Source organism: Pseudomonas sp. LBUM1645 (assembly GCF_059716185.1).
In genome coordinates, this window is record NZ_CP166811.1 from 6263056 (window position 1) to 6432500 (window position 169445).

General features: G+C 58.7%; 165 protein-coding genes, 6 tRNA genes, 2 rRNA genes and 1 pseudogene (2 of these 174 only partly in view). 60 read left to right on the forward strand and 114 right to left on the reverse strand.

Annotated features, from left to right (window positions below; genetic code table 11):
• The 3 genes and pseudogenes from ACA079_RS28490 to ACA079_RS28500 form a co-directional block, all read right to left on the reverse strand.
• Positions 1–428, reverse strand: partial view of a nucleotidyl transferase AbiEii/AbiGii toxin family protein gene (locus tag ACA079_RS28490; RefSeq protein ID WP_497701724.1) — the 5' portion only. 325 nt of this gene lie to the left of the window's left edge; 428 of the gene's 753 nt are visible here — the first part of the coding sequence; it begins with the start codon at positions 426–428; the stop codon falls past the left edge of the window.
• Positions 422–1423: a hypothetical protein gene (locus ACA079_RS28495; RefSeq protein ID WP_497701725.1), complete on the reverse strand. Its 1002-nt coding sequence runs from the start codon at positions 1421–1423 to the stop codon at positions 422–424. The genes ACA079_RS28490 and ACA079_RS28495 overlap by 7 nt, the downstream gene beginning before the upstream one ends.
• Before the next feature lie 86 nt (positions 1424–1509).
• Positions 1510–1590, reverse strand: a pseudogene (locus ACA079_RS28500) (DEAD/DEAH box helicase); the annotation flags it as partial.
• A 110-nt stretch (positions 1591–1700) separates the two neighbouring features.
• Between ACA079_RS28500 and pmcY the strand changes: the two are divergent.
• Entirely contained in the window at positions 1701–2120 is a 420-nt protein-coding gene (gene pmcY, locus ACA079_RS28505) for a periplasmic Zn2+ metallochaperone PmcY (protein WP_497701726.1), read from the forward strand.
• 29 nt (positions 2121–2149) lie between these two features.
• Entirely contained in the window at positions 2150–3055 is a 906-nt protein-coding gene (locus tag ACA079_RS28510) for a cation diffusion facilitator family transporter (RefSeq protein WP_497701727.1), read from the forward strand.
• Here ACA079_RS28510 and ACA079_RS28515 read toward each other — a convergent pair.
• Positions 3040–4095: a DUF6515 family protein gene (locus ACA079_RS28515; protein ID WP_497701728.1), complete on the reverse strand. Its 1056-nt coding sequence runs from the start codon at positions 4093–4095 to the stop codon at positions 3040–3042. The two genes, ACA079_RS28510 and ACA079_RS28515, sit on opposite strands and share 16 nt — an antisense overlap.
• Before the next feature lie 435 nt (positions 4096–4530).
• Between ACA079_RS28515 and ACA079_RS28520 the strand changes: the two genes are divergently transcribed.
• Positions 4531–5010 carry an Lrp/AsnC family transcriptional regulator gene (locus ACA079_RS28520; RefSeq protein ID WP_007937367.1) on the forward strand — a complete coding sequence of 160 codons (480 nt, stop codon included), beginning with the start codon at positions 4531–4533 and terminating at the stop codon, positions 5008–5010.
• Between the two features lie 129 nt (positions 5011–5139).
• Positions 5140–5349 carry a DUF2788 domain-containing protein gene (locus ACA079_RS28525; protein WP_007937369.1) on the forward strand — a complete coding sequence of 70 codons (210 nt, stop codon included), beginning with the start codon at positions 5140–5142 and terminating at the stop codon, positions 5347–5349.
• On the opposite strand, the gene ACA079_RS28530 is transcribed toward ACA079_RS28525, so the two are convergent.
• From ACA079_RS28530 to ACA079_RS28545, 4 genes are all read right to left on the reverse strand, one after another.
• Entirely contained in the window at positions 5344–5985 is a 642-nt protein-coding gene (locus tag ACA079_RS28530; RefSeq protein WP_033054187.1) for a pseudouridine synthase, read from the reverse strand. The two genes, ACA079_RS28525 and ACA079_RS28530, sit on opposite strands and share 6 nt — an antisense overlap.
• Before the next feature lie 71 nt (positions 5986–6056).
• Positions 6057–7556, reverse strand: coding sequence for an AMP nucleosidase (amn, locus tag ACA079_RS28535; RefSeq protein WP_497701729.1), 1500 nt, complete (start codon positions 7554–7556; stop codon positions 6057–6059).
• 187 nt (positions 7557–7743) lie between these two features.
• Positions 7744–9393, reverse strand: a complete 1650-nt coding sequence (locus tag ACA079_RS28540) for an acyl-CoA dehydrogenase family protein (RefSeq protein ID WP_497701730.1) — start codon at positions 9391–9393, stop codon at positions 7744–7746.
• Positions 9394–9467: 74 nt separating this feature from the next.
• Positions 9468–11852, reverse strand: coding sequence for a 7TM diverse intracellular signaling domain-containing protein (locus ACA079_RS28545; RefSeq protein ID WP_497701731.1), 2385 nt, complete (start codon positions 11850–11852; stop codon positions 9468–9470).
• 409 nt (positions 11853–12261) lie between these two features.
• Here ACA079_RS28545 and ACA079_RS28550 point away from each other — a divergent pair, with 409 nt between their 5' ends.
• The 4 genes from ACA079_RS28550 (at position 12262) to ACA079_RS28565 (ending at position 15810) form a co-directional block, all read left to right on the forward strand.
• Complete coding sequence (locus ACA079_RS28550; RefSeq protein ID WP_033054181.1) at positions 12262–13059, forward strand: hydroxymethylpyrimidine/phosphomethylpyrimidine kinase; 798 nt, start codon at positions 12262–12264, stop codon at positions 13057–13059.
• A gap of 32 nt (positions 13060–13091) precedes the next feature.
• The gene (gene thiE, locus ACA079_RS28555; RefSeq protein WP_056744592.1) at positions 13092–13715 is read left to right on the forward strand and encodes a thiamine phosphate synthase; all 624 of its coding nucleotides are present in this window, start codon (positions 13092–13094) and stop codon (positions 13713–13715) included.
• A 32-nt stretch (positions 13716–13747) separates the two neighbouring features.
• Entirely contained in the window at positions 13748–15031 is a 1284-nt protein-coding gene (gene hemL / locus ACA079_RS28560; RefSeq protein ID WP_497701732.1) for a glutamate-1-semialdehyde 2,1-aminomutase, read from the forward strand.
• 224 nt (positions 15032–15255) lie between these two features.
• Positions 15256–15810: a tetratricopeptide repeat protein gene (locus tag ACA079_RS28565; protein ID WP_111451157.1), complete on the forward strand. Its 555-nt coding sequence runs from the start codon at positions 15256–15258 to the stop codon at positions 15808–15810.
• A gap of 68 nt (positions 15811–15878) precedes the next feature.
• Here the strand turns inward: ACA079_RS28565 and ACA079_RS28570 are convergent, their stop codons facing one another.
• On the reverse strand, positions 15879–16208 hold the full coding sequence (locus ACA079_RS28570) for a DUF1820 family protein (protein ID WP_007894425.1): 330 nt from the start codon (positions 16206–16208) through the stop codon (positions 15879–15881).
• A 134-nt stretch (positions 16209–16342) separates the two neighbouring features.
• Between ACA079_RS28570 and miaB the strand changes: the two genes are divergently transcribed.
• The 5 genes from miaB (at position 16343) to lnt (ending at position 21759) form a co-directional block, all read left to right on the forward strand.
• On the forward strand, positions 16343–17671 hold the full coding sequence (miaB, locus tag ACA079_RS28575; protein WP_176471591.1) for a tRNA (N6-isopentenyl adenosine(37)-C2)-methylthiotransferase MiaB: 1329 nt from the start codon (positions 16343–16345) through the stop codon (positions 17669–17671).
• A 207-nt stretch (positions 17672–17878) separates the two neighbouring features.
• Positions 17879–18895 carry a PhoH family protein gene (locus ACA079_RS28580; RefSeq protein ID WP_497701733.1) on the forward strand — a complete coding sequence of 339 codons (1017 nt, stop codon included), beginning with the start codon at positions 17879–17881 and terminating at the stop codon, positions 18893–18895.
• Complete coding sequence (ybeY, locus tag ACA079_RS28585; RefSeq protein ID WP_497701734.1) at positions 18888–19382, forward strand: rRNA maturation RNase YbeY; 495 nt, start codon at positions 18888–18890, stop codon at positions 19380–19382. The genes ACA079_RS28580 and ybeY overlap by 8 nt, the downstream gene beginning before the upstream one ends.
• Positions 19383–19387: 5 nt before the next feature.
• Complete coding sequence (locus ACA079_RS28590; RefSeq protein ID WP_008152854.1) at positions 19388–20227, forward strand: CorC family transporter; 840 nt, start codon at positions 19388–19390, stop codon at positions 20225–20227.
• Between the two features lie 8 nt (positions 20228–20235).
• Entirely contained in the window at positions 20236–21759 is a 1524-nt protein-coding gene (gene lnt / locus ACA079_RS28595) for an apolipoprotein N-acyltransferase (protein ID WP_497701735.1), read from the forward strand.
• Positions 21760–21873: 114 nt separating this feature from the next.
• Here the strand turns inward: lnt and ACA079_RS28600 are convergent, their stop codons facing one another.
• On the reverse strand, positions 21874–22635 hold the full coding sequence (locus ACA079_RS28600; protein ID WP_497701736.1) for a YdcF family protein: 762 nt from the start codon (positions 22633–22635) through the stop codon (positions 21874–21876).
• A 108-nt stretch (positions 22636–22743) separates the two neighbouring features.
• Positions 22744–23064, reverse strand: a complete 321-nt coding sequence (locus tag ACA079_RS28605; protein WP_046055542.1) for a hypothetical protein — start codon at positions 23062–23064, stop codon at positions 22744–22746.
• 279 nt (positions 23065–23343) lie between these two features.
• On the opposite strand from ACA079_RS28605, the gene leuS reads away from it, so the two are divergent.
• From leuS to ACA079_RS28630, 5 genes are all read left to right on the forward strand, one after another.
• On the forward strand, positions 23344–25950 hold the full coding sequence (gene leuS, locus ACA079_RS28610) for a leucine--tRNA ligase (RefSeq protein ID WP_497701737.1): 2607 nt from the start codon (positions 23344–23346) through the stop codon (positions 25948–25950).
• Between the two features lie 88 nt (positions 25951–26038).
• Entirely contained in the window at positions 26039–26644 is a 606-nt protein-coding gene (locus tag ACA079_RS28615) for an LPS-assembly lipoprotein LptE (protein ID WP_497701738.1), read from the forward strand.
• A gap of 39 nt (positions 26645–26683) precedes the next feature.
• Complete coding sequence (holA, locus tag ACA079_RS28620) at positions 26684–27721, forward strand: DNA polymerase III subunit delta (protein WP_497701739.1); 1038 nt, start codon at positions 26684–26686, stop codon at positions 27719–27721.
• A gap of 191 nt (positions 27722–27912) precedes the next feature.
• Entirely contained in the window at positions 27913–28077 is a 165-nt protein-coding gene (arfA, locus tag ACA079_RS28625; protein ID WP_056744572.1) for an alternative ribosome rescue factor ArfA, read from the forward strand.
• 62 nt (positions 28078–28139) lie between these two features.
• Positions 28140–29462, forward strand: coding sequence for a lytic murein transglycosylase (locus ACA079_RS28630; protein ID WP_497701740.1), 1323 nt, complete (start codon positions 28140–28142; stop codon positions 29460–29462).
• A gap of 122 nt (positions 29463–29584) precedes the next feature.
• On the opposite strand, the gene ACA079_RS28635 is transcribed toward ACA079_RS28630, so the two are convergent.
• The 13 genes from ACA079_RS28635 to ACA079_RS28695 all read right to left on the reverse strand — a co-directional run bounded on the left by ACA079_RS28635 (position 29585) and on the right by ACA079_RS28695 (position 42163).
• Positions 29585–30535 (reverse strand): S66 peptidase family protein, encoded by a 951-nt coding sequence (locus tag ACA079_RS28635; RefSeq protein WP_497701741.1) that lies wholly within the window; start codon positions 30533–30535, stop codon positions 29585–29587.
• A gap of 174 nt (positions 30536–30709) precedes the next feature.
• Complete coding sequence (gene lipA / locus ACA079_RS28640; protein ID WP_008152832.1) at positions 30710–31732, reverse strand: lipoyl synthase; 1023 nt, start codon at positions 31730–31732, stop codon at positions 30710–30712.
• 1 nt (position 31733) lies between these two features.
• Positions 31734–32381, reverse strand: a complete 648-nt coding sequence (gene lipB, locus ACA079_RS28645) for a lipoyl(octanoyl) transferase LipB (protein WP_008152829.1) — start codon at positions 32379–32381, stop codon at positions 31734–31736.
• Positions 32381–32656 (reverse strand): DUF493 domain-containing protein, encoded by a 276-nt coding sequence (locus ACA079_RS28650; RefSeq protein ID WP_129440902.1) that lies wholly within the window; start codon positions 32654–32656, stop codon positions 32381–32383. Before ACA079_RS28650 ends, lipB begins: the two co-directional genes overlap by 1 nt.
• Positions 32657–32736: 80 nt before the next feature.
• Positions 32737–33894 (reverse strand): D-alanyl-D-alanine carboxypeptidase family protein, encoded by a 1158-nt coding sequence (locus tag ACA079_RS28655; RefSeq protein WP_497701742.1) that lies wholly within the window; start codon positions 33892–33894, stop codon positions 32737–32739.
• Between the two features lie 183 nt (positions 33895–34077).
• The gene (locus ACA079_RS28660) at positions 34078–35088 is read right to left on the reverse strand and encodes a septal ring lytic transglycosylase RlpA family protein (protein ID WP_497701743.1); all 1011 of its coding nucleotides are present in this window, start codon (positions 35086–35088) and stop codon (positions 34078–34080) included.
• Positions 35088–36098 (reverse strand): lytic murein transglycosylase B, encoded by a 1011-nt coding sequence (mltB, locus tag ACA079_RS28665; RefSeq protein ID WP_497701744.1) that lies wholly within the window; start codon positions 36096–36098, stop codon positions 35088–35090. Before mltB ends, ACA079_RS28660 begins: the two co-directional genes overlap by 1 nt.
• A gap of 17 nt (positions 36099–36115) precedes the next feature.
• Complete coding sequence (rodA, locus tag ACA079_RS28670; protein WP_161990844.1) at positions 36116–37219, reverse strand: rod shape-determining protein RodA; 1104 nt, start codon at positions 37217–37219, stop codon at positions 36116–36118.
• A 31-nt stretch (positions 37220–37250) separates the two neighbouring features.
• The gene (gene mrdA / locus ACA079_RS28675; protein WP_497701745.1) at positions 37251–39146 is read right to left on the reverse strand and encodes a penicillin-binding protein 2; all 1896 of its coding nucleotides are present in this window, start codon (positions 39144–39146) and stop codon (positions 37251–37253) included.
• 10 nt (positions 39147–39156) lie between these two features.
• Positions 39157–39624: a 23S rRNA (pseudouridine(1915)-N(3))-methyltransferase RlmH gene (gene rlmH, locus ACA079_RS28680; RefSeq protein ID WP_007937439.1), complete on the reverse strand. Its 468-nt coding sequence runs from the start codon at positions 39622–39624 to the stop codon at positions 39157–39159.
• 9 nt (positions 39625–39633) lie between these two features.
• Positions 39634–40128 carry a ribosome silencing factor gene (rsfS, locus tag ACA079_RS28685; RefSeq protein ID WP_033054148.1) on the reverse strand — a complete coding sequence of 165 codons (495 nt, stop codon included), beginning with the start codon at positions 40126–40128 and terminating at the stop codon, positions 39634–39636.
• 72 nt (positions 40129–40200) lie between these two features.
• Complete coding sequence (nadD, locus tag ACA079_RS28690) at positions 40201–40890, reverse strand: nicotinate-nucleotide adenylyltransferase (RefSeq protein WP_497273599.1); 690 nt, start codon at positions 40888–40890, stop codon at positions 40201–40203.
• A gap of 1 nt (position 40891) precedes the next feature.
• Positions 40892–42163 (reverse strand): glutamate-5-semialdehyde dehydrogenase, encoded by a 1272-nt coding sequence (locus ACA079_RS28695; protein ID WP_111451174.1) that lies wholly within the window; start codon positions 42161–42163, stop codon positions 40892–40894.
• 189 nt (positions 42164–42352) lie between these two features.
• Between ACA079_RS28695 and ACA079_RS28700 the strand changes: the two genes are divergently transcribed.
• Both ACA079_RS28700 and ACA079_RS28705 read left to right on the forward strand, forming a co-directional pair.
• On the forward strand, positions 42353–43048 hold the full coding sequence (locus tag ACA079_RS28700; protein ID WP_497701746.1) for a DNA-3-methyladenine glycosylase: 696 nt from the start codon (positions 42353–42355) through the stop codon (positions 43046–43048).
• A gap of 106 nt (positions 43049–43154) precedes the next feature.
• The gene (locus ACA079_RS28705; protein WP_497701747.1) at positions 43155–44471 is read left to right on the forward strand and encodes a bifunctional DedA family/phosphatase PAP2 family protein; all 1317 of its coding nucleotides are present in this window, start codon (positions 43155–43157) and stop codon (positions 44469–44471) included.
• Between the two features lie 90 nt (positions 44472–44561).
• On the opposite strand, the gene ACA079_RS28710 is transcribed toward ACA079_RS28705, so the two are convergent.
• From ACA079_RS28710 to ACA079_RS28720, 3 genes are read right to left on the reverse strand one after another with little or no spacing between them, the layout of a single operon-like run.
• Positions 44562–45152, reverse strand: a complete 591-nt coding sequence (locus ACA079_RS28710) for an LON peptidase substrate-binding domain-containing protein (RefSeq protein WP_084319700.1) — start codon at positions 45150–45152, stop codon at positions 44562–44564.
• A gap of 10 nt (positions 45153–45162) precedes the next feature.
• On the reverse strand, positions 45163–45879 hold the full coding sequence (locus tag ACA079_RS28715; protein WP_415771636.1) for an LrgB family protein: 717 nt from the start codon (positions 45877–45879) through the stop codon (positions 45163–45165).
• Complete coding sequence (locus tag ACA079_RS28720; protein WP_129440876.1) at positions 45876–46238, reverse strand: CidA/LrgA family protein; 363 nt, start codon at positions 46236–46238, stop codon at positions 45876–45878. The genes ACA079_RS28715 and ACA079_RS28720 overlap by 4 nt, the downstream gene beginning before the upstream one ends.
• Positions 46239–46434: 196 nt before the next feature.
• On the opposite strand from ACA079_RS28720, the gene ACA079_RS28725 reads away from it, so the two are divergent.
• The 3 genes from ACA079_RS28725 to ACA079_RS28735 all read left to right on the forward strand — a co-directional run bounded on the left by ACA079_RS28725 (position 46435) and on the right by ACA079_RS28735 (position 49393).
• Positions 46435–46890, forward strand: coding sequence for a MaoC family dehydratase (locus tag ACA079_RS28725; protein ID WP_123367685.1), 456 nt, complete (start codon positions 46435–46437; stop codon positions 46888–46890).
• Between the two features lie 115 nt (positions 46891–47005).
• Positions 47006–48724, forward strand: a complete 1719-nt coding sequence (locus ACA079_RS28730; protein ID WP_497701748.1) for a C13 family peptidase — start codon at positions 47006–47008, stop codon at positions 48722–48724.
• 27 nt (positions 48725–48751) lie between these two features.
• Positions 48752–49393, forward strand: a complete 642-nt coding sequence (locus tag ACA079_RS28735; protein ID WP_497701749.1) for an oxidoreductase — start codon at positions 48752–48754, stop codon at positions 49391–49393.
• A 118-nt stretch (positions 49394–49511) separates the two neighbouring features.
• Here the strand turns inward: ACA079_RS28735 and ACA079_RS28740 are convergent, their stop codons facing one another.
• From ACA079_RS28740 to ACA079_RS28760, 5 genes are all read right to left on the reverse strand, one after another.
• Positions 49512–49796 (reverse strand): YceK/YidQ family lipoprotein, encoded by a 285-nt coding sequence (locus tag ACA079_RS28740; protein ID WP_497701750.1) that lies wholly within the window; start codon positions 49794–49796, stop codon positions 49512–49514.
• A complete protein-coding gene (gene ubiX / locus ACA079_RS28745; protein WP_046048695.1) occupies positions 49789–50421 on the reverse strand; it encodes a flavin prenyltransferase UbiX in 633 nt (210 codons plus the stop codon). Before ubiX ends, ACA079_RS28740 begins: the two co-directional genes overlap by 8 nt.
• Entirely contained in the window at positions 50418–51767 is a 1350-nt protein-coding gene (gene mpl / locus ACA079_RS28750) for a UDP-N-acetylmuramate:L-alanyl-gamma-D-glutamyl-meso-diaminopimelate ligase (protein ID WP_497701751.1), read from the reverse strand. The genes ubiX and mpl overlap by 4 nt, the downstream gene beginning before the upstream one ends.
• Positions 51768–51939: 172 nt before the next feature.
• On the reverse strand, positions 51940–53100 hold the full coding sequence (locus tag ACA079_RS28755; RefSeq protein WP_497701752.1) for an integrase core domain-containing protein: 1161 nt from the start codon (positions 53098–53100) through the stop codon (positions 51940–51942).
• A 250-nt stretch (positions 53101–53350) separates the two neighbouring features.
• Positions 53351–55264: a sigma-54-dependent Fis family transcriptional regulator gene (locus ACA079_RS28760; protein ID WP_497701753.1), complete on the reverse strand. Its 1914-nt coding sequence runs from the start codon at positions 55262–55264 to the stop codon at positions 53351–53353.
• A gap of 435 nt (positions 55265–55699) precedes the next feature.
• On the opposite strand from ACA079_RS28760, the gene exaC reads away from it, so the two are divergent.
• From exaC to ACA079_RS28830, 14 genes are all read left to right on the forward strand, one after another.
• Complete coding sequence (gene exaC / locus ACA079_RS28765; protein ID WP_497701754.1) at positions 55700–57220, forward strand: acetaldehyde dehydrogenase ExaC; 1521 nt, start codon at positions 55700–55702, stop codon at positions 57218–57220.
• Positions 57221–57460: 240 nt separating this feature from the next.
• Positions 57461–58831 carry an ethanolamine permease gene (gene eat / locus ACA079_RS28770; RefSeq protein WP_497701755.1) on the forward strand — a complete coding sequence of 457 codons (1371 nt, stop codon included), beginning with the start codon at positions 57461–57463 and terminating at the stop codon, positions 58829–58831.
• A 192-nt stretch (positions 58832–59023) separates the two neighbouring features.
• Positions 59024–60418 (forward strand): ethanolamine ammonia-lyase subunit EutB, encoded by a 1395-nt coding sequence (locus ACA079_RS28775; RefSeq protein ID WP_497701756.1) that lies wholly within the window; start codon positions 59024–59026, stop codon positions 60416–60418.
• A gap of 8 nt (positions 60419–60426) precedes the next feature.
• On the forward strand, positions 60427–61251 hold the full coding sequence (eutC, locus tag ACA079_RS28780) for an ethanolamine ammonia-lyase subunit EutC (RefSeq protein ID WP_497701757.1): 825 nt from the start codon (positions 60427–60429) through the stop codon (positions 61249–61251).
• 118 nt (positions 61252–61369) lie between these two features.
• Positions 61370–61831 carry a GNAT family N-acetyltransferase gene (locus ACA079_RS28785; RefSeq protein ID WP_462002872.1) on the forward strand — a complete coding sequence of 154 codons (462 nt, stop codon included), beginning with the start codon at positions 61370–61372 and terminating at the stop codon, positions 61829–61831.
• Positions 61832–62179: 348 nt separating this feature from the next.
• Complete coding sequence (locus ACA079_RS28790) at positions 62180–62836, forward strand: DedA family protein (RefSeq protein ID WP_497701758.1); 657 nt, start codon at positions 62180–62182, stop codon at positions 62834–62836.
• A gap of 6 nt (positions 62837–62842) precedes the next feature.
• A complete protein-coding gene (locus tag ACA079_RS28795) occupies positions 62843–63655 on the forward strand; it encodes a M90 family metallopeptidase (protein ID WP_497701759.1) in 813 nt (270 codons plus the stop codon).
• Between the two features lie 113 nt (positions 63656–63768).
• Positions 63769–64296: an inorganic diphosphatase gene (gene ppa / locus ACA079_RS28800; protein ID WP_028620880.1), complete on the forward strand. Its 528-nt coding sequence runs from the start codon at positions 63769–63771 to the stop codon at positions 64294–64296.
• Between the two features lie 223 nt (positions 64297–64519).
• Positions 64520–65272: a S24 family peptidase gene (locus ACA079_RS28805; protein WP_497701760.1), complete on the forward strand. Its 753-nt coding sequence runs from the start codon at positions 64520–64522 to the stop codon at positions 65270–65272.
• A gap of 726 nt (positions 65273–65998) precedes the next feature.
• Positions 65999–67060, forward strand: a complete 1062-nt coding sequence (locus ACA079_RS28810; protein WP_497701761.1) for a glycosyltransferase family 2 protein — start codon at positions 65999–66001, stop codon at positions 67058–67060.
• Positions 67061–67114: 54 nt separating this feature from the next.
• Positions 67115–68161, forward strand: coding sequence for a hypothetical protein (locus ACA079_RS28815; protein ID WP_497701762.1), 1047 nt, complete (start codon positions 67115–67117; stop codon positions 68159–68161).
• Positions 68158–68901, forward strand: coding sequence for a hypothetical protein (locus ACA079_RS28820; protein ID WP_497701763.1), 744 nt, complete (start codon positions 68158–68160; stop codon positions 68899–68901). Before ACA079_RS28815 ends, ACA079_RS28820 begins: the two co-directional genes overlap by 4 nt.
• Positions 68898–69992, forward strand: a complete 1095-nt coding sequence (locus tag ACA079_RS28825; RefSeq protein WP_497701764.1) for a glycosyltransferase family protein — start codon at positions 68898–68900, stop codon at positions 69990–69992. Before ACA079_RS28820 ends, ACA079_RS28825 begins: the two co-directional genes overlap by 4 nt.
• A 43-nt stretch (positions 69993–70035) precedes the next feature.
• Complete coding sequence (locus ACA079_RS28830) at positions 70036–71001, forward strand: fatty acid desaturase family protein (protein WP_497701765.1); 966 nt, start codon at positions 70036–70038, stop codon at positions 70999–71001.
• Here ACA079_RS28830 and ACA079_RS28835 read toward each other — a convergent pair.
• Positions 70967–71161, reverse strand: a complete 195-nt coding sequence (locus ACA079_RS28835) for a hypothetical protein (RefSeq protein WP_497701766.1) — start codon at positions 71159–71161, stop codon at positions 70967–70969. The two genes, ACA079_RS28830 and ACA079_RS28835, sit on opposite strands and share 35 nt — an antisense overlap.
• A gap of 60 nt (positions 71162–71221) precedes the next feature.
• Here ACA079_RS28835 and ACA079_RS28840 point away from each other — a divergent pair, with 60 nt between their 5' ends.
• Positions 71222–71626: a hypothetical protein gene (locus ACA079_RS28840; protein WP_497701767.1), complete on the forward strand. Its 405-nt coding sequence runs from the start codon at positions 71222–71224 to the stop codon at positions 71624–71626.
• A gap of 2 nt (positions 71627–71628) precedes the next feature.
• Here the strand turns inward: ACA079_RS28840 and ACA079_RS28845 are convergent, their stop codons facing one another.
• Genes ACA079_RS28845 through ACA079_RS28870 form a run of 6 tightly spaced genes read right to left on the reverse strand, consistent with a single transcriptional unit; the run spans position 71629 to position 81816 of the window.
• On the reverse strand, positions 71629–72444 hold the full coding sequence (locus ACA079_RS28845) for a YfaP family protein (RefSeq protein ID WP_497701768.1): 816 nt from the start codon (positions 72442–72444) through the stop codon (positions 71629–71631).
• A gap of 3 nt (positions 72445–72447) precedes the next feature.
• Positions 72448–74067 (reverse strand): DUF2300 domain-containing protein, encoded by a 1620-nt coding sequence (locus ACA079_RS28850; protein ID WP_497701769.1) that lies wholly within the window; start codon positions 74065–74067, stop codon positions 72448–72450.
• Between the two features lies 1 nt (position 74068).
• On the reverse strand, positions 74069–78643 hold the full coding sequence (locus ACA079_RS28855; RefSeq protein WP_497704392.1) for an alpha-2-macroglobulin family protein: 4575 nt from the start codon (positions 78641–78643) through the stop codon (positions 74069–74071).
• A complete protein-coding gene (locus tag ACA079_RS28860) occupies positions 78640–79290 on the reverse strand; it encodes a DUF1175 domain-containing protein (protein ID WP_095131398.1) in 651 nt (216 codons plus the stop codon). The genes ACA079_RS28855 and ACA079_RS28860 overlap by 4 nt, the downstream gene beginning before the upstream one ends.
• Positions 79275–80987, reverse strand: coding sequence for a DUF2138 domain-containing protein (locus ACA079_RS28865; RefSeq protein WP_497701770.1), 1713 nt, complete (start codon positions 80985–80987; stop codon positions 79275–79277). Before ACA079_RS28865 ends, ACA079_RS28860 begins: the two co-directional genes overlap by 16 nt.
• A gap of 37 nt (positions 80988–81024) precedes the next feature.
• On the reverse strand, positions 81025–81816 hold the full coding sequence (locus ACA079_RS28870; protein ID WP_497701771.1) for a YfaP family protein: 792 nt from the start codon (positions 81814–81816) through the stop codon (positions 81025–81027).
• Positions 81817–81831: 15 nt separating this feature from the next.
• On the opposite strand from ACA079_RS28870, the gene ACA079_RS28875 reads away from it, so the two are divergent.
• From ACA079_RS28875 to ACA079_RS28895, 5 genes are all read left to right on the forward strand, one after another.
• Positions 81832–81957: a hypothetical protein gene (locus tag ACA079_RS28875; protein WP_497701772.1), complete on the forward strand. Its 126-nt coding sequence runs from the start codon at positions 81832–81834 to the stop codon at positions 81955–81957.
• Positions 81958–82322: 365 nt separating this feature from the next.
• Complete coding sequence (locus tag ACA079_RS28880) at positions 82323–82565, forward strand: exodeoxyribonuclease VII small subunit (RefSeq protein ID WP_056743654.1); 243 nt, start codon at positions 82323–82325, stop codon at positions 82563–82565.
• Entirely contained in the window at positions 82562–83449 is an 888-nt protein-coding gene (ispA, locus tag ACA079_RS28885) for a (2E,6E)-farnesyl diphosphate synthase (protein WP_497701773.1), read from the forward strand. The genes ACA079_RS28880 and ispA overlap by 4 nt, the downstream gene beginning before the upstream one ends.
• 91 nt (positions 83450–83540) lie before the next feature.
• The gene (gene dxs / locus ACA079_RS28890) at positions 83541–85439 is read left to right on the forward strand and encodes a 1-deoxy-D-xylulose-5-phosphate synthase (RefSeq protein ID WP_497701774.1); all 1899 of its coding nucleotides are present in this window, start codon (positions 83541–83543) and stop codon (positions 85437–85439) included.
• 144 nt (positions 85440–85583) lie between these two features.
• The gene (locus tag ACA079_RS28895) at positions 85584–87467 is read left to right on the forward strand and encodes a TonB-dependent receptor domain-containing protein (protein WP_497701775.1); all 1884 of its coding nucleotides are present in this window, start codon (positions 85584–85586) and stop codon (positions 87465–87467) included.
• A gap of 118 nt (positions 87468–87585) precedes the next feature.
• Here the strand turns inward: ACA079_RS28895 and ACA079_RS28900 are convergent, their stop codons facing one another.
• From ACA079_RS28900 to nrdR, 12 genes are all read right to left on the reverse strand, one after another.
• Positions 87586–88386, reverse strand: a complete 801-nt coding sequence (locus tag ACA079_RS28900) for a cobalamin-binding protein (protein ID WP_497701776.1) — start codon at positions 88384–88386, stop codon at positions 87586–87588.
• Positions 88386–88805: an MFS transporter gene (locus ACA079_RS28905; RefSeq protein WP_095131408.1), complete on the reverse strand. Its 420-nt coding sequence runs from the start codon at positions 88803–88805 to the stop codon at positions 88386–88388. The genes ACA079_RS28900 and ACA079_RS28905 overlap by 1 nt, the downstream gene beginning before the upstream one ends.
• The gene (ribA, locus tag ACA079_RS28910) at positions 88802–89419 is read right to left on the reverse strand and encodes a GTP cyclohydrolase II (RefSeq protein WP_033059420.1); all 618 of its coding nucleotides are present in this window, start codon (positions 89417–89419) and stop codon (positions 88802–88804) included. The genes ACA079_RS28905 and ribA overlap by 4 nt, the downstream gene beginning before the upstream one ends.
• Before the next feature lie 252 nt (positions 89420–89671).
• Positions 89672–90409: a substrate-binding periplasmic protein gene (locus tag ACA079_RS28915; protein WP_497701777.1), complete on the reverse strand. Its 738-nt coding sequence runs from the start codon at positions 90407–90409 to the stop codon at positions 89672–89674.
• Positions 90410–90431: 22 nt separating this feature from the next.
• A complete protein-coding gene (locus ACA079_RS28920; protein ID WP_003228639.1) occupies positions 90432–90935 on the reverse strand; it encodes a phosphatidylglycerophosphatase A family protein in 504 nt (167 codons plus the stop codon).
• Positions 90932–91897 (reverse strand): thiamine-phosphate kinase, encoded by a 966-nt coding sequence (gene thiL / locus ACA079_RS28925; RefSeq protein WP_497701778.1) that lies wholly within the window; start codon positions 91895–91897, stop codon positions 90932–90934. The genes ACA079_RS28920 and thiL overlap by 4 nt, the downstream gene beginning before the upstream one ends.
• 20 nt (positions 91898–91917) lie before the next feature.
• The gene (nusB, locus tag ACA079_RS28930; RefSeq protein ID WP_008153530.1) at positions 91918–92418 is read right to left on the reverse strand and encodes a transcription antitermination factor NusB; all 501 of its coding nucleotides are present in this window, start codon (positions 92416–92418) and stop codon (positions 91918–91920) included.
• On the reverse strand, positions 92415–92891 hold the full coding sequence (gene ribH / locus ACA079_RS28935; RefSeq protein WP_003185938.1) for a 6,7-dimethyl-8-ribityllumazine synthase: 477 nt from the start codon (positions 92889–92891) through the stop codon (positions 92415–92417). Before ribH ends, nusB begins: the two co-directional genes overlap by 4 nt.
• A gap of 91 nt (positions 92892–92982) precedes the next feature.
• The gene (ribBA, locus tag ACA079_RS28940) at positions 92983–94074 is read right to left on the reverse strand and encodes a bifunctional 3,4-dihydroxy-2-butanone-4-phosphate synthase/GTP cyclohydrolase II (RefSeq protein WP_033059428.1); all 1092 of its coding nucleotides are present in this window, start codon (positions 94072–94074) and stop codon (positions 92983–92985) included.
• 16 nt (positions 94075–94090) lie between these two features.
• The gene (locus ACA079_RS28945) at positions 94091–94753 is read right to left on the reverse strand and encodes a riboflavin synthase (protein ID WP_008033746.1); all 663 of its coding nucleotides are present in this window, start codon (positions 94751–94753) and stop codon (positions 94091–94093) included.
• Between the two features lie 46 nt (positions 94754–94799).
• The gene (gene ribD, locus ACA079_RS28950) at positions 94800–95933 is read right to left on the reverse strand and encodes a bifunctional diaminohydroxyphosphoribosylaminopyrimidine deaminase/5-amino-6-(5-phosphoribosylamino)uracil reductase RibD (protein WP_497701779.1); all 1134 of its coding nucleotides are present in this window, start codon (positions 95931–95933) and stop codon (positions 94800–94802) included.
• Positions 95930–96394, reverse strand: coding sequence for a transcriptional regulator NrdR (gene nrdR, locus ACA079_RS28955; RefSeq protein WP_003228656.1), 465 nt, complete (start codon positions 96392–96394; stop codon positions 95930–95932). The genes ribD and nrdR overlap by 4 nt, the downstream gene beginning before the upstream one ends.
• 128 nt (positions 96395–96522) lie before the next feature.
• On the opposite strand from nrdR, the gene ACA079_RS28960 reads away from it, so the two are divergent.
• From ACA079_RS28960 to trxA, 3 genes are all read left to right on the forward strand, one after another.
• Positions 96523–96987 carry a YbaY family lipoprotein gene (locus tag ACA079_RS28960; protein WP_283184638.1) on the forward strand — a complete coding sequence of 155 codons (465 nt, stop codon included), beginning with the start codon at positions 96523–96525 and terminating at the stop codon, positions 96985–96987.
• Positions 96984–97640 (forward strand): class I SAM-dependent methyltransferase, encoded by a 657-nt coding sequence (locus ACA079_RS28965; protein WP_497701780.1) that lies wholly within the window; start codon positions 96984–96986, stop codon positions 97638–97640. The genes ACA079_RS28960 and ACA079_RS28965 overlap by 4 nt, the downstream gene beginning before the upstream one ends.
• A 137-nt stretch (positions 97641–97777) precedes the next feature.
• The gene (trxA, locus tag ACA079_RS28970) at positions 97778–98650 is read left to right on the forward strand and encodes a thioredoxin (RefSeq protein ID WP_129440809.1); all 873 of its coding nucleotides are present in this window, start codon (positions 97778–97780) and stop codon (positions 98648–98650) included.
• A gap of 102 nt (positions 98651–98752) precedes the next feature.
• Here the strand turns inward: trxA and ACA079_RS28975 are convergent, their stop codons facing one another.
• A complete protein-coding gene (locus tag ACA079_RS28975; protein ID WP_497701781.1) occupies positions 98753–99094 on the reverse strand; it encodes a hypothetical protein in 342 nt (113 codons plus the stop codon).
• Positions 99095–99229: 135 nt separating this feature from the next.
• Here ACA079_RS28975 and ACA079_RS28980 point away from each other — a divergent pair, with 135 nt between their 5' ends.
• The 5 genes from ACA079_RS28980 (at position 99230) to ACA079_RS29000 (ending at position 103388) form a co-directional block, all read left to right on the forward strand.
• Positions 99230–99808 (forward strand): DUF2796 domain-containing protein, encoded by a 579-nt coding sequence (locus tag ACA079_RS28980; RefSeq protein ID WP_497701782.1) that lies wholly within the window; start codon positions 99230–99232, stop codon positions 99806–99808.
• A 140-nt stretch (positions 99809–99948) separates the two neighbouring features.
• Positions 99949–100659 (forward strand): ABC transporter ATP-binding protein, encoded by a 711-nt coding sequence (locus ACA079_RS28985; protein ID WP_497701783.1) that lies wholly within the window; start codon positions 99949–99951, stop codon positions 100657–100659.
• A gap of 1 nt (position 100660) precedes the next feature.
• Positions 100661–101926: an ABC transporter permease gene (locus ACA079_RS28990; protein WP_024164579.1), complete on the forward strand. Its 1266-nt coding sequence runs from the start codon at positions 100661–100663 to the stop codon at positions 101924–101926.
• Positions 101927–101937: 11 nt separating this feature from the next.
• Entirely contained in the window at positions 101938–102456 is a 519-nt protein-coding gene (locus ACA079_RS28995; RefSeq protein WP_415771707.1) for a DUF3299 domain-containing protein, read from the forward strand.
• Between the two features lie 233 nt (positions 102457–102689).
• Complete coding sequence (locus ACA079_RS29000; RefSeq protein WP_497701784.1) at positions 102690–103388, forward strand: OmpW/AlkL family protein; 699 nt, start codon at positions 102690–102692, stop codon at positions 103386–103388.
• Between the two features lie 56 nt (positions 103389–103444).
• Here ACA079_RS29000 and pgnE read toward each other — a convergent pair whose 3' ends face one another.
• Positions 103445–104374, reverse strand: a complete 930-nt coding sequence (pgnE, locus tag ACA079_RS29005) for a UDP-N-acetylglucosamine epimerase PgnE (RefSeq protein ID WP_046053234.1) — start codon at positions 104372–104374, stop codon at positions 103445–103447.
• Positions 104367–105251 (reverse strand): sugar nucleotide-binding protein, encoded by an 885-nt coding sequence (locus ACA079_RS29010; protein WP_415771713.1) that lies wholly within the window; start codon positions 105249–105251, stop codon positions 104367–104369. The genes pgnE and ACA079_RS29010 overlap by 8 nt, the downstream gene beginning before the upstream one ends.
• Positions 105252–105561: 310 nt before the next feature.
• On the opposite strand from ACA079_RS29010, the gene ACA079_RS29015 reads away from it, so the two are divergent.
• Positions 105562–109878 carry a DEAD/DEAH box helicase gene (locus ACA079_RS29015; RefSeq protein ID WP_497701785.1) on the forward strand — a complete coding sequence of 1439 codons (4317 nt, stop codon included), beginning with the start codon at positions 105562–105564 and terminating at the stop codon, positions 109876–109878.
• A 106-nt stretch (positions 109879–109984) separates the two neighbouring features.
• Here the strand turns inward: ACA079_RS29015 and ACA079_RS29020 are convergent, their stop codons facing one another.
• Positions 109985–112114: a mechanosensitive ion channel family protein gene (locus tag ACA079_RS29020; RefSeq protein WP_497701786.1), complete on the reverse strand. Its 2130-nt coding sequence runs from the start codon at positions 112112–112114 to the stop codon at positions 109985–109987.
• Between the two features lie 382 nt (positions 112115–112496).
• On the opposite strand from ACA079_RS29020, the gene ACA079_RS29025 reads away from it, so the two are divergent.
• From ACA079_RS29025 to ACA079_RS29045, 5 genes are all read left to right on the forward strand, one after another.
• A complete protein-coding gene (locus ACA079_RS29025; RefSeq protein ID WP_497701787.1) occupies positions 112497–113708 on the forward strand; it encodes an MFS transporter in 1212 nt (403 codons plus the stop codon).
• A gap of 177 nt (positions 113709–113885) precedes the next feature.
• Positions 113886–114812, forward strand: coding sequence for a DUF72 domain-containing protein (locus ACA079_RS29030; RefSeq protein WP_497701788.1), 927 nt, complete (start codon positions 113886–113888; stop codon positions 114810–114812).
• Positions 114809–115606, forward strand: a complete 798-nt coding sequence (locus ACA079_RS29035) for an endonuclease/exonuclease/phosphatase family protein (protein WP_415771722.1) — start codon at positions 114809–114811, stop codon at positions 115604–115606. Before ACA079_RS29030 ends, ACA079_RS29035 begins: the two co-directional genes overlap by 4 nt.
• The gene (gene clsB / locus ACA079_RS29040) at positions 115603–116886 is read left to right on the forward strand and encodes a cardiolipin synthase ClsB (protein WP_497701789.1); all 1284 of its coding nucleotides are present in this window, start codon (positions 115603–115605) and stop codon (positions 116884–116886) included. Before ACA079_RS29035 ends, clsB begins: the two co-directional genes overlap by 4 nt.
• On the forward strand, positions 116886–117875 hold the full coding sequence (locus tag ACA079_RS29045) for a lysylphosphatidylglycerol synthase domain-containing protein (RefSeq protein WP_497701790.1): 990 nt from the start codon (positions 116886–116888) through the stop codon (positions 117873–117875). Before clsB ends, ACA079_RS29045 begins: the two co-directional genes overlap by 1 nt.
• Before the next feature lie 86 nt (positions 117876–117961).
• Here the strand turns inward: ACA079_RS29045 and ACA079_RS29050 are convergent, their stop codons facing one another.
• From ACA079_RS29050 to ACA079_RS29060, 3 genes are all read right to left on the reverse strand, one after another.
• Complete coding sequence (locus ACA079_RS29050; RefSeq protein WP_497701791.1) at positions 117962–118720, reverse strand: alpha/beta hydrolase family protein; 759 nt, start codon at positions 118718–118720, stop codon at positions 117962–117964.
• The gene (locus tag ACA079_RS29055; protein ID WP_497701792.1) at positions 118710–119819 is read right to left on the reverse strand and encodes a DUF3182 family protein; all 1110 of its coding nucleotides are present in this window, start codon (positions 119817–119819) and stop codon (positions 118710–118712) included. Before ACA079_RS29055 ends, ACA079_RS29050 begins: the two co-directional genes overlap by 11 nt.
• Positions 119820–120122: 303 nt before the next feature.
• On the reverse strand, positions 120123–121115 hold the full coding sequence (locus tag ACA079_RS29060; RefSeq protein ID WP_497701793.1) for a GlxA family transcriptional regulator: 993 nt from the start codon (positions 121113–121115) through the stop codon (positions 120123–120125).
• Positions 121116–121216: 101 nt separating this feature from the next.
• On the opposite strand from ACA079_RS29060, the gene ACA079_RS29065 reads away from it, so the two are divergent.
• Both ACA079_RS29065 and ACA079_RS29070 read left to right on the forward strand, forming a co-directional pair.
• The gene (locus ACA079_RS29065) at positions 121217–121771 is read left to right on the forward strand and encodes a cysteine hydrolase family protein (protein WP_497701794.1); all 555 of its coding nucleotides are present in this window, start codon (positions 121217–121219) and stop codon (positions 121769–121771) included.
• Positions 121772–121922: 151 nt separating this feature from the next.
• Positions 121923–124127 (forward strand): OsmC domain/YcaO domain-containing protein, encoded by a 2205-nt coding sequence (locus ACA079_RS29070; protein ID WP_497701795.1) that lies wholly within the window; start codon positions 121923–121925, stop codon positions 124125–124127.
• A gap of 66 nt (positions 124128–124193) precedes the next feature.
• On the opposite strand, the gene ACA079_RS29075 is transcribed toward ACA079_RS29070, so the two are convergent.
• Entirely contained in the window at positions 124194–124724 is a 531-nt protein-coding gene (locus tag ACA079_RS29075; protein WP_497701796.1) for a single-stranded DNA-binding protein, read from the reverse strand.
• A 9-nt stretch (positions 124725–124733) separates the two neighbouring features.
• On the reverse strand, positions 124734–126131 hold the full coding sequence (locus tag ACA079_RS29080) for an MFS transporter (RefSeq protein ID WP_497701797.1): 1398 nt from the start codon (positions 126129–126131) through the stop codon (positions 124734–124736).
• A gap of 191 nt (positions 126132–126322) precedes the next feature.
• Between ACA079_RS29080 and uvrA the strand changes: the two genes are divergently transcribed.
• Entirely contained in the window at positions 126323–129157 is a 2835-nt protein-coding gene (uvrA, locus tag ACA079_RS29085; RefSeq protein WP_497701798.1) for an excinuclease ABC subunit UvrA, read from the forward strand.
• 65 nt (positions 129158–129222) lie between these two features.
• On the opposite strand, the gene bfr is transcribed toward uvrA, so the two are convergent.
• The 54 genes from bfr to ACA079_RS29355 form a co-directional block, all read right to left on the reverse strand.
• Positions 129223–129687 (reverse strand): bacterioferritin, encoded by a 465-nt coding sequence (bfr, locus tag ACA079_RS29090; protein WP_007943775.1) that lies wholly within the window; start codon positions 129685–129687, stop codon positions 129223–129225.
• 149 nt (positions 129688–129836) lie between these two features.
• Positions 129837–131291 carry a catalase gene (locus ACA079_RS29095; protein WP_497701799.1) on the reverse strand — a complete coding sequence of 485 codons (1455 nt, stop codon included), beginning with the start codon at positions 131289–131291 and terminating at the stop codon, positions 129837–129839.
• Positions 131292–131500: 209 nt separating this feature from the next.
• Positions 131501–131887, reverse strand: a complete 387-nt coding sequence (gene rplQ, locus ACA079_RS29100; RefSeq protein WP_008145500.1) for a 50S ribosomal protein L17 — start codon at positions 131885–131887, stop codon at positions 131501–131503.
• 42 nt (positions 131888–131929) lie between these two features.
• Positions 131930–132931, reverse strand: a complete 1002-nt coding sequence (locus ACA079_RS29105; RefSeq protein WP_003186012.1) for a DNA-directed RNA polymerase subunit alpha — start codon at positions 132929–132931, stop codon at positions 131930–131932.
• A gap of 22 nt (positions 132932–132953) precedes the next feature.
• Entirely contained in the window at positions 132954–133574 is a 621-nt protein-coding gene (rpsD, locus tag ACA079_RS29110; protein WP_003210056.1) for a 30S ribosomal protein S4, read from the reverse strand.
• An 18-nt stretch (positions 133575–133592) separates the two neighbouring features.
• On the reverse strand, positions 133593–133982 hold the full coding sequence (gene rpsK / locus ACA079_RS29115; protein WP_002555466.1) for a 30S ribosomal protein S11: 390 nt from the start codon (positions 133980–133982) through the stop codon (positions 133593–133595).
• 30 nt (positions 133983–134012) lie between these two features.
• Positions 134013–134369 carry a 30S ribosomal protein S13 gene (gene rpsM, locus ACA079_RS29120; RefSeq protein ID WP_003186020.1) on the reverse strand — a complete coding sequence of 119 codons (357 nt, stop codon included), beginning with the start codon at positions 134367–134369 and terminating at the stop codon, positions 134013–134015.
• A gap of 130 nt (positions 134370–134499) precedes the next feature.
• Complete coding sequence (rpmJ, locus tag ACA079_RS29125; protein ID WP_002555468.1) at positions 134500–134616, reverse strand: 50S ribosomal protein L36; 117 nt, start codon at positions 134614–134616, stop codon at positions 134500–134502.
• 27 nt (positions 134617–134643) lie between these two features.
• Positions 134644–135972 carry a preprotein translocase subunit SecY gene (secY, locus tag ACA079_RS29130; protein WP_003228718.1) on the reverse strand — a complete coding sequence of 443 codons (1329 nt, stop codon included), beginning with the start codon at positions 135970–135972 and terminating at the stop codon, positions 134644–134646.
• Positions 135973–136410 carry a 50S ribosomal protein L15 gene (rplO, locus tag ACA079_RS29135; protein WP_007896782.1) on the reverse strand — a complete coding sequence of 146 codons (438 nt, stop codon included), beginning with the start codon at positions 136408–136410 and terminating at the stop codon, positions 135973–135975.
• A 3-nt stretch (positions 136411–136413) separates the two neighbouring features.
• Entirely contained in the window at positions 136414–136590 is a 177-nt protein-coding gene (gene rpmD, locus ACA079_RS29140; protein ID WP_003186033.1) for a 50S ribosomal protein L30, read from the reverse strand.
• A gap of 2 nt (positions 136591–136592) precedes the next feature.
• A complete protein-coding gene (gene rpsE / locus ACA079_RS29145; protein ID WP_007943782.1) occupies positions 136593–137093 on the reverse strand; it encodes a 30S ribosomal protein S5 in 501 nt (166 codons plus the stop codon).
• A 3-nt stretch (positions 137094–137096) separates the two neighbouring features.
• A complete protein-coding gene (gene rplR, locus ACA079_RS29150) occupies positions 137097–137447 on the reverse strand; it encodes a 50S ribosomal protein L18 (protein WP_003186037.1) in 351 nt (116 codons plus the stop codon).
• A gap of 10 nt (positions 137448–137457) precedes the next feature.
• Complete coding sequence (rplF, locus tag ACA079_RS29155; RefSeq protein WP_003176412.1) at positions 137458–137991, reverse strand: 50S ribosomal protein L6; 534 nt, start codon at positions 137989–137991, stop codon at positions 137458–137460.
• A gap of 12 nt (positions 137992–138003) precedes the next feature.
• Entirely contained in the window at positions 138004–138396 is a 393-nt protein-coding gene (rpsH, locus tag ACA079_RS29160) for a 30S ribosomal protein S8 (protein ID WP_003186040.1), read from the reverse strand.
• Positions 138397–138605: 209 nt separating this feature from the next.
• A complete protein-coding gene (gene rpsN, locus ACA079_RS29165) occupies positions 138606–138911 on the reverse strand; it encodes a 30S ribosomal protein S14 (protein ID WP_003176414.1) in 306 nt (101 codons plus the stop codon).
• Between the two features lie 13 nt (positions 138912–138924).
• On the reverse strand, positions 138925–139464 hold the full coding sequence (gene rplE / locus ACA079_RS29170) for a 50S ribosomal protein L5 (RefSeq protein ID WP_003176415.1): 540 nt from the start codon (positions 139462–139464) through the stop codon (positions 138925–138927).
• A gap of 20 nt (positions 139465–139484) precedes the next feature.
• Complete coding sequence (rplX, locus tag ACA079_RS29175) at positions 139485–139799, reverse strand: 50S ribosomal protein L24 (protein ID WP_008145498.1); 315 nt, start codon at positions 139797–139799, stop codon at positions 139485–139487.
• An 11-nt stretch (positions 139800–139810) separates the two neighbouring features.
• Positions 139811–140179 (reverse strand): 50S ribosomal protein L14, encoded by a 369-nt coding sequence (gene rplN, locus ACA079_RS29180; RefSeq protein ID WP_002555479.1) that lies wholly within the window; start codon positions 140177–140179, stop codon positions 139811–139813.
• Between the two features lie 23 nt (positions 140180–140202).
• Positions 140203–140469, reverse strand: a complete 267-nt coding sequence (rpsQ, locus tag ACA079_RS29185) for a 30S ribosomal protein S17 (protein WP_003176419.1) — start codon at positions 140467–140469, stop codon at positions 140203–140205.
• Between the two features lie 2 nt (positions 140470–140471).
• Positions 140472–140663, reverse strand: a complete 192-nt coding sequence (gene rpmC, locus ACA079_RS29190; protein ID WP_008030901.1) for a 50S ribosomal protein L29 — start codon at positions 140661–140663, stop codon at positions 140472–140474.
• Positions 140663–141076, reverse strand: coding sequence for a 50S ribosomal protein L16 (rplP, locus tag ACA079_RS29195; RefSeq protein WP_008145497.1), 414 nt, complete (start codon positions 141074–141076; stop codon positions 140663–140665). The genes rpmC and rplP overlap by 1 nt, the downstream gene beginning before the upstream one ends.
• Before the next feature lie 12 nt (positions 141077–141088).
• Positions 141089–141775, reverse strand: coding sequence for a 30S ribosomal protein S3 (gene rpsC, locus ACA079_RS29200; RefSeq protein WP_003176422.1), 687 nt, complete (start codon positions 141773–141775; stop codon positions 141089–141091).
• Between the two features lie 13 nt (positions 141776–141788).
• The gene (gene rplV / locus ACA079_RS29205; RefSeq protein ID WP_003103908.1) at positions 141789–142121 is read right to left on the reverse strand and encodes a 50S ribosomal protein L22; all 333 of its coding nucleotides are present in this window, start codon (positions 142119–142121) and stop codon (positions 141789–141791) included.
• Between the two features lie 13 nt (positions 142122–142134).
• On the reverse strand, positions 142135–142410 hold the full coding sequence (rpsS, locus tag ACA079_RS29210) for a 30S ribosomal protein S19 (RefSeq protein WP_002555486.1): 276 nt from the start codon (positions 142408–142410) through the stop codon (positions 142135–142137).
• A gap of 16 nt (positions 142411–142426) precedes the next feature.
• Positions 142427–143251 (reverse strand): 50S ribosomal protein L2, encoded by an 825-nt coding sequence (rplB, locus tag ACA079_RS29215; RefSeq protein ID WP_003176423.1) that lies wholly within the window; start codon positions 143249–143251, stop codon positions 142427–142429.
• Between the two features lie 14 nt (positions 143252–143265).
• A complete protein-coding gene (rplW, locus tag ACA079_RS29220) occupies positions 143266–143565 on the reverse strand; it encodes a 50S ribosomal protein L23 (protein ID WP_002555488.1) in 300 nt (99 codons plus the stop codon).
• Entirely contained in the window at positions 143562–144164 is a 603-nt protein-coding gene (gene rplD / locus ACA079_RS29225) for a 50S ribosomal protein L4 (RefSeq protein WP_007896707.1), read from the reverse strand. Before rplD ends, rplW begins: the two co-directional genes overlap by 4 nt.
• Before the next feature lie 12 nt (positions 144165–144176).
• Positions 144177–144812 carry a 50S ribosomal protein L3 gene (gene rplC, locus ACA079_RS29230; protein ID WP_003186059.1) on the reverse strand — a complete coding sequence of 212 codons (636 nt, stop codon included), beginning with the start codon at positions 144810–144812 and terminating at the stop codon, positions 144177–144179.
• A gap of 80 nt (positions 144813–144892) precedes the next feature.
• On the reverse strand, positions 144893–145204 hold the full coding sequence (rpsJ, locus tag ACA079_RS29235; RefSeq protein ID WP_003186070.1) for a 30S ribosomal protein S10: 312 nt from the start codon (positions 145202–145204) through the stop codon (positions 144893–144895).
• Positions 145205–145345: 141 nt separating this feature from the next.
• The gene (gene tuf / locus ACA079_RS29240) at positions 145346–146539 is read right to left on the reverse strand and encodes an elongation factor Tu (RefSeq protein ID WP_046047317.1); all 1194 of its coding nucleotides are present in this window, start codon (positions 146537–146539) and stop codon (positions 145346–145348) included.
• Positions 146540–146570: 31 nt separating this feature from the next.
• Positions 146571–148676: an elongation factor G gene (fusA, locus tag ACA079_RS29245; RefSeq protein WP_497701800.1), complete on the reverse strand. Its 2106-nt coding sequence runs from the start codon at positions 148674–148676 to the stop codon at positions 146571–146573.
• Between the two features lie 30 nt (positions 148677–148706).
• Entirely contained in the window at positions 148707–149177 is a 471-nt protein-coding gene (rpsG, locus tag ACA079_RS29250) for a 30S ribosomal protein S7 (RefSeq protein WP_002555493.1), read from the reverse strand.
• Positions 149178–149295: 118 nt separating this feature from the next.
• Complete coding sequence (gene rpsL, locus ACA079_RS29255) at positions 149296–149667, reverse strand: 30S ribosomal protein S12 (RefSeq protein ID WP_002555494.1); 372 nt, start codon at positions 149665–149667, stop codon at positions 149296–149298.
• A 216-nt stretch (positions 149668–149883) separates the two neighbouring features.
• Entirely contained in the window at positions 149884–154083 is a 4200-nt protein-coding gene (rpoC, locus tag ACA079_RS29260) for a DNA-directed RNA polymerase subunit beta' (RefSeq protein WP_008145492.1), read from the reverse strand.
• A gap of 64 nt (positions 154084–154147) precedes the next feature.
• Positions 154148–158221 carry a DNA-directed RNA polymerase subunit beta gene (gene rpoB, locus ACA079_RS29265; protein ID WP_497701801.1) on the reverse strand — a complete coding sequence of 1358 codons (4074 nt, stop codon included), beginning with the start codon at positions 158219–158221 and terminating at the stop codon, positions 154148–154150.
• A gap of 220 nt (positions 158222–158441) precedes the next feature.
• Positions 158442–158807, reverse strand: a complete 366-nt coding sequence (rplL, locus tag ACA079_RS29270; RefSeq protein WP_008145490.1) for a 50S ribosomal protein L7/L12 — start codon at positions 158805–158807, stop codon at positions 158442–158444.
• 80 nt (positions 158808–158887) lie between these two features.
• A complete protein-coding gene (gene rplJ, locus ACA079_RS29275) occupies positions 158888–159388 on the reverse strand; it encodes a 50S ribosomal protein L10 (RefSeq protein WP_008145489.1) in 501 nt (166 codons plus the stop codon).
• Between the two features lie 198 nt (positions 159389–159586).
• A complete protein-coding gene (rplA, locus tag ACA079_RS29280; RefSeq protein WP_007896626.1) occupies positions 159587–160282 on the reverse strand; it encodes a 50S ribosomal protein L1 in 696 nt (231 codons plus the stop codon).
• A complete protein-coding gene (rplK, locus tag ACA079_RS29285; protein WP_003210097.1) occupies positions 160282–160713 on the reverse strand; it encodes a 50S ribosomal protein L11 in 432 nt (143 codons plus the stop codon). The genes rplA and rplK overlap by 1 nt, the downstream gene beginning before the upstream one ends.
• A gap of 117 nt (positions 160714–160830) precedes the next feature.
• Positions 160831–161364, reverse strand: coding sequence for a transcription termination/antitermination protein NusG (gene nusG / locus ACA079_RS29290; RefSeq protein WP_054052239.1), 534 nt, complete (start codon positions 161362–161364; stop codon positions 160831–160833).
• Positions 161365–161373: 9 nt separating this feature from the next.
• On the reverse strand, positions 161374–161742 hold the full coding sequence (gene secE, locus ACA079_RS29295) for a preprotein translocase subunit SecE (protein WP_008145488.1): 369 nt from the start codon (positions 161740–161742) through the stop codon (positions 161374–161376).
• Positions 161743–161787: 45 nt separating this feature from the next.
• A tRNA-Trp gene (locus ACA079_RS29300) sits at positions 161788–161863 on the reverse strand.
• Positions 161864–161916: 53 nt separating this feature from the next.
• Positions 161917–163110, reverse strand: coding sequence for an elongation factor Tu (gene tuf, locus ACA079_RS29305; RefSeq protein ID WP_007896619.1), 1194 nt, complete (start codon positions 163108–163110; stop codon positions 161917–161919).
• Between the two features lie 84 nt (positions 163111–163194).
• Positions 163195–163270, reverse strand: a tRNA-Thr gene (locus ACA079_RS29310).
• 26 nt (positions 163271–163296) lie between these two features.
• A tRNA-Gly gene (locus ACA079_RS29315) sits at positions 163297–163370 on the reverse strand.
• A gap of 23 nt (positions 163371–163393) precedes the next feature.
• A tRNA-Tyr gene (locus tag ACA079_RS29320) sits at positions 163394–163478 on the reverse strand.
• A gap of 142 nt (positions 163479–163620) precedes the next feature.
• Positions 163621–164061: a hypothetical protein gene (locus tag ACA079_RS29325; RefSeq protein WP_497701802.1), complete on the reverse strand. Its 441-nt coding sequence runs from the start codon at positions 164059–164061 to the stop codon at positions 163621–163623.
• Between the two features lie 7 nt (positions 164062–164068).
• Positions 164069–164818, reverse strand: a complete 750-nt coding sequence (locus ACA079_RS29330) for a pantothenate kinase (protein WP_497701803.1) — start codon at positions 164816–164818, stop codon at positions 164069–164071.
• Positions 164808–165767: a bifunctional biotin--[acetyl-CoA-carboxylase] ligase/biotin operon repressor BirA gene (birA, locus tag ACA079_RS29335; protein ID WP_497701804.1), complete on the reverse strand. Its 960-nt coding sequence runs from the start codon at positions 165765–165767 to the stop codon at positions 164808–164810. The genes ACA079_RS29330 and birA overlap by 11 nt, the downstream gene beginning before the upstream one ends.
• Positions 165768–165902: 135 nt before the next feature.
• Positions 165903–166018: ribosomal RNA gene (gene rrf / locus ACA079_RS29340) — 5S ribosomal RNA — on the reverse strand.
• Between the two features lie 159 nt (positions 166019–166177).
• A 23S ribosomal RNA gene (locus ACA079_RS29345) occupies positions 166178–169069 on the reverse strand.
• A 250-nt stretch (positions 169070–169319) separates the two neighbouring features.
• A tRNA-Ala gene (locus ACA079_RS29350) sits at positions 169320–169395 on the reverse strand.
• A 27-nt stretch (positions 169396–169422) separates the two neighbouring features.
• A tRNA-Ile gene (locus ACA079_RS29355) sits at positions 169423–169445 on the reverse strand (it continues 54 nt past the right edge of the window).

The window sequence follows — 169445 nt, forward strand, 5'->3', positions numbered from 1 at the left end:
CCTTCTACGATGAAGGCGTAATAAGCCTCGTCGAGTAGAATTGCTGACAGATCGGAAATTTCTCCGTCTACAGGGACTGGAGTCAGGTGAGCACCTTCCGGCAATGATAAGCCTTCAGGGGCCCTTGAGAATAACTCCAAAAGTACCGGGTAGTTCTCGTCGGCAGGATTGCCGAATCTATAGCGTCTTGTCGGCCCATCAAGCGCCTGACGCTCCGTGTAACCGCCGCGCTTCACGAACGCCCAGAACTCGGCGCCGAACACGTCATCCAAAGCTTCAATGATGAGAACGATATCCAGATCACGGGTCGCCCGGAACTCCAGGCCTGCTTCTTCAAGGGCCAGGCTGGCTGCAACGCCGCCGATCAGCACATATCGATCCGCGTGGCCGGCAAAGGCCCCGCGAAAGGTATCCAGTCCTTTTACCATTCGATCTTCTCCATCATTTCATCAAGGCTGATCTGGACTCTGTCGTCTACGTCATCCTTTAAACTGAGGTAGAGAGACAGAGGGTCCACACTTTCTCTCGACACTGGAACACAGGTTTTGCCAGGAATGTGATCAGGAGAGTAACTCCAGATTTCGACCTCAAAAGCGGGATCATCAAATCGACCGACTTCTTTGCGGCCAGAGCCCCTGACCTCCAAGTCCCACTCTTCTTTGGAAAACGCGATTATCGGTATCGGGGGCTCCCCGAGAATCGACGCTTTGCTGAGCGCAGACAGACCAGCCAATCTCTGTAACAAAGGGGGCCAATCAGAGTACGTCACCCGTTTCACCGGGTTTTGTAATGCTGGAAGGGCTTTTTCCCAGATAACTTCAGGCGTCGCTACAAAGCGCCAGCGAGGTGGTTTGTCATTCGAGGCAGGCTCTATCAATCCGAACGATTGGAATTCTTTCATCGCCCTGGACATTGTCATTTTCGAATACGCGTCCCCCCCCACCAGATCTCCGCCTCGAAAGGTAAAGTCCTTATCCCACCCTCGGCTGATGGCTGCGATAAGCAGTACCTGGCTCGCTGGGCCCATGACTTGTTTTTCGACTTGCCTGCTGCGAAAAAACTCACGCAGATCCATTCCAAGCTGTGGAGCGAAGAGTTGATTGCCAGGCACTACAAACTGAACGCCCGACTCGATGAGACGTTTTCTTTCATATGATTTGAGTGCACCGGTCGCGTAGAGGATCGGGTGATCCACCATTTTCTGCAGAATTTCGATGTGCTTGCGGATCGTCGCAACGTTTTCAAAAGGCTCGTGAGCAAGCAATACGAGGCATTGCCGATCGTAGAGCGTCACGATGTCGAAGGCGTATTCGTCCAAGAGGTAAAAGGGTAAACCTTTGGTTTTCCCCCAGCGCTTGATTTCGGGTTTAACCCCGAAAATCGATTCGAAGTAATCTTGAATCTCTTGTCTGCTGGTTTTCACTTCGACACCCAATAACACGTTTTCAGCACAGTAACAGCCAGACTGTTACTGTTCAATAATCGCGTTACCAGCGTTTTAGTTCAGCGCGCTTCGAGCACGGCTTCGTGGCGTGTAGCCAAGGCTTCACGCAGGGCGGGTAAAACTTCATCAATCGGCAAAGAAATCATGCTGGCTCCCAAACAGAGGCGCGAGTATAACGGCGAACTGCCTGGCGTTCGTCGCGGTCCTAATTCATAACGACGACGCTTCGTTTTCCAGATGACTCAGGAGATTTCATATGCGTGTTCCCTTTCGCTTGATTGGCGGTGTATTGGTCGCGACGTTGCTGACCCAGGTGACCGCTTGCGGATCGATTTTCTACCCTGACCGTCGCGGTCAGATCGACGGCAAGATCGACCCGGCCATCGCCGCGCTGGATGCCGTGGGCTTGCTGTTCTACATCATCCCCGGCCTGATCGCGTTTGCCGTGGACTTCGCCACTGGCGCGATTTACTTCGAGCCAGGCAAGACCGCCCAGGTGGCCCCGGAAAAACTCAAGGAAGCCGTAGGCGCCGACGGCAAGGTCGATAACCACAAGTTGCAGACTATTCTCGAAACCGAACTGGGCCGCAGCTTCCCGCTGGATGACCCGCGCCTGATCCAGCACAAGGGCAGCGCTCAGCAACTGGCCATGTTCGGCCTGCAACCTGCCGCGTAATCCGTGCATAAGAAGGAACGACAGCACCTATGATCTCCAGCTCCGAACACGCCCGCCTGCTGCGGCTGGCGACCCGTGCCTCGGTGGCGGTGGCGTGCACGCTGATCGTCGCCAAAGCCATCGCCTGGTGGTTGAGCGGCTCGGTGAGCATGCTCGCCGGGTTGACCGACTCGGCCCTCGACGGCGTCACCTCGCTGCTCAACCTGCTCGCGGTGCATTACGCGTTGCGCCCGGCTGACGATGATCATCGGTATGGACACGGCAAGGCCGAGTCGCTGGCGGGCATGGCTCAGGCGTTGTTCATTGGCGGCAGTGCGGTGCTGATTGCCTTGCAGGCGATTGATCGACTGAAACACCCGGAACCGGTGGGCGCGCCATGGATCAGTATCGGGGTGATTGTGTTTTCCCTGGCGCTGACCCTGGCCCTGCTGACGTTGCAACATCGGGTCGTCAAGGCGACCGGCTCCAACGCGGTGCGCGCCGACTCCCTGCATTACCGCTCGGACCTGCTGCTCAACGGCAGCATTCTGGTGGCGCTGGTGCTCGCCGGGTTTGGCTGGCATCAGGTCGACCCTTGGTTCGGATTGGGGATCGCCGCCTACATTCTCTGGAGCGCGATTCAGATCGCCCGGGAAAGTTTTACCGTGCTGATGGATGAAGAGCTGCCGTCGGACGTCAGCCAGCACATGCTCGAACTGGCCTGCAGCGTACCGGGAGTATTGGGGGCGCACGACCTGCGCACACGGATTTCCGGCAACCAGTGGTTCGTGCAGTTGCACCTGGAACTGCCAGGGGATTTGACCCTGTCAGTCGCTCACGGCATCAGCGACCAAGCCGCCGATGCGATTCACGCGGCTTATCCGCGAGCCGAAGTGCTGGTGCACGCCGACCCGCAGGAAGTGGTACTGGCAGGCAAGGTTCAGAAAGAAACCTGATAGCCGCGACTGCTCAGGCAGTTGCCCTGGGCCTGTCGGTAGGCTTGCACCACCGACGGATCCGGCTGGTAGGTGGCCGTTCGAGGATCGAAGCCACTCTGCTGTACCGCGTATTGATAGCACTCGTAACCGTCCTGGTTGACCTGCTCTGGCGACTGACCGTTGGCCGGATACGCCACCACGTCAAAACTATTGCTGACCGGTTGCGGCTGCGGTTGCACGGGTGGCTCGACCACGACGTAATCCTGAGTGTTTTCCTGATAGGCGTAATAGGAACCGGCCGCCAGGAACAACAGCGCCCCGCCGATCCACACTTCACGCGCGTAATCGGGCAAGTAGCTGACGCGAATTCCGCGTGGCGGCTGAACCACCACGTAGCGTGGGCCTTGTGGGCGATACCAGTAGCCGCCGGAGTAGAAGTAATCCTGACCACGGTACGGCACACGGTAATCACGGTCCGGGAAGCGATCGATCACATGACCGGGACGGTACTGCGGGCCAGGTCCCCAGCCATTGCCATGCCCATCCGGGCGACCGGCCCAGCGATGGTCATCGGGACGCGGACCGTTGTTCTGCCAATGCTGGTTGTTATCGTTGCGCCGCGGCACGTCCTGGTAGTAACCACGCTGTGGCTGCTGGGTCTGGCGCACGGTGTCGGGCCGCCCCTGAATCGGCAGATCGTTGGCTGGTAACTGCGGAGGTGGCGGCGGCGAGCGAACCGGATTGTTGTAATCGTGCTGCGGCCGCGGCTGGTTCTGCCACTGGCCGTTGTTCTGATTCTGGCCGTTGTGCTCGAACTGGCGACTGTTGTCGCCACGAATGATGTCGTTATTCTGCGCACGCGGCTGGTTCTGCTGCGGATTGTTCTGCGGGCGCGGCTGGTTATTGCCGCCGTGGCCCTGATTGTTTCCCTGGTGGCCATCCGACCCGCGCTGCCCGCCATCGGGGCCACGGTTTTGCGGCTCATCGGCCAGCGATTGCGCAGTGACACTTACACACAGCAAACCAACACCGGCCAAACGCCAGATGCGCGACTTCATGCTTTTCCTCACTGCGGGTTAGGGCCTGTACGTAAGACTGGGAAAGCACAGGCCGGTTCTGCAACAGGTTATCAGTCGCGCAACTTATTTATTGAGGGCAGTCGGCAAATTCCGGGCAAAAGAAAAGGGAGACCCGTCGGCCTCCCTTTGAGAACTTCGTCCGTGCTCGACGCTTTTGACGTCGGCTCACCTCACGCCGTCTTCTGGACAGTGTGTAGCTCGGGGGGCGGCACATCCCCTGTGGGGGTGGCGACCGCAGCTGGCCTGATTGGGCGAGCCGCTGTGGACTGTTTGTCCGAGCAGTGATTCTGGTGATAAGAATAGGCTCGCGGCGCCGGCAGAGGATTGCGAAGATTGCTCAAATAAACATCACTTGCGCAATTTTTAACCCTGGATAGATAATCCACCGCAATAGTTATGACAAAGGCCTGATTGATGAGCAAACTCGACCGATACGACCTGAGCATTTTGGCGGAATTGCAGCGTGACGCGCGCATCTCCAACCAGGAGCTGGCCGAACGCATCGGCCTGTCCCCCTCGCCATGCTCGCGGCGGGTCAAGCAGCTGGAGGACGACGGTTACATCTCCCGCCAGGTGGCCCTGCTGGACCGCAAGATGCTCGGTTTGAGCCTGACGGCTTACGTGTTGATCGGTATGGACCGCCATACGCCGGAGCGTTTCGAAAACTTCGAAGCGGCGATTCGTACGTTGCCGCAGGTGCTGGAATGCAGCCTGGTGACCGGGATGGATGCCGACTACCAGCTCAAGGTGGTGGTGCCGGATATGGACCATTATCAGAAATTGCTGCTGGGACACCTCACCCGGATTGAAGGGGTGACGAGTGTGCGGTCGAGTTTTGTGTTGAACCAGGTATTGAACAGTACTGAGCTGCCCCTCACTCACTTGCGCAGCTGAGACCCGCTTCTACAAGGGTAGGGCCAGGCGACGAATAGCTGCGACACGCTGCCGCAGGTCAATACTTAGCCAATCCCCCATGTCGTATACTCCAGCGCCTTTTAGCCTCGCCCGCGCTGGAGATGTTCGATGGATCCTGCAGTATTCGAAGAGTGGATGATGACCGGACTGGTCAGCATCCTGATCATTTTCATGGGTTTCATCGTCTGGGATCTGGCGAAGAAATCCAAGGCAGGACGCTTTGGCTCGTTCATCCTGTTCTTCGTACTCGGCTTGGGCGTGGCCGCGTTCGTGATCAAAAGCGTGGTCATCGGCCTGATCGAATCCGGCACGTTATAAACGCGCCGGCACTTCCTTCCACTGGCCCTGATCGAGCCCTTCGATCGACCAGTCGCCGATTCTGACCCGCACCAGACGCAACGTCGGCAAGCCGACCGCCGCGGTCATACGCCGTACCTGACGGTTGCGCCCTTCGCGAATCACCAGCTCCAGCCAACTGGTCGGCACACTTTTGCGAAAGCGCACCGGCGGGTTGCGCGGCCACAGTTCAGGTTCTTCAAGCTGCCGTGCTTCAGCCGGTAGCGTCATGCCATCATTCAGTTCGACGCCATCGCGCAAACGCTGCAATTGCTCGGCGCTCGGCTCGCCTTCCACCTGCACCCAATAGGTCTTCGCCAGTTTGTGTTTCGGGTCGGCTATCCGCGCCTGTAGCTGGCCATCATTGGTCAGCAGCAGCAAGCCTTCGCTGTCGCGGTCCAGCCGTCCTGCCGGGTAAATCCCGGGAATCTCGATGTAATCCTTGAGCGTCGCCCGCCCTTCTCCGTCGCTGAATTGCGTCAGCACATCGAACGGCTTGTTGAACAGAATCAGCTTCGGCTCGGCCGGCGGCGCTTTGGCGACACGGCGCGGGGCTGAGGACGATGGCGCAGGCTTCACGCCAGGGCGGCGGGAAACGGGACGTTGAGGACGAGACATGGGAAAAGGAACATCTAACGGTCAGGGCTGCTAATGCTAGTGCCCTGACCGCTAAATGACCATGAGAACAATCAGCGGAACGGCGGCTCGTCGAAGCTGCGCAGTTTGCGCGAGTGCAGCGAGTTGAGTTCGGTGCGCAACAGATCCACCGCCTCGATACCGATCTTCAAATGCTGGCTGACCGCGCGCTCATAGAAGGCGTTGGCCGAACCCGGCAGTTTGATTTCGCTGTGCAACGGTTTGTCCGAGACACAGAGCAACGTGCCGTACGGGACCCGCAAGCGATAACCTTGCGCCGCGATGGTGCCGCTTTCCATGTCTACCGCCACGGCGCGAGACAGGTTGATCAGCGGACGCTCCTGAGCCCAGCGCAATTCCCAGTTACGGTCGTCGTAGGTCAGTACGGTGCCGGTGCGCAGGCGTTTTTTCAGCTCGTCGCCCTTCTCACCGGTGATATTGGCCGCCGCTTGCTGCAATGCCATCTGCACTTCGGCCAGGGCCGGAATCGGAATATTCGGCGGCACGACCCGATCGAGAATCCCGTCGCGGCGCATGTAAGCGTGCGCCAGCACGTAATCGCCAATGGTCTGCGACTGACGCAAACCGCCACAGTGACCGATCATCAGCCAGCAATGCGGACGCAGTACCGCCAGGTGGTCGGTGATGTTCTTGGCGTTGGACGGGCCGACGCCGATGTTCACCAGGGTCACGCCGTGGCCATCGGTGGCGATCAGGTGATAGGCCGGCATCTGATAGCGGTGCCAAACCACACCGGCGGCAATCGCCGAGGCTTCGCCGTGGTCCATGCTCTTTTCGATGATCACGTTGCCCGGCAAGACCATGCGCACGAAACGCGGATCGCTGCGCAACTGTTCCAGGCCATGGACGATGAACTGGTCAACGTAGCGGTGGTAGTTGGTCAGCAGAATCCATGGCTGCACATGACGCCAGTCGCTGCCGGTGTAATGCACCAGGCGGCGCAGGGAGAAATCCACCCGCGCAGCGTCGAACAAGGCCAGCGGCAGCGGGTCGGTGTTTTCCCAATCGTACAAACCGTCGGCGATGCCATCGGTCGCGGCAGACAAATCCGTACTCGGGAACACTCGCGCCAGCACCGCAGCGGTGACGCCGGAGCCGGCCAGTTCATCGCCCTGCTCAACCACGTACGGATAAGGAATGTTTTGCTGACTGATGCCGACTTCTACCGTCACGGTGAAGTCGTGCATCAACGGCACCAGCTGTTCCAGCAAGTATTTACGGAAGGCGGCGGGATGAGTGACGGTGACGCTGTAAGTCCCCGGCAACTGAACCTTGGCGTAGGCCCGAGTGGTCTGTGGGACTTCGCCCTGGCAATGGTAGGTCAGACGCAGTTCGGGATAACGAAACATCGCACGCTGTTCGGCGTCCGGTTCGACTCGATCCTTGAGGTAACGCTTGAGCGCCTGGTTCAGCGCGGTGGTTGCACGATTGTGCAAGAGCGCAAGCCGGTCCACGGCTTGCTCGGCGGTTTGAACGACAATAAAAGCTTCGGTCACGATCAGCATCCTGTGTTCTGACTTGCAGGCCTTCATCTTGCCTGCATCGTCGCTTCACGGGAACAGCGGTTGCTACACAAATGCCCAGTCCACCGTAGATCCGATGTGGGAGCGAGCTTGCTCGCGATAGCGGTTTGTCAGGCGACATCTATGCCGGATGTTATTCAGTCATCGCGAGCAAGCTCGCTCCCACATGGATTCAGTGTCGTTCATCAGGAACTGGTCAGAAGTTCTGCGGGGTCGACCGGGCGACAATCGCTTCCACATCCAGCCCACGTGGCAACGCGCCATACACCCGACCGGCGGAACCGAGGCGGCTCGCAATGAAAGCGTCACTGACGGCGGCGTTGCCCGCCTCCAGCAACAGCTTGGCCTGAAGGCCCAAGGCGATGTCTTCGGTGAGCTGGCGGGCGCGGTATTGAATGTCGCTGGTATCTTTAAAGGCCGCCTGCAATTGAATGATGTGTGCAGCCAGGCGCTTGTCGCCATGACCATCGCCCAATTCGCTGAACAATACGTCGAGCACACCCGGCTCCTTCGACAACGCTCGCAACACGTCGAGGCATTGCACGTTGCCGGAACCTTCCCACGTCGAATTGACCGGTGCCTCACGGTACAACCGCGGCAAGATGCTGTCTTCGACATAACCGGCGCCGCCCATGCATTCGGCAGCTTCGTTGATCATTCCGGGCGCGCGCTTGCAGATCCAGTACTTGCCCACCGCTGTGACCAGCCGAGCGAATTTGGCTTCATGCTCGTCATCCAGATGATCCAGCGCCTGCCCCATGCGCAGGCTCAAGGCCAGGGCGGCTTCGCTTTCCAGGGCCAGGTCGGCCAGTACGTTTTGCATCAAGGGTTGTTCGCTGAGCAATTTGCCGCCGACCTTGCGGTGAGCGCAGTGATGGCTGGCCTGGGTCAGAGCCTGGCGCATCAGCGAACTGGAGCCGACCATGCAATCGAAGCGGGTCATGGCGACCATTTCGATGATGGTCGGAACGCCCCGTCCCTCCTCGCCGACCATCCACGCCAGCGCACCACGGAACTCCACCTCGCTGGACGCGTTGGAGCAATTGCCGAGTTTGTTCTTCAGACGTTGTATGTAGAACTGATTGCGCGTGTCGTCCGGACGGTGGCGCGGCAGCAGGAAACAGGTCAAACCCTTGTCAGTCTGGGCCAGGGTCAGGAAGGCATCGCACATCGGCGCGGAACAGAACCACTTGTGGCCCACCAGTTCATACGCCTGGCCCGGACCACTGGCGCCGATCGGAAAAGCCTTGGTGGTGTTGGCCCGCACGTCGGTGCCGCCCTGTTTCTCGGTCATGGCCATGCCGATGGTGACTCCGGCCTTGTGGGCCATGCCGACGTTGCGCGGGTCGTATTCGGTAGAGAGGATTTTCGGCAGCCACTGCTCGGCCAGGTCCGGTTGCAGACGCATCGCCGGGACGCTGGCGAAGGTCATGGTCAGCGGGCAACCACTACCGGCTTCGGCCTGGCTGTGCAGGTAGGTCATGGAAGCGCGGGCGACGTGGGCGCCGGACTGCGGATGCGCCCAGGGCAATGAGGTCAAACCGTGCTCGACCGCCGTGCGCATCAGTTCGTGATAGGCCGGGTGAAACTCCACCAGGTCGATGCGATGGCCGTAACGGTCATGGCTGCTGAAAACCGGCTTGTTCTGATTGGCCAGGAACCCCGCTTCCATCAGCGGCCCGCCGGCCAGTGCGCCGTAAGCGTCGATCCGCGACTCGGCCCACCCGGCCCCGAAACGCCGCGACCACTCCTGCAACGGCAGGTCGATGCGATACAGGTTGGCGCCGTCCAGCGACGGCGGCTGGTTGGTGACTTCGTGAGTTTCGGCGAACTGATGCAGGTTCATGACGGGGCTCCTTTGGTCAGCCAAGTGACTTCAGTTAAGCACCGCCCCTTGACCGAACAAAGTGTCATATCTGCCTAACTGTCGGCGCTTTCGCCTTGCTTTGGACACAGCACTCGACGATAGAGCGCTGCCTGCAGGTCCTCGAATTTCACCGGTTTGCTCAGGTAATCGATCAAGGCACCGGTTGGGCAGCGTTCCCGATCAATGCTCGAGGCAATCACGAATACCGGCAGTTCGGCGCAGCCCGGCAACGCGCGTATCTGGCAACAGAGGGACGCGCCACCCAGAGATGGAAGCTGGCAATCAAGCAATACCGCATCGAAGGTTTCGCGCTGCAAGTGATCGATCGCGGTAGCCCCGTTGTCGGCGGTGCGCACCCGGAAGCCCAGCTTGAGCAACATGCCACGCATCACCAGCTGATTGATGCTGTTGTCATCAACCAGCAGGACGGTGCAGTCCTGAGGCAGCCGCAGACGAGGAAATTCCCGGTTCATCAAGGGCACTGACTGCCGCTCCACCACGGGCAGTTCGAACTCGACGTCGAGCTGGAAGCGGCTGCCACGACCAGGCTCGGAGCGGTGAGTCAGTTTTCCACCGAGCAGTTCGACCAGTTGCCGACAGATCGCCAGGCCAACGCCCAGACCGCCGTATTCACGGGTCATCGAGCCATCGAGCTGGAAGAACCGCTGATACAGTGTCGCCTCCCCCAGATCGGTGAAGCCGATGCCGGTGTCGATCACCGCAAAGGACAGTGCCAGTCGGTCGGGCGCCACAGGTTTACCCGTCACCCGCAGCGCCAGTCCACCGATCCGCGTGAACTTGATTGCGTTTTCCAGCAGGCATTCCAGGCATTGCGCCAACTTGGCGCTGTCGCCGTGCAAGCGATCCGGCAGCCCCGGCGTGACCTCGACTTTGAAGTCCAGCGACTTGCTCAACGCGTTGCCCTCGAACTGCAAGCGCAAAGCCTCGACCACGCCGCGCAAACTGAAAACGGCCGGATAGGTCTTGAGCTTGCCGGCCTGCAATTCGGTCAGGGTGAGGATGCCGTTGACCATGCGCATCATGTCTCGCGCCGAACCGTAGGCCGTTTGCTGATATTGCTCCAGCTCCGGGTCCATCTCGACGGTCTGCATCAGCTCCAGCGAACCGATCACACCGTTCATGGGCGTGCGCAGTTCGTGAGTCAGGGTGGCGAGGAATTCGTCCTTGAGCTTGTTACTGTGAGCCAGTTGCTGGTTCAGCACTTCGAGCGTTTGACCGGCATCGAACAGGGTCTGTGCCTGTTGCTCGCGCATGGCGTTGATGCGATCGGCCAGCGCCAGTGACAGCAGCGCCACTTCAATCGCCGAGCCGATCTGGCTGGAATACATGGTCAGGAACACGTTTGGCAGGTAACCCAGCACCATCAGGGTGTTGACGATGCCGCCGAGTAAAAACGCCGACCAGGCAATGATGAAATAACGCGCCACTCGCAGGCCACGCAGCCAGGCGAAAATCCCTGCGGCAAAAATCACTACGGTGAAGGTCAGTGCCAGCGCCGTCGCCAGGCGCAGGGCCAGGGCGTAACTGGTCATCAACGACAACCCGACCACCACCGCGCTAAACGCAATCAACGCCAGCAGTAAGCGGTCGAGCCAACGACTGTGGGTCGCCGTCTGCAAGAAGCCGCGGGCGAACTGGCTACCGAACAGGCCTGCGCAGCCGATGAAAAACGGCGTCGCTGCGTTGGCCCACCAGGGATTGTTCGGCCAGAAATACTCCACCGCCGCGCCGTTCACTGACAGCTGATACAAGCCGAACGAGGCGATATAGAAGATGTAATAGAGGTAGCTGGTATCGCGCACGCTGAGATAGATGAACAGGTTGTACACCAGCATCCCCAGCAATACGCCGTAGATCAGCCCCAGCACATACAGTCGGATCGGTTGCTCTTCCAGGTAGGCAGTGCTCGACCAGAGGGTGACCGGTGCCTGGATCGACCCTTCACTCTGCAGGCGCAGGTACAGCGTTTGCGCTTGATCAGGAGCGAAGTTCAGATCGAACAGGTAGTTGTTCTGGCGGATCTCGCGACTGTCGAACGGCAAGGCATCGCCGGTCTGGCGAGCCAGTTGATAGCCACCAGCCGCATCGGGCAAATAGAGATCAATGTGATCAAGGGGCGGATAGGCCAGTTCGAGCAACCAGGTGCGTTGCACCGCGGGGTTGTTCGGGCGGTAATGCAGGTCGATTTTCAGCCAGAACACTGAACGCGAGTAACCGGCGTTGAGGGTGGCTTTGTCGTGGGGTTTGAAGTTTCCGGCCGCGGCTTGTGCACGGACATCGGCGATGGTCGCCTGACCGCCCGCGTCTTCGAACACTTGCAGGGTTCGGCCCAGGGGAAGGCTTTGAGTGAATTCGTCGAATTCGACTGCACTCGCCATGAGGGGCAAGCACAACAGCAACATCAGCAAATAGCGCATTTAAGCCCCAGCGTGGCCTGTCCGGTTATCTCAGGAAGCCCCTCATTCCTTTTGAGTAGACGTAAAACCGGTATTACCTGTTATTGGTTTGGATCCACTCTAGCATAGCCGTTGGTGGCCATTGAACACCATTGAAATTTTTCCTACAAAGGCTCTAGCACGGGCGTTCCAGCTCAACGCATTCGGCTAGAGCTGTTTCGCCGGTCAGTTTGTGACAACGACCTATTCCCTGTAGCAGCTGGCGAAGCCTGCGTTCGGCTGCGTAGCAGTCGTGAAGTCAGTCGCTGCGGTGTATCAGGCAGACCGCGTGTTCAGGTTTTACGACTTCTACGCAGCCGAACGCAGGCTTCGCCAGCTGCTACATGGACCGTCATGACTCGTCGGTCGACTGGTGGTAAGCTCGCGCACCATGAATATCTACAGCTCTCGCCCCGTTGTCCTCTGTCTCTCCGGCCACGACCCAAGTGGTGGCGCCGGCTTGCAGGCAGATATCGAAGCCCTGCTCGCTCAGGGTTGTCATGCGGCCCCGGCCGTCACCGCCCTGACCGTGCAAGACACGGTCAACGTCACTGACTTCCGCGTCCTCGACCGTGAGTGGGTGTTGGCCCAGGCCAACGCTGTGCTCAACGATTCCGAAGTCGCTGCCGTCAAACTGGGCATGCTCGGTTCCCTGGAAATGGTCGACACCGTAGTCGAACTGCTCTCGGCGCACCCGCATTTGCCGGTGGTCTGCGATCCGGTGCTGCGCGCCGGTGGCGGCGGACGCCTGGGCAAGGATGAAGTCGGCTACGCCATGCGCGAGCGCCTGCTGCCTCTGTCGATCATCGCCACCCCAAACCTTCCCGAAGCCCGCATCCTCGCCGAACTGCCCGAAGGCACCGCGGACGAGTGCGCTGAAAAACTCCTGCCATTCGTCAAACACCTGCTGATCACCGGCGGCCATGGCGATGAACACGAAATCCACAATCGCCTGTACAGCCGCGACGGTCACCGCGAAACCTTCACCTGCCAACGCTTGCCCGGCAGTTATCACGGCTCCGGTTGCACGCTGGCCAGTGCCCTCGCCGGTCGTCTGGCCCTCGGCGAAAATCTCGCCAGTGCCGTGCAGACCGCGCTTAACTACACGTGGCGTACCCTGCGTGATGCGGAGCAGTTGGGCAAAGGCCAGTTCGTGCCGCGCCGCCTGCCGCTGGATTTCTGTTCGTAACTGTCCATGCGTAAAGCAAAAAGGATTGCCCGATGAAGCTACGTGGCCTGTACGCCATTACCGATAGCCAACTGCTGGCAGGTAAATTTCTTTCGTACGTGGAGGCGGCGCTGGAAGGCGGCGTCACCCTGCTGCAATACCGCGACAAGAGCAGCGACGAGGCCCGCCGTCTGCGCGAGGCCGAAGCTTTGCGCGATCTGTGTGAACGCTACAAGACCCAGTTGATCATCAACGACGATGCCGAACTCGCTGCACGCCTGAACGTCGGCGTGCACCTGGGCCAGACCGATGGCCCGCTGATGCCGGTTCGGGCACTGCTCGGTCGCCAGGCGATCATCGGTTCGACCTGCCACGCGCAACTCGAACTCGCCGAGCAAGCGGCCAAGGAAGGCGCCAGTTACGTCGCTTTCGGTCGTTTCTTCAACTCCAACACCAAACCCGGCGCACCGACTTGCAGCCTCGAGTTGCTCGACCAGGCCCGCAGCAAACTGCACCTGCCGATCTGCGCGATCGGCGGCATCACCCTGGAAAACGCCGCGCCATTGGTGGCCCACGGGGTCGATCTACTGGCGGTGGTCCATGGTCTGTTTGGCGCCGAGAGCACGGCTGAAGTGACACGCCGCGCCCGCGCATTCAACGCCCTGCTTTCTATTTAAGTAGCTTAAAAATCTGATTTGAGAGCCCGATCATGTCTCGTTCCGAAACGCTGTTTGCCAATGCCCAGAAACACATTCCCGGTGGCGTGAACTCGCCTGTTCGCGCATTCAAAAGCGTGGGCGGCACGCCGTTGTTCTTCAAACACGCGGAAGGCGCCTACGTCACCGACGAAGACAACAAGCGTTATGTGGATTACGTCGGTTCCTGGGGGCCGATGATTCTCGGTCACAGTCATCCGGACGTGCTGGACGCCGTGCGCAAACAGCTTGAGCACGGATTGTCCTACGGCGCGCCGACCGAGATGGAAACCCAGATGGCTGATCTGGTCTGCTCGATCGTGCCGTCGATGGAAATGGTGCGCATGGTCAGCTCCGGTACCGAAGCGACCATGAGTGCGATCCGTCTGGCCCGTGGTTTCACCGGCCGCGACAGCATCATCAAGTTCGAAGGCTGCTACCACGGTCACTCCGACAGCCTGCTGGTCAAGGCCGGCTCCGGCGCCCTGACCCAAGGCGTGCCGAGCTCGGCCGGTGTGCCGGCGGCCTTCGCCAAACACACCCTGACCCTGCCGTTCAACGACATCGACGCCGTAGAAACCATGCTTTCTGAAGTCGGCCAGGACGTGGCGTGCATCATCGTCGAGCCAGTGGCCGGCAACATGAACTGCGTACCGCCGGCGCCAGGTTTCCTCGAAGGCCTGCGCACCCTGTGCGACAAGCATGGCGTGGTGCTGATTTTCGACGAAGTGATGACCGGTTTCCGTGTCGCCCTTGGCGGTGCACAAGCCCACTACGGCGTGACGCCAGACCTGACCACCTTCGGCAAAATCATCGGTGGCGGCATGCCGGTTGGCTGCTTCGGCGGCAAGCGCGAAATCATGTCGCACATCGCCCCATTGGGCCCGGTCTATCAGGCGGGCACCTTGTCGGGTAACCCGCTGGCCATGGCTGCCGGCCTGACGACCCTGCGCCTGATCAGCCGCCCGGGCTTCCACGCCGAGTTGACTGACTACACCAGCCGCCTGCTCGATGGCCTGCAACAACGCGCCGATGCGGCGGGCATTCCGTTCGTGACTACACAGGCCGGTGGCATGTTCGGCCTGTACTTCAGCGGCGCCGACGACATCGTGACCTTCGATGACGTTATGGCCAGCGACGCCGCCCTGTTCGGGCGCTTCTTCCACCTGATGCTCGAAGGCGGCGTGTACTTGGCGCCGAGCGCCTTCGAAGCCGGCTTCACCTCGATCGCCCACGGCGAAACCGAGCTGAAACTGACGCTGGATGCCGCCGAGCGCGCATTTGCTGCATTGAAATAACGCTGCGCTGCTGACGTTGGCGGTTGCCAGCGTCAGCTTTCACCTGCTTTCCCGCCCTTATTCCTACGCTTCTGCGCAAAATCCCCAGCAAAGTGGGCGATATATTCCCCGCGCAGCAGAAAAACGAGTAAAGACTTTGTAAGGTTGGCCCTGCTTATTTCATAATGCGCGCTTATTGGATCCCTCGATGGGTCCGCGCGCCCTTCAGAGGTAAGTCGATTCCCATGAACCGCACCGGCCGCGCCCTTGCATTGGGCTGCCTGTTGCTCCTTCAGCCCCTGCTCGCGCTCGCACAAGCAGGCGGCAACTCGTTGTTAATCCCAGCGATGGGTCGTTGCACCCTCAATACTCAGCCGCAAGACCTGGCACAGGCTCTCGCCGCCTGCCAGAAAGCGTCGGATGAAGGGGATGCGCAAGCGCAATACGAGTTGGGTGAGTTCTACTACGACGGCAAAAATACGCCGCGCGACCTCAAAAAAGCCCTGAGCTACTTCGAAAAGGCCTCGTTGCAAGGCCATGCTCAGGCGCAATTCAAACTCGGCACCATGTTCTTCCACGGCGAAGGCGTACCGGCCAATAACGTTCAGGCGTATATCGTGCTGAAAATGGCTGCGGTCAATGGCGCTGAAGAAGCGTTGGACACCGCCGACGAAGTCGCCGAGAAAATGCCCCGCGAAGAACTGGAAGTAGCTACCCAGGTACTGGGGCAAATCTTCCGCAAATATCTGATGGAATTGCAGAGCGCCGATGGGCGTACGCCGTTTTCGCCACTGCCTTGAATTTTGCGTCGCTCTGACTGCCCTCATCGCGAGCAAGCTCGCGATTGGGGGCGACTCGGTCTTGAGGCTTACTTCTCAGGCATCGGCATCGGAAACGGCATGACATTGCCGACCGCGCCGCGGGCTTCGCTGATTTTCGGCGTACCGAGGCGCTCGACTTCGTCGATCCGCACGATCGAATGCATTGGCACAAAGCTGCGCACAACGCCTTCGAACTGAGCCTTGAGCTTCTCTTCGCTCGGATCGACGACCACTTGCGTGCGCTCGCCAAAGACGAACTCTTCCACTTCCAGGAAGCCCCACAGATCACTTTGATAGATCTGCTTGGCATACATTTCGTACACCTGGCCCTGGTTGAGGAAAATCACCTTGTAGATTGGAGCTTCACGTTTGGTCATGGTGGGCGAGCAACACATCGGGGATAAAAATGAGGGCGCGAACTATAGCATAGCCACCGGACGCACAGCGGTAGGAACCTTGGGTCATGTTCCCTATAATGCGCGGTTCTTTGAATCACGTGATGACTCTTTCCATGGCCAAGAAGCTTTACATCGAAACCCACGGTTGCCAGATGAACGAGTACGACAGCTCGCGCATGGTCGATCTGCTGGGCGAACATCAGGCCCTGGAAGTCACCGCTCGCGCTGAAGATGCCGACGTGATCCTGCTCAATACCTGCTCGATCCGCGAACGCGCCCAGGATCGGGTGTATTCCCAGCTCGGCCGCTGGCGCGAACTGAAACTGGCCAACCCGGACATGGTCATCGCCGTCGGCGGTTGCGTGGCCAGCCAGGAAGGCGCTGCAATTCGCGACCGCGCACCGTACGTGGACGTGGTCTTCGGCCCGCAGACCCTGCACCGCCTGCCGGAAATGATCGACGCCGCCCGCGCTACCAAGCTGCCGCAAGTCGACGTCTCGTTTCCCGAAATCGAAAAGTTCGACCACTTGCCCGAACCGCGCGTCGATGGGCCAAGCGCCTACGTGTCGGTCATGGAAGGCTGCAGCAAGTACTGCACGTTCTGCGTGGTGCCTTATACCCGCGGCGAAGAAGTCAGCCGACCTTTCGATGACGTGATCGCCGAGATCATCCACTTGGCTGAAAACGGCGTGCGCGAAGTGACCTTGCTGGGGCAGAACGTCAATGGCTATCGCGGGACCACTCACGATGGACGCCTGGCAGATCTCGCCGAACTGATCCGCGTCGTCGCCGCCGTCGATGGCATCGACCGCATCCGCTACACCACCTCACACCCGCTGGAGTTCTCCGACAGCCTGATCCAGGCCCACGCCGACGTGCCGGAACTGGTCAAACACCTGCACTTGCCCGTGCAATCGGGTTCGGACCGAATCCTCTCGGCGATGAAGCGCAACCACACCGCGCTGGAATACAAATCCAAACTGCGCAAGCTGCGTGCTGCCGTGCCGGGGATTTGCATCAGCTCGGACTTTATCGTCGGCTTCCCGGGCGAGACCGAAAAAGACTTCGAACAGACTATGAAGCTGATCGAAGACGTCGGCTTCGACTTCTCCTACTCGTTCGTCTATAGCCAACGCCCGGGTACTCCAGCTGCGGATCTGGCCGACGAAACGCCGGAAGCGCTGAAAAAAGAACGCCTGAACGCCCTGCAACATCGCCTGAACCAGCAAGGCTTCGAGATCAGCCGACAAATGGTCGGTTCGATCCAGCGGATCCTGGTGACCGATTATTCGAAAAAAGACCCCGGTGAACTGCAAGGCCGGACCGAGAATAATCGCATCGTCAATTTCCGCTGCGACAATCCGACGTTGATTGGTCAGTTCGCCGACGTGCACATCGACGCCGCTCAGCCGCACTCGCTGCGGGGCTCGCTGATCCAGTAACACCGCATATCATTGTAGGAGCCGAGCTTGCTCGCGATGGCGCCAGGTCAGACGACACATGTGTTGAATACCAGCCAGCCATCGCGAGCAAGCTTTGCTCCTACAAGTCCGGTGTTCAACATTGGTCTGTATAAGAGCTTTCGCACCCAGGCCACTGGCGTTATCCTTGATTTCATCTTAATTGCCCCAGGGCGGCTAAATACGACCTTGAACGCACCCATAGAACCACATCGTTTTATCCTCGAGCCTTTTGAAGCTCGCCGCTTCGCCAATCTGTGCGGGCAATTCGACGAGCATCTGCGCTTGATCGAACAGCGCCTGACCATCGAGATCCGCAACCGCGGAAACCAGTTCGAACTGATCGGCGAGCCCAAGCACACCACCTCCGCGGAAAACCTCCTGCGCCGCCTGTACCGGGAAACCAAGGGTACCGAGCTGTCGCCGGACATGGTTCACCTGTTCCTGCAGGAATCGGCCGTCCAAGAGCTGGACAACGTCTCCCCCTCCGAACCTTCCGTCGCCCTGCGCACCAAAAAAGGCATGATTCGCCCTCGCGGCTTGAATCAGTTGCGCTACGTGAAGGAAATCCTCGGTAACGACATCAACTTCGGCATCGGCCCGGCCGGTACCGGCAAGACCTATCTGGCCGTTGCCTGCGCGGTAGACGCACTGGAACGCGAGCAGATTCGCCGCATCCTGCTGGTGCGTCCTGCGGTTGAAGCGGGCGAAAAGCTTGGCTTCCTGCCTGGCGACCTGTCGCAGAAGATCGACCCGTACCTGCGCCCGCTCTACGACGCACTCTACGAAATGCTCGGTTTTGAACACGTCGCCAAGCTGATCGAGCGTCAGGTGATCGAAGTTGCGCCGCTGGCCTACATGCGCGGTCGCACCTTGAACAACAGTTTCATCATCCTCGACGAAAGCCAGAACACCACCGTCGAGCAAATGAAGATGTTCCTGACCCGGATCGGCTTCGGCTCTACCGCGGTCATCACCGGTGACATCACCCAGGTCGACCTGCCGAAAGGCACCAAATCCGGGCTGCACCATGTGATCGAAGTGCTCAAGGACGTACCGGGAATCAGCTTTACCCATTTCATGCCCAAAGACGTCGTGCGCCATCCACTGGTGCAGCGCATCGTCGAAGCCTACGAGCGCTTCGAGAATCGCGTAGCCGACGAACCGGCGAAGTTCTCGTCCAAGGACAATCGCCACGATGCTTGAGCTTGATCTGCAACTGGCTACCGACGCGCCTGCCCCAAGCGAAGCCGAGTTCCGCCAATGGTGTGAACTGGCGCTGCGCCAGCGCACAGCCGACTCCGAAATGACCATTCGTTTGGTCGATGAAGAGGAAGGTCGTGAGCTGAATCACACCTGGCGGCAAAAGGATTACGCCACTAACGTCTTGTCGTTTCCTGCCGATGTGCCCGACGAGTTTCTCGACATCCCGCTGCTGGGCGATCTGGTGATCTGCGTGGCGGTGGTCGAGCGCGAAGCCGCCGAACAAGGCAAAGCTCTTAACGCCCATTGGGCGCATCTGGTGATTCACGGCTGCTTGCATCTGTTGGGTTACGACCATATAGATGACGATGAAGCCGAAGAAATGGAAGCACTGGAACGAACGTTGCTTGCAGAGTTGGGCTATCCCGACCCGTATGCGGACGACGAAACAGACGCATCCCCTATCGTTACAACAAAGGATTCAGAGTAATCGCTATGAGCGAAGATCGATCGAGCAACGGGCAAAAGTCATGGCTGGGTAAGCTCACCCAGGCTTTTGCCCACGAGCCGAAGAACCGCCAGGAGCTGCTGGAGCTGCTGCGCGATGCACATCAAAACAAGTTGCTGGACAGCGAAGCGCTGGCCATCGTCGAAGGCGCCATCCAGGTTGCTGACCTGCAAGTACGGGACATCATGGTCCCGCGCTCGCAGATGATCAGCATCAAGGCGACCCAGACACCCCGCGAGTTCCTGCCTGCCGTGGTCGACTCGGCCCACTCCCGCTACCCGGTGATCGGCGAAAGCCACGATGACGTGATGGGCGTGTTGCTGGCCAAGGACTTGCTGCCGTTGATCCTCAAGGAGAACGGCGACAGCTTCAACATCAAGGACCTGCTGCGCCCGGCCACCTTCGTGCCCGAGTCCAAGCGTCTGAATGTGCTGCTGCGCGAGTTCCGCGCCAACCACAACCACATGGCCATCGTCATCGACGAATACGGCGGTGTGGCGGGCCTGGTGACCATCGAAGACGTGCTGGAACAAATCGTCGGCGACATCGAAGACGAGCATGACGTCGAAGAAGACAGCTACATCAAGCCGCTGCCCAGCGGTGATTTCCTGATCAAGGCCCTGACGCCGATCGAGAACTTCAACGAGTTCTTCGACAGCCAATTCTCCGATGACGAATTCGACACTGTCGGCGGTCTGGTGATGAGCGCGTTCGGGCACCTGCCAAAACGCAACGAAATCACTGAAATCGGCCCTTATCGCTTCCGCATCCTGAACGCCGACAGCCGTCGGATTCACCTGCTGCGCCTGACACCCATTGCCCGTTAAGGATTGACATGCTCCGCGTAACCCGCCCCGGCTGGCCCGGTAACCTGCTGGCCGTGGCGGCCGGTGCACTCACCACCCTGGCCCTGGCGCCGTTCGATATCTGGCCGCTGGCATTGCTGGCGGTCGGCTTCTTCTATGCCGGCTTACGCGAACTGAGCCCCCGCCAAGCCTTGGGCCGTGGCTGGTGTTTCGGTTTCGGCCTGTTTGGCGCTGGCACCAGTTGGATCTACTACAGCATTCACCACTTCGGCGGCGCTTCGGTGCTATTGGCCGGTTTCCTGATGCTGATCTTCACGGCGGCGATTGCCTGGTTCTTCGCCCTGCCCGCCTGGATCTGGGCGCGCTGGCTGCGCCGTAACGAAGCACCGCTGGCCGACGCCCTGGCGTTCGCGGCGCTGTGGGTCGGTCAGGAAGCGTTTCGCGGCTGGTTCCTGACTGGTTTTCCCTGGCTTTATTCCGGCTACAGCCAGCTCGACGGCCCGTTGGCCGGGCTCGCGCCACTCGGCGGAATGTGGCTGATCTCCTTCACCCTGGCCCTGACGGCCGCGCTGATCTGTAACGCTTTGCGTCTGGTGCGCACAAACCGCAAAGGTTTCATCGCCGCGGGTGTGTTGCTGCTGGTCGGCCCTTGGGTGGCCGGCATGGCGCTCAAGGAACACGCCTGGACAACCCCGGCGGGTGCTCCGCTGAGTGTCGCGGCGATTCAGGGCAACATCGAACAAAGCATGAAGTGGGACCCGGCGCAGCTCAACGCGCAGCTGGCGCTGTACCGCGACATGAGCTTCAGCTCGAAACGGGTCGACTTGCTGATCTGGCCGGAAACGGCCATTCCGGTGCTCAAGGAGTCCGCCGAGGGCTACCTGAACGTGATGGGAAACTTCGCTGCAGAGCGGCAATCCGCGCTGATTACCGGCGTACCGATTCGCGAGGAAGTCCATCACCAGAAGCGTTTCTACAACGGCATCACCGTCGTGGGCGAAGGCGATGGCACTTACCTCAAACAGAAGCTGGTACCGTTTGGCGAATATGTTCCGTTGCAGGACGTGCTGCGCGGGCTGATCGCCTTCTTCGACCTGCCGATGTCGGACTTTGCCCGTGGCCCGGCTGATCAGCCGATGCTGCAGGCCAAGGGTTATCAAATTGCGCCGTTCATCTGCTACGAAGTGGTTTACCCGGAATTCGCCGCCAGCCTTGCGGCGCGTAGCGATCTGCTGCTGACCATCAGCAATGACACCTGGTTCGGCACGTCCATTGGCCCGCTGCAACACTTGCAAATGGCGCAGATGCGCGCACTGGAGGCCGGTCGCTGGATGATCCGCGCCACCAACAACGGCGTGACCGGTTTGATCAACCCGTTCGGCCAGATCACTGTCCAGATCCCGCAGTTTGAGCGCGGCATTTTGTACGGTGAGGTGGTGCCCATGCACAACCTGACGCCTTATCTGGAATGGCGTTCGTGGCCGCTGATCATTGTTTGCATGTTGCTGTTTGGTTGGGCGTTGGTGGCGAGCCGGATGGCCAAGACCGTTTAGGTATCGCGGCGCCTGCAAAAAGATCGCAGCCTCGTTTCACTCGACAGCTCCTACAAGGGAATGCGTAACCCCGTAGGAGCTGTCGAGTGAAACGAGGCTGCGATCTTTTGATCTTCAGCGGTAAAACAACGAATACCCGATCTGCCCCACCGCCTCATTCAACAACTGCCCGCTCTGCCAGATCGACTTGAATTCCGGCATCCAGCCACCCAGTGGCCGGGCGTTGTCCACGCCTAAAAACCCCACCGGCGCTGGCACCACTTCAAATCCTGCCTTTTTGAAACTCCAGACCGCTCGTGGCATGTGCCAGGCCTGAGTCACGACGACCACGCGTTTGATCCCTTCCGGCAACAACACCTCGGCGCTGAGCTGAGCGTTCTCCTGGGTCGTGCGGCTGCGCCCTTCCTGCCAACGCACGGCCACGCCGAAATCATCGCGTAACGAGTCCGCCATCAACTTCGCTTCGGTCGGAGGGGTGCCGTAATGCAGGCCACCGCTGGTCAGAATCGGCAAACCGGAGGCCTTGGCCAGCCGCGCCGCATAGCGCTCGCGCTCCAGGCCCACGCCCGTTGGCTGATCAGCGCCCCATGCCAGATCGCCCCGCTCACGCCCCGAACCGAGCACCACGATCGCATCGGCGCGTTGACTCAGCGTTGCCCAATCATCGCGAGCCAGCGGCGCTTCACGCTCCAGCGCCTTGGCGCCCCACTGCACCATCACCGGCAAGCTCATCAGCCAGAAGCCGCCCACGCCCAGCGCAAAGCAGAATCCGGCAAGGCGCGGTCTTGAGCGACGCAACCACCAGGCAAGCACCAACAGCAGCAAAAGAATGCCGGGCGGCAACAGGAGTTGTTTAACGAAATATCGAAAAGGCATCGAGCATCTCCAAAAAGATGCCCGAAGCCTAAGTGGGTTGACGCAATGCGACAACAAATACGGAAGGACTATGCTTCACAAATACATCAGACATTACTTCCAGTGTCCTTACTTGAATTGCAAAGACCGGACCTTTACCGCGTCCCTGCCGGGAACCTTGTCCTTGAGCCAGATGATCTTGGCCGAACGTGGTGCGTCGAGTTGCTTCACTGCTTCTGACAAGCATCCGTGTGTCTCACGTTCACTGCGATCGAGATACGCCTTGACCAGTGCAAACTCTGCGGGGCTCAAGCCACGCAATTCCAGTTCCAGCGGACGCTCATCGCGTAACCGGCCAGCGGTTTTTGCCGCATCCAGGGCCATTCCCAGACGATCGATCAGTCTTTCGTACAACTCCGGTTTTGTAACTTTTTGCCGTGACTCAACCATCCATCACCTCATTGAAGATAAGACTCACTCCCCATTTAGAGCTTAGCCCCCATGAACAAACCGGCTGAATGCTGCGACCAACGGCCCTCGCAGCGGTTTTTGGGCGACCCGCAGCAGTAATCAGGGTTTCCCTCGGTAGAGTGCGGTCATGTATGCTACGGCGCTTCCTGTAACTCCACTTCCAGCTCGTCTGGGCACCGAAACGCCGATTTGGCGTGATCACCGTCCAGCGTTGCATTGAAGAGGATTAGGCCACCCCTATTCAGTTCAAAAGTAGCCATGCACGAACAATATCAGCCCCGTGAAATCGAAGCCGCCGCCCAGTCGTTCTGGGACGAGCAAAAGTCCTTTGAAGTCAGTGAACAGCCAGGCAAGGAGACTTTCTACTGCCTGTCGATGTTCCCTTACCCCAGCGGCAAGCTACACATGGGGCACGTGCGCAACTACACCATCGGCGACGTGATCTCCCGCTATCAGCGCATGCAAGGCAAGAACGTCCTGCAACCCATGGGTTGGGACGCCTTCGGCATGCCGGCGGAAAACGCCGCGATGAAGAACAACGTAGCGCCCGCCAAGTGGACCTACGAAAACATCGCCTACATGAAAACCCAGCTGCGCAGCCTGGGCCTCGCGGTGGACTGGTCCCGCGAAGTCACCACCTGCAAGCCTGACTACTACCGCTGGGAACAATGGCTGTTCACTCGCCTGTTCGAAAAAGGCGTGATCTACAAAAAAAGCGGCACCGTGAACTGGGACCCGGTCGACCAGACCGTCCTGGCCAACGAACAGGTGATCGACGGTCGCGGCTGGCGTTCCGGCGCGCTGATCGAAAAGCGCGAAATTCCGATGTACTACTTCAAGATCACCGCCTACGCGGATGAGCTGCTGGAGAGCCTCGACGAACTGACTGGCTGGCCTGAACAGGTCAAGACCATGCAGCGCAACTGGATCGGCAAATCCCGCGGCATGGAAGTGCAGTTCCCGTACAACGTCGACTCCATTGGCGAAACCGGTGCGCTGAAAGTCTTCACCACCCGTCCGGACACCTTGATGGGCGCAACCTACGTTGCCGTGGCCGCCGAACACCATCTGGCTACCTTGGCCGCGCAGAACAACCCTGAGCTGCAAGCGTTCATCGCTGAATGCAAGGGCGGCAGCGTCGCCGAAGCCGACGTCGCCACTCAAGAGAAAAAAGGCCTGCCGACCTCGCTGTTCGTCGAGCACCCGCTGACCGGTGAGAAGCTCCCGGTGTGGGTCGCCAACTATGTGCTGATGCACTACGGCGATGGCGCGGTCATGGCAGTACCGGCTCACGACGAACGTGATTTCGAGTTCGCCACCAAGTACAACCTGCCGATCAAGTCCGTGGTGCGCACCAGTTCCGGTGACACCAATCCGGCTCCATGGCAGGACGCTTACGGCGAGCACGGCACGCTGATCAACTCCGGCGAGTTCGACGGCCTGGACTTCGTTGGTGCGTTCGACGCTATTGAAGTCGCGCTGATCAAGAAGAACCTCGGCGCCTCGCGTACCCAGTTCCGCCTGCGCGACTGGGGCATCAGCCGCCAGCGCTACTGGGGCTGCCCGATCCCGATCATCCACTGCACCACTTGCGGTGATGTGCCGGTCCCGGAAGATCAGTTGCCAGTCATATTGCCGGAAGACGTCGTACCGGACGGCGCTGGTTCGCCACTGGCGCGCATGCCCGAGTTCTACGAGTGCAGCTGCCCGAAATGCGGCGCACCGGCCAAGCGTGAAACCGACACCATGGACACCTTCGTCGAGTCCTCGTGGTACTACGCCCGTTACGCCTCGCCGCACTATGAAGGCGGTCTGGTGGAAAAATCGGCGGCCGACCATTGGTTGCCGGTGGACCAGTACATCGGCGGTATCGAACACGCCATTCTTCACCTGCTCTATGCGCGCTTCTTCCACAAGCTGATGCGCGATGAAGGCCTGGTGAGCTCCAATGAGCCGTTCAAGAATCTGCTGACCCAAGGCATGGTGATCGCCGAGACCTACTATCGTCGCGAAGCCAACGGTGCCTACACGTGGTTCAACCCGGCGGACGTCGAACTCGAACGCGACAGCAAAGCCAAAGTAATTAGCGCCAAGCTGATCGCAGACGGCCTGCCGGTGGAAATCGGTGGCACCGAGAAGATGGCCAAGTCGAAGAACAACGGCGTTGACCCACAGTCGATGATTGACCAGTTCGGCGCAGACACCTGCCGCCTGTTCATGATGTTCGCCTCGCCACCTGACATGAGCGCGGAATGGTCCGACTCCGGAGTGGAAGGTTCGCACCGCTTCCTCAAGCGCGTCTGGCGCCTGGCTCAAGCCCACGTCACTCAGGGCCTGCCGGGCAAACTGGACGTCGCCGGCCTGAATGACGAGCAGAAAGCCATTCGCCGTTCGATCCACCAGGCCATCAAGCAGGCCAGCCACGACGTCGGCCAGAACCACAAATTCAACACCGCCATCGCTCAGGTGATGACGCTGATGAACGTGCTGGAAAAAGCCGCGCAAGGCACCGAACAGGATCGCGCACTGATTCACGAAGGCCTGGAAACCGTGGTCCTGCTGCTGGCGCCAATCACTCCGCACATCAGCCACGAGCTGTGGCATCGCCTGGGTCACGCCGATCCGGTGATCGACGCCGCTTGGCCGGTGCTGGACGAGAACGCTCTGGTGCAAGACAGCCTGCAACTGGTCATCCAGGTCAACGGCAAGCTGCGCGGCCACATCGAAATGCCCGCCAGCGCCAGCCGCGAAGAAGTCGAAGCCGCCGCACGGGCCAACGAGAACGTGCTGCGCTTTGTCGACGGTCTGACCATTCGTAAAGTGATCGTAGTGCCCGGGAAACTGGTCAATATCGTCGCCAGCTAATTGGATCAGGCGCCAGGTCATGCCTGGCGCCGAGTAAAACCTTTCGGGCCGCAAGATCGGCCCACATGGTTTCAAGGGGAGCAACAAAATGATCAAACGCAATCTGCTGGTGATGGGCCTTGCGGTCCTGTTGAGCGCCTGCGGTTTCCAGCTGCGCGGCACCGGCACCACCGAACTGGCGATCAAGGAACTCGACCTGAGTGCCCGTAACGCCTACGGCGAAACCGTGACTCAACTGCGCCAGGTACTCGAAAGCAGCGGCGTCAAGGTCTACAGCGGCGCACCTTACAAGCTGGTGTTGACCGATGAGCAGGAAAGCCAGCGCATTCTCAGCTACGCAGGTGCCGGTCGTACTGGCGAGTATCAGGTGACTACGGTGCTGAACTACGATATCCGTGGTGGGCGCAACCTTTCGCTGCTGAGCGACAAGCTCGAAGTGCAAAAGGTCTTCATGCACGACGGCAACAACCTGGTGGGTTCCGACCAGGAAGGCAACGACGCCCGCAAGGAAACCCGTCGTGAACTGGTTCAACGGATGATGCTGCGCCTGCAACAGATCACGCCGACCCAGCTGGATCAGCTGCAACAGACCGCCGAAGCCAGAGCCAAGGCTGAAGCCGATGCACTGGAAGCAGCGCAGAAGGCTGAAGCGGACACTCCGCGTCAGTCGCCAATCCAACTGCCGCAGCAGTAAGACTTACGGGGCGCTCAGGCGCCCCGTTCGACCTCTCCTATGAAACTCGCCCCCGCCCAACTCGCTAAACACCTGCAAGGTGCCCTCGCGCCGGTCTACATCATCAGTGGCGATGACCCGCTGCTGTGTCAGGAAGCCGCCGACGCCATTCGTGCCGCTGCCCGCCAACAGGGATTCGACGAGCGCCAGGTCTTCGCCGCCGACGCCAGTTTCGACTGGGGAACGTTGCTGCAAGCCGGCGCGAGCATGTCGCTGTTCGCCGAAAAGCGCCTGTTGGAACTGCGTCTGCCGTCCGGCAAACCCGGTGACAAAGGCGCTGCCGCGTTTATCGAGTACTGCTCACGGCCCGCCGAAGACACGGTGTTGCTGATCAGCCTGCCGAAACTTGATGGCAGTGCGCAGAAAACCAAGTGGGGCAAGGCGCTGGTCGAAGGTCAGCAGACCCAGTTTGTGCAAATCTGGCCGATAGAGGCCAACCAGTTGCCGAGCTGGATCCGTCAACGGTTGTCCCAGGCGGGGCTTTCCGCCAGCCAGGACGCCGTCGAACTGATCGCCGCACGGGTCGAGGGCAACCTGCTCGCGGCTGCTCAGGAAATCGAAAAGCTCAAACTGATGGCCGAAAGTGGTCAGATCACTGTCGAAACCGTGCAAGCGGCCGTCGCTGACAGTGCGCGCTTCGATGTCTTTGGACTGACCGATGCGATTCTCAACGGCGAAGCGGCTCATGCCCTGCGCATGCTCGAAGGCCTGCGCGGTGAAGGCGTCGAACCACCCGTGATTCTCTGGGCGCTGGCCCGGGAGCTGCGTCTGTTGGCCAACCTGTCGCTGCAGTACAGCCAGGGCGTGCCACTGGACAAAGCCTTCAGCTCAGCCCGACCGCCGGTCTGGGACAAACGCAAACCATTGATGAGCAAAGCCTTGCAACGCTACTCGGCGCAACGCTGGGCGCAGTTGTTGCTGGAAGCTCAGCGCATCGACGCACAGATCAAAGGCCAGGCGGCCGGTTCGCCGTGGATGAGCCTCAGTCGGTTGTCGTTGTTGATGGCCGGCCAAAGATTGTCGTTGCCCGCCGAATAAGATCAAAAGATCGCAGCCTCGTTTCACTCGACAGCTCCTACAGGGGGCGCATTCCAATGTAGGAGCTGCCGAAGGCTGCGATCTTTTGATCTTGCTTCCTACAAATAAAATCTGAATTTCCCCTCTAGACAGCCCCCCGACTTCGGCCGATGATTTGCCCCGCAAAACCCACTCACTTGCGAGAAATCATCATGAGCAAAAAGCCATCCAAGCATGGCCCCAACAAGGCCAAATCCATCATCGCCCAGCCACTGTTCCGCAGCCGTCAGGAACCAGCCGGCAAGGGCAAAGGCAGCTACCGCCGCGAAGCCTTCCAGTCTAATAGCTGGGAGGCTTCTTACTTTCTGGCGGCCTGAAAGGCAAGCGCTCGCTCAACATGTTAAGGTCTGCACCTGATTCGTACTCCCTGGACCCGTGCATGCCCCTTTGTATTTCCCGTCGTTGGCCCCTGCGCCAACTGATAGCTGCCTCCAGCCTCGTTTTGCTAGTCGCCTGCGCGGAAAAACCGACCGCAGCCGACGCCAAGCCGCTTCAGACCCTCCCCGTCGCGACAGCCCCTGCGGTCATTCCGCCCGTGGTTCCGACTGGTGAAAATCTCGATATCCAGCCCACCCAGACCTTCGCCGAATGGCAGGCAGGTTTCCGTAAGGACGCTCTGGCCGCCGGCATCCGTGCCGACCTGTTCGACCGCGCCTTCGCCAATGTCAGCCTCGACACCAGCGTGATTCGCGCCGACCGCAGTCAGCCGGAATTTTCCCGCCCTGTGTGGGAATACCTCGACGGCGCCCTTTCGCCGTTGCGGGTACGCAAAGGCGAGGCGCTGGTCAGCCAGTACGCCGACATCCTGCAAAGCATCGAGCAGCGCTACGGCGTCGATCGTCAGGCACTGGTCTCGGTGTGGGGCATGGAAAGTAACTTCGGACAATTTCAGGGCAACAAGTCGGTGATTAACTCCCTGGCGACCCTGGCCTATGAAGGCCGGCGTCCCGGGTTTGCCCACGCGCAACTGATCGCCGCCCTGCAGATCCTGCAACAGGGTGATATCGAGCCTGAGAAAATGCTTGGCTCCTGGGCTGGTGCCATGGGCCAGACCCAGTTCATCCCGACCACCTACAACACCCACGCTGTGGACTTCGATGGCGACGGCCGCCGCGACATCTGGGGCAGCCCGGCCGACGCGCTGGCCTCGACGGCGCACTACCTGCAAAGCTCGGGCTGGCAGAAAGGCCAGCCGTGGGGCTTTGAAGTGCAGCTACCGGGCAGTTTCAACTACGTCCTGGCCGATGGCACGATTCGCAAGAGCGTCGCTGAATGGCTGCAACTGGGCGTCACCCTGCCCAATGGCGGCCAAGTCCCGGCAGGCTCCGAACACCTGTCAGCCGCCCTGCTGCTGCCGGCCGGTTACCGTGGCCCGGCGTTCCTGGTCCTCGACAACTTCCGCGCGATCCTCAAGTACAACAACTCATCGTCCTATGCGTTGGCGGTGAGCCTGTTGTCCGAGCGTTTCAACGGTTCAGGCTTCATCAGCGGCACGTGGCCCAAAGATGATTTGCCGCTGAGCCGTACCGAGCGGATCGAACTGCAAAGCTTGCTGAGCGCGCAGAACTATGACGCAGGCAACGCCGACGGCATCATCGGCGCCAACACCCGCAAGGCGATCCGCAGTGCCCAGCAGTCGTTTGGCTGGCCGGCGGATGGGTATCCGACGCACAAGTTGCTCGAAGGTTTGCGTAACCGATAGTCAGCCGTATGGCGGATGCCGCCTTCGCGAGCAAGCTCGCTCCCACACTGGATCTGTGTTCGACCTAAATCCAATGTGGGAGCGAGCTTGCTCGCGATGACTGACTAACAGGCGACCACTATCTAGCGCCTGACGACTACATCCTGCTCCAACACCAATTCCTTGTTCCCCGCATCCAACCTGACCAGCGCGCCCATCGGCAATGTCAGGTTCGGATCGCAATGCCCGCTGCGCCACCCTGCCAACACCGGTATCCGTAAAGGCGCAAAGGTCTGCTTGAGCAAGCGCTCCAGAGAAACCGTATCAACCCCCGCCACATCCCCCACCAGAACCCCGCGCAGCTTGTGCAGCGTGCCAGCCAGGCGCAGATGGGTCAGCAGCCGGTCGATGCGATACAGCGGCTCGTTAATGTCCTCCATGAACAGGATGACGCCCTCGGCATCCAACTCATACGGCGTGCCCATGGTTGCAGCGATCAGCGACAAATTGCCCCCCAGCAAACGCCCGTGAGCGATACCAGGCTCGATTGTGGTCAACGGGTAGGCCACCGGGTGCGTCAACACGCTACCGGCCTTCACCTGCCCTCTGAGCATGTTGAAGAACGAAGACTCGGTAGGTTTTTGCTTGTCACCCAGCAGGTCGGCGTTGAGCATCGGGCCATGAAAGGTCACGAAACCCGCATAACGGCTGATCGCCAGGTGCAGCGCGGTGATGTCGCTGTAGCCGATGAACGGCTTGGCATTGTTGCGCAGCAGCTCAAAGTCGATGCGATCGAGCAACCGCGGCGTACCGTAACCCCCACGCAAGCAAATGATGGCGTCGACCTCACTGTCGGCAAACGCCGAGTGCAGGTCATTGAGCCGCACATCGTCACTGCCGGCCAGGTAATCATCTTTCTCATACACGCCGGGGAAAACCCGCAGTGAATATCCGCGAGCGCGCATCCAGGCGATGGCTTTATCGGTGTCCAGCGCTGCGGGACCGGCGGGCGCGATGACGCCAATCAGCCCTTCTGACGGCAAGGCCGGAACGGGGGCGTGAGGACAAAGTGTGTGAGTCGGTCGAACGGTCATCCATGAATCTCCCTGCGTGAAAGCGTCAAGCACACAGTAGTCAGGAACGGGGACAAACAGAAGAGGGTCAGTCGCCCCGCAGGTTGCAGGAAAAAGCGCTGATTGCCGTGGGCAAGGCAAAAAAACGCCCGCAAGGCGCAATGCCTTGCGGGCGTTTTCATGTCTTGCAGCCGATCAGGACGACATCAGCTCGGCTTTAACCAGTTTCGCCTGCTCATCGGCGTGGTACGAGGAACGTACCAGAGGGCCGGAAGCGACGTTTTTGAAGCCCATTTTGTAACCTTCCTCGGCGAACCAGGCGAACACGTCCGGGTGCACGAAACGCTGCACCGGCAAGTGGCTGCGGGACGGTTGCAGGTACTGGCCCAGGGTCAGCATGTCGATGTCGTGTTCGCGCATGCGCTTCATGACTTCGATCACTTCTTCGTCGGTCTCGCCCAAACCCAGCATCAGGCCGGACTTGGTCGGAATGTGCGGCATCATCTGCTTGAAGCGTTGCAGCAGGGTCAGCGACCACTGGTAATCCGAACCCGGACGCGCAGCCTTGTACAGGCGCGGCACGGTTTCCAGGTTGTGGTTGAACACATCAGGCGGCTCGGCAGCGGTGATTTCCAGCGCAACGTCCATACGGCCACGGTAATCCGGGACCAGGGTTTCGAGCTGCACGTTCGGCGACAGTTTGCGGATCTCGCGGATGCAATCGGCAAAGTGCTGGGCACCGCCGTCACGCAGGTCATCGCGGTCAACCGAGGTGATCACCACGTACTTGAGTTTCAGGTCGGCGATGGCGATGGCCAGGCTTTCCGGCTCGTTGGTGTCCAATGGCTTCGGACGACCATGGCCAACGTCGCAGAACGGGCAGCGACGGGTGCAGATGTCACCCATGATCATGAAGGTCGCGGTGCCGCCGGAGAAGCATTCGCCCAGGTTCGGGCAGGACGCCTCTTCGCAGACACTGTGCAGCTTGTGTTTGCGCAGCAGGGCCTTGATGCGGTCGACTTCCGGGGAAACCGGGATACGCACGCGAATCCAGTCAGGTTTCTTCGGCAGTTCGGTGGTCGGAATGATCTTCACCGGGATACGTGCAACCTTCTCGGCGCCGCGCAGCTTGACGCCGGCTTCAACCTTGGCACGCGGGGCCGGACGCTCGGTGACATCCAGCGTCGGGATCATGGTTTGCACTGCATCAGTAGTCATATCAGTCGATTCCGCCCGTTAGGGTCGTCTGCTCAGCATAGTCGAGGTGTTTGACGAGCTGCGCGCGCAGCCGGGCACTTACCTCGGCAAATTCAATCGATCCTGCGTGATCGCTCAGCTGGGTCATCGCCAGCCCGGCGTAGCCGCAGGGATTAATCCGTCGAAACGGTTCCAGGTTCATGTCCACGTTCAGGGCCAGGCCATGAAAGGAGCAACCGTGGCGGATCCGCAGACCCAGAGACGCGATTTTCGCCCCATTGACGTAGACACCCGGAGCATCCGGCTTGGCCACGGCGGTCACGCCATAGCTGGCCAGCAACTCGATCAGGCATTGTTCCATGCGGCTGACCAGGTCACGCACACCGAAACCCAGCTTGCGCACATCGAGCAACAGGTAGGCCACCAATTGGCCGGGACCGTGATAAGTCACCTGACCACCGCGATCAACCTTTACCACCGGAATATCTCCCGGGAGTAACAAGTGCTCAGCCTTGCCGGCCTGGCCCTGGGTGAACACCGGTGGGTGCTCGACCAGCCAGATCTCGTCCGCGGCATCGCTGCCGCGTTCGTTGGTGAAGCGCTGCATGGCATGCCAGACCGGCTCGTAAGCCATCTGGCCGAGCTCGCGAAAGCCCAGCGTGCCAGACATCACAGCACCATGTGCACGAAACCGGTAGCCCGCAACTCGCTGTTGATGTCGTACAGCTGTTCTTGACCGGTGGCGATGATGTGCAGCTGGATGGTCGTGTACTTGCCGTTGGTACTCTGGCGCTCGGCCAGGGTCTTGTGGTCAACGGTCGCGTGTTTCTCAAGGATCGCGATGATCTTGTCCTTGAAACCCACGCCGGTGTCGCCGATCACCTTGATAGGGTAATCCGCGCAGGGGAATTCGATTTTTGGCGCCTTTACTTCGTTGTCTGTCATGGCGTAACGGCCTCGTAAGCCGTGGCAACGGACATGGCCCCGTTCCGGATTGGAACAGGGCCATGCAAGTCCACACTAATTCAGTTAAACAAGCCGTAGAAGAATAGACGGATGCTATCCCACATGCGGCGGAAGATACCACCCTCGTCGACCGCGTCCAGAGCGATCAGGTCAGCGCTGTGCACGACTTTGTCGTCCAGCTTCACTTCGACTTTACCGATTACGTCGCCCTTGGCGATTGGCGCAACCAGTTGCGGGTTCATGGTCATGCTGGCGGCGAGCTTTTTCAGCTGGCCTTTTGGCAGGGTCATGGTCAGGTCTTGAGCCAGGCCGGCCTTGACTTGATTGGTGGTGCCTTTCCAGACAGGAGCCTGAGCCAGCTCGGCGCCTTTCTGATAGAACGTCTGGGTTTCGAAGAAGCGGAAACCGTAGGTCAACAGCTTCTGGGTTTCGGAGGCGCGAGCCACATCGCTGTTAGTGCCGAACACCACGGCGATCAGGCGCATGCCATCACGTACGGCCGAAGACACCATGCAGTAGCCGGCTTCGTCGGTGTGACCGGTTTTCAGACCGTCGACGGTCTTGTCGCGCCACAGCAGCAGGTTGCGGTTAGGCTGCTTGATGCCGTTCCAGAAGAACTCTTTCTGCGAGTAGATCGCGTAGTGAGCCGGGTCTTCGTGGATGATCGCGCGAGCCAGCACCGCCATGTCGTGAGCCGACGAGTAGTGCTCAGGGTTTGGCAGGCCGGTCGGGTTCATGAAGTGGGTGTTGGTCAGGCCCAGTTCGGCGCCGGTTTTGTTCATCAGGTCGGCGAAAGCGTCTTCGCTGCCGGCGATGTGCTCGGAGAGCGCAACACTGGCGTCGTTGCCCGACTGGATGATGATGCCGTGCAACAGGTCGCTGACAGTGACTTGCGAGCCGACCTTGATGAACATCCGCGAACCGCCGGTACGCCAGGCGTTTTCGCTGACGGTCACCGGATCGTTTTCACCGATCTGGCCACGACGAATTTCCAGGGTCGCGATGTACGCGGTCATCAGTTTGGTCAGGCTGGCCGGAGGCAGACGCTGGTCACCGTTGTTCTCCACCAGCACGTTGCCGCTGCTGGCGTCCATGAGTACATAGGCTTTGGCGGCCAGTTGCGGTGGCGACGGCATCATCTCGACCGCGAAAGCGGCAGGCGAGAGGAGCAGCGGGACTAGCAGGCACAGGCGTTTGGCAAAGGTGGTGATGTTCATCCGTCTCTCGAAATCGCTAATGGAAACTGCCCTAAGGGGCAAAACTAATCAGACAGCTTTCTAACGAGCTGTCGCGTGTTCAGTTGTTCACTCAGAACCCTTGCCGGGCTTTTGTTCTTCAACGAGCCAACAACCAGGTCCACCCCCCAAACCGCAAGCGAACCGTCAATCAAGTACTACGTATTACTCCGCAGTGACCAGGCTCGGCGAACCGAGATTGGCCATGCGCACACTGTTCTGCACTTGCTGGATTTCACCCGGCGAGCCGATCGGCCCCAGGCGCACCCGATGCAGCGTCTGTTGATTGCGCACGATCGAGCTGATGAACACCGGAGCGCTCACCATCCCGCTGAGCTTCGATCTCAGGAGTTCTGCAGCGTCCGGGTTGGCGAACGCGCCCACCTGCAGATACTGGCCAGAGGCTGGTACAGAAGCGTTTTTTTTTGCATCGATCGGCACGGGCACAACGGCCGCGGCGTGCTGCTGCGGCGGTGGAGTCCATTGTTCGACGGTGCCGGCCGAAGCCGTAATCGTCGGGGCGCTATTTTGCGCGACTTGCGGCTCGTTAAGCATCAAAGGCGCCGGACGGCCTTTGGCTGCCCACCATTGCTGCGGGTCAATGCCTTCGACCTTGACCCGCGCGGTACCGGTTTCGGCATAGCCGAGCTTCTTGGCGGCCGCGTAGGACAAGTCGATGATTCGGTCCGAGTAGAACGGCCCGCGGTCGTTGACTCGCAGGACTACGGTCTTGTTGTTGTCCAGGTTGGTCACCCGAACGTAACTTGGCAGCGGCAAGGTCTTGTGCGCGGCACTCATGCCGTACAGGTCGTAAACCTCGCCATTGGCGGTGTTCTGACCGTGGAACTTGGTGCCATACCAGGACGCAGTGCCCGAGGCCACGTAGGTCTTGGACTCCTGCAACGGGAAATACGTCTTGCCGAGCACGGTGTATGGGTTGGCTTTATAAGGACCTGTATGCAGGGTCGGCGTGGCATCCGGGATGCGCGATACATCGACGTCCCACCACGGCGCGCCATCTTTGTGCGCGCGGTTGATGTCCAGGCCTGGCGCTGCGCGCACGGCGGTGGAAGACTTCTGGGTCGGCGCACGGCTGGTCGAACAACTGGCGACCAGCACCGCCAACGCGGCGAATGCCATCAGCTTCAGGGGTTTATTCATAGGCAATGCCCGCATTACTTGACGCCCCGTGCTTGGACCAGCTGTTCAGACAGTTGATGTACGGCCATGGCGTACATCACGCTGCGGTTATAACGCGTGATTGCGTAAAAATTCGTCAGACCCATCCAGTATTCAGGGCCATTGTCACCTTCCAGGCGGAAAGCCGTGACCGGCATATCATCGCGCAGCGCATCATGACTTGACCACCCCAGCGCCCGCAACTCCCCGACGGTTTTAGTCGGTTCGATGCCCGTGGTCAAACCTTCGTCCACGTGTTCGCCACGTACATCGGCGCGGCTGACCACCGGTTCGCCGGCCACCCAGCCGTGACGCTTGAAATAACTGGCGACGCTGCCAATGGCATCGTCCGGATTGGTCCAGATATTAATGTGGCCGTCACCGTCAAAATCCACCGCGTAAGCACGAAAACTGCTCGGCATGAACTGCGGCAAGCCCATCGCGCCAGCGTAAGAGCCTTTGAGCGTCAGCGGATCGACCTGCTCTTCCCGGGCCAGCAGCAGGAACTCACGCAATTCCTTGCGGAAAAATTCGGCACGGGGAGGATAGTCGAAACCCAGGGTCGACAAGGCGTCGATCACTCGAAAATTGCCGGTGTTGCGGCCGAAAAAGGTCTCAACGCCGATGATCGAGACGATTACCTGAGCCGGCACGCCGTATTCCTGCTCGGCACGGGCCAGTACCGCCTCGTGCTGACGCCAGAAGTCCACACCACGGGCGATGCGCGCGTCGGTGATGAACATCGGGCGATATTCGTTCCACTGCTTGACCCGCTCGGCCGGTTTCGAGATCGCGTCCAGAATCGACTGCTTGCGCTCGGCTTCGCGGAACACGCCCATCAGTTGTTCACCGGCAAAACCGTAGTCGCGGGTCATTTCACCGACGAATTCGGCCACCTGCGGTGAGCCTTCGTAATCGCCGGCCAACGCTTCGTGCGCTGTGCCAAGGATGCTTACCAGGCCGACCCATGGCGCATATCGAGTCGCCCAGCCACGCATTACTTGCATTGAAATCTTCACCTTATTCAAACCTGAGCGATCCACTTACGATGGGTATGGATCGACATCAAAACCCCAAACGCTGACAGCAGCGTCACCAGCGAAGTTCCTCCGTAGCTAATGAACGGCAACGGCACCCCCACAACCGGCAACAGGCCACTGACCATACCGATGTTGACGAAAACGTAAACAAAAAACGTCATGGTCAGGCTGCCCGCGAGCAATTTGCCGAACAATGTCTGGGCCTGGGCGGTAATCACCAGTCCGCGGCCGATCAACAGCAGGTAAATCAGCAGCAGTGCGCAGATACCCACCAGGCCGAATTCTTCACCCATGACCGCAATAATGAAGTCGGTGTGGCTTTCCGGCAGGAAATCCAGGTGCGACTGGGTGCCGAGCAACCAGCCCTTGCCGAACACACCGCCGGAACCGATGGCGGCTTTCGATTGAATGATGTTCCAGCCAGTGCCCAGCGGATCGCTTTCGGGATCGAGGAAGGTCAGGATTCGCTGCTTCTGGTAGTCGTGCATGATGAAGTACCACATGCCGACCGCCACCGGCACAGCCGCGGCAATCACGCTGAGAATCCAGCGCCAGCGCAGGCCGCCCATGAACAGAACGAACGCGCCACCGGCGAGGATCAGCAGCGAAGTGCCGAGGTCGGGCTGACGCACGATCAGGATGAACGGCAAGCCGATCAGAAACAGACTGACGCCCACATGCTTGAGCTGCGGCGGCAAGGTGCGCTTGGACAGATACCAGGCGATAGTCGCCGGCATCAGAATCTTCATGAATTCCGAGGGCTGGAAGCGGATCACCCCGGGGATGTTGATCCAGCGTGTGGCGCCCATGGCGTTGTGGCCCATGACGTCCACCACCACCAGCAACAGCACACCGATCACATAACCGACTGGCACCCAACGGGCCATGAAGCGCGGTTCGAACTGCGCAATGACGATCATCGATACCAGACCGATGCCGAACGAAGTGGCTTGCTTGGCCAGCAGATCCCAGCTCTTGCCGCTGGCCGAATACAGCACGAACAGGCTGCCGGCAGCGAGGGTCAGCAGCAGGATCAGCAACGGCCCGTCGATGTGCATGCGTTGCAACAGCGTCGCGCGGCGACGCATCACATCCTCGCTGGAGAGGATGCGATCGAAATTACTCTTCACGGGCCGTAGCCTCCGCACTGATAGGGCTGGCGTATTCGGCCTTCAACCGACCGTCCTGGTCCAGAAGCCAGGCGTCCATGATTTGACGCACCACGGGCGCGGCGACGCCGGAACCGGACTCGCCGTTCTCGACCATCACCGACACCACGATTTGCGGATTGTCGGCTGGTGCGAAGCCGACGAACAAGGCGTGGTCGCGATGGCGTTCCTGAACCTTGGAGCGGTCGTACTTCTCGCCCTGCTTGATCGCGACCACCTGGGCCGTACCACTTTTGCCCGCGATCCGGTATTGAGCGCCGATCGCCGCTTTGCGTGCCGTACCCCGGGCACCGTGCATCACCTGTTGCATGCCGTGGTTGACCTTGGTCCAGTCGGACGGGTCACGCAGAATGATGTCCGGCATCGGGTTTTCATCCTTCGGCCGCTCGCCTTCGACGGTCTTGGCCAGGTGCGGACGGTTCCAGACACCCTTGTTCGCGACCAGCGCCGTGGCCTGGGCCAGTTGCAATGGCGTTGATTGCATGTAGCCCTGACCAATCCCGAGAATCAGCGTTTCGCCCGGGTACCAGGCCTGACGCCGGGTTGCACGCTTCCATTCACGTGTAGGCATCAGCCCCGGCGACTCTTCGAACATGTCCAGCGAAACCTTTTGACCGATGCCGAACTTGCTCATGTACGCCGACAAGCGATCGATTCCCAGTTTGTGGGCCAGGTCGTAGAAGTAGGTGTCGTTGGACCGCATGATCGCCGTGTCCAGATCGACGTAGCCGTCACCGGTACGGTTCCAGTTACGGTATTTGTGATCGTAGTTGGGCAACTGGTAATAGCCGGGGTCATACACCCGACTCGACGCGGTCACAACGCCAGCATCCAGGCCGGCAATTGCCACTGCCGGTTTGATGGTCGAGCCCGGCGGGTACAGGCCGCGCAGCACGCGGTTGAATAGCGGCCGATCAATGGAATCGCGCAGCTCGGAATAGGCCTTGAAACTGATGCCGGTAACGAACAGGTTCGGATCGAAACTCGGCGCACTGACCATCGCCAGGACTTCGCCGGTTTTCGGGTCCAGCGCCACCACCGCACCACGACGACCGCCGAGTGCAGCTTCAGCCGCTTCCTGCAATTTGATGTCCAGGCTCAGGACGATGTCCTTGCCAGAAATCGGTTCGGTACGTTTGAGTACCCGCAGCACGCGGCCACGGGCGTTGGTCTCGACTTCTTCGTAACCGACCTGACCGTGCAATTCGGGCTCGTAGAAGCGCTCGATGCCGGTTTTGCCAATTTGATGGGTGCCGCTGTAACTCACCGGGTCCAGAGACTTGAGCTCTTTCTCGTTGATCCGCCCCATGTAACCCACCGAGTGCGCAAAGTGCGGGCCCTGCGGATAGTGACGCACCAACTGCGCGACCACTTCCACCCCCGGCAGACGGAACTGGTTCACCGCGATGCGGGCGATCTGTTCTTCAGTCAGCTCGAACAGGATCGGCACCGGCTCGAACGGCCGACGCCCCTGACGCATGCGTTTCTCGAAGATCACCCGGTCCTCGGGCGTCAGCTCGAGCACTTCGACAATGACGTCGAGCACTTGCTGCCAGTCGCCGGAGCGCTCGCGGGTCATGCTCAAGCTGAAGCTGGGCCGGTTATCCGCCACCACCACGCCATTGCGATCGAAGATCAAGCCCCGAGTCGGCGGAATCGGCTGCACATGGACGCGGTTGTTTTCCGACAGGGTCGAGTGGTACTCGTACTGGATCACCTGGAGGAAATACAGCCGCGCGATCAGCACAGCGATCAGCGTCACGACCGCAATTGCCCCGAACACGACGCGGCCACGCACCAGACGGGCGTCTTTTTCGTGGTCCTTGATGCGGATCGGCTGGGGCATGAGGGCAGAACTACTTGTGGTAAGGGTGGCCGGACAGGACTGTCCAGGCACGATACAGCTGTTCGCCGATCAGAATTCGCACCAGCGGGTGCGGCAACGTCAACGGCGAGAGCGACCAGCGCTGATCGGCCCGGGCACAGACTTCCGGCGCCAGCCCTTCGGGGCCGCCGACCATGAAATTCACCGTGCGCGAGTCCAGCCGCCAGCGATCGAGTTCGACCGCCAGCTGCTCGGTGCTCCAGGGCTTGCCGTGGACTTCGAGGGTCACAACGCGCTCGTTCGGCCCGACCTTGGCCAGCATGGCTTCGCCTTCCTGACGGATGAAGCGTGCCACGTCGGCGTTCTTGCCACGGGTGTTGAGCGGTATTTCCACCAGTTCCAGCGCCAGCTCGGACGGAAGACGCTTGGCATATTCATGCCAGCCTTCTTCCACCCACTTGGGCATGCGTGAACCGACGGCGATCAGTCGCAGTCGCACAGCGGTCCCTTATTGCTGGTCTTTGTTGAGCTTGACGAAGTGCTCATGGGTGTTTTCCGGGCTGTGGTGAGCCGCGTTCAGAGCACGGCTCTGTTCTGCACCGGACCACAGACGCTCCAGGTCGTAAAACTGACGAGCCGAGGCGGTCATCATGTGCACGATGACGTCATCCATATCCAGCAGCACCCAGTCGCTGTCGCCCTTGCCTTCTTCACCCAGCGGCTTGACGCCCAGGGCTTTGACCGCTTCGCGGACCTTGTCCAGCATCGCGCCGATCTGACGGTTCGAAGTACCGGTAGCGATGATCATGAAGTCAGTGATGCTCTGCTTTTCACGAACGTCGATGACCTGGATGTCCTGGCCCTTCACGTCTTCCAGGGCTGCTACGGCAACCTTGACCAGCTCTTCACCGCGCAGCTCAGGGCCGGTTGGAACCTCTACTGGCAGAGGGGCGCTCTTGAACGTGCCTTTGCGCTTTACTTTAGTTACGTCTTTGTTCGTCATATAAAACTCGTTTTGCTCGTATGTTCGGGCGCTTCGGTACACGCGTTCACGTGTTTTGAAGCGCTCCCTTTTTCAGTTCGACGCACGGTAGAGACCGTGCGCATCGATGTAGGCCAGGACCGCGTCGGGCACCAGGAAACGTACCGACTTACCGCTGGCCAGCAGTTGACGGATCTGGGTGGCGGATACCGCGAGCGGTGTCTGCCAGACGAATGCAATCTGTCCGCTCGGCCCTTTGAGGGCCAGCGGGTCGCTCACCGAGCGTGCCGCCAACAGATTGCGCAAGGCATCCGGCGGTTCGCTGTCGGCATCCGGGCGTTGCAGCACCAGGATGTGGCAATGCTGGAGCAACTCTTCCCAGCGGTGCCAAGTGGGCAGGCCGCAAAATGCGTCCCAGCCCAAAAGTAGAAAAACCTGGTCTTCCGCGGCCAGTTCGGCACGCATCAGTTCCAGGGTGTCGATGGTGTAGGACGGTTTGTCCCGCTGCAATTCGCGGGCGTCCACCACCAACGGCGCCACACCGGCCACCGCGCACTCGACCATCGCCAGACGGTCTTTCGCCGAGACTTGCGGCGTACCGCGATGAGGCGGTCTGGCACTAGGTGTCAGACGCAGCTCATCGAGCGCCAGCGATTCGGCGACTTCCAGCGCACTGCGCAAATGGCCGATGTGCACCGGGTCGAAGGTCCCGCCCAGCATGCCGATGCGTCGAGGCGCAGGCTCGCTGGCGGTTTCCGGGGCTGACAGGTCGAGGTCGCCCAAGTCAGTCCGACGCCTGGCCGCGTAACTGGCCATCACCGACCACGATGTACTTCTCGCAGGTCAGACCTTCGAGGCCCACCGGGCCGCGGGCGTGCAGCTTATCAGTAGAAATGCCAATCTCGGCACCCAATCCGTATTCGAAGCCATCGGCGAAGCACGTCGGGGTGTTGATCATTACCGACGACGAATCGACTTCCGCGACGAAACGCCGAGTGTCAGCAAGGTTTTCGCTGACAATCGAATCGGTGTGATGGGAGCCGTACTTATTAATGTGTTCGATGGCCTGGTCCAGCCCGTCGACCACACGGATCGAGAGAATCGGCGCCAGGTACTCGGTGTTCCAGTCTTCTTCGCTAGCGGCAACAGCCTCGATGATCGCCCGGGTGCGTTCGCAGCCGCGCAGCTCGACGCCTTTTTCGCGGAACTGTGCAGCCATCGATGGCAGGAAATCCTTGGCGACCGATTGGTCCACCAGCAGGGTTTCCATGGCGCCACAGATGCCATAACGGTAAGTCTTGGCATTGAAGGCGATGCGCTGGGCTTTCGGCAGGTCGGCGTGAGCACTGACGTAAACGTGACAGATGCCGTCCAGATGCTTGATGACCGGCACACGGGCGTCACGGCTAACGCGCTCGATCAGGCCGCGGCCGCCACGGGGCACGATAACGTCGACGTATTCAGGCATGGTGATCAGTGCGCCAACGGCGGCACGGTCAGTGGTTTCGACCACTTGCACCACGGCGGCAGGCAAATCGGCTTCGGCCAGACCGCGCTGGATGCAGGCGGCAATGGCACGATTGGAATGAATCGCCTCGGAGCCGCCACGCAGGATGGTCGCGTTGCCAGACTTCAGGCACAGGCTGGCGGCATCGATGGTCACGTTCGGCCGGGATTCGTAGATGATCCCGATCACGCCCAGCGGCACGCGCATCTTGCCGACCTGAATTCCCGACGGCCGAAAGCTCATGTCGCGGATCGCGCCGACCGGGTCCGGCAGAGCCGCTACCTGACGCAAACCGACGATCATGCCGTCGATGCGTTCAGGGGTCAGCGCCAGACGCTCAAGCAATGCCGGTTCAAGACCATTGGCACGGCCAGCGGCCAAATCCAGTTCATTGGCAGCCGTCAGCTCGGCGCGAGCAGCGTCCAACGCATTGGCAGCAGCCTGCAAGGCGCGGTTTTTCTGCGCGGTGCTGGCACGGCCGATGACGCGAGAAGCTTCGCGGGCAGCGCGACCCAATCGGGTCATGTAGTCAAGAACGGACTCAGTCATTGTCTGTGGTGGTCTTTGCTAAGGTCTTGGTAAAGAGTAAAGCGGCAGATTATAGCTGTCGCGTCCACCGACTAACAGCGGTGACGGGCGGATGGTCGAAATGGAGGGCAATTTGCCGACGTTCAGCCGTGATTAAGCTGCAAATTGTTATCATCACGACTCAATCAGCCCTGATAAACGCCGTTCATCATGACCAACCTGACTGTTCCCACGTCCGCGACGAGCCTGCCCAAGGGGCTCGCGGATGCATTTTTCGACAGAGATGCTCAAACACTGGCGCGGGATTTACTCGGCAAAGTCATTCGTCATCGGGTCGGCGACCTGTGGCTCAGCGCCCGGATTATCGAGACTGAAGCCTATTACTTCGAAGAAAAAGGCAGCCACGCCTCCCTCGGCTACACAGAAAAACGTAAGGCTTTGTTTCTGGATGGCGGCCACATCTATATGTACTACGCCCGTGGCGGCGATTCCCTGAACTTCAGCGCCCAGGGCCCGGGCAATGCGGTGCTGATCAAATCCGCCTATCCGTGGGTCGATGACTTGAGTGGGCCGGCGAGCCTGGCGCAGATGCTGTTGAACAATCCCGACGCCCAAGGTCGCCCTCGCCCCTCGCAAAAGCTTTGCGCCGGACAGACTTTGCTCTGCAAAGCGTTGGGCCTGAAGGTGCCGGTCTGGGACGCCAAGCGCTTCGACCATGAAGTGCTGCTGGTGGAAGATGTCGGCCCGGCGCCTGTTCACATCATACAAACCACGCGATTGGGCATTCCCCACGGGCGTGATGAGCATTTGATGTACCGTTTCGTCGATGCGGCTTACGCGCCGTATTGCACGAGAAACCCGCTGCGACGGGGGCAGGTCGAAGGTCGCGATTATTTTTTGCTGTGAACACAATCTCCTGTAGGAGCTGCCGAAGGCTGCGATCTTTTGATCTTTAAAGATCGCAGCCTTCGGCAGCTCCTACAGGTCAATAAAAAATGATGGAGTTGTTTTTATGGGCCAATGGCTCGATAGCGTGACCGGTTGGTTGACGGTCAACCCGCAATGGCTGGCTGCGGCGGTGTTCATAGTGGCCTGCGTGGAATGCCTGGCGATTGCCGGGCTGATCGTGCCCGGCACGGTGCTTCTGTTTGCCGTGGCGGTACTGGCCGGCAGCGGTGCGCTGTCGCTGGGCGAAACGCTGTTGCTGGGGTTCCTCGGCGGCGTGCTGGGCGACATCATTTCGTACTTCCTCGGGCGACATTTCCATCAAAACATCCGGCGTTTGCCGGGGTTGCGCCATCATCCGGAATGGATCGCCGGGGCCGAGGCGTATTTCCAGCGTTACGGCATCGCCAGCCTGCTGGTCGGGCGCTTCATCGGTCCGCTGCGACCGATGTTGCCGATGGTCGCCGGGATGTTCGACATGCCCTTCCCGCGCTTCGCCGCCGTCAGCCTGCTGGCCGCCGCCGGTTGGAGCGTCGCGTACCTGCTGCCCGGCTGGGCCACGGGGGCGGCAATTCGCTTGCCTTTGCCGGAGGGCTTCTGGCCTGAGGCCGGCATCGTCGCCGGTAGCATCGTCGTCATGGTGGGCTTGAGCGCCACCAGCAGTCTGCGCCGTCATCGCAAAGCGACGATGCTGATTACCGGGATGAGCTTTCTGATTCTGGCGGGACTGTTTATCGGCTATCCGCACCTGACCGCCCTCGATCAGGGCGTGATGACCCTGGTGCAGGAACACCGCAGCCCGATGCTCGATGAAGTGGCGGTGACGTTCACGCTGATCGGCGAGTTTCGCAACATGCTGTTGTTCAGCGCCCTGCTGACGGGTTTGCTGTTGCTCACCCGTCAATGGCGCCAGGCGATTTTCGCCGGTAGCACCCTGCTGTGCACCGCGCTGGGCAACACCATGACCAAACACTTTTTCGCCCGCGTACGCCCGGAAGTGTTGAGCGATCCTCTGACCAGCTACAGCATGCCCAGCGGCCACGCCTCGGGCTCTTTTGCGCTGTTTCTGACGTTGGCCGTTCTGGCCGGTCGCGGACAACCACCACGCATGCGCCTGACCTGGCTGCTGGTAGGTTGCTTGCCAGCGCTGGCGATTGCCCTGTCCCGGGTGTACCTGGGCGCGCACTGGCCAACGGATGTGCTGGCCGGCGCGATGCTGGCAGCGTGCGTGTGTGCGGCGAGTTTGTGGCTGAATCAGCGCCCGGCGCCGCTCAACGCCATGCCACCGAAGGTCTGGTGGCTGGTGTTGCCGGCGATGGTGGCGCTATTCGGGTTCTTTGCTTTGCGGCACTTACCGCATGCGATGTTGAGATATGCCTACTAAAGATCAAAAGATCGCAGCCTGCGGCAGCTCCTACAGGTGTACGCCTTACCCATGTAGGAGCTGCCGAAGGCTGCGATCTTTTAGCGGGTGTCAGGCAAACAACTCACCCTGCAACTCATCCAGCAGCGCCTGAATCGCATCCAGTCGCTGCTGCGGATCATCGAGTTGCAGCAGATCGATCTTGTCCACTTCGGCAAACGGCAACAGGTACGCCAACTGATTGGCCAGTGACTGCTGCCCGGTTGCTTCAGTGCCCATGTTCAATGCTTCGACCATCGGGTGTTCGGCCAAGGCTTTGAGCAGCGCAACCAGGTCGGCGTCCTCGTCCTGCAGCGGTTGCTCGGGTTCGTCCTCCAGCCACTCGACCTCGGCGACGGTCAGCTGATCGCGCTGAACCTCGGTGCGCAACACGTGAAAACGTCGTCCGCCCTGCACCCGAATGCCCAGCAAGCCATTGTCCTGCTGTTTGAAATCAGTGATCAGCGCCTCGCATCCGACCAGCGCGTAGCCCGCCGGGGCGATGCCGACTTCTTCGCCGTCGAGGATGCACACCACGCCGAAGCCGCCGCCCTGTTTCATGCAGCGACTGATCATGTCCAGGTAGCGCGCCTCGAAGATCTGCAAATCGAGGATGCAACCAGGAAACAACACCGTGTTCAGCGGAAAAAGCGGCAAGCTCATAGACATTTCCTTACACCACCATCGACACCGCCAACGGCAGGAAAACTGCCGTGGCCACGCCCATCAGACTCATCGCCAGCGCCGCGAAGGCGCCGCATTCTTCATTTTCCTGCATCGCCACCGCAGTGCCTACCGCGTGCGCCGTCATGCCCAGTGCCATACCGCGCGCCTCAGGACTGTGCACACCCAGCCTGGTCAAAAGACTCGGCCCGAATATCGCCCCGATCACCCCGGTAATCAACACGAACACTGCCGCCAGCGCCGCAACGCCACCGATCTGCTCCGCCACCAGCATGGCAATCGGCGACGTCACCGACTTCGGTGCCATGGTCATCAGGATCATGTGTTCGGCACCAAACGACCAGCCCAGCAATACGCCCATGCCGGTGGCGACGACGCCACCTATCACCAGCGTAGTAAATATCGGCCAGAACAACTGCCGAATGCGCCGCAGATTGAGGTACAGCGGCACAGCCAGCGCAACAGTCGCAGGCCCGAGCAGGATGCTGAGGATCTCGGTGCTCTTGCGGTACTCGGCATAGGTCAGGCCGCAACCCACCAATACGCCGATCACCAGCAGCATCGAGACCAGTACCGGTTGCAGAAAGATCCAGCGGGTTTTCTCGAACGCCGCCAGCACCAGCTGATAAGCACCCAGCGTAATGCCGATACCGAACAACGGATGATGAATCACCGAAGTCCAGGCGCCGTGCCAGTCGAGGATCATTGGCCGTCCTCACGATGAGCGTGACGCTTGACCATGCGCTGCATCAGCACGCCAGCAAAGGCCAGGGACAGCAACAGAGACAACACCAGCGCGCCGACGATGGCCCAGAAATCTGCGGCAATGTCTTTAGCGTAAACCATCACACCCACGGCTGGCGGCACCAGCAGCAACGGCAGATAACGCAGCAGACTGCTGGCCGCGAGGTTCAGCGGTTCGCCGACCTGGCCACGGCTGATCAGGAACACCAGCAGCAACAGCAGGCCGACAATCGGCCCCGGCAGCACCGGTAAAAACAAGTGGTTGATGGCTGTGCCCAGCAATTGGAACAGCACCAGCCAGGTCAGGCCACGTAACAACATCCGTCATCTCCCGCCAATATCATCCCGCACAAGCGGGCCGAGCATTATAAGCACGTCAACGCTATAGACCGGCATTCGCCAAAATCATGTTCAGTTGACCGGAGCCATTTGCCATGTTGATCTAAAGTGGTAATCCGGGAGGTCAAATCCCCCCACCTCAAAAACTATAAAACCGATGAACCCAAGGAGAGTCTCAATGCCCTATGTTCCAGTTGCAGAGCTCAAAGATTATGTCGGCAAGGAACTCGGACGTTCCGAATGGCTCACCATCGATCAGGAGCGTATCAACCTGTTCGCCGAAGCCACGGGGGACTATCAGTTCATCCACGTCGACCCGGTCAAAGCCGCGCAAACGCCATTTGGCAGCACCATTGCACACGGTTTCCTGTCGCTGTCGCTGATCCCCAAGCTGATGGAAGACATCCTGATTCTCCCTGAAGGGGCGAAGATGGTGGTCAACTACGGCCTGGATACCGTGCGTTTCATCCAGCCAGTGAAGGTCAATTCCAGGGTACGACTCAAGGTCGACATGAACGAAGTCATCGAGAAAAAGCCCGGCCAATGGCTACTCAAAGCCACCGCCACGCTTGAGATCGAAGGCTCGGACAAACCGGCCTACATCGCCGAGCCACTGTCCCTCTGCTTCGTGTAGTAACCCATCCCGGATGCGAAGCAGCTCATGCTGTTTCGCGCCCTCTCCTGTTTCCTGGCTATATAAGGTCAAACAGCTGCGGCATACTCGGTCGCCTAATTGCCCGGATCCCGCTATGCGCCCACTTGCACTCCTCGCCCTGACCCTATTGCTCACCGCTTGCGGCGACGGCGAATCGCTATTGCCCCCCGACGCCCGCTTGCCGGACGGCGGACGCTATCGCGGTGAACTGGTCAACGGATTGCTGCAAGGCCAGGGCCGTATCGATTACCCGAATGGCAGCTGGTACGCCGGCGACTTCGACAAGGGCCAGTGGCATGGCCAGGGCGAATGGCACGGCAGCAACGGCGAAGTCTATCGCGGGGGATTCAATCTAGGGCTGTTCGACGGCAAGGGCACACTGACCACCAGCGGCAGCAGCTTCACCGGCAGTTTCAAAGCCGGTCGACGGGACGGCGAAGGCACCCTCAAAGAAAACGGTATGACCTACCGCGGTGAATTCAAGGCCGATCAATATTCAGGGCTCGGTCGTCTCGAACTCGAAGACGGCAGCTCGTATCAGGGCCAGTTCGCCCACGGCAAACCCAACGGCGAAGGCCAACGGGGCGACGCCAGCGGCAATCAGTTCACCGGGCATTTCGTCGACGGCCAGCTCGAAGGCAACGGGACTTTCAACAGCGCCGATGGCGATATCTATGTCGGCGGCTTCAAGAACAACCAACTGCACGGCAAGGGCCGTTACGAGAACGCCGACGGTGATGTCTGGCTCGGTCAATTCAAGGAAGGGTCGCTGAACGGCAAGGGCGAGTTGATCGGCGCCGACGGCAGCCATTACATCGGCCAGTTCAGCGACTGGCGCTTTACCGGCCAAGGTCGATTGAACCTGTCCGACGGCAGCTTCTACATCGGCCAGTTCGACGGTGACAGTTACTCGGGGCACGGCACCCTGGTGCTGACTGACGGCACGGTGCAAAGCGGTACGTGGATCAATGGCCAGCGTGTTCGCGATGCCGATGGCAAGCTGCTGCCCGACAGCCTGGAACTCGGCTTGCTGGCCCAGGGCCGTTTGCTCGACGATGCACTGTCCAACGTGCCGGCTTCGACCCCGGCAGTCGAGTTGTATACCTTGACCCTGGGCGGTGACGGCAAGCAAAGCGTGTTCCTGCGCGAATCCGATTACGTCAGCAACATGCTCAGCAGCCGCTTTGGTGCGTTTGGCCAGATCCGCCTGGTGAACCATCGCGACCACCTCGTCGACCGGCCGATGGCCACCCGGGAAAACCTGCGCCGCGCCGCCGCCACCCTGGCCGAACGCAGTGGCCCGGAAGACTTGATCTTCATCTACATGACCAGTCACGGCACCAGCGAACACGAACTGGTGCTCGACCAGCCGCGCATGGAACTGTCCGATCTGCCGGCCGACGAACTCGCCGCGGTGCTCTCTCCGCTGAAAAACCGCGACAAGATCATCGTGATTTCGTCCTGTTACTCCGGTGGCTTCATTCCGGCGCTCAAGGATGAACGCACCCTGATCATGACCGCCTCGCGCGCTGACCGCGTGTCCTTCGGCTGCTCGGAAGAAGCCAACTTCACCTACTTCGGCGATGCGCTGTTCGCCCAGGCACTGAACCAGACCGACGACCTGGAGCAGGCCTTCAAACTGGCCAAGGCCACCGTCGCCGAGCGCGAACTGGCGGACAGCTTCGAAGCCTCTGAACCGCAGATCTGGGCGCCGAAAACCGTACTCTCTCACTGGCAGCTGTTACGCAAACAGCAGGCACGAAAAGCGCTACAAAGTGTCTCTATCAGCAGCAAGGATGCAAAGAACAACTAAGCTGAATAGTATCAAGGGGGAAACACTATGTACTTGACGCCTCAGCACGTATTGCTTGCCGGAGCTACCGGTTTGACCGGCGAACATCTTCTTGACCGTCTGCTCAATGAGCCAACGATTTCACGAGTATTAGCGCCCTCACGCCGGCCATTGGCCGAACATCCCCACCTGGAAAACCCGGTCGGCGACCCTGCGGTGTTTCTGCCGCAATTGAATGGTCGCGTCGACATCGCCTACTGCTGCCTGGGCACCACAATCAAGAAAGCCGGCTCGGAAAAGGCGTTTCGCGCGGTGGACCTGGACATGGTGGTGGCGTTCGCCAAACGTGCACGAGAGATGGGCGCACGGCACCTGATAGTGATCAGTGCCCTGGGGGCCGATCGCAGGTCCTCTGTTTTCTACAACCGGGTCAAAGGCGAGATGGAATACGCATTGCGCGCACAGGACTGGCCGCAACTGACCATTTGCCGACCTTCGCTGCTGCTGGGCGAGCGTATGGAACCGCGCATGGCTGAGCAATTCGTCGGGCCTTTGTCCCGTTTGATCCCCGGCAAATACCGCGGCATCGAAGCCTGCCAACTGGCCCGCGCCATGTGGCGACTGGCGCTGGAAGAGCAGGATGGGGTGCGGATTGTCGAGTCGGATGAGTTGCGCAAGTTAGGCAAGTAATCCTACGGTGCCCAGGAAGACGCCATCGCGAGCAAGCTCGCTCCCACATTGGATTTGTATACGACACAGATCAAATGTGGGAGCGAGCTTGCTCGCGATTAGAGCGCGAAGCGCTCTCCTACAATCCGCCCGTTGCCTGAAAACTTACCCCGATGACCGTAAGCACCGACAGCGGCAACAGCAGCGTGTCGAGCAACGCACTGGCCGGCAGGTCGACGCCCGGATAGCTCGGAGCTTCGGCGCCGAAGCGGTCCATGGCGCAGCAGCCGCCGTTCATGGCATACAAATCCAGACGCGTCCCCGAATACACCACGGGTGCCCCAGGTTTAGCGGCATCCAGCGTGCGCGCCGTGGCGCAGCCAGCCAATTGCAGCGCCAACACAATCATCAGTAGCTTATTCATCGCTGGTCAGATGGTGTTCGCCCCAACGCGGCAGCATGTCCTGGGGAATGTTCAGCAGATTGAGAATTCGTGCCACGACAAAATCGATCAAGTCGTCGATGGTTTGCGGCTGATGATAAAAGCCTGGCGACGCCGGCAAAATCGTCACACCCATGTTCGACAACTTGAGCATGTTCTCCAGATGGATGCTCGAATACGGCGCCTCACGCGGCACCAGAATCAGCTGACGACGTTCCTTCAAGGTGACGTCGGCAGCACGCTCGATCAGGTTGTTGCAGGCCCCCGTCGCAATAGCCGACAAGGTCCCCGTGGAACACGGCACCACCACCATCGCTGCCGGTGCGCCGGAGCCCGAGGCCACCGGCGACATCCAGTCTTCCTTGCCATACACCCGAATCTGCCCGGCGGCAGCGCCGGTGTATTCGGTGAGGAAGGCCTGCATCATTTGGGTTTTCGGCGGCAACGTAACGTCAGTCTCGGTGGCCATCACCAGTTGCGCAGCCTTGGAGATCATGAAGTGCACCTCGCGGTCTTCACGAATCAGGCAGTCAAGCAGGCGCAAACCATATTGGGCGCCCGAAGCACCGGTCATCGCCAGCGTGATGCGTTCCGGGCCGTTGTTCATTGCAGCGCCTCGGCGAGTTTGCCGTGCAGGCCGCCGAAGCCGCCGTTGCTCATGATCACCACGTGAGTGCCGGGCTGGGCCTGGCTCTTCACGCGCTCGATGATGCCTTCCAGCGAATCACTGACGATCGACGGAACGGTGCACAACGCAGCGGTCGCGCCCAGGTCCCAACCGAGGTTGGCCGGCGCGTACCAGATCACTTGATCGGCATCGACCACGCTTTCCGGCAAGCCGTCGCGGTGAGCACCGAGCTTCATGGAATTGGAGCGCGGCTCGATGATCGCAATCAACGGTGCATCGCCGATGCGCTTGCGCAGACCATCGAGGGTCGTCGCAATAGCCGTCGGGTGGTGAGCGAAGTCGTCATAGATGGTAATGCCGCGGACCTCCGCGACTTTCTCCATCCGGCGCTTGACGCTTTTGAATGCGCTCAGCGCAGCGATGCCCATGGACGGCACAACACCGACGTGGCGCGCCGCAGCCAACGTGGCCAGAGCGTTGGCGACGTTGTGTTGGCCGGTCATGTCCCACTCGACCACACCCTGGGCAATACCTTCGAACATCACTTCGAATTTCGAACCGTCTTCGCTGAGCAGTTTGACCTGCCACTGACCGCCGGCACCGGTGGTCTGCACCGGGGTCCAGCAGCCCATCTCGATCACACGCTGCAACGCAGGCTCAGTGGTCGGATGGATCACCAGGCCCTCGCTCGGAATAGTCCGCACCAAATGGTGGAATTGCCGCTCGATAGCGGGCAGATCGGGGAAGATGTCGGCATGATCGTATTCCAGGTTGTTCAGGATCGCCGTGCGCGGGCGGTAGTGAACGAACTTGGAGCGCTTGTCGAAGAACGCGCTGTCGTACTCGTCGGCTTCGATCACGAAGAATGGTGTGTCACCCAAGCGAGCGGACACCGAGAAGTTTTGCGGCACGCCGCCGATCAGGAAACCCGGGCTCATGCCCGCGTGTTCCAGCACCCAGGCGAGCATGCTGCTGGTGGTGGTTTTGCCGTGGGTACCGGCGACGGCCAGCACCCAGCGGCCTTGCAGCACGTGATCTGACAGCCATTGCGGGCCGGAAACGTAGGGCAGGCCTTTGTTCAGCACGTATTCGACAGCCGGGTTGCCGCGGGACATGGCATTGCCGATCACCACCAGATCCGGTGCCGGATCGAGCTGCGCCGGGTCATAGCCTTGGGTCAACTCAATGCCCTGAGCCTCCAGCTGAGTGCTCATCGGCGGATATACGTTGGCATCGGAGCCCGTCACGTGATGGCCCAGCTCTTTGGCCAGAACCGCCATCGAACCCATGAAAGTGCCGCAGATACCAAGAATGTGAATGTGCATTAGTCGACCTCGTAAAACATGGCCGCAGGTTAGCTTAGGGTGGGAAAATTCGCACTCTTTAGGTGATGGGGTGGATTGGGGGTGGTGATATTAGGGATGTGGGGCTGACTCTGGATCCACCCCTCACTGTAGAGACCGGTACATCCTTTACACATTTGACCGGGTACATCGTTTACACATTTAACAGGCTTGATACGCGTTTGGCACCGCGTTCAAGCCTGCCTAAAGGGAAAGAGCAAAGGTACAACTCCCACACGCCATCAGCCACTTCCTTCAGCGCGACGTGCTCGTCGATCAGTGCCTCGCCCAGAAAGATCAGGGCCCCTTGCCACTTGATCTCACCATTCTTGCGCACCCGCCGTACTTCGACGTCGGCCCCGTATTCGACCGCCGGCAAATAGCCTGGATAAGGTCTGAGTGACGGGCGATAGATATCCGCTGGCGTCTTCATCTCCAGCGCCGTATGAGGCCGTGCGTGATTGAAATCCTGTACGAAGTCCTCAAAGGCAAGCTGCTGACGCAGCAGGTTTTCTGCCGGCGGCCTGAGCACGGCAGCCTTTAGCGTGCGGTGCATGCGTTCATGCCGACCGTTCTGATCCGGGCGTCCTGGCTTGATTGTTTCGGGGTGGACACCATGCCTGATGAACCAGACGGACAGCCTGGAGAGGCGGGCCAAGCCTGTCGACGCAAATGGCGCGCCGTTATCGGTGCGGATCACATCAGGCATGCCGAACTCCCGGAACGCCCACTCGAAGCCCTGACGCGTAGGTTCACCGTGGGTGCTGGGAAGCGCCCGGCATTCCAGAAGATAGCGACTGGCATGGTCGGTGATGGTCAGCGGATAGCACCAGTGGCCGTCCTGGGTTCTGAATTGCCCTTTGAAATCGGCGCACCAGGTTTGATTGGGTTCGTCGGCCTGACGTAGATGCACTGGCCCATGCGGGCGGGGCTGGCGCAGCCGTCGAGGAATCACCAGACCGGCCTTTTTCAGCCACTCTCCAGCGGTGCTGGCGGCCGGCCAAGCGATCTGCGGCTGCGCATTGCGCAGGCGCTGGATCAGTTGCTTCGGCCCGCGATCCGGGTGCTCGCTTTTCTTCGCAAGCAACGTGGCAATGATTTCATCGCGGGTTTGATGCGGACAGCTCAGCGGTTTTCGCGAGCGCTCTTTCAAGCCATCTACGCCGCAGGTTGCATACCGATCAAGCCACTTATCGACCGTCGGACGGCTAACGCCATATCGTCGACTCAGTTGGCTCTTGCTGTAACTGCCGCTAAGCCAGTCATGGATTAATTTCACTCGCTGATCCATCGGGGACTCTCGATTCCAGGGCATGGTCAGTACCTCCTGACCATGATTGATACCTGTAAACCATGTCCCCGGTCTCAAACGTAAAGGATGTACCCGGTTTTTACCCACCCCAGCCCTCTCCCCAAGGGGGAGAGGGGGGAAAGGGAGCCGATCTCCATGGTTTTCGTAACCTGAGTTCGACTCGTTATTTCAGGTCGCAGCACCTCGTCCAAACACCTCGGTCAGTTCCCTCTACCTCCGGGAGAGGGTTAGGGTGAGGGCTGGATCTAACGGCCTACCGCTCAATCCCATGCTTACGCAGCTTCCTATAAAGGGTATTGCGGCTAACCCCCAACTGTTCAGCCGTATGAGTCATATGCCAACGCGTCTGTTCCAGCGCATTCAGCAACGCCAGCCGCTCAGCGTCATCCAGCGGATGCTCCGACGGCTCTTCAACGGCAACAACCGGAACCGGCCGAGCCTGACGAATCATCACCGGCAAATCCTCCAGCCCGATCCGCCCGCCGTCACACAGCGCCGCCAACGTGCGCAGCACATTGCGCAACTGCCGCACGTTCCCCGGCCAGGCGAAGGCCAGCAACGCCTGGCGTGCCGGACCGTCGATCAATACGGTTTCCCCGCCCGCCTCTTCGGTCAGCAAAAAGTCGAGCAGCTGGGATTTATCACTGCGATCACGCAACGCCGGCAGCGCAACTTCCAGCCCATTGAGCCGGTAATACAAATCCTCGCGGAAGCTGCCGTCCTGCACCCGCTCCAGCAGATTGCGGTGAGTGGCGCTGATGATCCGCACATTGACCGATTCCGGCTCGCCGCCGATCGGCACCACCTGACGATCTTCCAGCACCCTTAATAGCCGGGTCTGCAAAGCCAAGGGCATGTCGCCGATTTCATCGAGGAACAACGTACCGCCATCGGCCTGCTGCAACTTGCCACGCATGCCTTCCTTACGCGCACCGGTAAAGCTGCCGCCGCGATAGCCAAACAGCTCGCTCTCGATCAGGCTTTCGGGGATGGCTGCGCAGTTGAGGGCGACGAAGGCTTTTTCTGCTCGCTGGCTGGCCTGGTGGACGGCTTTGGCAAACGCTTCTTTGCCGGATCCGGTTTCGCCGTTGATCAGTAGCGGTACGTCCCGCTCGAACACGCGCAAGGATTTGCGGAAGTCCTCCTGCAACCCCGTGTCGCCCAGACAAATGCCCGACAAGCGCGAAGGTTCGGCGATCACCGGGCTTTGCACCACCGGCACCGGAATGCTGCGTGGCTGCCCGCGCAACAGCGCAAACAGACTCCGCCCGTCACGCGTGCGCAAAGGCCAACTGGCGCTGGCATTGACGCTGGCGCGGCCGAGCAATTCATCCAGCGAGCAGTCGAAAAACGCCTCCACCGGTTTGCCCAGCAGCCCACCGCGAATATGCCCCAGCAGGTTCAGCGCACTCTGGTTGACCGCACTGATCCGCCCTTCCCCGTCAAACGCCAGCAATCCTTCGCTGAACAACCCGACGGACTCGGCCTGCAAGTGAAAACGCAGCAACCACTGATTGTCGAAGTAGCGCAGGAAATAGCAACTCTCGATCATCTTCGCCGAAAGATTGACCAGGGCCATGGTGTGGAATTGACTCTGACGCGAGACCTCGTGACGCGCCGAGGACACGTCGAGCACCGCCAGCAGTTCACCGTGCGGGTCGAACACCGGGCTTGCCGAGCAGGTCAGGCCGGTGTGTCGGCCGCGAAAGTGCTCGTCCTGGTGGATGGTCAGCGACTGACGTTCCACCAGACAGGTACCGATGCCGTTGGTGCCTTCGCAGGCTTCGCTCCAGTCAGCCCCGAGCCAGAGGCCAGCGCGTTCGAAAATCTTCCGTTCGGCAGGTGCGGTAACGCAATTGAGGATCACGCCGCGGGCGTCAGTCAGCAGGACCGCATGGCCGGCGCCTGAAAGTTGCTGATGAAGGCTGGTCATTTCGCTGCCGGCGATGTGCAGCACTTGCTGCAAGCGCTCGCGGCTTTCCAGGACGCGGCCATGCTCCAGCACTGTTGGTGCCATGGTCAGGGCCGGGTCGAGGTGATAATCCTCAAGACAACGCAGCCAGGAACGGGCAATCGACGGATCGCTGCCGGGGCCGTGCAGGTGGGATTTGCCCTGGGTGACGGTCAGGACCTGCTGGGCATGGCGACTCAAATGGTTGTCGTGCATTTCTTATTGTTCTCCCCGAGCGACTTACACCCCTTGTAGGAGCTGAGCTTGCTCGCGATGGCGTCCTGACATTCAACGTTGATGTTGGTTGTGCAGGCGTCATCGCGAGCAAGCTCAGCTCCTACAGGGTTATGCAGCAGCCATCAAAGGTGCATAGATCGCTATGACTTAGTCATATGGGCACCGAGCATCCTCCAGCCTAGCCTTCATTGCAATGCTGGCAAGACCGCCCAGTCACAGGTTGTGCCAAAAGCGGTACAAAGTGTCACCAGGGCTGTACCGAAACCGTCACAGACAGAGTCCGTCGGTCCGACAAAAATCGCGTAAGGCCTTGATTTGCCTGACCTGCAAGGCAGTGGCCCGACCTTTGCTCTACGCTTATAGCAAGCGCACATGCGCCTCTCTTATAAGTACAAAAGCCAAGGAGAAAACATCATGCGTTACGCTCACCCCGGTACTGAAGGCGCTATCGTTTCGTTCAAGAGTAAATACGGTAACTACATCGGCGGCGAGTTCGTCGCGCCTGTCAAAGGTCAGTACTTCACCAATACCTCGCCAGTAAATGGCCAACCGATTGCCGAATTCCCGCGTTCCACGGCCGAAGATATTGAAAAGGCCCTGGACGCTGCCCACGCGGCCGCCGATGCCTGGGGCGCCACGTCCGCCCAGGCTCGCTCGCTGGTGCTGCTGAAAATCGCCGACCGCATCGAACAGAACCTCGAAGTCCTGGCAATTACCGAATCCTGGGACAACGGCAAAGCCGTGCGTGAAACCCTCAACGCCGACATCCCGCTGGCTGCCGACCATTTCCGCTACTTCGCCGGTTGCATCCGCGCTCAGGAAGGCAGCGCCGCCGAGATCGATGGCAACACTGTGGCGTATCACATCCATGAACCGCTGGGCGTGGTCGGGCAGATCATCCCGTGGAACTTCCCGATCCTGATGGCCGCCTGGAAACTCGCCCCGGCCCTGGCGGCCGGTAACTGCGTGGTACTCAAGCCTGCCGAGCAAACCCCGCTGGGCATTACCGTGCTGATGGAGCTGATCGGCGACCTGCTGCCGCCGGGCGTGCTGAACGTCGTGCAAGGCTTCGGCAGAGAAGCCGGCGAAGCGCTGGCCACCAGCAAACGCATTGCCAAGATCGCCTTCACCGGCTCTACCCCGGTCGGCTCGCACATCATGAAATGCGCCGCCGAAAACATCATTCCGTCCACCGTGGAGCTGGGTGGCAAGTCGCCGAACATCTTCTTCGCCGACATCATGCAAGCCGAAGAAACCTTCATCGAAAAAGCCGCCGAAGGCCTGGTGCTGGCGTTCTTCAACCAAGGCGAAGTCTGCACCTGCCCTTCCCGCGCATTGGTGCAAGAGTCGATCTACGACGACTTCATGAAAGTCGTGATGAAGAAAGTGCTGTCGATCAAACGTGGCGACCCGCTGGACACCGACACCATGGTCGGCGCCCAGGCGTCCGAGCAGCAGTTCGACAAAATCCTTTCGTACCTGGAAATCGCCAAGGGCGAAGGCGCCGAGCTGCTGACCGGCGGCAAGGTGGAAAAACTCGAGGGCAGCCTGGCGACCGGGTATTACATCCAGCCGACCCTGCTCAAGGGCACCAACAAAATGCGCGTGTTCCAGGAAGAAATCTTTGGCCCGGTGGTGAGCATCACCACCTTCAAGGACGAAGCCGAAGCCCTGGCCATCGCCAACGACACCGAGTTCGGCCTGGGTGCCGGCCTCTGGACCCGCGACATCAACCGCGCCTATCGCATGGGCCGCGCCATCAAGGCCGGTCGCGTGTGGACCAACTGCTATCACCTGTACCCGGCGCACGCCGCGTTCGGCGGTTACAAAAAATCCGGCGTCGGTCGTGAAACCCACAAAATGATGCTTGATCACTATCAGCAGACCAAAAATCTGCTGGTGAGCTACGACATCAATCCGTTGGGCTTCTTCTAAAAAGCGTGGGCGATGCAGATGTTTCTGCGTCGCCCTTTCAATAGTCATCGCGAGCAAGCTCGCTCCCACATTTGCACCCGCGCTCCCCCTGTGGGAGCGAGCTTGCTCGCGATGGCGCCCTCAATGACACACCGAACATTGCCCTGCCGCTCTGGCACGGGCTTTGCGTGCCCGCTCTACACGAAAACGTCGTACCTGAAAGTCCAACAGATCAAAAAATAAAAAAGACAGCGAGGACTTATGACTTCTACTACACAGCTCAAACCCACACTCGGCACCCTGCATTTATGGGGCATTGCCGTCGGCCTGGTGATTTCCGGCGAGTATTTCGGCTGGAGTTACGGCTGGGGCACCGCAGGCACCCTGGGTTTCCTCGTCACCGCGTTGATGGTGGCGACGATGTACACCTGTTTCATCTTCAGCTTCACCGAATTGACTACCGCGATTCCCCACGCGGGTGGGCCGTTTGCCTACAGCCGGCGAGCCTTTGGTGAGAAAGGCGGACTGATCGCCGGCATCGCCACCCTGATTGAGTTCGTCTTTGCCCCCCCGGCGATTGCCATGGCCATCGGCGCCTACCTCAACGTGCAATACCCGGAACTTGACCCCAAGATCGCCGCCGTTGGCGCCTATTTCGTGTTCATGGGCTTGAATATCCTCGGCGTCAGCATCGCCGCCACTTTCGAACTGGTGGTCACCGTGCTGGCGGTCGCCGAATTGTTGGTGTTCATGGGCGTCGTTGCGCCGGGCTTCAGCTTCAGTAATTTCGCGCTTAACGGCTGGTCGGGCGCCAACGAGTTCACCATGGGCTCGATTCCCGGCATCTTCGCGGCGATCCCCTTTGCGATCTGGTTTTTCCTTGCGATTGAAGGCGCGGCGATGGCAGCCGAAGAAGCCAAGGACCCGAAACGCACAATTCCCAGGGCTTATGTCAGTGGCATTCTGACCCTGGTGTTCCTGGCCATCGGCGTGATGGTGATGGCAGGCGGCGTTGGCGATTGGCGTCAACTGGCGAACATCAACGATCCGTTGCCTCAGGCAATGAAGGCCGTGGTCGGAAACAATTCGACCTGGATGCACATGCTGGTGTGGATCGGCCTGTTCGGTCTGGTGGCGAGTTTCCACGGGATCATTCTTGGCTACTCGCGGCAGTTCTTTGCGCTAGCCCGGGCCGGCTACCTGCCTCGCGGCCTGGCCAAGCTCTCGCGCTTCCAGACTCCGCACCGGGCGATCCTGGCCGGCGGCGTGATCGGCATCGCGGCGATCTACAGCGACGGCCTGGTCAACCTGCAAGGCATGACCCTGACGGCAGCGATGATCACCATGTCGGTATTCGGTGCCATCGTGATGTACATCATCAGTATGCTGAGCCTGTTCAAACTGCGTAAAACCGAGCCGAACCTTGAACGCACCTTCCGCGCGCCGGGCTACCCGATCGTGCCAGGGATTGCGCTGTTTCTGGCGGTGGTGTGCCTGGTGGCGATGGCCTGGTTCAACACACTGATCGGGTGTGTGTTCCTCGGGTTCATGGCTGCCGGTTACTTGTATTTCCAATTGACCGCCAAGCAGCGCTTCGATGCGCCGGCGGACGCGATGCTCGAAGGCGTCTGAGTTGCACCGGCGCCGGGCTGATTCCCGGCGCCTGCCTTATTGAAGTGCACACCGCCCCCTGTAGGAGCTGCCGAAGGCTGCGATCTTTTGATCTTGCCTATTTAAAGATCAAAAGATCGCAGCCTTCGGCAGCTCCTACACAGGTTCGGTGGTGTATTTGAGTTATTTATAGAATCAGGAGGACCCCGTCCCATGGCCGCATTTGCCCATTCCGTCGGCGCCCAGACCTATCGTTTCGAGAGTCTCAAGGAAGTCATGGCCAAGGCCAGTCCGGCGCGCTCCGGGGATTTTCTGGCCGGCGTCGCGGCGCTCAACGATGGCGAACGGGTGGCCGCGCAGATGGCCCTCGCCAACATCCCGCTCCCTCACTTCCTGCAAGAAGTACTCATTCCTTACGAAGCCGATGAAGTCACCCGGCTGATCATCGACACTCACGACAAACAAGCGTTCGCCGCCGTCAGCCACCTCACCGTTGGCGGTTTTCGTGACTGGCTGCTCAGCGACGCGGCCGACGAACAGAGCCTGCGCGCCCTTGCGCCAGGCCTGACCCCGGAAATGGTCGCCGCCGTATCGAAGATCATGCGCGTGCAGGATCTGGTGCTGGTTGCGCAGAAAATTCGCGTTGTTACAAAATTCCGCGGCACGATGGGCCTGCGCGGTCGGCTATCCACCCGCCTTCAACCCAACCACCCCACCGACGAACCGGCCGGTATCGCCGCGAGCATTCTCGACGGCCTGCTGTACGGCAACGGTGACGCGATGATCGGCATCAACCCGGCCACCGATAGCATCGCCTCGATCTGCGCCATGCTGGAAATGCTCGACGCAATCATTCAGCGCTACGAAATTCCGACGCAGGCCTGTGTGCTGACGCATGTCACCACGTCCATTGAGGCCATAAATCGCGGTGTTCCGCTGGACCTTGTGTTCCAGTCGATCGCCGGCACCGAAGCGGCCAACGCCAGTTTCGGTATCAACCTGAACGTGCTGCAGGAAGGCTATGACGCCGGTTTGAGTCTGAACCGCGGCACGCTGGGCCAGAATCTGATGTATTTCGAGACCGGCCAAGGCAGCGCCCTGTCAGCCAACGCCCACCACGGCATCGATCAACAGACCTGCGAAACCCGCGCCTACGCCGTTGCGCGCCATTTCAAACCGTTCCTGGTGAACACCGTCGTAGGATTCATCGGCCCGGAATACCTCTACAACGGCAAACAAATCATCCGCGCCGGCCTCGAAGACCACTTCTGCGGCAAGCTGCTGGGCGTGCCCATGGGTTGCGATATCTGTTACACCAACCACGCCGAAGCCGACCAGGACGATATGGACACCCTGCTGACCCTGTTGGGCGTGGCCGGGATCAACTTCATCATGGGCATCCCCGGCTCCGATGACATCATGCTCAACTATCAGACCACTTCGTTCCACGACGCCCTTTACGCCCGTCAGACCCTAGGCCTGAAACCGGCGCCGGAATTCGAACAATGGCTGGCGAGAATGGGCATCTTCACCCAGGCAGACGGCAAGATTCACTTCGGCGACAGCCTGCCGCCGGCTTTCCGCCAAGCGATGGCGCAACTGGGATGAGTGTTGAAATGGATAAACCACCCGTTGATCCACAGAACCCGTTGCTGGAGCTGCGTCACCTGACGCCGGCGCGGATCGCCTTGGGTAGAACCGGCACCAGCATGCCGACCAGCGCGCAGCTGGATTTCCAGTACGCTCACGCTCAGGCGCGGGATGCGGTGCACTTGCCGTTCGACCATGCGGGGCTCAGCTCACAACTGGCTGAACGCGGGCGTGCCAGTTTGCTGCTACACAGCGCCGCTACGGACCGGAACAGTTATTTGCAACGCCCCGATTTGGGGCGAAAGCTCAGTGATGAGTCGGCTCAGACACTGCGAGATTACGCATTGGCCAATCCCGGCGGCGTCGATCTGGCAATTGTCGTCGCCGATGGGTTGTCGGCGTTGGCCGTTCATCGCCATACCCTGCCGTTTCTGGCGCGGATGGAAGATCAGATTGTGAATGACGGCTGGTCCGTCTCACCGGTCATTCTGGTGGAACAGGGTCGGGTCGCCATAGCCGATGAGATCGGCGAACTGTTGGGTGCGAAAATGGTGGTGATTCTGATCGGCGAACGCCCTGGCCTCAGCTCCCCGGACAGCCTGGGGCTGTATTTCACCTACAATCCAAAGGTAGGGCTGACGGATGCGTATCGCAACTGCATCTCCAACGTCCGACTCGAAGGCCTGAGTTACGGCATGGCGGCACACCGCTTGCTGTATTTGATGCGCGAAGCCTGTCGGCGGCAGTTGTCAGGGGTCAATCTGAAGGACGAAGCCCAGATTCTGACACTGGAGTCGGACGCAGGAGCGGACATGAAAGGTAATTTCCTACTGAGTCTGCCGGATGCCTGAACCGTTTCCGCATTGCGTTTCTGATTCAGTTTCAGGCAGGATCGAAACACGGCTGCCCGAGTGAGAACCGTTCGCCGTCACAGTACGTGAAGACAGCCACTTGAAGACGAGACCTACCATGCGGATTATTCAAGCGACCCTCGAACACCTGGACCTGTTGACCCCGTTGTTCGTCAAATATCGCGAGTTTTATGGCTCCCTGGCTTATCCGGACTCGTCCCGGGCGTTCCTTGAAAAGCGCCTGCGTCGCAAGGAGTCGGTGATCTACCTGGCCCTGGCCGACGACGACAGCAACAGACTGATGGGTTTCTGTCAGTTATATCCGAGCTTTTCGTCCCTTTCGCTGAAGCGCGTGTGGATCCTCAACGACATCTACGTCGCCGAAGAGGCCCGCCGCCAGTTGGTGGCGGACAACCTCATCCGCACCGCGAAGAAAATGGCCAAGGAAACCAACGCCGTGCGGATGCGCGTTTCCACCAGCAGCAACAACGAAGTCGCGCGGAAAACCTACGAATCCATCGGATTCAAGGAAGACACCGAGTTCAAGAACTACGTGCTGCCGATCAGCGACGAGCTGTAAGGCGCAGGGTGACCAGGCGGGCTTTTGTGGCGAGGGAGCTTGCTCCCGCTGGAGTGCGAAGCACTCCCAAAACCTAAGTCCGCGCTGGGTCAGGAAAGCCGAATGGCCGGTTTTACGTCTGCTGCGCAGCCGAGCGGGAGCAAGCTCCCTCGCCACAGGGGGTTTTGCAAAGCTGACAGACTCTAGTTGCCTCGAAATCCCCCGCTACAAACTCAACGCGCTTTTCACCTCTCAGCCCGTATAATGCCGACCTTTCCGGCTTGTAAGAAAAACTACACCCGTCTGTAGCCTTTCGCGAAGTCATCCGCACAGGCCTGCAGAGTCGGGCCATCACCTCAGGTGCTTTCCATGGATTTCAACCCGCTCGACCTTATCCTGCATCTCGATGTTTACCTCGATTTGCTGGTAAACAACTACGGGCCATGGATTTACGCCATTCTGTTCCTGGTGATCTTCTGCGAAACCGGTCTGGTGGTGATGCCGTTCCTGCCGGGCGACTCCTTACTGTTCATTGCGGGTGCCGTTGCGGCCGGTGGCGGCATGGACCCGGTGCTGCTGGGCGGCCTGCTGATGCTGGCGGCGATCCTTGGCGACAGCACCAACTATGTGATCGGACGAACGGCGGGTGAGCGTTTGTTCAGCAACCCGAACTCGAAAATCTTCCGCCGCGACTACCTGCAGCAAACCCACGATTTTTACGACAAGCACGGCGGCAAAACCGTGACCCTGGCGCGCTTCCTGCCGATCATCCGCACCTTTGCACCGTTCGTCGCCGGCGTCGCCAAAATGCCTTACCCGCGTTTCCTCGCCTTCAGCGTCCTCGGCACCATTCTGTGGGTCGGTGGCCTGGTGACACTAGGTTACTTCTTCGGCAACGTTCCGTTCATCAAGCAAAACCTGTCGCTGCTGGTCGTGGGCATCATCCTGCTGTCGTTGGTACCGATGATCATCGGCATCATCCGCAGCCGCTTCGGCAACGCCGCGTCCAAAGCTCAATCGCGCTGATTCACCATGTGGTCCCTTAGCGCCTGGCGTCGCCAGCGCATCCTGGCCAAGCATCCGATTGCCGACGACATGTGGCAGCGGGTGCGTCATCACTTGAGTTTTCTCGATGGCCTCAGCGCCGCCGAAGACCAGTGGCTGCGCGAAGCCTGCGTGCTGTTCCTCCAGGACAAACACCTGACCGCCCTGCCCGGCGTCGAGCTCCACCAGGAGCAGCGCCTGCTGCTTGCCGCCCAGGCGCAATTGCCGTTACTACATCTGGGCGATCTGAACTGGTATCAGGGTTTCCACGAAATCGTCCTCTATCCCGACGACTTTCTCAGCCCCCAGCGCCATCGCGATGCCAGCGGTGTCGAACACGAATGGGACGGCGAACACAGCGGCGAAGCCTGGCAGCAAGGCCCGATCATCCTCGCGTGGCCCGGCGTGATGGCCAGTGGTGGCTGGGAAGGCTACAACCTGGTGATCCACGAACTCGCGCATAAACTCGACATGCTCAATGGCGACGCCAACGGCCTGCCGCCGCTGCACGCCGACATGCGGGTCAGCGACTGGGCCAAGGTCATGCAAGAGGCCTACGACGACCTTGATCGGCAACTGGACCGCAATCCCGACGCTGAAACCGCCATCGACCCGTACGCTGCGGAAAACCCGGCCGAGTTCTTCGCGGTCACCAGCGAATACTTCTTCAGTGCCCCGGATTTGCTGCACGAGGCGTATCCTCAGGTCTATGAGCAGCTGAAGCTGTTTTATCGTCAGGACCCTCTGGCCCGGCTGCGGCAACTTCTGGCCGAAGACCCGGTCTATCAGGCACGCGACTAAGGTCTCTACGACCTCTGGTACATAGCAACGGCGGCAGAATATGCCTATAATCGCCGCCACTTTTTGGTCAATCCGGCCAAGTGTTTTTGGTCAACTAACGGGGGCACCGCCCAATGAGCTACAGCAAGATTCCGGCTGGCAAAGACCTGCCGAACGACATCTACGTCGCGATCGAGATTCCGGCCAACCACGCCCCGATCAAATACGAAATCGACAAAGACAGCGATTGCCTGTTCGTTGACCGTTTCATGGCCACCCCGATGTTCTACCCGGCCAACTACGGTTTCATCCCGAACACCCTGGCTGACGACGGTGACCCCCTCGACGTGCTGGTCGTGACCCCTTACCCGGTTGCTCCAGGTTCGGTCATCCGCGCCCGTCCGGTCGGCATCCTGCACATGACCGACGACGGCGGCGGCGATGCCAAAGTCATCGCAGTCCCACACGACAAGCTGTCCCAGCTGTACGTCGACGTGAAGGAATACACCGATCTGCCACCTCTGCTGCTGGAACAGATCAAGCACTTCTTCGAGAACTACAAAGACCTCGAAAAAGGCAAATGGGTGAAGATCGAAGGTTGGGGCGACGCAGAAGCCGCTCGCACCGAGATCATGAAGTCGGTTGCTGCCTATAAAGGCTGATAGCCGCCTCTCATGAGCGGCTATAACGAAGAACCCCGGTTGATCCGGGGTTTTTTGTGGGCGTTTGAATATCATATTCAACAGCACATTTAACTGGCGGGCAGACCGGTTTTTTCTTGTTTAATTTTTACAAAAGACGTCTTACATCAGGACTTAAATTTCACGCCAGATTTGAACGGTTTGTTGAATCAAAGCCTTATGCCGCGCGGCTAGACTCGTGTTTATGAAAAAGAACAAAACCTGCGGCCCACGATTCAGAATGCTCCTGAAAGAGCTACAAATCACGACAACGAGATTTGCCGAATTCCTGGGTATTTCCGACCCTCAAACTGTCCATAACTGGTATACCCGCGGAGTTCCAGACTACCGCATGGAAGATGTCGCCAGAAGACTGTCCGTGAACACTGAATGGTTGAAAACCGGCGAAGGACCGCAAGACGCCAGGGCATTGCATCTGATCGACGCATCCGGCAACACCTTCGACGCCCAGTCAATCCGGGGCACCTATCGGGTCATCGACCCAGTCGATATCGAACTACCTTTTTACAAAGAAGCGGCCACTGCACCCGGCTCCGACAAAACCCATGTCATCAAAGACCCCAGCGAATCGATCCGCCTGCCGCGCAGCGATCTTGACTCCCTGGAAATCAACCACGCCGATGCCATCTGCGCCCGCATGGTTGGCAACAGCATGGCCGAAAAAATTGAAGATGGCTCCATCGTCGCCATCGACCGTGGGCTCACGCAAATTATCGATGGAGAGATTTACGCAATCGAACACGACGGCATGTTGCGCATCAAATACCTGAGCCGGGTACCAGGCAACGCGATACGCATGCGCAGCCACAACAGCTCCGAATACCCGGATGAAGTCTTCAGACCTCCGCACATCGAAGAACAAAACATAAGGGTTCTGGGATGGGTGTTCTGGTGGTCGACCCTGAACAAACGCAGGCCACCCGTACCTTTTCTGTAAACACATAACTCTGTAGCAGCTGGCTTCGCCAGCTGCTACACGTAACCGCAATCGCTCTAGGGCGCACGCCACGCTGGGAATTTCGCAAAAAAATCAGTATGCTGCGCCCCACATTTGCGCATCGACCCGCCTCGCGGCTCAGATCGCACCGACAAGGCAGATGACTTTCTCGCCAAGTCCCGCAGCCGGACGCAAGATCCGGGTGTACGTTTTGAAGGCTGGCGCGGTTTACCAAAAATGAACCAAGCCAGTCCCCGAGAAGCCGGCCACAAGCCGGCTTTTTAATGCCTCAGATTTACTGGCGCCGCTATGCAACGCCATACCGTTCAATAGATAGTTTCGGCCTCGAACAATCTGGCGTGCAGGGTGACGAGGTCAGCTGGAGCATCATTGCGCCCCATGCGCGATGTCATCAAAGCTCAAAACGGCGGTAAGTCCTCTCCTCGCAAGTGCGCCTTGCGCCGAGCGAGATCCAAGGGGTATGGCACCGCCATTGGGGGCGCAGCGGGCTTGGCAACAGTAATGCTGAATCGGCATCACCATAGCGCCAGTATTCCATGGCATGCTCTGCCGGGACTGGTTAGCGTCGATGATCACCTCATGGACTCCCGCACGCTTCTTTCGCTTCTCTGGTCAGGGTCGAAGCAACAAGACTGACTTCATTCACTTCGGGCGAAAAGAGTCTGAGCGAATACAACTATTACGAAGCAATAACTTGGGATGCCAATGGTGCATAAAAACAGGGAAGTAACGAGCGACCTGGATTTCGTCGCAGCCACCACGGCATTAGTGGTTGAGACCAATAATCTGCGCGGCGGCAATGATTCGCTAGAAGCGTTGGCGAGTCTGAAACGGCTGATCATCACCTTAGGGCAGCAAACATTGCCACCCGAATCTTTTGCGCAGTGGGTCATCACGCATGACGGTCTGAATGCGCAGGCGTGCAAAGATATTTCCGAGCTGGCCGGGCGGCAGATCGATTTCGTCGAAATTGATCCCCGCACCGGCTACTACGATGCGAAAAATATCGGTTTCGACTGTGTCGATCAGAGCCGATGCCAGTACGTTGTATTTGCAGATGCCGACTGTGTCCCTTGCATCGACTGGCTGGAGCAATTGCTCTCCCCCTTTGCCCAGCCCGACGCTACGGCACCGCTGGCGGTCGCCGGGCGCACCAGTTATGACGCCAGCCTTACGGGAAGTGCACTGACTGCGATCGACTTCATGTATTTCCCCAGCCCCTTGCGTGAAGGCGCCACCCGCAATTTTTATGCGAACAACGTCGCCTTTCGCCGTGACACGTTCGAACAGCATCGCTATGAGCCACTCGACGGCGTCTATCGCGCCCATTGCCAAGTAATGGGCTTACGCTTGCAAGCCGCGGGTGTTGCGGTGGCGTATGCCCCTCTCGCGCACACTGAACACAGGCTTCCGGATACCCGTGGTGAAGTGGTTAAACTGCGTTGGCTCAGGGGTGGGGACAGTGTCGACCTCACACCGTATCTGGTACGCGCTTACATGCCTGCCTGGCTCCAATGGCTCGGCCGCAGTGGACCCTTGGGCCCTTTTTGCGTGATGACGGGGCGTCTGGGCTATAGCCTGCGCGCATTAAACCACCAGGATTTACCGCCTTTACACGGGGTGCGACGCATCGCAGCTACGGCGATTTTGATCGGCATGTCATTGCTGGATACCGCAGGGGCGATCGTTCGAGGACTGGGTATCTCGGCCGGTCGCGCGAAAGCTCGCCATTCTGAATCGCTGTCTTATCACCGAAATCTGGATTGATACCGCGCAAGGTCGCATTTTTTGCACATAAGACCGCGCTTACAGGAAGTAACGATGAAAACTGACGCCACCGCCTCACGCTGCTCCTTCATGATGGGCCTGGTACTGCTGTCGCTGAGCATTCAGGTCAACGCCACTCCGTCCGAGTTTACCGGCCGCGGCGTATTTCACTTCGCATCCAGCGATGGATGTCCGCCGGACCTCATGGGCAGTACTGGCAACAACGTAAACGCGCAGTGCAACCGCATCGCGCTGGATGTCCCGGATGCTCACGCAAGCCTCGACATTGAATCCCATACGATTCTTATTTCTGCCGATGCAGCGCATGACAGTGAAACCGTTATAGGCGACGTACTGCTGCACGGCAGCGGCATCGCGTCTGATGGTCAGCGTGTCCCGTTGAGCCTGCATGTGCTGCTGCGTCGATCGGGCAAGAATTGGAAACCCGACACCTACGTACACTCGCCGGTGCGCGGAAAATTCGATGACATCGTGATGCCCCCTTACCGGATCAGCGTCCGCGAAGGCGGCACTGAGCGTGTGCTGTTCACAGCCGAACAAGCTCGCGATGTACTCGCTCACCCATCGCTCGCAGCGCGGGTGGCTAGCTATTTCATCGGAGTGCGCGCAAGCGACGCGAAGAATCTGTCTGCCAACGACATTACGATTTCCCTCGGCGTAGGCAAGTTGTCGAAGTCACTGATGCGGGCCAGTTTTACATCGGAAGAACCCAATACCACCGACCTGAATCAGTTACTCGCAAATGGCAGCTGGGCGCTCAAACTGCAGGCGTTGAGCAGCCACATTCCATTGTGGGTGGTGCAGCGCCAGTTGTTTATATTCGGTCTTGAGGACAGCCCGCTACTACAGGACGTGCGCCAGCGTGGCTTGAATAAACATGACACGCTGGAGTTCGGGGCACTCAAAGGCAAAGGTTATCTGCGTTTAAATGGTCGTGAAGAAGCGTTCTCCGGCGCCGCCACTTCGGGGTACGCCTTTATGCGAGACAGCTTTATCGGCTTGATCCTGGCTTGGCACCGCAAGCCGGAAGCTCAAACGGCATCAGTCAAAATCGACACTGCGCAGCAGTCGGCCCAATGAGTGTGGTTGAGCAAGCCTGCACCGAAGCCGGTTACGCGTGCCTGGCAACCCCCAAAGCACAAGGCCTGATCGCGCTGCAAGCGCGCTGGGTTGACCGTATCAAACGTGCTGCGCTGGTTCGTTTGCATCGCAGCCGACGCGGGGAAAGACTGCTCCTGCGCATGTATCTCGCCGGAGAGGACGCGACGGAACGCGCACTACTGGAAGAGTTATTACCGCAGTCACCCGACTGGCTTGAGCGTCAGGTCGAGCAACATCTGGCCGATGAACGCCGGCATGTGATGCTGTTTAGCGAAGCATTACGCGCCGCAGGGGATGATGGCGAAACGCGCCTTGCACCGGACTGGCTCAGCCGGCGCAAGATTGTGCGCTGGCAGCGCCTGGCGCATCGCTATAAACAGCACTTCGAACAGGGACTGTTGGTACCCGCTTACGCGACGGGGCTGTGCGCCGAACAGATGGCGGAGCGCGTACTCAGTCGTCACTGTGCAGTCATTGGACACGAGCATGGGCTATATCCGTTGTTATCGAGGGTTTTGGCTGACGAGAAAGCTCACGTCCGGCTGTGCGAAAACACCTTGCGGCGCATCGTGGCCCCACATGAAACGGGCTACCTGGCCACGTTACTGGCCGAGATTCGCGCTATCGAATCAGGCTTCGGCGTGACCGGCGCATTGGTGATGTACGTGGCCGGTTGGATCTATGGTGGGTCAAGCGGCTTACGGGGTGGTGACCGATGAAGCCACGCATCCTCTACCTCGCCACCGCCGATGCTCGCGGCCATTTAATGCGCGCGCAACTGCTGGTGCACGCGCTGCACAAGGCTGGCGCGCAGGTCGAAGTCCTGACCACCTCGGGTGAGGGGCAGCTCTTTCTGGAAAGCTTCGGCATTAAGGCCGACATTCTGTCGCAGCACTATGCGGTTCAGTTTGACAGCGGGCAGAACATGCTGCGCAAGGCTACAAACAGCAACGTGGCGCATTATGTTTTCCGCCCTGGCAGGATGCTCCGCGACATCATTCGCCTGCGCGGCAAACTGCGTAACGTGGACTTGCTGATCAATGATTCCTTCCACCCGGCGCTGCTTTTCATGGGCACGATGCCCGGTTGGCGACGCAAGGTCGTGCACGTATATGGCGCGAGCCTGAAGGTCGCACTGATCAACAATTTCGAGGGTATGTGGCCGCGTCTCTTCGGGCGTGTTTTCGGCTGGATAGTCGGCCGGCAGATAGACGCGGCACGGTCGTGTATCGAACATGACTTCGCCTATGAGATCGACGATGCAAAGGCACCGGCACTGTTTCGATTGCCGACACCCATCGCTCTGGCCGTCAGGCAAACGGCGCCACACCGAGTTGGCGCGGCGATCTATCTGAACCCGCATTTCAGCGACACCCGTCTGGCCGAGGCGTTGAGCTCGGGTATCGCCGATGCAGGCCTGAACGCGCATCAGGTGGGTGAAGGCTATGCCGGACTTGCTGGCTGGCTCGGGGTTGACCCGGATTGGGCCACCCACGCGGCGCAGGCGAAATTGATCGTGTCTGCACCTGGAATGGCAGCGCTGTCGATCGCGCGGGTCTATCAGCGCCCTATCATCCTGGTCGTCACCGATCAGCCCGAACAGGCCACCAATGCCGCACGCGCGGCACAGTTACAGTTGGTGCACCGCGTGGTGACCTGGCGCGGTGACGCCAATGATTTTCGCTGCCAGGTGGCACAAGCCGCAGCGGAGCTGACCCAGATGCAAACGCCTCAACCCAACGGGTCGGCAGGCAATGAGTGCGCCCAGGCGCGGATTGACGCGTGGGTCAGCCGCCTGCTCACATTGTGAGACCGCCACATTACGCCGTCACAAACACAAGGAGGTGATGCACGTGCTCAAACCAAAATCCCGTGCAGGCGACAATCTGGCACTGAATGCTTTTACTCCGCCCGCCGAGCTATTTGCGCTGAAACCGTGGCTCACGTTGCTGGCGCTGTTGGCTGACTGGGGATTGATCGCGGTGTCATTTGTGTGTGCGGCGATCTGGCCGCACCCCATCACTTACGTGGTGGCGGCGATCATCATCGCCCGCAGTCAACTCGCACTGGCGGTGATCATGCATGAAAGCGCCCATGGCGTTGTGCTGCGCCACCAAGGCCTGAATGATTTGATTGGGCAATTTTTTGCCGCTGGCCCGTTGTTTCTGTCGCTGCAAACCTACCGTGTCGGGCATTTGAAACATCATCTCGCGCCGATGCAGCATGACGACCCGGTAGTCGCGGTGTTTGGTATCGGCGACTTCCCGCTGCCAAAGGGCAAGCTGGCAGCCAGGCTGCTGGCGGACTTATGTGGGGTGGGATACCTCATCAGCGCTGGCAAATTCGCCCGAGGCGACTATCTCGACATCATGCCCAAAGCAGATAAATCACCGGGCTATATAGCGTGGGAAATTTTTTCAGTGCTGGCCAGCAATGGTCTGCTGCTCGGCATACTGACGTGGTACGGGCACGCCTTGCTTTACCTAGGCTTGTGGCTGCTGCCAGCTATTACCTTGCTGCCATTGATGGGCCGCGTCAGGGCAATAATGGAACATGCCGGCCTGCCGGCCTGCGATGACCAAAGCCAGAATGCGCGCAGCATCGTCCGTGCGAACTGGCAGACCTTTGTGTTCGGCCCGCATGCCATTCACTACCACATCGAGCACCACCTCTTTGTGCGCGTGCCCTTCTACCATTTGCACCGCGTGCATCAGCAACTCGTGGCGCAGCAACTCGTGCCCGCCAGCAACCTCTATAAGGGGTACATCGGAGTCTTGCGGGATGTCAGTTACCCTGCCGTAAAATCGCCAACACCCTGACGCCGACCTGGGCGGAGCGCATGTTTGGATCGGCATTGATGGCCCCGAACCCAGCAAGAACTGAATTCGTTGTTTTCCCCTTGGTGAAGTCGTAACTCACGCCCATTTCAGCGCCAGCAGACTCTTCCTGTTGACTGGCATGTTGCACGCCCTTGTGCATGATCCGAATTTCGGGTTGTTGTACCCTTCGTCACCTTCATTTCCAATCCTCCGGCTCCGCATGAAAAACCTGATCACCACAGCAGCACTGCTTCTCTGCCTGGCCGGCTGTGTCGGCGCAATCGTAGCGGTCCCGGAGAAAACAACGCATAAAACAGACGCCTACAGAGACCTGACTTATCAGTCCAGGACGCCGGTCATTACCAGTACGGTGAAGTCTTTGCCTAAACGCGAGTGGTGCGGCATCACCGTGTGGGCTGTGATCATTCCAGTACCGTTAAAGCTGCCCGTTTGTGAGTCTTACTTCGAGCAATCCTTTGGCAACGATGTATTCGGAAACAACGTGGTGTTGCTGAACTCAGAGCAGAAGGTGCCAGCTCCCTTTTATGCCTGTGGTCCCTTCATGATGTTGGGGCCGATCAGTCATGGTTATGAAGGTAACGCGCTCTGCGGGACATTTCCTTAAGGTCACGGATAACTAAACCCCTTAACCAACGTCAACTCCCCCACCGCCCGCATCGGCACCAGGAACGTCTCCATCTTCTCGTTCGGTGTCCCTTCCTCTGTAATCACCGTTACCTGTGCGGTCGTCAGCGGCTGAACCGCGTCCTCCTGCCCCTCATCATCACTGCGATACCCACCGCCGAAGTAATTCACATAGACGAGGTATTGGCCTTTGATCGGCGCCGGCATGGCGAAGATTTCCGGGCCGTAGCCGGTCGTCACGTCGACATCGAGCGCAGCCCCATTGGGAACAACGCGGTCGCCGTACCAGATATGGGCGCCGTCGGGTGTGATGAGGTGCAAGTCGAGGTCGGTGCCATCACTGTCCCAAGCCAGTAGCACGCGCAACTTCGCTGGAGTGGCGCCACCACTGGCGTTCAGGAACTGCGTGCGGTGGCGCTGCAGGCCATCGGGGCTGCGGACTTCGACGCTGTTGCTGCCATTGGGGAATGAGAACGGACGATCAAAGCGACCAGCGGGGTCAATCTTCAGTGGCATGCTGACGCCGTTGACGATCAACCGGCCCGGCTCACCAGACTTGGGCGTCGCGTTGATTTGCCCGGTGATGCGTGCAGTGTTGGCCTGCCCCACCGGGGTGTTCACCGAGGAGGCCGGGTAGTTAACGATCTGGCGAAAGTTTTCGCCTTCTCCTTCAGGCGCGCCAGTGCGCCAGCCGCCAACGGGGGTGTCGAGTTTGGCGGCGCTTTCAGCGGCGAACGTCGTCGGCCATACGCAAAAGGAGCAGAGGAACAGGAGGACCTGTGGATAACGGAGTTTCATGGCCTATTCCAGCAAGAGGTGGCGGGCGAGCCCTTCGATGTAGGTTTCATCCTGGCCGTTGGGGTGTGCTTCGAAGGCCAGGTGCAGGTATTCGTGGGTCAGGTCGAGGCGGTCTTGCAGCGACAGCACACCGCGCACATAGATGCGCTGGCGGTCGCGGTCGACGTAGGGACGGCCGAAGGCCAGGCGGCAGACGGCGAAGGTGCTGACTTCGTTGTAGCCGACTTCGCTTTCGAGGCGCTGGCGCCAGCCGCGACGTTGGTTTTGCAGCCAGTTTTGCGCGGCGGGGAGTGTCTCGCAGGAGGCGACGGGGTTGTCCCAGCGGCTGAGGCTGGCGCGCGGGTAAGCGTGGAGCAGAATGGCGTCGTAGCGTTGGCCTGCGTTGGCTTGTTCAACGGCTTGGTGCCAGGAGAGTTTGTCCGGGCCGGGCTGGTCGGAGTGGTAGGTGACGGTGCTGCCGGCGAGGACCAGGTCGCTGGTCCAGGCGGCGATGTTGCGTGATTCGGCAGTAGCTGGACGTGGGGCGACGCGTTGCCGGCTGCTGCTGTCGTCGATGCTCAGGCAGTCGCCGCTGCGGGTGGCGTTTTGCAGCAGGTACGTGCGGATCGCGATGGCCAAAGCTTTGGCTGCTTCGGCGGGTTCGGATCTGGCTTCGCGCTGGAGGACTCGGGCGACATATTCTTCGCGGTCCAGGCGGGCGACGAGTTTGTCTTTGAGCAGAAAGAGTTCGCCGTCGCTGTGGATATCGAGTTGATTGCCGTTGGTGAATTCGACGCGGTAATCGCCCTGCAAGGGCCCGGACTCAACAACACGATCCCCCGCCAGAACGCGCCCGACGGGATAGCGTGAAAACAGCCCCACCTCGACACAGCGTCCCGCATCCAAAGGCCAATCCACCGGCAACACCGAAGCCAACGCCCCACCATAATTGCGCAAAACCATCTGACTGGTCCCACGCCCACCGGCCCAAACCGGCGTACCGTTCGCCGTCCACCCAGCAAACCCACCCTGACGCGACGAAGGGTCCTGATCCCCCAACCAGCTCCAGGTCTTCACCCGCAACCGGCCACCGAGTTCGCCCACGACATTGCCGTCAGCCGCATTCAACACCACATCCAGCAACACCCGCCGCGCTTGATCCTGCGCCGGCATCACGGCCAGCATTCGCAGCAACTCAGCCACTGAAACTCGCGTGGAAGGCTGCAACGAAGGCAAGTTCAGCAACCACTCCGGTGCCTTACGTGCCTGCCAATACTCCCGCCAACCAGCATCAGAAATACCCAACCGCGCAGGCTCAAAATACAAACCACAAGACTTCACCAACGCCTGATCGCGCTCAATCTTGCCGCCCGCTGTGCAGCAGTAAACTTCCTCTTTCGACTGCCCGCGACATTCGTAAGGCGATTCATGGGCGTTGGTATCAACCAGCCAGCCGTACACAAACAACTTCCACACACTGCCCAGCGGAGTCTGCACATCAGCAGGCAACGGCTCGCGCGCGATCACCTGAGTCCGGCTCAACGACAGCAACTCACCTTTGAAAGCCAGGCGCAGCGGCTCCTCCTGCGCTGTCGCCAGCGCAGGGATCAAGCACAGCAGCAACCAGACCAGAGGTCGGGTCATATCAGTTGACCGTGACCTGGCCGAGGGCCGGTTTCTGTTCCTGAGCCTGGTGCTGCGGCGCGTAGACCTGAGTGAAACGCACCGGCGGCAGGTTGAACTGACCTTTCTGCGAGAAGCGCACCAGATGCCGCAGGCGCAACTCGCCACTCAAGGCATCGACCGGAATCGCGTAAGCCATTTGCCCCGGCTCGAAACGCGCTTTCTCCAACGCGGACGGTTCGGTGCCGGCCTTGCCCATGAGTTTGATGCCCCACGTGGTGCGCTCGACATCGGCACCCGGTGGCAGCGGCACTTCGAGCATGCCGTAGCGCAGCGGTTTGGCGGCTTTGCTGGTGATGATCACTTCGTCCAGATACAGGCTGTCGCTGGACAACGGCTTGGTACCGACCGCCTCCAGTTTGAAGGTGAAGGCTTCGTCGCCCGGCACCAGACGCGACAGGCGACGGGTGATGGTCACGGCCATCGGATCAACCAGCGGTTGTTTGGTCTGGAAGCTCAAAGCCGCTCGCAACGGACGCTCTTGCGCACCGGTCAGCGACAGCACTGCGGGCACTGGCGAAGCACCCTGCCACGTCCAATAAGTCTCCCCGGTATCACCGTATTTTTTCTTCCAGCCTTCACCCGGAGCCAGTGCGATGGTAGGCGAAGCCTGCTCGATGCTGCGTTGCAACCAGGTCAGCGCCAACGCGCGTTCCAGGGTCGATTGCTGTGGCAGCAGACGTTGCAACAACGCTTGCGCGTGAGCCTGATCGAAGGCTTGCAGTGACAGGTTCAAGACTTCGGCAAACGGCTGCGAACTGACCGCCAATCGTTGTTGCGCGTCTGGCAATTGACGATTGAATGCGTCTGGCAGAGTCACCTTCGATTGCTTCGCCAAAGAGGCCGTCAGCGCACGAGCCGCCGCCAGACCCAGCGCCGAATCCGGATCGCTCATGACGATGCTGTCTTCGCCATCGTCCATCAGGTTCGCCGCATTGCCCTCGCCCGCTTTCGCCAGATCATCCATCAAACCGCTGAGCAAGGTGTTCACCGGCAGTTGCATCTGTTTGGCGAACGACAGAATCAGCGCGCGCTGCAACAGCGGCGTGTTTTTGGCCTGCTTCGAATAGACCTCCAGCACCCGCTGCCAATGCTCCGGCGGCAGGCTCAACTCCAGCGCTTTGCTGGCGTGCCAGTCGGCGTAGTAAGCATAAGCCGTGAGGAACGCATCCGGCTCGCCATCCATGCCCCACCAGGTGAAGCTCGCCGAAGGCCCGGCCATTTGCACCAACCGCAGACGGCTGTTCTGCATGATCAAGCGCAAGCGATCGCGAATCTGCGGATTCGACGACAAGGTCGGATACGCGATGCTCAGCGGCAGCAAACGACTGGCCGTTTGTTCGACGCCGCCGTACGGATAGCTCAACAGATCGTCGAGTGCCGAGCGGAACAGCGCTTGCGGACTGTCATCCAGACGCAGACGAATATCCGTCGCGTCCGCTGGCAAGGTCAACGGCGTATCACCGCTGGCAACGTCCAGGCTTTGGCTCTGAGTCACCTGCCAGCCTTCGCCGGTCGCGGTCAGCCGCACAGCCAATGCATCAGCCGTTTTGCCGTCCTGCACCAGCTCAGCCGACCACTCGCCACTGGCCAACGCGAACGCTGGAAGCGCGATGTAGTTGATGCCGTTATTCAGCGTCACGGGGACGCGTTGTTCGGTACCGCCGAAATGAATCACCAACTCAGCCTTGGCCGGTTTTTCCGCTTGGCTGAAAGCAAACACACCGAGATCCGGTTTGTCGCCAGCGCGGAATTTGGTTGGGCCGCTCCACTTCAGGTACAGCGGCTTTTCCGAGCGCACGAATTGCTTTTTCTGCCCGACCTGACCGTCATCGGCGATCGCCCGGGCGGTGATGCGCCAGCGGGTCAGCGAGTCCGGCATCTTGAAGGTAAAACGGGTTTTGCCGTTGGCGTCGGTGATCAATTCCGGCTGCCACGCGGCGGTGTCGACGTCTTCACGACGCGGCCGCTCCAGCACTTTCACGCCTCGCTCGCTGCGATTGGCTTTGCCTGGCGCACCCGGGCTGCCCGGCAATGCGACGTCGTAGCTGATGAACGACAGACTGGCGCTGGTGCGCACGTTGTTGCGGCGCGGGTGGTAGAAAAACTGGTCGATGGTCGGCGCGACTTCCGGTTGCAATGCGTAGATCATTTCGTCGACCACGCTGACCGTCAGGTGTGCCGGGATCGGTTTGCCGGCGAACTGGGTGGTCAGGTCCACAGACACGGTTTCACCCGGCTGATACGCCTCTTTATCGGTGGCGATGACCACGTCGATTTGCGGCGCGATTACTTTGATACCGGCGTTCTGGAAGCTGTACTGACCGCCCTTGGTGTAGAGCACGGAGAAAGTCAGGTTAGGTGCGAAATTGTCCTTCACCGGAATACGCGCGCGGTATTGGGTCTCGCTGAGTTTTTCCATCTTCAGCCAGTCACCGCCCTTGGACAGCAGCGCTGTGGCCTCGACCTTGTCGCGCTCCAGCGACAACAGTGCATCGCTGATCGGCTCAGGGAACGTGATCAATGCGAGGGCTTCATCGCCGGCCTTGTACTCGGGTTTATCAAGGACGATTTCCACGGTGCCCGGCACGGCTTTGACGCCGTCGCCAGTGACCGAATGACCGGTGGCGCCGACCACACGACCATGGTCATCCTTCAGCGTCAGGTTGTAAGTACCCGGGCGGTCGAAGGCCAAGGTGAAGCCTTTGTCCTTCGCGGCGAGTTTGCCTTCGCCAGCCGTTTGGTCTTCCAGACGCACCCAGCTGTAGCTGCTCGGCGTGACCGCTTTGCTTTGCTCGCTGCCGCCTTCATTCAAATAACTGAACGCAACCTTGTCACCTACCGCACTAAAACGCTGAGGCGCGCGCAGGCTGAAACTCGCCGCGCCGCGATCGATGAGGATTTCCTTGGTGGTCTTGACCCGATACGCCGCGCCATCGCTAGCGAACACGGTGAGCATGTAGCGACTCGGTTTCTCGGCAGCCGGCAGATCCAGTGTCGCGTTGCCCTTGGAATCGGTGGTCAGTTCGGTGCTGGTCAGCTCAATCGGGAATTGCCCGAGGTATTGCAGTTCGTTGTCGACCATCGACAGTTGTTGAGCACGCAGGCTCAGGCTCAACTTGGCGTTGGCCACCGGTTTTCCGTCCGGGTACAGCAGCACGAGGCTGCCCTTCACAGGTTCGCCGGTGCGGTAGTCCTGCTTGGCCAGGTTCAGCGAGATTTCGAAGTGCGGCTTGATGTATTCGGCGACACGGAAGGCGCTGCTGTAGGCCTGATCCTTGTAGCTGAAACGCAACTCATAACCGCCCGCCACAGCGTTGTCCGGCAACTGGAACCGGCCTTGTGTGCCCGCCTTGGAATCGAGTTTCAGCGCCAACGATTGCAGCGCCGTGCCGGTGGCATCGAGCACGGTCACGTTGACGTCGGCTGCAGTCGGCAGCACCGAGTCGCGGGCGTTCTTGAACTCGCGACCAACGATTTTCAGCGACACCCAATCCCCCGGCCGATACAGCGGCCGGTCGGTGAAGGCATAGAGTTTGGTGTCGTAGATTTCGCTGTCGTAATAGAAGTTCTCGGAGACAAACACCCCGCCCTCTTCGTCTTCGCCGATCACGAACGAACGCTCCGGGCTGACGTGTTTCAGACGCAGCAAACCATCGGCATCGGTCGCACCACTGCTCATCACACCCAGGCCATCGGTCCACAGCACATTGACCTTCGGCACCGAACTGCCTTCGTGTTTGCGCGCGGCCCACACCAGCAATTCATCACCGGCAATCTTGCTCACGGCCACGGTGTTTGAGACGAATACCATGGTGGTCGCACGGTACTTGCCGATCAGCGCTTCCACCAGATACAGGCCCGGTTTCAGGTTGCCCAACGGGATGTAAACGTTACCCGGCGCAACGCTGACGAATTCGCTGGAAGAGCCGGCCAGGTTCACGCCCTCAGGCGGCTGGATAGGCTTGGCTTGCCACAACGGATAACGGAATTGGCTGACCACCGGCAGGCCCGGAATCAGTGCGAATTGCGGCTGGGCGTCGTAGGGCGTTGGCGCGACCATCGCGGTGCCCATCTTCAGCTCAGGTACTTCCTCGGTGACTTGTTTACGCGATTCGTAGGAGAACGCTCGCTGCATCACGCGACGGGATTTGCGATACCAGTTGTCCCACAGGTACGCGAGGGTGTTCGACAGGCCTTCGCCCTTGAACTGGCCGTCGCTGACCACGCGGTGCAGGTTCTTCTGGCGCTTGAGGAAATCCAGCGGCTTGTCGATGCGGTACACACGAATGTCGGCGCCGCCGTAAGGCTCCATGCGGAACCGACGGTAGTCGCGGCCAGGCGCTTCGAGGCGAACCATCGCCTGTTCGTCGCTGGCAAAACTGCTGTCGGCCAACAGAAAAAAGCTTTCACCGGCCACCGACGTGTAGCCGCTCGGCTCGACGGTGTCTTCGGCATTCACCGCCGACAGAGGCAGAAGCAGCGCCAGCAACAGAGGCAGTTTTGAACAGATACGCAGCATGCGGGCACCGATCATTGGGAGAGAAAGTTCAGTCGATAGACGCCGATGAAGTTGGGGTTGGCTGCGTCGGGTATCCATCGGGTGTCCTTCCATGTCATGAGTTGCTGCAGGCTTGCGGAGCGCATGCCGTTATCAGTCGGGGTGGTGGTGCCGGTGTGATAGGCGATGTAGCGGCCCATCCAGATCATCAGGTGCTGGTCATCGCCCTGATCGAAAAACATCAGGTCACCGGGCCGGGCTTGCGCCAGATCGCGGCCGACCAGATGGCTGTTGAACTGAATCAGTTTGATCGCGTTGACGTATGGCCCGACCTTGCCGCCGCCCTGCTGCCATTGCTGGGCGAGGCCGCGCTGGGCCTCGCTCAGTTGCAGCTCTGGCGGCAGGTAGCGGTTGGACAGGCCATTGCTGCGCAGCCATTTATCGTCATGGACTTTCAGCGCTTCGTTGGCGGCAAAACGGACAAGGCCGGCGCAGTCCTGCTGATACCAGCGCGGGCTCGGGCCTTGGGTCAGTTGTTCCTGGGCGATGCGCACGAACCAGGCACGGAATACCTGGGATTGCTGCACGTCCAGTGGCGGCGCCTCAGTGGCAAATGCCCGGGTGCCCAGCAGCAACGCCAGCAGGCCAAGGCCTCGGATAAGTGCTGTCACAGGGCTTTCCATTCCAGCGGCAGCCATTGCCAGTGGCCGTCGGGTTCACTGCCTTCCGGCAAGGTCAGGGCGTATTTGCCGTAGCCGCCGAGCTTGCGCAGTTTCGGGATCAGGTAGGTCTGCGCGGCGTTGTAGAACACCGGCTCCATGTCTTGCGGCAGGCTGTCGAGGGTTTCCTGTTGCATCAGTTGCGCCATCGAATCCGGGCCGAAGTAGACCGGCATCAGCAGGTCTTTTGGTACCACGTCGGCCATCGGCGGGAAGCGTTTGTCGAGGGTGCCAAGGGCTTTGTCCACCAGCTTGTCGTCGAGGGAGAAAAGTAGCGTCGAACCGTGGCGTGCCAGGCTGACTTTCATGAACGCCTTGCCGGTGATCGCGTCCGGGTTCTCGGCATCCTTGGCCTTGTAGGGACCGAAGTTGGAGCTGACCTGTCGCTGCCACTGATGGGATTGGCCTTCCTGTTTTTCCACGACCGGGAACGCGTGCTCCTCGACGTTGCCTTCGTAGGCGCCGACCATCGAGCCGAACAGGTTGCCCAAGTCGCCGTCGAGTTTGGCGCTGTCATCATCGTTCAGGCTGGCCACCAGCAACGGCGTGTACAACCGCGAATCGGCGTACCAGCACAGGCCGGCGGCACCGGCCATGTGTTCGGTCAGGGCCTGGGCCACCGACTCTTCGGCGCCGAGTTTTACCAGCAGCGGTTTCTGTTGTTCGGCAGCGAGCGGCAAGGCGACACAGGCACTGGCGCCCATGGGCATGGCTTGCCAGATCGGCTTGAAATCGAAGTCCGGCTGGTCGTCCAGTTCGTCCATGGCGAGGAAGCTGTGCCAGCCCTTGTCGTCCATGTCGAAACGCAGCCCGGCGAAGTTCGGGATGAAACGCTGATACCCCATGGCCAAAACGCTGGAATTGACCGAGAGGCGTTGTTTCACTTCAGGGGCGCGGGGTGGCAGGCCGAAGGCTTCGGGAAACATTTTCTGGCCGCCGAGCAGTGCTTCCAGCGATTCAGTCGACACCATGCCGGGTTCGTCGACCAGACCGTGGCCGGTGTCATACAGCTTGGCAGGGTTGGAAAGCACCACCAGTTTGTCGCCATGAGAGGCGAACAGCAGCGCTTTGTTGTGGTTGTAGGTGAGTTGATAAAGCGGCACCACATCGCCGCCGACCTTGATTTCACTGAGCTTGGTCAGCTGTGAATCATCCATCGCCACTTTCGCCAGCGACTCCAGCACCTTGGCCAGACCACCGCGATCCATCACCAACAAAAAGTCTTTCAGGCGACCATCCGCCCCACGCCACAGCGCCACATCCGCCGGTTGATCGAAGAGCTGCTCGATCAAACTGTCCTGCAACTTCAGGTCATGTTCGTAAATGATCCGCCGCAGACTGCCGATCAAGCCGAGGCGATCTGCGTGCGCTTCGTAATAGAAGACGAAATCTTCGGTCAGGGTTTCCTTGAGGAACGGCACCGCCAGCAAGTCCTTGGGCAATTGGCTCAAGGAATGGGTTTCGAGCAGACCGTCCGGCCGGCTCATGCCCAGTTTGTCGCTGGCCAACTCTGCCGGTGGCGCCTTGGGTTTGCTCATGAACCAACCCAACCCGGCCGCGACACCGGCCACCAGGACCAGCCCGACCAACAGCGCCGGCCAGCGACGAGGAGTTTTGGCTGCAGGCGTTTCGGCGGCCGGAGAAACAGTGTTATCGCTCATGTTCACAAAACCCGATGTCATCCGTGGAGCGGGATGCTTAATAGTTGAAAGTCTTGACCAGCAGCAGGTCACCGATGGCCCGCAGGGGCACGATGAAGGTCTCGCGTTTTTCGTCGACGGTGTTTTCGTTGAGCACCAGGTTGATCTGCGAGGTGATCACCTCGTTCTGGTTGCTGGTCTCATCGAAGTTATAGCCGCCACTGCCGAAGTTGCCCCAATAGTTCACGTAAACCAGATAGGTGCCATGCATCGGCGCGGTCATGGTGAACATTTCCGGGCCGGGGCCATCGACGCCATCCGGGTCCAGACCGCCGCCATTGCTCATCGCCGGGCGAGCCCAGAACGCGTGCTGGCCGTCGGGGGTAACGATGTGCAGATCGAGTTCGGCTTTCGGGTCATCCCAACCCAACACCACGCGAATCCGCGCCGGAGTGCGCAGATTGTTGGCTTCATAGAATTGAACGCGCTTGAGCGATTTGCCTTCAGAGCTGCGGACTTCGACGCTGTTGGAGCCAGCGCCAAACGCATACGGCCGGGCGAAACGCCCCTGATCGTCGGTGTACAGATTCAGAGGATTGCCGTTGACCGCCAGGGTGTGCGGCCCTCGCTGAGTGCCGATGGCCTTGAGTTGGCCCTGGATCATGGTGCGATTGCGCTGCACACCGCGATCGATCGGTGGCGTGGGATAGGCGACTTGAGGATTTTCACTGCGGTCCAACAGGCCGGAATAACGCCAGCCACCCACGGGCTCCGACACCTCGGCCGAAGGCTCGGCCAACGCCGCGGTCGCGCAGACGAGCCCCATCAGCAATAGAAGAAATGAACGCATGTAACGCCTCCTGCCATGCATAACGAAACCTTGCGCCCGATCCTCGGCGCGTTACAGATCCAAAAACTGCGTTTCGTCAGAAAGACCCGTGACTATCGGGTCGTAGAAGGCGCGAAGATTAGCCATTCGGCGGTTTTTTAACAATCGGATACATCTATATTTGCGGTGGGATTCACGCACATTTTCGGAGCGTGAGCCGAATAGCGATCTTATTCGGCTCATAAAATGAGCCGAATACCCCGCTCCGTTAAGCCGTAATGCGATTTGTAGCAGCTGGCGAAGCCTGCGTCCGGCTGCGCAGCAGTCGTCAATCCTGCTGCGCGGTATACCTGATGTACCGCGCGCTCTGGTTTTACGACTGCTGCGCAGCCGGACGCAGGCTTCGCCAGCTGCTACATAGAATGTGTTGCTGCTGAAACCAATGGCTGAAATGCCGCCCTCATTTGCCCATAACCCCCATGTCTGCTAGTGTCGCGCCGGTTTAACGTCAACCGGAAATAGCCGCCATGGCCCGCAAAAAAGCTGCACTGGATTTCGAACAATCTCTCGCTGACCTGCAAACGCTGGTGGAGCGTCTGGAGAACGGCGAATTGTCGCTGGAAGACTCGCTGACGGCTTTCGAGCAAGGCATCGGTCTGACCCGCGATTGCCAGGCGGCGCTGGCCCAGGCCGAGCAAAAGGTTCAGGTGCTGCTCGAGCGTGATGGCGAGCTGGCCGAGGAACCCTTCGAAGCGGATCAGCCAGAATGATTGCAGCGTATTCGGCGACCAGCCAGGCCCGCGTCAATGCTGCACTGGAAACCCTGTTCAACGCGCCGAGCCCTGAGCTCGCGCGCCTGTACGAGGCCATGCGCTATAGCGTGATGAATGGCGGCAAACGCGTCCGCCCGCTGCTCGCCTACGCCGCGTGCGAAGCGCTGGGCGGCAAGGCTGAGCAAGCCAACGGCGCGGCTTGCGCAGTGGAGCTGATTCACGCTTATTCCCTGGTGCATGACGATTTGCCGGCCATGGACGACGACGATCTGCGTCGCGGCCAGCCGACCACTCACAAAAAATTCGATGAAGCCTGTGCGATTCTGGCCGGTGACGGTTTGCAGAGCCTGGCCTTCAGCGCCCTGCTCGACCCGCGTCTGAGCAACTCTGACGCTGAAATCCGCCTGCAAATGGTCAGTGCTCTCGCATTGGCCGCAGGCCCGGCAGGTATGGTCGGAGGTCAGGCCATCGACCTCGGTTCGGTCGGTCTGAAACTCGATCAAAAAGCCCTCGAAACCATGCACCGGCACAAGACCGGCGCGCTGATCGAGGTCAGCGTCAAGCTCGGCGCCCTGGCCAGCGGCCGTGCCGAGAAGGACGAACTGAAGTCCTTGCAGACTTATGCACAGGCCATCGGCCTGGCGTTTCAGGTGCAGGACGACATTCTCGACGTCGAAAGCGATACCGAAACCCTCGGCAAACGCCAGGGCGCCGACATCGCACGCGACAAGCCAACCTACCCGTCCCTGCTCGGTCTCGACGCGGCCAAGGCTTACGCCCTGGAACTACGCGATCAAGCCCTGCACGCGCTGCGACCGTTTGACGCGGCGGCCGAGCCGTTGCGCGATCTGGCCCGCTACATCGTCGAACGGCGCAGCTGACGGCGTATCCGCCAAAAAATACCAACGCGTGGGCAGGGGGCGATGCATCAGGTAAACTGCCGCATCTTTTATACCTATAACGATTCGCCTGATGCCCACGACGTTTCATGAGATTCCCCGCAAGCGCCCGACCACGCCCCTGCTCGACCGTGCCAACACGCCGGACGGCCTGCGCCGGTTAGGCGAAGCCGAGCTGGAAACCCTGGCCGATGAGTTGCGCCTGGAATTGCTCTACACGGTCGGACAGACCGGCGGGCATTTCGGTGCCGGCCTGGGTGTCATCGAGCTGACTATCGCGTTGCATTACGTCTTCGACACCCCGGACGACCGGCTGGTGTGGGACGTGGGTCATCAGGCCTATCCGCACAAAATCCTCACCGGCCGTCGCGAGCGCATGGGCACCCTGCGCCAGAAGGACGGCGTCGCAGCCTTCCCGCGTCGTTCCGAGAGCGAGTACGACACTTTTGGCGTCGGCCACTCCAGCACGTCGATCAGCGCAGCGCTGGGCATGGCCATTGCCGCCCGCCTGCAAAACAGTGATCGCAAGGCGATTGCCGTGATCGGCGATGGCGCACTGACCGCCGGCATGGCCTTCGAGGCGCTGAACCATGCGCCGGAAGTGAACGCCAACATGCTGGTGATCCTCAACGACAACGACATGTCGATCTCGCGCAACGTCGGCGGGCTGTCGAACTATCTGGCGAAGATCCTTTCCAGCCGCACTTACGCGAGCATGCGCGAAGGCAGCAAAAAGGTCCTGTCGCGCCTGCCCGGCGCCTGGGAAATCGCCCGTCGTACCGAAGAATACGCCAAAGGCATGCTGGTCCCCGGCACGCTGTTTGAAGAGCTGGGCTGGAACTACATCGGCCCGATCGATGGCCACGACCTGCCTACCCTGATCGCCACCCTGCGCAACATGCGCGATCTGAAAGGCCCGCAGTTCCTGCACGTCGTCACCAAGAAAGGCAAAGGCTTCGCCCCGGCGGAAGTCGACCCGATCGGTTACCACGCGATCACCAAACTCGAACCGCTGGACGCTCCGGCCGCCGCGCCGAAGAAAGCTGGCGGACCGAAGTATTCCGGTGTGTTCGGTGAATGGCTCTGCGACATGGCCGCGTCTGATCCGCGCTTGGTCGGCATCACTCCCGCAATGAAAGAAGGCTCCGATCTGGTGGCCTTCAGCGAGCGTTTCCCGCTGCGCTATTTCGATGTGGCGATTGCCGAGCAACACGCTGTGACCCTCGCTGCCGGCATGGCTTGCGAAGGCGCGAAACCGGTGGTGGCGATTTATTCGACGTTCCTGCAACGTGGCTACGACCAATTGATTCATGACGTCGCGGTGCAAAACCTCGACGTCCTGTTCGCCATCGACCGCGCCGGTCTGGTGGGCGAAGACGGCCCGACTCATGCGGGTAGCTTCGACCTGTCGTTCCTGCGCTGCATCCCCGGCATGCTGGTGATGACCCCGAGCGACGAAAACGAACTGCGCAAAATGCTCACCACCGGCCACCTGTTCAACGGCCCGGCGGCGGTGCGTTATCCGCGCGGCTCTGGCCCGAACGCGACGATCGAGAAAAATCTCGAACCGATCGAAATCGGCAAGGGTGTGGTTCGTCGCCAGGGCAGCAAAGTCGCCCTGCTGGTGTTCGGCGTGCAACTGGCCGAGGCGCTGAAAGTCGCCGAGACGCTGAATGCCACCGTGGTCGACATGCGTTTCGTCAAACCGCTCGATGAAGCACTGGTTCGCGACATCGCCGGCAGCCACGAGCTGCTGGTGACCATCGAAGAGAACGCGATCATGGGCGGCGCCGGTGGCGCAGTCAGCGAGTTTCTCGCCCGCGAAAACATCCTCAAGTCGATGCTGCACCTGGGCTTGCCGGACAGTTACGTCGAGCACGCCAAGCCTGCGCAAATGCTGGCTGAATGCGGGCTGGATGAGGCCGGGATCGAAGCTTCGGTGCGTGAGCGCCTGCAACTGCTGAACATCTAAAGACACATACAAAACCCTGTGGGAGCGAGCTTGCTCGCGATAGCGGACCATCAGTTGACTTAAATGTTGGCTGACACACCGCCATCGCGAGCAAGCTCGCTCCCACATTTGATTTGTGCTTACCCGAAATACCACGGATTACCGATGAAACTCTCCCGCCTCGCCCTGACGCTGACCCTGCTGCCGGCCGGCCAACTGCTGGCCGACACCTTCGAACGCGATCAGGCCCTGAAGCTTCCCGACGTGCTGATCAGCGCCAACCGTCAGGTCGAAGCGCGCAATGACAGCAGCGCCGCCAACACCGTGTTCACCCGCGAAGACATCGATCGTCTGCAACCGAGCAGTGTCACTGACTTGCTGCGTCGTGTGCCGGGTGTGCAGGTCGGACAAACCGGCGGGCGCGGCAGCCTGCCGGGGATTTACATTCGTGGTACCAAGTCGGCCCAAAGCCTGGTGCTGGTCGACGGCCAGCGCATCGGCAACTCCACCTCGGGCGACAGCAACCTGCAACACATCAACATCGAACAGGTCGAGCGCGTGGAAGTGCTGCGCGGTTCCCGCTCGGTGATTTATGGCAGCGATGCGATTGGCGGGGTGATCCAGATCTTTACTCGTCGCGGCGACAAGCAAGGCCTGCAACCGCGAATGCACATGGGCTTTGGCAGCAACCAGACTTGGGAACGCAGCCTCGGGCTGTCCGGCGGCGACGAGCAGACCCGATTTAACCTCGGTGCCAGCCTCGATGAAACCGCCGGAATCAATCGCACCCGTGAGTCCTATCCCAGCGACGGTGATCATGACGAATACCGCAACAAATCGATGAGTTTGAGCCTGAGTCACGCCCTCACCGATGACATCGAAATCGGCGCCAACCTGCTGGATAACCGTGGCAAAAGTGAGTTCGACAATCCGTTCGGCCGCTTCGACATGGACACGTTCGAGTCAGTCCAGCAGCAGCCCTACAGTGACTTCGCAGTCAGCAGCATCAGCAGCTACGTCGATGCGCGTATCAGTGACCTGTGGAAAACCCGCGTCGAGTTCGGCCACAGCGAAAACCGCGAAAAAACTTTGGACAAGCTCAGTGACGAACGCAGTGTGTTCAACACGTATCGCGACTCGGTGAACTGGCAGAACGACTTGACCCTCGACGAGCGCAACAGCCTGATCCTCGGCGGCGACTGGTACGAGGACCGAATCAACAGCAGCACGCCATTCGACGAGGACAGCCGCTGGAACCGCGCGGCGTTCATTCAGCATCATTACCAGGCGGACAGCTTCTCCACCGAGCTGGGCCTGCGCCGGGATCAGAACCAGCAGTTCGGCGGCCAGAACAGCTGGAGCGGCACCTTCACCCTGCCGCTGAATCCGGACAACGATGTGCTGCTGACCTACAGCGAAGGCTTCCGCGCGCCGACGTTCAATGATCTGTATTACCCCGACTTCAGTAATCCGGATCTGAAACCCGAGACGTCGAAAAGCTATGAGCTGCAATGGCGCAGTCAGCTGACCGACACCGCTCGCCTGGAAGCTTCGCTTTACCGTACGGACCTGGAAGACGCGATTATTTTCGGTAGCAACTCACGACCGCAGAACGTGGCCTCGGCGAGGATCAACGGGTTCGAAGCGGCATTGAAACAGGAACTGTTCGGCTGGCAGAGCAACCTCGGCGTGGCGATCATCGACCCGCGGGACCGCGACAGCGGCCACACCCTGGCTCGTCGCGCGCGGCGGACCTTGAGCCTGGATCTGGATCGGCAGTTTGACCGGCTAGGGCTCGGCGCCAGTTGGCAGGCGGTGAGCAGCAGCTATGACGATGAGAACAACCAGCAGCCGTTGGGCGGGTATGCGTTGCTGGGGTTGCGCAGCAGCTGGGAATTGAATCGTGAGATCAAGCTTGAGCTGAAGGTCGATAACTTGCTGGACAAGGGTTACAGCCGGGCGCTGTACAGCCATGACGGCAGTCAGCATGGGTATCGCGAGGAAGGTCGGGCGTGGATGTTTGGGGTGACCTGGACGCCGGAGCTCTGACCTGATTTGTGGTGTTTGGACTGGCCTCATCGCGAGCAAGCTCGCTCCCACACTGGATTTGTGAACGACACAAAACTCCTGTGGGAGCGAGCTTGCTCGCGATGGCCACACCTCGGTCTCAGCGGTCAGGCGCGATCAACTGGCACAACTTGGCCGTCGCTTCGATCATCTGTCCACTCGGCCGCTCCAGCCCCTTATCCGTCACCAGCAGCAATTGCCCCTGCGCCACTGCAGCCACTTGCGGCCAGACTTTCCACGCATCGAGTTGCGCCTGATCGCTGGCCAGAATCACTTCTGGATTGCGCTGCAATACCGCCTCAATACTGACCTGGGGTGCTGGCAACGTCAGGTCGGCAAACACATTGCGCGCTCCGCACACCTCAAGCGCATCGCTGATGATCTGCCCGCCACCAACGGTGTACAGCGGCCGATCCCAGACCTGATAAAACACCCGCAATGGCACACCCCGACGATAACGTTGGCGCAGCGAATCCAGTCGTTGACGCAACTTCTCAGACAAAGAAACGCCACGCTCCGGACGGCCGAGTTGTGAGGCAATCGCCTCAATCTGCGAAGTGAGTTGTTCGAGGTTGTGGGGTTCGGCAACGTAGGTCGGGATGTTCAACCGCTTGAGCTGTTCACGCTGGGCCGGGCCAACGCTGCCGGGCCAGAGCAACAACAGATCGGGCTTGAGACTGAGCAACTGTTCCATGTCCAGCTGGCCATAGCGGCCAACCGAAGGCAGGTCTTTGAGCTCGGCAGGACGCTCACCGGCATCCAGCACACCCACCAGCAGGTCGGCTGAACCCAACTCAACAACGATTTCAGAGAGCGATGGCGCGAGGCTGACAACGCGTTCGACCGCAGCCGCCGGGCCACTGACGGCCAGCAGCAAAACCGCCAGCCAGACGGGCCGCATCAGCCGAGTTGACGCGGAATACGGTAGAGGTAGAACAGCACCAGGGTCGACAGCGACAGCAGCATTAACGGCACGGCTTCGAGGCCGACGAATACCGCCAGCGCGCCGATCCAGGCCGGCAGGCCGGCAGCCAGGAACGCCGTGCGACGCTTGGCAGCCAGGGCGATCCAGGCAGCAGGTTCTTCAGGGGTGTCGAGGGCTTTTTGAGTGGCGATCAGCGCGTGCTTGTAGCCGCCAAAGAATTTCAGGCTGACAAACATCGACGCCACACCCGCGATGAACAGCGGCATCGCCAGCACCGGCAGGATTGCCTCGCTCTGGCCAAACACACCATTGATCACGAACAGCGGCACCAAGGCCAGCGCCAGGTATTGCCACCAATTGACGGACAGTCGCCGCCGAACCTGACCGCGGGTCACGCCCGGTCAGCCTCACCCTGATGCTCGTTGCCCATCATGTGGTCGAGCTTGCTGGCCTTGGTGGCCAGGTAGAGTTTGTTGTGCGGATTGTGGCCGGTGTGCAGCGGCACGCGCTCGGCGACCACGATGCCCATGTCGGTCAAGGCTTTGACCTTGCGTGGGTTATTGGTCATCAAACGCAGGGATTTCACGCCCAGGTGCTCCAGCATCGGCAGGCACATGGCGTAGTCGCGCTGGTCGGCGGCAAAGCCCAGACGCTCGTTGGCTTCAACGGTATCGGCGCCGCCATCCTGCAATTCATAGGCGCGGATCTTGTTCAGCAGGCCAATGCCACGGCCTTCTTGACGCAAGTACAGCAACACGCCACGGCCTTCACGGGCGATGGCCTGCAAGGCGGCCTCGAGTTGCGAGCCGCAGTCGCAACGCTGGCTGAACAAGGCATCGCCGGTCAGGCATTCGGAGTGCAACCGGCCGAGTACCGGGGCACCGTCGACGAACTCACCCAGGCTCAGCACAACGTGCTCGCGCCCGTTTTCTTCATCGAGAAAGCCGTGCATGGTGAATTGCGCAAAAGGCGTTGGCAGCTTGGAAGCGGCGACAAAAACGACAGGCACCGGTGTGCTCCTGATCAATAAGTACTGGAGATTCGCAGACGCGGCATTGTAACAGCACGTTCCTACAGACGCTTAGGCTGAATTATGGGGCATAACAATCAAAAAGTTAGATATCAGGTGCGCCACTTCACCCTGTGGGAGCGAGCTTGCTCGCGATGGCGGACTGTCTGCTACCAAAATGCTGACTGACACACCGTCATCGCGAGCAAGCTCGCTCCCACAGGGGATCGCCTCCAGCCACAGGGTTTGTGTTCAGTTTGAGTCGAACGGATAGGGTTGTTTCCAGCGCTCGAAGATCGGTTTCAGCTGGCCGTTTTTCACCAGTTGCTCCATGCGCTGATCGAACAGCGCCATCAGGGTGCGAGCCTTGGGGGTCTTGGCAAAGCACAGATACAGCGGCAATTCCGCGATGTGGGTGCGACGGAACTGCGACGGATCCTTGGCCCATTTGAGGACATAGTCGACCTCAGTCAGCGCGTCGATGTAAAAGTCGGCGCGGTTGCGCGTCAACATCGACAAAATCCCGGTACGCCGCATGACTTCGTTATAGCGGCGGACGTTGGGCAGGTAATCCTGATAGTCGTAGCCGCGGACCCAGGCCAGTCGATAGTTGCCCAGGGTTTCCGGGGTCGGCGCGGGGTTGCTGGCCAGGCCCAAGGCATAGATGTGATCGGTATCGAAGTTCCAGTGCGGATAGAGCAGATCGCTGGACTCATCAAGATAGGAGCCGACACAGGCATCCACTTCACCGCGCTGGGCCAGGCCCATGGAGCGGACGTAAGGTTCGCTGCGGATGTCCAGTTTGACCCCCGCCGGCTCGAAGACTTCCCGCAATACGTCCCAGCCCAGACCGTGGCCATCGGCGGCGGTGTAGTCTTCCCAGTCTTCGCTGGCCAGATGAATCACCGACGGCGTCGTCGCCTCGTCACCCGCCTGGGCGAGCGAGCAAAACATCGCGAAAATCATCACAGCCAACCAGCGTCGAGCCATCCCTAGTCCCCTGTTTTGCCCGTCAGGCAAAAATCCAAACCAGCCCCTGCATCGCCAACCACGCAAACACCCCGGCCAATACATCATCGAGCATGATCCCGACGCCGCCATGCACATGCCGGTCGATCCAGCGAATCGGCCACGGCTTGAGGATGTCGAAGAAGCGGAACATCAAAAAACCCGCCAGCAACCAGTACCAACCTTCCGGCACCAGCCACAGGGTGATCCACATCCCGACCATTTCGTCCCAGACGATGCCTTCGTGGTCGTGCACCCGCAAATCGTCGGCGACCTTGCCGCACAGCCAGAAGCCAAACAGCATGGTGATGCCGAGCATCAGCCAGTAGCCCCAGTCGGGCAGCATCTGCCACAACGGGATAAAGGGTAGCGCAACTAACGAACCCCAGGTGCCCGGTGCTTTTGGCAAGGTGCCCGAGCCGAAGCCGAACGCCAGGAAATGCCACGGATTGCGCCAGACCGAGGGCGGTACGAATTCCGCCGGGACCTGTTTGGGATGATCTGTCACGGTGTCTCCCGAAAATGTTGATAGCCCCGGGCTTGCGGGGTGATGTCTTGTCCGTCGGCGTCCAGCAGCACCACGCCCTGCCCCGTCACAACACGGCCGACCACATGGACCGGCCAGCCATCGGCCACCAATTTCGGCAACTCGACGGACGGCAAGGTAAAGGCCAGCACGTAATCATCACCGCCGCTCAGGGCCGCGACTTCTGCACCCGATTGGCCGAGGAAGGCGACCAAAGCTTTCGACAATGGCAGCTTGTCCCGATCAATCTTAATGCCGACCTTCGATGCGAGGGCAATATGTCCGCAGTCCGCGAGCAGGCCGTCGGAGATGTCCAGCGCCGAGGTGGCTTTGCCGCGTAGCGCCTGGCCCAACGCGAGTTGCGGCTGCGGCGACCAGTAATGTGCCAGCAGCGGATCGGCGATGGCGGCTTCAGCCGTCCGCTGACCGAGTACTAGTGGCAATGCCCCCGCCGCGTTGCCAAGCTCACCGCCAACGCACAGCAAATCGCCTGGCTGCGCACCGCTGCGGGTCAACGCCTGACCGGTCGGCACACGCCCAAACACGGTCATTGTCAGGCTCAATGGCCCACGGGAGGTATCACCGCCCACCAGCGCCACGCCACAGCTTTGCGCCATGAGGTTCAAACCACGGGCGTAGGCGTCCAGCCAATCGGCGGTCACCGTCGGCAAGGTCAGGGCAAGGGTAAAGGCAACCGGAGTGGCGCCCATGGCAGCCAGATCGCTGACGGCCACAGCCAGCGAGCGCTGACCGAGCAGAAACGGGTCGCAAGGATCTGCGAAATGCACACCGGCAACCAGCGTGTCGGTGGATATTGCCAACTGCTCCCCGGGAGGAACAGCCAGCAAGGCGCAGTCGTCACCGATCCCGAGGGCAACGCCTTCGCCGCCCTGCGCACAAGGCGCGGCGGCGAAGAAATTGCGGATCAGCTCAAACTCGCCCATGGCAGCCATTCAAGCGCGAATTAGCGCTTGAACGCCTTCACTTCAGCTTCACGCAGACGCGGGGCCAGCTTGTCGAGTACACCGTTGACGAACTTGTGGCCGTCGGTGGAACCGAAGACTTTCGCCAGCTCGATACCTTCGTTGATCACAACGCGGTACGGCACGTCGACGCGCTTGAGCAGCTCCCAGGTCGACAGGCGCAGAACGGCCAGTTCAACCGGGTCCAGCTCTTCGATGGTGATGTCCAGGCACGGCGTCAGTGCAGCGTCGATCTCAGGCTTGTGAGCCGGAACGCCGTGCAGGATGTCGTGGAAGTAGGCGGCATCGACATCGCTGAAATCGTTATCGACCCGGAACTGCGCTTCGATCTCGTTCAAAGATTGCTTGGCCATGTGCCATTGGTACAGCGCCTGAGTCGCGAGCTGACGGGCTTCGCGACGCTTGACGCTTTTCGATGGCTTGCCGGCATCCGCAGGCTTTGGATCGCGCGGGTTGAAACGATCGCTTTCGTCGCTAATCACTTGGCCTCCAACTGCGCCAGCAGGCTGACCATTTCCAGAGCGGACAGGGCAGCTTCAGCACCTTTGTTACCGGCCTTGGTGCCGGAACGTTCGATGGCTTGCTCGATGGAATCAACGGTCAGCACGCCAAATGCGACTGGAACGCCGAACTCCATGGACACCTGGGCCAGGCCCTTGGTGCATTCGCCAGCCACGTATTCGAAGTGCGGAGTACCGCCACGAATGACCGCGCCCAGGGCGATGATTGCCGCGTATTCGCCCTTCTGAGCGACTTTCTGCGCAACCAGCGGGATTTCGAAGGCGCCAGGTGCGCGGATGATGGTGATGTCGCTTTCGCTCACGCCGTGGCGAACCAGGGCATCAACTGCACCGCTGACCAGGCTTTCAACGACGAAGCTGTTGAAACGGCCTACTACCAAAGCGTAGCGGCCTTTAGGGGCGATGAAGGTACCTTCGATGGTCTTCAGGGTCATTCGTTAGATCTCTTAAAGAGCCGGGACGCGTTTTCTACGCGTCCCTCAGTGATGTGTTAACCGCGAATCAAGGACTGGAAACAACCGGTCATTATTCGGAGGGCACGTATTCTACAACTTCCAGATCGAAACCGGATATCGCATTAAATTTCATTGGCGCACTCATCAGACGCATTTTGCGTACGCCCAGGTCCCGGAGGATCTGCGAACCGGCACCGACGATGCTGTAGGTGGTCGGTTTTTTCGCCGGAACGTGCTCCGCGGTTTCGCGGATATGCGCCAGCAACACATCGCCATCGAGCGGGTGACCGAGCAACAGCACGACACCGCTGCCAGCCTCGGCAACCGCGGCCATCGCGGCGCGCAGGCTCCAGCGGCCAGGCTGCTTGACCATCAACAGGTCGCGCAGCGGGTCCATGTTGTGCACCCGAACCAGGGTCGGCTCTTCGGCGCATACGGTGCCCAGGGTCAGGGCCATGTGCACGTCGCCTTCCACGGAATCACGATAGGTCACCAGGTTGAATTGGCCCAGTTCGCTGTCCAGCGGCTGCTCGGCAATCCGCTGAACGGTACGTTCGTGGATCATCCGATAGTGAATCAGGTCGGCGATGGTGCCGATCTTAATGTTGTGTTCGGCAGCAAACGCTTCCAGTTCCGCACGGCGGGACATGGTGCCGTCGTCGTTCATCACTTCGCAGATCACGCCGCTCGGCTCGAAACCGGCCATGCGCGCCAGGTCGCACGCCGCTTCGGTGTGGCCGGCGCGAGCGAGGGTGCCGCCGGCCTGGGCCATCAGCGGGAAGATGTGGCCGGGGCTGACGATGTCTTCAGCCTTGGCGTCTTTCGCGGCAGCCGCTTGCACGGTACGCGCACGGTCGGCGGCGGAAATGCCGGTGGTCACGCCGGTGGCCGCTTCGATGGACACGGTGAACTTGGTGCCGAAACCGGAACCGTTGCGCGGCGCCATCAGAGGCAGCTTCAGCAGTTCGCAGCGCTCGCGGCTCATCGGCATGCAGATCAGGCCACGGGCGTGCTTGGCCATGAAGTTGATGTGTTCAGGCTGGCAGCACTCGGCGGCCATGATCAGGTCGCCTTCGTTCTCGCGGTCTTCGTCATCCATGAGGATGACCATCTTGCCTTGGCGGATGTCTTCAACCAGTTCTTCGATGCTATTGAGCGCCACAAGGCACCCCCTTGGGTCAGGATTTGAGGTAGCCGTTGGCGGCCAGAAAGCTTTCGGTGATGTTACTGGACGTTGGCTCTGCGGCTTTATCGCCTAAAAGCAGGCGCTCCAGATAACGGGCAAGCAAGTCGACTTCAAGATTCACCCGGCGACCTGGCTGGTAAGACGCCATGATAGTTTCGCTCAGGGTGTGCGGAATGATCGTCAGCAGGAACTCGGCGCCATCGACCGCGTTCACGGTCAGGCTGGTGCCGTCGACGGTGATCGAGCCTTTATGGGCGATGTACTTGGCCAGCTCTTTGGGCGCGCGGATGCGGAACTCCACAGCGCGAGCATTCTCGGTACGGGCAACCACTTCGCCCACGCCATCGACATGGCCGCTGACCAGATGCCCGCCGAGACGAGTGGTCGGGGTCAGGGCTTTTTCCAGGTTCACCGGGCTGCCGCTTTTGAGGTCGTTCATGGCGGTGCAGTCGAGGGTTTCGCGGCTGACGTCCGCCGCAAAGCCGTTGCCTGGCAACTCAACCGCAGTCAGGCACACGCCGTTGACCGCGATGCTGTCGCCCAGTTTGACGTCGCTCAGGTCGAGCTTGCCGGTTTCTACGTGTACCCGCACATCTCCGCCTTTTGGGGTCAATGCACGAATACTGCCGATGGATTCGATGATGCCGGTAAACATGGAGTCCTCCTCGAGAACAGGGCCGTCGCGTGGCGCAGGCCCGGAATTATACGCTCGCCGCTGGCGAAGGAATGGCGATGACTCGCCAGTCATCGCCAACCGCGCGAATTTCGGTGATTTTGAGTTCAGGCGCATCCTTCATTTGCGCGAGCGGCCAATCCAGCAACGGGCGCGCAGACGAACCTAAAAACTTGCCAGCGATGAAAATCTGAAACTCGTCGACCAGACCTTGCTGAGCAAAGGCACCCGCCAGTCGCGGGCCCGCTTCGACCAACACTTCGTTGACCCCGCGATTGGCCAGTTCGACCAGCAGTTTGCGCAGGTCGACCAAGCCATCCTCGCCCGCCACAATCAAGCATTCCGGGCCATGGGCGTATTGCTCTTCGATCGCCATGCACGTGGCGACCAGCGCCGGGCCAGCCTTGAAGAACGGCGCGTCCAGTGGCACGCGCAGGCGGCCGTCGATCAACACACGCAGCGGCGGACGGCTCATGGCCAGGGCCGTTTGCTCAGGATCCAGACCTAGTTCATCAGCACGCACAGTGAGACGGGCGTTGTCTGCCAGCACCGTGTCGGCGCCGGTCAGCACTACGCTGGCCTGAGCGCGCAGTCGTTGAACCGCCGAACGCGCCGCCGGACCGGTGATCCATTGGCTTTCGCCGCTTTCCATCGCCGTACGACCGTCGAGGCTCATGGCCAACTTGACCCGCACGAACGGCAAGCCGTGCTCCATGCGCTTGAGGAAACCTTCATTGAGCTTGCGCGCTTCGCCTTCCAGCACACCGCTTTCGGTAGCAATACCGGCCTGGGCCAGCCGCTGCATGCCACGACCGGCAACCGACGGGTTCGGGTCTTGCATCGCCGCGACTACCCGAGCTACACCCGCATGTAACAGCGCATCGGCGCAGGGCGGCGTACGTCCGTGGTGGCTGCAAGGTTCAAGGGTCACGTAAGCGGTGGCGCCTCGAGCCTTGTCGCCGGCGGCGCGCAGGGCGTGGACTTCGGCGTGGGGTTCGCCGGTGCGCACGTGCCAGCCTTCGCCGACAATCTGCCCGTCACGCACGATCACGCAGCCAACCCGAGGGTTGGGGTGTGTCGTGTAATGACCTTTGCGCGCCAGTTCCAGGGCACGGGCCATGTAATGGGCGTCGAGGATGGCTTGTTCGGAAGAGGTGGTCATTCTTTCACCGGCTCACGGGCCAGGCGATCGATCTCTTCGCGGAACTCGTTGAGGTCCTGGAAGCGCCGATACACGGAGGCGAAACGAATGTAGGCGACTTCGTCGAGCTTTTGCAGCTCGGCCATCACCAGTTCACCGACGACAAGGGATTTAACCTCTCGCTCACCGGTGGCGCGCAGTTTGTGTTTGATGTGCACCAGCGACGATTCCAGGCGCTCGACACTCACCGGGCGCTTCTCCAGCGCACGCTGCATGCCGGCGCGGAGTTTTTCTTCGTCGAACGGCTGGCGGCTGCCGTCGGTTTTGATCAGGCGCGGCAACACCAGTTCGGCCGTCTCGAACGTCGTGAAACGTTCGCCGCAGGCCAGGCATTCACGCCGGCGGCGCACCTGTTCGCCCTCGGCGACCAGACGCGAGTCGATGACCTTGGTGTCGTTGGCACCGCAGAAGGGACAGTGCATGGTGGCAGGCAACAAAAAAAGGGAGGGCCATGGTAGCGCATCCCCGTGGCAAGACAAGCCATAGGGTTTGCGGTATACAGACGGGCTATAGAGCTAGATCCATGGATTTCACCTTGCTGGAGCCAAAAATGTCCCTAAGACCGCTGGTATTGCTCAGTCTTTTCAGCCTGCTGGTGGCCTGCAGCAGCGATGCGCCCAAGCCCCAGCCGCCGACGCCAGGCCCCGCGCCACAACAGGCACAAAAGAAGGCCAGGGAATCAGCCAACCTCGGCCCGCTGCCTGCTTATCAGCGTGAATTGAGCGGCACCCTGCAAGGCGTGCCGGCCGGCGCCGAAGTCGAACTGGCGCTGCTGGTGATCGATGACAAGGACCGTCCGCAACAATTGCTGGCCAGTTCCAGCCTGATCGGCACCAATCAGATTCTGCCGTTTCACCTGCGTTTCAACCCGGAATCCTTCCCGGTCGGTGCCCGCGTAGAACTTCGCGGCCGTGCCAGCCAGTCCGGCCAGCTGATTTTGCATCTGCCGTCGCAAGTCATCAGCCAGCCAACGACGCAAGTGCTGGGTCAGCTGCAATTCGTCAAAGCGCCATGATTGCACCGCTCGACCTGCAACAGGCGCTAGGCGAACTGCTCGGTGATGCGCAGCTTGTGCCTGTCGCATTGCCGGAGACCGACCTGAAGCTTTGGCTGATCGACGGCGACAACATGGACCGCGCGTTCAGCCCGGAAGAAACCCGGCGAATTCTCCATGAGCCGCCTTATTGGAGTTTTTGCTGGGCCAGTGGGCTGGCGGTCGCCCGTTATCTCGCCGAATTCCCTGAGTGGGTCAAAGGCAAGCGGGTGCTGGATTTCGGTGCCGGCTCCGGTGTTGCAGGGATTGCGGCGGTGAAGGCCGGAGCGCTGGAAGTGGTGGCCTGTGACCTCGATCCGCTGGCGATTGCGGCGTGCCGGGCGAATGCCGAACTCAATGACGTACACCTCAACTACTCGACGGATTTTTTCGCCGAAGCGGATCGCTTTGATCTGATTCTGGTGGCCGACGTGCTGTACGACCGGGCGAATCTGCCGTTGCTCGATGAATTCCTGAGTCGCGGCCAGCAAGCCCTGGTGGCCGATTCGCGCGTGAGGGATTTTCGCCACCCGTTGTATCAGCGCATCGAGATGCTGGAAGCGATGACCCTGCCCGATCTGGCCGAGCCCGAAGAGTTTCGGCATGTGAGCCTCTACCACGCGCGGCGCGTTTGAAGCCGCTAAAAGATCGCAGCCTTCGGCAGCTCCTACATTGACCGAGTGCGAACCCGATCCTGTAGGAGCTGCCGAAGGCTGCGATCTTTTGCGCCAGCCCTTATAGTGAGCAGATTCACGCTTCCAAGAGATCCCCCATGAGTCAGGAAACGCCGTATATCTTCGACGCCACGACTGCCGATTTCGAGCAGTCGGTGATCGAGAACTCTTTCCACAAACCGGTGCTGGTGGATTTCTGGGCCGAATGGTGTGCGCCGTGCAAGGCGTTGATGCCGATGCTGCAAACCATCGCCGAGAGCTATCAGGGCGAGTTGCTGCTGGCCAAGGTCAATTGCGACGTCGAGCCGGACATCGTTTCTCGCTTCGGCATTCGCAGCCTGCCGACGGTGGTGCTGTTCAAGGACGGTCAGCCGGTGGATGGTTTTGCCGGTGCACAGCCGGAATCCGCCGTGCGCGCGATGCTTGAGCCTCACGTGCAAATGCCACCACCGGCGGCTGCCGACCCGTTCGAACAGGCTCAGGCGCTGTTTGATGACAACCGCTTTGCCGACGCCGAAGCCACACTGAAAGTGCTGCTGGGCGAAGACAACACCAATGCCAAGGCACTGATTCTCTACGCCCGCTGCCTCACCGAACGTGGCGAGCTGGGCGAAGCGCAAACCGTGCTCGACGCGGTCAAGAGCGATGAGCACAAGGCTGCCCTGGCCGGCGCCAAGGCGCAGATCCAGTTCCTCGGTCAGGCCAAGGATTTGCCGGATGCGGCAGACCTGAAAGCGCGCCTGGCAAAAAATCCGCAGGACGATGAAGCGGTTTATCAGCTGGCGATCCAGCAACTGGCCCGTCAGCAGTACGACGCGGCGCTGGATGCGTTGCTCAAGCTGTTCGTGCGCAATCGCAGCTACAGCGAAGGCTTGCCGCACAAGACCTTGCTGCAGGTGTTCGAACTGCTGGGCAACGATCACCCGCTGGTGACCACGTACCGCCGCAAGTTGTTTGCTGCGCTTTATTGAAAGATCAAAAGATCGCAGCCTCGTTTCACTCGACAGCTCCTACAGGGAAACAAGATCCCATGTAGGAGCTGTCGAGCGAAGCGAGGCTGCGATCTTTGCGATTTACTCGATCCAGCTGTAGAGCGGCGTATCCCCGCCGCTCGTCACCTTCACATCCGAGCAATGGCGCAAACGCACCAGCAGCCGCTTGCCCGACGCCGCGCTGCCGGTCAGTCCTTCCAACTGATCCAGCAGATCCGGCCCGCTCAATTGCCCGGCCTTGCGCAGCAAATCCTTGGCGATCTGCCACAGCGCATCATCCTGATTGATCGGTTTTGCCGGCGCAGCACTGGCCTCCGGTTTCACCACCTGCAACTGCGCACCGAGCCGCGCCCAGTCGCCGTCATCCATCTCCAGCGTCAAATCCACCGGCCAGTCGCCGATGCTTCCGCGTATACGCAACATAAGTCTGCTCCTGCACATTTCTGACTTGCATGCTCCCATGGGACTTGTGCAACGCCAAGCAGGCGGTCAAACTCTCGCCACTTACGTTATAAGATTACATAACAAATTCTTCATTTTACTTTTCGGAGACCCGCCATGCGCCGTCTGCTTCTCGCTCTGCCGTTTGCCCTGTTGCCGCTGGCCGTCGCCCACGCCGCTGATGAACATGATCATGAGCACGGCAGCCTCGGCGCCCACGAACATGGTGTCGGTCGCCTGAACGCAGCACTGGACGGTCAGACCCTGGAGCTGGAACTGGAAAGCCCGGCGATGAACCTGGTGGGTTTCGAACACGCCGCCACCACCGATGCCGACAAAGCCAAAGTCGCCGCCGTTCGTGCGCAGCTTGAGAAACCGTTGGTGTTGTTCAACCTGCCGAAAGCCGCTGGTTGCGTGGTTGCGACTCAGGAACTGGAGAGCCCGTTGTTCGGCGACAAACCCGATGCCGATGATGATCACAAAGAAGAGGCCAAGGGCGAGCATCACCACGACCACAGCGAAATCCACGCGCATTACCAATTCAGTTGCTCGGCACCGGGCGCGCTGAAAACCCTGGACCTGGCGAACATCTTCAACACGTTCCCGGCGACCCAGAAGATTCAGCTACAACTGATCAGCCCGAGCGGGCAGCAAGGGGTTGAAGTGACGGCCAAGGCTGCCGCCCTGAAATTCTAAATTCACCCCGATCCCCTGTAGGAGCTGTCGAGTGCAACGAGGCTGCGATCTTTTGACTTTAAAAGATCAAGATCAAAAGATCGCAGCCTCGTTGCACTCGACAGCTCCTACAGGTCATCAGCACTCATGAAATCGATTAAATGACCCAAGCACTCATCGAACTGTCCGACCTGGGCTTCAGTTGGCCCGGTCATCCGCCGCTGCTGGATATCCCGGCGTTTCGCCTGGAGCCTGGGGAAACCCTGTTCCTCAAAGGCCCCAGCGGCAGCGGCAAGACCACCCTGCTCGGTCTGCTCGGCGGTGTGCAGAAGCCCGATCGCGGCAGCATCCGATTGCTGGGCCAGGAGCTGACCGAGCTTTCGGCCGGTGCTCGCGACCACTTCCGGGTCGATCACACCGGCTACATCTTCCAGCAGTTCAACTTGCTGCCGTTTCTCTCGGTGCGCGAGAACGTTGAGTTGCCCTGCCACTTTTCCAAACTGCGCGCTAAACGGGCGATCCAGCGCCACGGCAGCGTCGATCAGGCGGCGGCCACCCTCCTCGCCCACTTGGGCCTGAAGGATGAAAGCATCCTCAGGCGTCGCGCCGATTCGCTGTCCATCGGTCAGCAGCAACGGGTTGCCGCTGCGCGCGCGTTGATCGGTCAGCCTGAATTGGTGATCGCCGACGAACCGACCTCGGCCCTGGATTACGACGCCCGCGAGAACTTCCTTCGCTTGCTGTTCGCCGAATGCCGCGAAGCCGGATCGAGCCTGTTATTCGTCAGCCATGACCAAAGCCTCGCGCCGCTGTTCGATCGCCACCTGTCGCTGGCCGATCTCAATCGCGCCGCCACCCCGTCCGAGGTCTGAGATGTATTTGTTTCGTCTAGCCATGGCCAGCCTGGCTAACCGCCGCTTCACCGCGATCCTCACTGCGTTTGCCATCGCCCTGTCGGTCTGCCTGCTGTTGGCCGTGGAACGGGTACGCACCGAAGCCAAGGCCAGTTTCGCCAGCACCATCAGCGGCACCGACCTGATCGTCGGCGCACGTTCCGGCTCGGTAAACCTGTTGCTGTACTCGGTGTTCCGCATCGGCAACGCCACCAACAACATCCGCTGGGACAGCTTCGAACACTTCGCCAACAACCCGAAAGTGAAGTGGGCAATCCCGATGTCCCTCGGCGACTCCCATCGCGGTTACCGCGTGATGGGCACCACCGAGGCGTACTTCGAGCATTACCAGTACGGTCATCAACAACACCTGGAACTGGCCGACGGCCGCGCCTTCGCCACCGATCCGTTTGAAGTGGTGCTCGGTGCCGAAGTGGCCGACGCGCTGCACTACAAACTTGGCGACAAACTGGTGCTGGCCCACGGCGTGGCAGTGATCAGCCTGGTCAAGCACGACGACAAGCCGTTCACCGTGGTCGGCATTCTCAAACGCACCGGCACCCCGGTGGACCGCACGTTGCACATCAGCCTCGGCGGTATGGAAGCGATTCACATCGACTGGCACAACGGCGTGCCGGCGCGCGGCAACGGTCGGATCAGTGCCGATCAGGCACGCAACATGGACCTGACGCCGCAGGCGATCACAGCGTTTATGCTCGGCCTCAACAGCAAGATTTCGACCTTCGCGCTGCAGCGTGAGATCAATGAATTTCGGGGTGAGCCGATGCTGGCGATTCTGCCGGGCGTGGCGTTGCAAGAGCTGTGGAGTTTGATGAGCACGGCGGAAAAAGCCTTGTTCGTGGTATCGCTGTTCGTGGTGCTGACCGGGTTGATCGGCATGCTCACGGCAATCCTCACCAGCCTCAACGAACGCCGTCGGGAGATGGCGATTCTGCGTTCAGTGGGTGCCCGACCGTGGCACATCGCGACGTTGCTGGTGCTGGAGGCGTTTGCCCTGGCGTTGTCGGGCGTGATTGCTGGGGTGGCGCTGCTGTATGTGGGCATCGCCTTGGCCCAAGGTTATGTGCAAGCCAATTACGGCTTGTACCTGCCACTGGCCTGGCCGAGCGAATATGAATGGACGCTGCTCGGTGGCATCCTGATCGCCGCGTTGCTGATGGGCAGCGTGCCGGCCTGGCGCGCGTATCGCCAATCCCTGGCCGATGGCCTGTCGATCCGTTTATGAGGACGTTGAACATGCCCCGCGCTGTGCTTGCGCTGTTGATGCTGGTCGCCTTGCCCCTGTGGGCGGCCGAGCCGAAAGATCTGACCTGGTCGGAAATGATCCCGCCGGACGCCGCACCGGAAGTGCCTAACATGACGCCGCTGCACGACCTGTCGCAGATGGGCAACGCGTTGGCCGCCGAATCGGCGCCAGCGGCCAAGCAAGACATGCCCAATGCACCGGTGGTGAAAAGCCTCGACGGTCAGAACATTCGGCTGCCGGGCTACATCGTGCCGCTGGAAGTGAGTGAAGAAGGTCGCACCACGGAGTTTCTGCTGGTGCCTTATTTCGGCGCCTGCATACACGTACCGCCACCGCCGTCGAACCAGATCGTGCACGTCAAAAGCGAAGTGGGTGTGAAGCTCGACGAGTTGTATCAGCCGTACTGGATCGAGGGTGCGCTGCAGGTCAAGGCATCCAGCAGCGAATTGGCCGATGCCGGGTATCAGATGCAGGCCGACAAGATTTATGTGTATGAACTGCCGGAGTGAAACCGGTAGTTCTGTGTTGCTTGTTAGATAGCCATCGCGAGCAAGCTCGCTCCCACATTGGCCCTGTGCATCAACACAAATCCCCTGTGGGAGCGAGCTTGCTCGCGATGGGGTCCTCAAAGGTTCCACATAAATCAGGGCCATCACTGTTTCATTGAGCTGAGTCAAAAGACCGTATCAGACGGCTCCGTACCATTGGGCATCGAAATTTTTAACGTCCTTTGGAGCCCTCCATGCACAAGTCTTTGCTCAGCGCTTCGCTGTTTGCCCTCGCGCTCGCAGCACCGTTAGCCTATGCCCACGACGCCGGCGATATCATCGTTCGTGCCGGTGCAATCACCGTCAACCCGAAAGCCGACAGCTCCAGCGTCAAGGTTGATCAAGGTCCGCTGAAGGGTGCCGATCTGGGTGGCAAGGCCACCATGAGCAGCGACACGCAACTGGGTCTGAACTTCGCTTACATGCTCAACAGCCACTGGGGGATCGAGCTACTGGCGGCCTCGCCGTTCGAGCATGACGTGAAGCTCAAAGGCACCGCCCTGGGCGCAGCCAACGGCAAACTCGGTACGCTGAAACACCTGCCACCAACGCTGAGCATTGTGTACTACCCACTGGACGCCAAGTCCGCATTCCAGCCGTATGTCGGCGCGGGTATCAACTACACCTGGATCTACGACGAGCACGTTGGCAGCGAAGCCAGCGCCAACGGCTTCAGCAACTTCAAGGCGGATAACTCCTGGGGCATGGCGTTCCAGGTCGGCGCCGACTACATGCTGACCGACAACATCATGATCAACGCCCAGGTGCGTTACATCGACATCGACACCACCGCGACAGTGCAAAATAACGCAGTGGCACAAGGCACTCGCGCCAAGGTCGATGTGGACGTAGACCCGTTCATCTACATGGTTGGCCTGGGTTACAAGTTCTAAAATTGCCGTACAAAAAAGGCGCCTCGAAAGGCGCCTTTTTCATGACTGCGTAAACCTCAGCGCCCCAACAACCGCGCCAGGCCGACACGCATCGGTGTCTGCTCAGGGTAGGTAAAGCGCTCCAGCAAACGCTGATTGTTCGCTCGCGAGTGGCGGATATCACCGGAGCGTGCCGGGCCATAGCTCACTGGCGGCAATTGACCGACCACCGCTTCAAGGGCTTCAAGCATTTGCTTGAGGGTCGTGGCCTGGTTCCAGCCGACGTTGACCGCGCCGACTTCGACCTGCGGTTTCTCGATCGCTTGCACCAACAAGTCGACCAGGTCTTCGACGTAGACGAAATCGCGAGTCTGCTCACCGTCACCGAACACAGTGATCGGCAGGCCCTTCTGCGCGCGCTCGCTGAAAATGCTGATTACCCCGGAATACGGCGAGGACGGATCCTGGCGTGGACCGAAGATGTTGAAGAAACGGAAAATCACTGGTTCCAGACCATGCTGGCGACGATAAAAATCGAAGTAGTGCTCGCTCGCCAACTTGTCCGAAGCGTAGGGCGTCAACGGTGCCTTGGGCGTGTCTTCGTCGATCGACTCGCCTTCGCCATTGTTGCCGTAGACCGCTGCGCTGGACGCGTACAGCACGCGTTTGACGCCGGTCTGGCGCATGGCTTCGCAGACATTCAGCGAGCCAATGAAATTGCTCTGGTGAGTCTTCACCGGATCATCCACCGAGGCCTGCACCGACGCCACTGCGGCCAAGTGCGCCACAGCGCTGCAACCGACCATCGCCTGCGCGACCAGCGCGGCGTCGGCGACATCGCCCACGATCAGTTCGACGCCGGGATTGTCCAGCGGCAAGTTGCTGCGTTTGCCGGTGGAGAGGTCATCGAGAATGCGCACCGAATGGCCCTTGGCGAGCAAGGCATCGGTGAGGTGCGAGCCAATGAAACCGGCGCCGCCGGTGATTAAAACAGGGCCGTCAGCCATGGCGATAAAACCTATCCAGTAAGCCCGGGAGAGCCGCACGCCAGGCGCGGGGCTTGATCCCGAAAGTGTGCAGAATTTTCTTGCAGGCCAGCACCGCGTGTTGCGGCTCTTCGGCAGCGTCCGGTCGCGAGGCGTGGGCCTGGGCGGTCGGCGCTTCGATGGCCAGCGGATGCAGAGCGCGTGCTTCGGTGAGGATCGCCTGCCCAAGCGCCAGCGGCGTGGTCGCCTCATGCCCGGCGTAATGGTAGGTGCCCCACAGCGGCGCCGAGCAATCGAGTTGCTTGAGGACCGAGATGATCACCCGGGCGGCATCATCCACCGGCGTCGGATTGCCCCGACGGTCATCGGCCATCAGCAATTCTTCAGGCAGTTCGGCGCGACCGAGGAAACGCCCGAGGGTGCCGTCGGGGCTGTCATCCAGCAGCCAGCCGAATCGTAGCAACACGTGTTGCGGGCAGGTGGCGCGGACGCTTTGTTCGATCCGCCATAAGGCCTGACCGCGCAGGCCCAGAGGCACCGGTTCGTCTTTTTCGCTGTAGGCCGTCGCCCGGGAGCCATCGAACACGCGATAGCTCGACGGTTGCAGCAGCACGATGTTGTGATGCTGGCACAGTTCGGCCAGACGCTCGATCGCCCGCTCCTGCCCGGCCAGACGCTGTTCGCTGACCGTCTCTGCCTGAAACCAGTCGAAGTAATAGGCGAGGTTGATCAACGCGTCCGGACGGGTGTCGTCGAGCAGTTGCGTCAGGGTCGCGGCGTCCCAGCCGTCTTGCGGTGGGCGGGGGGCGAGGAAGCCGATGTCTTCCTCCGCACCGAGGCGAATCAGCGCCTGCCCAAGGGCATTTCCGCCGCCCAGTAACATAAGGCGCATTCGCATAGAGTCAGCAGGCCCAGTCTGATTGAAACAATGGCTTTATCGACACCGCTCGCGGGCGATGCCGTCGATAGTTGCCGGAATCGTTGCATTTTGCGGGTTTAGTGCGCAACCGTCATCCGTAAAGTGTAGATCCTGGGGATTTGCGGTGCTGCTACTGGCCCCATCGCGAGCAAGCTCGCTCCCACAAGGGATCTGCGGCGTACACAAATCCAATGTAGGAGCTGAGCTTGCTCGCGAAGGGGCCCTAATGACCACCAGAGGGCTTGAGCGGTACTTGCATCTTCAGCCCCCCGCCCGCATAAATTGCTGCATGAATCTGCCAATCCCGACGGACAGCGCCCTGGCAGGCTTCCACCCCGCCGTCAGCGCCTGGTTCAGCAGCACCTTCCCGACGGTCACCGCCGCCCAGGCCCGGGCGTGGCCGTTGATCCGCCAGCACCGTTCGACCCTGGTCGCCGCGCCCACTGGCTCCGGCAAGACCCTCACCGCGTTCCTCGCGGTCATCGACGAGCTGGTCCACCGCGCAATGGCCAACGGCGGCCATCTGCCGGATGAAACCCTGGTGGTCTACGTTTCGCCGCTAAAGGCCCTGTCCAACGACATCCAGATCAACCTACAGAACCCGCTGGCCGGCATCACCGAGCAGTTACGCGCGATGGGCCTGCCGCAATTGCAGATCAACACCGCCGTGCGCACCGGCGATACACCGCAAAAAGACCGCTCGGCGATGCGCAAGACCGCGCCGCATATCCTGGTGACCACCCCGGAATCCCTTTACGTGTTGCTCGGATCAGACTCCGGCCGACAAATGCTCAGCACTGCCCGCACGGTGATCGTCGATGAAATCCACGCGATCGCCGCCAGCAAGCGCGGCAGTCACCTGGCCCTGAGTCTCGAGCGGCTGCAAGCGTTGTGCGCGGAACCGCTGATGCGGATTGGCCTGTCTGCCACGCAAAAACCCATCGAAGCCGTCTCGCAGTTTCTGGTTGGCCGTGATCGCGCGTGCGAAATCATCGACATCGGCCACGCCCGCCCACGGGATCTGGACATCGAAGTGCCGCCCGTGCCGTTGTCGGCGGTGATGGCCAACGACATCTGGGAACTGGTCTACGGCCGCCTCGCCACCCTCGCCCGCGAACACCGCACCACGCTGATTTTCGTCAACACCCGACGCCTAGCCGAACGCCTGAGCCGTCACTTGAGCGAACGCCTCGGCAAGGACGCGGTGGCTGCCCACCACGGCAGTCTGGCCAAGGAGTTTCGTCTCGACGCCGAACAGCGCCTCAAGCGCGGCGACCTGCAAGTGTTGATCGCCACGGCGTCCCTGGAACTGGGGATCGATATCGGCGATGTCGACCTGGTCTGCCAGATTGCCTCGCCGCGTTCGATTGCCGGGTTCCTGCAACGGGTCGGCCGCTCCGGGCACCAGGTCGGCGGCACGCCCAAGGGCCGATTGTTCGCCACCACCCGCGACGACCTGATCGAGTGCGCTGCCCTGCTCGATTGTGTGCGGCGCGGCGAACTCGACACCTTGCTGATTCCCAAGGCACCGCTGGACGTGCTGGCCCAGCAAATCATCGCCGAGGTCAGCTGCCAGGAATGGCAGGAGCAGGCGCTGCTGGAGATGTTCCGCAACGCCTCGCCCTACAGCGAACTCGACGAAAAACACTATCAAGCGGTGCTGCAGATGCTCGCCGAAGGCTACAACGGTCGCCTGGGCATCCGCAGCGCTTACCTGCACCGCGACGCCGTGACCCGCACCCTGCGCGGTCGTCGGGGCGCCAAGCTGACGGCCGTGACCAGCGGCGGGACGATCCCGGACAACGCCGACTACAGCGTTTTACTCGAACCCCAAGGGCTGAACATCGGCAGCGTCAACGAAGACTTTGCGGTGGAAAGCATCGCCGGGGATGTCTTCCAGTTGGGCAACACCTCCTACCGAATTCTGCGCGTTGAAACCGGCAAGGTCCGGGTCGAAGACGCTCAGGGCCAACCGCCGACCATTCCATTCTGGCTTGGTGAAGCACCGGGCCGCAGTGCTGAACTGTCGTTCGCCGTGGCCCGCCTGCAAGCGCAACTCGATGAGCTGCTCGGCGCCACCCCCGGTCACTTGCAGCCCGCGATCGACTGGCTGACCGACACCCTCGGTCTGAACCTCGCCAGCGCCGAACAATTGGTCGATTACCTGGCCCGTGCGCGCCTGACATTGGGCGCCCTGCCGTCACAAGACACGCTGCTGATGGAGCGGTTTTTCGACGAGTCCGGCGGCACGCAATTGATCATCCACACGCCGTTCGGCAGCCGCATCAACCGCGCCTGGGGCCTGGCCTTGCGCAAGCGTTTTTGCCGAACCTTCAACTTCGAATTGCAGGCCGCCGCCAGCGAAGACGCCATCGTCCTGTCGCTGTCCACCAGCCACAGTTTTGAACTCGATGACGTCTGGCGCTATTTGCACAGCAACAGCGCCGAGCACACCCTGATTCAAGCCGTGCTCGATGCGCCGCTGTTCGGTGTGCGTTGGCGCTGGAATGCCGGGGTCGCTCTGGCGCTGCCGCGCTACAGTGGCGGACGCAAAGTGCCGCCGCAGATCCAGCGGATGAAAAGCGAAGACCTGATCGCCAGCGTGTTTCCCGACCAGATGGCCTGCGTGGAAAACCTCGCCGGCGAACGGGAAATTCCCGACCATCCACTGGTGGAACAAACCCTCGACGATTGCCTGCACGAAGCCATGGACAGCGAAGGCTGGCTGGCGTTGTTGCGGCGTATGGAACGTGGCGACATCCGCCTGATCAGCCGCGACCTGCCGGCACCCTCGCCGCTGGCAGCGGAAATTCTCAGTGCCCGGCCCTACACCTTTCTCGACGATGCGCCGCTGGAAGAGCGCCGCACTCAAGCGGTACTCAACCGCCGCTGGAGCGATCCGCAGTCCACCGACGACCTCGGTGCGCTGGATGCGGACGCGATTCAAGCCGTACGCGAGGAAGCCTGGCCAACGCCGACTGGCGTCGATGAAATGCATGAGGCGTTGATGAGCCTCGCGTGCATCAGCGACGTCGAGGCCCAGGCCAATCCTGACTGGCTCGATGGGCTGAATGTCTTGGCCGACAGCGGTCGCGCCAGCCGCTTGCAAGTCAATGCCGGGCAAGCGCTATGGTTGGCACTGGAGCGGCTGACTTGCCTGAACGCGATTTATCCACAAGCGATTTTGCAGCCACCGCTGGAGGCGTTGCCCGGGTTCGATGAAGTCTGGACGGCGGACGAAGCGGTACTCGAAGTGATTCGTGCGCGGCTCAGCGCGTTCGGTCCGCTGCCGCTGAACGCGATTGCCGAACCGCTCGGTTTACCGGCGACTCAAGTCAACCAGGCGTTGGCGCAACTGGAACGCGAAGGCTATGTGCTGCGCGGTCAATTCACGCCCGGCACGGCGGAGGAAGAATGGTGCGAGCGGCACTTGCTGGCGCGAATTCACCGCTACACCGTCAAGCGTCTGCGGCGGGAAATCGAGCCAGTGGCGTTGCAGGACTTCATGCGTTTCCTGTTCGATTGGCAGCATCTGTCCGCCGCGACCCAGGGTCAGGGCAACGCAGTATTGCCGGCGATTGTCGGTCAGTTCGAAGGCTACCCCGCCGCCGCTTCAGCCTGGGACAGCGATATTTTGCCGGCGCGAATAAAAGACTATTCAGCGAGTTGGCTGGATGACTTGTGCCGCAGCGGCAAACTGATCTGGACTCGCCTGACCGCACGCAACAAGAGCGCCAGCACGGCGCTGCGCAGCACACCGATTCTGCTGCTGCCGCGCAGTCAGGTCGGGTTGTGGAGCGGGTTGACCGAGCAGACGCCCGTCAGCGAGCTGTCACCCAAAACGCAAAAAGTCTACGAAGCCCTGAGCCAACACGGCGCGCTGTTTTTCGATGAGCTGATTCACGAGGCTCATCTGCTGCGCTCGGAACTGGAAATCGCCTTGCAGGAGCTGGTAGGCGCCGGGCTGGTGAATGCCGACAGCTTCGCCGGTCTGCGAGCACTGATCACCCCGGCCAGCAAGCGACAGAACCGCAGCAGCCGACGCGGGCGCGGAGCGTTTGTCGGCGGGATGGACGATGCCGGGCGCTGGGCCTTGCTGCGACGCGGCGCGCAAGCTCCGGTTGTGGATAACAAACGTCCGGCCCCGACACCGACCGACACCCTTGAACATATCGCCATGACCTTGCTTCGGCGCTACGGCGTGGTGTTCTGGCGCTTGCTGGAACGTGAAGCGGATTGGTTGCCGAGCTGGCGGGAATTGCTGCGCACTTTCCATCGACTGGAAGCTCGAGGCGAGATTCGCGGCGGGCGGTTTGTCAGTGGTTTGGCGGGTGAACAGTTTGCGTTGCCAGAAGCCATTCCGTTACTGCGCGAGGTGCGGCGACGGCCGCATGACGGGAGTCTGATTGCGGTGTGCGGGGTTGATCCGCTGAACCTAGCCGGGACGCTTTTACCGGGAGTAAAAGTGCCGGCATTGGCGAGTAATCGATTGGTGTATCGCGATGGATTACCCGCCGCTGCCGAGATTGCCGGCAAGCAGACTTTCTGGCTGGAGTTGGATCAGCAATCGTCTACCGAGCTGCACAACAAATTGATCCGGCATTGATGTTGTCGGCACCGGCCTCATCGCGAGCAAGCTCGCTCCCACATTTGATCGCATTCCCCTGTGGGAGCGAGCTTGCTCGCGATGAGGCCATCAGCCCCAACACAAATCATTGAGTTCTCGGCTGATCAGGCAGGAACACCGATGAATGTTCCGATGCAATCCCATCACTTTGCATCGGCTCAACAGCCTGTCTGGGCATCAAAACCTGCTGTGGATAAGTCTGCGCGAAATGCACCCACGGACTGTTATCCACAAGCTTTTTCAAACGTTGGTTGAACGCCCGACTCACCGCGTATTGCCCACCCGACACGGTGCGGAACTGTGCCGTCAGCACCACGCCGTTAAGGTCCATCTTGTCGACCCCAAACACATCCAGCGGCCCTTGCAGGTTGTACTTGAGGAACGCATCGTCGCGAATGGAATCCCCGGCCTCGCGGATCAACTCGATAGCCTTGTCGACATCGGTGTCGTAGGTGAACTGCACTGAGAAAAATGCATAGGCAAATTGCCGCGATTGATTGGTCACGGCCTTGATCTGACCGAACGGCACGGAGTGCACAAACCCCTTGCCGTCGCGCAAGCGCAAGGTGCGAATAGTCAGGCCTTCGACAGTGCCGGCGTGGCCAGAGTCGAGCACCACCCAATCGCCAATCGACAACGTGTCTTCGATGATGATGAACAACCCGGTGATCACGTCCTGCACCAGTTGCTGGGAACCGAAACCGATCGCCAGCCCCACGACACCGGCACCGGCCAGAAAGGGTGCAACGTTGATCCCCAGGTTAGCCATGGTGGTGATGGCGCAGATCACCACCAGGATGATTTTGATCGCGTTGCGCAGCAGCGGCAGGATGGTTTTGGTTCGGGTACTGGGTTGGCGCGCCGAGCGTTTGTTAACGGGTGGCTTCAGGGCTTCCTGAATCGCCGTATCCAACACCACCCAGCCCATCCAGGTCACCAGGAAAATCAAACCGATACGGCTCAGGGAATCGCTGATCGCCCGGCCGACCGAATTGCTCACCGCAAACTCAAACAGCGACACGCCCCAGATGCGCCCCAGGATATCGATGAAAACAATCGCCAGGGCGATGCGCAACAACGCGTGCGAAAGGCTGAGAAAGCGTTCTTTGTAGGCACTGCTGCGGCGCACGGCCAACTCGCTGCGCGACTTGAACAGGTGATGAAGCGACGTGCTGAGAAACACCATCGCAATCAACAACACCGTGGTAAACAGCGCACAGCGCAGTACTTTCTGGTTGTCATCGCCAATGCCGATCAGGTTGATCACTGACACCAGCACCATCAACAGAATCGGCCAGTACCAGAGCCCGGAAAAGACCCGCAACATTTCACGCACGGCCGGCTGACTGAGGCGCTGGGCCAACGGCAAAATGCGGATCAGATGGGCGACCGGACGACGCATCTTGATCACCAAAAAGCCAAAGGTGACCGAGGCCGCCACCCCAGTGAACACCGCGACGCTGCTGGTGAGATTGCCGCCGAGCAGGCGAGCGATCTGCGGACTGGTCAAGGCGTCGCTCAGGGCCACGAGGAAGCCCATCAAAAACAGCGGTCGTGGGCTGTACTGACGAATAATCTGCACCGCCCGGCGCTTGTGGCCGGCGTTGAACAGCACCACCAGCGACAACAACAATGACGCGGCGAAAATGCCGCTGCTGGTGGCATAGGCGAAACACAATGCCAGCGCCCGGCCGGCGGACACTTGCAAGAAATGGCTGACATACAGCGTCAGCGGCAGGCTGATCAGCGCCGGAACCGTGTAGGGCAACACATAACCGAGTAAAGCCTGACCGCGCTCGCGAGTGAGCAGCAGGCGGTTCTGACACAGACGTTTGGTGAGCAGCCCTCCCAGCAGCCAGAGCAGCGCAAAAACGCCCATCCACACACCGGACAACAGCAGGAAATCCCCCGCCACGCTCCAACTCGAACGAGCCGATGGACGATTGACCAGTTGATCCACCTCAACCGCTGCCCGGTCTGCACGCAGACGCCAAGCGTCGAGCAAGTCCTCGTTGAGATCGAGTTTGCCCTGAACTTCCTCAATGCTCGAACTGATGGCACCCAGCAAACCCCCCTGTACCAGCGGTTCGGGGTGGGCCAGTGGTGTCGCGGCGGTGGCCGCCGCCGGCACACCCGGTAGTGCGGCAGCCTCCAGCTCGTTGCTGCCCAGAATCAGCAATGCCCCCAGTAGTATCGCGGTCTTGAACTTGAACAAACGCGGTGCTCCTGCAAAAGGGTCTGTAAGGAACTGATCGGGAAAGTGTAGGCAAGTTCGGTTTTGGCCGGGAGATAACCAGCTAATGCGGCCATAACCCAATCCGTGTAGCAGCTGGCGAAGCCTGCGTCCGGCTGCGCAGCAGTCGTGAACCCTGAGTGCACGGTGAATCTGACACACCGCCGTGTCTGACTTTACGACTGCTGCGCAGCCGGACGCAGGCTTCGCCAGCTGCTACAGGGTCTGCGTTGCAGCTGAAAAACCTTTAACCCTTTCGATATTTGATCTACACGCAAATATCAAATGCCCATCCCTGTATTTTTCTACATAACCCAAACCCCGACACTGCGCTCCATCAATCAAACCCACCGGAGTTGCAGCCATGCCCATTGCCTTGCTCGCGCTGACCCTCAGCGCCTTCGCCATCGGGACGACCGAGTTCGTCATCGTTGGCCTGTTACCCACCATCGGCGCCGACCTCGGCGTCAGCCTGCCGTCCGCCGGCCTGCTGGTCAGTCTCTACGCATTGGGCGTTGCCATTGGCGCCCCGGTGCTGACCGCCCTCACCGGCAAAGTCCCGCGCAAAAGGCTGCTGTTGTCGCTGATGGTGCTGTTCACCCTCGGCAACCTGCTGGCCTGGAAAGCGCCGAGTTACGAGTCGCTGATCATTGCGCGGATCGTCACCGGCCTGGCCCACGGGGTGTTTTTCTCGATCGGCTCGACCATCGCCACGAGCCTCGTGCCGAAGGAAAAAGCCGCCAGCGCGATCGCCATCATGTTCACCGGCCTGACCGTGGCACTGGTTACCGGCGTGCCACTGGGGACCTTTATCGGTCAGCATTTCGGCTGGCGTGAAACCTTCCTCGCGGTTTCTGCACTGGGTGTGATCGCGTTCATCGGTAGCCTGCTTTACGTGCCGAAAAACATTGCCCACAGCAAACCGGCTTCACTGTTGCAGCAATTGCAGGTGCTTAAGCAACCGCGTCTGTTGCTGGTGTACGCCATGACCGCGGTCGGTTACGGCGGCTCGTTCATTGCCTTCACCTTCCTGGCACCGATTCTTCAGGACATTTCCGGCTTCAGCGCCAGCACCGTCAGCCTGGTGCTGCTGGTCTACGGCATCTCGGTGGCCGTCGGTAATATCTGGGGCGGCAAACTGGCGGACAAACGCGGCCCGATCAGCGCCCTGAAAATCATCTTCGCCCTGCTCGCTGCGGTGTTGTTCGTACTGACCTTCACCGCTGGCAATCCATGGCTGGCCCTAGCCACCGTGCTGGTCTGGGGCGCGGTTGCGTTCGGCAATGTGCCGGGCTTGCAGGTTTACGTGGTGCGTCAGGCCGAACATCACACCCCGCATGCGGTGGACGTAGCGTCGGGCCTGAACATCGCCGCGTTCAACCTCGGCATTGCTGGGGGTGCGTGGGGCGGTGGCTTGATCGTTGCTCACATGGGGCTGATCCACACCGCGTGGATCGGTGGTCTGGTGGTGTTGGTCGCGTTGGCCCTGACCGCGTGGAGCGGTCGTCTTGACCGGTTGGGTCCGGTGTATGCCGAACCGACTGACGGCGCGGCCCGCATCGTCGCTGGGCATTGAAAGATCAAAAGATCGCAGCCTTCGGCAGCTCCTACAGGTGTTCACATGCCCCCTGTAGGAGCTGCCGAAGGCTGCGATCTTTGCTTTAACCGTCCGTAGTCCCGTCGAAACTTTCTCGCCCGCCCCGCAGTCATCAAAAGACAGGGGTAGTCCGAGAACCATTAGACGGGAGGCGACATGGCGGCGATCCACATAGGAATTTCAGGCTGGCGCTACACGCCCTGGCGGGGGGATTTCTACCCGAAGGGGCTGACCCACAAGCGCGAATTGCAATTCGCCTCACGGGCGGTCAACAGCATCGAAATCAATGGATCGTTTTACGCCCTGCAACGGCCTGAACGTTATGCCCAGTGGTACACCGAAACCCCGAGGGGCTTCGTTTTCAGCGTCAAAGCCCCGCGTTTCATCACCCACATCAGGCGACTGCGGGAGATCCATAAACCCCTGGCGAATTTCTTTGCCTCCGGGGTGCTGGAACTCAAGGAAAAACTCGGCCCGATCCTCTGGCAATTCCCACCCAACTTCAAATTCGATGCCGAGCTGTTCGAAACCTTTCTGGAACAATTGCCGCACAACACCGAAGAGGCCGCCGCCCTCGCCCGCCAGAATGATGCGCACGTGAACGGTCACGCCAGCATGAAGGCCTACGGGAAAAAGCCTTTGCGCCACGCCGTAGAAATCAGAAACGAGAGCTTCGTCGACCCCGCCTTCATCCGCCTGCTCAAACGCTATAACGCGGCCCTCGTCATCGCCGACACCGCCGGTAAATGGCCGTACCGCGAAGACCTCACCAGCGACTTCGTTTACCTGCGCCTGCACGGTGCCGAAGAACTCTATGCCAGCGGTTACACCCCCGAGGCGCTGAAACGCTGGGGTGACCGGATCGAGGCCTGGTACCACGGCCAGCAACCGCCCGACCCACAACTGATCGCACCCCGGCAAAAGCCCAAGGCGTGCAAGTCCCGTGAGGTGTTTTGCTACTTCGACAACGACATCAAAGTCCGCGCACCCTTCGATGCCCGCCGCTTGCTGGAGCGTTTTCATCTGGATAAAGACCTCGCCACCCGTCCCGGTGAACTGGCCGCCGAAGGAGTGCTGTCATGAGCATTTCCGAACCGGTCGGCACCACCGACGAACAGCAACCCATCATCACCTCCGTGCGCCGCTTTACCGTGCTGACGGTCAACACGCACAAGGGTTTCACCGCGCTCAACCGGCGTTTCATCCTGCCCGAATTACGCGAAGCGGTGCGCAGCGTGTCCGCCGACGTGGTGTTTTTGCAGGAAGTCCACGGCACCCACGAGCAGCACCCCCAGCGCTACAGCAATTGGCCGGCGATGCCGCAATACGAATTCCTCGCCGACACCCTATGGCCGCAGTTCGCCTATGGGCGCAACGCGGTCTATCCGGCGGGCGATCACGGCAATGCGTTGCTGTCGAAATTCCAGATCATTCGCCACGACAACCTCGACGTTTCCATCAGCGGTCATGAGAACCGCGGCATCCTGCATTGCGTGCTGCGCCTGCCCGGTGACGGCCAGGAAGTGCATGCCATTTGCGTGCATCTGGGCCTTCGCGAAACCCACCGGACCGAACAGCTCAAGTTGCTGGCCCAGCGCCTCGAAGAACTGCCCAGCGATGCTCCGGTGATCGTTGCCGGTGACTTCAACGACTGGCGCCAGCGTGCCGACGCGCTGCTCAAACCCAGTGGTCTACGGGAGGTTTTCGCCGAACTCCACGGCAAACCGGCGCGCAGTTTTCCAGCGCGATTGCCAGCGCTGCGCCTTGACCGCATCTATGTGCGCAACCTCAAGGCCAGTCAGCCGCAAGTGCTGGCCGCGCGACCCTGGTCACACCTTTCCGACCATGCACCGCTGTCGGTGGAGATCGAGCTATGAGCAGCCCGTCGATGGATAAAACCAACGTGGAGCACTTATCCACAACCCCGCCGGTCCGTGAACCGGGCGTGGTCGACGTCGAATATGGCTGGCAAGGCAACAACCGCGTAGAGCTGCTGGAGAATGGTGAAGATTATTTCCCTCGGGTGTTCGAGGCCATGCGTCAGGCCAAGACTGAAATCCTGCTGGAAACCTTCATTGTGTTCGAGGACAAGGTCGGTAACGAGCTGCAGGAAGTCCTTATCGCCGCCGCTCAACGCGGTGTACGGATCACCGCCAATCTCGATGGCTTTGGCTGTGGTGAACTGGGCACGGGATACCTCACAGCCCTGAGTGAGGCCGGCGTGCGCATCCAGATTTTCGACCCTGCGCCCAAACATCTGGGCATCCGCACCAACTGGTTCCGCCGCCTGCACCGCAAGATCGTGGTGGTCGATGGCACGATTGCGTTCATCGGCGGCATCAACTTTTCGGCCGACCATCTGGCCGACTTCGGCCCTGAGGCCAAGCAGGATTATTCCGTTGAAGTGCAAGGCCCGGCGGTGGCCGACATCCATCACTTCGCCCTGCTGCAATGCGGTCGCCCGGCTCGCGCCAAATACTGGTGGCAACGACGCAGGCAACGGCGCTCGGAGCTGGCGTTCACCGATCATGACGGCCAGGTTCGCCTGGTGTACCGCGACAACGGCGAGCATCCGACCGACATCGAAGAGGTTTACCGACAGGTGCTGCGCAGTGCCCAGCGCCGGGTGGTGATCGCCAATGCCTACTTCTTTCCGGGCTATCGCCTGCTGCGCGAGATCCGCAACGCGGCGCGCCGTGGCGTCGATGTGCGACTGATCCTGCAAGGTCAGCCCGATATGCTGGCGGCCAAACTCGCCGCGCGCATGACCTATGACTACCTGCTCAAATCCGGCGTGCAGATTTACGAATATTGCGACCGTCCGCTGCACGGCAAAGTCGCGCTGGTGGATGAGGATTGGAGCACCGTCGGTTCGAGCAACCTCGACCCGTTGAGCCTGTCCTTGAACCTGGAAGCCAATGTGTTGATCCGAGATCGCGCCTTCAACCGCGACCTGTTCGAGCGCCTCGAAGACCTGAGTAACAACCATTGCAAGGTCATGTCCGCAGACAAGTCCCCGCGCGGGCGGGTCTGGCACATGACCGTCGGCTTTCTGGTGTTTCACTTTCTGCGGCACTTCCCGGCCTGGGCCGGTTGGCTGCCGGCGCACAAGCCGCGCCTGAAACCTTTTTCTCATTCCGCCGGGAGTGACACCTGATGAGCCACTCTGATACACAACCGGCGACCCACGCCGAAACGCCAGGCAAATCCCGCTGGAGCCGCTGGAAACGGCCGCTGACAATGCTGTTTTTCCTGGCGCTGATCGTGCTGTTCACGATGCTTGCCCAGCGCATCGAATGGGATGAAGTGTTCGACAACCTCGCAGATTTCAAGGTGCGCACGCTGATCATCGCGTCTGGTCTGACCGTGGTGAGTTTTCTGGTCTACGCCTGCTTCGACTTGATCGGCCGTACCTACATTCGCCAGGACCTGACGTGGAAGCAGATCCTGCCGGTGGGGATTATCAGCTATGCCTTCAACCTCAATCTGAGTGCCTGGGTCGGCGGCATTGCCATGCGTTATCGGCTGTATTCGCGACTCGGGGTGAGCAAGGGCAACATCGCGAAAATTCTCGGGTTGAGCCTCGCGACAAACTGGTTCGGTTACATGGTGATTGCCGGGGCGGTGTTCAGCAGCGGACTGGTGCGAATGCCGCCAGGCTGGAAGCTGAGCACTGATGCGTTGCAAGGTGTGGGGGTGTTGTTGCTGCTGGTGAGTGCAGGGTATCTGGCAGCGTGTCAGTTTTCCAAGCGTCGGGAATGGGCGATACGCGGGGTGGAAATCGACCTGCCGTCCCTGCGCATGGCAGTGCTGCAACTGGCCCTCGGGGCGCTGAACTGGTCGCTGATGGCGGCGGTGATTTTCACCTTGCTGCCGAGCAAACTGGATTACCCGCTGGTGCTCGGGGTATTGCTGATCAGCGCGATTGCCGGGGTCATCACGCACATTCCTGCCGGGCTTGGCGTGCTAGAAGCGGTGTTCGTGGCGCTGCTGCAACATGAGGTGTCCCGAGGCAGCCTGGTGGCCGGATTGCTGGCCTATCGGGCGATCTATTTCATCCTGCCGCTACTAATTACCCTGGTGATGTACCTCGTTGTTGAGGCCAAGGCCAAGTCGTTGCGAATAGCGAAAAAGCCTCGGGATTAGAAGCAAGATCAAAAGATCGCAGCCTTCGGCAGCTCCTACAGGGTGTTCACATTCCACTGTAGGAGCTGCCGAAGGCTGCGATCTTTTTACGATGACTGAATAATGCTCAACCGCTCGCCCACTACCATTTCGGTGATCCAGCCCACCAGGATCGAGGTGTATGCCTGTTGCGAAACAGGTTCGCTCAAGGCGTGATCGGCGCCGTCGATAATCCGGTGGGTCAGTGAGTGAGTCTGCTGACAGGCCGCGCGGTAACTCATGATGGTTGCGTGGGGCACATGGTCGTCGGTCTCCGATTCGACCAGCAGCACATCCCCGGTGAATTGCGAACAGGCATGCAGCGCACGATTGCTGTCGGCGCGGACTAACGTGCTGCGGTAATCACGTAAATCGAGCTTGTTCAGGTCACGCTTGGGCGTGTGCCATTGATCATCGCGATACAGCGCCGGCACCCGCAGCGCCAGCCAACGCACCGGACGCAATGACGTCAGGATCGAGGCCAGGTAACCGCCATAACTGGTGCCGACCACGGCAATCGCCGATGTATCGAGCGCCGGGTGCGCGAGCAAGCGGTCATACGCCGCCAGCAGATCGCGCAGGTTGTCTTCGCGCGTGACTCGACTCAGCGCAATTCCGGCCCCGCCGGTGTGCCCGCGCAAGTCGAACGTCAGGCAAACGCAACCTAAACCGGCGATGCCTTTCGCCCGCTCCAGGTCCCGCTCCTGACTGCCGCCCCAGCCGTGCACAAAGAGGACGCCGGGGACTTTTGATTTGGGGCTGAGAAAAGTCCCGACCATCTGTTCATCGTCGATGTCGATCTGAATGGTTTCGCTTCTAGCCGTCATAGGATTTAACCGTTACGTACTTGAGAAGAAAGTCACTGTTTTGCGCCGGCCCGCGATACACCTCGATGGCGTCCGCCGGCAGCGGCTGGTCGATGTAGGTCTCGACCGAAGACACGCGAATCGCGCGCATTCCGGGGTCGTTGACGAAACTCTGCAAGGCGGCAACTTCGGCGCTGCTGGCACCGCCCATCCGCCAGGACTGCTCGAGCACACCGCTGCGCTGTTTGCCATTACTGTCGACACCTTGAGCGATGTCGTAGTTGCGCCGCGAGGCGTAGAAACCGGGATAAGCCTCATCCGCGGCACGGTCGAACACTTGCGCCTGTCGGATCGCCAGCTGAATATCGTCTGGCAGTTCCAGTTCGAGCAGATCATCGTAGTGACCCCGCACTACCAGCAGGTTGGACCCTCCATAAACCTGCTCGCCCTGACCGTCTTCGGTCAAGTATTGATCACCGCAATAACTCAGCACCGTGTCGCCGATAAAACTCTGACCGACGCTGTGGGTGATCACTTGGTCCAGGTCCTGCTCCAGCACCACCCCTTCAGTGAACAGCGCTTTGGCCTCGGGTCTGGCGAGGATGGCATCGAACTGGTCGAGGCTTTTGATCACTTCCTGACCGCGTCCGGCGCAGGCATGAATCGGCTTGATGCGGATCGGGCCGCTGTAGAGCAGATGCTCCGCCGCAGGACGCGCATCGTCCATGGAAAAAACACTGAGGCCGTCGAGCACCACGCTTCGCACCCGTTCGGAAAACAACGGTGACCAGCCTTCCGGTGCGTGAGCATCTTTGTTGCGCAGCCCGTGACTGATGGCTTTGGTGCAGATGAAATCATGGTCGACGTAACCGCCCCACAAATCCTCCGGCCCCTTGACGCCTAATTGCCGGGCAGCAGCGGCGCCAACAAGCGTCTGGGTTGGCAGCAAATAAAGGTCTCGACCGTTGTGCAGTTCGGGGTCGTAACTGCCGCCGTATTTAAGCCCCAGGATCTGCGCCAGCCAACGGGCCAGTGCACGATTGGTTTCTACTTCGTGCAACGGAGCCTCGGGGCGCACGGAGTGGGCGACCACCAGTTTGTTGCGCTTTGTTGGGGTCATGCGTCCCCCTTCAATCTGCGTTTGATGAATGTAGTAGAAGGGGTGCAGAGATCAGGCCAAGGGGAGCCAAAGACAAACGTTTTTCAAATCAGCCAGTTACGAAAAACATGATGGCACCGTGCCTGCTTGATTCTGCACGACAGCCTTCAAGATTCCGGCATTTTGCACGACTCAAGCCTTCCACTGACCCAATGTGGGAGCGAGCTTGCTCGCGATAGCGGTGTGTCAGACGGCATCCATGTTGAAAGTGGTGGCCCCATCGCGAGCAAGCTCGCTCCCACATTTTGATCTGTTGTTATCTGGCTACCGAGTCGCGGCTGAGGGTGTCACCCCAAACCGTGTCCGGTAATCACTTGGCGCCAACCCGGTAATCTTCTTGAACGTCGCCCGAAAGGCACTCGGATCCTGATAACCCACCGTCCAGGCAATGTGATCGATGGTGCCGTTGGTGAACTCGAGCATTTCCCGGGCCTTGCCGACTCGCAGGTGCTGGCAGTACTCGGTGGGTTTGAGTCCGGTTGCCGCGCGAAATCGACGCAGGAACGTGCGTTCTTCCAGCCCTGCCCGCTCGGCCATCGTCGCCACTGACACATCGGTCGCTCCGGTGCTCTGCAGCCAATGCTGGACCTTGAGAATCGAGGCGTCGCCATGGCTGAGAATGGGTGAAAAATTGCTGCCGCATTCACTCGCGCTGTCGCTGTGTTCCACCACCAGAAACCGCGCGGTACTGGTGGCGATGCTCGGCCCCAGCAGACGGTTGACCAGACGCAAGCCCAGTTCGGACCAGGCCATCAGCCCCGCAGTGGTGATCAGGTCGCCGTCGTCAACGATGGGGGTGTCGGCCTTGAGGTTGATCGCCGGGTAACGCTCGGCGAAGGCTTTGGCCGAGGTCCAGTGGGTGGTGGCGCTGCGACCGTCGAGCAGGCCGCTCTCGGCCAACAGAATCGACCCCACACAAACCCCGCCGAGTGTTGCGCCATTGGCGTGTTGCTGACGCAGCCAGCGAATCAGCCCCTGCGGTGCCTGGCCTTCGGAAAAACCTGCAATCGACGGTGGAATTAGCACCGCCACCAACGCGCCCTCAGGTGCGGGATGACTGTCGTAGACTCGCTCGGGCATCTGATCGCCATCAACCTGCCAATGGCTGACTCGCAGCAGCGGCAACTGCGCCGCCTGATGCTCGGCGGCAATCCGGTTCGCCACCCCGAACAAGTCTGTCAATCCATGCACCGCCGCCATCTGCGCACCGGGATAAATCAGCACGCCCAGCTCGGCGATTGGCCTTTCTGCGTCCATTGTCAGTTTTCCCCCTTCTATTGTCGGTGCGGCCAATCCTCGGACGGCTTGCCAGACCCAATACTTCATTCCACACCAACAAGCACTTCGAGGAAACAGTCATGGCCAAGCAAGCACTCATCGTAGTTGATATCCAAAATGACTACTTCCCCCAAGGCAAGTGGCCGCTGGTCGGCGCCGATGCCGCGGCGGACAATGCCGTTCGTCTGCTCAAAGCCTTCCGCGATGCCGGTGATTCGGTGGTGCACATCCGCCACGAATTCACCTCCGACGAAGCGCCCTTCTTCACGCCGGGCTCCGAGGGCGCGAAGCTGCACCCTAAAGTCCTCAACCGCGCCGATGAGCCGGTCGTGCTCAAGCACTTCGTCAACTCGTTCCGCGAAACCGATCTGAAATCGATCCTCGACGAACAAGGCATCAAGGAATTGGTGGTCGTCGGCAGCATGAGCCACATGTGCATCGATGGCATCACCCGCGCCGCCGCCGACTTTGGCTACAGCGTCACAGTGATCCACGACGCCTGTGCCTCACGTGACCTGGAGTTCAACGGCGTCACCGTTCCGGCAGCCCACGTGCACGCAGCCTTTATGTCAGCCCTGGGTTTTGCCTATGCCAGCGTGGTGTCCACTGACGAGCTCCTGGCGGCGCATCACTGATCAACGCTTCTGCGTCAGGTGCTGCAATTCGACGCTCCCGAAACAAAGAAGGCCAGTCGCGTGCGCACGCGACTGGCCTTTTTCTGAGACTTACGGCCGAAAAGCCGGATAATGGCGGCCAAATGTCTAGCCGTTATTCTGGTAATCCCCCATGGAAATCAAGGTCAACTTTCTCGACAACCTTCGACTTGAAGCCAAGTTCGACGACTTCACGGTGGTGGCCGATCAACCTATCCGCTACAAGGGCGATGGCTCGGCACCGGGTCCGTTCGACTACTTCCTGGCTTCGTCGGCGTTGTGTGCGGCTTATTTCGTGAAGCTGTACTGCGACACTCGCAGTATTCCCACCGAAAACATCCGCCTGTCGCAGAACAACATTGTTGATCCGGAAAACCGCTACAACCAGATCTTCAAGATCCAGGTCGAGTTGCCGGCGGATATTTCCGACAAGGACCGCCAGGGCATCCTGCGTTCCATCGACCGTTGCACCGTGAAAAAAGTGGTGCAAGCCGGGCCTGAGTTTGTGATCGAAGAAGTGGAAAACCTCGACGCCGATGCCCAGGCGTTGCTGATGCCTGCGTCTAATTCAGAGGCGCACACCTATATCGCGGGCAAGGATCTGCCGCTGGAGCAGACAATCGCCAATATGTCGGCCATTCTGGCGGACCTGGGCATGAAGATTGAAATCGCCTCGTGGCGCAATATCGTTCCCAACGTGTGGTCGCTGCATATCCGCGATGCGCACTCGCCGATGTGCTTTACCAACGGCAAGGGCGCAACCAAGGAAGGCGCGCTGGCGTCGGCGTTGGGCGAGTTTATCGAGCGACTCAACTGCAACTTCTTCTACAACGATCAGTTCTGGGGCGAAGAGATCGCCAACGCGCCGTTTGTGCATTACCCGGACGAACGCTGGTTCAAGCCTGGCCGTAAAGATGAACTGCCGGCCGAAATCCTCGACGCGTACTGCCTGAAGATTTACAACCGCGACGGCGAGTTGCGTGGCTCCCACCTGATCGACACCAACTCGGGCAATGAAGAGCGCGGCATCTGCTCGCTGCCATACGTGCGCCAGTCGGACGGCGAAGTGGTGTATTTCCCGTCCAACCTGATTGAAAACCTGTTCCTGAGCAACGGCATGAGTGCCGGCAACACGCTGGCCGAAGCCCAAGTGCAATGCCTGTCGGAGATCTTCGAGCGCGCGGTAAAACGCGAAATCATCGAAGGTGAATTTGCACTGCCGGATGTGCCCGCCGATGTGCTGGCGAAGTACCCAGGGATACTGGCGGGTATTCAGGCGCTGGAAGAGCAAGGGTTCCCCGTATTGGTGAAGGATGCATCCCTGGGCGGTGAATTCCCGGTGATGTGCGTCACGTTGATGAACCCGCGTACCGGCGGTGTGTTCGCCTCGTTCGGCGCGCACCCGAGCCTGGAAGTGGCGCTGGAGCGCAGCCTGACCGAACTGCTCCAGGGCCGCAGCTTCGAAGGCCTCAACGACTTGCCCCAGCCGACGTTTGAAGGCCATGCGGTGACCGAGCCGAATAACTTCGTCGAGCACTTCATCGATTCCAGCGGCGTGGTGTCGTGGCGCTTCTTCAGCTCCAAGTCGGATTACGAATTCGTCGAGTGGGACTTCTCCGGCCAGGGTGAAAACTCGAATACCGATGAAGCCGCGACTTTGTTCGGCATTCTCGAAGGCATGGGCAAAGAAGTGTATATGGCGGTCTACGAGCATATCGGCGCGACGGCATGCCGCATCCTGGTACCGGACTACTCGGAGATCTATCCGGTGGACGACCTGATCTGGGATAACACCAACAAAGCGCTGTTCTTCCGCGCCGATATCCTGAACCTGCATCGCCTGGACGAAGACGAACTGCGAGCGCTGGTTGAACGCCTGGTGGAAAGTGAGCTGGATGACTACACCGATATCACCTCCCTGATCGGCATCGAGTTTGACGACAATACGGCCTGGGGTCAGCTGACGATCCTGGAGTTGAAGCTGCTGATTTATCTCGCCTTGCAGCAATTTGAAGAGGCGAAAGAGGCGGTGGAGATGTTCCTGCAGTACAACGACAACACGGTTGAGCGCGGCTTGTTCTACCAAGCCGTCAACGCGGTGCTGGAGATGAAGCTGGACGAAGACCTGGAACTGGAAGACTACGAGGCCAATTTCCGCCGGATGTTTGGCAACGAACGAATGGATGCAGTGATCGGCTCGGTCGATGGCAGCGTGCGCTTCCATGGTTTGACGCCGACCAGCATGAAACTGGAAGGGCTCGATAGGCACTTGCGCTTGATCGAGAGCTACAAAAAACTGCATACCGCGCGGGCTAACGTGACTGCTTTATCCAGTTAACAGCACCCACAAAAAAGCGAAGCCAGATGGCTTCGCTTTTTTTGTTACTGACTGGATAGCTGCTTTTTAGAACGGAATATCGTCATCAAAGCTGTCGAAATCCGGAGCCGGTTGCGGAGCAGCCTGCTGTGGAGCCGGAGCCTGACGCGACTGTTGCGGAGCTGTCGACTGCTGCGGACGCGGAGCCTGTTGGCGTGGGGCCGGGGCGGACTGCTGGTAGTTATTGCCCCCGCCTTGTTGGTCGCCCTGCTGTGGACGGCCGCCCAACAGTTGCATGGTGCCTTGCATGTCGACCACGATTTCAGTGGTGTAACGCTTGATACCGTCTTTTTCCCACTCGCGGGTCTGCAGCTTGCCTTCGATGTAGACCTGCGAACCTTTACGCAGATACTCGCCGGCGATCTCGGCAACTTTGCCGAACATCGACACACGGTGCCATTCGGTCTTCTCGACTTTCTGACCGGTTTGCTTGTCGGTCCACTGTTCGCTGGTCGCCAGACTCAGGTTGGTCACGGCGTTACCGTTAGGCAAGTAGCGAACTTCGGGATCCTGGCCGCAAGTGCCGACCAATATGACTTTGTTAACCCCACGGGCCATAACGTTCTCCTAGGCTACGCACGCTGCCTCGGCCGGGTTGTTCACCAAGCGCTCAAGGGTCGTGCGATCCAATAGTTCTGTGTCCAATTTGATGTAAATCGCCGCTTCATCAGCAACGATCACCGCATCTGTTACCCCTACGACGGCCTTCAGGCGCTCAACCAGACCCGCTTCGCGGATCGCCTCGGGCGACAACGGCAAGCGCAGGCTCGTGACATAAGGTGGTTCGCGCATGGTAACAGCAAAGGCCAGCCAGAGGGCAGCCAGGCCGGCGCATCCGAGGAAGACAACCGACAAACCGCCATGCTGGAAAAGCCAACCGCCGAGGATCCCGCCCAGCGCCGAACCGAGGAACTGGCTGGTGGAATAAACCCCCATCGCCGTGCCTTTGCCGCCTGCCGGTGAAACCTTGCTGATCAGCGATGGCAACGAAGCTTCCAGCAGATTGAACGCGGTAAAGAACACCACCGTGCCGATCACCAGAGCCCGCAAGCTATCGCCGAACTGCCAGAAGAATAGCTCAGTGAGCATCAGCGTCGCGACGGCGCCCAATAAAACTCGTTTCATTTTGCGTTTCTTCTCGCCGTAGATAATGAACGGGATCATGGCGAAGAAGGAGATCAGCAGCGCTGTGAGGTAGACCCACCAGTGCTGTTCTTTGGGCAGCCCGGCTTTTTCGACCAGAGCCAGCGGCAATGCGACGAAGCTCGACATCAACATCGCATGTAACACAAAAATGCCCAGGTCCAGGCGCAGCAGGTCCGGATGCTTGAGCGTCGGTATCAGCGCCTGGCGTGCAACGCCGGACTCGCGGTGCTGCAAAGGGCTGGTGGCGCGCGGCACCATGAACATCACGATCACGATGCCGAACAGCGCCATGCCGCCCGTGGCGAGGAACAACCCGGACAGGCCAAAGGCGCGGGTCAGCAACGGTCCTACAACCATCGCGACAGCGAATGACAGACCGATCGTCATGCCGATCATGGCCATGGCTTTGGTCCGGTGCTGTTCCCGGGTCAGGTCTGACAACAGCGCCATCACCGCGGCGGAAATCGCCCCGGCGCCTTGCAGGATTCGTCCGGCAATCACGCCCCAGATCGAGTCGGCATTAGCCGCCAGCACGCTACCGAGGGCGAAGACGATCAGCCCCAGGTAAATCACCGGACGACGACCGATCCGGTCGGAAATAAAGCCGAAAGGAATCTGGAAGATCGCCTGGGTCAGGCCGTAAGCGCCAATCGCCAGCCCGATGAGGGCCGGGGTCGCTCCTGCCAGATCCATCCCATAGGTCGCCAGTACCGGCAACACCATGAACATGCCAAGCATACGGAAGGCGAACACCAGGGCCAGACCGCTTGCTGCGCGTGTCTCACTGCCACTCATGCGTTCGCTGTGGGGATCGTGCATGGAAAAACCTCATGTGAACCGGCGGCGATTCTACCAGTCCCATCGATTGACGGGGTATATCGCGACGCTTTGACGCGCTCCGCTGACAGACTCTTCATGTAAGACACAAATCCGCTCGTTTGATAGTGTGCATCCATCCAGTATTTGGCCGTATACTCCTACGTTTTCGACGCCCGCCAAGCGAGGCCACTTTGGACAAGATCCTGATTCGTGGGGCCCGAACCCACAACCTGAAGAACATCGACCTGACCCTGCCAAGGGACAAACTGATCGTCATCACCGGCCTGTCCGGATCCGGCAAATCGTCCCTGGCGTTTGACACGCTGTATGCCGAAGGCCAGCGCCGCTACGTCGAATCGCTGTCGGCCTATGCCCGGCAGTTTTTGTCGATGATGGAAAAACCTGACGTCGACACCATCGAAGGTTTGTCGCCAGCCATTTCCATCGAACAGAAATCGACCTCGCACAACCCGCGCTCGACGGTCGGCACCATCACCGAAATCTACGACTACCTGCGCCTGCTTTATGCTCGCGTGGGTATTCCGCGCTGCCCGGATCACGACATTCCGCTGGAAGCGCAAACCGTCAGCCAGATGGTCGACCTTGTCCTCGCCCAACCGGAGGGCAGCAAGCTGATGCTGCTGGCCCCGGTGATTCGCGAGCGTAAAGGCGAACACCTGTCAGTCTTCGAAGAACTGCGTGCCCAGGGTTTTGTACGCGCCCGGGTCAATGGCCGGCTCTGCGAGCTGGACGAGTTGCCGAAGCTGGATAAACAGAAGAAGCACTCGATCGATGTCGTGGTCGACCGCTTCAAGGTCCGCGCCGACCTGCAACAGCGCCTGGCCGAGTCGTTCGAGACCGCGCTGAAGCTAGCGGACGGTATTGCCCTGGTCGCGCCGATGGACGACGAGCCCGGTGAAGAGATCATTTTCTCCGCGCGCTTCGCCTGCCCGATCTGCGGCCATGCCATCAGCGAGCTGGAACCCAAGCTGTTCTCCTTTAACAACCCGGCCGGCGCTTGCCCGACGTGCGATGGCCTGGGCGTTAAGCAGTTCTTTGACATCAAGCGACTGGTGAACGGCGAGCTGACGCTGGCCGAGGGCGCGATTCGCGGATGGGACCGGCGCAACGTCTATTACTTCCAGATGCTCGGCTCGTTGGCTTCGCACTACAAGTTCAGCCTGGAAGTGCCGTTCAACGAACTAACGGCCGATCAGCAGAAGTTCATCTTGCACGGCAGCGGTTCGCAGAACGTCGACTTCAAATACCTGAACGACCGTGGCGACATCGTCAAACGTTCGCACCCGTTCGAAGGCATCGTGCCGAATCTGGACCGACGCTACCGTGAAACCGAGTCCGCCTCGGTGCGTGAAGAGCTGGCCAAGTTCCTCAGCACCCAGCCTTGCCCGGATTGCCGTGGTACTCGCCTGCGTCGTGAGGCTCGGCATGTATGGGTTGGCGAGAAGACGCTGCCGGCGGTGACCAATCTGCCGATTGGCGATGCCTGTGAATATTTCGGCGTACTGAAACTTACTGGCCGTCGCGGTGAAATTGCCGACAAGATTCTCAAGGAAATTCGCGAGCGTCTGCGGTTCCTGGTCAACGTTGGCCTCGACTATTTGTCGCTGGATCGCAGTGCCGACACATTGTCTGGCGGTGAGGCTCAGCGTATTCGTCTGGCCAGCCAGATCGGTGCGGGCCTGGTAGGGGTTCTGTACATCCTCGACGAACCGTCGATTGGCCTGCACCAGCGAGACAACGATCGGCTGCTCGGCACCCTCAAGCATCTACGGGATATCGGCAACACGGTGATCGTGGTCGAGCACGACGAAGATGCGATTCGCCTGGCTGACTACGTGGTGGATATCGGTCCGGGCGCGGGTGTACACGGTGGGCATATCGTCGCCGAAGGTACGCCGGCCGAGGTAATGGCTCACCCTGATTCGTTGACCGGCAAATACTTGTCGGGCCGGGTGAAGATTGCAGTCCCAGCCAAACGCACGCCGCGTAACAAAAAGTTGTCGCTGTCCCTCAAAGGCGCCCGTGGCAACAACCTGCGCGATGTCGATCTGGACATTCCAATAGGCCTGCTGACTTGCGTCACCGGCGTGTCCGGCTCGGGCAAGTCGACGCTGATCAACAACACCCTGTTCCCGCTTAGCGCTACGGCATTGAACGGTGCGACGACGCTCGAAGCGGCCGCCCACGACAGCATCAAAGGTCTGGAGCATCTGGATAAGGTTGTCGACATCGACCAGAGCCCGATCGGTCGAACGCCTCGCTCCAACCCCGCGACCTACACCGGGTTGTTCACACCGATTCGCGAACTGTTCGCCGGCGTGCCGGAGTCCCGCTCCCGCGGTTATGGTCCTGGACGTTTCTCCTTCAACGTGAAGGGTGGACGTTGCGAAGCGTGTCAGGGCGATGGCCTGATCAAGGTGGAAATGCACTTCCTGCCGGACATCTATGTCCCGTGCGACGTCTGCAAGAGCAAGCGCTACAACCGCGAAACTCTTGAGATCAAGTACAAGGGCAAGAACATCCACGAAACCCTCGAGATGACGATCGAGGAAGCGCGGGTGTTCTTCGACGCGGTTCCGGCCCTGGCGCGCAAGCTTCAGACGCTGATGGATGTCGGCCTGTCGTACATCAAGCTCGGGCAGTCAGCGACCACCCTGTCGGGTGGTGAAGCCCAGCGGGTGAAGCTGTCCCGCGAACTGTCCAAGCGCGATACCGGCAAGACGCTGTATATCCTCGATGAGCCGACAACTGGCCTGCACTTCGCGGATATTCAGCAGCTACTCGACGTTTTGCATCGATTGCGCGACCACGGCAACACTGTGGTGGTGATCGAGCACAATCTGGATGTGATCAAGACGGCCGACTGGCTGGTGGACTTGGGGCCGGAAGGCGGCTCCAAGGGTGGCCAGATCATTGCCGTCGGCACGCCGGAGGAAGTGTCCGAGATGAAGCAATCTCACACCGGCTTCTACCTCAAGCCGCTGCTGGCACGCGACAAGGCCTGAATCACGGCCATGAAAAAGCCCCTGTCACTTTCTCGGTGACAGGGGCTTTTTTGTATCCGGTGGAATCAGGCGTGCGATTGCAGGTAATTTTCCAGACCGATCAGCTTGATCAGACCCATCTGCTTTTCAAGCCAGTAGGTGTGGTCTTCTTCGGTGTCATGCAATTGAACCCGCAGCATCTCGCGGCTGACATAGTCCTTGTGCTGCTCGCAGAGCTTGATGCCCTTACAGAGCGCGGCGCGGACTTTGTATTCCAGACGCAGGTCGGCGGCGAGCATGTCCGGCACAGTGGTGCCGACATCAAGGTCGTCCGGACGCATACGCGGCGTGCCTTCCAGCATCAGGATACGGCGCATCAGGGCATCGGCATGCCCTGCTTCTTCTTCCATCTCGTGATTGATTCGTTCGTAGAGCTTGGTGAATCCCCAGTCCTCATACATCCGCGAGTGAACGAAATATTGGTCACGCGCGGCCAGTTCGCCGGTCAGCAACGTGTTGAGGTAATCGATTACGTCTGGGTGGCCTTGCATCGCCCTACATCTCCCTGCTTGAAAGTCTGTAGTTTGAACCAAGCAGACTGTTTGGTCACTCTGCTTGCGCGATAAAAGCGAAGATATTCTGAGAAAAGTGGTTTAAATAACGCAAAAACCGCCCAAATGAGGGCGGTTCTGCTTCTCGTTTAGACTTCGTTAAGCTGTACGTTGAGTGCCTTTGCGATTGCTTCTCCATACGCCGGGTCGGCCTTGAAGAAATGCTGCAATTGGCGATCAACCACATCGCTGGAAACACCACCCATTGCACCGGCAATGTTGTTGACCAGCAGCGCTTTCTGCTCGTTACTCATGAGCCGGAACAGCGCACCCGCATGACTGTAGTAATCGGTGTCCTCGCGATGATCGTAACGATCAGCTGCGCCGCTCAGCGCCAAAGGAGGCTCAGCGTAGCGAGGAGCCTGTTTCGGCGACTCAACATAGCTGTTCGGCTCGTAGTTAGGCGCCGCTCCGCCATTGCTGCCAAAGGCCATCGAGCCATCGCGCTGGTAGCTGTTCACCGGACTACGAGGTGCGTTCACCGGCAATTGCTGGTGGTTGGTGCCAATACGGTAGCGGTGAGCATCGGCGTAAGCGAACACTCGCCCTTGCAGCATGCGGTCAGGCGACAAACCGACACCCGGGACCATGTTGCTTGGCCCGAACGCCGCTTGCTCGACTTCAGCAAAATAGTTCTGCGGGTTCCGGTTAAGCTCCAGTTCGCCCACTTCGATCAGCGGAAACTCTTTCTGTGACCAGGTCTTGGTCACGTCGAACGGGTTCTCGTAGTGCGCTGCGGCCTGAGCCTCAGTCATGATTTGGATGCACACGCGCCATTTCGGAAAATCACCGCGCTCGATCGCGCCGAACAGATCACGCTGTGCGTAATCCGGATCGGTACCAGCCAGGCGTGCTGCTTCGGCAGGTGCCAGGTTTTTAATCCCTTGCTTGGTCTTGTAGTGCCACTTCACCCAATGACGCTCGCCATTGGCGTTGATCAGGCTGTAGGTGTGGCTGCCGAAGCCGTGCATGTGACGGTAGCCATCGGGGATGCCGCGATCCGAGAACAGAATGGTGACCTGGTGCAACGCCTCAGGTGAGTGCGACCAGAAGTCCCACATCATTTGCGCGCTTTTCAGATTGCTTTGTGGAAGACGTTTTTGGGTATGAATAAAGTCCGGGAATTTCAAAGGATCGCGGATGAAGAACACTGGCGTGTTGTTGCCGACGATGTCCCAGTTGCCTTCTTCGGTGTAGAACTTCAGGGCGAAACCACGTGGATCGCGCTCGGTGTCGGCCGAACCACGCTCACCGCCAACGGTGGAAAACCGCAGGAAGGTTGGGGTTTGCTTGCCGACAGATTCAAACAGTTTGGCGCTGGTGTACTCGGTGATGTCCCGAGTTACTGTGAACGTACCGTAAGCACCCGAACCTTTGGCGTGTACGCGACGCTCAGGGATGTTTTCACGGTTGAAGTGGGCAAGCTTCTCGATCAGGTGAAAGTCGTCGAGCAGCAGCGGGCCACGAGGGCCGGCGGAACGGGAATTCTGGTTGTCGGCGACAGGAGCGCCACTGGCGGTGGTAAGTGTTTTATTTTGGCTCATGCGATCTCTTCCTCTGTCTGTCTTTCCTACTGCCGGCTAATCGGCTGAGAGGGAGTATTGACCATCAACATGACACCATCAAATTCATTAAACTGTGAGAATCGATAGATAAATACTAATGAAGCTGTATCGCCCAGGCCACTCGATACTTTTCGAGCGCGCACAAAAAACCGGGCACTAGGCCCGGTTCTTCGTTTCAGACTGACGTCTTACTCAGCGGATACAGCTTCACCACCGGCAGGACGATCAACCAACTCGACGTACGCCATAGGCGCGTTGTCGCCAGTGCGGAAACCGCACTTGAGGATGCGCAGGTAGCCACCCTCACGGGTAGCGTAACGCTTGCCCAGGTCGTTGAAGAGCTTACCAACGATAGCTTTCGAACGAGTACGGTCGAAAGCCAGACGGCGGTTAGCCAGGCTGTCTGTCTTGGCCAAAGTGATCAGCGGCTCAGCAACGCGACGCAGTTCTTTAGCTTTCGGCAGTGTAGTTTTGATCAGCTCGTGCTCGAACAGCGACACTGCCATGTTTTGAAACATGGCCTTGCGGTGCGAGCTAGTGCGGCTCAGGTGACGACCACTTTTACGATGACGCATGGTTCATTCCTTACCAAACACAACGTTCGGTGATTACGACGATCAGGCAGTCGCCTTGTCGTCCTTCTTAAGACTTGCAGGCGGCCAGTTGTCGAGGCGCATGCCGAGGGACAGACCGCGGGAGGCCAGAACGTCCTTGATTTCAGTCAAGGATTTCTTGCCAAGGTTCGGAGTCTTCAACAGCTCTACTTCGGTACGCTGAATCAGGTCACCGATGTAGTAGATGTTTTCCGCCTTAAGGCAGTTAGCCGAACGTACAGTCAGTTCCAGATCGTCAACCGGGCGAAGCAGGATCGGATCGATCTCGTCTTCCTGCTCGACAACCACTGGCTCACTGTCACCTTTGAGGTCGACGAACGCAGCCAACTGCTGTTGCAGAATGGTTGCAGCGCGGCGAATTGCCTCTTCAGGATCCAGAGTACCGTTGGTTTCCAGATCAATAACCAGCTTGTCCAGGTTAGTACGCTGTTCGACACGGGCGTTTTCCACCACGTATGCGATACGGCGAACCGGGCTGAACGAAGAGTCAAGCTGCAAGCGACCGATGCTGCGGCTTTCGTCTTCATCGCTCTGACGCGAGTCTGCCGGTTCATAACCACGACCACGAGCTACGGTGAGCTTCATGTTCAGGGCGCCGTTAGACGCCAGGTTAGCGATTACGTGATCGGGGTTAACGATCTCGACATCATGATCCAGCTGAATATCGGCAGCGGTAACCACCCCCGAACCCTTCTTCGACAAGGTCAGCGTAACTTCGTCACGGCCGTGCAGCTTGATAGCCAGACCTTTAAGGTTCAACAGGATTTCAATTACGTCTTCCTGTACACCTTCGATGGCGCTGTACTCATGGAGCACACCGTCAATCTCGGCCTCGACTACTGCGCAGCCGGGCATTGAGGACAACAGGATGCGGCGCAGCGCGTTGCCCAGGGTGTGGCCAAAACCACGCTCGAGAGGCTCGAGAGTGATCTTGGCGCGGGTTGGACTGACAACCTGCACATCAATATGGCGGGGTGTCAGGAACTCATTTACCGAAATCTGCATGGATGCACCTATTTTCTAGCCCTTACTTGGAGTAGAGCTCGACAATCAGGCTTTCGTTGATGTCGGCGGACAGATCACTGCGAGCAGGAACGTTCTTGAAAACGCCCGACTTCTTCTCAGTGTCTACTTCTACCCATTCTACGCGGCCACGTTGGGCACACAGATCGAGAGCTTGGACAATGCGAAGTTGGTTCTTTGCTTTCTCGCGAATCGCGACCACGTCACCAGCACGAACCTGGTACGACGGCACGTTTACGGTCTGACCGTTAACGCTTACGGATTTGTGCGATACCAGCTGACGGGATTCGGCACGAGTAGAGCCAAAACCCATACGGTATACAACGTTGTCCAGACGGCATTCGAGCAGTTGCAACAGGTTTTCGCCAGTTGCGCCTTTCTTGCCAGCAGCTTCTTTGTAGTAGCCGCTGAATTGACGCTCGAGAACGCCGTAGATACGACGGACCTTCTGCTTTTCACGCAGTTGGGTGCCGTAATCGGACTGGCGACCGCGGCGTTGGCCGTGGATACCAGGTGCTGCTTCAATGTTGCACTTCGATTCGATCGCGCGCACGCCGCTCTTCAAGAAGAGATCGGTGCCTTCGCGACGAGCGAGTTTGCATTTTGGACCAATGTAACGAGCCATTCTTTACAATCTCCTGGATTACACGCGGCGCTTCTTCGGCGGACGGCACCCGTTGTGCGGGATTGGCGTCACGTCGGTGATGCTGGCGATCTTGTAGCCACAGCCGTTCAAAGCGCGGACTGCAGATTCACGACCTGGACCTGGACCTTTGACGTTAACGTCGAGGTTTTTCAGGCCGTATTCCAGCGCAGCTTGACCAGCACGTTCAGCAGCTACTTGAGCAGCAAACGGGGTGGACTTGCGGGAACCGCGGAAACCCGAACCACCGGAGGTAGCCCAGGAAAGAGCGTTGCCTTGACGGTCGGTGATGGTCACGATTGTGTTGTTAAAAGATGCATGGATGTGGGCGATGCCATCAACCACTGTCTTTTTAACTTTTTTACGAGGACGAGCAGCAGGTTTAGCCATGATTAATTTCCTGTCGATTCGCTGGGGCGATTACTTGCGGATCGGCTTACGCGGACCTTTACGGGTACGCGCGTTAGTCTTGGTACGCTGACCGCGCACTGGAAGACCACGACGATGACGCAGACCGCGATAGCAACCGAGGTCCATCAAACGCTTGATTTTCATGTTGATTTCGCGACGCAGGTCACCTTCAGTGGTGAACTTCGCCACTTCGCCACGCAGCTGTTCAATCTGCTCGTCGCTCAGATCTTTGATCTTTGCGGCTGGGTTTACCCCAGTCACTGCACAGATCTTCTGTGCAGTAGTGCGACCAACACCATAGATGTAGGTCAGCGAGATAACAGTATGCTTGTTATCTGGAATGTTAACGCCTGCAATACGGGCCATTCAGTGGGACTCCAATTGACAGCTACCTACGCCCCGGAAGCCAAGAAATAGGGCGCGAGATAATATCGCTGTAATAACAAATAATCAACCCGGCAGCGCACTAGCTGCCGGGCTTGAAGCACAATCACACTCAGCCTTGGCGCTGTTTGTGACGCGGTTCCGCGCTGCAAATTACTCGAACAACACCTTCGCGGCGAATAATCTTGCAGTTACGGCACAGCTTTTTCACCGATGCACGAACTTTCATCACCAACTCCTCGAACCTTATGGGTACTCAGCGCAACATGCCGCTGCCGTAACCCTTCAGGTTGGCTTTCTTCATCAGGGATTCGTACTGGTGCGAAACGAGGTGCGATTGTACTTGGGACATGAAGTCCATCACAACCACGACGACGATCAGCAACGAGGTCCCGCCAAGGTAGAACGGTACGTTTGCTGCAACCACCAGGAACTGGGGCAGCAGGCACACGGCCGTCATGTAAAGAGCACCGAACATGGTCAAGCGAGTCAGAACGCCATCAATGTAGCGCGCAGACTGCTCACCTGGACGGATGCCCGGAATAAAGGCACCGGACTTCTTCAGGTTTTCCGCTACGTCTTTCGGATTGAACATCAACGCCGTATAGAAGAAGCAGAAGAAAATAATCCCTGCACTAAACAGCAGAATATTCAACGGCTGACCAGGAGCGATCGACTGCGAGATGTCCTGCAACCAGCCCATACCTTCAGACTGGCCGAACCAGGCACCCAACGAAGCCGGGAACAGCAAAATGCTGCTCGCGAAAATGGCCGGGATAACACCGGCCATGTTCACCTTCAGCGGCAAGTGGCTAGTCTGCGCAGCGAAGACCTTGCGGCCCTGCTGACGCTTGGCGTAGTGAACAGCAATACGACGCTGACCACGCTCAATGAACACCACGAAACCGATAATCGCTACTGCCAGCAAACCGATGGCAACCAGGGCGAAGATGTTGATATCACCCTGACGCGCAGACTCGAAAGACTGCCCGATCGCTCTCGGAAGACCGGCGACGATACCCGAAAAAATCAACATCGAGATACCGTTGCCAACACCACGCTCAGTAATCTGCTCACCCAGCCACATCATGAACATCGCACCAGCCACAAAAGTGGATACCGCGACGAAATGGAAGCCAAAGTCACCAGTGAACGCAACGCCCTGCCCCGCCAGACCAATGGACATGCCAATAGCCTGAACGAGAGCGAGGACGACAGTGCCGTAGCGGGTGTACTGGCTAATCTTGCGACGGCCAGCTTCACCTTCCTTCTTCAACTGCTCCAACTGCGGGCTGACGGCGGTCATCAGTTGCATGATGATCGATGCCGAAATGTACGGCATGATCCCCAGTGCAAAGATACTCATCCGTTCCAGCGCGCCGCCAGAAAACATGTTGAACAAGCTAAGAATGGTCCCCTCATTCTGTCGAAACAGGTCCGCGAGTCGGTCCGGGTTGATACCTGGAACCGGGATGTGTGCGCCTATTCGGTAGACGATAATCGCCAGGAACAGAAAACGCAGACGAGCCCAGAGTTCAGACATACCGCCTTTGCCGAGCGCAGAGAGAGCACCTTGCTTAGCCATTTATTCCTCGAACTTGCCGCCAGCTGCTTCGATAGCCGCACGCGCACCTTTGGTGGCGCCGATTCCCTTTCCGATGGTAACAGCGCGAGTAACTTCGCCGGACAGCATGATTTTCACACGCTGTACGTTGACGTTGATCACGTTGGCATCTTTCAGGGACTGCACGGTGACGATGTCGCCTTCCACTTTAGCCAGCTCGGACAAACGCACTTCTGCGCGATCCATGGCTTTCAGGGAAACGAAACCGAACTTCGGCAGGCGACGATGCAGCGGCTGTTGACCGCCTTCAAAGCCTGGAGCAATGGTGCCACCGGAGCGGGAGGACTGACCTTTGTGGCCACGGCCACCGGTCTTGCCCAAACCACTACCGATACCACGGCCCGGACGATGCTTTTCGCGACGGGAACCCGGCGCTGGACTCAGATCATTGAGTTTCATCGATTAACCCTCGACACGCAGCATGTAGTAAGCCTTGTTGATCATCCCGCGATTCTCGGGAGTATCAAGTACTTCTACAGTGTGACCGATGCGACGCAGACCCAGACCCTTAACGCACAGTTTGTGGTTAGGGATGCGGCCGGTCATGCTTTTGATCAGCGTAACTTTAACGGTAGCCATGATCAGAAGATCTCCTTGACGCTTTTGCCACGCTTGGCGGCAATGGACTCAGGAGACTGCATAGCTTTCAAACCTTTGAAAGTGGCGTGAACCACGTTTACCGGGTTAGTCGAGCCGTAGCACTTGGCCAGAACGTTCTGAACGCCAGCAACTTCGAGGACAGCACGCATAGCGCCGCCAGCGATGATACCGGTACCTTCAGAAGCAGGCTGCATGTACACCTTCGAAGCGCCGTGACCGGACTTCATTGCGTACTGCAGAGTGGTGCCGTTCAGATCAACTTGGATCATGTTGCGGCGAGCAGCTTCCATTGCCTTCTGGATCGCAGCAGGCACTTCACGTGACTTGCCACGGCCGAAGCCAACACGCCCTTTACCATCACCAACCACGGTCAACGCGGTGAAAGTGAAGATACGGCCGCCTTTTACGGTTTTGGCTACGCGGTTAACTTGAACCAGCTTCTCAATGTAGCCTTCGTCGCGCTTTTGGTCGTTATTTGACATAACTTAGAACTCCAGCCCAGCTTCACGAGCAGCATCAGCCAGCGCCTTGACGCGGCCGTGGTACTTGAAGCCAGAGCGGTCGAAAGCCACCTGCGAGACGCCAGCGGCTTTAGCACGCGTAGCGACCAGCTGGCCAACCTTAGTGGCCGCGTCGATGTTGCCAGTGGCGCCATCACGCAGTTCTTTATCCAAAGTCGAGGCAGATGCCAGGACTTTGTTGCCGTCGGCCGAAATGACCTGGGCGTAGATGTGCTGCGACGAGCGGAACACGCAGAGACGCACGACTTCGAGTTCGTGCATTTTCAGGCGTGCTTTGCGAGCGCGACGCAGTCGAGTAACTTTTTTGTCGGTCATTTGCTATGCCCTACTTCTTCTTGGCTTCTTTACGACGGACGACTTCGTCCGCGTAGCGCACACCTTTGCCTTTGTACGGCTCTGGTGGACGGAAGTCGCGGATCTCGGCGGCCACTTGACCTACCAGCTGCTTATCGATGCCCTTGATCAGGATATCGGTCTGGCTAGGAGTCTCAGCGGTGATGCCTTCCGGCAGTTCATAATCCACTGGGTGCGAGAAGCCAAGAGCCAGGTTCAGCACTGTGCCTTTTGCTTGCGCTTTGTAACCAACACCGACCAGCTGGAGCTTGCGCTCGAAGCCTTGGCTTACGCCTTGGACCATGTTGTTTACCAACGCACGAGTGGTACCAGCCATTGCGCGAGTTTGTTGATCGCCATTGCGAGCAGCGAAACGCAGCTCACCAGCTTCTTCAACGATCTCAACGGACGAATGGATGTTCAGTTCGAGAGTGCCCTTGGCACCCTTCACCGAAAGCTGTTGGCCTGCGAATTTGACTTCGACACCGGCTGGCAGCTTAACGGGGTTCTTAGCGACGCGTGACATGCTTATCCCCCCTTAGAACACAGTGCAAAGAACTTCGCCGCCGACACCGGCAGCGCGCGCAGCACGATCCGTCATCACACCTTTGTTGGTGGAGACGATAGACACACCGAGACCGCCACGAACTTTTGGCAGATCATCGACGGACTTGTACTGACGCAGGCCTGGACGGCTAACGCGCTTCACTTCTTCGATAACCGGACGGCCTTCGAAGTATTTCAGCTCGATAGACAGCAGTGGTTTGATTTCGCTGCTGATCTGATAACCCGCAATGTAACCTTCGTCCTTCAGGACTTTGGCAACAGCTACCTTCAAAGTAGAAGATGGCATGCTTACGACGGACTTTTCAGCCATCTGGGCATTACGGATTCGAGTTAGCATGTCCGCTAACGGGTCCTGCATACTCATGGGCTAGACGCTCCTAATACAAAAAAATTAGCCTTGCGGCTACTACTTGTCGCCGAGCTCATCCATGCGAAAAAAGCACGGGCTCAGGCGAGCCGGGTATTCTAGACACACCCCACAAATGAATCAAGCCCCAATAGGGGCTTGATTCAAGTTCAAGGTCACCGGTGGTCAGGATCTTGCGATCCGGACCACCGAGACTTTGATAGTGCTTACCAGCTGGCTTTAACCAGACCAGGTACGTCACCACGCATTGCAGCTTCACGCAATTTGTTACGGCCGAGGCCGAACTTGCGGTAAACGCCGTGTGGACGACCGGTCAGGCGGCAGCGGTTACGCATGCGCGAGGCGCTTGCGTCACGTGGCTGCTTCTGCAGAGCTACTGTAGCTTCCCAACGCGCTTCTGGACTTGCGTTCAGATCAACGATGATAGCTTTCAGTGCTGCACGCTTTTTGGCGTACTTGGCAACCGTGAGCTGACGCTTCAGCTCGCGGTTTTTCATGCTCATCTTGGCCATTTTCCTACTCCAATCAGTTGCGGAACGGGAATTTGAAAGCACGCAACAGGGCGCGACCTTCATCATCGTTCTTGGCAGTGGTGGTCAGGGTAATGTCCAGACCGCGGAGAGCATCGATCTTGTCGTAGTCGATTTCCGGGAAGATGATCTGCTCTTTAACGCCCATGCTGTAGTTACCACGACCATCGAAGGACTTGGCATTCAGGCCGCGGAAGTCGCGAACCCGAGGCAGGGAGATCGACAGCAGACGATCCAGGAACTCGTACATACGCTCACGGCGCAGGGTCACTTTGACGCCGATCGGCCAACCTTCACGGACTTTAAAGCCAGCGATGGATTTCCGAGCGTAAGTCACAACAACTTTCTGACCGGTGATCTTTTCCAGGTCGGCAACAGCGTGCTCGATGACTTTTTTGTCACCGACCGCTTCGCCCAGACCCATGTTCAGGGTGATTTTGGTAACGCGTGGAACTTCCATCACGTTCGAAAGCTTAAGTTCTTCCTTAAGCTTCGGTGCGATTTCCTTCCAGTAAATCTCTTTTAGTCGTGCCATGGTCTTCTACCTAGCAGTGTTCAAGCATCAACCGCTTTTTGGGTCGACTTGAAGACACGAATTTTCTTGCCGTCTTCTACTTTGAAACCAACGCGGTCAGCCTTGTTGGTTTCGCCGTTGAAAATGGCGACGTTAGAAGCGTCCAGTGGAGCTTCTTTTTCGACGATACCGCCTTGTACGCCCGACGCCGGGTTAGGCTTGGTATGACGCTTAACCAGGTTCAGACCACCAATAACCAGACGGTTATTAGCGAGAACCTTAAGCACCTTACCGCGCTTACCTTTGTCTTTGCCGGCGATCACGATGATCTCGTCGTCACGACGAATCTTTTGCATGTCGGATCTCCTTACAGCACTTCTGGGGCGAGCGAGACGATCTTCATGAACTTCTCAGTACGAAGCTCACGAGTCACTGGCCCAAAGATACGGGTGCCGATCGGCTCTTGCTTGTTGTTCAGAAGAACAGCAGCGTTGCCATCAAAGCGGATAATGGAGCCATCAGCACGACGTACGCCGTGACGAGTGCGGACTACAACAGCAGTCATCACTTGGCCTTTTTTCACTTTACCGCGAGGAATTGCTTCCTTGACGGTAACTTTGATGATGTCACCGATACCAGCGTAACGACGATGGGAGCCACCCAGCACCTTGATGCACATAACACGGCGAGCGCCGCTGTTATCGGCCACATCGAGCATGGATTGAGTCTGAATCATATAATTTCTCCGACCCCTAGTCCTTAGACTTCCACAGCGCGTTCGAGAACATCAACCAGCGCCCAAGACTTGGTCTTGGCCAAAGGACGAGTTTCACGAATAGTGACTTTGTCGCCGATGTGGCACTGATTGGTTTCGTCGTGCGCGTGCAGCTTAGTCGAACGCTTAACGTATTTACCGTAGATCGGGTGCTTAACGCGACGCTCGATCAGAACGGTGATGGTCTTGTCCATTTTGTCGCTGACAACACGGCCAGTCAGCGTACGGACGGTTTTTTCGGCTTCAGCCATGATTACTTACCTGCCTGCTGTTTGAGCACAGTCTTCACGCGAGCGATGTCACGCTTAACTTGCCGGAGCAGGTGAGACTGCCCCAACTGGCCAGTTGCTTTCTGCATGCGCAGATTGAACTGGTCGCGCAGCAGGCCGAGCAGTTGCTCGTTAAGCTGCGGCGCGTCTTTTTCACGAAGTTCGTTCGCTTTCATCACATCACCGTCCGTTTAACGAAGGCAGTGGCGAGCGGCAGCTTTGCAGCAGCCAAGGCAAAAGCCTCACGCGCCAGCTCTTCAGTAACACCCTCGATTTCATACAGGACTTTGCCTGGCTGAATCTGGGCAACCCAGTACTCCACACTACCCTTACCTTTACCCATCCGAACTTCGAGAGGCTTTTTGGAAATAGGCTTGTCCGGGAATACACGGATCCAGATCTTGCCGCCACGTTTAACGTGACGGGTCAGAGCACGACGCGCTGACTCGATCTGACGAGCGGTGAGACGACCACGAGCTACAGACTTCAGCGCGAACTCGCCGAAGCTGACTTTGCTACCGCGCTGTGCCAGACCACGGTTGTGGCCTGTCATCTGCTTGCGGAACTTCGTACGCTTTGGTTGCAACATTTGGCGTACCCCTTACTTAGCAGCTTTTTTACGAGGCGCTGGTGCTTGTGGTTTCAGTTCTTCTTGGCGACCACCAATTACTTCGCCTTTGAAGATCCAAACCTTTACACCGATCACACCGTAAGTGGTGTGAGCTTCGTAGTTGGCATAGTCGATGTCGGCACGCAGGGTGTGCAGTGGCACACGACCTTCGCGATACCATTCAGTACGTGCGATTTCAGCACCGCCGAGACGACCGCTCACTTGGATTTTGATGCCTTTGGCACCAATGCGCATGGCGTTCTGTACAGCGCGCTTCATAGCGCGACGGAACATTACACGACGCTCCAGCTGCTGAGCTACGCTCTGCGCAACCAGCATACCGTCGAGCTCCGGCTTGCGGATCTCTTCGATATTGATGTGCACAGGCACACCCATTTGCTTGGTCAGGTCCTGACGCAGTTTCTCAACATCTTCACCTTTCTTCCCGATAACGATACCTGGACGAGCGGTGTGGATGGTGATACGTGCAGTCTGAGCCGGACGATGGATATCGATACGGCTTACGGACGCGCTTTTTAGTTTGTCTTGGAGATACTCGCGCACCTTCAGATCAGCGAACAAATAGTCCGCATAAGTCCGACCGTCTGCGTACCAGACGGAGGTGTGCTCCTTGACGATTCCCAGGCGAATGCCAATGGGATGTACTTTCTGACCCATCTCTTCGACTCCGTTACTTGTCAGCAACCTTGACAGTGATATGGCAAGACCGCTTGACGATGCGATCAGCACGGCCTTTGGCACGTGGCATGATTCGCTTCAGCGAACGCCCTTCGTTGACGAAAACGGTGCTGACTTTAAGGTCATCAACGTCTGCGCCTTCGTTATGCTCGGCGTTGGCTACGGCCGACTCCAGCACTTTCTTCATGATCTCGGCGGCTTTCTTACTGCTGAAAGCCAACAGGTTGAGCGCTTCGCCCACCTTCTTCCCGCGGATCTGGTCGGCGACCAAGCGGGCTTTCTGGGCGGAGATTCGAGCGCCCGACAACTTAGCGGCTACTTCCATCGTTCCTTACCCCTTAACGCTTGGCTTTCTTGTCTGCCACGTGCCCGCGATATGTGCGGGTACCGGCAAACTCGCCTAGTTTGTGGCCGACCATGTCTTCGTTCACGAGAACTGGAACATGTTGACGACCGTTATGCACTGCAATGGTCAAACCGACCATTTGTGGCAGGATCATCGAACGACGCGACCAGGTTTTAACTGGTTTGCGATCGTTCTTTTCCGCCGCCACTTCGATCTTCTTCAGTAGGTGAAGATCAATAAAAGGACCTTTTTTCAGAGAACGTGGCACTGTCGTATCCCTCTATTTACTTGCGACGACGGACGATCATTTTGTCGGTACGCTTATTACCACGAGTCTTCGCGCCCTTAGTCGGGAAGCCCCATGGCGATACCGGATGACGACCACCAGAGGTACGACCTTCACCACCACCATGTGGGTGGTCAACCGGGTTCATGGCAACACCACGAACGGTTGGGCGAACGCCACGCCAGCGTTTGGCACCAGCTTTACCCAGCGAACGCAGGCTGTGCTCGGAGTTCGAGACTTCACCCAGGGTCGCGCGGCATTCAGCCAGCACTTTACGCATCTCACCAGAACGCAGACGCAGGGTCACGTAGACACCTTCACGAGCGATCAGCTGAGCCGAAGCACCAGCGGAACGAGCGATTTGCGCGCCTTTACCTGGCTTCAATTCGATGCCGTGTACGGTGCTACCAACTGGAATGTTACGCAGTTGCAGAGCGTTGCCCGGCTTGATCGGTGCCAGAGCACCTGCGATCAGCTGGTCGCCAGCACTCACGCCTTTAGGGGCGATGATGTAGCGACGCTCGCCATCTGCGTACAGCAGCAGAGCGATGTGAGCAGTACGGTTTGGATCGTATTCAATACGCTCGACAGTGGCAGAGATGCCATCTTTGTCGTTGCGACGGAAATCGACCAGACGATAATGCTGCTTATGGCCACCACCGATGTGACGAGTGGTAATACGACCATTGTTGTTACGACCACCAGTCTTCGATTTTTTCTCGAGCAGCGGTGCGTGAGGAGCGCCTTTATGCAGCTCCTGGTTGACCACCTTGACCACAAAACGGCGGCCAGGGGAAGTCGGTTTGCATTTAACGATTGCCATGATGCACCCCTTCCTTACTCAGCACTGCTGCTGAAATCGAGATCTTGGCCTGGCTGAAGGGAGATAACTGCCTTCTTCCAGTCATTACGCTTGCCCAGACCGCGAGCAGTGCGCTTGCTCTTACCCAGAACATTCAGGGTAGTAACACGCTCTACTTTCACGCTGAACAGGCTTTCGACGGCCTTCTTGATTTCCAGCTTGGTTGCGTCAGTTGCAACCTTGAAAACGAACTGGCCTTTCTTGTCAGCCAGAACCGTAGCCTTCTCGGAAACGTGCGGGCCAAGCAGAACTTTAAATACGCGTTCCTGGTTCATCCCAGCAGCTCCTCGAATTTCTTCACGGCCGACACGGTGATCAACACCTTGTCGTATGCGATCAGACTAACTGGATCGGAACCTTGCACGTCACGTACATCAACGTGTGGCAGGTTACGAGCAGCCAGGTACAGGTTCTGATCAACTACTTCAGACACGATCAAGACGTCAGTCAGGCCCATGCCGGTCAGTTTGTTCAGCAGATCTTTGGTCTTCGGTGCATCAACAGCGAAGTCCTGAACCACAACCAGACGATCAGTACGCACCAGCTCAGCAAGGATGGAACGCATTGCTGCGCGATACATCTTCTTGTTCAGCTTCTGGGTGTGATCCTGAGGACGAGCTGCGAAAGTGGTACCGCCGCCACGCCAGATTGGGCTACGGATAGTACCGGCACGAGCACGGCCAGTACCTTTCTGACGCCATGGGCGCTTACCGCCACCACGAACGTCGGAACGGGTCTTTTGCTGCTTGCTACCTTGACGGCCGCCGGCCATGTAGGCCACGACTGCTTGGTGAACCAGCGTCTCGTTGAATTCGCCGCCAAATGTCAGTTCGGAAACTTCGATCGCTTGAGCGTCATTTACATTTAATTGCATGTCAGCTTCCCCTTAACCGCGAGCCTTGGCTGCTGGACGTACAACCAAGTTGCCGCCAGTAGCGCCAGGAACAGCGCCCTTGACCAACAACAGATTGCGTTCAGCGTCCACGCGCACTACTTCGAGGGACTGCACGGTCACGCGCTCAGCGCCCATATGACCGGACATTTTTTTGCCCTTGAATACACGACCAGGAGTCTGGCACTGGCCGATAGAGCCTGGAACGCGGTGGGATACGGAGTTACCGTGGGTATTATCTTGCCCGCGGAAATTCCAACGCTTGATCGTACCCTGGAAGCCTTTACCTTTGGACTGACCGGTTACATCAACCAGTTGACCAGCGGCGAAGATTTCAGCGTTGATCAGATCGCCGGCCTGGTACTCGCCTTCTTCAAGACGGAATTCCATTACGGTACGACCAGCGGCAACGTTCGCTTTAGCGAAGTGGCCAGCTTGAGCAGCTGTAACACGCGAAGCACGACGCTCGCCTACAGTGACTTGCACTGCACGATAGCCATCGGTCTCTTCAGTTTTGAACTGGGTGACGCGATTCGGTTCGATCTCAATGACCGTGACCGGAATGGAGACACCTTCTTCGGTGAAAATACGGGTCATACCGCATTTACGACCGACTACACCAATAGTCATGTTGTAAACCTCATGAGTGTACGGGGCTTTCACCCGCTATGGCCGCCCATTTCAGAGCGTTACACGACTAAGACCGAGTCTTAGCCGAGGCTGATCTGCACTTCCACACCGGCCGCAAGATCAAGCTTCATAAGAGCATCAACGGTTTTATCCGTTGGCTGGACGATGTCCAGAACGCGCTTATGAGTACGGATCTCATACTGGTCACGCGCGTCTTTGTTGACGTGCGGGGAGACCAGAACGGTGAACCGCTCTTTACGGGTAGGCAGTGGAATTGGACCACGCACTTGAGCACCAGTACGTTTCGCGGTTTCCACGATTTCCTGGGTGGATTGGTCGATCAGGCGATGGTCAAAAGCCTTCAACCTGATACGGATTTGCTGATTTTGCATTGGATTTCAGACTCCGGCTGCTATTCCCAGCGAGCGCAATACGCCCGTTAAAAGGAGGCGCAATTCTATAGACGGGCTACTACAGTGTCAACCCAATAAAAAAGCCCCCGCTAGGCGGGGGCTTTTTCAAGCCATCACTTATTAAGCGATGATTTTGGCTACGACGCCAGCGCCGACGGTACGACCGCCTTCACGAATAGCGAAACGCAGACCATCTTCCATTGCGATGGTTTTGATCAGGGTGACAACCATTTTGATGTTGTCGCCTGGCATTACCATTTCAACGCCTTCCGGCAGTTCGCAGTTACCGGTCACGTCAGTGGTCCGGAAGTAGAACTGTGGACGGTAGCCTTTGAAGAACGGAGTGTGGCGACCGCCTTCTTCTTTGCTCAACACGTACACTTCAGCTTCGAAGGTAGTGTGCGGCTTAACCGAACCTGGCTTGACCAGAACCTGGCCACGCTCAACGTCGTCACGCTTGGTGCCGCGCAGCAGCACGCCGCAGTTCTCGCCAGCACGACCTTCGTCGAGCAGCTTACGGAACATTTCAACACCGGTGCAGGTGGTGACGGTAGTGTCACGCAGACCAACGATTTCCAGTGGATCCTGAACCTTGACGATACCGCGCTCGATACGGCCAGTTACAACAGTACCGCGACCGGAGATCGAGAATACGTCTTCGATTGGCATCAGGAACGGCTTGTCGATAACACGAACTGGATCTGGGATGTAGCTGTCCAGAGTCTCTACCAGGCGCTTAACAGCGGTGGTACCCATTTCGTTGTCGTCTTGGCCGTTCAGAGCCATCAGAGCCGAACCGATGATGATCGGAGTGTCGTCACCTGGGAAGTCGTAAGTGCTCAGCAGATCGCGCACTTCCATCTCAACCAGTTCCAGCAGCTCAGCGTCGTCAACCATGTCAGCCTTGTTCAGGAAGACAACGATGTACGGAACGCCAACCTGACGGGACAGCAGGATGTGCTCACGGGTTTGTGGCATCGGACCATCAGCGGCCGAGCAAACCAGGATAGCGCCGTCCATTTGAGCAGCACCGGTGATCATGTTCTTCACATAGTCAGCGTGACCTGGGCAGTCAACGTGAGCGTAGTGACGGATCAGCGAGTTGTATTCAACGTGTGCGGTGTTGATGGTGATACCACGAGCCTTTTCTTCCGGAGCGCTGTCGATTTTGTCGAAAGCAACAACGGCCGAACCGAAAATTTCGGAGCAGACGCGAGTCAGAGCAGCGGTCAGCGTGGTTTTACCGTGGTCGACGTGACCGATGGTGCCAACGTTGACGTGCGGGAGGGTACGGTCAAATTTTTCTTTAGCCACGACAATTAACTCCTAGCCTAAAGGGGCTGAATCAGCCTTGTTTTTTGGTAACAGTTTCGACGATATGCGACGGAGCTGTATTGTATTTTTTGAATTCCATAGAGTAGCTTGCGCGACCTTGGGACATGGAACGAACGTCGGTTGCGTAACCGAACATCTCACCCAACGGAACCTCGGCGCGAATCACTTTGCCGGAAACCGTGTCTTCCATACCCAGGATCATGCCGCGACGACGGTTAAGGTCGCCCATCACGTCACCCATATAGTCTTCAGGCGTAACAACCTCTACCGCCATGATCGGCTCAAGCAACTCACCACCGCCCTTCTGGGCCAGTTGCTTGGTCGCCATGGAAGCAGCCACCTTAAACGCCATCTCGTTGGAGTCGACGTCGTGGTAGGAACCATCAAACACGGTAGCCTTCAGGCCGATCAGCGGATAGCCGGCAACAACGCCGTTCTTCATCTGCTCTTCGATACCCTTCTGGATAGCCGGGATGTATTCCTTAGGAACCACACCACCCACTACTTCGTTCAGGAATTGCAGACCTTCCTGACCTTCGTCAGCAGGAGCAAAACGAATCCAGCAGTGACCGAACTGGCCACGACCGCCGGACTGGCGAACGAACTTGCCTTCAATTTCGCAGCTCTTCGTGATGCGCTCACGGTACGAAACTTGAGGCTTACCGATGTTGGCTTCGACGTTGAACTCACGGCGCATCCGGTCAACCAGGATGTCCAGGTGCAACTCGCCCATGCCGGAGATGATCGTTTGACCAGTCTCTTCATCAGTCTTGACGCGGAAAGATGGATCTTCCTGAGCAAGTTTGCCCAGAGCGATACCCATTTTTTCCTGGTCGTCCTTGGTCTTAGGCTCTACGGCAACCGAAATAACCGGCTCCGGGAAGTCCATGCGAACCAGGATAATTGGCTTGTCAGCGTTGCACAAAGTTTCACCAGTGGTGACGTCCTTCATGCCGATCAAGGCCGCGATGTCACCAGCGCGTACTTCCTTGATTTCTTCACGGGCGTTTGCGTGCATTTGCACCATACGACCCACGCGCTCTTTCTTGCCTTTAACCGAGTTGATCACGCCGTCGCCGGATGCCAACACGCCCGAGTAAACTCGAACAAAGGTCAAGGTACCCACGAATGGGTCGGTAGCGATCTTGAACGCCAGAGCCGAGAACGGCTCGCTGTCGTCTGCGTGACGCTCCATTTCCTTGGTCTCGTCATCCGGGTCAGTACCCTTGATGGCAGGAATGTCGCTTGGAGCAGGCAGGTAGTCGATAACGGCGTCGAGAACCAGGGGAACACCCTTGTTCTTGAAGGAAGAACCGCAAACAGCCAGAACGATCTCACCAGCGATAGTACGCTGACGCAGAGCGGCCTTGATTTCCTCGTTGGTGAGTTCTTCACCTTCGAGGTACTTGTTCATCAGCTCTTCGCTGGCTTCGGCCGCAGCCTCAACCATGTTGCCGCGCCACTCGTCAGCCAATTCCTGCAGTTCAGCAGGGATAGGCTTGCGAACTGGAACCATGCCTTTGTCAGCATCATTCCAATAAACAGCTTCCATGGCCATCAGATCGATCTGACCCTGGAAGTTGTCTTCGGAACCGATAGCCAACTGGATTGGCACCGGAGTGTGACCCAGACGCTGCTTGATCTGACCGATCACGCGCAGGAAGTTCGCACCAGCACGGTCCATCTTGTTTACGTAAACAAGACGTGGAACGCCGTATTTGTTGGCTTGACGCCATACGGTTTCCGACTGAGGCTCAACACCCGAGGTGCCGCAGAACACAACGACCGCGCCATCGAGTACACGCAGGGAACGTTCAACTTCAATAGTGAAGTCAACGTGGCCCGGGGTATCAATAACGTTGAAGCGGTATTGGTCTTTGTGCTGCTTCTCGGAACCCTGCCAGAAGGCGGTAATAGCAGCAGAAGTAATGGTAATACCACGCTCCTGCTCCTGCACCATCCAGTCTGTGGTCGCGGCGCCGTCATGCACCTCGCCCATCTTGTGACTTTTGCCAGTGTAAAAAAGGACGCGCTCGGTGGTGGTGGTTTTACCAGCATCCACGTGAGCAACGATACCAATGTTACGGTAGCGATTAATCGGTGTAGTACGAGCCATAAAGCCCTCGCAAAATTAGTGACGCTAAAATTAGAAGCGGTAGTGCGAGAAAGCCTTGTTGGCTTCAGCCATACGGTGCACGTCTTCACGCTTCTTAACTGCAGCACCTTTACCTTCGGCAGCGTCCAACAGTTCGCCAGCCAAACGCAGAGCCATAGACTTCTCGCCGCGCTTGCGGGCGAAGTCTACCAACCAGCGCATTGCCAGGGCGTTACGACGGGACGGACGAACTTCAACCGGAACCTGGTAAGTAGCACCGCCTACACGGCGCGACTTTACTTCGACCAGCGGAGCGATGGCGTCGAGAGCTTTCTCGAAGATTTCCAGGGGGTCGCTGTTCTTGCGTTCTTTAACCTTCTCCAGCGCGCCATAAACGATACGCTCGGCAACGGCTTTCTTGCCGCTTTCCATTACGTGGTTCATGAACTTGGCCAGGATTTGGCTTCCGTATTTTGGATCGTCAAGCACTTCGCGCTTGGCTGCTACGCGTCTTCTTGGCATGGATAAGCCCTCAAACGGTCTTCAGGTTCGCTCGGAATCGGTGCCCTTTCGGGACGCCTCCGACCTTACTCTTATCGACTCAGAAAAATAGAAAATCAGTTTTTACAAAAAGCCACTACTACTTAGGCTTCTTGGTACCGTACTTCGAACGACCCTGGTTACGACCTTTAACGCCGGAAGTATCCAAAGAACCGCGTACGGTGTGGTAACGAACACCTGGCAAGTCTTTTACACGACCGCCGCGGATCAGTACCACGCTGTGCTCTTGCAGGTTGTGGCCTTCACCGCCGATGTACGAGGAAACCTCGAAACCGTTGGTCAGACGCACACGGCATACTTTACGCAGTGCCGAGTTAGGTTTTTTCGGCGTGGTGGTATACACACGGGTGCATACGCCACGACGTTGCGGGCAGTTCTGCAGCGCAGGTACGTCGGATTTCTCGACGATACGCTTACGCGGCTGACGTACCAGCTGGTTGATAGTTGCCATCTACTAGCTCCACTGTTGTCTTGCGACGCTATTGTCTTGCAAGAAAAGCAAAATGGCAGGAACGAATTCCCGCCAAATTTAGGGGTACAAGAGTCTAAAGAGGATCTTGCCCCCAGTCAAGGCAAGGCCCCGACCTCCCCACTCATCCAACCTCGACAAATTGTCTCGATTCGATGAACGGAATGGCCAGGGCCTTACGCTCATTTACCGCAGAACTCAGTTACCGCTCGAGTTCAGCGCTTCGGTCAGTGCAGCTTCCACTTCACTGGCGCTTACGCGCAACGGTTTGTCAGCATCACGGCGGCGCTTGCGCTCGCTGTGATAAGCCAGACCGGTACCAGCCGGGATCAGACGACCCACGACCACGTTTTCTTTCAGGCCGCGCAGGTAATCGCGCTTGCCGGTTACTGCCGCTTCGGTCAGTACACGAGTGGTTTCCTGGAAGGAAGCCGCCGAGATGAACGATTCGGTGGACAACGACGCCTTGGTGATACCCAACAGCACGCGAGTGAACTTGGAAACGAATTTCTCGTCGCCAGCCAGACGCTCGTTCTCTACCAGAACGTGAGTCAACTCCATCTGGTCGCCCTTGATGAAAGTCGAGTCGCCGGATTCAGCGATTTCAACTTTACGCAACATCTGACGCAGGATGGTCTCGATGTGCTTGTCGTTGATCTTCACGCCTTGCAGACGATAAACGTCCTGGATCTCGTTCACGATGTACTTGGCCAGCGCACTCACACCCAGCAGACGCAGGATGTCGTGTGGATCGCTCGGGCCGTCGGAGATAACTTCGCCGCGGTTTACCTGTTCGCCTTCGAAGACGTTCAGGTGACGCCACTTCGGAATCAGCTCTTCGTACGGATCGGTACCGTCGTTCGGGGTGATAACCAGACGGCGTTTGCCTTTGGTCTCTTTACCGAACGCGATGGTGCCGCTGACTTCAGCCAGAATCGACGCTTCCTTCGGACGACGGGCTTCGAACAAGTCGGCAACACGCGGCAGACCACCGGTGATGTCACGGGTCTTCGAAGTCTCTTGCGGAATACGAGCGATAACATCACCGATCGCGATTTTCGCACCATCCGCTACACCGACCAAGGCGTTAGCAGGCAGGAAGTACTGAGCAATTACGTCGGTACCCGGCAGCAAGAGATCCTTGCCGTTGTCATCAACCATCTTCACAGCAGGACGGATATCTTTACCGGCTGCTGGACGGTCTTTGGCGTCGAGTACTTCAATGTTGGTCATACCGGTCAATTCGTCAGTCTGACGCTTGATCGTGATGCCTTCTTCCATGCCCACGTAGGTCACGGTACCTTTCATTTCGGTAACGATTGGGTGAGTGTGCGGATCCCACTTGGCCACGATTGCGCCAGCGTCGACCTTGTCACCTTCTTTAACCGAAATCACAGCACCGTACGGCAGCTTGTAACGCTCGCGCTCACGACCGAAGTCATCAGCGATTGCCAGCTCACCGGAACGGGACACAGCAACCAGGCAACCATCCACTCGCTCCACGTGCTTCAAATTGTGCAGACGAACGGTACCGCCATTCTTCACCTGGACGCTGTCCGCAGCGGAGGTCCGGCTTGCCGCACCACCGATGTGGAACGTACGCATGGTCAGCTGGGTACCCGGCTCACCGATGGACTGGGCAGCAATAACGCCGACCGCTTCACCGATGTTCACCTGGTGACCACGAGCCAGGTCACGGCCGTAGCACTTGGCGCAAATGCCGTAGCGGGTTTCGCAGCTGATCGGCGAACGCACGATCACTTCATCGATGCTGTTCAGCTCGATGAACTCGACCCATTTCTCGTCTACCAGTGTGCCGGCAGGAACGATGATTTCTTCGGTACCTGGCTTGAACACGTCACGGGCAATAACACGACCCAATACGCGCTCACCCAGCGGCTCAACAACGTCACCGCCTTCAATGTGCGGAGTCATTACCAGGCCATGCTCGGTGCCGCAATCGATCTCTGTTACTACCAGATCCTGCGCCACGTCTACCAGACGACGAGTCAGGTAACCGGAGTTCGCAGTTTTCAACGCGGTATCCGCCAAACCTTTACGAGCACCGTGAGTGGAGATGAAGTACTGAAGTACGCTCAAACCTTCACGGAAGTTCGCAGTAATCGGCGTTTCGATGATGGAACCGTCCGGCTTGGCCATCAGGCCACGCATACCGGCGAGCTGACGGATCTGCGCAGCAGAACCCCGTGCGCCCGAGTCGGCCATCATGTACATCGAGTTGAAGGATTCCTGGTCGACTTCGACGCCATGACGGTCGATGACTTTCTCTTTCGAGAGGTTGGCCATCATCGCCTTGGAAACTTCGTCGTTCGCCTTGGACCAAAGGTCGATCACTTTGTTGTACTTCTCGCCCTGGGTTACCAGGCCGGAGGCGTACTGACTTTCGATCTCTTTCACTTCATCAGTAGCAGCATTGATGATGCGGGCTTTTTCATCCGGGATAACGAAGTCGTTAACACCGATGGAAACGCCGGAAATGGTCGAATAGGCAAAACCGGTGTACATCAACTGGTCAGCGAAGATCACGGTCTCTTTCAAACCAACCACGCGGTAGCACTGGTTGATCAGCTTGGAGATCGCCTTTTTCTTCATCGGCTGGTTGACGACGTCGTACGACAGGCCAGGTGGAACAACCTGGAACAACAGCGCACGGCCGACAGTGGTGTCGACGATACGGGTGTTCTTGACGCTGCCACCATCACGATCGTTGACGGTTTCGTTGATCCGCACTTTGACCTTGGCGTGCAGTGCGGCTTCGCCGGCACGGAACACACGGTCAACTTCTTGCAGATCCGCGAACACACGACCTTCGCCCTTGGCGTTGATCGCTTCACGAGTCATGTAGTACAGACCCAATACAACGTCCTGCGACGGAACGATGATTGGCTCACCGTTGGCTGGCGACAGAATGTTGTTGGTCGACATCATCAACGCACGCGCTTCCAACTGGGCTTCCAGTGTCAGCGGTACGTGCACGGCCATTTGGTCGCCGTCGAAGTCGGCGTTGTACGCAGCACAGACCAACGGGTGCAGCTGGATAGCCTTACCTTCGATCAGTACCGGTTCAAATGCCTGGATACCCAGACGGTGAAGGGTCGGTGCACGGTTGAGGAGAACCGGGTGTTCACGGATCACTTCAGCGAGAACGTCCCAAACCTCAGGCAGCTCGCGCTCGACCATCTTCTTGGCAGCTTTGATGGTGGTAGCGAGACCACGCATTTCCAGCTTGCCGAAAATGAACGGCTTGAACAGCTCGAGAGCCATCTTCTTCGGCAGACCGCACTGGTGCAGACGCAGGGTCGGACCTACGGTAATTACCGAACGACCGGAGTAGTCAACACGCTTACCGAGCAAGTTCTGACGGAAACGACCTTGTTTACCCTTGATCATGTCAGCCAGGGATTTCAGAGGACGCTTGTTGGAACCGGTGATAGCGCGGCCACGACGACCGTTATCGAGCAGTGCGTCGACAGCTTCCTGCAACATACGCTTTTCGTTGCGCACGATGATGTCCGGAGCGGACAGATCAAGCAGGCGCTTCAAGCGGTTGTTACGGTTGATCACTCGACGATACAGATCGTTGAGGTCGGAAGTCGCGAAGCGACCGCCATCCAGCGGGACCAGTGGACGCAGATCTGGCGGCAGAACCGGCAGAACGGTCAGCACCATCCATTCTGGAAGGTTGCCGGAACCCTGGAAGGCTTCCATCAACTTCAGACGCTTGGACAGCTTCTTGATTTTGGTTTCGGAGTTGGTTTGCGGAATTTCTTCACGCAGACGGCCAATCTCGTGTTCCAGATCGATAGCGTGCAGCAGTTCACGGACAGCCTCGGCACCCATACGGGCATCGAAATCGTCGCCGAACTCTTCCAGCGCTTCGAAGTACTGCTCATCGTTCAGCAGCTGACCTTTTTCAAGGGTGGTCATGCCTGGATCGATAACGACATAGCTCTCGAAGTAGAGAACGCGTTCGATATCACGCAGGGTCATGTCCATCAGCAAGCCGATACGGGACGGCAGCGATTTCAGGAACCAAATGTGGGCAACTGGCGAAGCCAGTTCGATGTGCGCCATGCGCTCACGACGAACTTTAGCCAGCGCAACTTCAACGCCGCACTTCTCGCAGATCACACCGCGGTGCTTCAAGCGCTTGTACTTACCGCACAGGCACTCGTAATCCTTTACCGGGCCAAAGATCTTGGCGCAGAACAAGCCGTCACGCTCAGGTTTGAACGTACGGTAGTTGATGGTTTCCGGCTTTTTAACTTCACCGAACGACCACGAACGGATCATCTCAGGCGATGCCAATCCAATACGGATGGCGTCGAACTCTTCGACTTGACCCTGGTTTTTCAGCAAATTCAGTAGGTCTTTCAAGGCCTTTCCTCCTGGCGGAGCAGAGAGCGGGCAATCCTGCCCCGCTCTCGATTCGCGTCACGTGTTATTCGGTTTCCAGATCGATATCGATGCCGAGGGAACGAATTTCCTTGATCAACACGTTGAAAGACTCGGGCATGCCCGGCTCCATACGGTGATCGCCATCCACGATGTTTTTGTACATCTTGGTACGGCCGTTCACATCGTCCGACTTCACTGTGAGCATTTCTTGCAGAGTGTAAGCAGCACCGTATGCTTCCAGTGCCCAGACCTCCATCTCCCCGAAACGCTGACCACCGAACTGCGCCTTACCACCCAGCGGCTGCTGAGTAACCAGGCTGTACGAACCGGTAGAACGAGCGTGCATCTTGTCGTCTACCAAGTGGTTCAGCTTCAGCATGTACATGTAGCCAACAGTAACCGGGCGCTCGAACTTGTTGCCGGTACGGCCGTCGGTCAGCTGCATCTGGCCGCTTTCTGGCAGGTCTGCCAGTTTCAGCATGGCCTTGATTTCGCTTTCCTTGGCGCCGTCGAACACTGGAGTGGCCATTGGAACGCCGCCACGCAGGTTCTTCGCCAGATCCAGGATTTCCTGGTCGGAGAAGCTATCCAGATCTTCGTTACGACCGCCGATCTGGTTGTAGATCTCGTCGAGGAATTTACGAAGCTCAGCGACTTTGCGCTGCTCTTCGATCATCCGGTTGATCTTCTCACCCAAGCCTTTAGCCGCGAGGCCCAGGTGGGTTTCAAGGATCTGACCAACGTTCATACGCGAAGGTACGCCCAACGGGTTGAGGACGACGTCGACCGGGGTGCCATTGGCATCGTGCGGCATGTCTTCAACCGGCATGATCACGGAGACCACACCTTTGTTACCGTGACGACCGGCCATCTTGTCGCCCGGCTGGATGCGGCGACGGATTGCCAGGTAAACCTTGACGATTTTCAGCACGCCTGGAGCCAGGTCATCGCCCTGCTGCAGTTTGCGCTTCTTGTCTTCGAACTTGTCGTCCAGCAGACGGCGGCGATCAACGATGTAGGCCTGAGCCTTCTCGAGCTGCTCGTTCAGAGCATCTTCAGCCATGCGCAGTTTGAACCACTGACCATGCTCAAGACCGTCGAGAACTTCGTCGGTGATGTCCTGACCTTTCTTCAGACCGGCGCCGCCTTCGGCTTTGTGGCCGACCAGAGCGGAACGCAGACGTTCGAAAGTTGCGCCTTCAACGATACGGAACTCTTCGTTCAGGTCCTTGCGGATCTCGTCGAGTTGAGTCTTCTCGATCGACAGTGCACGAGCATCACGCTCAACGCCGTCGCGGGTGAAGACCTGTACGTCGATGACGGTACCCTTGGTGCCAGTAGGCACGCGCAGGGAGGTGTCTTTAACGTCGCTGGCTTTTTCACCGAAGATGGCACGCAGCAGTTTTTCTTCCGGAGTCAGTTGGGTCTCGCCTTTCGGAGTGACCTTACCAACCAGGATGTCGCCTGCGCCAACTTCAGCACCTACGTAAACGATACCGGCTTCGTCCAGCTTGTTCAGTGCAGCTTCACCCACGTTCGGGATGTCTGCAGTGATTTCCTCTGGCCCAAGCTTGGTGTCACGTGCCACACAGGTCAGTTCCTGAATGTGGATCGTGGTGAAGCGGTCTTCTTGAACAACTCGTTCCGACAGGCAGATGGAGTCTTCGAAGTTGTAACCGTTCCAGGCCATGAACGCGATGCGCATGTTCTGACCCAGCGCCAGTTCACCCATGTCGGTGGACGGGCCGTCAGCCATGATGTCGCTACGCTGAACCCGATCACCTTTACGCACCAGCGGACGTTGGTTGATGCAGGTGTTCTGGTTGGAGCGGGTGTATTTGGTCAGGTTGTAGATGTCGACACCAGCTTCACCGGTTTCAACTTCATCATCAGCAACACGAACCACGATACGGCTGGCGTCTACGGAATCGATAACGCCACCACGACGAGCCACGACGCAAACGCCGGAGTCACGAGCTACGTTACGCTCCATGCCGGTACCGACCAGCGGCTTGTCAGCACGCAGGGTTGGTACAGCTTGACGCTGCATGTTCGAACCCATCAACGCACGGTTGGCGTCATCGTGCTCGAGGAACGGGATCAGCGACGCTGCAACCGAAACTACCTGCTTCGGCGATACGTCCATCAAGGTGACGTCTTCCGGCGCCTTGACGGTGAACTCGTTCAAGTGACGAACAGCTACCAGTTCGTCGATCAGCATTTTCTTGTCGTTCATCGTGGCCGAAGCCTGAGCGATCACGTGATCAGCTTCTTCGATGGCGGACAGGAACACGATCTCGTCGGTGACCAGAGCGTCTTTCACCACACGGTACGGGCTTTCGAGGAAGCCGTACTGGTTGGTGCGCGCATAAGCAGCCAGGGAGTTGATCAGACCGATGTTCGGACCTTCCGGCGTTTCAATCGGGCATACACGACCGTAGTGAGTCGGGTGTACGTCACGAACTTCAAAGCCAGCACGCTCACGAGTCAAACCGCCAGGGCCGAGTGCAGACACACGACGCTTGTGGGTGATCTCGGACAGCGGGTTGTTCTGGTCCATGAACTGGGAAAGCTGGCTGGAACCGAAGAACTCTTTCACCGCCGCAGCCACTGGCTTGGCGTTGATCAGGTCTTGCGGCATCAGGCCTTCGCTTTCAGCCATCGACAGACGCTCTTTGACCGCACGCTCAACACGTACCAGGCCAACGCGGAACTGGTTCTCGGCCATTTCGCCTACGCAGCGAACACGACGGTTACCCAGGTGGTCGATGTCATCGACGATGCCTTTACCGTTACGGATGTCGACCAGAGTCTTCAGTACCGCGACGATGTCTTCTTTGCACAACACGCCCGAACCTTCGATCTCGGTACGACCGATACGACGGTTGAACTTCATCCGGCCGACCGCAGACAGGTCATAGCGCTCAGGGCTGAAGAACAGGTTGTTGAACAGGGTCTCGGCAGCGTCTTTGGTTGGCGGCTCGCCTGGACGCATCATGCGATAGATCTCGACCAGCGCTTCCAATTGGTTGCTGGTGGAGTCGATCTTCAGAGTGTCGGAGACGAACGGACCGCAGTCGATATCGTTGGTGTACAGCGTTTCGATGCGAACAACCTGGGCCTTGGCAACTTTTGCCAGGATCTCGGTGTTCAGCTCGGTGTTGCACTCTGCCAGGATTTCGCCGGTTGCCGGATGCACGATGGCCTTGGCGGTAGTGCGACCCAGGACGTAGTCCAGAGGCACTTCCAGGGTCTTGAGACCGGCTTTTTCGATCTGGTTGATGTGGCGCGCAGTAATACGGCGACCAGCCTCAACGATGACCTTGCCCTTCTCGTCCTGAATATCAAGTACAGCGATTTCACCACGCAGACGCGAAGCAATCAGTTCCAGACTGAGGGTTTCGCCGCTCAGGTGGAAAACGTTGGTGGTGTAGAACGCGTCGAGCACTTCTTCAGTGGTATAGCCGAGCGCGCGCAGCAGTACCGATGCAGGCAGCTTGCGACGACGGTCGATACGCACGAATACGCAGTCTTTCGGGTCGAACTCGAAGTCCAACCACGAACCGCGGTAAGGAATGATACGTGCCGAGTACAACAGTTTGCCGGAGCTGTGCGTCTTGCCACGGTCGTGGTCGAAGAACACGCCCGGGGAACGGTGCAGCTGGGAAACGATTACACGCTCGGTACCGTTGATTACAAAGGTACCGTTCTCAGTCATCAGGGGGATTTCACCCATGTAGACTTCTTGCTCTTTGATGTCCTTGATCGCTTTGTTCGACGATTCTTTGTCGAAAATGATCAGGCGCACTTTTACCCGCAAAGGTACGGCGTAAGTTACACCGCGCAATACGCATTCTTTGACATCAAATGCCGGTTCGCCCAGGCGATAACCGACGTACTCCAGCGCAGCATTGCCGGAGTAGCTGATGATCGGGAAAACGGATTTGAAGGCCGCATGCAGGCCCACGTCGCGGAACTGATCTTTAGTCGCTCCCGCTTGCAAGAATTCACGATACGAATCCAGCTGGATGGCCAGGAGGTACGGCACATCCATGACGTCCGGCAACTTGCTAAAGTCCTTGCGGATACGTTTTTTCTCAGTATATGAGTAAGCCATCAGCGTTCCCCAGCTTGGTCACCTGCTTGTTTGGCCCCTCCCGACGGGAGCAGCCAGAAAATCGTGCAAACCCCATGGTTTGCGCCACCGCATCGGGTGGTTACAGCTCGTTATCAGCACCGACCCAGTCGGCTGCCAATAACGGAAAAAGGCCGGTGGCAAGAGCCACCAGCCATCAGCCTTTCGCTTAACGCTCGGGCTGGAGACGCAAAGTCGATGCTTACTTCAGCTCGACTTTAGCGCCTGCTTCTTCCAGAGTGGCTTTTGCTTTGTCAGCTGCGTCTTTCGAAACAGCTTCCAGAACAACGCCAGGAGCGCCGTCAACTACAGCCTTGGCTTCTTTCAAGCCCAGACCGGTCAGTTCACGTACTGCCTTGATCACGTTAACTTTCTTCTCGCCAGCTTCCAGCAGCATGACGTTGAATTCAGTTTGTTCTTCAACAACGGCAGCGACAGCAGCTGGACCAGCGGAAGCAGCGGCAGCGGAAACGCCGAACTTCTCTTCCATGGCCTTGATCAGCTCAACGATTTCCAGAACGGATTTTTCGCCGATTGCTTCGATGATTTGGTCGTTAGTCAGAGACATGACTATAAATTCCTGTATTGGGGTGACAGCCTACGCGGCCATCGAAATAAACAATAAACGCTGAAAGGAGTCGCTCAGCCTTAGGCTGCAGCAGCTTCTTTCTGGTCGCGAAGAGCCGCCAGAGTACGAGCCAATTTGCTGGTTGCGCCTTGAATCACGCTCATCAGCTGAGAAATTGCTTCGTCACGGGTCGGCAGGCTTGCCAGTACGTCGATCTGATTAGCTGCGAGGAACTTGCCCTCGAACGCAGCTGCCTTGATCTCGAACTTATCCTGACCTTTTGCGAACTCTTTGAAGATACGGGCAGCAGCGCCCGGATGATCTTTGGAGAATGCAATCAAGGTCGGGCCGGTGAACACGTCGTTGAGCACGTCATATTGAGTGCCAGCAACGGCGCGCTTGAGCAGGGTGTTACGTACAACACGTACGTAAACGCCAGCTTCACGAGCCTCTTTACGGAGTCCGGTCATAGCGCCTACTGTTACGCCACGGGCATCAGCCACGACAGCGGACAGAGCAACTTGGGCAGCCTTGTTGACTTCAGCGACGATGGCCTTCTTGTCTTCAAGTTTAATTGCCACGGGAAAAACTCCTGCTTGTTACCGTTTCATCCAACCGAGGCCAGATGTCGTTTTGGTGTCTGATTCGGTAAGGAACCGGGAGCACCATCTGCGTAGGCTTGAGGTTTAAGACTTGCGCCGCCTACGGTCTTGGATAGCCCCCGCCAGGCAGGGACCCCAATCTTTCAATTGGCGCAATCGCTTGCGCCAACCTGTGTCTTACGCGTCGAGCGAACCTTGGTCGATGACCAGGCCTGGACCCATGGTGGTGCTCAGGGTAACGCGCTTGACGTAAATACCTTTCGAGGAAGCTGGCTTGATACGCTTCAGATCAGCGATCAGGGCTTCAACGTTTTCCTTCAGCTTGACGGCGTCGAAGCCAACCTTGCCAACGGAGGTGTGGATGATGCCGTTTTTGTCGGTGCGATAACGAACCTGACCAGCCTTGGCGTTCTTAACCGCGGTAGCTACGTCTGGTGTTACGGTGCCGACTTTAGGGTTAGGCATCAGGCCACGTGGGCCCAGGATCTGACCCAACTGACCAACAACGCGCATTGCATCCGGGGATGCGATAACTACGTCATAGTTCAGGTCGCCGCCTTTCATTTCGGCAGCCAGATCGTCCATACCTACACGGTCAGCGCCGGCAGCCAAAGCGGCCTCAGCAGCTGGACCTTGGGTGAACACAGCAACGCGAACGGTCTTGCCAGTGCCGTGTGGCAGCACAGTAGCGCTACGAACGACCTGGTCGGATTTACGCGGGTCAACACCCAAGTTTACAGCAACGTCGAACGACTCGCTGAACTTGACGGTCGACAGCTCAGCCAACAGAGCAGCAGCGTCTACAAAGTTGTAGGACTTGCCTGCTTCGATTTTGCCGGCGATAGCCTTTTGACGCTTGGTCAACTTAGCCATTACACACCCTCCACGTTAAGGCCCATGCTACGAGCAGAACCGGCGATAGTACGCACGGCCGCGTCCATATCAGCTGCAGTCAGATCCGCGTTTTTGGTTTTCGCGATTTCTTCCAGCTGAGCACGGGTAACGGTGCCAACCTTAACTGTGTTCGGACGAGCGGAACCGCTAGTCAGACCAGCAGCTTTCTTCAGCAGAACCGAAGCAGGTGTGGATTTGGTTTCGAAAGTGAAGCTACGGTCGCTGTAGACAGTGATGATCACTGGAGTCGGCAGACCTGGCTCAATACCCTGAGTACGGGCGTTGAAAGCCTTGCAGAATTCCATGATGTTCACGCCGTGCTGACCCAGAGCAGGACCAACAGGTGGGCTTGGGTTAGCCTGAGCGGCCTTCACTTGCAGCTTGATGTAAGCGGTAATCTTCTTGGCCATGAGGCACTCCAATTACGGGTTCGAACGCCTCGAAAGGCTCCCCGGTTACTTGCGCGTTTATCCCAGTGACGACAAAACCCCACAGCCTAGGGCTGCGGGGTTGGGATGCTTGCTCAGCTAGACTTTTTCGACCTGGCTGAACTCTAGCTCTACCGGAGTAGAGCGACCGAAAATGAGCACTGCCACTTGGATCCGGCTCTTCTCGTAGTTAACTTCTTCGACCGTGCCAGTAAAGTCGGCAAACGGACCGTCATTGACACGTACCGACTCACCTGGCTCGAACAACGTCTTCGGCTTCGGCTTGTCGCTACCATCAGCAACGCGACGCAGAATCGCTTCTGCCTCTTTATCTGTGATAGGTGCAGGCTTATCAGCAGTACCGCCGATGAAACCCATCACCCGAGGAGTATCCTTGACCAAGTGCCAAGTACCCTCATTCATGTCCATCTGAACCAGCACATAACCTGGGAAGAACTTGCGCTCGCTTTTGCGTTTCTGGCCATTACGCATTTCAACCACTTCTTCAGTGGGAACCAGAATTTCGCCAAAGCCATCTTCCATGCCAGCCAGCTTTACGCGCTCTAACAACGAGCGCATGACATGCTTCTCGTAACCGGAGTAAGCATGCACAACGTACCAACGCTTAGCCACGGGACACCCTTAGCCGACAATCAAGGAAACAAGCCAGCCGAGCAGGGAATCAAGCCCCCACAACAGCAACGCCATAACCAGAACAACAGCCACAACAATCAACGTGGTCTGCGTGGTTTCTTGGCGAGTTGGCCATACGACTTTACGAATCTCGGTGCGAGCTTCCTTAACCAGTACAAAGAAAGACTTGCCCTTGACCGTCTGCAGGCCTACAAAGGCAGCTACAGCAGCAATGGCGAGCAAAGCAAGTACGCGGTACAGGATCGGCGAAGCAGAGTAATACTGATTGCCAACAACGCCAACAACCACCAAAGCAACTACTACTAGCCACTTGAGCAGATCGAAGCGAGAGCCTTGAGCTTCAGCTTTAGGAGTCATCTATGAAGATCCTGTGAAAAGAAAGCCAGACACACCAAGTGAATCTGGCAGGTCAGGAGGGAATCGAACCCCCAACCTACGGTTTTGGAGACCGTCGCTCTGCCAATTGAGCTACTGACCTAAAACAAAATCAGGCCGACCATTATGCCGGCCCGAAAAAGACATTACAACAATTTACTCGATAACCTTAGCAACGACACCTGCGCCGACGGTACGACCGCCTTCACGAATGGCGAAACGCAGACCATCTTCCATTGCGATGGTTTTGATCAGAGTGACCGTCATTTGGACGTTATCACCTGGCATCACCATTTCAACACCTTCCGGCAGTTCGCAGTTACCGGTCACGTCGGTGGTCCGGAAGTAGAACTGTGGACGGTAGCCTTTGAAGAAAGGCGTATGACGACCACCCTCTTCCTTGCTCAGAACGTAAACTTCAGCGGTGAACTTGGTATGCGGCTTGACGGTGCCCGGCTTGACCAGAACCTGGCCACGCTCAACATCATCACGCTTGGTACCACGCAGCAACACACCACAGTTCTCACCAGCACGACCTTCGTCGAGCAGCTTGCGGAACATCTCAACACCAGTGCAAGTAGTTTTGACAGTGTCACGAAGACCAACAATCTCAACTTCTTCCTGAATGCGGACGATGCCACGCTCAACACGACCAGTCACAACAGTACCGCGACCGGAGATCGAGAAAACATCCTCGATCGGCATCAGGAACGGCTTATCAATAGCACGCTCAGGCTGCGGAATATAGCTATCCAGAGTCTCGACCAACTTCTTGACGGCAGTAGTGCCCATCTCGTTGTCGTCTTGACCATTCAGCGCCATCAGCGCCGAACCAATGATGATCGGAGTGTCATCACCTGGGAAATCGTAAGTGCTCAGCAGGTCGCGCACTTCCATCTCAACCAGCTCCAGCAGCTCCGCATCATCAACCATGTCAGCCTTGTTCAGGAAGACAACGATGTACGGAACGCCAACCTGGCGGGACAGAAGGATGTGCTCACGGGTTTGCGGCATCGGACCATCAGCGGCCGAGCAAACCAGAATCGCACCATCCATCTGAGCAGCACCGGTAATCATGTTTTTTACGTAGTCAGCGTGACCTGGACAGTCAACGTGCGCGTAGTGACGCACAGCCGAATCGTACTCAACGTGAGCGGTGTTGATGGTAATACCACGAGCTTTTTCTTCAGGGGCGCTATCGATCTTGTCGAAGTCGACCTTTGCCGAACCGAAAACTTCGGAGCAGACGCGGGTCAAAGCAGCAGTCAGAGTAGTTTTACCGTGATCGACGTGACCAATGGTACCAACGTTGACGTGCGGCTTATTACGTTCGAACTTTTCCTTAGCCATCAAAATCACCCCTAGGAGAAGAATTGAGCAGGTCAAACTAGCCATTAAAACAAAGGCAGATATTTTCATATCTGCCTTGTTATATGGAGCTCTTGAGCGGATTTGAACCGCTGACCTCACCCTTACCAAGGGTGTGCTCTACCAACTGAGCTACAAGAGCGTAACGCTATGCAGGATCTGCAAACTTGGAGCGGGTAGCGGGAATCGAACCCGCATCATCAGCTTGGAAGGCTGAGGTTCTACCACTAAACTATACCCGCGAGCTTGCAGCTCTCGCTAAAAATGGTGGAGGGGGAAGGATTCGAACCTTCGAAGTCGTAGACGTCAGATTTACAGTCTGATCCCTTTGGCCGCTCGGGAACCCCTCCTAAGCGAGCCGGCATTCTATATCATGCCAGCCTTCTGTCAAGCATTTTCTCATTAAAAACCTGAGGTTAGCTGCGTTGACATCACTTTGCGGTGTTAACCATTAAAGGTCTTCACTGCGAAGCGGGCGCCATTCTATGCAAACTATTCGGCGGGTGCAACCCCCTCGCACGGCATTATTTTATGTTTTAACTCATTGAATTCTCTAGAAAGGTTTTTCAGCTGCGAATCATCCAGCCAACGCCGGCTTTCTGGTGCCACACGCACCCAGTAACCATCAGACTCGGCAGGGGGCCTCAGCAAGGACTCGAACTTGATTTCCATGCCACTCAATCGCCGCTCAACCGCCTGAGCCGCCTCCTGACGAGTAAAACCGCCAAGATAGAGGCATCCATCGTCTGCCTGGGTAGGCTTTCCTTTATCACGAGCCGCTTCAGTCGTTTCACTCAACAAGCGAATATCCTGCTGCGAACCCTTATACAAATTCAAAGGGGTTACATCCTTCGCACGCAGAGGAGCCTCTTGTTGGTGCCAGATGTAATAAAACACATTGAGAACAAGCAGCAGCAGAAACAACCAACGCATAAAAACCTCACGACAAGGGACACGCCATAGCCAAACCTACAAACACCAGATCAGGAACCACCCTGGCCTCAGGCACGATCTCGGAAACCAGGTCCGCATCTCCTCCAGTGAGGAACACAGCAAAATCATCCCCCCAATAGCTACGCGCCAACTCTAGCTGTGTCAGGACAAAGCCTCTCAGCATCAACGAGCATCCCCGCTCGACTGCTTCGACAGTTGTCCGACCAGGAACAAGACTTTCCAGAGCGCGCTCAGCTGCTAGATCGCCATAACGAATTCTACGGGTGTGGGTACGCAATTGGTTTCGCATCAGAGGCATTCCCGGGCATATAAATCCTCCGAGGTGCTCTCCATCCCTAGAGATGAAGTCCGCAGTAACAGCCGTACCAAAATCAAGCACAAGGCACGCACCCGAAGCCAGCTGGAATCCCCCAAGCATCGCCAGCCAACGATCGAGCCCCAACCGCTCAAACTCCTCATATCCATTACGAACCCCGGACATTTCGCGGGATGGCGCTGCACATACCACTGACACACCAAAAGCTTCTGTCAGCAGAGAAATCAGTGCACTGGTTTCTTCGACAGTCCTGACACTGACCAACCGACAAAACTTGAGAGCGAGACCCTTGAGCGCTTTCAAGCTCTCCAACAAAGCGAGATCCGAATCTACGACGCCCTCGCCAACCACCCGCCGAACATCCGCGTCGAGCACACGCCACTTGATAAAACTGTTTCCGCAGTCGAGCTCAAGAATCATCACGTAACCTCAGACTGAGCTCACCACCACTAAAGACTTTTTCCACACCACCCACCTTCAAGCGCAGAGCACCCTGACTATCAATACCCAGCACTTCGCCATCTATATGGTTAACACCTGCGATCAACGACACGGCCCGCCCCTGCCAGAGATGATTTTGCTCCCACTCTGCCTGGATAGCTGAAAATCCGTCGACTTGATGACGAGACAGATATGCCTGGAGCATCGCGCCCAACTCTCCGACCAAGTGATTTCGATCAAACACCTTGCCCGACTCTAGCCGCATGGACGTCCACTGCTGATCTACCTCATCGGTAATCTGCATGTTCACATTAATTCCCACACCCAGCACAACGTGACACACATCAGCAGGATCCCCCACCAGCTCGAGCAATATCCCGGCGATCTTCTTCTGACCCACCAGAACATCGTTGGGCCACTTCAATCCAGCCCCCGAAATACCGAGCTCACGCAGGGCCTGCATGACGGCAAGCCCAACAACAAGACTCAAGCCTTCCAGCTGACGCATTCCACCTTCAATACGCAGCACGAGGCTGTAATAGATGTTTTCCGCGAATGGACTCACCCATTTACGTCCACGCCGCCCGCGACCTGCAGTTTGCCGTTCGGCAAGCACCAGAAAGGGTGCCGCCTGCCCCCGCTCTATGGCGCGCAAAGCCTCGGCATTAGTGGAGTCAATTGAATCGAAAACCAGGATGGGCCAATCACAAGAAGGCGCCTGCTCTCTTATCTCGACAGGATCAAGCAGCGTCAATGGCGCAGCCAGTTGATAGCCGCGACCCCGCACTTTATGAATGGATAGTCCCAGCTCAGCTTCTAAATGCTGAAGCTGCTTCCAAACGGCACTACGACTGACACCCAAGGCGACGCCCAAGGCCTGACCCGAATGGAATCGGCCATCTTTAAGAAGCTTTAACAATGTCAGCATGCAAGTCTCGCCTCACAATGAGGCCCGCATGATAGCCATGCCCCGCGCCATTGCATAGAAACCCTACAGGTCAGTTTTCCTGCGGACAAAACAAAACCCCTACCTGCATACGCAGATAGGGGTTTCGGAATTTAATCTTGACGATGACCTACTCTCACATGGGGAAACCCCACACTACCATCGGCGATGCATCGTTTCACTGCTGAGTTCGGGATGGGATCAGGTGGTTCCAATGCTCTATGGTCGTCAAGAAATTCGGTAGCCAGGTCGTGGGCCTTTGCAGGTTCACGCTCCAGCGAATGGGTATGCGATAGTTTGGTGTTTTGCGAGTATCTCGAACTTTCGGTTCGTTTCGTCTTCACACACCGCAATCTGGCCTCTTTCGAGTTCACAAATTGCTTGGGTGTTATATGGTCAAGCCTCACGGGCAATTAGTATTGGTTAGCTCAACGCCTCACAGCGCTTACACACCCAACCTATCAACGTCGTAGTCTTCGACGGCCCTTCAGGGGACTCAAGGTCCCAGTGAGATCTCATCTTGAGGCTAGTTTCCCGCTTAGATGCTTTCAGCGGTTATCTATTCCGAACATAGCTACCCGGCAATGCCACTGGCGTGACAACCGGAACACCAGAGGTTCGTCCACTCCGGTCCTCTCGTACTAGGAGCAGCCCCTCTCAAATCTCAAACGTCCACGGCAGATAGGGACCGAACTGTCTCACGACGTTCTAAACCCAGCTCGCGTACCACTTTAAATGGCGAACAGCCATACCCTTGGGACCGGCTTCAGCCCCAGGATGTGATGAGCCGACATCGAGGTGCCAAACACCGCCGTCGATATGAACTCTTGGGCGGTATCAGCCTGTTATCCCCGGAGTACCTTTTATCCGTTGAGCGATGGCCCTTCCATACAGAACCACCGGATCACTAAGACCTACTTTCGTACCTGCTCGACGTGTCTGTCTCGCAGTCAAGCGCGCTTTTGCCTTTATACTCTACGACCGATTTCCGACCGGTCTGAGCGCACCTTCGTACTCCTCCGTTACTCTTTAGGAGGAGACCGCCCCAGTCAAACTACCCACCATACACTGTCCTCGATCCGGATAACGGACCTGAGTTAGAACCTCAAAGTTGCCAGGGTGGTATTTCAAGGTTGGCTCCACGCGAACTGGCGTCCACGCTTCAAAGCCTCCCACCTATCCTACACAAGCAAATTCAAAGTCCAGTGCAAAGCTATAGTAAAGGTTCACGGGGTCTTTCCGTCTAGCCGCGGATACACTGCATCTTCACAGCGATTTCAATTTCACTGAGTCTCGGGTGGAGACAGCGCCGCCATCGTTACGCCATTCGTGCAGGTCGGAACTTACCCGACAAGGAATTTCGCTACCTTAGGACCGTTATAGTTACGGCCGCCGTTTACCGGGGCTTCGATCAAGAGCTTCGCGTTAGCTAACCCCATCAATTAACCTTCCGGCACCGGGCAGGCGTCACACCCTATACGTCCACTTTCGTGTTTGCAGAGTGCTGTGTTTTTAATAAACAGTCGCAGCGGCCTGGTATCTTCGACCGGCATGGGCTTACGCAGTAAATGCTTCACCCTCACCGGCGCACCTTCTCCCGAAGTTACGGTGCCATTTTGCCTAGTTCCTTCACCCGAGTTCTCTCAAGCGCCTTGGTATTCTCTACCCAACCACCTGTGTCGGTTTGGGGTACGGTTCCTGGTTACCTGAAGCTTAGAAGCTTTTCTTGGAAGCATGGCATCAACCACTTCGTCACCCAAAGGGTAACTCGTCATCAGCTCTCGGCCTTAGAATCCCGGATTTACCTAAGATTCCAGCCTACCACCTTAAACTTGGACAACCAACGCCAAGCTGGCCTAGCCTTCTCCGTCCCTCCATCGCAATAACCAGAAGTACAGGAATATTAACCTGTTTTCCATCGACTACGCTTTTCAGCCTCACCTTAGGGACCGACTAACCCTGCGTCGATTAACGTTGCGCAGGAAACCTTGGTCTTTCGGCGTGGGTGTTTTTCACACCCATTGTCGTTACTCATGTCAGCATTCGCACTTCTGATACCTCCAGCAAGCTTCTCAACTCACCTTCACAGGCTTACAGAACGCTCCTCTACCGCATCACCTAAGTGATACCCGTAGCTTCGGTGTATGGTTTGAGCCCCGTTACATCTTCCGCGCAGGCCGACTCGACTAGTGAGCTATTACGCTTTCTTTAAAGGGTGGCTGCTTCTAAGCCAACCTCCTAGCTGTCTAAGCCTTCCCACATCGTTTCCCACTTAACCATAACTTTGGGACCTTAGCTGACGGTCTGGGTTGTTTCCCTTTTCACGACGGACGTTAGCACCCGCCGTGTGTCTCCCATGCTCGGCACTTGTAGGTATTCGGAGTTTGCATCGGTTTGGTAAGTCGGGATGACCCCCTAGCCGAAACAGTGCTCTACCCCCTACAGTGATACATGAGGCGCTACCTAAATAGCTTTCGAGGAGAACCAGCTATCTCCGAGCTTGATTAGCCTTTCACTCCGATCCACAGGTCATCCGCTAACTTTTCAACGGTAGTCGGTTCGGTCCTCCAGTTAGTGTTACCCAACCTTCAACCTGCCCATGGATAGATCGCCCGGTTTCGGGTCTATTCCCAGCGACTAGACGCCCTATTAAGACTCGCTTTCGCTACGCCTCCCCTATTCGGTTAAGCTCGCCACTGAAAATAAGTCGCTGACCCATTATACAAAAGGTACGCAGTCACCCAACAAAGTGGGCTCCCACTGCTTGTACGCATACGGTTTCAGGATCTATTTCACTCCCCTCTCCGGGGTTCTTTTCGCCTTTCCCTCACGGTACTAGTTCACTATCGGTCAGTCAGTAGTATTTAGCCTTGGAGGATGGTCCCCCCATATTCAGACAAAGTTTCTCGTGCTCCGTCCTACTCGATTTCATGACTAAGAGATTTTCGCGTACAGGGCTATCACCCACTATGGCCGCACTTTCCAGAGCGTTCCGCTAATCTCAAAGCCACTTAAGGGCTAGTCCCCGTTCGCTCGCCACTACTAAGGGAATCTCGGTTGATTTCTTTTCCTCAGGGTACTTAGATGTTTCAGTTCCCCTGGTTCGCCTCTTAAGCCTATGTATTCAGCTTAAGATAACCATCTTATGATGGCTGGGTTCCCCCATTCAGACATCTCCGGATCAAAGTCTGTTTGCCGACTCCCCGAAGCTTTTCGCAGGCTACCACGTCTTTCATCGCCTCTGACTGCCAAGGCATCCACCGTATGCGCTTCTTCACTTGACCATATAACCCCAAGCAATCTGGTTATACTGTGAAGACGACATTCGCCGAAAATTCGATAATACTCAATTAAGAGCAACTCACAAATTTTACCTTAGCCTGAGCCGTTACCAGTGAAAGTAACGTTCAGTCTATCTTTCTATCACATACCCAAATTTTTAAAGAACGATCTAATCCAAAGACTAGAAATCAACATTCACCATCATCACGATGGAATGCTCATTTCTAAGCTTTCAACAAACAGAAGCAGTAGTGGTGGAGCCAAACGGGATCGAACCGTTGACCTCCTGCGTGCAAGGCAGGCGCTCTCCCAGCTGAGCTATGGCCCCGTATTTCTACAGGTTCCCACACAAAATTGGTGGGTCTGGGCAGATTCGAA

Bases quoted from the DNA above. Each gene is read 5' to 3' on its own strand.
- pmcY (WP_497701726.1), top strand. From the start codon at position 1,701: ATGCGTGTTCCCTTTCGCTTGATTGGCGGTGTATTGGTCGCGACGTTG.
- ACA079_RS28510 (WP_497701727.1), top strand. From the start codon at position 2,150: ATGATCTCCAGCTCCGAACACGCCCGCCTGCTGCGGCTGGCGACCCGT.
- ACA079_RS28515 (WP_497701728.1), bottom strand. From the start codon at position 4,095: ATGAAGTCGCGCATCTGGCGTTTGGCCGGTGTTGGTTTGCTGTGTGTA.
- ACA079_RS28520 (WP_007937367.1), top strand. From the start codon at position 4,531: ATGAGCAAACTCGACCGATACGACCTGAGCATTTTGGCGGAATTGCAG.
- ACA079_RS28525 (WP_007937369.1), top strand. From the start codon at position 5,140: ATGGATCCTGCAGTATTCGAAGAGTGGATGATGACCGGACTGGTCAGC.
- ACA079_RS28530 (WP_033054187.1), bottom strand. From the start codon at position 5,985: ATGTCTCGTCCTCAACGTCCCGTTTCCCGCCGCCCTGGCGTGAAGCCT.
- amn (WP_497701729.1), bottom strand. From the start codon at position 7,556: ATGAAGGCCTGCAAGTCAGAACACAGGATGCTGATCGTGACCGAAGCT.
- ACA079_RS28540 (WP_497701730.1), bottom strand. From the start codon at position 9,393: ATGAACCTGCATCAGTTCGCCGAAACTCACGAAGTCACCAACCAGCCG.
- ACA079_RS28545 (WP_497701731.1), bottom strand. From the start codon at position 11,852: ATGCGCTATTTGCTGATGTTGCTGTTGTGCTTGCCCCTCATGGCGAGT.
- ACA079_RS28550 (WP_033054181.1), top strand. From the start codon at position 12,262: ATGAATATCTACAGCTCTCGCCCCGTTGTCCTCTGTCTCTCCGGCCAC.
- thiE (WP_056744592.1), top strand. From the start codon at position 13,092: ATGAAGCTACGTGGCCTGTACGCCATTACCGATAGCCAACTGCTGGCA.
- hemL (WP_497701732.1), top strand. From the start codon at position 13,748: ATGTCTCGTTCCGAAACGCTGTTTGCCAATGCCCAGAAACACATTCCC.
- ACA079_RS28565 (WP_111451157.1), top strand. From the start codon at position 15,256: ATGAACCGCACCGGCCGCGCCCTTGCATTGGGCTGCCTGTTGCTCCTT.
- ACA079_RS28570 (WP_007894425.1), bottom strand. From the start codon at position 16,208: ATGACCAAACGTGAAGCTCCAATCTACAAGGTGATTTTCCTCAACCAG.
- miaB (WP_176471591.1), top strand. From the start codon at position 16,343: ATGGCCAAGAAGCTTTACATCGAAACCCACGGTTGCCAGATGAACGAG.
- ybeY (WP_497701734.1), top strand. From the start codon at position 18,888: ATGCTTGAGCTTGATCTGCAACTGGCTACCGACGCGCCTGCCCCAAGC.
- ACA079_RS28590 (WP_008152854.1), top strand. From the start codon at position 19,388: ATGAGCGAAGATCGATCGAGCAACGGGCAAAAGTCATGGCTGGGTAAG.
- lnt (WP_497701735.1), top strand. From the start codon at position 20,236: ATGCTCCGCGTAACCCGCCCCGGCTGGCCCGGTAACCTGCTGGCCGTG.
- ACA079_RS28600 (WP_497701736.1), bottom strand. From the start codon at position 22,635: ATGCCTTTTCGATATTTCGTTAAACAACTCCTGTTGCCGCCCGGCATT.
- ACA079_RS28605 (WP_046055542.1), bottom strand. From the start codon at position 23,064: ATGGTTGAGTCACGGCAAAAAGTTACAAAACCGGAGTTGTACGAAAGA.
- leuS (WP_497701737.1), top strand. From the start codon at position 23,344: ATGCACGAACAATATCAGCCCCGTGAAATCGAAGCCGCCGCCCAGTCG.
- ACA079_RS28615 (WP_497701738.1), top strand. From the start codon at position 26,039: ATGATCAAACGCAATCTGCTGGTGATGGGCCTTGCGGTCCTGTTGAGC.
- holA (WP_497701739.1), top strand. From the start codon at position 26,684: ATGAAACTCGCCCCCGCCCAACTCGCTAAACACCTGCAAGGTGCCCTC.
- arfA (WP_056744572.1), top strand. From the start codon at position 27,913: ATGAGCAAAAAGCCATCCAAGCATGGCCCCAACAAGGCCAAATCCATC.
- ACA079_RS28630 (WP_497701740.1), top strand. From the start codon at position 28,140: ATGCCCCTTTGTATTTCCCGTCGTTGGCCCCTGCGCCAACTGATAGCT.
- ACA079_RS28635 (WP_497701741.1), bottom strand. From the start codon at position 30,535: ATGACCGTTCGACCGACTCACACACTTTGTCCTCACGCCCCCGTTCCG.
- lipA (WP_008152832.1), bottom strand. From the start codon at position 31,732: ATGACTACTGATGCAGTGCAAACCATGATCCCGACGCTGGATGTCACC.
- lipB (WP_008152829.1), bottom strand. From the start codon at position 32,381: ATGTCTGGCACGCTGGGCTTTCGCGAGCTCGGCCAGATGGCTTACGAG.
- ACA079_RS28650 (WP_129440902.1), bottom strand. From the start codon at position 32,656: ATGACAGACAACGAAGTAAAGGCGCCAAAAATCGAATTCCCCTGCGCG.
- ACA079_RS28655 (WP_497701742.1), bottom strand. From the start codon at position 33,894: ATGAACATCACCACCTTTGCCAAACGCCTGTGCCTGCTAGTCCCGCTG.
- ACA079_RS28660 (WP_497701743.1), bottom strand. From the start codon at position 35,088: ATGCGGGCATTGCCTATGAATAAACCCCTGAAGCTGATGGCATTCGCC.
- mltB (WP_497701744.1), bottom strand. From the start codon at position 36,098: ATGCAAGTAATGCGTGGCTGGGCGACTCGATATGCGCCATGGGTCGGC.
- rodA (WP_161990844.1), bottom strand. From the start codon at position 37,219: ATGCGTCGCCGCGCGACGCTGTTGCAACGCATGCACATCGACGGGCCG.
- mrdA (WP_497701745.1), bottom strand. From the start codon at position 39,146: ATGCCCCAGCCGATCCGCATCAAGGACCACGAAAAAGACGCCCGTCTG.
- rsfS (WP_033054148.1), bottom strand. From the start codon at position 40,128: ATGACGAACAAAGACGTAACTAAAGTAAAGCGCAAAGGCACGTTCAAG.
- ACA079_RS28695 (WP_111451174.1), bottom strand. From the start codon at position 42,163: ATGACTGAGTCCGTTCTTGACTACATGACCCGATTGGGTCGCGCTGCC.
- ACA079_RS28700 (WP_497701746.1), top strand. From the start codon at position 42,353: ATGACCAACCTGACTGTTCCCACGTCCGCGACGAGCCTGCCCAAGGGG.
- ACA079_RS28705 (WP_497701747.1), top strand. From the start codon at position 43,155: ATGGGCCAATGGCTCGATAGCGTGACCGGTTGGTTGACGGTCAACCCG.
- ACA079_RS28710 (WP_084319700.1), bottom strand. From the start codon at position 45,152: ATGAGCTTGCCGCTTTTTCCGCTGAACACGGTGTTGTTTCCTGGTTGC.
- ACA079_RS28715 (WP_415771636.1), bottom strand. From the start codon at position 45,879: ATGATCCTCGACTGGCACGGCGCCTGGACTTCGGTGATTCATCATCCG.
- ACA079_RS28720 (WP_129440876.1), bottom strand. From the start codon at position 46,238: ATGTTGTTACGTGGCCTGACCTGGCTGGTGCTGTTCCAATTGCTGGGC.
- ACA079_RS28725 (WP_123367685.1), top strand. From the start codon at position 46,435: ATGCCCTATGTTCCAGTTGCAGAGCTCAAAGATTATGTCGGCAAGGAA.
- ACA079_RS28730 (WP_497701748.1), top strand. From the start codon at position 47,006: ATGCGCCCACTTGCACTCCTCGCCCTGACCCTATTGCTCACCGCTTGC.
- ACA079_RS28735 (WP_497701749.1), top strand. From the start codon at position 48,752: ATGTACTTGACGCCTCAGCACGTATTGCTTGCCGGAGCTACCGGTTTG.
- ACA079_RS28740 (WP_497701750.1), bottom strand. From the start codon at position 49,796: ATGAATAAGCTACTGATGATTGTGTTGGCGCTGCAATTGGCTGGCTGC.
- ubiX (WP_046048695.1), bottom strand. From the start codon at position 50,421: ATGAACAACGGCCCGGAACGCATCACGCTGGCGATGACCGGTGCTTCG.
- mpl (WP_497701751.1), bottom strand. From the start codon at position 51,767: ATGCACATTCACATTCTTGGTATCTGCGGCACTTTCATGGGTTCGATG.
- ACA079_RS28755 (WP_497701752.1), bottom strand. From the start codon at position 53,100: ATGCCCTGGAATCGAGAGTCCCCGATGGATCAGCGAGTGAAATTAATC.
- ACA079_RS28760 (WP_497701753.1), bottom strand. From the start codon at position 55,264: ATGCACGACAACCATTTGAGTCGCCATGCCCAGCAGGTCCTGACCGTC.
- exaC (WP_497701754.1), top strand. From the start codon at position 55,700: ATGCGTTACGCTCACCCCGGTACTGAAGGCGCTATCGTTTCGTTCAAG.
- eat (WP_497701755.1), top strand. From the start codon at position 57,461: ATGACTTCTACTACACAGCTCAAACCCACACTCGGCACCCTGCATTTA.
- ACA079_RS28775 (WP_497701756.1), top strand. From the start codon at position 59,024: ATGGCCGCATTTGCCCATTCCGTCGGCGCCCAGACCTATCGTTTCGAG.
- eutC (WP_497701757.1), top strand. From the start codon at position 60,427: ATGGATAAACCACCCGTTGATCCACAGAACCCGTTGCTGGAGCTGCGT.
- ACA079_RS28785 (WP_462002872.1), top strand. From the start codon at position 61,370: ATGCGGATTATTCAAGCGACCCTCGAACACCTGGACCTGTTGACCCCG.
- ACA079_RS28790 (WP_497701758.1), top strand. From the start codon at position 62,180: ATGGATTTCAACCCGCTCGACCTTATCCTGCATCTCGATGTTTACCTC.
- ACA079_RS28795 (WP_497701759.1), top strand. From the start codon at position 62,843: ATGTGGTCCCTTAGCGCCTGGCGTCGCCAGCGCATCCTGGCCAAGCAT.
- ppa (WP_028620880.1), top strand. From the start codon at position 63,769: ATGAGCTACAGCAAGATTCCGGCTGGCAAAGACCTGCCGAACGACATC.
- ACA079_RS28805 (WP_497701760.1), top strand. From the start codon at position 64,520: ATGAAAAAGAACAAAACCTGCGGCCCACGATTCAGAATGCTCCTGAAA.
- ACA079_RS28810 (WP_497701761.1), top strand. From the start codon at position 65,999: ATGGTGCATAAAAACAGGGAAGTAACGAGCGACCTGGATTTCGTCGCA.
- ACA079_RS28815 (WP_497701762.1), top strand. From the start codon at position 67,115: ATGAAAACTGACGCCACCGCCTCACGCTGCTCCTTCATGATGGGCCTG.
- ACA079_RS28820 (WP_497701763.1), top strand. From the start codon at position 68,158: ATGAGTGTGGTTGAGCAAGCCTGCACCGAAGCCGGTTACGCGTGCCTG.
- ACA079_RS28825 (WP_497701764.1), top strand. From the start codon at position 68,898: ATGAAGCCACGCATCCTCTACCTCGCCACCGCCGATGCTCGCGGCCAT.
- ACA079_RS28835 (WP_497701766.1), bottom strand. From the start codon at position 71,161: ATGCACAAGGGCGTGCAACATGCCAGTCAACAGGAAGAGTCTGCTGGC.
- ACA079_RS28840 (WP_497701767.1), top strand. From the start codon at position 71,222: ATGAAAAACCTGATCACCACAGCAGCACTGCTTCTCTGCCTGGCCGGC.
- ACA079_RS28845 (WP_497701768.1), bottom strand. From the start codon at position 72,444: ATGAAACTCCGTTATCCACAGGTCCTCCTGTTCCTCTGCTCCTTTTGC.
- ACA079_RS28850 (WP_497701769.1), bottom strand. From the start codon at position 74,067: ATGACCCGACCTCTGGTCTGGTTGCTGCTGTGCTTGATCCCTGCGCTG.
- ACA079_RS28855 (WP_497704392.1), bottom strand. From the start codon at position 78,643: ATGATCGGTGCCCGCATGCTGCGTATCTGTTCAAAACTGCCTCTGTTG.
- ACA079_RS28860 (WP_095131398.1), bottom strand. From the start codon at position 79,290: ATGGAAAGCCCTGTGACAGCACTTATCCGAGGCCTTGGCCTGCTGGCG.
- ACA079_RS28865 (WP_497701770.1), bottom strand. From the start codon at position 80,987: ATGAGCGATAACACTGTTTCTCCGGCCGCCGAAACGCCTGCAGCCAAA.
- ACA079_RS28870 (WP_497701771.1), bottom strand. From the start codon at position 81,816: ATGCGTTCATTTCTTCTATTGCTGATGGGGCTCGTCTGCGCGACCGCG.
- ACA079_RS28875 (WP_497701772.1), top strand. From the start codon at position 81,832: ATGCATAACGAAACCTTGCGCCCGATCCTCGGCGCGTTACAGATCCAA.
- ACA079_RS28880 (WP_056743654.1), top strand. From the start codon at position 82,323: ATGGCCCGCAAAAAAGCTGCACTGGATTTCGAACAATCTCTCGCTGAC.
- ispA (WP_497701773.1), top strand. From the start codon at position 82,562: ATGATTGCAGCGTATTCGGCGACCAGCCAGGCCCGCGTCAATGCTGCA.
- dxs (WP_497701774.1), top strand. From the start codon at position 83,541: ATGCCCACGACGTTTCATGAGATTCCCCGCAAGCGCCCGACCACGCCC.
- ACA079_RS28895 (WP_497701775.1), top strand. From the start codon at position 85,584: ATGAAACTCTCCCGCCTCGCCCTGACGCTGACCCTGCTGCCGGCCGGC.
- ACA079_RS28900 (WP_497701776.1), bottom strand. From the start codon at position 88,386: ATGCGGCCCGTCTGGCTGGCGGTTTTGCTGCTGGCCGTCAGTGGCCCG.
- ACA079_RS28915 (WP_497701777.1), bottom strand. From the start codon at position 90,409: ATGGCTCGACGCTGGTTGGCTGTGATGATTTTCGCGATGTTTTGCTCG.
- thiL (WP_497701778.1), bottom strand. From the start codon at position 91,897: ATGGGCGAGTTTGAGCTGATCCGCAATTTCTTCGCCGCCGCGCCTTGT.
- ribH (WP_003185938.1), bottom strand. From the start codon at position 92,891: ATGACCCTGAAGACCATCGAAGGTACCTTCATCGCCCCTAAAGGCCGC.
- ACA079_RS28945 (WP_008033746.1), bottom strand. From the start codon at position 94,753: ATGTTTACCGGCATCATCGAATCCATCGGCAGTATTCGTGCATTGACC.
- ribD (WP_497701779.1), bottom strand. From the start codon at position 95,933: ATGACCACCTCTTCCGAACAAGCCATCCTCGACGCCCATTACATGGCC.
- nrdR (WP_003228656.1), bottom strand. From the start codon at position 96,394: ATGCACTGTCCCTTCTGCGGTGCCAACGACACCAAGGTCATCGACTCG.
- ACA079_RS28960 (WP_283184638.1), top strand. From the start codon at position 96,523: ATGTCCCTAAGACCGCTGGTATTGCTCAGTCTTTTCAGCCTGCTGGTG.
- ACA079_RS28965 (WP_497701780.1), top strand. From the start codon at position 96,984: ATGATTGCACCGCTCGACCTGCAACAGGCGCTAGGCGAACTGCTCGGT.
- trxA (WP_129440809.1), top strand. From the start codon at position 97,778: ATGAGTCAGGAAACGCCGTATATCTTCGACGCCACGACTGCCGATTTC.
- ACA079_RS28975 (WP_497701781.1), bottom strand. From the start codon at position 99,094: ATGTTGCGTATACGCGGAAGCATCGGCGACTGGCCGGTGGATTTGACG.
- ACA079_RS28980 (WP_497701782.1), top strand. From the start codon at position 99,230: ATGCGCCGTCTGCTTCTCGCTCTGCCGTTTGCCCTGTTGCCGCTGGCC.
- ACA079_RS28985 (WP_497701783.1), top strand. From the start codon at position 99,949: ATGACCCAAGCACTCATCGAACTGTCCGACCTGGGCTTCAGTTGGCCC.
- ACA079_RS28990 (WP_024164579.1), top strand. From the start codon at position 100,661: ATGTATTTGTTTCGTCTAGCCATGGCCAGCCTGGCTAACCGCCGCTTC.
- ACA079_RS28995 (WP_415771707.1), top strand. From the start codon at position 101,938: ATGCCCCGCGCTGTGCTTGCGCTGTTGATGCTGGTCGCCTTGCCCCTG.
- ACA079_RS29000 (WP_497701784.1), top strand. From the start codon at position 102,690: ATGCACAAGTCTTTGCTCAGCGCTTCGCTGTTTGCCCTCGCGCTCGCA.
- pgnE (WP_046053234.1), bottom strand. From the start codon at position 104,374: ATGGCTGACGGCCCTGTTTTAATCACCGGCGGCGCCGGTTTCATTGGC.
- ACA079_RS29010 (WP_415771713.1), bottom strand. From the start codon at position 105,251: ATGCGAATGCGCCTTATGTTACTGGGCGGCGGAAATGCCCTTGGGCAG.
- ACA079_RS29015 (WP_497701785.1), top strand. From the start codon at position 105,562: ATGAATCTGCCAATCCCGACGGACAGCGCCCTGGCAGGCTTCCACCCC.
- ACA079_RS29025 (WP_497701787.1), top strand. From the start codon at position 112,497: ATGCCCATTGCCTTGCTCGCGCTGACCCTCAGCGCCTTCGCCATCGGG.
- ACA079_RS29030 (WP_497701788.1), top strand. From the start codon at position 113,886: ATGGCGGCGATCCACATAGGAATTTCAGGCTGGCGCTACACGCCCTGG.
- ACA079_RS29035 (WP_415771722.1), top strand. From the start codon at position 114,809: ATGAGCATTTCCGAACCGGTCGGCACCACCGACGAACAGCAACCCATC.
- clsB (WP_497701789.1), top strand. From the start codon at position 115,603: ATGAGCAGCCCGTCGATGGATAAAACCAACGTGGAGCACTTATCCACA.
- ACA079_RS29045 (WP_497701790.1), top strand. From the start codon at position 116,886: ATGAGCCACTCTGATACACAACCGGCGACCCACGCCGAAACGCCAGGC.
- ACA079_RS29050 (WP_497701791.1), bottom strand. From the start codon at position 118,720: ATGACGGCTAGAAGCGAAACCATTCAGATCGACATCGACGATGAACAG.
- ACA079_RS29055 (WP_497701792.1), bottom strand. From the start codon at position 119,819: ATGACCCCAACAAAGCGCAACAAACTGGTGGTCGCCCACTCCGTGCGC.
- ACA079_RS29060 (WP_497701793.1), bottom strand. From the start codon at position 121,115: ATGGACGCAGAAAGGCCAATCGCCGAGCTGGGCGTGCTGATTTATCCC.
- ACA079_RS29065 (WP_497701794.1), top strand. From the start codon at position 121,217: ATGGCCAAGCAAGCACTCATCGTAGTTGATATCCAAAATGACTACTTC.
- ACA079_RS29070 (WP_497701795.1), top strand. From the start codon at position 121,923: ATGGAAATCAAGGTCAACTTTCTCGACAACCTTCGACTTGAAGCCAAG.
- ACA079_RS29075 (WP_497701796.1), bottom strand. From the start codon at position 124,724: ATGGCCCGTGGGGTTAACAAAGTCATATTGGTCGGCACTTGCGGCCAG.
- ACA079_RS29080 (WP_497701797.1), bottom strand. From the start codon at position 126,131: ATGCACGATCCCCACAGCGAACGCATGAGTGGCAGTGAGACACGCGCA.
- bfr (WP_007943775.1), bottom strand. From the start codon at position 129,687: ATGCAAGGCCACCCAGACGTAATCGATTACCTCAACACGTTGCTGACC.
- ACA079_RS29095 (WP_497701799.1), bottom strand. From the start codon at position 131,291: ATGAGCCAAAATAAAACACTTACCACCGCCAGTGGCGCTCCTGTCGCC.
- rplQ (WP_008145500.1), bottom strand. From the start codon at position 131,887: ATGCGTCATCGTAAAAGTGGTCGTCACCTGAGCCGCACTAGCTCGCAC.
- ACA079_RS29105 (WP_003186012.1), bottom strand. From the start codon at position 132,931: ATGCAGATTTCGGTAAATGAGTTCCTGACACCCCGCCATATTGATGTG.
- rpsD (WP_003210056.1), bottom strand. From the start codon at position 133,574: ATGGCTCGTTACATTGGTCCAAAATGCAAACTCGCTCGTCGCGAAGGC.
- rpsK (WP_002555466.1), bottom strand. From the start codon at position 133,982: ATGGCTAAACCTGCTGCTCGTCCTCGTAAAAAAGTTAAAAAGACAGTG.
- rpsM (WP_003186020.1), bottom strand. From the start codon at position 134,369: ATGGCCCGTATTGCAGGCGTTAACATTCCAGATAACAAGCATACTGTT.
- rpmJ (WP_002555468.1), bottom strand. From the start codon at position 134,616: ATGAAAGTTCGTGCATCGGTGAAAAAGCTGTGCCGTAACTGCAAGATT.
- secY (WP_003228718.1), bottom strand. From the start codon at position 135,972: ATGGCTAAGCAAGGTGCTCTCTCTGCGCTCGGCAAAGGCGGTATGTCT.
- rplO (WP_007896782.1), bottom strand. From the start codon at position 136,410: ATGAAACTCAATGATCTGAGTCCAGCGCCGGGTTCCCGTCGCGAAAAG.
- rpmD (WP_003186033.1), bottom strand. From the start codon at position 136,590: ATGGCTACCGTTAAAGTTACGCTGATCAAAAGCATGACCGGCCGCATC.
- rpsE (WP_007943782.1), bottom strand. From the start codon at position 137,093: ATGTCAAATAACGACCAAAAGCGCGACGAAGGCTACATTGAGAAGCTG.
- rplR (WP_003186037.1), bottom strand. From the start codon at position 137,447: ATGACCGACAAAAAAGTTACTCGACTGCGTCGCGCTCGCAAAGCACGC.
- rplF (WP_003176412.1), bottom strand. From the start codon at position 137,991: ATGTCACGCGTCGCTAAGAACCCCGTTAAGCTGCCAGCCGGTGTCGAA.
- rpsH (WP_003186040.1), bottom strand. From the start codon at position 138,396: ATGAGTATGCAGGACCCGTTAGCGGACATGCTAACTCGAATCCGTAAT.
- rpsN (WP_003176414.1), bottom strand. From the start codon at position 138,911: ATGGCCAAGATGAGCATGAAAAACCGCGAGCTGAAGCGTCAGCTCACG.
- rplE (WP_003176415.1), bottom strand. From the start codon at position 139,464: ATGGCACGACTAAAAGAGATTTACTGGAAGGAAATCGCACCGAAGCTT.
- rplX (WP_008145498.1), bottom strand. From the start codon at position 139,799: ATGCAAAAGATTCGTCGTGACGACGAGATCATCGTGATCGCCGGCAAA.
- rplN (WP_002555479.1), bottom strand. From the start codon at position 140,179: ATGATTCAGACTCAATCCATGCTCGATGTGGCCGATAACAGCGGCGCT.
- rpsQ (WP_003176419.1), bottom strand. From the start codon at position 140,469: ATGGCTGAAGCCGAAAAAACCGTCCGTACGCTGACTGGCCGTGTTGTC.
- rpmC (WP_008030901.1), bottom strand. From the start codon at position 140,663: ATGAAAGCGAACGAACTTCGTGAAAAAGACGCGCCGCAGCTTAACGAG.
- rplP (WP_008145497.1), bottom strand. From the start codon at position 141,076: ATGTTGCAACCAAAGCGTACGAAGTTCCGCAAGCAGATGACAGGCCAC.
- rpsC (WP_003176422.1), bottom strand. From the start codon at position 141,775: ATGGGTCAGAAAGTACATCCCATTGGCATTCGCCTGGGAATCGTCAAG.
- rplV (WP_003103908.1), bottom strand. From the start codon at position 142,121: ATGGAAGTAGCCGCTAAGTTGTCGGGCGCTCGAATCTCCGCCCAGAAA.
- rplB (WP_003176423.1), bottom strand. From the start codon at position 143,251: ATGGCAATCGTTAAATGCAAACCGACTTCCCCTGGCCGCCGTTTTGTG.
- rplW (WP_002555488.1), bottom strand. From the start codon at position 143,565: ATGAACCAGGAACGCGTATTTAAAGTTCTGCTTGGCCCGCACGTTTCC.
- rplD (WP_007896707.1), bottom strand. From the start codon at position 144,164: ATGCAATTAAATGTAAATGACGCTCAAGCGATCGAAGTTTCCGAACTG.
- rplC (WP_003186059.1), bottom strand. From the start codon at position 144,812: ATGACTATTGGTGTAGTCGGTCGTAAATGCGGTATGACCCGTATTTTC.
- rpsJ (WP_003186070.1), bottom strand. From the start codon at position 145,204: ATGCAAAATCAGCAAATCCGTATCAGGTTGAAGGCTTTTGACCATCGC.
- fusA (WP_497701800.1), bottom strand. From the start codon at position 148,676: ATGGCTCGTACTACACCGATTAATCGCTACCGTAACATTGGTATCGTT.
- rpsG (WP_002555493.1), bottom strand. From the start codon at position 149,177: ATGCCAAGAAGACGCGTAGCAGCCAAGCGCGAAGTGCTTGACGATCCA.
- rpsL (WP_002555494.1), bottom strand. From the start codon at position 149,667: ATGGCAACTATCAACCAGCTGGTACGTCAGCCGCGTAAGCGTATCGTC.
- rpoB (WP_497701801.1), bottom strand. From the start codon at position 158,221: ATGGCTTACTCATATACTGAGAAAAAACGTATCCGCAAGGACTTTAGC.
- rplL (WP_008145490.1), bottom strand. From the start codon at position 158,807: ATGTCTCTGACTAACGACCAAATCATCGAAGCAATCGGCGAAAAATCC.
- rplA (WP_007896626.1), bottom strand. From the start codon at position 160,282: ATGGCTAAGTTGACCAAGCGTCAAAAGGCTATCGCCGGCAAAATCGAA.
- rplK (WP_003210097.1), bottom strand. From the start codon at position 160,713: ATGGCCAAGAAGATTACCGCTTACATCAAGCTGCAAGTGAAGGCCGCT.
- secE (WP_008145488.1), bottom strand. From the start codon at position 161,742: ATGACTCCTAAAGCTGAAGCTCAAGGCTCTCGCTTCGATCTGCTCAAG.
- tuf (WP_007896619.1), bottom strand. From the start codon at position 163,110: ATGGCTAAGGAAAAGTTCGAACGTAATAAGCCGCACGTCAACGTTGGT.
- ACA079_RS29325 (WP_497701802.1), bottom strand. From the start codon at position 164,061: ATGCGTTGGTTGTTTCTGCTGCTGCTTGTTCTCAATGTGTTTTATTAC.
- ACA079_RS29330 (WP_497701803.1), bottom strand. From the start codon at position 164,818: ATGATTCTTGAGCTCGACTGCGGAAACAGTTTTATCAAGTGGCGTGTG.
- birA (WP_497701804.1), bottom strand. From the start codon at position 165,767: ATGCTGACATTGTTAAAGCTTCTTAAAGATGGCCGATTCCATTCGGGT.